The sequence below is a fragment of the Leifsonia sp. PS1209 genome, from assembly GCF_012317045.1.
In the GTDB taxonomy this organism is placed as follows: domain Bacteria; phylum Actinomycetota; class Actinomycetes; order Actinomycetales; family Microbacteriaceae; genus Leifsonia.
The window spans coordinates 3416774-3645091 of record NZ_CP051154.1 but is presented as its reverse complement, the minus strand read 5'-3'; the positions used below and the strand labels follow the sequence as shown (position 1 = coordinate 3645091).

The following is a 228318-nucleotide window of genomic DNA, read 5'->3' as shown; positions in this document are numbered from 1 at the left end:
AGATCGACGTGGCCAGCTTCTCCGGGTTCACCTACGTCACCGCGACCAACGGCGGCGCCAAGATCACACCGTTCGCGTCGATCATCACCAAGGAAGGGCAGAAGCCCGGCTACTACTCCGAGGCCGTCGTGCCGGAGAAGTCGTCGATCACCAAGCTCGAAGAGTTCAAGGGCAAGAAGGTCTGCTTCGTCGACCCGAGCTCGACCTCCGGCTACCTCTTCCCCACCTACAACCTGCTGAAGGCCGGAATCGACCCGGCCAAGGACATCACGCCGGTGTTCGCGGGCAAGCACGACGCGTCCGCGCTGAAGGTCTCGCAGGGGGCTGAGTGCGACGCCGGCTTCGCTGAGGACTCCGCCGTCGAAGCGCAGCCCGGCCTCAAGGTCGTCGCCAAGACGATGGTCCCCGGCGCTCCGATGGTGTTCTCCAACACCCTCCCGGAGGAGATCAAGAAGGACCTCAGCGACAAGCTCTCGTCCGTGACGATCGCCGACATCCAGAAGGCCGGAATCAAGAACGCGGACTCGGACGGCTTCAAGGCGACCTTCTTCGCCTTCAGCCCGGTCGACGACAAGTACTACGACCAGATCCGCGACATCTGCAAGGTCACCAAGGCCGCGCAGTGCGAGGTCAAGTAACGCACGAGCGCTGACGCGCACGAACGCTGACGCACCACGGCCGCCGCTCGCCCTCACCGGGCGGGCGGCGGTCTCACATATCCGGCCAGTGGATGCCGCTGCCGCCCCTCGACGCCGCCCGCCGTTCACCCGGCGGTAACCGGGCGTTGCGGCGTCGGACGCACCCGGCTCCTACTGTTGCCGCAGGTTTCGGATGGCAGGGACAGGTTGAGGAACATGAGCGAGGCAGCACGCATCGTCGAGGTGGCTGGGGTCACCAAGAGATTCGCGGAGACGACGGCGCTGGACGGCGTGACGATGAGCGTCGCACGGGGTGAGGTCGTCGTGCTCCTCGGCCTGTCCGGGTCGGGCAAATCGACGCTCCTCCGCCACATCGACGGGCTGGAGCGACCGACGAGTGGCGAGGTCAGGGTGCTCGGCCAGTCGGTGCCGCAGCTCGGCGCGCGGCCGTTGCGGGCGCTGCGCAGCCGCATCGGCTTCATCTTCCAGCAGTTCGAGCTGGTCGGGCCGCTGACGGTGCTCGAGAACGTCCTCACCGGGGCGCTCGCCACCCTCCGCGGACCGCGCCTCGGCACGTTCAGCTACCCCGCCGCCCTGCGCCGCAAGGCCATCGCCCACCTCGACCGCGTCGGGCTCTCCGACAAGGCGTACCAGCGCGCGGACACACTCTCCGGCGGCCAGCAGCAGCGCGTCGCCATCGCCCGCGCGCTCATGCAGGACCCGGAGGTGCTGCTCGCCGACGAGCCGGTCGCGTCGCTCGACCCGGAGTCCAGCGAGCAGGTGATGGCCCTCATCCGCGAGATCGCCGCCGACAACGGCCTCACCGTGATCTGCAGCCTGCACCAGGTCGACCTGGCCCTCAGCTGGGGCGACCGCATCGTCGGCCTCCGCCATGGCAAGGTCGTGCTCGACACTCCCACCGCCGGACTCGACAAGGCGCAGGTGATGGAGATCTACGGCAGGGTCGCCGCCACCACCCGCGAGCTGACGGTCATCGACGACGAGCTCGCCGCCGAAGTCGATGCGGCTGAGCTCGACCTCGCCGCCCCGACCGCCGCCCCGCGCGCCTGATGGCCACCGTCCCGCTCGCCGACGCGCGCGCATCCACTGCTGCGCTCCGCCGCCCACGGCCGCCCGCGTCCAGGGTCGCCGCCGTCGTCGTCCTGATCGCGCTGCTCGCCACCGGCATCATCGCGTTCCCCGTCCTCGGCGTCAGCTTCGATACCGTCGTTCGCAGCATCCCGAAGGCCGAGGCCTTCTTCGGCCGGATCGTCCCGCTCCGTCTTCCTGCGCCCGACGTGCTGTGGCCCGCGATCGGCCAGACGCTCGGGATGGTCGTGCTCGGCACCCTGCTCGCCGCGATCATCTCGGTGCCCGTCGCCTACCTCGCCGCCGCCAACACGAGCCCGAACAGGGCGGCGCAGTGGGCCGGTCGGTTCATCACCGTCATGGCCAGGTCCATCCCGGATGTCGTCCTCGCGATGGTCTTCGCCGTGCTGTTCACGCTCGGCACGCTTCCGGGCATCCTGGCCATCGGCATCCACTCGGTCGGCATGATCTCGAAGCTGTTCGCCGACGCCATCGAGCAGATCGACGAAGGGCCGAGGCTCGCCATCCGCGCTGCGGGCGGCAGCAAGGCGCAGGAGTTCTTCTCCGGCATCGTGCCGCAGGTCGCTCCCAGCTGGGTCGCGACCGTCCTGCACCGCAACGACATCAACCTGCGCGGGTCGATCATCCTGGGCTACGTCGGCGTCGCCGGGCTCGGCTACGAGATGTGGAAGGCGCTCGCCACCCTCGACTACCGCACCGCCATGGCGCTCGCGCTCGTCATGTTTGCGCTGTGCGTGCTGATGGAGGTCGTCTCCTCGACCGTCCGGCGCGGGATGCTCGGAGGCGGCGCCGCCCGCAGCCTCGGTGCCCGCCGCGTGAGGAACACGATCACCTGGGTGCTCACCGGCGTGGTGATCGTCGGCGCCCTGCTGATCGCGCAGGTGCACTGGGGCGACTTCCTCACGTTCTGGCGCAACCTGCCGCTGATCAAGTTCTGGCCGCCGACCTTCGAGCCGTACTCGGTGGAGCAGATCGCGGTCGCCATGCGGGACACCGTGCTGATCGCGCTCGCCGCGACCGTGGTGAGTCTGCTGTTCTCGCTCGTGGTCGGCTCGCTCGCCGCGAGGAACGTCGCCCCGAACGCCGCGACGCGCAACATCTTCCGCGTGATCCTCGTCGCCGTTCGCGGCGTCCCGGAGCTGGTGCTCGCGATCGTGCTCATCATCATCACCGGGCTCGGTCCGACCGCTGCCGTGTTCGCTCTGGCGTTCGGCGGCGTCGGCCTGCTCGGCAAGCTGTTCGCCGACTCGATCGAGGAGGTGCCGGGCGGGCCGCAGCGTGCGCTCACCGCGGTCGGCGCCCGCCGCCTGCAGGTGTACACGTCGGCCACCGTTCCTCCGAGCGTTCCCGCGTTCGTCGGCCACAGCTTCTACCTGTTCGACAGCAACATCCGTGCGGCGACCGTGCTCGGCGTGGTCGGCAGCGGGGGGATCGGCTTCTACCTGAACAACGCGGCACGCGTGTCGGCCTGGAACGAGGTCTTCGCGTTCGTGCTGGTGATCATGGCGACCGTCTTCATCGTGGAGGGGATCGCGGTCTGGATGAGGAAGGCGCTGCGATGAGCGGCGCCTCGGGCAGGAAGGGCACTGGGATGGGCAGACACTACGACCTCGCCATCGTCGGCGGCGGCATCGTCGGACTCGGGCACGCGGTCGCCGCGTTGCGGCGCGGCCTCACGGTCGCTGTCGTCGACAGGGCGTCGAGCGTCGTCGGGGCGTCCGTCCGCAACTTCGGGCACCTCTGCATCACCGGGCAGGAAGGCGAGGCGCGCGCGTACGCCGAGCTGGCGAGGGAGCTCTGGCTGACGCTCGCCCCCGAGGCGGGATTCTGGCTGCGGGAGAGCGGGACCGTCGTGGTCGCGCAGGCGCAGGACGAGCTGGCCGTGCTCGACGAGTTCCGGCAGAGGAGGGGCGGCTCCGACGTGCGGCTGCTCACGCCGGCGGAGGTGCGTGAGCGCATCCCGGTCGCGGACGGTGTGGCGATCGGTGGGGCGTGGCTGCCGCGCGACCTGCAGGTGGATCCGCGCGAGGCCGCCCCGGCGATCGTGCGCTGGCTGGATGCGCACGGCGTGGACTTCTTCTGGCAGACCGCCGTGCTCGGCGTGCAGACCGGGGCCGTGCACACCACGCGCGGCACGCTGTCCGCCGACGCGGTCGTCGTCGCCGTCAATCACGACGTCGACCACCTCTTCCCCGGCCTCGCCGAGGCGCACGGCATCCAACGCTGCGGACTCGACATGATGCTGGTGGATGCGGAACTCGACCGGCCGCTCAGCGCACCGCTGCTGACGGGCTGGTCCCTGGTGCGGTACGCCGGATTCGCGCACACGCCGAGCGCAGCGGCGTTGCGCGAGCGGCTGGCGGAGGAGCATCCCGAGCTGTCGGCACTCGATCTGAACCAGATGTACACGCAGCGGCCGGATGGCGGGCTGATCGTCGGCGACACGCACTACCGAGGGGCCGATGTCCCTCCGTTCCAGTCGGAGGCGGCGTACGACCTGCTGCTCGAACAGGCGCGGCTGCTGTTCGGCACCGACCGCATCCGGGTCAGGGAGCGGTGGCAGGGCGTCTACGCCTCCGCACCGGACGAGTTCCTCGTCGCCGCGCCGGCCCCCGAAGTGCGCGTGGTCTCGGTGACCACCGGCATCGGGATGACGACCGGCCTCGGCCTCGCGGAGCGTGTGGTCGACGAGCTGTTCTCGTCGGCGTCCGGCGTTCTCGCCACCGCGGGCGCAGCCGGCGCACCCGGCGCAGCGCGCGTGGGCTGAGACCCCACCTCCACCCGTTTCGCGAGTTTCACCTGAACCACCACAGAAGGGCACCGACCATGAGCACTGATGACGGAATCATCACCAGCGAGTTCGACGACTTCGGCCGCGCATCCACCGGGACGGCGGTCGACGAGCACGCCGCCGACGACGCGACGGACGAGGACTGGGAGGACGACGAGGAGTTCAGTGACGACGACCTCGACGACGCCGACGACCTCGACGCAGACCTCGAACTCGTCGTGCTCGACATGGCGGGCACCACCGTCGTCGACGACGGCCTGGTCGAGCGCGCCTTCGAGCGCGCAGCCGACGCGGCGGGCATCGGCAGCACGCCGGAGGAGCGCGAGCAGGCGCTCGACTACGTGCGCGAGACGATGGGCCAGTCCAAGATCGCCGTGTTCCGCGCCCTCACCGACGACGAAGACCAGGCGCAGCACGCCAACGCCCTGTTCGAGTCCGCGTACGGCGAGCTCGCGGCGAGCGAAGGGTTGCGCGCCGTGCCTGGTGCGGAAGACCTCATCCGGCACCTGCGGCAGCTGGGCGTGAAGGTCGCGCTGACCACCGGCTTCTCCCGCCCGACCCAGGATGCCGTGCTGGATGCGCTCGGCTGGCGCGACCTCGCAGACCTCACCCTGAGCCCGGCGGAGGCCGGTCGTGGCCGTCCGTTCCCCGACCTTCCGCTGACGGCGCTGCTGCGCACGGGCGGAACGAGCGTGGAGGGCATGGTCGTGGTCGGAGACACGGCGAGCGACATCGCATCCGGGATCGCCGCAGGGGCCGGCCTCGTGGTCGGCGTGCTCACCGGCGCCCACGACGAGGAGACACTGACCGAAGCGGGGGCCGACGCGGTCATCCCGAGCATCGCCGACCTCGCCGAGCTGCTCGGCCTCGACGACACCGCCGGACGATGACCGTGCGGGCGGTGACCCCGCGCGTGGTGGAACCACCAGCGCGCTTGGGGAAAGGGGTCAGCGTCTATCCGTCGGCGACGGCGATGGTGTGGCCGGGGGAAGGTCATCTGCACGAGGCGGTGGCTGTGCCGGGGGTGCGGCTGTCGCCGGGGGACGCTCTGGTCGAGATCGAGCTGGCGACGGTGTGCGGCTCGGACGTGCACACGGTCCTCGGGCACCGGTCGGCGCCGACGCCGCTCATCCTCGGGCACGAGCAGGTGGGCAGGGTGGTCGCGCTCGGCCGCGGCGGAGCGAAGACGATCGACGGTCACCGGGTGAGCCTCGGCGAGAGGATCGTCTGGTCGGTCGCGGTGCCGTGCGGACGGTGCAGCAGGTGCCGTCGCGGCCTGCCGCAGAAGTGCGCGAACCTGCAGAAGTACGGTCACGAGCGCATGCGCAGGGGCTGGGAGCTGTCCGGCGGTTTCGCCACGCACGGCCACATCCTCGACGGCACCGCGATGGTCGCCGTCCCCGAGGACGTGCCCGCCGAGGTGCTGGCGCCGGCTTCGTGCGCCACCGCGACGGTCGCGGCTGCGCTGGAGGCCGCATCCGGGATCACGCCGCTGGAGGGCGCGCTCGTGCTCGTCGCCGGGGCGGGCATGCTCGGCCTCACGGCGACCGCGATGGCCTCCGACGCCGGCGCGCACGTCGTGGTCAGCGACCCGATCGCCGAACGCCGGGATGCTGCGCTCGCGTTCGGCGCGGCGGCCGTCACCGACCCCCGGGTCGCCATCGACGCTCCCGGCGGACTCAATGCCGCTCTCGCCGCAGCGGGCGGCCGCGGTGCTGCGCCGACGATCGCGCTGGAACTCTCCGGCGCACCGGCGGCCGTGCGCTCGCTGTTCCACGCCGTGGACGTCGGCGGCGTGCTCGTGCTGGTCGGCTCGGTCTCCCCCGGCCCAGACCTCGCCATCGACCCCGAGCAGCTGGTCCGTCGCCTGCTCACCATCCGCGGCGTCCACAACTACGCCCCGCGCCACTTGGCGGAGGCCGTGCGATACCTCGCCGGCGCGTGGCAGCGCTACCCGTTCGCGGCGCAGGTCGGCGAGACCTTCCGGCTGGCCGACGTGGATGCGGCGCTCGCCGCGGCGGGACAGCACCCGCGGGTGGGGCTCCGGCCGTAGAGACGACGACACAAAGGGGGGTAGCTTCGACGGTCGCGGGTCCGAAAACTGGTGTCAGGTATGTTTGCCTGACCGAAAGGACGCCTCCGATGACCCGAATCGCGCCATGACGGCAGCCGCATACCTGACCGGCTTCGGGAGTTACCTCCCCGGAGAGCCGGTCGACAACGACGGGATCGCGGCCAGGCTCGGCGGCGAAGACCCGGTCACCGAGCGCATCCGGCGTCGAGTGCTGGCTGCGAACGGCATCCGGAAGCGGCACTACGCGCTCGACGAGCACGGCGAGCCGACGGAGCTCAACGAAGAGCTCGCCGTCAAGGCGCTGCAGGCTGCCCTGGACGACCGCGGGATCCCGGCCTCCGACCTTCGGATGCTCGCGACGGCGACCACGATGGGCGACGTACTCGTGCCCGGCTTCGCGTCGATGGTGCACGGCAGGCTCGGCGGAGGTCCCATGCAGGTGCTGTCCGCCTCCGGCGTGTGCGCGTCGAGCCTGGCCGCCCTGGACGCCGCAGCCAGCAAGATCCGGCTGGGCGACCATCCACGGGCCGCCGTCGTCGGTTCCGAGCTGCCCAGTCGGAGCCTCCGGCAGCGCCGGTTCGACGGCAAGCGTGCTGGGCTCGACTCGCACTTCCTGCGCTGGATGCTCTCCGACGGCGCCGGCGCGGTGGTGCTGGAGTTCCAGCCGCACCCGAGCAGGCCGTCGCTGCGACTCGACTGGGTGCGGCAGGTGTCGCTCGCCCACGAGCATCCGGTGTGCATGCGGGCGGGGATGGACGGCACGGAGGCGAGCGTCGGGAGCACCTGGCAGGACGTCAGCGTCGCCGAGGCGGATGCGGCGGGGATGTTCCTGCTGCGGCAGGACGTGAGCGTGCTCGACGAGCTGGCAGAGGCCGGGCTGAAGCAGTTCGAGGAGCTGGTCGACATCGGCCTGGTGGACGTGAAGCACCTCGACCACGTGATCTGCCACTACAGCACCAACGCGTTCAGAGACCTCGCCTTCGACTCCCTGCGCCGCCGCCTGCCCACCCTGGACACCGGCCGCTGGTTCTCCAACCTGGAGACCCGCGGCAACACCGGCTCCGCCAGCATCTTCATCGCGCTGGAGGAGGCGTGGAGCACCGGACGGTTCGCCGTCGGGGACACCGTGCTTCTCGCCGTGCCGGAGTCCGGCCGGTTCTCTTTCGCCTTCGCCCACCTCACCGTCGTGGGGCCGGGAGCCCCGCAGAACACCAGCGCGCAGAACACCACCAAGGAGCAGTGACATGACGACAGCCACAGCCACGCCAGACGCGACCGCCGTCGCCGAATCCCTCTTCACCCGCCTGACCGAGGTGTGGGCCGACCTGGAGGAGCGGCTGGACCGGGTCCCCATCCTGAGCAGGCTCGCCGAGGGCACGGTCACCATCGACGACTACAGCAGGCTGCTCTTCAACCTCCGGCAGCAGGTGGTCGACGGGTCGCCGTGGATCTCCCGTGCGGCGTCCAGCTTCGACGTCGACCATTTCACCCTGCGGTCGGCGGCGATCCGCCACGCCGAGGAGGAGCATCGCGACTACCTCATGCTGGAACGCGACTACGTGGCGATCGGCGGCTCGCTGGATGAGCTGCGCGCCGGCAGGAAGAACCTCGGCTCCGAGGCGCTGTCCGGCTACATGTTCCACTACGCCGACCGCCCGAACCCGGTGGGCCTGCTCGGTGCGATGTTCATCATCGAGGGGCTCGGCGCGAAGCGGGCGGCCGGCTGGGCTGCGCGGTTCCAGGAGGTGCTCGGACTCGCAGACAACCAGGTGCACTTCATGCGCTACCACCAGGATGCGGACGCCGAGCACACCGGGGCGCTGGAGGCGATCCTGACCTCCGGCATCATCGACGACGCCGCGGCCGACGACATCGTGCGCTGCGCGCAGGTGGTCGCCAGGCTGTACGTGCTGCAGCTCGAGGAACTGGATCAGTGACATGCCGCAGGTAGGGCTGTCCGACCCGAGCATGTGGGATGCGATCTCCGCCGACCCGTCCATCCCGCTCGACCGCGCGCTGGTGCGGAAGATCCTGGACGACCAGCGGCGGCTGTCCCGGCGCTGGTTGTACCCGGTCGCCCGGGTGCTATCCCGGGTGATCGTCGCCCTGGTCTCGATCGTCAAGCGGGTGCTGCCGTTCCGCTGGATGTCGCTCGGCACGATGGATGTGCTCTGCGTCTGGTTCCTGCGCCGGTTCGTCCATCCGGATGCGGTGGAGCTGCTGATCCGGCACTTCGTGGTCGAGACGAACCTCGTGAACTTCCTCATCCGCAACACCCCCGCCGCGATGGAGCCGGTCACCTTGCGGCCCGTGACGCTCGCAGGGCTGGGCGACCACGCCGTGGTCGAGCACGACGTGAACGTCTACGACGTGTTCATCGCGCTGGACGGCGTTCCGGTCACCCGGCGCGAACCCCTCGACCTGCAGCAGCTGGACATCCCTTCCATCGACCCGGAGCGCGGCCGCCCCCGGCTGCTCAGGCTGGACATCCAGACCGCCCTCTGCTTCATGAACATCCCGTTCTCGATGGCGCTCACGCTGGAGGAGTACCGCAGGGCGATCCACTCCATCCGGTTCGACGACTCGCTCCTCGAACTGCTCGCGGTGGTCTGCGGCGACGACACGTTCCGGCACTGGAAGACCGGCGCGCTGAGCCTGCGCATGGACTCCAACGTGGATGTGCCGCAGGCCGTCTACCTGCACGCCCTCGTCTGCGAGTACGCCCACGCCCGCCTGATGGAGCTCGCCTGACGGATCAGACCCGGCTGGGCAGCCGCTTCACGATGTACGGCGCGACCAAGCCGTGCAGGATGATGCTCGAGACCACCGTCAGCACCGCGACATCCCAGACGTCGTCTCCGGCGCCGGTGGGCAGCTTGTTGAACGCCAGCAGGCCGAAGACGATGGATGCGGCTCCGCGCGGCCCGACGAGCCCCACGATCGTGCGGTCCCGCCACGAGATGGATGAGCCGAGCGTGGCCAGGTAGACCGGCACGGCGCGGAACACGGTGAGCGCGAGCAGGGCGACCAGCAGGAGCATCCAGTCCACGCCTCTGACGATCATGTCGGTGGTCATGGCGCCGAGGACGAACCAGACGAAGTTGGTCGCGAGGACGCCGACCTCCTCCACCAGCACGAGTTCGTCGTGCGCGATCGACAGTTGCTCCGTCTTGCGTGTGCGGGTGAAGCGGAACATCACCCCGGCGACGAAGGCGGCGACGAAACCGTTGGCGCCGACGCCGTGGATCGTCGCGATCCCGTAGGTGAAGAGCGGGGTGATCAGCATGACGATGCGCACGCCGGTCGGGTTGGCGAAGCCACGGCCGGACGCCCACCGGGTGAGCAGGCCGATCGCGCCGCCGAGCAGCACGCCGACGAGGATGGCGACGATGGTCGCCGGCACGGCGCCGAAGAACGCGTTGACGAAGTCCTCGACGTTCTTCTCCAGCTCGGTCTCGGTGCTGTGCGACGGCTCCGTGCCGCTGTCCGCGACCTTGATCAGCGTCGGCAGCACCACCGCGATGGCCAGCGACATACCGAAGATCGGGGAGATGAGGCCGTCGTTGTACCCGCTCTCCACGTTGAGGATCTGCCGCACTCTGGCCGGGATCCTCGGAGAGCGGAGCAGCGCCGTCGCCGGCGCGAAGTCGGTCGGCATCACGACGCAGGCGATGACGATGAGCACGAACAGGTTCACGCCGGGCAGCAGCCAGAGCCCGCTGACGACCACGAGCGCGAGCGACAGCGGGAGCGCAATCAGCACCAGCCGCGCGATCATCTTGCCCTCGCCGCCGAAGACGCCGCCCTTCACCTCGCAGGCATCGACGAACAGCAGCACAGCCAGGATCAGCTCCACCACGTGCTCGGCCACATCGCTGTCGACGGCTTCGACGAACGCCGGGATGTCGATGAGCACGACCAGCGAACCGATCAGGGCCAGCGCCAGCGGCCCGGCGATCCCGCTGCGCTCGAACCGATGCGCGACCAGCGACCACAGCACGATCGCGGCGAACCCCACGAGGATGATGGACGGCATCCGGGACCCTTCGCTCCGACTCTCCGCCCCGCGGCGCGAGGTGGGACAATTCTGCCCTGTCTGCGACCATGAAGGGATGCTCGACACCTTCTTTCGCCTGCTCGGCGCCGTGCCGGAGCCGCCGGACGCCGAGTACCTCTACGGCGACGACGAGCTCGGCCGCATGCGGGAGCGCAACCTCCGCCGCTACCTCGCCGCCGTGCACGGGACCACCGTGCTCCTCCTCGCCGAGGCGCCGGGCTGGCGCGGCATGACGGTCACCGGCGTCCCGTTCGTCTCCGCGCGCGAGGCCGGTGAGGGTGGGCCCGCCGCGCGCGCCGTTCCCGGGCTGGAGCTGCCCGAGCATCCACAGGCCCCGTGGGAGGCGTCGAGCAGGGTGGTCTGGGCGGCGCTCGCCGACTGGCACGGGCCGCTGCCGCTCACCTGGCCGATCTACCCGCACCACCCGTTCGTCGCCGGCGACCCGCGCACCAACCGCACTCCGCGGCCCGCCGAGGTGCGCGACGGAACACCCGTCGCCCTCGAACTGGCCAGGGCGTTCGGCATCCAGACCATCGTCGCTGTCGGCAGGAAGGCGCAGGGCGCGCTCGCAGCGGAGGGGGTGGATGCGCCTGCCGTGCGCCACCCTGCGCAGGGCGGCGCCCGGGCGTTCACCGAGCAGGTGCTGGCACTGAACGCCCGATCCTGAGCGTTCTCACATAAACGCCCGTTTAGGCTTTCCCTCCCGAATACGTGAGGAAGCCCCCGTGTCAGAGACTGCCCCACCCGTCGTCGCCCCCACCCAGGCAGAGCAGCCGTCGCCGCGCCGTCCGAACGCTCCCCAGCGCGGGATCAGTTCGCTGATCTTCGCCAGCCGGTGGCTGCAGGCCCCGCTCTACCTCGGCCTGATCGTCGCGCAGCTGATCTACGTCTACGTCTTCATGGTGGAGCTGTGGCACATCGCCGAGGACGTCATCGCCCACCCGACGCACATCGAGGAAGCGGACATCATGCTCGCCGTCCTCGGGCTGATCGACGTGGTGATGATTGCGAACCTGCTCATCATGGTGATCATCGGCGGCTACGAGACGTTCGTCTCACGCGTGAACGTGGAGGGACACCCCGATCAGCCCGAGTGGCTGTCGCACGTCAACGCCAACGTGCTCAAGGTGAAGCTGGCGATGGCGATCATCGGCATCTCCTCCATCCACCTGCTGAAGACGTTCATCGCCGTCGCCGATATCGGAGCAGCCAACGGCGGCGTCCTCGGCAGCGAGAAGTACACCAGCGAGGGCGTCTTCTGGCAGGTGGTCATCCACTGCGTCTTCATCCTGTCGGCCGTGGCGCTGGCCTGGATCGACAAGCTGTCGAAGACGAAGTGACCGGCGTCAGCCGAACGACACGGCCGTCCACGACACGGGCGGCAGCACGACCGTGAGGCGGCCGTCCTCGATCGCCGCGGACGTGTTCGGCGTGAGGCCGACGCGCGTCTGGTTCTCGAGGGTGTTCTTCGCGTAGACGTCGTCGTCGGCCAGCGTGACCGCTTCGTCGATCCGGGATGCGCCGAGGTCGCGCACGTCGATGGTGACGGTTCGGGATGCGGTCTGGTCGCGGTTCACGAGGAACACCGCGCCGGTCGCGGTCTCGTCGTCGAACGTGGCGACGGCATCCACCACCGCTGCATCGCCGTGGACGGCGGTGGCGTAGGTCGGGGAGTCGATGACCGGGCGCAGCACCGTGCCGCGCGCCAGCCTGCTGGTGACGGAGAACGGGAAGAACGTGGTCTGGCGCCAGGCGTCCCCGCCCGGCTCGGTCATGATCGGGGCGATCACGTTGACCAGCTGGGCGAGGGAGGCGGAGGTCACCCTGTCGCTGTTCTTGAGGAGCGTGATCAGCAGGTTGCCGAGCACGACCGCGTCCGCGACCGAGTAGACGTCTTCGAGCTGGCGGGGGGCGACGCGCCACTCGTCGTTGATCTCGTCGGAGGCCTGGTGCTCGTCGAGGTACCAGATGTTCCACTCGTCGAACGAGATGTTGATCTTCTTCGTGCTCTTCTTGCGGTATCCGACGTGGTCGGCGGTCGCGACGACCGTGTCGATGAAGTACTGCATGTCCACCGACGAGGCGAGGAACGATCCGAGGTCGCCGCCGCGCTCCTGGTAGTAGGCGTGCGCGGAGATGTAGTCGACGTGGTCGTACGCGTGCTCCAGGACGACGCGCTCCCACTCGCCGAAGGTGGGCATCCCGGAGCCGGAGGAGCCGCAGGCGACGAGTTCGAGGTCTTTGTCCGCCATCTTCATCGCGGCGGCGGTCCTGGCGGCGAGCTTGCCGTAGTCGTCGGCCGTGAGGTAGCCGGTCTGCCACTGGCCGTCCATCTCGTTGCCGAGGCACCACATCCGGATGTTGTGCGGTTCGGGCGTTCCGTTCGCGATGCGCTGGTCGCTGAGCGCCGTGCCGGACGGGTGGTTGGCGTATTCGAGCAGGTCGAGCGCCGACTCGATGCCGCGGGTGCCGAGGTTGACGGCGAGCATCAGCTCGGAGTTCGTCAGCTTCAGCCAGCGGGAGAACTCGTCGAGTCCCACCTGGTTGGTCTCCAGCGAGTGCCAGGCGAGGTCGCGGCGCACCGGGCGGCTCTCGCGTGGGCCGACGGAGTCCTCCCAGCGGAAGCCGGAGACGAAGTTGCCTCCTGGATAGCGGACGGTGCTGGTGCCGAGCTCCTTGACGAGGTCGACCACATCCCGCCGGAAACCGTCGGCGTCGGCGGTCGGGTGGCCGGGCTCGTACAGGCCGTCGTACACGCACCGGCCGAGGTGTTCGACGAAGGCGCCGAAGGTACGGCGGCGCACGGGGCCGACCGTGTTCGCGCGGTCGAGGATGATCGTGGAGTCAGACATTCGTTGGCTTCCTTCGTCGTAGTACAACGTTTACCTATAACGTTGTAGGAAGACTATCCGACATTCCGGGGCGCCCTGTCAACCCCGGTTCGGAGACGCGCGGTCAGCGAGCGGTCGACTCGCGGGCGACCAGCCGGAACGGCGCCTCGTGCTCCTGGAACGGAGTGGTGTCGCCGCCAATCCGCGCCAGCAGCAGGCGCACGGCCGTCTCCGCGATGTCGTCACGGCCGGGCTCGATCGACGACAGGGTCGGGATGGAGTACCTCGTCTCGTCGAGGTCGTCGAAGCCGATCACCGCCACGTCGTCCGGGATGCGGAACCCGCGGTCCTCGATGGCGCGCATCGCGCCGAATGCCAGCGAGTCGTTGAAGGCCACGACGCCGTCCACGTCGATGCCGGTTTCGAGGAACGTCCGCATGGCGCGCGCGCCGTCGACTCTGCGCCACTCCCCGGCTTCGAGCACCAGCTCGTCGCGGTACTCCACCCCGGCGGCCTCCAGCGCCTCCCGGTACCCGGCCAGCCGCAGCCCGGCCGAACCCACGACCTCACCGGGATGCGCGCCCAGCGCGACGATCCGGCGACGCCCGAGCGACAGCAGGTGCTCCGTGGCCGCCCGGGAGGCCACGATGTTCATCATCGTGACGTGGTCGGCGGGACCGTGGAAGATCCGCTCGCCCAGCAGCACGATCGGGGTCGGCACGTCGACGAGGGCGGCGTCCTCCTGGCCGAGGCCGGCGACGCTGAACAGGATGCCGTCCGCCATCCGCATCTGCGGGCCGCGCAGGATCGCGAGCTCCCTGTCGCGGTCGCCCCCGCTCTGCTGGATGAACACCGCGACGTCGTGCGTGGCGGCTTCGCGCATCACGGAGTCGGCGAGCTCCGCGAAGTACGGGTTCTTGAGGTCGGGGATCACGAGGCTGATCACGCCCGTACGTCCGGAGCGCAGGCCGCGCGCCGACAGGTTGGGCTGGTAGCCGAGCTCGGCGATGGCGGCGTCGACCGCCGCCCGCGTTGCGTCGCTGATGTACGCGTAGCCGTTGATCACGTTCGACACGGTCTTGATGGACACGCCGGCCGCCGCAGCCACCTCGCGGAGCGTCACGGCCACAGTCGAATCCTTCCCGAGCCACCCCGGAGCGGTCCCCTGGAATGCTACAACGGCGCGGGCGCGGAGGGCTGGCGGCAGAGGCGGCGGGGAGCGCGATCAGTGGATGCGTGCCGGATCGGCCGCCAGGCCGCTCGCGTCCAGCTCCTCCCAGAGCGCATCCGGAATGGTCGCCGCGTACCGGTCCGCCGTGCTCCGCACGTGGGACGCGGTGCGCATCCCGGTCACCACGGAGACGACGGCCGGGTGCCGCAGCGGATACTGGACGGCCGCCTCCGGCAGGCTCACGCCGTGCCGCGCGCACACCTCCGCCAGCGCCTCTGCGCGTTCGACGACGGCCGCCGGGGCCGTTCCGTAGTCGAAGTGCGCGGCCCTGTCGACGGTCGGGCTGCTCAGCAGGCCGGAGTTGTAGACCGCCGCAGCGACCACGGACACCCCGCGGCGCAGCGCCGCGGGAAGGAGGTCGGTCAGCGCCGACTGGTCGAGGAGGGTGAACCTGCCGGCGACCATCACCACATCCACGTCGGTCTGCTCGACGAACGCGGTGAGCATGGCCGACTGGTTCATCCCGGCCCCAATGGCGCGCACGACGCCCTGGTCGCGGAGTTCGACGAGCGCCCCGATGCCGGTGGCCGACGCCTCCGGCCAGTGGTCGTCCGGGTCGTGCAGGTACGCGATGTCGAGGTAGTCCGTTCCGAGGCGTTCAAGGGACGACTCGACCGAGCGGAGGATGCCGTCCCTGCTGAAGTCCCACACGCGCCTGCGGTCGGCGGGCACGACGAACCCGTCGTCGTCGAGCCGGTCGGCGGTCTCCGGGCTGTCGACGAGCAGCCTGCCCACCTTCGACGAGAGCACGAGCTCGTCGCGCCGCGCGTCGTTCGCACGCAGAGCGGCACCGAGCCGCCGCTCCGACAGCCCGAGCCCGTAGTGCGGGGCCGTGTCGAAGTACCGGATGCCGGCGCCGAGCGCTGTGGCCACCGCGCTCGCGGTCTCCTCGTCCGTGGTCTCGCGGAAGAGGTTGCCGAACTGGGCGGCGCCGAGGCCGAGTTCCGTCACCGCTGCTCCCGTGCGGAGGGTGCGTGCCGGGATGCTCGTTCGTGGGTTCATCGCTTCTCCATGACCGTGATGATAACTCAGCATACGTATTATGTTTGCCGATATTCTGATCTAAGCTGTGGTCGCCGCATCCCGCCAGGGGTCGAAGCGGCGCGACGAGGCGTGAACGCAGAGAAGAGGAGCAGTCGGCGATGTTGGCGGCAGAGTACACAGGGGCACGAACGATCACGGTCGAGGAGCGCGAGCCGGCGGCTCTGCGCGACGGGGAGGTCAGGATCGCCGTCGCGTACGTCGGCATCTGCGGCACCGACCTGCACGTCTACCACGGCGACATGGATGCGCGGGTGACCGCCCCGGCGACCATCGGCCACGAGATGTCCGGCACCATCGCCGAGCTCGGCCCGGGCGTCGACGGCTGGGCGGTCGGCGACCTGGTCACCGTGATGCCTCTCGACTGGGACGGCACCTGCCCGGCCTGCCTCGCCGGAAACCATCACATCTGCCAGAACCTCGACTTCATCGGCATCGACAGCCCCGGAGCGCTCCAGCAGTACTGGAACGTGCCGGCCCGCACCCTCGTCCGGCTCCCGGATGGCGTGTCGCTGCGGGATGCCGCGCTCGTCGAGCCGGTCGCCGTGGCCGTGCACGATGTCCGCCGATCCGGCGCGGGTGCTGGGGACAAGGTCGTCGTGATCGGCGCAGGACCCATCGGCGTGCTCATCGCGACGGTGGCCACCGCATCCGGGGCCGAGGTGGTGATCGCGGAGATCGACGCGAACCGCAGGGCGGCCGCCGAGGACATGGGGCTGCGCACCATCGACCCGTCCGGGGTCGACCAGGTGGCGTGGGTGAACGAGTGGACCGGGGATGCGGGCGCCGACGTGGTGTTCGAGGTCTCCGGCGCCGCGGCCGCCGTGCTCGGCGCGACGGGGCTGGCGAAGGTCCGCGGCACTGTGGTCGTGGTCGCGATCCACTCGCAGCCGAGGCCGCTCGACCTGCACCGCGTCTTCTGGCGCGAGCTCACCATCCTGGGGGCGCGGGTGTACGAGCGGCAGGACTTCGAGCGCGCGGTCGAGCTGGTGGCCGGTGGCACCATTCCGGCCGGGAAGCTCATCACGCGCGTGGTCGCGCTGACCGAGGTCGCGGCGGCGTTCGAAGCGCTCGAGGCCGGCCAGGCCATGAAGCTGCTCGTGGAGGTCGGAGCATGAACCCGTTCGATCTGACCGGCAGGCTCGCCGTCGTCACGGGCGCGAAACGCGGGATCGGGTTCGCGATGGCCGAGGCGCTCGCCGCGGCCGGAGCGGACATCGTCGGCGTCTCGGCGACGCTCGATCCGGAGGCGTCGGCGATCGCCGACCGGGTGCGCGGGATGGGTCGCTCCTTCACCGGGCACAGGGTCGACTTCGCGGACAGGGCGCAGGTCACGGCGTTCGCCGACGGACTGGTCGCCGGGGATCGCACCGTGGACATCCTGGTCAACAACGCGGGCGTCATCCGCCGCGCGCCCGCCGCCGAGCATCCGATGGAGTGGTTCGACGAGGTGCTGGAGGTGGACCTGACGAGCGGCTTCCTGCTCAGCCAGGTGCTCGGGCGCCGGATGCTCGATGCCGGCCGGGGGCGCGTCATCTTCACCGCGTCGCTGCTCTCGTTCCAGGGCGGCATCAACGTGCCGGGCTATGCGGCGGCGAAGTCCGGTGTCGCCGGTCTCGTGCGTGCGCTCTCCAACGAGTGGGCGGGGAGGGGTGTGACCGTCAACGGCATCGCGCCCGGCTACATCGCGACGGACAACACCCAGGCGCTGCAGGACGACGAGCAGCGGTCGCGGTCGATCATCGAGCGCATCCCCGCCGGTCGCTGGGGTGCTGCGGAGGACGTGGCGGGGGCCGCCGTGTTCCTCGCCTCCGACGCCGCGGCGTACGTCACGGGCGCCATCCTGCCCGTCGATGGGGGCTGGCTCGGCCGGTAGGCGATTGCCTCTTGGCAAACATCATACGTATGCTCTATGCTCGCACTACGCCTCCTCGGCGTCGTCAACGAAGTCGACAAGACAAGGACATCTCATGGTCGGAATCCACACTGTGGTGCGTTCGAGCCGAAGGCCCGCGCTGACGGTGGCAGCGATCGGAGCCGCAGCGGCACTGATCGCCCTCACCGGTTGCAGCACCGGCGGAAGCACCACGAACGGTTCATACGGCTTTCCCGAAGCCAAGCAGGACACCTCCTCGACGATCACCGTCTGGGTGGACGCGGACCGCCAGTCCGCTGCGAAGGCCTTCGAGAAGGCCAATCCCGAAACGAAGATCAAGGTCGTCACGTACGACGGATCGGCGAACGGCTCCAACTCGTTCCGCACGAAGATGCAACTCTTCGACAGGGCGGGCAGCGGCTGGCCGGACGTCGTCTTCTCCAGCCAGAACAGCGACGCATCCTGGGCCAGCCAGAAGTCGGGAGGCAAACAGGCCTTCGCGGCTGTGCTCGACAAGGGGCTCGTTCCCAGCGACACGCTGAGCAAGTTCACCGGAGGGGCCCTGAACCCCTGCACCGTCGAGGGCAAGGTCTACTGCCTCCGCAACGACCTCGCGCAGGCTGTGCTGTGGTTCGACAAGTCCCTGATGGACCAGTTCGGCTACACGGTCCCCACCACCTGGGAGGAATACCAGGCCCTCGGCGAGAAGGTGGCCAAGGAGCACCCCGGATACATCGTCGGCACCGCGGGCGACGCCTGGACCCCCGAGGTCTTCATGTGGGCGAGCAAGTGCCAGGCGAACGACGTGACCGGTCCCAAAGCCGTCACGGTCAAGACGGACAGCGAGGAGTGCAAGCGGGCGGCATCGATGCTCGACACGCTCCGCGAGAACAAGACCGTCCCCGTCGTGAGCGTCTTCACCCCGGAGTTCGTCAAGAACTACAGCGGCAAGGTCCTGATGATGCCCGGCCCGGCCTGGTACGCGGGCGCCATCTTCAACAACGCGCAGTCGCTGAACGTGCCGGCCGGACAGCTCGGCGTCGCAGAGCCTCCCACCTGGAAGGGTGAGGACAAGGCGGTCACCGGAAACGTCGGAGGCGGCACCTGGTTCATCTCCAGCCACTCGAAGAACCTGAAGGCGGCTGCGAAGTTCGCGGAGTTCGTCACGACGGCGGACGACTACCAGGTCGCCCTCGCCCCCGGATACCCGGCGTTCGCGCCGGCCGCGGAGAAGTGGATCGCCAAGCAGGAGTCGAGCAAGTACTTCGCGACGCCGCTCAAGCCCATCGTGACCGCCGCCTCCCAGGTCTGGGACGGCTGGGGCTACCCGGTCTTCAGCCAGGAAGCCGTCTGGGCGAAGACCATGACCCCGGCCATCACCGGAGGCAAGTCCATCGTCGACCTGCTGCCGACCTGGCAGACGGCCATCGAGAACCAGGCCAAGGTCGACGGATACACGGTGAACTGACATGACACTCGCTCCCCCGAGCGACCAGCTGACCGTCGGCGCCTCCGGGCGCCGGCGGTCAGCCCGGCCAGGCGGCCGGGCACCTGGGCGCACCCCGATCGGCTACGTCTTCATCTCGCTCTACGCACTGCTCACGATCGCCTTCGGCGTCCTCCCGGCGCTCTATGCGGTGCTCCTGGCCTTCACCACGGCCGACGGCGGATTCGCCGGGTTCCAGAACTTCGTGACGGTGGTCACCGACTTCCGGTTCTGGCCCGCCGTGCTCCACGTCACGGTCTACCTCGTGATCTGGCTGATCAGCCTCGTGATCTTCGTGGTCGTGCTCGCGCTGATCGTCCACTCGCTCCGCGCGCGCTGGGCCGCGACCTCCCTGCGCTTCATCTACTACCTGCCCGGCGCGCTCGCCGGGGCGTCGAGCGTCCTGCTCTGGCTCTTCGTGCTCGACCCCACCGCCAGCCCGGTCAGCGGCATCCTCCGCTTCCTGGGGCTGAACAGCTTCGTCGAGGTGATCCAGCCGGGAAACCTGCCGGCGATCTTCGCGATCATCGCGTTCTGGACGGGTGCAGGCGGCTGGATCGTCATCATGTACGGCGCGCTGAACAACATCAGCACCGACATCCTCGAGGCGGCCAGGATCGACGGAGCGAACGCGTTCCAGATCGCCCTGCGCATCCAGTTGCCGATGCTCCGCAAGTGGATCGCGTACATGGGCGTCATGTCGCTGGCCGCCGGCACCCAGCTCTTCGTCGAGCCGCAGCTGCTCAGCCAGGCCAGCAACGCGATCGTCCCCAACGACTACTCGCTCAACCAGCTCGCGTACCAATACGCCTTCCAGCAGAACGACTTCAACGGCGCCGCCGCGATCTCGCTCATCCTGCTGGTCGTCGCGCTGCTCCTCTCGTGGGTGTTCGTCACCCGCGGCGGCCTCTTCGAGAAGGAATGACCATGACAGCACTCCCGAGCGAACGCCGCGGACTGGGCTCGGCCCTCCGCGGCTGGAGCGGGCGCTCCATCGCGGCCGTCGTCCTCGCCGTCTTCGTCCTGTTCTTCGCCATCCCGATCGTGTGGCTGCTGTTCGCCGTGACCAAGTCGTCGAAGGCGCTCATCCTGTCCAACCCGTTCGCGCTCGGCTCGTGGTCCGACTTCGTCGCCAACTGGAACCAGCTGTTCGCCTTCCAGGGCGGCGCGGTGACGACGTGGATCGGCAACTCGGCCATGTACTCGATCGGCGCCCTGGTCATCACCCTCATCGTCAGCGTCCCGGCCGGTTACGCGCTCGCGCTCACCGAGTTCCGGCTGCGCAAGGCGATGCTCGTGCTGACCCTGGTGGTCATGCTCATCCCGAGCACCGCGCTCGTGCTCCCGATCTTCCTCGAACTCAACGCGGTCGGCCTGATCGGCAGCCCGCTGTCGGTGATCCTGCCGATGTCGTTCTTCCCGTTCGGGGTCTACCTCACGTACATCTACTTCTCCACGAGCATCCCGAGGGATCTGCTCGCCGCCGCCCGCATCGACGGATGCTCGGAGCTGCAGGTGTTCACCAGGGTGGCTCTGCCGCTGGCGGCGCCGATCGTCGCGCTGGTCGCGTTCTTCAGCTTCGTGCAGAACTGGAACAACTTCTTCCTGCCGTTCGTGATGCTTCCGTCGAGCGACGGATACCCCGTGCAGGTCGGGCTCACCTCGCTGCTCTCGGCCACCCCGGCCTTCAACCCGAGCTCGGCCGGCTCGGACTCGGTGCAGCTGCCGACCCTGGCGCTCGCGACCATCGTGTCCATCCTGCCCGTCCTGATCGTCTTCCTCTTCTCCCAGCGATTCCTCGTCTCTGGCATGACGGCGGGAGGAACCAAGGAATGACCGCGCCAGAAATCAAGGAGTACCACCGATGAAGATCACCGGATATCGCAGCCTCTCCACCGTCCACGACTGGGGGAGGGTCACCGGCGACGTCAACGGCGTGCAGAGCGGGAACACCACACCCGTCCCCGTCCTCATCATCGAAACGGACGCCGGTATCGAGGGCGTCGGCCTCGGGGCGCACAGCGACATCGCGCGCGTGTTCCCCGCCGTGGAGGGAGAGGACCCTCGCTCGGTGGTCGCCCTCTACGACCGGATGCTCGACTGGGTGTTCAAAGCCGGTCACTCGGGCTCGACCTTCGGCACGATCGGCGCCATCGACATGGCCCTCTGGGACCTCAAGGCGAAAGCGGCGGACGAACCGCTCTGGCGGATGCTCGGCGCGCGCGAGCGATTCGTGCCCGGCTACGCCTCCGGCCTGGAGTACGGCCTGTCCGACGAGGAGGTCGCCGCTCTCTACGAGCAGTTCGCCGACCGCGGCTTCAAGGCAGGCAAGCTCAAGGGCGGCCGTGACCTCGACCGCGACCTGCCCCGCCTGGAGATCCTGCGGGACACGCTCAGCCGCAACTCCCGCAGGCCGGCCATCATGTTCGACGTGAACGAGTCGTGGAACCACGCGCAGGCCGCGCGGTTCCTGTCGGCGATCGAGGAGCGGATGGACCTCACCTGGGTGGAGGAGCCGCTGCGGCGCTGGGACGCGGCCGGGATGGCGGCGCTCCGCGGCAAGGTCCGCGCGGCGATCGCCAGCGGGGAGAACCTCACCGGGCTGGAACAGTACCGGCCGCTGCTCGACGCGAACGCCGTCGACATCGTGCAGGTGGGCAACGTGTGGGGCATTACCCACCTGCTCCGCGTCGCGACGCTGGCGCACGGACGGGACCTGCCGGTGAGCCCTGTCGCGTACAACGCGAACCCGGCCGCGCACGCCGCCGCGGCCATCCCGAACCTGCTGACGCACGAGGTGCAGGATCTGCACTTCCCGGTCGGCCTGGACGTCGATCAGGAGTTCGACGACGGCGGGATCGTGCTGGGCGACCGGCCGGGCATCGGGATCATCGTCGACGAGGCGTTGCTGACGTCCTCCGTTCCGAGCCCTGTCCTCTCGTCGGCGTCCGGTCCGCACATCCGGCCCGAACGCGCGGCGCTGCGGCTCGTCGCCGAGCCGGACGTGATCGACGTGCCGGTGAACCCGCTGAGGCCGGTCTCGTGAGCGCCACGCCGGAGCGCAGGGCGCTCGTGGTCGGGGTCCGGCCGGAGAAGCGCGAGGAGTATCTCGAACTGCACCGCGCCGTCTGGCCGGGCGTCGAGGCGAAGATGACGGAGTGCGGCATCCGCAACTACAGCATCTTCCTCTTCGGAGACACGCTCTTCGCGTACTACGAGTACGTCGGAGACGACCACGACGCCGATATGGAGCGCATCGCCGCCGATCCCGTCTTGCAGGAGTGGTGGACGCACACCGACCCGTGCCAGGTGAGGATCGCGGAGGAGCGCGCCGAGGGCGCGCTGTGGCAGCCCATCGACGAGATCTGGCACCTCGCGTGAGCGGTCGCATCGACGCGCACGTGCACCTGTGGGACCGCACGACCGACCCGCAGGACTGGATCGACCCGCAGACGATGCAGGCCATCGACCGCGACTTCGGTGCGGACGAGCTGACCGCCATGCTCGCGAGCACGGGGGTGCGGAGCGCGATCGTCGTGCAGGCGAGCAACAGCCTGGACGAGAGCGTCCGGCTTGCACGGCTCGCCTCGCCCGTCATCGCGGGACTCGTCGCCTGGGTGGACCTGGCGGGCGACATTCGGGGGCAGCTCGACCGCATCCGGATGGGCGGTGCAACCCCAGTAGTCGGGATCAGGCACCTCGCGCACATCGACCCGGACCCGGAGTGGCTGTCGCGCGAGGAGGTCGGCCGGGGGATGGCGGCCCTCGAAGCCGAGCGGCTGAGCTTCGACCTCGTGGTGCGCGACTGGCAGCTGGGCCAGGCGGCCCGGCTGGCCGACCGCCACGACGGGATGCGGTTCGTGCTCGATCACCTCGGCGGCCCTCCTGCTCCGGGAGGCGACCTCGGCGAGTGGGCGGCCGGGCTGCGCGAACTGGCCCGGCGTCCGAACGTGACGGCGAAGCTGTCCGGGCTCAGCTCCGGGCTCGCGGCAGGATCCTGGACGGCGCGCGACCTCGCTCCGGTGGTCGACGTCGCGCTCGACGCCTTCGGCCCTTCCCGGCTGATGTACGGCTCCGACTGGCCGCTCGCCGAGCTCGGCGGGGGAGCCCCGGCGTGGATCGCCGCGGTGGAGACACTGCTCGACGGTCTCTCCGCCGCAGAGCGCGACCGCGTGTTCGGTGGGACGGCGCGGGAGGCCTACTCGCTCGCCTGAGCGCGCTGCGCCTTCTGGCCCGGCTGCCCTTTGCCCGGCTGCCCCTTCTGGCTCGCCCTGCTGCGCGGTGCGTGGTCGGGAAGGCGGCGGCGCTCCCACGAGATGTGGATGTGGTCGTGCATCGCCTTCTGCGCTCCCTGGACGTCTTTGCGCTCGATCGCCTCGACGATGGCCGCGTGCTCATCCAGGGTCAGCGCCACAGCATCCGGGGGGTTGATGCCCTGGTAGCGGCTGGACTCGACGGCGCGCTTGTAGAGGTGCTTGGCGATGTTCTCCGCCAGCCGGTTCCCCGAGATCTCCATCAGCGCGTAGTGGAAGACCACGTCGGCCTGACGGAACGAGTCCGTCTCGGACTCGCTCTCGCGCATCGCCGTGAGCGCGTTGTTCAGCCGGCGCAGCTCCTCGGAGGTGTGCGTCTCCGCGACGGCGCCGGCCATCGCGGATTCCAGGCTCGCCCGCACCACGGTCAGCTCGTCCAGCACGCCGACGCTCTCGTCGTTGTCGATCAGCGCGGACAGCACCACGGGATCCAGCATGTTCCAGTACCCGGGAGCGAGCACCTGCGTGCCCCGCCCCTGGGAGACGATCACGAGGCCCTTCTCCTCCAGCCGCTTGACCGACTCGCGCAGCACCGTGCGGCTCACGCCGAAGTGCTCGCTGAGCGGTCCCTCGGGCGGCAGGAGGTCGCCCTCGTTGAGCTGTCCGGTGACGATCAGCTCGACCAGCTCGGCGACCACGGCCACGCCGAGCCGGGCGGCGGGGAGCCGCTGCGGGATGAGGCGGGCCGCCGAATGTGAGTCAAGCGCCATACGTATGACCTTAGCCCGCCTGTTCGGCCGGCGGGGGTTGACATTGCCTTAGTCCACGCCGTATATTCCTCAAGGAATAATCAGCCAGGAATACCAAGGATCCCACCACACATGCCCCCCACCACCACGCTCACGCCGCTCGGCGTCGCAGCCCTCGCGCTGCTCGTCGAGCGACCGATGCATCCGTACGAGATGTACCAGACCCTGGTGCAGCGCTCGGAGGAACGCGTGGTCAAGGTGCGGCCCGGGTCGCTGTATCACACCGTCGACCGGCTCGCCGGGCAGGGGCTGGTGCGTGCGATCGGAACAGAGCGCGAAGGCAACAGGCCGGAGCGCACCACGTATGAGATCACCGAGAGCGGCTATCTCGTGCTCACCGAACGGGTCGCGGAAATCCTCGCGACACCCATCAACGAATACCCGGAGTTCCCGCTCGCCCTGGGCGAGTCGCACAACCTTCCCGTCGAGTCCGTCATCCAGCTCCTACGCAACAGGGTCGCGCTCATCCGCGCCGACCTGGCGGCGATGGATGCGGGGATCGCCGACCTGGAGGCCAAGCGGCTGCCGCGCAAGTACTGGATCAACGTGCAGTACAGCAGGGCCATCAGCGAGGTCGAAGCGACCTGGCTGGAATCCCTCATCGACGACCTCGTATCGGGCGAACTGTCCTGGTCCGAGGAGAAGCATCACTGACAGGAACACTTTCCATGGAAAAAGAACTGAAGCCGTGGCCCGCACTGTGGGCCCTGGTCATCGGGTTCTTCATGATCCTCATCGACACGACCATCGTGTCGGTCGCCAACCCGGCGATCATGAAGGGCCTCGACCTCGGCACCGACTACAACGCGGTCATCTGGGTGACCAGCGCCTACCTCCTCGCGTACGCCGTCCCTCTGCTCATCACCGGTCGTCTCGGTGACCGCTTCGGCCCGAAGAACCTCTACCTCATCGGCCTCGTGATCTTCACGCTCGCCTCCGCCTGGTGCGGCTTCTCCGGTGTCATGCCGGGCGGCGGCATCGGGATGCTCATCACGGCGAGGGTCGTGCAGGGTCTCGGCGCCGCGCTGATGACGCCGCAGACGATGGCCGTCATCACCCGCATCTTCCCGCCGGACCGCCGCGGTGCTGCGATGGGGCTGTGGGGCGCCGTCGCCGGCGTCGCCACCCTGATCGGCCCGCTGCTCGGCGGCGTGCTCGTCGACGGCCTCGGCTGGGAGTGGATCTTCTTCATCAACGTGCCCGTGGGCGTCGTCGCGTTCATCCTGGCGGCCCGGCTCGTGCCGAAGCTGCCGACGCACTCGCACAGCTTCGACATCCTCGGCGTCGTCCTGAGTGGCGTCGGCATGTTCCTGCTGGTGTTCGGCATCCAGGAGGGCGGCACGTACGACTGGGGCACCATCACCGGCCCGATCACGGTGTGGGGCCTGATCATCTCGGGCATCGTCGTGCTGATCGCGTTCGTCGTCTGGCAGGCGTTCAACAAGAAGGAGCCGCTGCTGCCGCTGAAGCTGTTCCGCGACCGCAACTTCTCGCTCTCGAACGCCGCGATCACCACCGTCGGCTTCGCGGTGACCTGCATGGCGCTGCCTCTCGTGTTCTACTTCCAGACGGTCCGCGGTCTGACCCCGACCCAGTCGGCTCTGATGCTCGCCCCGATGGCGGTCTTCTCCGGTGTGCTCGCGCCGTTCGTCGGCAAGCTGATCGACCGGATCAATCCGCGCTACTTCGCCACCACCGGACTCGTGCTGTTCGCGCTGTCGCTGTTCTGGTACTCGCGCCTGCTGACACCGGATGTGTCGATCTGGTGGCTGCTCGCACCGAGCGCCACGCTCGGCATCGCGATGTCGGGCGTCTGGGGTCCGATCTCCACGACCGTCACCCGCAACCTGCCGATGAACCAGGCCGGCGCCGGTTCCGGCGTGTACAACACGACCCGTCAGATCGGCGCGGTGCTGGGCAGCGCATCCATCGCCGCCCTCATCTCGAGCCGTCTCGCCGTCGACCTGCCCAAGGCGCCGGGCGGAGCGCCGACCGAGGCTGGTGCGGGAACCGAGCTTCCGACCTTCCTGCACGCCGGGTTCACCCAGGCCATGTCGGAGGCGCTGCTTCTGCCGGCGATCGTCGCGTTCCTCGGTGCGCTCATCGTCGTGTGGTGGGAGCGGCCCAAGCCGCCGGCGTGGGGCCCGGGAGCCGCTGCTGCTGCCGGTGCGCCCGCCGAGGCTCCTGCTCCTGTCGGCGCTGCATCGCACGGCTCGCACGCCGCTCCGGTGCCGGTGGATGCCGTCCAGCACGGCTCGCACGCCGCGGACGTCCCTCCTGCGACCGGCCTCGCCTCCGGCGAGGAACCGCCGCACGGAGCGCACGCAGCGCCCGTCGTCGACTGACGCCGACCGCGCATCCCGCAGCCGCTCGCCCCACGCCGGGACGGGCGGTTGCGCCGTTAACGGGTCAGGCGACGACGCGCACGGCGTTGGCCCACGGGTCGTCGAACGCCACGGAGCGCCCGTCGTCGCGGGTCTGCACGCCGTAGTGCCGCATCCGCTCGGTGAGTTCGCCGAGGTCGTCGGCCGTGGGCACGTGGATCTCGACCTCGCCGAGTCCGAGTGCCAGGCGTCGGGGGCCGGCGCCCCTGCTGTTCCAGGTGTTCATGGCCATGTGGTGGTGGTAGCCGCCCGCGCTGACGAACAGCGCCTGGTCGCCCAGCGTCGCCGTCGCCTCGAAGCCGAGGCGGTCGACGTAGAACGCGCGAGCGGAGGCCACATCCCCGACCGAGAGGTGCACGTGGCCGACGACCGCGTCGCCGATGCGCTCGTCTCCTGCCGCGTCGGCCAGAGTCGCAGCACGCTCGGTGAGGTGCTCGCCGAGGAAGCCGTTGGGGTCGAGGTAGAGGGTCGCCATCTCGACCTGGCCGTGGGTCCAGCTCCACTGGCTGCGGTCGCGGTCCCAGTACAGCTCGACGCCGTTGCCCTCCGGGTCGGTGAAGTAGAAGGCCTTGCTGACGAGGTGGTCGGCGCTGCCGGTGAACGTGCCTGGCGCGCGGCGGGCGACCGAGTACACCGCGGCGGCGAGCGTCTCCTCCGTGTCGAACAGGATGGCCGTGTGGAACAGCCCGGCGTCGCGTGGCCCTGCGTGGCGCAGTTCGGGGGCGTGCTCCAGGATCACGACGGGGGTGCTGCCGCGTCCCAGGATCGTCCTGCCGCCCTCCTGTGCGAGCACGCTCAGGGTTACGGCGTCGCGGTAGTAGGTGGTCATGGCGTCGAGGTCGGCGACGCGGAGCGTCACCGCGCCCATCGCGGAGTCGGCGGGAAGGAGGTCGGTCATGGCGTTCTACAACGCTGGCGGGCCTGAATATATTTCAGAACTTCACTCCCCGGGGCTCGGTCGCTCCCACAGTCGCCGGTAGTCCTCGGCCAGGATCGAGCGCGCCGACTCCGGCGTCAGTGCCGGGTGTCTCCCGACGAGGTGGGCGGCCAGGCCGTCGATCAGCGCCCGCATCCGGTCGGCCTCCCGCTGGATGCGCGCGGCGGGAACATCGTCCGGAGCGCTCGCCGCCACCACCTGCCGGATGAGGTCGAGCATCGCGGCGTCGGACTCGCGCTTCACCGGCGCGAGCTCGTCGTCGGCGATGGCCGCCCCCGCGAAGACCAGCCAGACCTCCATCTCCTCCCTGCGGTCGTCGTCGAGCGGCAGGAACTGCTCCAACAGGGCGAGCCCGTCCGGTCCGGCGTCACCCGCGTCCGCGATGATGCTCTGGATGCGGCCGGTGGCCCGCTCGATGACGAGTCGCATGGCGAAGGCGACGGCGTCCGGCTGCCGCGGGAAGTAGTGCCGCAGCGAGCCGAGGGCCATCCCGGCCTCCGCGGCGACGGTGCGCGTGCTCACGGCGTTGATGCCGTCGCGCCGGATGATGCGCCAGACGGCCTCACCGATGTCGCGGCGGCGTTCGTCCGGGGTCTCTGTGGTCCGCATGACCCCACTCTAGTACAAATGTGCTAGACATGGACCCATGCTCGTCTTCGTCATCATCGCCTGCGAGATCCTGTTCTGGGTCTTCCTGCTCGGCGGCCTGCTCGCCCGCTACGCCCTGCGCCGTCGCCGCCTCGGCTCCGTGCTCCTGGTGCTCGTGCCCGTCGCCGACCTGGTGCTGCTCGCCGCGACCGTCGCCGACCTCGCCGGCGGCGCGACAGCCGAGTGGGCGCACGGGCTCGCCGCCGCGTACCTCGGCTTCTCCGTGGCCTTCGGGCACGGCATCATCAGCCGCATGGATGCGCGGTTCGCCCACCGCTACGACGGCGCCCCGGCGCCGGAGCGCATCCCGAAAGGCGGGCGGCGGCGCGTGCTGCACGAGTGGAAGGTGTTCGGTCAGACCGTCATCGCCTGGGCGATCGCCTGCGCCCTGCTGCTCGCCGCGATCCTGGTGGTCGGCGACGAGGCCCGCACCGCCGCGCTCAGCGCCTGGCTGGGCACGCTGACGCTGATCCTCGGCATCGCCGCGATCTGGCCGATCAGCTACACCATCTGGCCGGGCTCGGACGGGCAGAAGCGCACGGGCCAGCCTGCGCGCTAACGCAGGCGGACGTCAGGTCTCGATTGCGCCGCCGGTCTCCTGCAGGTGGCGCCGCAGCGTCAATTCCGGGTCGGCGGCCTGCCTGCGGCGGTACTCGGCGAAGTCCAGCTGATCGCGCAGCGACGCCCCTGCGCGCATCCGCTGCGACTGCTCGCCCTCCACCGACTGGATGCGCACCGCCGTCGCCACGAGCTCCTCGCGCCGGTCCTGCCCCACCACCAGCACGCCGTCGTCGTCCGCGACGATCCAGTCGCCTGCACCGACGGGCACGCCGTCGAGGTACGCGCTCCGCATCGCCCGGCCGGCGGGCGGCACCCGCCGCGGTCCGAAGGGGTACGCACCGAGGCTGAACACCGGCAGCCCGATCTCGCGAAGTTGCGCGGTGTCGCGGTGGCGTCCCCAGATGACCGCTCCGCGCATCCCGGCCTCCCGGGCTTCGAGGAGCATGAGGTCGCCGACGCAGGCCTCGTCGTGGCGGCCGCCGTTGTCGACCACGAGCACCGCGCCGGGCGGGGCGTCGTCGATGGCCTCGAGCAGCACATCCACGCTGCCGAGGTGCGTGACGGGGGCCGCCGGTCCTGCGAACGCCGTGCCGGGGAGCAGCGGGAGCAGGGCGGCCGGTGCGGCGGAGACCCGGATTCCGAGCCGCACGGCGGCGTCCGCGACGGCGGCGGTGGGGAGCGGCTCGCTGAGTTCGTCCATGTCCATGCGTCAGAACCTAGTCCCGTCCGTATGCGGGCAGCGGCATGGACGCGTGCGACCACCGGCCCTGGCGCGGCGGCGGATCGTGGGCAAGACTGGCCGCATGTCCCGCGTCATCGGTCTCGCCCGGCGCTACTGGGTGGTCACGCTCACCGTCGTCATCGGCGTGATCGGGATCGTGCTCGCCGCGACCGGCGCCGGCTGGATCGTGCAGTGGCTGTTCAGCGCGTACGCGCTCGTGATCGCCGCGTGGCAGGCGGTGGGGATGGTCCGCGCGATGCTGCGGCGCGAGTTCGGCCTCGACATCCTGGCCGTGACCGCCATTGTGTCCACGGTGCTCGTCGGCGAGTACGTCGCTGCCCTGGTCGTGGTGCTCATGCTCACCGGCGGCGACGCCCTGGAGGACTACGCCAACCAGCGGGCCAAGCGAGAACTGGATGCGCTGCTCACCAGGGCACCGCAGCTCACCCACCGCGCTGCCCAGGGCGGTGGGTACGAGGACGTGCACATCGACGAGGTGCGTGCTGGCGACGTGCTGCTCGTGCGTCCGTCCGAGATCGTGCCGGTGGACGGCGTGCTGCTCTCGGCGGAGACCACGGTGGACGAGTCGTCGATCACGGGGGAGAGCATCCCGGTCGAGAAGCACGAGGGCGACACCATCCTCAGCGGCGTGGTCAACGGGAATGCGGCGGTCGAGCTGCGCGCGACGGAGACCGCATCGGCCAGCCAGTACCAGCAGATCGTCGCGCTCGTGGCGCAGGCGGCCGAGAGCAAGGCGCCGGTCGTGCGGCTGGCCGACCGCTACGCCGTGCCGTTCACCGTGTTCTCTCTGGCGCTCGGCGCCATCGCCTGGGCGGTCAGCGGCGATCCGGTGCGGTTCGCCGAGGTGCTCGTACTCGCCACGCCGTGCCCGCTGCTGATCGCCGCTCCTGTCGCGTTCATCGGCGGGATGAGCAGGGCGGCGCGCAACGGCATCATCGTCAAGAGCGGCGGAGTGCTGGAGTCGCTGTCGCGGGCCCGGACGGCGGTGTTCGACAAGACGGGCACGCTCACCTACGGGACGCCCGCGCTCACCGAGGTCAGGGTCGAGGCGCCGTTCACCTCCGCCGAGGTGCTCGGGGCGGTGGCGAGCGCCGAGCAGTACTCGTCCCACGTCCTGGCCGCGGCGATGATCGACGCCGCCAGGGAGAGGGGGCTGTCGCTGCACGAGGCGGAGTCGGCGGAGGAGGCGGCCACCAACGGGGTCGTCGCCAGCATCCAGGGCAGGGAGGTGGTGGTGGGCAAGTTCGCGTTCGTCGCCGCCCACGCCCCGGATGCGCGCCGCACGGAGATCGCGCCGGGCGAACTGGCCGTGTACGTGGCGATCGACGGCCGATACGCCGGCGCGATCCTCGCCCGCGACCGGCTGCGCGCGAACGCGAAGGCGACGATCGCCCGGCTCGCCGAGCTGGGCGTCACCCGCACGATGATCCTGACGGGCGACGCGCAGGAGACGGCGTCGCACATCGCCGCGGAGCTCGGCGTCACCCGGGTGCGCGCCGAGTGCCTGCCCGCCGACAAGGTCGCGGAGGTGGCCGCCATCGCGGAGCGCCCGGTGATCATGGTCGGAGACGGCGTGAACGACGCCCCGGTGCTGGCGGCGGCGGACGTGGGCGTCGCGATGGGCGCGAAGGGGGCGACAGCGGCGAGCGAGTCGGCGGACGCCGTGATCCTGGTGGACGACATCTCCGGCGTCGCCCGCGCGGTGCAGTTCGGGAAGGACACGGTCAGGATCGCGCTGCAGAGCATCTGGCTCGGCATCGCGGTCTCCGTGGTGCTGATGCTGATCGCGGCGTTCGGGTTCATCCCGGCGACGGCGGGCGCGCTCATCCAGGAGGTGGTCGACCTGGCCACCATCCTCGCCGCGCTCCGCGCGATCGGCGGCCGGCTGGACGCGCGCGCGGCTCCCGCCACGGCCTCCCTCGCCGACCCGCGCCCCGTCCGCGCCGCGCGCTGATGCCCCGGCCCCGGCCCCGGCCCCGGCCCTTGTCCTGGGCGGCCCTGGGCTGCGCCCGCGCCACACCCACCCCACGGCGAGATGCCACTAACTGTCGCGAAACGCCCGGGATGCGCGACAGATACTGGCATCTCGTCGCGAGGCGCGCGGCGGCTACGCCCGCGTCAGCCGCTCGAGGAGCTCGCGGTAGCGGGCGGCCGTGCGCTCGACGATGTCGGCGGGCAGCTCGGGCGGCGTTCCCGTCTTGTCCCAGTTGGCGCTGAGCCAGTCGCGCACGATCTGCTTGTCGAAGCTGGCCATGCGCTCGCGCGGGGTGGTGCCGGAGGCGTAGGCCACCGCATCCCAGTACCGGCTGGAATCGCTGGTGAGCACCTCGTCGGCGAGCGTGATCTCGCCGGTGTCGCGGTCTGCGCCGAACTCGAATTTGGTGTCGGCGATGATCACGCCGCGCTTCTCGGCGATCTCGGACGCGCCCGTGTAGATGAGGAGGGAGAGCCTCCGCAGCTCCTCCGCGACCTCGGCGCCGACCAGCTCGACCGTGCGCTCGAAGCTGATGTTCTCGTCGTGCTCGCCGAGCGGGGCTTTCCAGGCCGGGGTGTAGATCGGCTCGGGCAGGCGGTCGCCGTCGGTCAGGCCGGCGGGCAGTGGCACACCGCACACGCTCTGGGTCTGCTGGTACTCCAGCCAGCCGCTGCCGGTGAGATAGCCGCGCACGACGCACTCCACCGGGAACATGTCGAGCGGCTTCACCAGCATCGCCCGCCCGACGACTTCGGCCGGGATGCGCTCGATCGCCTTCTCGCCGTCGAGGACATGGTCCGGGATCAGGTGGTTCGGCACCTCGGTCAGCTGGTCGAACCACCACAGGCTGAGCGTGGTCAGCAACTCGCCCTTGCCGGGGATGCCCGGCTCGAGCACGTGGTCGAACGCGCTGACCCTGTCGCTCGCGACGACGAGGACCGCGTCCGTGTCGTCGAGGCCGGAGCGCCCGGCGGGGACGTAGAGGTCGCGGACCTTGCCGGAGTAGACGTGCGACCAGTCGGCGAGGGAGGCGGAGGATGTCACGCGTCCATCGTACGGGCTGGCCGCAATCCCGCGCTCGGTCAGCTCAGCAGCTTGGCCTTCGCCGCCGAGAACTCGTCGTCCGACAGGATGCCCTGCGCGTGCAGTGCTGCGAGCTGCTGCAGCTGCGCCATCAGGTCGCCGCCGGCGCCACCGCCGGCGGGCGCGGCTGGTGCGGCGGGCGCCGCCTGCTGCTGCGCCTGCCACTGGGCCTGCTGCTGAGCCTGCTGTTGCGCGACGGCCTGCTGGGCTGCCGCATCCATCTGCGCCTGCTGCTGCTGGGCCTGGTAGTCGGCGGCCTGCTGCTCCTCCATCGCCTTGTCCTGCTGGCGGCGCTGCATCCCGCCGCTGACGGCGGTGGCCGTGCCTGCGACGACGGCGGTACGCGCGGCCAGCCCGAGGAGTCCCGGACGGCCTACTCGACGTAATGGCATGATGTCTCCTACTCTTCCGACGCTTCGGTGAGAACGGCGTTGACCACGGGAGCGGGGATGCGCTCGGCGTGGACGACGCTGCCGCCCGCGGCGAAGAACTTGCTGGCGAGGTCTTTCGCCCAGGTGTGCTCGATGACCAGGATCGCGCCGGAGGTGCCCGGCTCGATCAGGTCGGCGATGTCGTCGACATCCTCGGTGCCCGCGATCCCGCTCGCTTCGAGCGTGATCTCGGTGAGGCCGTACTCGTCGCCGACGTCCTCGAACTCGACGATGTCGACCTCGCCGCTCAGCGAGCGCGAGACGAAGACGAGGTCGAGGATGCGGACGCTTCCGGAACCGATCAGGTCGACGATGGCCTGCACGACGCCGGGCGACGGCCGATCCCCGTCGAACTGCGCCACGATGAACTCAGCGGGGCCGTACTCGAACTCGGTCACGTTGTACTCCCTCCGTGCCGGATCATCCCGACAGGCGTCACGCTACTCGCGGGGGTGAGAGCGGCACAATGATGGCTTTTCCGCGGAAGGCGGGTAGTGCGCCCCGGATTGGAAACTTTTCTTCTCGGTTAGCGGCATATTTCGCAGAAGCGACGTTCGCATCGGTGTCAGACTGGGCAACGCTGTACACGAGACGGTGCGAGGAAGGACCACGGTGACCGAACAGAACTGGGCAGGAAACTACACGTACAGGGCGGAGCGCATCGCGCATCCACGTTCTCTGGACGAACTGCGCGAACTGGTGCTCGGCGCCGAATCGGTGCGCGCACTCGGCAGCCGCCACTCCTTCAACGACCTCGCCGACGACGACCGCCTGCTCGTGAGCACGGCGGCCCTTCCGTCCGCGATCCGGATCGACGACGCGGCCTCCACGGTCACGGTCGGCGGCGGCGTGCGCTACGGCGACCTCGCCCGCGAACTGCAGAACGCCGGATGGGCGCTGCACAACCTCGCCTCCCTCCCGCACATCTCCGTCGCAGGAGCCATCGCGACCGCGACGCACGGCTCGGGCGACAGGAACGGCAACCTGGCCACCGGCGTCAGCGGCCTGCGGATCCTGCGGGCGGACGGCGAACTGGTCGAGCTGCGTCGAGGCGACCCCGGATTCGACGGCGCCGTGGTCTCGCTCGGCGCCCTGGGCGTCGTCACGGAGGTGACCATCGACATCCGGCCGACGTTCGACGTGCGGCAGCGGCTGTTCGGCGGACTGCCGTGGGATGCGGTGCTCGACCGGTTCGACGAGGTCACCTCGGCCGCGTACAGCGTCTCCCTCTTCACCGACTGGGCGGAAGACGCGGTCAGCCTCGCCTGGCTCAAGGAGCGCGCGGACGATCGGACCGAGATCGGCGACGACTTCTTCGGAGCGACGGCGCTCACCGAGGCCCGCCACATGATCGCGACGATGGATGTGCGCAACACCACCGAGCAGCTCGGCGTCTTCGGTCCGTGGAGCGAGCGGCTGCCGCACTTCCGGTTCGAGTTCACGCCGTCGAACGGTGCGGAGATCCAGTCGGAGTACCTGGTGCCGCGCGCCAACGCCGTCGCCGCGATCGCCGCCGTGCGCGAGCTGGGTCCGCTCATCGCGCCCCTGCTGCAGATCAGCGAGATCCGCACGGTCGCGGCCGACGACCTGTGGCTGTCGAGCGCGTCCGGCACGGATGCGGTCGGTCTGCACTTCACCTGGCTGCGCGATCAGGAGGGCGTCGAGGCGATCCTGCCGGCGCTCGAAGCCGCCCTGCTGCCGCTGGGCGCGCGCCCGCACTGGGGAAAGCTCTACCTCGACGTCGACGGCGTCGTCCCCGGCCTCTACCCGCGCCTCGACGCGTTCCGCGACCTCGCCGCCTCCTTCGACCCCGCTGGCACCTTCCGCAACGCCTTCGTCACGCGCCTCCTCGGCTGACCCCAAAACAATCGAGTCCGAAGTTATTCACGCGACACGCCGTGTCGAACCGTGAACAACTTCGGACTCGATTATTTGGGAATGGAGTGGGCGCGGTCAGTCGGCGACGCGGGCGGCGATGTCGGTGCGGAAGTGCGAGCCGGGAAGCTCGATGAGCGCGACCGCCTCGTACGCCCGGGCGCGGGCCTCGGCGAACGTGGTGCCGCGGGCGACGACGCTGAGCACGCGCCCGCCGGTCGCGAGCAGCGCGCCCGTCTCCTCGTCGCGGGCCGTCGCGGCGTGCGCGATGGTCACCTCGGGGACGCGCGCCGCCTCATCCAGCCCGGTGATCGGCCGGCCGGTCTGCGGCGCCTCCGGGTATCCCTCGCTGGCGAGCACCACGGTCACGGCGGTGTCGAGCGCGAACTCCGGACGCGGCACTCCGGCCAGCGCGCCGGTCGCCGCGGCGAACAGCAGCGACGACAGCGGCGTCACGAGCCGGGGAAGCACCACCTGCGTCTCCGGGTCACCGAAGCGCGCGTTGAACTCGATCACCCGGATGCCGAGGCTCGTCATGATGAGCCCGCAGTAGAGCAGGCCGATGAACGGCGTCTGCTCTTTCGCCAGCTGGCGCACGGTCGGCAGGGCGACCGTGTCGATGACCTCGTCGACGAAGTTCTCCGGCAGCCACGGCAGCGGCGAGTACGCGCCCATCCCGCCCGTGTTCGGTCCGCCGTCGCCGTCGAGCAGCCGCTTGTAGTCCTGCGCGGGCGACAGCGGCAGCACGTTGTGTCCGTCGCTCACCAGGAAGAGGGACACCTCCTGGCCGTCGAGGAACTCCTCGATCAGCACACCGCCGTGGCCGAGCCAGTGGGTCGCGTGGGCGACGGCCGCCTCGCGGTCGGAGGTGACCAGCACACCCTTGCCCGCCGCCAGGCCGTCCGCCTTCACCACGTACGGAGCGCCGAACGTGTCCAGCGCGCTCTCCGCCTCCGCCAACGTGGATGCGCGCACCGCGCGTCCCGTCGGAACCCCGGCCGCGTCCATGATCCGCTTGGCGAACGTCTTCGACCCTTCGAGCTGCGCCGCGACCTTGCCCGGGCCGAACACCGGGATGCCGCGGGTGCGCAGCGGGTCGGCGACACCGGCGACGAGGGGGGCCTCCGGACCGATCACCACGAGCTCGATGCCGTTCTCGATCGCGTACTCGGTGACCGCCTCGCCGTCGAGAGGGTCGAGCCCGGGCTCGACGGCGGCTTCCGCTGCGATCCCCGCGTTGCCGGGAGCGACGACGATCCGGTGATCGGCCTCCTCGCTCAGCAACGACGTGACGATGGCGTGCTCGCGTGCACCGGAACCCAGGACCAGAATCTTCACGCGACCAATGGTAGAGGCTGCGAGGATAAGGGGATGGCCAGAGCGAAGATCCAGGATGCGGAGGGCGGTCCCGCCGTGCGTGCAGCGCTGGCGGGCGGAGCGGACCGCAACACCACGGCGATGGCCGTGCGCTACCTCCTGCAACTGCTCGCCGAGCGCGCACCGGGCAACACCGTCGAGGTGCGGGTGCCGCCGTTCGGCGCCACCCAGTGCATCCCGGGCCCCCGGCACACCAGGGGCACCCCGCCCAACGTGGTGGAGATGGATGCGCCGACCTGGCTCGCGCTCGCCAGCGGAGCGACCCCGTGGGCCGACGCCGTCGCATCCGGTGCCGTGCACGCGTCCGGTCAGCGCGCATCCCTCGACGGGCTGCTGCCGCTGCGGTTCTGACGCAGCCCATCCCGTCCGAGCTCCCAGACAACGTGAGGGAGAATGGATGCATGAGTCAGGAGAACGACGAGCAGGCCACGGTCACCGAGAGCTCGGTGCTCGTGCGGCGGTCGCCGCGCTACTTCCGGTTCATGCTGGCCGGGGCGATCCTGTTCGCGATCGTCGCGCTCATCCTCACGTTCGCGTTCCCGGCGAACCCCACGTACGACCGCGGCAGCGTCTTCGGCTTCCTGCTGGCGGTCGGCGTGGCCGTCGGGGTCACGATCGGGGCGGTCGTCGCCCTGATCCTCGACCGTGCGACGAACCGTCGGGCGCGCACCGTCCAGGCGGATAGAATCGACGTGCGCACCACCCAGGGCGAGCAGCCAGAGGATGGCGACGCACCTGACACCCGCTCATCCATCGAGAGCTAATTCCCTGAAGGGGGTTCCGGTTTGTCCGGAGGCGACGGTCTTCTCAGTCACGATCTACTTCCCGGCGAGAAGGGTCCGCAGGATGCCTGCGGTGTCTTCGGTGTCTGGGCCCCTGGCGAGGAAGTCGCCAAACTCAGCTACTTCGGTCTCTACGCCCTGCAGCACCGCGGGCAGGAGTCCGCGGGCATCGCGACCAGCGACGGCTCGAAGATCCTCATCTACAAAGACATGGGTCTCGTCTCGCAGGTGTTCAACGAGAACGCGCTGAACTCGCTGACCGGCCACATCGCCGTCGGGCACACGCGGTATTCGACCACCGGCGCGTCCAGCTGGCAGAACGCGCAGCCGACGCTCGGACGCACGTCGAGCGGGACGGTCGCCCTCGGCCACAACGGCAACCTGACCAACACGGCCGAGCTGATGCAGCTCGTCCACGACCGGTACCCGGAGCACGACGGCGAGCTGTCCAGGGGCAACACGACGGACACCGCCGTGGTCACCGCGCTGCTCACCGGCGACCTCGACCACACCCTCGAAGCCACGTCGCTCGAGGTCCTTCCGCGGCTGCGCGGCGCATACTGCCTCGTCTACATGGACGAGCACACCCTGTACGCGGCGCGTGACCCGCAGGGCGTCCGCCCGCTGGTGCTCGGGCGCCTGGAGCGCGGCTGGGTCGTCGCCTCGGAGACCGCTGCGCTCGACATCGTCGGCGCGAGCTTCGTGCGCGAGGTCGAGCCCGGCGAGCTGATCGCCATCGACGAGAACGGCCTCCGCAGCCAGCGCTTCGCCGAGGAGAAGCGCGCGGGCTGCGTGTTCGAATACGTCTACCTGGCCCGTCCTGACACGACCATCGCCGGCCGCGGCGTGCACGAGGCGCGCGTCGAGATGGGCCGCCAGCTGGCCCGCGAGCACGCGGTCGAAGCCGACCTCGTGATCCCGACCCCCGAGTCCGGAACCCCGGCGGCGATCGGCTACGCGCAGGCGTCCGGCATCCCGTTCGGCCAGGGACTTGTGAAGAACTCGTACGTCGGCCGCACGTTCATCCAGCCGTCGCAGACCATCCGCCAGCGCGGCATCAAGCTCAAGCTGAACCCGCTGAAAGAGGTCATCAAGGGCAAGCGCCTGGTGGTCGTCGACGACTCGATCGTGCGCGGGAACACCCAGCGCGCGCTCGTCTCGATGCTGCGCGAGGCCGGAGCGGCGGAGGTGCACGTCCGCATCTCCAGCCCGCCCATCACCTGGCCGTGCTTCTACGGCATCGACTTCGCCTCCCGGGCAGAGCTCATCGCCACGGGCCTGGGCGTCGACGAGGTGCGCCAGTCGATCGGGGCCGACAGCCTCGGCTACCTGTCGGAGGACGGCATGATCGCCTCCACCGAGCAGCCGCGCGAACGTCTCTGCACCGCCTGCTTCACCGGCGTGTACCCGATCGAGCTCCCGGATGCGCACCACCTCGGCAAGAACCTGCTCGAACGCCCGGAGGCTCCGCGCGGCGAGGGCGAGGGTGCGGCGGCCGATGGCTGCGATCCCGGTCCGGACGCCGAGTTCGAGAGCGTGCTGCTGCCCTCGTACGGAGATCCGGGGCGCAAGGAATAGCAGCCCGGTCCCAGTACGATTGACCCCGTGACCGAACAGCCCGCATCCACGTCCGCCTCCTACGCCGAGGCCGGCGTCGACACAGCCGCCGGCGACCTCGCCGTCGAGCTGATGAAGTCGGCGGTGTCCCGCACGCACGGTCCGAACGTCCTGGGCGGGGTCGGCGGGTTCGCCGGGCTGTTCGACGTGTCATTCCTCAAGCTGTTCGACCGCCCGCTGCTCGCCACCTCCACCGACGGCGTCGGCACGAAGGTCGCCATCGCGCAGGCCATCGACAAGCACGACACCATCGGTCAGGATCTGGTCGGCATGGTCGTCGACGACATCGTCGTGGTGGGTGCGAAGCCGCTGTTCATGACGGACTACATCGCCTGCGGAAAGGTGGTGCCGTCGCGCATCGCCGACATCGTCGCCGGCATCGCGCGCGCCTGTGAGGAGACGGGCACCGCCCTGGTCGGCGGGGAGACCGCGGAGCACCCCGGACTCCTTGGCCCGGACGACTACGACGTGGCGGGCGCCGCGGTCGGCGCCGTCGAGGCGAACGCCGTGCTCGGCGCCGAGCTGGTGCAGGACGGCGACGTGGTGATCGCGCTCGCGTCCTCCGGCCTGCACTCCAACGGCTTCTCACTCGTGCGCCACATCCTGGCGAAGAACAGCATCGGCTTCACCGACCACTCGGATGCGTTCGGCGGCACCGTCGGCGAGGCCCTGCTCGAGCCGACCAGGCTCTACACCACGCCTCTCCTGCGGGTGCTGAGCGAGCCGTCGCTCGCCGGCGCCATCCACTCGCTGAGCCACGTGACCGGCGGAGGCATCGCCGCGAACCTCGCGCGCGTGCTTCCGGTCGGATCGTGGGTGGAGGTGGACCGCGCGAGCTGGTCGCCGAGCCCTGTGTTCCACATCCTGAGCGACCTCGCCGGCAGCAGCCTGGAGTCGAGCGAAGGCACCTGGAACCTCGGCATCGGGATGTTCGCCGTCGTCGCCGCTCCGGCCGCCGACCGGGTCATCGCGGCGATCGAGCAGGACGGCATCCCGGCCTGGAGCGTCGGGACGGTGTCGACCTCGACGCGCGACCTCACCGGGTTCGAGCAGGGCGCGAAGGGCGTCGACGGCGGCGCTGTGCGTCTCGTCGGGAGCTACGCGAACTGATCGGCTAGCAGGCGGCACCCCGCGCGCGTACGTTTCACGGCATGATCGACGCCGAATACGTGCTGCCGCTGCGCTGGGACGACGACGATGACGACGCTGACGCGGATGGCGCGCTGTCCGAGCTCGCCGCGTATCTGCAGGTGCTGTCCGCACTGATCGACGTGACGGTGGTCGACGGCTCTGCGCCCGCCGCGTTCGCCCGGCACGCGTCGGCGTTCCCTGCGGCGGTCAGGCACCTCCCCGTCGAGCCGCGGCCCGGACGCAACGGCAAGGTGGCCGGCGTGATGACCGGGGTCCGCGCATCCCGGCACGAGCGGATCGTCCTCGGCGACGACGACGTGCGCTACGACGCGTCCGCCCTCGCGACCGTCGTGGACCTGCTCGGCGTCGCCGACGTGGTCACGCCGCAGAACTTCTTCGCGCCGCTGCCCTGGCACGCCAGGTGGGATACGGCGCGCATCCTGCTCAACCGGGCGCTGGCGCACGACTACCCCGGCACGCTCGCCCTGCGCCGGTCGGCGCTGCCGGAAGAGGGATACGACGGCGACGTGCTGTTCGAGAACCTGGAGCTCATCCGGACGGTGCGGGCAGCGGGTGGGACGCATCTCGCGGCGGACGACTGCCTGGTGGCGCGACGCCCTCCGTCTGCCGCGCACTTCCTGCGGCAGCGGGTGCGGCAGGCGTACGACAGCTTCGCGCAGCCGGGACGCCTGGCGGCCGAGCTGCTGATCCTGCCGGTGGTGCTCGTGTTGGCGGTGCGCGCGCCGCGCTGGCTGCCCGCCCTGGGGGCGGTCGCGGTCGCGGCGGCGGAGGCCGGGCGGCGGCGCGGGGACGGGGTGCGGCACGGAGGCAGGCGGACCCGGCGCGCGTTCCCGGCGACGAGCGCCCTGTGGGCGCCGCTCTGGCTGCTGGAACGCGGCGTCTGCGCGTGGATCGCGGTGGGGCTGCGGCTGCGCGGCGGGGTCCGGTACTCCGACGGCCGCCTGGCCCACGCTGGCAACTCGCTGCGCGCGCTGAGGGCGAGATACCAGTAACTGCGGCGCATCCCGGGCGTTTCGCGACAGTTGGTGGCATCTCGCGATGTCACCCGTTGTGGTAGACGCGCCGGTCGGCCCCCACCGGCTAGAGTTGCGGTCGTGGCCGCCAAGTATTCCAGTATCCGAAGGATGCTCGGCGTTGCCGGACTTGTCGTCGCCGTGAGCGGCGGCGCGCTGCTGGCCCAGGCCGCGGCGGCTCCCGCGCAGGCGGCGACGCCCTCCGCCCCTGCCGTCGGTTCCTCCACGTCCGCACCGTCCTCCACATCCACACCGTCGTCGCCACCGGCTCCCGCCTCCGCCGTCCCGCCGGGCACGCTCACGCCGCTCGTCGATTGCATCGTGGATGCGCCGCTCGGCAGCACGGTCACTTCGCGCACCGTCCTGCTCGGCTACCGCAGCTCCGCGCACGACACCCTGCGGGTCGTGGCGGCCGCGGGCAGCAACGGCCTCGCGCCCGGCCGCGCCGACCGCGGCCAGCCCACTGCGTTCGAGCCGGGCGAGCACCACGCCGTCTGGTCGCTGACCCTGGATGCGCGCAGCACCCCGTCCGCCACCTGGCAGCTCGGCGGCGCGACTGTCACCATCGATGCCGGCGCCCCGTCCTGCGCCACCGTCACGACCGTGGCGCTCTCCGCCCCGCGCGTCGCGGCGTCCGGCGCGACCATCACCGTGTCCGCAGCGGTCGGTCGGCTGTTCCTGGCGCCGCCCACCGACGGAACCGTCGAGTTCGCCGTCGACGGCGCAGCGCCCGTGACCACCGCCGTCGGCGCAGACGGCGTGGCGCGTGCCGACCTTCCCGCTCCGCCGCCCGGCGACCACACCGTGACCGCCGCCTACCGCCCGGTTGACGGCTCACAGCTCCGTCCATCCACCCGCACGTCGCCGCTCACGGTCACGACCGCCACCGGCGCGCTCGGTGTCACCGCCACCTCCGTCACCCCCGCCGCGGACGGCGGAACGGCGACGGTCACGGTGAGCCGCGCATCCGGTGCGGGGGCGGCCTCCGTCGACTACGCCACCGCCGACGGAACGGCTGTCGCCGGGACCGAGTACACGGCCTCCCGCGGCACTCTCGCCTTCCACGACGGCCAGACGAGCGCCACCATCGAGATCCGGTTCGCGGCGCGCGCCCCCGGGGCACCGGCATCCACCTTCTTCGTGCTGCTGCAGCGCGCGACGACCACCGTGGATGCGGCCTCCGCCACCATCACGCTGCCCGCGGTCCCGTCCACCCCGGGCGGCGCCGCGGTCACCGGAGCATCGCGCTCCGGCGGCGTCGGCGGCGACTCCGTCCTCCCCGCCGGCGACCCGACGAGTCCGTCCCCGGTCGCCCACGCCGAAGATCTGGCCATGCTGATCGGGGCAGCGCTGCTCACGGTGGGCGGCATCCTGGGCGTAGTCGGGCTGGTGCGATTCGGCGGCTCGCGCGAAGCGCGGGTGTGAGCGGCGGACGCACCCCGCGCGCTCGTCGCACCCCGCGCTCATCTCGCAGCCCGCTCGCTCGCCGCACCCAGCCCCACCCCACCCGCTCCGCACGCCCATGACAAATGTCACCCGGCATCCCTGACATCCGCTCTGCTCCCCGCCGCCTCCGCGCCGCCAGTCTGAGAGGGTGAATCAGACACCAGCCATCCAGCTCACCGACCTGCGGAAGTCGTTCGGCTCGTTGCACGCCGTCAATGGCGTGAGTCTCAGCATCGCGCCCGGCGAGGTCGTCGCGCTGCTCGGGCCGAACGGCGCGGGCAAGTCGACCACCATCGACCTGGCGCTCGGGCTCGCGCATCCGACGTCCGGCACCGCCACCCTGTTCGGGGAGAGCCCGCGCAGCGCCATCGAGCAGGGGAGGGTCGGGGCGATGCTGCAGGGCGGCGCGCTGCTGCCGACGCTCACCGTTGCACAGTCGGTCGCGCTCGTCGCCGCGGCGCACGCGCATCCGCTCAGCGTCGAGGAGGCGCTCGAACGGGCGCGGTGCACCGAGATCGCCAAGCAGAAGGTCAGCAAGCTGTCCGGCGGGCAGATGCAGCGGGCGCGGTTCGCGGTCGCGGTGGTCTCCAACCCGGACCTGCTGTTCCTCGACGAGCCGACCGCGGCGATGGATGTGGAGGCCAGGCGCACCTTCTGGCAGTCGATGCGCGAGTTCACCGACGAAGGACGCACCGTCGTCTTCGCCACCCACTACCTCGACGAGGCGGACACGTACGCCGACAGGATCGTGATGCTCTCGAAGGGCGTCGTCGTCGCCGACGGCACGCCCAACGAGGTGAAGGCGGTCGTGTCCGGGCGCCGGATCCGCACATCCATCGACTTCGACTGGACCGACGCGGCACGGGATGCGCTCGGCCGCCTCCCCGGCGTCCGCTCGCTCGACCACCGTTCCGGCCAGCTCACCATCGTCAGCGACGACTCCGACGCCACCCTGCGCGCCCTGCTCGCCGCACACGACGACATCCACGACATCGAGGTCACGGCGCACACGATGGACGACGCGTTCCTCGCCCTCACCGAAGGCGCGACGGGCCTGGCAGGCACCGCACCCACCACCGACACCATCACGAACGGAGCACTCCGATGAGCATCGCCTACCTCGGGCTGGAATCCTTCCGCCAGCTCAAGAACGCCCGCTCGATGATCTTCACCCTCGCCGTCCCGCTCATCATGCTGGTCGCGTTCGGCGGCAGCTTCGGCGGCAGCGGGCAGGTGGACCCGGTGACGAAGCTCCCGTGGATCGTGGTCACCACCATCCAGGTCGCCAGCTACGGCGGGATGATGGCGGCGCTGTCCCAGGCGTTCAACATCGTCACCGAGCGTTCGATCGGCTGGAATCGTCAGCTGCGAATCACGCCGCTGACCGGCACCGGCTACCTAGTCTCCAAGGCGATCACGGCGATGCTGATGGCGCTGGTGTCCATCGTGGTCATCTTCACCGTGTCCGAACTGCTCTACCACCCGCCGCTCTCCCTCGGGAACTGGCTCACGACCGGGCTCGCCATCTGGTGCGGGGTCATCCCGTTCGCGCTGCTCGGCATCCTGATCGGCCAGTTCGCCAAGCCGGAGTTCGCGCAGCCGCTCTTCATGGCGGTGTTCATGGGGATGGCCGTGCTGGGCGGCCTGTGGGTTCCGCTGCAGATCTTCCCCGCCTGGGTGGCGAACGTCGCCCAGATCGTCCCGTCGTACTGGCTCAACAGGATCGGCCAGATGGGCGCCCACCAGAGCGGCGACATCCTCTCGCCCGCCCTCGTGCTGGCCGGCTGGACCATCGCCCTCGGTGCGTTCATCATCTGGCGCTACCGGCGGGATGCCGCGCGCAGCTGACGGCGTGCGGCCTAGGCTGGTGAGCGTGCAGAGCACAGAGAGCGGCCGCCCGGCCGGAGTCGTCCCGCGCCTCACCCACCCGGCCGCACGCCGCTGGTATCCCGGGGCCATGATCGGCCTGCTCTACCAGATCTCGGTGCTGGTCGGCCTGTGGACGGCGGTGGGCGACACCGCCACGAAGGTCACGGCGACCGCGCTGCTCGTGGTCGTCTACGTCGGCTTCCTGCTCCTTCCCCCACTGCTCTGGTGGGAGAGCGAACGGGTGCGGCTGACCGGGGTCGGCGTGTACTTCGCGTTCACCTGCCTGCTGTTCCCGTTCATCGGGACGGCGACCACCTGGACCTGGGTGTACGTCGCCTGCGCGGCGGGGATGGTGCTGACCAGCGCGAGGACATCGATCATCATCATCGGGACCATCGGCGCGCTGCAGCTGGCCATCATCTTCCTCGCCGGCGAGTTCGACGACAGCTGGTACATCGCCCTCGTGACCGTGTCCATCGGGGTGATGATGTCGGCGTTCTCCCGCCAGATCGCGTCACTGCGGGCGCTGAGGGAGGCGCAGGGCGAGATCGCCAGGCTGGCCGTGATCGAGGAGCGCGCCCGGTTCTCGCGGGACATGCACGACGTGCTCGGGCACTCGCTCACCGTCGTCACGGTGAAGTCGGAACTGGCCAGGAGACTCGTCCCGCTCGACCCGGCCAGGGCGGAGGACGAGATCGCGGACATCGAGCGCCTGGCCAGGTCGGCGCTCGCCGACCTGCGCGCCGCCGTCGCGGGCTACCGCGAGATGAGCCTGTCGACCGAGCTGGCCGCTGCGCAGGCTGCGCTCGCCGCCGCCGACATCGAGGCGCACCTGCCGCGCAACGGAGACGGCGTCGACCCCGAGCTGCGGGAACTGTTCGGCTGGGTGCTGCGCGAAGGCGTCACCAATGTGATCCGGCACTCCGGGTCGCGCAACTGCTGGGTGACGGTGACCGAAGACAGGCTGGAGATCGACGACGACGGCCGGGGGATGGCCGGGGTCGGCGCCGTGGGACCTGGCTCGGCGGCGGACCAGCGGGCGCCGGGAGGCGTGGCGCTCCCGTCCGCGGGCGGCAACGGGCTCGACGGACTGATCGCGCGGGCCCGCCCGGTCGGGGCCAGGGTGCTGGTGAGTGCCAGCCCCCACGGCGGTGTGCGCCTCACGGTGCGGAAGGCGGAAGCGTGACAGAACCCATCCGGCTGCTGCTGGCCGACGACCAGGCGCTCGTGCGGGGTGCGCTCGCCGCCCTGCTCGACCTCGAACCGGATCTCACGGTGGTCGCCCAGGTGGGACGCGGCGACGAGGTGGTGGATGCGGCGCGAGCGTCGGCGGCGCAGGTCGCGCTCCTCGACGTGGAGATGCCGGGCCTGGACGGGATCCAGGCTGCCGCGGCACTGCGGGCTCAGTATCCGGACTGCCGGTCGCTGATCGTCACGACGTTCGGGCGGCCGGGCTACCTGCGGCGCGCGATGGAGGCGGGCGCATCCGGGTTCGTGGTGAAGGACACGCCGTCCGGGCAGTTGGCCGACGCCGTGCGGCGGGTGGCTCAGGGGTTGCGGGTGGTCGATCCGACGCTGGCGGCGGAGTCGCTGGCGTCGGGAACGTCGCCGCTCACGCCGCGCGAGACGGAGGTGCTGTCCGTGGCCGCCCGGGGAGGGAGCGTCACCGATATCGCACGGGAGCTGCACCTCAGCGAGGGAACGGTGCGCAATCACCTGTCGAACGCGATCGGGAAGACGGGCGCGCGAAACCGCTCGGAAGCGGCGACGATCGCGGCCTCACAGGGGTGGTTGTGAGGTGCGGGAGCCGGCCGTGATGCACGACATCCGCCGGGGCCGTCAGGCGCGCTTCGGCGTTTCCTCGTCTTCGTAGTCGTCCTTGTAGCCCTCGGGCTCGTAGTCCGCCCACTTCTCGTACTGCTCGTCGTTGTGAGAGTGTCCCGTCAGCTCACGTTCGAGCGCGTCGTAGTTCACGTTCGGGCTGAATGACTTCAACTCGCGCGCGATCTTGGTGTGCTTTGCCTTTTGACGGCCGCGCCCCATGCGTGACCCCCTTACGGTGCCAGGCCGGGTAGGAGATGAGCCACCCGGGAATCCGAACATGAACGTGAAAACTAGCGTCTAGTTTAGCATGTAGGACCTGAGTGGCCCTTAGTTCGCGCACAGCGAGACATGATGGGATGGGCGCGTGACAACGACGAGGACCGACACTCAGGTGGCGATCATCGGCGCAGGCCAGGCAGGTCTCGCTGTCGCCTACTATCTTCGCCGGTTCGAGCTGACTCCCGGCACCGATTTCATCGTCTACGACCGCGGTCCGTCCACGGGCGGAGCGTGGCAGCACCGCTGGGATGCACTGAAGCTCGGCAGCGCTCACCACGTCAACGATCTGCCGGGGATGGCCGAGCTCGGCATCAGCTTCGAGACCGCGGACAGGTCGCTCCCGGCCAAGGACATCGTCGCCGGCTACTACCGGCGATACGAGGAGCATTTCGGGCTGGACGTCCAGCGTCCCGTCACCGTGACGAGCGTGTTCGACCGCGGGGCAGACCTGATCGTGCAGCACACCCGCGGCGAGACGGCGACACGGATGGTGGTCAACGCATCCGGCACCTGGGGCGCGCCGTTCGTGCCGTACTACCCGGGGATGAACGCGTTCGCCGGGCGGCACGTGCACACCTCGGGCTATCTGGCGGCCGAGGAGTTCGCCGGGCAGTCCGTGGTGGTGGTCGGAGGAGGGACGTCGGCGATCGGGTTCCTGCTGGAGCTCGAGAACGTGGCGGATGCGGTCGTCTGGGCCACCCGCAGGCCGGTCGAGTTCAAGGACGAGTCCGAGCTGACCATCGAGGGCGGCGTCGCGGCGGTGGCCGCACAGGATGCTGCCGCCCGCGCAGGCGGGGCGCTGCCCAGCATCGTGAGCGGCACGGGCGTCCCTCGCACCAGGCGCATCGCCTCCGGGATCTCGCGCGGGCTGCTCGTCGAGCGGCCGATGTTCGCCGCCATCGAGCGGGACGGCGTGCGCTGGGGCGACGGCTCCTTCACGCGCGCGGACGCGATCATCTGGGCCACCGGCTTCCGCCCGGAGCTGCGTCACCTGGCGCCGCTGCGGCTGCGCGAGAAGTCCGGAGGGCTGACCGTCGCATCGGGTGCGTCGTGGCAGGACCCGCGCATCTTCCTGGCCGGATACGGCCCGCAGGCGAGCACCATCGGCGCGAACCGCGCCGGGCGCGTGATCGCCAGGCAGATCATGGCGCAGCTGTAGGAGCCCCGCCGGAGGCTCCCACAGCTGCGCTCAGCTGCTCAGCGCCTCAGCTCCGCGTGACCACCCCGGCGTCGTCGACCGCGATGCTCACCGGTTCCCCGGCGAACCGGAGCCCGGAGACCTCGATGGTGCCCACGCCGGGCACTGGGGAGACCGAGAGGGTTCCGGCGCGCGCGTCGGCGCGGAGGCCGAGCCGCGCTCCGAGCACGGCGACCGCCGCCGCTGCCGACCAGGCCTGCGGACGGCACGCGGCGGGGTACGGGATGGGGGTCGCGGTCAGCGTCGCCGGGTCGCCGGAGTGCAGCTCGGGCATCCGGTAGCCGAAGCCCTCCGCGGCGGCGAGCAGGCCGCTCGCGAGCGCCTCCGCCTCGGCCGTGTGGCCCTCGCGGGCGAGTCCGGTGATGACGATGGCCGTGTCGTGCGCCCACACCGAGCCGCCGTGGTAGCTCAGCGGCCAGTATCCCCCGGACGCCGACGACATGGTGCGCAGCCCGTAGCCCGAGTTCAGCTCGGGGGAGGCCAGACGGCGGGCCACCAGTGCGGCCTGGTCCGGGGTGAGGATGCCCGTGCCGAGAAGGTGCCCGATGTTGCTGGTGACGGTGTCGACCTTGCGCTTGGCGCTGTCGAGGGCGATCGCCGGGTATGCGCCGTCGGGGTCGTCGATCCAGAAGGACGCGGCGAAGCGCTCTTTGAGCTCGGCGGCCCAGGTGCGCCACTCGTCGGCGCCGGAGCGGCCGAACGCCTCGAGCAGCTCCGCGCCGCCCACGGCCGCCTCGTAGGCGTATCCCTGCACCTCGCAGAGCGCGATGGGTCCGTCGGCGAGGGTGCCGTCCATCCACTGGATGGAGTCGCCCGAGTCCTTCCAGCCCTGGTTGGCGAGGCCGTGGCCGGTGGTGTCGACGTATTCGAGGAAGCCGTCTCCGTCGCTGTCGCCGTAGTCGCGCATCCAGGCGAGGGCGGCCTCCAGGTGCGGCAGCAGGGCTTCGACCTCGGCGGCGGGCATGCCCCAGGTCCACGCGTCGTGGAGCAGCGTGACCCAGAGGGCCGTCGCATCCACGGTGCCGTAGTAGAGCGGGGGAAGCACGACGCCCTCGCCGGGGATGGTCAGCGCGGCGGGGCGGAGCTCGTGCATGATCTTGCCCGGCTGCTCCGCAGTGGCGTTCACGGTCTCGGTGCCCTGCATCGCGGCGAGTACGCGCAGCGTGGAGGCGGCGATGTCGGTGCCGAGCGGCAGGAGCATCCTGGCCGCCCAGAGGGAGTCGCGGCCGAACAGCGTGAAGAACCAGGGGGCGCCCGCCGCGAGGAAGACGTCCTCCGGGCGGTCGGTGGTGGACATGCGCAGCGCCTGCAGATCGCCGAGCGCGCGGTGCAGCCAGGCGGCGAGGCGGGAGTCGCCCGTCGCGGCGGTGAACGATGCCCAGTCCTGCGACGGCTCCGCCCCGGCGACCACGGCCGTCGGGTCGTCGACCTCGATGCGCCAGGTGAACGTGACGGCGCTGTGCGCGGGGATCTCGGCGGTCCAGGTCAGCGTCGCGGAGACGTCGTCCGCCGCGGCGTCACCGACCGAGATGGCGGCAGCCGGCGCGACCACGGTGGCGGCGACCACTCCGGATGCGAACGTCACGCCGTCCGCCGTGGCTGTCGCGACGACGGGATGCTCGCTGCCGGTCAGTCCGGCCTTCACCACCTGCATCGGGCTGAAGTCGGCGAGCAGCGACACCCCGACGGTGGGCTGGACGGCCGTGGACAGCGCATTGCTGACGGTGATCGACTCCACCAGGGAACCGGCGTCGACCCTCCTGGTGCGGTCGATGCGCACGCGGGGGTCGGCGGTGTGGTCGTCGATGCCGCGGGCGAGGGAGGTGAACACGGCCGTCGCCGCGTCGGGGGAGCCCGTGGCGATGTGCTCCGGCGTCGCGCCGTCGATGGTGAGCCCGATTCCGCCGAGGACCCGCAGGTCCGAGTGGTAGAAGCCGTGGATGCCCCGGCCGTCGACGGTGCCGTCTGCTGTGGACCACGCCTGGCTGGGCGCGGTGAGCACCACGACACTGTCGTGCAGTAGGGGTTGGAGCGGCTGGGTCATCGTGGCGTTCACGCCTCCTCGGAGTGGGGGTTGTCTGATGGTCTGGTCGAAGTGAGTGTGCGCGGCACGATCCTGCTCTCGCGGACGCCCGGCGAGGACGGGTCGGCGCTCGCCGTGTCACGCTCGACGCGCCAGGCGAAACGTCCGGGCTGCTCGGCGATCACCTCGACGAGGCGGGTGCCCTCGTAGACGAGGCCGACCCCCTCGTCGAGCGCGTAGCCGTCCGGCAGGACCCCGGCGGCGACCGCCGCGCGGTGGGCAACCCTGCGGTTCGGGTCGGAGTCGTAGTGCACGCCGAGGGAGCCGGGCAGCAGGCCCAGCCCGTCCGGAACCGCGCCGATCTGCGGGCCGAACGACGATGTCGTCCCTCCGCTGTGCCAGCAGAGCGCACCCGCCGACCCTCCTGCGAGCACGACGCCGGCCTCCCAGGCTTCGCGGACGACCGCATCCAGTCCGTGGGCGCGCCACACGGCCAGAAGGTTGACGAGGCTGCCTCCGCTCACCCAGACCACGTCCTGAGACAGGAGGTGCGCGCGCACGTCCTCCACGTTCGGGTGGGGGAAGAGACGCAGGTGCCCGGCGTCGACGCCCGCGAGCCGCGCGGCCTCGAGTTCGGTGCCCTCGATCTGGCGCTGGTCTCCGCCCGCCGTGTTGACGTGCGTGACCCGCGGACGACGGCCGGAGACCCGGGCGAGCGACACGGCGTGCTCGATCAGCGGGCCGTAGACCGCGTCGGTCCAGGTGCCGGGGGTGAGGCCGCCGCAGGTGGCGACGATGGTGGGCGCTGCGGCGGTCACTCCTTCACCGCCCCTTCGCTGGTGTTCATGATGCGCCGCTGGAAGATGAAGAACAGCACGGCAACCGGGATGGTCATGATCGCCGCCGCCGCGAGCTTGATCGGGTACTGGCTGCCCTGGCTCAGCTGCCCGCTCGCCAGCCCGGCGACGCCCTTGGTCAGCGTGGTCAGCGACGGATCCTGGGTGGACACGATGAAGTGCGCGAGTTCGTTCCACGACCCCTGGAACGACAGGATGACGATGGTGATGAGTGCCGGCCTCGCCATCGGAAGCACGATCGACCAGAACACCCGGAAGGTGCCGGCGCCGTCGATGCGCGCCTGCTCCTCGACGCTCGCCGGGATGGACTCGAAGAAGTTCTTCATGATGAACACCCCGGCCGCATCCGTCAGCAGCGGGATGATCATGCCCGCGTACGAGTCGTAGATCCCGAGCTGGTTGATGACCAGGAACTTCGGGATGAGCAGCACGACGACCGGCACGGACATCACGGCCACGAGCCCGGCGAACACCACGCCGCGGCCCCGGAAGTGCAGGCGGGCGAGCGCGTAGCCGGCCAGCGAGTTGAAGAACACGCGCCCCGCCGTGACGAACACGGTGACGATGATCGAGTTCTTGAACCAGGTGGGGAAGTCGGAGTTGAGGAAGAGCTTCGTGTACGCGGCGGTCGTCCAGGTCTCCGGGATCAGGGACACCGGGTTGGCCGTCGCGTCCGCGTCCGTTTTGAACGAGGTGGCCAGCTGGATGAGGAACGGCGCGATGTAGATGACGGCGATGACCACGAGGATCGCGTACGTGATCGACGACGCGACGACGGAGCCGGTGGACCGCTGCCGCTGAGGGCGGAGCGGGGGCTGCGCGTTCGCGAGGGTGCCGACGGCGATGGTGTTCGCGGCATCGGAGGTGGTGGTCCCGGCGGTCATCGGCGGACTCCTCTGCTGTCTGCACTGCTGTCTGCGTTGCCGTCTGCCGACTGGGCAGGCTGTGACGACGCCGTCACGGCCGGCTGGTACAACCGCATCCGGCGCTTGGACACGGTGCGTTCGCGCAGCACCCAGCGCTGGAAGATGGTGAAGACCACGATGATGACGAACAGGATGAACGCGATGGCGGCGCCCTGGCCCCAGTCCTGGTCGACGAACGAGCTCTTGTATGAGAGGTACGCCGGCGTCAGCGTCGTCTTGCCCGGCGCGCCTCGCGTGCCGGTGTAGATGGCGTCGAAGACCTGCCAGCACCCGATCAGTCCGAGGGTGAGCACCGTGAACAGCGTCGGGCGGAGCTGCGGGAGCGTGATGCGCCAGAACCGCTGCCAGCCGTTCGCGCCGTCCATCATCGCCGCCTCCGTGATGTCGCCGCCGAGGTTCTGCAGCGCGGCGATGAACAGCAGCATGAACGTGCCGCTCGTGGTGAAGACGGCCATGATGACGAACGCGCTCATCGCGACGGACGGACCGCCGAGCCAGTCCCACCAGGAGACGCCGAGGAGGGTGTTCTGGGTGAGAGCGCTCGGCCCCTGCTTCACGCCGAACAGCCCGAGGAAGTTGTGCACGATGCCGTCTGGATCGTTGAACCAGTTGGGTCCGTTGATGCCGACCCAGGAGAGCACCTTGTTCACGGCGCCCGTCGTGCTGAACAGGAACAGCCAGAGCACCGTGATCGCGACCGAGCTGGTCACGGACGGGAAGTAGAAGGCGGTGCGGAAGAAGCCGCGTCCGCGCAGGATCGCCCGGTTGACCAGCACGGCCAGCCCGAGGGCGACGGCGGTCTGGATGGGGACCACCAGCACCACGTACCAGGCGTTGTTCTTGAGCGACATGCCGAAGTCCTGCTCGGCCAGTCCGCCTCCGGAGAGGATCGCCTGGTAGTTCTCGAAGCCCACGAAGTGGACCCCGGAGGAGAAGGGGCTGCCCCGGCCTCCCCAGTCGGAGAAGCTCACCCACAGTGCCATGAGCACGGGGACGACGAGGAAGACCCCGAGGAGGAGGATGACCGGGGCGGTGAACAACCACCCCGAGGCGGCCTCGCCGCGCCGGATTCCGGAACGGCGAGACCGACTCGTGGTTTGCGACATTGTGCTTGGCTCTCGGCTACTCGGCTACTTCAGGAGGGCTTCGAGGTTCTTCTGCGTCGCATCCAGGATCGCCTTCGGGTCACCGGTCGACAGCGATTCGAGCTTGCTGTTGAGGTCGGTGACGACGTCGGCTGCTCCCTTGGCCGTCGGAACGCCCTTGGCGTAGTCGGCGGCGTTCAGGAACGGGACGAGGTCCGGGTTCTGCGACTTCCACTCGTCGGCGGCCGACTTGATCGACGGCATCGGGCCGAACGCCTTGGAGAAGGCGAGCTGGTCGTCCTTGCTGGTCAGCTTCTCGACGAGCTTCAGCGCCGCCGCCTGGTTGGGGCTGTCGGCTGCGATGCCCCAGCAGTTGGTGAACTGCAGGGTGCCGTTGCCGGCCGGGCCCTTCGGCAGCTCGACGACCTTGTACTTGATGTTCGGGAAGTCGGACGAGAGCGCGCCGGTGATCCAGTTGCCCTCGATGGTCATCGCGGCCAGGCCCTTGCCGAACGCCTCGCCGCCCCAGCCGGCTCCGAGGTCCTTCGCGTACTTGAGGTCGCCGTCGTTGAGCAGCGTCTTGACGTAGTCGAGCGCCTTGACGTTGGCGTCGCTGTTGGCGGTGGCCTTGGTGCTGTCGTCGTTCATCAGGTTGCCGCCCGCCTGGGTCATGAACGACCCGATGCGCGCGTACTCGCCGGAGATGCCGAGGCCGACGTGGCCGGCGCCGGTGAGCTTCTTGGAGACGGCCTGCAGCTGGTCCCACGTCTTCGGGATGTCGCTGTCGGTGAGGCCCGCGGCCGACCACATGTCGGTGTTGATGATCAGCTGCAGCGTGGAGAAGTCCTTCGGTGCGCAGTAGAACTTGCCGTCGTAGGTGAACGACTTCACCAGGCTCGGGTAGAAGTCGCTCTTGTTGGAGAGCTGGTCTCCGTATGCGAGCAGCGAGCCGTTGGAGGCGTACCCGGCCAGCGCATCCGTCGACAGGTAGAAGACGTCGGCGGGCTTCTTCGCCGCGAAGCCCTGGGACAGCTGCTGGTTGAGGTCGCTCGCCGCCACGACGGACGCCTTGGTGCCGTCGCTCTTCGACCAGTCGGCGACGGCCGACTTGACCGCGGCGGTCTCCGCGTCTCCCGACGAGCCGATCATGACGGTCAGGGCCTTGTCGGACGACGTGAGCTTGCCGGACGAGTCGTCTCCGCTCCCTCCGCTGAAGCCGGAGCCGCAGGCGGTGAGGGCGAGGGCGGTCGCGACGGCGACGGCGCCGCCGGCAAGCCACCGGTGTGAAGGTCGTTGCATGTGTTCTCTCCTTGGTGTGAGTGCGCCCGTCGTCGGACGCACAGGGGGGTCAGGCGGGGAAGGGACGGGTGTGGGCGCCCGGGTGGGCGGAACTGAGCTGGCTGCCGGGGCGGCCGGGATCGGCAGGGCAGACGGGACGGGAGGGATGCGGGGCGATCGTCGCGGGCATCGGACCTCCTTGGTCTGTCGAACGGGTTTGATCGATCAAATTTTGCACTGCTAGATTGTGTTTTGAACGATCAAATCGGGGTGCTGCCAACATAACCACCGCGTTCCCGACGTGTCAAGCGGCGCCACGCTAGGGTCTTATCCAGTCGACGGAGAGGAGAGACATGGGTGCTCAACCCACGGTCAGCGACGTCGCCGACGTCGCAGGCGTCTCCCGCCAGACCGTCTCCAACGTCCTCAACTCCCCGCAACTCGTCCGCCCCGAGACCAGGGAACGCGTCCAGGCCGCCATCGCAGAACTCGGCTACCGGCCGCACGCCTCCGCCCGGCGCCTGCGCACCCAGAAGAGCTCCACCATCGGCATCCGCCTCGACCCGATCACCACGGACGGCATCTCCGGCAGCATCCTGGACAGGTTCCTGCACGCGCTCACCGAGCAGGCCGACCGGATGAACCTGCGCGTGCTGCTGTTCACCGCATCCGGGCCGGAGGGGGAGATCGAGCAGTTCCGCCGGCTCAGCGACGGCGCAGACGTGGACGCGTTCGTACTCACTTCCACCTTCCACGGCGACCCGCGCACCGAGTGGCTGATCGAGCACGGCCAGTCGTTCGTCACCTTCGGTCGGCCGTGGGGCATCGACGACATGGCGGACCCGCAACACCTCTGGGTCGACGTCGACGGCTCGTCCGGGCTGCGCGATGCCACCGCATACCTGCTCGGCACCGGGGCGCGCCGCATCGGCTTCGTCGGCTGGCCGAGCGGTTCGGGGACGGGCGACGACCGCCGCCGCGGCTGGCTCGACGCCATGCGCCCGGGGAGCGGCCTGGGCGACGACGACCTCGCCTCCCTCGAGGTCGCCGCGGAAGACGGCGTCACCTTCGGCGCGGACGCCATGCGTCGCCTCGAGCGCGCAGCAGGCACCGTGGATGCGGTGGTCTGCACGAGCGACTCCCTCGCCCTCGGCGCGCTCATGGCCACGGCGGGCCGGATTCCGGTGGTCGGCTACGACAACACGCCGGTCGCCGCATCCCTCGGCTTCTCGAGCGTCGAGCAGCCGCTCGACGAGGTGGCGGCGGGCGTCCTCGACCTGCTGACCGGCACGCACGGCGGACGCGTGCATCCCGGGTCGTCGACCGCCGACCCGATGCACAGGCTCGTCGCTCCCCACCTGGTGGTGCGAGACGGCCCGACCGTGATCACGGCCGCTCGCTGACGCCGTGCAGTATCCCGAAATACGCGTGTAACGCTCCGTCGGCGACACTGGAGATATGCCTCCACAAGAGTCTCTGCTGGATGCGCCACAAGCGCGTCGCCTCCCCGTCACCGTCTCCATCACCCGCCGCGTCGACAGCACCCGCCTGCCGGACGTGACCCGCTGGGTGCAATCCGGCGTGAACATCGCCAACACCTACGAGGGCTTCCTCGGCTCCGGCTGGGTGCGTGCCGCCCACGACTCGGACGAGTGGCACATGCTCTACCGCTTCGCCGACGATGCGGCACTGGACGCCTGGGAGGGCTCGGAGGACCGCGCCGCCTGGCTGTTCGAGGGCCGCGAACTGGTCGAGCTCTCGCGGGTGGAGCGCCGCACGGGCATCGAGGGCTGGTTCGACCAGCCGCAGCACCAGACGCAGGGCGCAGACGCTCAGGATGCGCCAGACCGCCTCGCCCCGACCTCCCCGCCGCGCTGGAAACAGGCCGTGACCATCTGGCTCGGCTTCTTCCCGCTGTCGCTGCTGTTCACGTTCCTGGTGACCACCTTCGTCCCGTTCTGGCACCAGCTCTGGCTTCCGGCCACGGTGCTGATCACCACGCTGTGCCTTACCCCGACGATGACGTACCTCCTGCTCCCGCTGGTCACGCGCATCCTGCACCCGTGGCTGCAGCGACCCCGCCGCTGACGGCTTCCGCCGGTTGTGGCCGTTGATCGCCGCCCGCCAGGCTTGTCCGTTCGGGCGGAGTTCGCGTGCGCTGATCCTCCTTTCTCCGCCCCAACGGAACTCCCGTCGGCGCGTCGCGGCGGAGTTCCGCACGAACGGAGAACGTGGATGGGCGCAGGCCGCCGAGTGTGCCGGAGGAAGTCTCGCGCGACACGCCGGGCAAGGTTCCGTTCGGGCGGAAAGATCGGGCCCGGATGTGGCTTTTCTCCGTTCGAACGCAGAATCCGGCCCCGATGGGGCGGCTTTTCCGTTTGGGCGGATAACCCGCTCCCGTTGCGGCGGGTCGACGTTCGAGCGGAGGAAGCGGGGCGAGGTCCGCGCTCAGGGGGAACCCTGACCGCACCCTGAATCCGCTCTGTTTTCGCCGCATCCACTTGCGCCGCCCGCAGACGCGATATATCGTGACCTTGTCAACAACGCGATATATCGCGAATCACCGAGGGTCCGCTCAGCGGGCACCGACCGGCGGACGGCGGCAGCGGTCCGCGAACGAAAGCACTCAGGAGCACGCAATGACACAAGACAAGTGGCTGATCCAGCCCGGCGAGAGCAAGACCATCGACGTCGAGCTCGTCCGATCCCTCAAGGCCGGCTTCATCGCAGGACAGGTCGACATCATCGGGCACGACGAGCAGGGAGCGCGGGTCGAGGTCCACTCGGTCACCGGCCGCGACCTCAAGATCACGCTCGACGGCGACCGTCTCGAAATCGATCACCCGCAGCTGCGCTGGGACAACTTCATCGAGGTGTTCAAGTCGATGCGGGACAACGCCAGGGCCGAGGTCAGCGTGCTCGTGCCGCGCGATGTCGCGCTGAAGCTCGGCGTCGTCTCCGCCACGGCGCTCGTCGCGGGCCTCGAGACCGACGCGAAGCTCAGCACCGTCTCCGGCGACATCGTCGTCGACGGCGTCACGGGCGACATCGAGCTCAACAGCGTCAGCGGAGAGCTCTCCGCCCGCGACCACTCCGGCCGCATCTTCGCGCACACCGTGTCCGGCGACGTGACGGCATCCGGTCGCATCCCGAAGTTCACGGTCGACAGCGTCTCCGGCAACGTGATGGTGGATGTGGTCGGCACGCCGGACGAGATCTCCAGCAACACGGTCTCCGGCGACCTGACCATCCGCGTCCCGGAGGCGCTCGGCGCGCGCTACCGGGTCAACACGATCTCCGGCAAGGTGCAGCTCGACAACACCTTCATCCACGGGATGCCCGGCAAGACGTACCAGGGCACCTCCGGCTCACTCGACGGCACCTGGATGGACGTCAATGCCAACTCGGTGTCCGGGAACGTCTACGTGCTGCGCAGCGCGCCGACCGGCACGGGCGCCGGCACAGACGCACCCGCCGACTCGGCTGCCGGCTCCGATCAGAACGGGGCGTCGGCGTGACCCCCGTGTTCGCGCACGGGAGTCTGCGCCTCTACCTGCTCAGCCTCCTCGCGGAGTCGCCCCGGCACGGCTACGAGCTCATCCAGGCGCTCAGCGACCGCTTCGGCGGCACGTACAGCCCGAGCGCAGGGACCATCTACCCGCGGCTCGCGAAGCTCGAGGAGGAGGGCCTGGTGACCAAGGCGGCGGAGGGCAGGAAGACCGTCTACGCGATCACCGACGCCGGCCGGGCAGAGCTCGCGGAGCGGGAGCACGAGCTCGACGCGATCGAGGACGAGGTCACCGACTCCGTCCGTCGTCTCGCCGACGAGGTGCGCGCCGGCGTCAACGAGGCGATGCGTTCGCTCCGCGCCGACCTGGCCTCGGCGGCACGGGATGCGAGCAGAGGCCCGCGCATCGACGTGCGGCAGGAGGCGCGCGACGCCGGGCGGGATGCGCGGCAAGCGGCGAACGCGGCGGCCCGGGATGCCGAGGCGGCGCTGAACGAGTTCCGTCAGCAGCTCCGCACCGACTTCCGGTCGCAGGCGGCGCGCGGCGACATCCCGGATGGGGTGGTGCCGCAGCTGAAGTCCGAGCTCGCGCGCGTGCGCGCCACGGTGCTGGAGGCCCTGGGCCGCCGCTGAGCGGACGCCGGACGCGCGTCTCGACACGCCGTCCCCTCTCTGCACACAGCCACACTCAGCGAAAGCGCGTCCGACACTCAGGTGCGGGCGCGCTTTCCGTGTTTCCGGCGTGTTTCCAGGGGTTTTGCTTTCATTTCGGGCGGCTGAAAGCGCAGACACAATCCTTTGCAGAACCGCAAGCATCGGGTGCCGCGACGCGCCGACTTGACAGCGGTTTGGCAGCGAGTAGTGTCGAGGCTCGTGACAAATGAGGGGAGATCCCCGAAGCGGTGGTTGATCGGCGACCCGCTTCCGAGCGAAAAGCTCGAAGGACAGCTACTCCCGAAGCACCTCGCCCTACCCATCTTCGCCTCCGACGCACTGTCGAGCGTGGCGTACGCTCCGCAGGAACTCCTGATGATCCTGCTCATCGGCGGACTCGCGTTCCTGAGCTTCGCCCCGTGGGTCGCCGCAGCGGTCGTCGTGCTCCTCATCACCGTCGTGCTGAGCTATCGCCAGCTGGTCAAGGCGTACCCGTCCGGCGGCGGGGACTACGAGGTCGCGCACAAGAACCTCGGTGAGAAGGCCGGCCTGGTGGTCGCCTCCGCGCTGCTCGTCGACTACGTGCTCACCGTGGCCGTGTCCGTCGCATCCGGTGTGGACAACATCATCTCGGCGCTGCCGTTCCTGTCCAACTGGCGGGTCGAGCTTGCCGTGCTCTTCGTCATCGTCATCGCTGCGGTGAACCTCCGCGGCGTGCGGGAGTCGAGCAAGGCGTTCGCCATCCCGACCTACCTCTTCATCGGCAGCATCTTCGTGATGATCGTGACCGCGCTGGTGCGCACCGCGTTCGGGGATGCGCCGGTCGCCGAGTCCGCGAACTTCGAGGTGCACGCCACCAGCCTCACCCAGGCGGCGACGGTGCTCCTGCTCCTGCGCGCCTTCTCCAGTGGATGTTCGGCCCTCACCGGTGTGGAGGCCGTCGCCAACGGCGTGCCGGCGTTCCGCACCCCGAAGATCAAGAACGCCCGCAAGACGCTCGGACTGATGGGCGGCATCGCCATCATCCTGTTCGCCGGGCTCACCACGGTCGCCCTGATCAGCGGCGTGCACTATGCCGAGAACCCCTGCGACCTGCAGGGCTGGGCGCAGTGCGCCACCGAGCCGCAGCGCAGCCTGATCGCCCAGATCGCCGCCGCGACGTTCGGCAACAACACCATCCTGTTCTTCATCGTGCAGGCCGCCACCGCCGTCGTGCTGCTGCTCGCGGCGAACACCGCGTTCAACGGCTTCCCGCTGCTCGGCTCCGTGCTCGCCCGCGACTCGTACGCGCCCAAGTCGCTGAACACCCGCGGCGACCGCCTGGTCTACTCGAACGGCATGATCCTGCTGGCCCTCGCAGCGACCGTGCTGCTGCTGGTCTACCGCGCCAACCTGACCCAGCTCATCCAGCTCTACATCATCGGCGTGTTCGTCTCGTTCACGCTCGGCCAGTCCGGGATGGTCAAGCACTGGATCACCCTGCTGCGGTCCGGGACCGTGAAGCCGCACGAACGGTCGAGCATCGTCCGCTCGCTCTGCATCAACGCGTTCGGCGCGTTCCTCACCGCCGTGGTGCTCATCGTCGTGACGATCACCAAATTCACCCACGGTGCATACCTCGTCTTCATCTTCATGCCCATCCTGTGGCTGCTCATGCTCGGCGTGAACCGCTACTACCGGGACGTGGAGAAGGAGATCGAGGTCGACCCCGTCACCACGTTCGGCAGCCGCGGAGACCACGCGATCGTGCTCGTCGGCAAGATGCAGAAGCCGGCGCTCAAGGCGCTCGACTACGCCATCGCCGCCCGGCACGACTCGATCGAGGCCGTGCACGTGGCGGTCGACGAGGAGTCGACGGAGAAGCTGCAGCAGCAGTGGATCCAGCAGAACATCCACGTGCCGCTGACCATCATCGAGTCCCCGTACCGCGAGTTCGGCCACCCGCTGATCAAGTACCTGAAGCACCGCCGCGAGGAGCACGGCTCCGAAGTGGTGACCGTCTACCTTCCGCAGTACATCGTCGGGCACTGGTGGGAGTCGCTGCTGCACAACCACCGCGCACGGCGCATCCGGCAGCAGCTGCTGCTCTGCCACGGTGTGACCGTCGCGCTCGTGCCGTGGCTGCTCGACTCGTCGTCGCTGATCTACGGCCGCCGCTCCCGCCCGCTTCCCGGTCAGGATCGCCGTGGCGAGCCGGTGCGCCCGGTCGCGCGCCGTCCGCTGGAGCCGGCGTCGAAGCAGCACGGTCATCCTCGCGGCCACGGGACGCCCGCCTCCGCCGGGCAGTCGCCTGCGCCGACGCAGGGCGCGACGGATCAGCAGCCGCAGAAGCCGGTGTCGGAGACGAAGAAGGTCCCGGCCCGCGCCAAGCGTTGATCGCCGCTTGACCTTGACGTAACGTCAACCTCTACCGTGGGCTTCGCACCCCACGAGAGAGAGGAGACGACGATGGACTGGTCCATCCAAGAGATCGCCAGGCTCGCCGGAACGACCAGCAGGACGCTGCGTCACTACGACGACATCGGGCTCCTCCCGCCCAGCAGGATCGGCAGCAATGGCTACCGGTACTACGACAGGGACTCCCTCGTGCGGTTGCAGCGCATCCTGCTGCTCCGCGACCTCGGACTCGGCCTCCCGGCCATCGCCGACGTGCTCACGAACCAGGTGGATGCGATCCCCGCCCTGCACGGCCACCTCGCGTGGCTGCGCGACGAGCGGGAACGGCTGGCGCGGCAGATCGCGTCGGTCGAGACGACCATCCAGGCGATCAGCGAAGGAGAAGACATCTTGGCGGAAGACATGCTCGACGGTTTCGACCACACCCAATACAAGGAGGAGGTGGAGGAGCGCTGGGGCAAGGACGCGTACGCCGCGTCCGACGCGTGGTGGCGCAGCAAGACGCCGGCCGAGCGCGCCGAATGGCAGCGTCTGCAGAAGCAGCTCGCCGCCGACTGGATCGCCGCCGCCGACCGCGGCATCGACCCGGAGGGCGACGAGGCGCAGGCACTCGCCCAGCGCCACGCCGACTGGCTCGGCTCTATCCCCGGCACCCCCGGCAGCGAGAACGGCCGCCCGACGGCCGCCTACCTCACCGGCCTCGGCGAGATGTACGTCGCCGACCCGCGGTTCGCCGCGAACTACGGCGGCGCCGCGGGCGCCACGTTCGTGCGCGACGCGCTGCGCGCGTACGCGGCGCGGCTGTAGGGGGCGGAGTCCGGGTCCCGATCCCGCCCCCAAGTCATCGAGCCGGGACTTATGGACGCGACACGCCGTGTCGGGGCGTGCACAAGTCCCGGCTCGATGGCTGCGGACGTGAGAAGGCTGGGACGCGACCCGCCCACGGTGAGCGCCTCAGGGACGCGCGGGGTGTCGCTGACGCGGCCACGACCATGCGGAGCGCGGGGCGGCGCGCGCGGCGTCAGATCCGGCGACTCGGGCTCAGGCGCGGCGGGGACGAGGACGCGGTCGGGAATCAGAGCCAGAGCCAGAGCCAGAGCCAGAGCCACGCTCAAGACGTTCCCTGGCCATCAGTCGATCATCGAGCCAGTACGCGGCGACCGCCTGCGCCGGGCGACGGGATGCGCCTGCCTCGCGGTCGGGCTGCACCCCGCCGATCACGTTGCTGTCGGCCGCGCGGTGGTCGCGCATCCTGGTGGCCGCGTCGGTTTCGAGCAGGATGCCGTCGCGCACGTCGAACGTGGCGGCATCCTGCTCCCCGAGGCCGGCCGATTGCTCGGCCGTTCCCTCGAGCTCGCTTTCCAGCGCCGCCGCAGTCGTTGCAGCGTCCTGCGGCAGCCGGATCGCGAAGAAGGGGAGGGTGATGCTGCAGAGCGGCCCGACCAGCAGCGCGAACGCGAGCGTTCCGATGCCGACGTTGCCGCCGAGCAGCCACCCGATGATGAGCACGGTCACCTCGATGCCGGTGCGCACGGCCCAGATCGGCCAGCCGGTGCGCGCGTGCAGCCCGGTCATCAGGCCGTCGCGCGGGCCGGGGCCCAGCTTGGGGCCGATGTAGAGGCCGGTCGCGACCGCCAGGAGCAGCAGGCCGCCGGTGAACAGCAGCACTTGCGCCCACAGTTCGGTCTGCTGCGGGATGAGCGTGAGCCCGAGCTGCGCGCTCGGGCCGACGAGCAGCACGTTGAGCACGGTGCCGAGTCCCGGGCGCTGGCGGAGCGGGATCCAGAACAGCAGCACGGCGATGCCGACGAGGTTGGTGATCAGCCCGAACAGCAGGCCGGTCTTGATCGACAGACCTTGCGCGAGCACGTCCCACGGCGACACCCCGATGCCGGCGCGCACCATCATCGCGATGGCGATTCCGTAGAGGAACAGCCCGATGAGGAGTTGCGCGAGGCGTCTGGTGAGAAGGAGTCGGCGGGTCACGCTCCTATCCAATTTGTTGATTGGCCTTTTATCAAGAGTCCAATTTGCTTAAGGTGGCCTTATGCCGGATGCACAGCTCACCGCCCGATCGCTCGAAACGCTCCTCGGGGAGTGGCGAGGAGGCGGCGCCCACTACCAGGCGCTCGCCGACCGCATCCGGTTGCTGGTGCTCGACGGACGCATCCCGATCGACACGCGCCTGCCCGCCGAGCGTGACCTCGCCGCCCGGCTGGAACTCAGCCGCACCACGGTGACCGCCGCGTACCGGGGGCTGCGCGACGCCGGATTCCTCGACAGCGTGCGCGGATCCGGCAGCGTCGCCCGGCTGCCTGGACCGGTGCTCGTCACCGCCCCGACCCCCGGCGGCGACGGGATGCTCGACTTCACCAAGGCGGCGCTGCCGGCGGCATCGTCCCTCCCCGCAGCGGCGCGCGCGGCGGCGGAGGAGCTGCCGCACTTCCTCCCGCACTCCGGATACGACGCGGTCGGGCTCCCGCATCTCCGGGAGGCCATCGCCGACCGCTACCGCGAGCGCGGCCTCCCCACCGACCCGGACCAGGTGCTCGTGACGGTCGGCGCGCAGCAGGCCATCGCCCTGATCGCACGCACCTTCGTCGGCCGCGGCGACCGCACGATGATCGAGATGCCCACCTACCCGCACGCCACGGAGTCGTTCCGGCTCGCCGGGGCGCGCCTGGTTCCGGTGACGGTCACCATCCCGCCCGCCGACGCCCCGCATCCGGTGGGTGCGGAGGAGGACGGGTGGGACATCGACGCGATCGAGCAGACGCTGCGGCGCGCCAACCCGGCCCTCGCCTATCTGATCCCGGACTTCCAGAACCCGACGGGCGCATCCATGTCGCCGGAGACCCGCGCGCGGCTGCTGGCGGCGACGGCGGCGCAGGGCACGATCGTGGTCGGCGACGAGACGACGGCCGACCTCGACATCGACAGGCTCGGCGAACACCTGCCGCTGCCGCGCTACGGCTCGCGAGGGGCGGGGGATGCGCCCGTGCTGCTGATCGGGTCGGCGAGCAAGAGCCTGTGGGGCGGCCTGCGGATCGGCTGGATCCGGGCGGAACGGCCGCACATCCAGAAGCTGATCGCGGCGAAACCGGCGACCGACCTGGGCACGCCGCTGCTGGAACAGCTGGTGGTGGCGCGGATGCTGCCGCAGATGGCGGAGATCCTGGACTCCCGGCGCTCGGAACTCGCGGCGGGGAGGGAGCGGGTGGCGCGGCTGGCGGCGCAGACGTTCCCGGACTGGGTGGTGCCCAGGATGCACGGCGGTTTGGCCGCGTGGATCGGGATCGGCGCGCCGGTCAGCTCGGCGCTGACGCTGGGTGCGCGCAACCACGGGCTGCTGATCGCGGCCGGGCCGCGGTTCGGGCTGGATGGGGCGTTCGAGCGCTTCCTCCGCATCCCGATCACGTACTCGGAGGAGGAGACGGTGCGCGCGTTCGCGGCGCTGTCGCGCGCGTGGCCGGACGCGCTGCGGGAGCCGTCGGCATTCGCCGACGCGGCCCCGCTGCCCAACGTGGTCTAGGGGCGGCCGGCGGCTGGGCGGTGAGATGCCACTATCTGTCGCGAAACGCCCGGGATGCGCGACAGATAGTGGCATCTCGCGGGCTGGCGGGGCGGCCTGTGGAGAGAATCCGACGCGTGGTGGCGGAATTGGGCATGGTAGGGGGCATGAGTCATCCCCGGTTGCGCAACCGCCCGTTCTCCCTCCGGGAGGCGCGGGCGCTCGGCGTCGAGCCCGTCCGCCTGTCGCGCAGCGAGCTGGTCACGCCGTTCCGCGGCGCTCGGGTGCCCGCCAGGCTGGCGGCCGACTTCGTCGCGCGCTGCGCCGCCCTCTGCGCCAGGGAGCCCGGCGGCGTCCTCTCCCACGCCACGGCCGCCATCCTGCTGGGGCTGCCGGATACGCGGTGGCTGCCTGGCGTGCGGCAGCAGGGTGCGCGGGCTCATCTGCCGCCTCCGGATTCGCCGAGCGCGTCTGCGCTTCACCACCATCTGCCACCCTCGGATGCGCCACCCACGCACGCACAGCCCGTCCTGCACCTGACCGTCGCCCCACCCGCGCGGCCGCCGCGCCTCACCGGGGTGCAGTCCCACTCGCGTCCGCTCTCCGCGGGCGAGACGTGTCGGGTGCGCGGGCTGCCGGTGACGTCGGCGGCGCGGACGTGGGCCGACCTGGCCGCGACGGCGAGCATCCGAGAGCTGGTGGTGCTGGGCGATGCGGTTCTCGGCGGCCGGGCGCCGCTCGCGTCCCACGATGACGTGCGGGCGGCGGTCCCTCCCGCAGGTGCTCGGGGCGCATCCCGGGCCAGAACCGCGGTCGAGTTGCTCGACGGCCGCGCGGAGTCTCCGCCCGAATCGCTGCTGCGGCTGATCCTGGCGGAGGCCGGGCTGCCTGCGCCGGATGTGAACGTCGACCTGCACACTCCGGATGGGCGGTTCCTGGCGAGGCCGGAGCTCCGGTTCGCGCCATACCGCACGATCGTCGAGTACGAGGGCGACCACCACCGCATCGAGCCGCGCCAGTGGCGCAGAGACCTGACGCGGACCACCGCTCTGCAGCAGCAGGGCGAGCTGGTGCTTCGGGTGGGGGCCGAGCACCTGCGGTCGGAGAAACGGCTGGTCGGGTTGGTCTTCCGCTCGCTCGCGTCGCGAGGATGGGATCCGTCGTGAGTGTCAGCAGCGGGCGCGAGAACCGTCCCGGGGGAGTACGTCTCCACCCCGAAGTCGTACCAGGGCATGAGGAACTTGCACAGGCTGCAATGAGATACTTTGCGGGCGGCTGTGGTGCCGCGCGTCTCGCATCCACTTTCTGTCAAGGGAAAAGACTGTGCATTTCCTCGCCGTCCTGAGTATGAAGAACCGCGCGCTGATCGCGCTCGTCACGATCGTGGCCGCGGTGTTCGGCGGCCTGGCGCTGACGAACCTCAAGCAGGAGCTCGCGCCGACCATCTCGTTCCCGCAGCTCGCGATCATCACCAGCTACCCCGGCGCATCGCCCGAGGTGGTCAACAACGACGTGAGCACGCCGGTCGAGACGGCCATCCAGGGCGTGCCCGACCTCGAGAGCACGTCGGCGGTGAGCAGCACCAACCAGTCGATCATCACGGCGAAGTTCACCTACGGCACCGACCTCGCGACCGCAGAGCAGAAGATCGATCAGGCGATCAACCGCATCAAGTCCACGCTGCCGAGCAACGTCGACCCGCAGGTGTTCTCCGGCAGCATCGACGACTTCCCCGTCATCCAGCTCGCCGTCACCAGCGACCAGGACTCGCGCGCGCTCGCCGACAAGATCACCAAGCTGGTCATCCCCGACATCAAAGACGTCTCCGGCGTCAACGACGCCCAGCTCGTCGGCGAGGTCGGCCAGCGCATCACCATCACCCCGGACAGTGCCAAGCTCGCCGCCGCCGGCGTGACCAGCCAGTCGATCAAGGATGCGCTGCAGCAGAACGGCGTCCTCATCCCGGGCGGTTCGATCACCGAGAATGGCAAGACGCTCTCCGTGCAGTCCGGGGCGAAGCTGAGCTCGATCGACGACATCGCCGGGCTTCCACTCATCCGGTCGGCGGGTGCATCCGGTGCTGGCTCATCCGGCGCAGGCGCAGGCGCAGGTGCTGGTGCAGGCGCGGGTGCCGCCGCAGGTGCGGGCGCTGGCGCTGCCGGTGCCGGGGCGACCGGCTCCACGGGCGCAGCCGACGCAGCCGCGGCCGCCGCTGCAACCGCAGCAGCCACCCCGCCCACCATCGGCGACGTCGCGACGGTGCAGAAGACCGACGACCCCACCACCTCCATCTCGCGCGTCGACGGCAAGCCGGCGCTCACCATCGCCGTCACCAAGCTGCCGTCCGCGAACACGGTCGAGGTCTCGCACGGCGTCAGCGCCCTGATCGACGACCTGCAGACGAAGCTCGGCGACGGCGCGAAGATCACCGTCGTGTTCGACCAGGCGCCGTTCATCACCCAGTCGATCAACTCGCTCACCGAGGAGGGCCTGCTCGGCCTCCTGATGGCCGTGATCGTCATCCTGATCTTCCTGCTGTCGATCCGCTCCACCCTGGTCACCGCGATCTCGATCCCGACCAGCGTGCTCATCACCTTCATCGTGATGTGGGCGACCGGCTACACGCTCAACATCATCACGCTCGGCGCGCTGACCATCGCCATCGGCCGTGTGGTCGACGACTCCATCGTGGTCATCGAGAACATCAAGAGACAGCTCGTCGCCGGCGTCGACAGAGCGGCGACCATCGTCAAGGCCGTGCGCGAGGTGGCGGGGGCGATCACCGCATCCACCATCACCACCGTCGCCGTGTTCCTGCCGCTGGCGTTCGTCGGCGACGTGACCGGCGAGCTGTTCCGGCCCTTCGCGCTCACCGTGACCATCGCGCTGCTGTCGTCGCTGCTCGTCTCGCTGACGATCGTGCCGGTGCTCGCTTACTGGTTCCTCCGCCCGCCGAAGGCGCGCAAGCACGAGGGTGGTGTCGAGGCGTCCGACGCATCGCACCTGTCGATCGAGGAGGCGATGGCCGCCGGCGAGGACGAGCTGGAGCACCCGTCGCGACTGCAGCGCGGTTACCTTCCGATCATCCACTGGACGTTGAAGCACTCGGTCGCGACCGTGCTCATCGCGGTGGTCGTGCTCGTCGGAACGCTGGCGCTCACCCCGCTGATGAAGACGAACTTCCTCGGATCCACGGGCCAGAACACGCTCACCATCACGCAGACTCTCGCGCCGGGCACCTCCCTGCAGGCGAAGGACGACGCATCCAAGGTGGTCGAGCAGAAGCTCATCGACACCAAGGGCGTCAAGACGGTGCAGGTCTCGATCGGGTCGAGCGGGGCATCCCTGCAGGCCGCGTTCACCGGCGGCGGCGGCAACACCACGTTCTCGGTGACCACCGACCCGGATGCCGACCAGGATGCGCTGAAGAGCACCATCGAGGACGAGCTCGCGGCGGTGAAGGACCAGGGCGACATCGTCGTCTCCGCGCAGAGCGGGTTCGGCGGATCGAGCGATATCGAGATCGACATCACGGCCACCAGCAACGAAGACCTGCAGAAGGCGACGGATGCGGTCGTCGCCGAGGTCAAGAAGCAGGACTCGGTCAAGCAGGTCACGGACAACCTCAGCGCGTCGCTTCCGTACGTCGCGGTGAACGTCGACCGTTCCAAGGCGGCAGCGGCCGGTCTGAGCGAGGTCGCCGTCGGCGGCATCGTGTCGCAGGCCATGCAGCCGACGCAGGCCGGTTCCGTCGCACTCGACAACACGACGCTCAACATCTACATCCAGAGCGACAACCCGCCGTCGACGGTCGCCCAGCTGGCCGACCTGCAGATTCCGACGGTCACCGGTCCGGTTGCGCTGAGCACACTGGCGTCGGTCGAGGAGACCAACGGTCCGTCCACGGTCACCACCGAGCGCGGCCTGCGCACCTCGACGGTCACGGCCACCCCGGCCACCGACAACCTCGGCACCGCGAACGCCGCGGTGACCACGGCGCTCAAGGACGCGAACCTGCCGTCCGGGGCCACGGCCAAGATCGGCGGAGTCTCCTCCAGCCAGTCGGACGCGTTCTCGCAGCTCGGGATCGCGCTGCTCGCGGCCATCCTGATCGTCTACATCGTGATGGTGGCGACGTTCCGGTCGCTGCGCCAGCCGCTGCTGCTCCTGGTCTCCGTGCCGTTCGCGGCGACAGGCGCCATCGCGCTGCAGATCATCTCGGGCATCCCGCTCGGCGTCGCGTCGCTGATCGGTGTGCTGATGCTGATCGGCATCGTGGTGACGAACGCGATCGTCCTCATCGACCTGGTCAACCAGTACAGGAGACGCGGGATGTCCGTGCCGGAGGCGGTGGCGCACGGCGCCTCCCGCCGTCTGCGCCCGATCCTGATGACGGCGCTCGCGACCATCGCGGCCCTCACCCCGATGGCGATCGGCCTCACCGGCCACGGCGGCTTCATCTCGCAGCCGCTCGCCATCGTGGTGATCGGCGGCCTGGTCTCGTCCACGCTGCTCACCCTCGTGGTGCTGCCGACGCTCTACAACCTCGTCGAGGGCGCGCGCGAGCGCCGGGCGGCGAAGCGCGCCCGGAAGGCCGCAGCGGCCGGAGGGCCGGATGCCGGCTCGGGTGACGGAGCTGGCGGGAGCGGTACCGGCGGCGGCGACGGGGGCCCCGGCGCGCCGGGTGCGCCGGGTGCGCCCGGAGGGCCGGGCGAGTCCGGTGGCCCTGGATCCGGCGGCCCGGCGGCAGCGCCGCCCGTCTGGACGGCGCCCGCAGGCGGCCAGCAGCGCTAGCGGCCACGAACGGGCCGGACTCCTCGGAGTCCGGCCCGTTCGCGCGCGCCCGGGGTCTCGTGCCCGGGGTCTCGTGCCCGGGGTCTCGCATCCGGCCGGTTCTCGCATCCACTGGCTCCCGCGCCTCCCGCGCGCGCGAGATGCCAGTAACTGTCGCGAAACGCCCGGGATGCGGCGCAGTTACTGGCATCTCGCGGAGAGGGTCGCGTCCGAGATACCAGACGCGGGGCGCCGCCCCACCGCCCGGAGGAGCGACCGGGTTGCTAGCGTCGCGGTATGAGCACGCGTCAGCTGTCCGTCGACCCCCTATGGCCCCGCGCTGGGGCGTGGCCGTCGCTTGACGGCATCCCCGGCGATGAGGCGGTCGATCTGGCGTTTCTCGGCATTCCGACCTGGCGCACGTCGCTGTCGGCGACCGGAGCGGGGGAGACGCCGGCAGCGGTTCGGGAGGCGGTGCGCTACTACGCGGCGTTCGTGCCGGGGTCTGAGGTGGAGCGGCTGGCGTTCGCCGACGCCGGCGACGTCGACGAACCCGACGGGCCGGAGGGCGAAGGGCGCGCCATCGCCGCGATGGCGGACGCGGTCAGCCGGTCGCGCGTCACCGTTGCGGTGGGGGGAGACAACGCGCTCACCGTTCCCGCCGCCCTCGGCGCCTGGGGCGACGCGCTGCCGACCGCCGGGCTGATCACGCTCGACGCGCACCACGACCTGCGCGACGGCGTCTCCAACGGGTCGCCCGTGCGCCGGCTGGTCGAGGCCGGGCTGGACGGCCGGAGAGTGGTGCAGATCGGGATCGCCGACTTCGCGAACTCGCCCGCGTACGCAGCGCGGGCGGAGGCGTACGGCATCACGGTCGTGCCCCGGGATGCGCTGCACGCGCGGCCGATCGACGACGTGATGGCCGAGGCGCTCGAGATCGCCGGCGCGGCCGGCGGGCCGGTGCACGTCGACCTGGACGTGGATGTGTGCGACCGGTCGGTCGCGCCCGGCTGCCCGGCGTCGGTGCCGGGAGGACTGGCCGCGTGGGAGCTGCGGCGTTTCGCCAGGCTGGCGGGCGCATCCCGGGCCGTGCGCTCAGCGGACGTCGCCGAGGTGGATGCGACGGCCGACGCCCCGGATGGACGCACCGTCCGGCTGGCGGCGCTGCTAGTGCTGGAGGTCGCGGCGGGGCTGGCGCTGCGCGGCTGAGGTTCACCCGAGCAGCGCGCCCGTCACCCCACCCGCACCCCGGCCCGATACGTGGCCGCCACCAGCGGCACCCCTGGCCGGTACGCCATGTGCACGTACCCGGGCGCGCGCAGCACCGCGAAGTCGGCACGGGCGCCCGGCGCGAGGTGTCCGACGTCGTCGCGGCGCAACGCGGCAGCGCCTCCTGCGGTCGCCGCCCACAGCGCCTCGGCGGGCGTCATCCCCATGTCGCGCACCGCGACGGCGATGCAGAACGGCATCGACGACGTGAACGACGAGCCGGGGTTGCAGTCGCTCGCCAGGGCCACGGTGACGCCCGCGTCGAGGAGGCGGCGCGCATCCGGGTACGGCTGGCGGGTGGAGAACTCGACGCCGGGCAGCAGCGTCGCGACCGTGCGGGAGGCGGCCAGCCGGGCGATGTCGTCGGGCGTGAGGTGGGTGCAGTGGTCGACGCTCGCCGCGTCGAGGGAGACCGCGACGGCGACGCCGAGGCCGGGGGCGAGCTGGCTGGCGTGGACGCGCACGCCGAGCCCGCGGGATGCGCCGGCCGACAGGATGCGGCGGGACTGCTCCGGCGTGAAGGCGCCCGTCTCGCAGAACACGTCGATCCAGCGTGCGTGGGGTGCGCACGCGTCGAGCATCGGGCCGACGACCAGTTCGACGTATGCCTCGGGATCGTCGGCGTACTCGGCCGGGACGACGTGGGCGCCGAGGAACGTGGTCTCCGGCGTCACGCGTTCGGCGAGGCGCAGCAGTCTGGCCTCGTCGTCGACCGTGAGGCCGTAGCCGCTCTTGATCTCGAAGGTCGTGGTGCCCTGAGCGTGCAACTCGGCCACGAAGGCGTCGAGGCGGGAGGACAGCTCGGCGTCCGTGGCGGCGCGCGTGGCAGCCACCGTGCTGCGTATGCCGCCGGCGGTATACGGCTGCCCGGACATCCTCGCCTCGAACTCGGCGGCCCTGTCACCGCCGAAGACGAGGTGCGTGTGGCTGTCGACGAAACCCGGGATGACCGCTGCCCCGCCGACGTCCAGCACCTCGGCGGTGGCGGCCAGGTCTGCGGAATCCGGGGGCAGTGCACCGGATGCGCCCGCCCACACCACGCGGCCATCGGCCACCAGGAGGGATGCAGACGGCACGAGCCCGAGCATCCCGGGCCTGGCCGGATCGTTGGTGACCAGCTCGCCGATTCCGGTCACGAGCAGGGTGGATGAACCCGCACCACCCACAGCACCACCAACGGTACGCATCCTCACCCCTCCCGCATCGGGATGCGCAGGCCGCGTTCTTCCGCGACCTCCACCGCCCGCTCGTACCCGGCATCCACGTGCCGCATCACGCCCGTGCCCGGGTCGTTGACCAGCACGCGCTCGATCTTCTCGGCGGCGAGCGGCGTGCCGTCGGCGACGATCACCTGTCCGGCGTGGATGGACCGGCCGATGCCGACGCCGCCTCCGTGGTGGATGGACACCCAGGTGGCGCCGGATGCGGTGTTCAGCAGGGCGTTGAGCAGCGGCCAGTCGGCGATCGCGTCCGAGCCGTCCGCCATCGCCTCCGTCTCGCGGTACGGGGAGGCGACGGAGCCGGAGTCGAGGTGGTCGCGGCCGATGGCGATGGGGGCGGAGAGTTCGCCGCTCGCGACCATCTCGTTGAACTTCAGGCCGGCCAGGTGGCGTTCCTTGTAGCCGAGCCAGCAGATGCGCGCGGGCAGGCCCTCGAAGTGCACCTTCTCGCTCGCCTGCGTGATCCAGCGGTGCAGGTGCTCGTCGTCGGGGAACAGCTCCAGGATGGCGCGGTCGGTCGCCGCGATATCGGCCGGGTCCCCGGAGAGCGCCGCCCAGCGGAACGGTCCCTTGCCCTCCGCGAACAGTGGCCGGATGTATGCGGGCACGAAGCCGGGGAAGTCGAACGCGCGCTCGTACCCACCGAGCCGGGCCTCCGCGCGGAGCGAGTTGCCGTAGTCGAAGACCTCGGCGCCAGCATCCTGGAATCCGACCATCGCCTCCACGTGCTTGGCCATCGACGCGCGGGATGCGGTGGTGAAGCCCTCCGGGTCGGCCGCCGCCGCGTCGTGCCACTCCTCCACCGTGTAGCCCTCCGGCAGGTAGCTGAGCGGGTCGTGCGCGCTGGTCTGGTCGGTCACCACGTCGATCGGCACGCCGCGCGCCAGCAACTCTGGGAAGACCGTCGCCGCGTTGCCCACGAGGCCCACCGACAACGGGATGCGCGCCTCCTTCGCCGCGACCACCCGCGCGACGGCGTCGTCCAGGCCGGTGGCGAGCTCGTCGAGGTAGCCGTGGTCGATGCGACGCTGCAGGCGGGTCTCGTCGACGTCCACGATGAGCACGACGCCCTCGTTCATGGTCACGGCGAGGGGCTGCGCTCCGCCCATGCCGCCCGCCCCGCCGGTGAGGGTGATCGTGCCGGCCAGGGTGCCGTCAAACCTCTTCGCCGCGACGGCGGCGAACGTCTCGTACGTGCCCTGCAGGATGCCCTGGGTGCCGATGTAGATCCACGATCCGGCCGTCATCTGGCCGTACATCGTGAGGCCCAGCGCCTCGAGGCGGCGGAACTCCGGCCAGGTGGCCCAGTCGCCGACGAGGTTCGAGTTGGCGATCAGCACGCGCGGAGCCCACTCGTGGGTGCGGAAGACGCCGACCGGCTTGCCGGACTGCACGAGCAGCGTCTCATCCGGTTCCAGGTCGCGCAGGGTGCGGACGATCGCGTCGAACGCCTCCCAGCTGCGCGCCGCGCGGCCGGTGCCCCCGTAGACGACCAGGTCGTCCGGGCGCTCGGCGACGTCCGGGTCGAGGTTGTTCATGAGCATCCGGAGCGGCGCCTCGGTCTGCCAGCTCTTCGCGCTGATGGTGGTGCCGCGCGGGGCGCGGACCTCTCGTGCTCCCTGCATTGCTGTCTCCTCGTCGGTGAGCGGAAAGTCGGTGGTGGATATGGATGGGCTCAGCCGAGCGGCCCTGTGACGCTCTCCACCGCTGCGAGCACGCGGCCGGACTGTACGAGCGCGACGACCGCCTCGATCTCCGGCGACAGGTAGCGGTCGGATCCCGGTCCCGCGACCACGTCGCGCACCTCGGCGATGACGGCCCCGGTGGCCGCACCGGGGAGGAGCGGCCGACGCAGGTCTGCGCCGCGCGCGGCCGTCATGATCTCGATCGCGAGCACCCTGCCGAGGCCGTCGACCGAGCGGCGCAGCTTGCGGGCCGCCGCCCAGCCCATCGAGACGTGGTCCTCCTGCATCGCGGACGACGGGATGGAGTCGACGGACGCCGGGGACGCCAGCCGCTTCAACTCGGAGACGATGCCCGCCGCGGTGTACTGCGCGATCATCAGCCCGGAGTCGACGCCGACCTCGTGCGCGAGGAACGGGGTGAGGCCCTGGTTGCGGGCGGGGTCGAGGAACCGGTCCGTGCGACGCTCCGACATGCTGGCAACATCGGCGGCGACGATCGCCAGGAAGTCGAGCACGTACGCGACCGGCGCCCCGTGGAAGTTGCCGTTGGACTCGACCCGGCCGTCGAGGGTGAGCACCGGGTTGTCGATCGCGGAGGCGAGTTCGCGCTCGGCGACGATGGTGGCGTGCGCGAGAGTGTCGCGCGCGCCACCGTGCACCTGCGGGGCGCAGCGTAGCGAGTACGCATCCTGCACCCTGGTGCACTCCGGACCCTTGTGGCTGGCGACCATCGGAGACCCGGTGAGCAGCGAGCGCAGGTTCGCGGCGGCGACGGACTGGCCGTGCTGCGGGCGCAACCGCTGCAGGTCCTCGGCGAAGACGGCGTCCGTGCCGAGCAGGGCCTCCACGCTCATCGCCGCGGCGATGTCTGCCGTGCGGAGCAGCGCGGTGAGGTCGTGGATCGCGAGGGCGAGCATCCCGAGCATCCCGTCGGTGCCGTTGATGAGCGCCAGGCCCTCCTTCTCGGCGAGGACGACCGGGGTGATTCCCGCAGCAGCCAGGGCTGTGGATGCGTCCAGCAGCTCTCCGTCGACCCGCACCTGGCCTTCGCCCATCGCCGCGAGGGCGCAGTGGGCCAGCGGTGCGAGGTCGCCGGAGCAGCCGAGAGAGCCGTACTCCCGCACGACCGGGGTGATGCCCGCGTTGAGCAGGGCGGCGTACGTCTCGACGGTGGTGCGCTGGGCGCCGGTGCGGCCGGTCATCAGGGTGGACAGGCGCAGCAGCATGAGCGCGCGGACGACCTCGCGCTCGACCTCGGGGCCGGAGCCGGCAGCGTGCGAACGGACCAGGCTCGCCTGCAGCTGGGCACGGCGGTCGCTCGGGATGAACGTGGTCGCGAGCGCGCCGAACCCGGTGGAGATGCCGTAGTGCGGTTCGACGTCGTCGGCGAGGGCTTCGACGATGGCGCGCGAGGCTTCGACCTGGTCGAGGGACTCCGGTTCGAGGACGATGTCCGCGCCGTGGCGGGCGACGGCGACCACATCGGCGACGCTGAGCGGATGGGCGCCGACGGTGACGGTGTGCGTGGTGTGGAGCATGATCCGATCTCACTCCCTCGCGCGGGCGCGCGTCCCGGCTGTAGAGTCATCCCCGTCCGGTATCCCAGACATACCCGCGGCGCAGAAATCGAGTCCGAAGTTGTTCACGCCCGAACCCGGCGTGTCGCGTGCATAAGTTCGGACTCGATTGTTTGAGGTGCGGGAGGACGGACAGACGGAAGGGGAGGGGCGCGTGAGTAAGGTGCCGGCGGCGGAGAACACGCTGCGGATACTGGAGTACTTGAGCGCGCAGCGCGGGCCGGTGCCGGCGGCGACGGTGGCCGCGGCGCTGGGGCTGCCACGGTCGACGGTCTACCACCTGCTGACGGTGCTGGGCGATCACGGGTTCGTGCTGCACTTCCCGGAGGCGAAGCGGTACGGGCTCGGGGTCGCCGCGTACGAGCTCAGCTCGGCGTTCTCGCGGCAGGAGCCGCTGAGCAGGCTGGGCCGTCCGATCCTGGCTTCGCTGGTCGACGGGATCGGCGAGTCGGGGCACGTGGCCGTGCTGCACGGGCGAGACGTCGTCTACATCGTCGAGGAGCGCGCGCCGCGCCGCCCGCGTCTGGTGACGGATGTGGGCGTCCGCCTGCCGAGTCACCTCACCGCGAGCGGCAGGGCGTTGCTCGCCACGCTCCCGGCCGGACAGCTGCGCGCGCTCTATCCGGATGCTGCCGCGTTCGAAGACCGCACCGGCGCGGGTCCGCACACCTACGGAGAGTTGAAGCGGGTCGTCGCCGAAGTGCGCGAGCGCGGCTACGCGACCGAAGACGGCGAGGTGACGCCCGGCTTCGCCTCGGTCGCGGTGCCCGTGCGCGACCACGCCGGGTGGCCGGCGGCGGGAATCGCCGTCACATTCCCGCGAGAGAATATAGCGCGGAACCAGTGGGATGCGCTGGCCTCCCGGGTGGCGGACGCGGCCGCGGAGCTGTCGCGGCGCATCCGGGGCAGCTGACCGCTACCCCTCCGCGAGCGTCACCGTCGTGGTGCGGCGCTCGCCCGCGCGCTCGAACTCGACCTTCACGGTGTCGCCCGGCTTGCTGGTGACCTGGATGGCGGTGAGCACGTCGATGCTGACCGCCGGCGCTCCGTCGATGGTGGTGATGATGTCGCCGGGACGGATGCCCGCGCTCGCGGCTGGGCCTCCGCGGACCACCGACTGGACGAACAATCCGTCGCTCAACCCGTAGTGCTGGGCGACCGCGTGCGGGATGGGGACCGCATCCAGCCCGGCTGTCGGGTAACTGACACTGCCGGTGTCGATGAGCTCCTTCGCGATCGGCATGGCCAGCGCCTGCGGGACGGCGAACCCGATCCCGACGCTGCCGGTGCTGCGCTGGCCGTCCTCGCCGGGAACGGTCGCGATGGCCGAGTTGACGCCGACCAGGCGGCCGTCGCAGTCGACGAGCGCGCCGCCGGAGTTGCCGGGATTGATCGACGCGTCCGTCTGGATGGCACCCACCAGGATGGCGTTGCGATCGTCGTCGCTCGGCACGGGAACGGTGCGGCCGAGCGCGCTCACGATGCCAGCGGTGACCGTGCTCGACAGGCCGAGCGGGGCGCCGAGGGCGACCACGGGCTCCCCGACCACGAGGCGGCCGGAGTCGCCGATGGCGATCACGGACAGCGACTTCTCGTCCTCCACCTTGATGACGGCGAGGTCGGTCTTCGGGTCGCGGCCGGTGAGGGTGGCGTCTGCGGTGTGGCCGTCGCTGAACCGCACGGTCAGCTTCCCGCCGGAGGCGGCGGGGGAGATGACGTGGTTGTTGGTGAGGATGTAGCCGTCGCTGCTGATGACCTGCCCGCTGCCCGTCCCCGAACCCGTCGCGCCGACGACGTTGATGGTGACGATGCTCGGCAGCACCCGGTCGGCGACCGCGGCGGCGTTGCAGCTGCCGGCCGCACCGGAGGAGAGCGCGACGGTGGTGACGGTCCCGGCGATGAAACCGCCGGCGATCAGGATGAGGGCTGCGGCGGTCACGAAGCCGGCGATCAGCCAGGCGCGGCCGGTGGCGGAGGGGGTGCCGGATGGGGTGACGGATGGGGTGTTGCTGAGACCGTCGTCACCGGGCGGCGTCGCGCCCCTCGTCTCGTCGCTCATCGCCGGCCCCTTCCCTCGATGGCGCCAGGCTAGCGCTCAGGCGTCGCCGACGCTAGAGAACACGGGCCTCCGCGAGCCGCTTGGCGTAACAGACGGAGTGCGGGTCGCCCACGTACGGCCCGAAGTTCGGGATGCGCGCGTACCCGTTGCGCTCGTACAGCGCGATCGCCGCATCCTGCAGCGGACCCGTCTCGAGCTGCAGGGTCTCGACACCGGCCGTCACCGCTGCGCCCTCCACGGCGGCGAGGAGAGAGGAGGCGAGGCCGCGGCCCCGCGCATCCGGGTGGACGAACATGCGCTTGAGCTCGGCGGAACCGTCGGGCTTCACGACGAGGGCGGCCATGCCGATCGCGCGTCCCGTCTCGTCGCGGCCGACGAGCACGGTCACACCGGGCGCCTCCAGCTCAGACACGTCGAGCAGGTAGCAGCTGTCCGCCGGGTACAGCGCGAAGGTGAACTCGTCGCCGAGGCGCAGCAGTTCCTCCACGTCGGGCGTGCGAGGTGGTTCTGCGGCGATCGCGGTGTGCATGCCCACGATCGTACCGAGCCCGCGGCGGCAGCGGATGCGCGCCGAGCAGCGCGCACGGCGGACGCGCAGCGCACCGGGTGGATGCGCGCGCCGACGCCTCAGGCCGCGGCGAACCGCCTGGCCGACCGCTCTTTCAACTTCGCGGCCTCCTCGTCCCGGTTCTTCGGCGGCGCGTTGGTGACGAGGTCGTCGAGGAGGTGCTGCGTGAGGTGGGCGATCTCGGCGACGGCGCGGTCGAAGGCCTCTGCGTTGGCTTTCGACGGCTTGGTCGTTCCGCTGATCTTGCGCACGTACTGCAGGGCGGCCGCGTGGACTTCGTCGCTCGTCGCGGCCGGTTCGAAGTTGTGGAGCGTGTGAATGTTCCGGCACATGCCGACCAGGGTACGCCGCCGCTGCGCCGAATGGTCGGGCGATTGCTCGGCTTGCAGGTGGCGAGGCGAGCGCCTATAGTCTCTGTAAACGTTCTTGTAAACGTTTACGAAACCCACCTTCGAAGATGCAGGGAGCACCATGGCTGAGAGCAGGAAGTCGACGCTCGTCCTCGTGGCGGAGCGCGCGGGAGTCTCGATCGCCTCGGTCTCCCGGGTACTCAACGGACTGCCGGCCTCTCCCCAGCTCACCGCGAAGGTGCGCGAAGCGGCGGATGCGCTCGGTTACGTCCCGGACGCCACAGCACGCTCCCTCAAGGTCGGTCGCACCGACCAGATCTCGTTCGCCGTGGCCGACGTCGGAAACCCCGTCTACGTGGCGATGATGCACGAGGTCTCCCGCGTCGTCTCCAAGGCGGGCTACCGCCTCGTGCTCTCCTCGACCGGCAACGACCCGCAGGACCAGATCGACCTGCTCAGCAGCCTCAACCGCGGGTTCGTCGACGGGCTCCTGCTCAGCCCGCTGCGCGTGACGGAGCCCCTGGTGGATGCGTTGCGCGCCAGCCGCCTCCCCATCGTCATCATCGGTTCACTCCCGGCGGGCGTCGAACTCGACAACGTGCGCGCCGACTCCGTCGCGGGCATCGGCCTGGCCGTCGAGCATCTCGTCGGCCAGGGACGCAAGCGGATCGCCTTCGTCAACGGCCCCGTCGACACCGTTCCTGGCGCCGCCCGTCTCAGCGGGTACCTGACTGCGATCGAGCGCTTCGGACTCAGCACGAGCGCCGACGTGCAGGTCGCGGCGTCCGACTTCACGTACAAGGCCGGGCGCAAAGCCGCCGCGAAGCTGCTGCGGCAGTCGACCCCGGATGCGATCGTCTGCGCCAACGACCTCCTCGCCGTCGCGACGCTGAAAGAACTGACCAGCCGCGGCGTGCGCGTTCCGGAGGACGTGGCCGTGGTCGGCATGGACGACACGGACGCCGCCGAGCTCGCCAACCCGTCCATCACCAGCGTCGACCTCGGTTCCGGCAAGCGTGCGAAGGCGGCGGCGAAGCTGCTGCTGCGTCGCCTCGCCAACCCGGATGCTGCGGTCAAGCAGGTGGTGATCGAGCCGACCCTCTCGGTGCGCGAGTCGTCCGTCGTCGGAGGCAAGAACACCGACGCCCCCGTCGCCATCGCCCCCGTCGCCCCCGCCCCCGACACAGCCACCACCGAGGAGGTGCAGGCATGACGACCTCCGCCCCCGTGATCCTCGCTCCCGGCGACGCAGCCAAGACCCCGAAGCGCCGCCGCCGCAACCGCGGCGGACCGGCGGGCGGAAGCGGCCGCGACGCCTGGCTGCTCGTCCTTCCCGCGCTCATCCCCGTCGTGCTGTTCAGCGTCTACCCGCTGGTGCAGGGCATCTTCCTCGGCTTCACCGACGCGCGCGCCGGACTGAACCTGCCCGTCAACTTCAACGGCGTCGACAACTACGTCAAGCTCGGCTCCAACCAGCTGTTCTGGAACTCGTTCGGCATCGGGCTGGTCTGGGCGTTCAGCGTCACGATCCTGCAGTTCCTCGCCTCGCTCGGCCTCGCCCTGCTGCTCAACCTCAATCTCCGGCTGCGCTGGCTGGCCCGCACGCTCGCCCTCGTGCCGTGGGCCATGCCCCCGGTGATCATCGCGATCATGTGGCGCCTGATGCTGAACCCGAGCTACGGGCCGATCAACCAGATGCTGAAGGCCGTCGGGCTGCCGAGCGACATCAACTGGCTGGGGAACGCATCCATCGCCCTGCCCGTGGTGATCATCGTGGGCGTCTGGGCCGGGATGCCGCAGACCACCATCACCCTGCTGGCCGGGTTGCAGAGCGTGCAGACCGAGCTGCTCGAAGCCGCCGCCATCGATGGCGCGGGCACGTGGAGCAGGTTCTGGCACGTCACCCTGCCTGCGCTTCGCCCGATCATCGTCGCGATCACCACGCTCGACCTGATCTGGAACTTCAACTCGTTCGCCCTCGTCTACGTGCTGACGGCGGGCGGGCCGGGAGGCACGACGATGCTGCCGATGCTGTTCGCGTACAACGAGGCGTTCCGGTACGGCAACTTCGGGTACGCCGCCGCGATGGGCAACGTGATGGTCGTGGTGATCGCGATCTTCCTGTTCGCCTACCTGCACGGCCAGATGAGGAGCCGGAACTCATGAGCGCCACGAACACCAGCATCCAGAACACAGCGGCGGAGGGCCAGCACCAGGTCCAGCGCCAGCGCCAGGGCGGCCGTAAGCCGGAGTCGTCTCAGAGCGGTTCGCTGCGCCGCGGCAGGATGATCGGCCGCCCGCTGCAGTACCTCGCGCTGTTCGCGTACATCGTCTTCCTCGGGTTCCCCCTGCTGTTCCTGCTGACGGCCGCGTTCAAGACCCCGCGCGAGCTGCAGTCGCCGAACCCCGGGTTCTTCCCGTCCACGCTCAACTGGGACAACTTCGCGCAGGCGATCGAGAAGGCCAACCTGTTCACGGCCGCGGGCAACAGCCTGATCGTCGCCGTCTGCACCACGGTGCTGGTGACGCTCATCTCACTGCCTGCCGCATACGCGCTCGCCCGGTTCCGCACCAAGCTGCGCGGGCTCGCGACCGGCTGGATCCTGCTCAGCCAGGTCTTCCCGTTCATCCTGATCATCATTCCGCTGTTCCTGGTGCTGAAGAACATCGGCCTCATCAACAGCCTGTTCGGGCTGATCCTCGTCTACACGGTGTGGTCGCTGCCGTTCGCGCTCTGGATGCTGCAGGGCTACGTGGCCGGCATCCCCGTCGAGCTCGAAGAGGCCGGAGCGATGGACGGAGCCACCCGGTTCCGCACGCTGCGATCCATCGTGCTCCCGCTGCTCGCGCCCGGGCTCGTCGCCACCAGCCTGTTCACGTTCATCTCGGCGTGGAACGAGTTCTTCTTCGCCCTGGTGCTCATCCAGGACCCCAACCTGCAGACCCTGCCGCTGGCGCTCGCCCGCTTCGTCGGTGCGGAGGGCCAGGTGCAGCTCGGGCAGCTCGCCGCCGCCTCGCTGCTCGCGACCATCCCGAGCCTGGTCTTCTTCATGCTCATCCAGAAACGCCTCACGTCCGGTCTCCTCAGCGGAGCCGTCAAGGGCTAGAACACCCGCATCACCCCCACCACATCGAGAGTCGAATCAACAGAAAGAGGTGTGCAATGCGCACAACAACCTTCGCCCGCCTGGGCGTTGCGGTTGCCGGCATCGTGGCCGCGTCGCTCGCACTGTCCGGATGCTCCACGTCTGGCAGCTCCGACGCCTCCAGCGGCGGCAAGGTCACCCTGACCTTCCAGTCGCTGGCCTACCAGGACACCACGGTCGCCGCGACGAAGGAGATCGTGGACTCCTGGAACAAGAAGAACCCAGATATCCAGGTGAAGCTCCGCCAGGGCAGCTGGGACAACGTGCACGACCAGCTGGTCACCCAGTTCCAGGGCGGAACGGCCCCGGACATCATCCACGACGAGTCGGCGGACATCATGGGCTTCGCCAACCAGGGCTACCTCGCCGACCTCAGCAAATACCTCGACGCCGACGTCAAGAAGCAGGTCTCCAAGGACGTCTGGAGCTCGGTCACCACCGGAGACGGGAAGATCGTGGCGGCGCCGACGCTGCTGCAGTCGTACGTGGTCTTCGCCAACACCGACGCGATCAAGGCGGCGGGCGCCGAGATCCCGAGCGGCAAGACGCTCAGCTGGGACGACTTCCAAGACCTGTCGAAGAAGCTCACCTCCGGCGGCAACTTCGGCACGGGATGGGGTCTGAAGCAGCCGACCGCCACCGTCATGAACCTCGCGCTCGGCTTCGACGGTACCTTCTTCACCAACAAGGACGGCAAGTCCACGATCAAGGTCGGCGACGACGAGCTGCAGGTGCCGAAGCGCATCAACGAGATGGCGTACACGGACAAGTCGCTCGACCCGACCTCGCTGACGCAGAGCGGCACGGATGTGCTTCCCGGCTTCTTCGGTGGCAAGTACGCGATGTACGTCGGCGGCAACTACGTCGCTCAGCAGATCACCGAGTCCGCGCCCGCCGGCTTCAACTGGGCCGTCCTCCCGCCCCTGGCCGGCTCGGACGGCACTGCGCAGGCGGCCAACCCGCAGACGATGTCCGTCTCCGCGCAGAGCAAGCACATCGAGCAGTCCGCGAAGTTCATCAACTACTTCATGGATGCGGCCAACCAGGCGAAGCTCGCAGAGGGCGACTGGCTGATCCCGGCATCGGCCGCCGCGCGCGACCAGGTCGCGAAGGACACCTCCGGCAAGAACGGCTGGGAGGCCATCCTGAAGTCGGGCGAGGCGCTGAAGGCCGCACCGTTCCAGGGGGCGACGAACTACCCGCAGTGGAAGGACCAGTACGCGACTCCCGCCCTGCAGAAGTACTTCGCCAACTCGATCTCGCTGGACGAGCTCAAGAAGCAGCTGACGGACGGCTGGTCGGCCGTCGGCTGACCTGGCCGGCCTGCTGACCTGCTGACCACGGCGACAGAGAACAACGGAAACAAGGAGAAGGATCGATGGACGCGCTGGTGATGAAGGCGACGGGGGCACTCGCGGGAGCGGCTGTCGGCGACGCGCTCGGAGGAGCGGCTGAGGGCAACACACCGGAAGCCATCCAGGAGCGCTACGACGGCTTCATCACCGGCATCGTCCCGCCGTTCCTGGAGGACTGGCGCAACGCCAGGCCGATCGCGCCGTACCACAAGGGCGACGGGCACGTCACGGACGACACCCTGATGACCACGGCGCTCGTCGACGTCTACGACACTGTGCGCGACCACCTGGATGCGTACGCCATCGCCGACCACCTGGTGCCGCTGCTGATCGGCGAGAAGCGCTGGATCCCGGAGTTCGAGTCGGAGGGGTTGCTGCTGCACCGCATCTTCCTCGCGGAGAAGTGGCTGGTGACGAGGCTGCACTACGGGCACATCGACCCGCGCGAGGCCGGGGTCGGCAACATCGTCAACTGCGGCGCGACCATGTACGTCGCCCCCATCGGCATTGTCAACGCCGGGGCACCGGATGCGGCGTACGCGGAGGCCATCGACGTGGCGGGCGCGCACCAGTCGAGCTACGGCCGGGAGGCGGCGGGCGTCTACGCTGCGGCCGTCGCAGAGGCGATACGTCCAGGCGCGTCGGTCGGGAGCGTCGTCGAGACGGCGCTCCGGCTGGCGAAGGACGGCACCCGGGACGCGATCGAGGCCGTCGTCGAGGCCGCGGCGACGGTGACGGACTGGCGCTCCGGCCTCGGCACGCTCCGCGCCGCGGTCGAGCCGTTCGACACGGTCGGCCCGCAGTACCGGCAGCCGGCGAAGGATGCGCGCATCCCGAGCAGGACGAAGTCGATCGAGGAACTGCCGGTGGCGCTCGGGATGCTCGTGGCGGCGCAGGGCGACTACCGCGAGGCGGTGCTCGGCTCGATCAACTACGGCAGGGACTCCGACTCGATCGCCGTGATGGCCGGCTCGATCGCCGGTGCTCTCGGCGGGGTGGACGTGGTGCCCTCCGAGTGGATCGACGGCGTGAGCGACGGCAGCCGGATGGACATCACGGCGACGGGACCGGTCATCGCGTCCGTCGCACGGGAGGTCTGGGCGGCGGACGCCGCCCGCGCCCGTGCGGTGGAGTCCGTGCGCGACGCCTTCGCCGCCGACCTCGAGGTGGCGTAGTGCTCAGGCTCAGCTGGACGCAGCCGGAGGACCTGCTGCCGCACGCGCTGGTCGCCGCCGAGCTCGACGGGCGGCCGGTGGCCGACCTTCGGGAGCGGTGGGAGGCGGCGGGCGGCGCGCCGACGGCGGCGGTCAGCGGCGCGACGGCGGAGCCTGCGCCCCCGGCGCTGGTGGCGCTGGCCAGGGAGCTGCTGGCGGAGATCGACGAGCGGGACGACCCGGCTGCGCTGCTCGCGGCGGAACCGGATGCGCTCGACGCGATCCTGGCGGCGTCGCCGATCGGCGACGCGGGTGAGGCAGACGGCGGTCGCTCGGACCGGCCCGACGACACGGGCGACCCCGCCGACCCCGGCGCCCTCGGCGACCTCGGCGACCGCATCCTGGGCGCCTGGCTGGGCCGTGCATCCGGATGCCTGCTGGGGAAGCCGGTGGAGAAGATCTCGCTGGAGGGCATCAGGGCCATCGCGCGGTCGACGGGCAACTGGCCGCTGCGGTCGTACTTCACCGAGGTCGGGCTCGACCCCGAGGTCGCAGCGCGCTACCCGTGGAACAGACGCAGCCGCCCGACCAGCCTCGTCGAGAACATCGACGGGATGCCGGAGGACGACGACCTGAACTTCCCGCTGATCGCGCTCGGCCTGCTCGAACGCTCGGGCGACGCCTTCACGACCGACGACGTCGCCCAGGCGTGGCTGGACAGCCTCCCGGGCGGCCGGGTGTTCACCGCGGAGCGGGTGGTCTACCGCAACCTGCTCGACGGCTACGAGCCGGAGCAGGCCGCCGCCGCGCGCAACCCGTTCCGGGACTGGATCGGCGCGCAGATCCGCACCGACGTGTACGGCTGGGCGCACCCGGGCGACCCGGTCGCCGCCGCACGGCTCGCCTGGACGGACGCCCGCCTGAGCCACGCGCGCAACGGCGTCTACGGCGCGATGTTCGCCGCGGCGGCCTGCTCGGCCGCGGTCGTCGCAGACGGCGTCGCCGAAACCAGAGTCACCCGAGCGATCGAGGCAGGGCTGTCTGTCGTGCCCACCGGCAGCCGGTACGCCGCTGCCATCCGTCGCGGCGTCGAACTCGGCGAGAGCGACCTCGACGACGAGGCGGCCGTGGATGCGCTGCACGCCGAGTTCGGGCACCTGCACTGGGTGCACGTGCTCGGCAACTCCGCCGTGCTGGCGTTCGCGCTCACCCGCGGCGCAGGCGACTTCGAGCGGACGATCACTCTGGCGGTCAGCGGCGGCTGGGACACGGACTCCGTCGGCGCGACCGCCGGATCCATCGCGGGAGCCGTCACCGGTGCCCGCGCGCTCCCCGCGCGCTGGATCGACCCGCTGCACGACACCCTCGCCACCAGCGTTCCCGGGTTCTCCGGCGTGCGGTTCAGCGACCTCGCCGAGCGCACCCTGCGCCTGGCGGAGGGCGGGGAGCGCACGGAGCGCACGGAGCGCACGCGATGAGCGTCGTGGTCGTCGGCAGCGCCAACCTGGATCTCGTCTACCGCGTCGAGCGCATCCCGTCGCCCGGCGAGACGGTGCTCGCGCTCGGGTCGGACTCCGCTCCGGGCGGCAAGGGCAACAACCAGGTGATCGCTGCGGCCAGGGCGGGTGCTCCGTCGGCGTTCGTCGTCGCGCTCGGCAGGGATGCTGCGGCCGAGCGGCTTATCGCGAGTCTCGCCGACGCGGGGGTCGACCTGCGCGCTCGCCGGGTGGATGCCCCGACCGGCACCGCCATCATCACCGTCGACGACGGAGCGGAGAACGCCATCGTCGTCGACTCAGGAGCCAACGGGATGCTCGACGGCCTCGACCAGGCGGAGCGCGACCTCGTCGCGGCGGCCGACGTGCTCCTGCTGCAGCTCGAGACGCCGCTCGCCACCGTGGCCGAGGCCGCAGCCGTCGCGCACGCCGCGGGGACGACCGTGGTGCTCAACGCCGCGCCCATCCGGTCGCTGCCCTCCGCTCTGCTGGGCGACGTGGACGTGCTCGTGGTGAACGAGCACGAGGCGGCGCACCTCGCCGCCGAACTGTCCGGCGAGCCCGTGCACGACGCCAGCGGCGAAGACCTCGCCGGGGTGCTCAGCAGGCTGCGCATCGCCGTCATCGTCACGCTCGGCGCCCAGGGCGCGGTCGTGCGCGTGCCGGACGAGCCGCCTGCACACGTCGCGGGGCTCCGCGTCCAGGCCGTCGACACGACAGGAGCGGGCGACACCTTCTGCGGCGCCCTCGTCGCCGAGCTCGACCGCCGCCGCGGCCCCGCCGAGCAATCCGGAGGCACAGCCGGCGCCCGCCCCGACCTTGGCACGCTCGTGCGCGCCGCCGAGTTCGCGACGGTCGCAGCCGCTCTCTCTGTACAGCGCGCAGGCGCCGTTCCGTCCATCCCCACTCTCGAGGAGATTCACGATTTCCACTCGGCCAGCTGACCAGGCTCCCGTTCCCGTCGCCGCGTTCGACCCGGACGAGGAGAACACCAACGATTTCGATCCGCTGGTGCCGCGCGCGATCGACCGGCCGACCGTGCTGCCGCGCGGCGGCGCCATCGACCCGGCGGTGGGCGACATCGCCAAGGTATTCGCGGCCCCCGACGATCCGGCGGACTGGCCGGCCTGGCGCTCCGACCTGGCCGCCTGGCGCGACGAGGCCCGGTCCCGTCTCGACTACGACGGCGCCGTGTACGAGCGCGCGGAGACAGGCTGGGCCCGCCGCGCGTACAGCGTCGCGCAGATCTGGCTCTGGGACGAACGGCTGTTCGACCACGAACGCCAGCAGTTCACGGTCGACGCCTTCCTCGCGGCGACAGCGGACCACGGCGGCTTCGACGGCGTCGTGCTCTGGCACGCGTACCCGGTCATCGGCATCGACGACCGCAACCAGTTCGACTTCTACCGGGACGTGCCTGGGCTGGATGCGGTGGTGGCGGCCTTCCACGACCGCGGCGTCCGCGTGTTCATCGACTACAACCCCTGGGACACCGGCACGCGCCGCGCCCAGCACGCCGACCCGGAGGAGCTGGCGGCGATCGTCGGGGAGCTCGGTGTCGACGGCGTCTTCCTCGACACGATGAAAGAGGGAGACGCCCGCCTCATCGACGCCCTGCTGCAGGCCACGCCCCCGCAGGTGCTGGAGGGCGAATCCCGGGTGCCGAACCAGCGCATCCAGGACCACCAGCTGAGCTGGGCGCAGTGGTTCTCCGACTCGACGGCGCCCGGCGTGATGCGGGCGCACTGGTTCGAGCGCAGGCACATGATGCACTCGACCCGCCGCTGGAACCGCGACCACAGCGACGAGCTCCAGTCTGCGTGGATGAACGGCACCGGTCTGCTGGTGTGGGACGCGGTCTTCGGGGTGTGGGTCGGCTGGAGCGAGCGCGACAAGGCCACTCTGCGGAGGATGCTCCGGGTGCAGCGGGCGTACGGCGACGTGCTGGTGGACGGCGAGTGGTCGCCGCTGCTCGGTGCGACGGAGGCCGCGCTGGCGGCCGGGGTCTACGTGTCCCGGTTCGCTGCGGACGGCGTGACGCTCTGGACGGTCGTGAACCGCGGGGACACCGACTGGACGGGCGATCCCCTCGCCGAGCCCGTGGCTGCGGGTGCGCGCAGGCACGACGTGACCGCGGGCGTGGCCGACGTGACGACGGTGCGGGTGCCCGCGCGGGGTGTGACCGGGGTGATCGAGGTCGCTGCCGGGGGCGCGCATCCGGACTCGCTGCTGCTGGCTGCCGTCGCGGACACTGCCGCGGACAACGAAGCAGACGCCGCGCGGTTCCCGGCGCGCGAGGCGGTGCGCACGGTTCCCGCGCTCGCGCCTGCCACGCGCATCCCGGTGGATGCGGTCGTCGTCGAGCAGGGGACGCGCGAGCTGACCGTGACCTTCCGCCGCCGCGAGACGGGCTTCTACCAGGGGGCGCCGTATGTGGAGGAGTGGAAGCCGCTGCCTCCCCGGCTGCACGACGACCGGAGCGAGACGCTGACCGTCACGATCCGCGGACGCGTCGCCGTCGCGGCCCGCGAGGTCACGGCGGCCGAGTTCGGCGCGTTCGTGTCGGAGACGGGATACCGGCCGCTGGTCGCCGATCGGTTTCTGGTCGGCGCCGCCTCCGGCGCTGCACCGGTGACCGGCGTCTCGCTGGCGGACGCCCGCGCATACGCGGCCTGGGCGGGCGCCAGGCTCCCCGACGAGTTCGAGTGGCAGCTCGCGGCCGAGCAGCCCGGATTCGGCAGGGCCGAACCGGCCGTGTGGAACTGGACGGAGAGCGAGCACACCGACGGCATCACCCGGTTCGTGATGCTGAAGGGCGGCAGCGACCACGTCACGACCGGCTCGGACTGGTACACCGACGGCGGACGACGTGACGCGACGTTCAGCCTCAAGTTCCTGCTTCCCGGCCTCGGCGTCGAGCGCTCCAGCAGCATCGGCTTCCGGCTGGCGTGGGACGTAGCGGGGGACCTGGAGGGCGACCGATGACCGCGCCCGCCCTCGACGGCCTCCGCGTCCTGGATGTGTCGACCCTGTTCGCCGGGCCGCTCGCCGCGACCTTCCTCGGCGACTACGGCGCCGACGTGATCAAGGTCGAGCATCCCACCCGGCCGGATGCCGCCCGCGGGCACGGCCCGGCGAAGGACGGCGTGAACCTCTGGTGGAAGACGCTCGGGCGCAACAAGCGCACGGTCACGATCGATCTCGGATCGCCGGAGGGCGCGAAGCTGCTGCTCGCGCTCGCCGCGGACGCCGACGTGCTGATCGAGAACTTCCGGCCGGGGACCCTCGAACGCTGGGGCATCGGCCCGGATGCGCTGCACGCGGCCAACCCGCGGCTCGTGATCGCGCGGGTCACCGCGTTCGGCCAGTTCGGCCCGTACTCCGGGCGGCCGGGGTTCGGCAGCCTGGCGGAGGCGATGAGCGGCTTCGCGGCGCTCACCGGCGAGCCGGACGGCCCTCCGACGCTCCCGCCGTTCGGGCTGGCAGACGGCATCGCCGCGCTGTCCACCGCGTACGCCGTGATGGTCGCGCTGCGCGCTGCGGAGCGCGACGGGCACGGGCAGGTGATCGACCTCGCCATCATCGAGCCGATCCTGATGCTGCTCGGCGGGCAGATCACCGCGTACGACCAGCTCGGCGCCGTGCAGCCGCGCACCGGAAACCGCTCGGTCAACAACGCGCCCCGCAACGTCTACCGCACGGCGGACGGCGACTGGGTGGCGGTGTCCACCAGCTCGCAGTCCATCGCGGAGCGCGTGATGCGGCTGGTCGGGCGGCCGGACGTGATCGACGAACCGTGGTTCGCGACCGGGCACAGCCGGGCGGAGCACGCCGACGAACTGGATGCGGCGGTCGCCGCCTGGATCGCGGCCCGCCCCACCGAGGAGGTCGTCCGCGAGTTCGAGGAGGCGCAGGCCGCCATCGCGCAGGTCTACGACGTGCGCGGCATCCTCTCCGACCCGCAATACCAGGCGATCGGCACCGTGCAGACGGTCGACGACGACGAACTCGGGCCGGTGAAGATGCAGAACGTGCTGTTCCGGCTCTCCGGGACGCCGGGCGCGATCCGCTGGGCGGGACGGCAGCACGGCCGGGACACCGACGACGTGCTCGCGGAGATCGGCGTGACCAGGGAACAGCTGGACGCACTGAGGGAGAAGGGGGTCGTGCGATGACGACGGACGAGCGACGGATCGTCACCGGCCTGTACGTGCCGGGCGACCGGCCGGACCGCTTCGACAAGGCGGTCGCCACGGGAGCGGACCTCGTCATCCTCGACCTGGAGGACGCGGTCGCACCGGAGGCGAAGCCGGTGGCGCTGGATGCTGTCACGGCGTGGCTGCGCGGGCGCGCATCCGGTGGTCCGCTCGTCCAGGTGCGGGTGAACGCCGGAGCAGACCACGAGCTCGCCGCGCTGCGCGACCTCGGCGTCGCCGTCGAGCTGCGGGTGCCGAAGGTGGAGAGCGCCGCGGACATCGACAGGGTGGTCGCCGTCGCGGGAGACCTGCCCGTCGCCGCCCTGGTGGAGTCCGCGCTCGGGGTCGAGAACGCCGGGGCCATCGCCGCGCATCCCCGGGTCGTGTCGCTCGCCCTCGGGGAGTCGGACCTCGCGAGCGACGTCGGCAGCAGGGACGCCACCGTGATCGACTACGCGCGGACGCGCCTGCTGTTCGCCGCCCGCGCGGCCGGGCTGCCGGCGCCGATGCTGTCCGCGTACCCGGACATCCGGGATCTCGACGGCCTCCGCGCCGACACCGAGCGCGGGGCGCGACTCGGCTGGTTCGGCCGCACGGCCGTGCACCCCAGCCAGCTGGCCGTGATCGCTGCCGTGTTCGCGCCGAGCGAGGCCGACCTGGCGTGGGCGCGCGCCGTGCTCGCCGCGGTGGACCGCGGAGGGGTGGCGACGCTGGACTCCGGAGAGATGGTCGATCCGGCCATGCTCGGCCGCGCCCGCGGCATCCTCGCCGCGCAGCCCGGCCGCTGAGGCAGAGCCGCGGAGACACAGGATCCCGGATGCTGGAACAGCGCTCGTTCGTCAGCCCCGCGATCGGGCGGCTGGAGTACACGCTGCTCATACCGGAGCGCGCGGACGGCCCAGTGCCGATCGTCTACCTGCTGCACGGCCGCGGCGACAGCGCGGAGTCGTGGGCTCCCGTCATCGACGACCTGCGCGCCCTCCCGCTGATCGCGGTGCTCCCGGATGCGCCGTGGAGCGACCGCGGCGGATACTACGTCAACTCCGCCCACCGAGACGGCAGACCGGTCGAGACCGCGTTCACCCGCGACCTGGTCGCGCACGCCGAGGCGCAGCTGCCGGACGGGCTCGCGGTGGCGGGGCGCGCATCCCGTGTGGTGGCCGGGTACTCGATGGGCGGGTTCGGCGCCCTGCGGTTCGGCCTCGCGCATCCGGAGCTGTTCGGGCGTGCGGTCGCGCTCAGCCCCGCCGCGTACGATCCGGAGCCGCCGGCCGGGTCGTCGGCGCGCGAGCACGGCGCGTTCGGGGTGGGAGACGCGCTCTACGACGCGGACCGCTACCGCGCCCTCGGACAGCGCGCCATGCTCGACGCGTTCCAGGGCCCGCCACTCGACCTAGTGCTCGCTGCGGGCGACGCCGAGCAGCCGCATCCCGGTGCTCCGGATGCGCTGGCCATCGGCCCTCAGACCGCCGCCATCGCGCGCCGCGCCCGCGCGACCCCCGCCATAACCGTCCACGCCCGCACGTACCCCGGCGCCCACGACTTCACCGTCTGGCGCCCCGCCCTCCTCGACGCCCTCCGCCCGCTCTTCCTCCGCTGAGTCGACTATTCGGCGGCGCGGCCCTTGGCGACGTATTCGAGGCGGCGGAGCGTCTCGACGTTCCGGATGTGCAGGATGAGGTCGGCGATCGGGCGCGGGATGAACCGGGCAGGACCGCCGATCGGGTACTCCTCCATGCGCACGACGCAGCCCGCGCCGCGCGGCTTCACGTCGATGATCACGCGCTCCCGGCCGAACGGCCGGGTCTTGGCCTCCAGCACCATGCGGCGCGGCGCGTCCCAGGTGTCCACCACCGTCTCGTCGTCGAGCACGAACGGCCAGACGCCGATCGAGTGGTGCAGGCGGGCGCCCTGGCGCGGGTACGTCGGGTCGGCGGCGCGCAGCCTGGACGCCCCGACCACCCAGGTCGGATAGACCCACGGGTCTTCGAGCACGGCGAAGACCTGCTCGGGGGTGCAATCGAGTGCGCGCACGGTCACAGACATGTCACTGCTCCGGGAGTCCGTCGGGCCGGAGCGACGCTTCGGCGGGGTCGATCGGGCCGGTCGGGTCGAGGCGAGGACGCGTCGACCCGTGCAGCGCATCCCGGTTCAGTTCGTCGGGCGCGAGCGACGGCATGGTGCGCATCCCGAACTCGTGTCGCAGCGCGCTGCGGGCGGCGTAGTACCCGACCAGCCCGTGCACGCCGGGTCCGGGGGCCGCGGCGGCGGAGGCGAGGTAGAGTCCGCGGCCGGGCATCCGCCACGGGTCGGGGGAGGCCACCGGCCGGGCGATCAGCTGCCGCAGGCTGGGTGCTCCCGCCGAGATGTCCCCGCCGACGTAGTTGGGGTTGTACGCGGCCATCTCTACGGCGGTCTTGTGCGCGCTGCCGAGGATCAGATCCCGGAAGCCGGGCGCGAACCGTTCGATCTGGCGCGTGATCGCCTCGGTCTGGTCGACGGACGACCCGGCCGGCACGTGGGTGTACGCCCACAGGACGTGCTTGCCCGCTGGGGCGCGGGTGCTGTCGAACAGCGACGGCTGCGACACCAGCACGTACGGGTCGTCGCTGTGCCGACCGGCGGCGACCTCGCGCTCCGAGCGGGCGACGGCGGCGCGCGTCCCGCCGAGGTGCACGGTGGCGGACTCAGTGAGCTCCGCGTTCGCCCACGGAACGGGGCCGGACAGCGCGAAGTCGACCTTCGAGACGCCGTTGCCGTTACGGAACGCGGCGATGCGGCGCAGATACGACGGGGGCAGCCGGTCCTCGCCCAGGCGGGCGGCGGCCTCCGCGCCGGTGTCGAACAGCACCACGCGGGCATCGGGCAGCTCGGCCAGGCTGGAGACCTCCGTGCCGGTGACCACCTCCCCGCCGTGCGCGAGGATGTCGGCGACCATCGCATCCGCGATCGACTGGCTCCCTCCCACGGGGATGGGCCAGCCGCGGGCGTGCGCGTACGTCGCGAGCGTCAGCCCGGCGGCCGCACCCGCGAGACTCGGCAACGGGAGGGTGGAGTGCGCGAACACCCCGGTGAGCAACGCGCCCGGCGCCTCGGTGCGGAAGAACGCATCCCACCACGGCCCGCCCTGCGCCAGCATCGTCGCGCCCAGCCGGGCGGCCACGAGTGGGTGGCGGGGCACCTGGAACAGCTGGGAGCCGGTGAACTGGGCGACGGCGTCCGCGTTCCGCACGAGCGGCCCGAGCATCCGGCGCCACGCGGGTCCGTCGACGCCGAGCGCATCCACTGTTCGCTCGAAGTCCCGGTAGGCGACGGCAGCTCTCCCGCCGTCCAGGGGATGCGCGTACGACGCGGTCGGCACGATGAACGGCACCCGCTGCTCGATCCCGAACCGCTGGAAGAACCCGGACGCGAAAGCCAATGGATGCACGGCGGAGCAGATGTCGTGCCGGAACCCGGGAAGCGTCACCTCTTCCGTTCGCGTGCCGCCGCCCGCCGTCGCGTTGCGCTCGTACACGCGCACCGCGAGGCCGGCGCGGGCGAGCGTCACGGCGGCGGCGAGGCCGTTGGGTCCGGAGCCGACGACGATCGCATCCGGTGGTGTGGAACTCATGCCTCCCTGTATACCCCTCGTTGATGGACGGGGTCAGATGTCTTTCAGTATCCAGTCCAGGACGGTCGGGTCGCCTCTGGTTCCGCCGACCGTGCAGATGGCGATGATGCTCCCCACCCCCGGCAACGGCTGCGGAGGGACGAAGGCGACGATGGCCTGGTACGTCCCATCGTCGTTCCTGGTCGGCGGGTGGTCGGGGTCGTACGGCTGCATCTCGGCGCCGGGGTTCTGAGCCGCATAGTTCTCGACGCCGACGTCGGCGCACGCCTGCCACGCGCCGAGTGCGTCGATGGGGTCGTCCGGGGACACGGTCGGGGTGACCGGTGCGGGGATGACGGTCGGGGTGTCCCTCTCCTCGGGGGTCGGTGTCGCGGTCGCGGTCGACGTTGCTGGAGCAGAGCGGTCGGACAGGATCGTGGTGCTGAGCGCGTACGCGACACCGCTGCCGGACACGACCAGCGCGGCGATCACCAGGCCGACGACGGTCCACACGTGTTTTCTGCCGCGCCCGCCCCTGGCCAGGTCGGCGCGGGCGGACTCCACGATGGCGTCTCGCCAGGCGGCGCTGCGACGGTCGTCGAACTGCGGGTCGTCGGGGTGCTGGTCGTCGTTCATCGGGTGCCTCCTTCCGTCTGGGTCAGCGGGGCCGTCTCGGCGAGCAGCCCGCCGAGTCGCGTTTTCGCCCTGGACAGCCGGGACTTCACAGTGCCGAGCGCCACGCCGAGCACGGCGGCGGCCTCAGCGGTGCTGAGCTCTTCGATCACGCACAGCGACAGCACATCCAGGTCGCGCTTCGGCAGCTGAGCGAGCGCGACGCGGAGGGCGTTCCGCTGCACGTCGGAGTCGAGCCGGTCATCCACCGCCTCGCTGTGATCGGGGGTGGTCCCCTGCGCAGGAAGGATGCTGAGCACGTGCGCGTAGCGGCGGCTCGACCTGGCGAAGTTCCTGCTGACGTTGTTCGCGGTGACCAGCAGCCAGCCGATCACCGACCCGTCCACCTCCCGCATCGCGTCGCGGCGGCGCCAGGCTTCGAGGAACACCATGCCCGTCACGTCCTCGGCGTCGTGCACCGAGCGCGTCAGCCGGAGGGCGTGCCGGAACACCCGATCGCGGTGGAGGTCGAACAACTCCCCGAACGCCTCTGGGTCGTCGCGTCGAGTCGTGGGGATCACCCCCAGCTCCTCGGTGTCATCGGTCGTCACACTCAGATAATGTCCGCATCGGCGAAACGGTTCCCGTCACGCGACCGGCCAGCCTAAACGTCTTTGGTCGTCACGTTCAGGAGGGTGGGATTGCCGAGGGTCCCGCCGATGGTGCAGATGTAGACGATGCTCTTCGCACCCTCGACCGGCTGTGGCAGGGAGAAGGACGCGATCGCCTGGAAGCTGCCATCCGGATTCTTGGTCGGCGGGACGGAGACATCGTACGGATGCAGCGCCGCCCCCGGGTTCTGCGCCACGTAGTTCTCCAGGCCGAGCACGGCGCACGCGTGCCACGCGGTGAGGGCGTCGATGGGGTCGTCTGGTGAGGGGGCGGCGGGGGTTGGTGTGGGCGTGGTGCTGGTGCTGGTGCTGGCGCCGATCGCTGACGCGCTCGGATCGTGGAATGCGGCTGGGGCCGAGCCCGCGCATCCCGAGAGTGCGCCGAGGACGGCGAGAACGACAGCGGACGCGGCGAGCGCCGCCCTGGCCGTGGATGTGTGTGTCTTCACGATGTACCCCCGATAGTCGACTGCTGCAAACGGAGCATCCGGTTCTGGATGCACAACGGTAATGTCCGCATCGGCGAAACGGTTCCCGAGGTGGCAGCAGCCGGAGGGGTACTTCCCTCAGACCTGCGAGATGCTGTCCGCCAGCGTCCCAGCGCCGTGCAGCGCAGCGCCGATGGTGTTGGCCGTGCGCTGGAACGCCGTGTCGGTCTTCGACGCGCCGATCGCGCCGCCTTTGAGGGCTCCGCCGGACATGTTGCGGTTCAGGCGGGCGACCAGCCTGCCCTGCTCGTCGACCATGAAGTCGACGGTGAAGGTGATCTGGAAGTTGTTCCCGGCGAGACCGCCGAGGAGCACCGTCGCCGTGGTGCTGCCGCGCTTGGCGAGCAGGCCGCCGGTCGGCGTCGTCGTGACGGTGAACCCTTCGCTCTGGAGTGCGGATGCGACCAGGTGCTTGCCGCTCTCGTGGTCGCCGAGGATGAAGAAGTCGTGCGCTTTGGCCATGAGGATGAGCGTATCGTGCGAGGTTAACTCGATGTGAACAGTTGTTTCATCAGACAAAAAAACGTGAACAGAGTGTTCATCAGCGCATAGGCTGCACTCGTGAACGACCGCCAGACCCCCAGCAGACCGATCCTCGTCCTCGATTTCGACGGGACGGTGTGCGTCGGCGATGCGCCGGTGTGGGAGTACGCGGAAGCCGTCATCGCGGGCATCCTCGACGCGGGATCCGCGGCCGCCGTCGACCTCGACGCCTCGCTCCGCGCCAGGCTCGGCGCGTTCCTCGACGGCGAGCCTGGCTCGCCCGCATACATCGACGGCTATGCGGCCGTCGCAGCGCTCGCGGCAGAGCACGCAGACGACGACCTGCTGCAGAGCGCGTACCAGACCAGCCGGCGGGCGCTCGCCGGGGGAACCGTCGCGGTGTCCGCGCCGGACGGGCTCGCCGGATTCCTCGGCAGCCTGGGGGAGAGCGTCGAGCGCGTGCTCGTGACGAACGCGCCGCTCGACGGGGTTCGGGAGACGCTCGCGGCCATCGGGCTGGCCGGGAGCATCGACCGGATCGTCACCGACGCGGACAAACCCGCCGGCTGGACCACGATCCTGCCGCAGCTCCTCGACGGCAGGGAGCCGTCGCAGTTGCTGTCGGTGGGCGACATCTGGGGCAACGACCTCGAGCAGCCCCTGGCAGCGGGATGCGTCACCGCCCTCATCGACCGGTTCGGCCACCGCGCCGGCCCGGCCCACCTCGTGGCGGCCGACTTCCCCGGACTGTACGACGGCATCCGCCGCTGGGCGGTGGACCCGGCAGGGTTCGCGGCCGCGCACGAGCCCGCCACAACCACCGCCTGACCGCACGACTTCTCCACACCCCGCTCGTCCATCCACAGATCGCACCACCCCACCACTCGCAGTCCTCACCTCCGCACAGAATGGGAACGTCATGAAAATCCGGAAGATCGCCGTCGCGAGCGCCTCTGGCCTCGCCATCCTCACCGCGCTCGCGCTGAGTGGATGCGGTGTGCAGCAGCAGACCGCATCCGGCGCCACCGCATCCGGCGGGGCCGCTCCTGCCGCGTGCACGGGCACCTCGGACGACGCGGCCAAGGCGCCAACGTCGCTCACCCTCGCGCTCGTCCCGTCCGGCGACGCCGCCAAGCTCGTCGAGACCGTCAAGCCGTTGGAGGAGGCCCTCACCTCGCGCCTCGGCATCCCGGTCAAGGGCGTCATCACGCAGGACTACCAGGCGGCCGTCGAGGCGATCGGCAGCAACCAGGCGCAGATCGGGATGCTCCCCAGCCTGCAGATGAGCCAGGCCTGCGACAAGTACGGCGCCGTCCCCGCGCTGCAGACCCAGCGCAACGGCAAGAGCTCGTACGCCGCGCAGTTCTTCACCAACGACCCCAAGAAGTACTGCGCAGACACCCCCGTCAAGGGCGCGAACGGCATGCTCTACTGCAACGGAACGGAGAAGGGCACCGGTCCTGCCGGGCTCGACAGCATCACCAAGATCAAGGGCGCGACGGTCTCGCTGCTGCAGGCGGCCTCCCCGGCCGGCTACATCTTCCCCGTCGCGGCCATGAAGAAGGCCGGGCTCGACGTCGACAAAGACATCAAGACCGTCCAGGTCACGGCCAACGACGCCAGCGTGCTCGCCGTCTACAACGGCGACGCCGAGGTCGGCACCAGCTACTGGGATGCTCGCTCCGTCGTGCAGAAAGACACCCCGGATGTGGGAGAGAAGGTCGTGGTCTTCGCACTGACCGACGAGATCCCGAACGACGGCGCCTCGATCAGCAGCAAGCTCAGCAAGACCTGGCAGAACAAGATCGCCGACGCGATGAAGGACTACGCGGGCACTCCGGAGGGCGTGAAGGCGCTCACCGCGATCTACCAGATCACCGGTCTGGTCGACGCGGACCCGAAGAGCCTCAAGAAGACGCAGGACGCAGCAGCGTCGATCGGCCTCGGCTGATCGCACTGACCGGAGCGGGGTGGCGGGGCGGAGACGCCATCGCCACCCCGCATCACCGCTTGACGAAAGGGACAGAGATGACGGAGACGGCAGGAGCGCGCATCCGGTTCGACCGGGTGGGCGTCACGTACCCCAACGGATTCTCCGGGTTGCGGGATGTGGACCTCACCATCGAGCCCGGCGAGATGGTGGCCGTCGTCGGACTGTCCGGCGCAGGCAAGTCGACCCTCATCCGGACCATCAACGGCCTCGTCCCGATCACTTCGGGGGAGATCACGGTCGGCGACTACCGGCTCTCCGGTCTGCGCGGCAAGCGTCTGCGCACGCTGCGCAGCGAGGTCGGGATGGTGTTCCAGAGCTTCAACCTGGCCAAGCGCACCACGGTGCTGAACAACGTGCTGATGGGCCGTCTGCACCACACCTCCGCCTGGCGCACGCTGCTCGCGGCCTGGTCGGCCGACGACGTCGAGCTCGCGATGCAAGCACTGGAACGCGTCGAGATCGTCTCCAAAGCGTACTCCACCGCCTCCGAGCTGTCCGGCGGCCAGCAGCAGCGCGTGGCCATCGCCCGCACGCTCGCTCAGCGGCCGAAGGTCATCCTGGCCGACGAGCCGGTCGCGTCCCTCGACCCTCCCACCTCCCACGTCGTGATGCGCGACCTGCAGCGCATCAACGCCGAGCTCGGCATCACCGTGGTCGTCAACCTGCACTTCCTCGACCTCGCCCGTCGCTACGGAACCCGGCTGATCGGGCTGCGCAACGGCGAGGTCGTCTACGACGGACCGGGCGCTGGAGCGGACGAGTCGGTGTTCGAGTCGATCTACGGCCGCTCGCTCACCGCGGAGGACGTGCTCGACGCCCCGGCGGTGCTGCCGTGACCAGCGCGGCAGCGGGCACGCGCCCTGTCAAGCCGCGGTCGGCGTGGAAGGTCGTGGTCACGCTGGCGATCCTCGCCGCGATCACGGTCTGGTCCGCCGTCGCGGTCCAGGTGGATGTGGGCGCCCTGTTCGCCAACGCGCAGAACGCATCCAACACCCTCGTGCAGCTGTTCCAGCCCGACTACACCTTCTTCCCCGAGACGCTGCCGTGGCTGCTCCAGACCGTGCAGATGGCCGTCATCTCCACCGCCGTGAGCGTGGTCATCGCCCTCCCGCTCTCGTTCCTCGCCTCGCGCGCCACCAACCCGAACAGCGTCGTCCTCGGCATCGTACGGTTCGTGATGAACATCGTCCGCAGCGTCCCCGACCTGCTCTACGCCTCGCTGTTCGTCACCGTCGTCGGCACGGGGGCGCTGTCCGGCATTCTCGCCCTCGTGCTGTTCAACGTCGGCATCATCGTCAAGCTCATCTCCGAGGCCCTCGACGGCCTCGACCGCGGAGGCCAGGAGGCCGCGCTCGCCGCGGGAGGCACCTGGTTCAAGGCCAATCGCGCTGCGATGGTGCCGGAGGTCGCGCCCACCTATCTGTCGCAGGCGATCTACGTGCTCGAACTGAACATCCGCGCCTCGACCGTCATCGGCCTGGTCGGCGCCGGCGGCCTCGGGATGCTCATCGACAAGGTGCGCACCTTCTACCAGTACCACTACCTCAGCATGATCATCTTCGAGATCCTCGTCCTCGTCGTGCTGCTCGAACTGCTCAGCTCGTACACGCGGCGGAGGCTGATCCGATGAGCGCATCCACTGTCGCCGACATCGCACGGCCGGCCGCGGGCATCCCGGGCGACGGGCAGCGTGGGCAGCGGCCCCGCAAGCCGCTGCGCGTGGCCCGTGCCGTGGTGTGGGCGGTCGTCACGCTCGTGGTGGTGGCCGCGTTCTGGGGCGTCGACATCTCCTGGGATGCGCTCTGGCAGCTGCCGCAGAAGCTCGCCCACTACCTCGGCCTGATGTTCCTGCCCCCGGCGTGGGAAAAGCTCCCGGATGCGTTGTCCGCGACCATGCTGTCCGTCGCGATGGCCTGGTTCGGCACCGTGATCGGCGTGATCGTCTCCTTCCCGCTCAGTCTCCTCGCCACGCGCGGGCTGACCCCCGCCGTGGTGCGCTGGCCGCTGCGTGCGGTGTTCGCCGTGCTGCGTGCCGTGCCGGAGGTGGTGATCGCCGTGCTGATGCTGTCCGTCACCGGGCTCACCGCGTACACCGGCGCGCTGGCCATCGCCATCGGCTCGATCGGAACGCTCGGCAAGTGGGGCTACGAGAGCTTCGAGTCCGTCGACAGAGGAGCCATCGAGGCGGCGACGGCGTCCGGCGGGTCCCGGGTGCAGATCATGCGCTGGGGAGTCTGGCCGAACGCGAAACCCGACGTGCTGGCGTTCTGGCTCTACCGGTTCGAGATCAACGTGCGCGCGTCCGCCATCCTGGGCCTGATCGGCGCGGGCGGCATCGGCAAGATGCTCGTCGACAACATCCAGTTCCGGGTGTGGGACGTGGTCGGGATGCTGATGATCGTGGTCATCGTCGTCACCATGATCATCGACCAGCTCTCCGGCCTGGTGCGCCACCGGATCATCTCCGGGCACTGGGAGCTGCCGGTGGTCACGGCCGTTCGCCGCCGTTCCGCGCGCAGGGCACGGGCGGAGAGCACCGAGCTGAAGGCGACGGAATAGGGTGACTTCGTGAGCTTCCCGGCTGAGCGCGGCCTGCGCATCCTGCACCTGTCAGACACGCACCTCTTCGGCGACGGCAGCCTGCACTACGGGATGGTCGACACGCTCGCCGCCCTCGATCGCGTCCTCGGCAGGGCGGCGACGCTCGGAGCCGTCGACGTCGTGGCGGTCTCCGGCGATCTGTCCGACGACGGCAGCCCGGAGTCGTACCGGCTGCTGGCCGGCCGGATCGCGCCCTGGGCGGCGGAGCACGGCGCCGTGATCGTGTACGCGATGGGCAACCACGACCTCCGCGACGCCTTCGAGAGCGTCCTCGGCGCGCGGGAGACGGTGCTCGACGTCGCCGGATTCCGCGTGGTCACGGTGGACACCTCCGTGCCCGGCGCCGGCTACGGGGCGGTGGATGCGGCGGCCCTCGACCGGCTGCGCGGCATCGTCGCCTTTCCGTCCGCGCACGGCACCGTCGTGGTGCTGCACCACCCGCCCGTGCCCGCCGCGAGCGCGCTGCTGGCGGCGCTCGAACTGCAGAACCCCGCCGACGTGCTCGACGCGTGCGCCTCCGGCGACGTGCGCCTGGTGCTCGCGGGCCACTACCACCACGCGCTGAGCACGGTCGCCTCCGGCATCCCCGTGGTCGTCGCGCCCGGCACGGCCAACTCGTCCGACCCGATCGCGGCCGCGGGAACCGAGCGCGCGACCGTCGGCTCCGGCTTCGCCGTGGTCGACCTGCCGATCGACGGGGAGCCGACCGCCGTCTTCGTCGCGGTCCCGAGCGCAGACGACGGCACCGAGATCTTCGATCTCGACGCCGCAGAGGTCGAACGCATCGCAGCGGCGGCAGGACCGAAGGAGCCCCGATGAACGACCACCGCCCCGGCGAGGTCATCGCGACCATCCGGTCCGTGCTTCCCTCCCTGCTGCCGACGGAGCAGGCCGTCGCCGCCGTGCTGCTCGAACGTTCGGCCGAGATCGTCGAACTCAGCTCGCAGCAGGTCGCCGAGTTGGCCGGAGCATCCAGGGCCACCGTGGTGCGCACCTGCCAGAGCCTCGGCTTCACCGGCTACCAGCAGCTGCGCGTGCTGCTCGCCAGAGACGCGGGCTACCGGCCGCCTGCCGCAGCGACCGCCGCGCCGGTCGGGTCGGCGGGGATCGTCACGCAGACCTTCACGCACATCGCGGGCCGCGTCGACGACATGGTCGCGCTCCTCGACGCCGACGCGGTGGAGCGGGCAGTGGATGCGCTGGTCGCCGCCCGCCGCGTCGTCGCCGTGGGCAACGGCCTGTCGGCACCGCTGGCACTGGATGCTGCCGCCCGCCTCACCAGCATCGGCCGCGCGGCGGAGGCCCCGCTCGACGTGATCGGGCAGCAGATCACCGCGCGGCTGCTGTCGCAGGACGACGTGCTGCTGGCCGTCAGCGGAAGCGGCTCGAACGCCTCCACGCTCCGCACGGTCGGCGCGGCGACGGCGGCGGGCGCCACCGTGATCGCGGTGACGGCCTTCGTGCGCAGCCCCATCGCGCAGGCGGCGCACATCGGCCTCGTGGTGACGATGCCCGACCTCACCTTCCGCGACGAGATCACCCTCGCGTCCCGTCTGCCGCAGGCCATCCTCATCGAGGGGCTCGTGGCGGCGGTCACCCAGCGCCTCGGTGACGCGGCCACCACGGCGAAGTCGCTCGCGCTCGACGCGATCAGCGACAACCTGGCCGAGTGAGGGCAGAATGACACCACATCCGGCAACCAGGGGAGGCAGCTCATGGCGGTGACAGGAATCGGCGGACTCTTCTTCCGCAGCGCAGACCCCGACGGCAGGGCCGCCTGGTATGCGGAGCACCTCGGCATCGACGCGGGGAGCAACGCCGTCTGGAATCAGGAGGCGGGCATGACGGTCTTCGCGCCGTTCCCCGCCGACACCGACTATTTCCCCGCCGACCAGGCGTTCATGCTCAACCTCCGGGTCACAGACCTGGATGCGCTGGCCGAGCGTCTGACGCAGGCGGGCATCCCGGTCGAGCGCCGCGACGAATGGGAGACGGAGTACGGGCGGTTCGCCCGCATCCACGATCCGGAGGGGCTGCCGATCGAGCTGTGGGAGGCTCCGGCCTGAACCGTGGGAGCATCCGGTCCGAGCGTTCCGGGCAGGGCGACGCGCCGTAACCGACTATTGCTCACCAGCGCGGGAAGGGCTACCGTGTGCGGCGCCGGTCTTTGCAGCCCGGCAATTTTGTGCTCGATCGACGTTCTAGGAGAACAACATGAGTGATCGCACTCCACCGGCAAGCTACCCAGCATCCTCGTCACCGGCCGGAGGCGGAGCGCCCGTCGCCCCGCCGCAGCAGGTGAACATCGCGTTCTGGCTCTACATCGTCGGCGCAGCGCTGAGCCTGATCGCGCTCATCGTCTCGCTGGCGACCATCGGGTCGCTGAAGGACGACGTACAGAAGCAGCTCGCCAACCAGGGCCAGCAGATCTCCGACGCGACGCTGAACGCGACCGTCGGCGTGTCCGTGACCTTCGCCGTCGTGTTCGGCATCCTCTACATCGCCGCGTACGTGCTGTTCGCGTTCTTCATGCGTCGCGGTGCGAACTGGGCACGCATCGTGCTGCTCATCGTCACCGTGCTGTCGCTGTTCGGCATCCTCGGCGGCTTCGGTCTCGGCGCGGCCCGCGTGGTCGTCGGTGTCATCGCCACCGTGCTCATCTTCCTCAAGCCGGCGAACGAGTACTTCGCCGCCGTGAAGGCGAGCAAGCGGGTCTGATCCGCACCTGACAGGCTCGGGATGTGGGCGGTGGCGAAAGTCACCGCCCACACTCAGGCTTGTTCCTGTATCGTAGGTAAGTCGGCTCTTGACACCGCACGTTCGTGCGGATGGGTTTGTAAGTCAGGTGGGCCGGTTTCGCTGCCGTTCGGCAGGCGAATGATCACTGTATGTGAACGGCCCCGGCCAAAGACTGCCCGGGTTCTCCTTGAAGCGTGGAAATGATCCGCGCGCTTCGTCATGCATAACGAGAACAACCCAGGAAGACATCCATGCCCGGATTCAAGAAGCACGGAAACAACAGCGCCGGCGGCGCCCGCAAGGGTGCGCCCAAGGCAGGCAGCCGCAGCCCCAACCACCGCGGATACCGCGCGGAAGAGGGCGGCCCGAAGAAGGCCCGCTGGTCCGAGGAGGACCGCGCCGCTCGCGGCCGCGCCACCTACGGCAGCCGCGATGGCGGTCGTGACGGAGCGCGTGACGGCGGCCGTGACGGTGCAGGCTCGACCGGCGCCCGCAAGGAGCGCCCCAACTGGGAGCCCCGCGGCAAGGACGCACGCCGCACCTGGCAGCCGGACGGCGACCGCTCGCGCGGCCGTGACGACCGCGCTCCCCGCCGCGACTTCGACAACGACCGTCCGCGTCGTTCGTTCGACGGTGACCGTGCCCCGCGTCGCGATTTCGACAACGACCGTCCGCGTCGTTCGTTCGACGGCGACCGTGGCCCGCGTCGTGATTTCGACAACGACCGTCCCCGTCGTTCGTTCGACAACGACCGTGCGCCGCGTCGCGACTTCGACAAGGACCGCGCGCCGCGCCGTTTCGATGGCGACCGCGCTCCCCGTCGCGACTTCGACAAGGACAGCGCCCCGCGCCGCTCGTTCGACGGCGACCGTGGCCCGCGTCGTGACTTCGACAACGACCGTCCCCGCCGCTCGTTCGATGGTGACCGCGCTCCGCGTCGCGATTTCGACAACGACCGTCCCCGTCGTTCCTTCGACGGCGACCGCGCGCCCCGTCGCGATTTCGACAAGGACAGCGCCCCGCGCCGTTCCTTCGACGGCGACCGCGCCCCGCGTCGTGACTTCGACAACGACCGTCCGCGCCGCTCCTTCGACAACGACCGTCCCCGTCGTTCGTTCGACGGCGACCGCGCCCCGCGCCGCGACTTCGACGCCGACCGCGCCCCGCGCCGTGACAGCTCGTCCTCGTTCTACCCGTCGCGCGACGAGAAGCCCGCGTTCACGTCCAACGACGACGTCGTGCTCGAGCGCCTCGAGGCCGACGCCATCCAGGCGGAGGACGTCGACGGCGTGACCTTCGCCGACCTCGGTCTCGGCGGCAACATCGTGCGCGCGCTCGCTGAGCTCGGTGCGGACCGTCCGTTCCCGATCCAGGCGGCCACCACTCCGGATGTGCTCGCCGGCAAGGACGTGCTCGGCCGCGGCCGCACGGGCTCCGGCAAGACGATCGCCTTCGGCGCCCCGATGGTCGAGCGACTGATGTCGCTCTGGGCCGAGTCCGGCAAGTCCGGCGGCAAGCGTCAGATGGGCCGCAAGCCGCGCGCCCTCATCCTGGCCCCGACCCGCGAGCTGGCGCTGCAGATCGACCGCACCGTGCAGCCGATCGCCCGCAGCGTCGGCCTGTTCACCACCCAGATCTACGGCGGCGTTCCGCAGGCCCGTCAGGTCGGTGCGCTGCAGCGCGGCGTCGACATCGTGATCGGCACCCCCGGCCGCATCGAGGACCTCATCGAGCAGGGTCGTCTCGACCTCAGCGAGGTCGTCATCACCGTCCTGGACGAGGCGGACCACATGTGCGACCTCGGCTTCCTGGAGCCGGTGCAGCGCATCCTGCGCGAGACGTCGGAGGGCGGCCAGAAGCTGCTGTTCTCGGCCACCCTCGACAAGGGTGTCGCCCAGCTCGTCGACGAGTTCCTGGTGAACCCGACCGTGCACGAGGTCGCCGGTGAAGACCAGGCCTCCTCCACGATCGACCACCGCGTGCTCGTGATCGAGCACCGCGACAAGGCCGCGATCATCGAGCAGCTCGCCGACCGCGACGGCAAGACCCTGGTCTTCGCCCGCACCCGCGCGTTCGCCGAGATGCTCGCCGACCAGCTCGACGACGCCGGCATCCCGGCCGTCAGCCTGCACGGCGACCTCAACCAGTCGCGCCGCACCCGCAACCTCGGTCAGCTGACCAGCGGCCGGGTCAACGTGCTGGTCGCCACCGACGTCGCCGCCCGCGGCATCCACGTGGACGACATCGACCTGGTCATCCAGGCCGACGCGCCCGACGAGTACAAGACGTACCTGCACCGCTCCGGCCGCACCGGCCGCGCCGGCAAGCAGGGCACCGTCGTCACGCTCATCCCGCGTCAGCGTCAGCGTCGCATGACCGAACTGCTCGGCCGTGCAGAGATCGAGGCCGACTTCGTGCCCGCGATCCCCGGCGACCAGCTCATCACCGACCTGGCCCAGGCGGCTGCGCAGGCGTAGCGCGACAGCAACACACGAACATGGCCGCACCGGATGCATCCGGTGCGGCCATCGTCGTCTCTGCGGCCATCGTCGTCCCTGCGGGGAGTAGCGTGTGCCCATGACCAACGGTTCGATCGTCTTCGCTGGTGGCGGTGTCGCGGGTATCGCGTGGGAGATCGGCGTGATCGCCGGGATCGCCGATGCTGATCCGCAGCTCGCCGAACATCTCCTCGCACCGGAGGTCACGTTCATCGGCACCTCCGCAGGCTCGGCGGTGGCGGCGCAGCTCGCCAGCGGCGCCGGGCTGGAGGAGCTCTACGCCGCGCAGCTCTCCGACGAGACGGCCGAGTTCGACCCCCGCGTCGACCTCACCGCGCTGATGGAACTGTTCACCGCGGCGGCGTCACCCGGCGCATCCCCGTCGGACACCCTGCTCGCGATCGGACGGCTCGCGCGCGACGCGCAGACGGTCACCGAGGCGGAGCGCATGGTGTCGATCGAGGGGCGGCTGCCGTCCGGCGAGTGGCCGGAGCGACGCCTGCTGATCACGGCAGTGGATGCGGAGAGCGGCGAGTTCCGCGTCTTCGACGCCGACGCGGGGGTGCCGCTCGCTGAGGCGGTCGCCGCCAGCTGTGCCGTGCCGGGTGTCTGGCCGCCGGTGACCATCGGCGACCGTCGCTACATGGACGGCGGGACGCGCTCGCTGGCGAACGCCGACCTCGCCGCCGGCTCGGACTGGGTGCTCGTCGTCGCACCGACCATCGAGGGCGCGCCCGGTCTCGGCCAGATCCCGCCCGGCGAGCTGGCGTCGCTCGACCCTGCACCCGTGTTCGTCGTCTACGCCGACGACGCCTCGGCCGCCGCCTTCGGCGTCAACCCGCTCGACCCCGCGACCCGGCCCGCCGCAGCGGCCGCCGGCCGCGCCATCGGCGTCGCCGCCGCCCCGCGCATCCGCGCAGCCCTCGACCGCACCCACTGACCCTCTGTCCCGCCCCGGGGCCGGGGCCGGGGCCGTGGCCGGGGTCAGGAGAACTGGGCGAGGGCGTGGGTGGCGATGGAGGCCATACGGGGGTTGTCGTCGGAGTTGGCGGCGAGGGCGGAGCCCATGACCACCGCCCAGCCGCGGGCGCGGCGCCAGGTGGCGTCGTCGGCCAGCGCCGGCAGGGCGGAGGGGGAGCGGCGGGTGAGCTCGTCGCGGAACACGGCCCGCGCCTCCGGATCGAACGTAAGCCAGGCGGTCGCGAGGTCGGTCGCCGGGTCGCCGGCGGTGACGTCGCCGAAGTCGACAACGGCCGCGAGGCCGGAGCGGTCCGGCGTCAGCAGCAGGTTGCCGGGGTGCAGGTCTCCGTGCAGCCAGATCGGCGGCCCGTCCCAGACAGGGGCGTCGAGCGCATCCCGCCACGCCTCGGCGAGACCGGCGACCTCCCTCCGCTCCGACAGGTGCCGCAGGCGCTCCTGCACCGCCGCATCCCTGGTCGCCAGCGGCACGCCGCGCACCGGGTTGGCCGGGATGTCGCCCGTCGCCGGCTCGTGCAGCGCCGCGACGAACGCAGCCAGCGGCAGGGCGATGGATGCGCGTTCCTCCGCCGTCACGTCCGCCCCGTCGACCCCGTCCACCCACCGCACGATGCTCCACGCGAACGGGAACAGCTCAGACGGCGTACCGACCCGCACCGGAGCGGGGATGGGCACGTCGACGCGCGCGGCGAACGCCGGCAGCACCTGCTGCTCGTGCTCGATCAGGTGCGCGGCGACCTCCCGGCGCGGGATGCGCACCGCGTACTCGCTGCCCAGCCGGTAGATCAGGTTGTCCCAGCCGTCGGACACCAGCGTGAGCGGTCCGGCGAGGTCGGGATGCTGCGTATCCACGAGCCGGGCGACTAGCTCGGCGTCGCTCGCGATGTCTGCCTCTGGGGTATGCACCGCTCGACGCTACCGCAGAGTAACCGAGATACCAGTATCTGTCGCGAAACGCCCGGGATGCGCGACAGTTACTGGCATCTCGTGCATGGCTCGTGCCTAGGGTGTGGGCGGCGTGACAGCGATGACGATGGAGGTGTCCGCCTCGGAGGCGTTCACGTAGCGGTGGGCCTGGCGGGAGTCGAAGGTGATCGACTCGCCGGCCGTGAGCGTGTACTCCGCCTCGCCGATCTCGACCCGGAGTTCGCCGGAGATGACGAAAGCGCACTCGGTGGACGGATGGGCCCATTCGCGCGCCGAGCTGGCGCGGCCGGGCGGGATGGTGGCCGTGAGCATCTCGAGGTCGCCCCGGCCGGGGGTGAGGCGCTCGTAGAAGAACTCGCTGCCCGTGGTGCCGAGCGTCGGCCGGTGGTTGGGGGAACTGACGTGCACGAGCGGCGCGTCCGGGTCGGTGAACAGCGACGAGATCGCCGCCTCGAAGACGCCCGCGAGTTTGCGCAGCGAGCCGAGGCTCGGATCGGCGGTGCCGTTCTCGATCTGGCTGAGCATTCCGACCGAGAGCCCGGATACTTCCGACAGCTGTTTCAGCGTCATTCCGCGTTCGAGCCGCAGCGCTTTGAGTCTGTCTCCGAGCACGTCGTGTGCACCCTCCGTTGTAACAAGTTCGATACAGATTAACGAATTTTAACCCAATTGAATTAGGCTTCCTGAAAATCGCCCGCTGCACCATCAGCCGAGCCGTCCAGGAACTCTATCGCTCCGGACGTTCTCCAATCACAAGGAAGTTTGGACCGAGAATGATGAACAAGCCTCAACGATTGCTCGCCGTCGTCGCGGGTCTCGCCGCGATCCCCTTGACCCTCACCGCCTGTGCTGGGACGAACTCCTCCGCATCCAGTGCGGGATCGAAGACCCTCACGGTCGACACCTCGTTCGTCCTGAAGACCCTCGACCCCGGGATGGTCTACGAGCAGACGGGAGCGACCGCCGTTCACAGCATCTACGACACGCTCGTCACGTTCGAGGGCTCCGACGTCTCCGACGTCAAGCCCGACCTCGCCTCCTCGTTCGACGCGTCCTCCGATGCGAAGACCTTCACTTTCCACTTGCGCGACGACGTGACCTTCTCCGACGGAACCAAGCTGACTGCAGACGACGTCGTCTTCAGCCTCACCCGCCTGCAGAACCTCAAGGGCAGCGCTTCGCAGACCGTCGCCGGTCTCGCCTTCAGCTCCCCGGACCCCAAGACGGTCGTGGTGACCTCCGACATCGCCAACCCGGATGTGCCGACCATCCTGGCCATGCCGAGCACGGGCATCCTGAACTCGGCCGAGGCGAAGAAGCACGGCGCGACGGACGCGGCAGACGCAGCGACCACGGACACCATCGGCACCTACCTGGACACGCACTCGATCGGGTCTGGTCCGTACACGATCGGCAGCTTCGACCCCAGCTCCAAGGTCGTGCTGAAGGCCAACGCCAAATACTGGGGCAAAGCGCCCGCGTACGGCAGGGTCGTGCTGCAGAACGTGGATGTGCAGAACCAGAAGCTCACCATCACGAAGTCGGCCGGCGACGAGATCGCACTCGACCTGTCCGGTGCGCTCTCCGAGGGCCTGCCGTCGAGCGTTCAGGTCTCCGGCGTCCCGGACACCTCGTACTTCCTGAGCCTCAACCAGGACCCGGCGGTTTCGGCGGTCACGTCGAACCCGGCGTTCGTCTCTGCGCTCCGCGCAGCCATCGACAACGCGGGCATCGCCAAGCTGTTCGGCAAGGACGCGACAGCGGCAGCCGGTCTCGTTCCTCCGGCATTCGCCGGCGCCCTCCCGCAGTCGGATGCGCCGAAGCGCGACCTCGCCAAGGCCAAGTCGCTGCTGGCGGCCGCCGGTCTCAGCAACCCGAAGGCGAAGCTGATCTACCCGGCCATCACCTACCGTGGCGTCGACCTCGGCACCGTGGTCACCAAGGTGCAGTCCGACGCGAAGGAGGCGGGCATCGACATCGAGCTGACGCCGCAGCCGATCAACGTCTTCCTCGATTCGCAGTCCGCGGGCAAGAACGAGATCGGATTCTCGCCGAACAGCCTGAACTACCCGGTGGCCGCGTCGCTGGTGAACAACATGGCTCCCGGCGCGAGCACGTCGCTGCGCACCGGCTGGACCGTCGAGCGCGCAGACCAGAAGGCCGTCGCCGCCGGTGAGGCCGTGCTGGCGGCCACGACCCAGGATGCACGCAACACCGCCATGCAGGACTGGCAGAAGGTCATGAACGCGACCTCTCCGTACATCCCGCTGGCCAACAACTCCGGCATCGTCGTCGCTGCCGGAAACCTGAAGGGCGCCGTGTACTCGCCCGCAGGCTGGACCGTCGACCTCGCCGCCGTGAGCAGCAAGTAGCCGGTTCCCCCGAACGCGGTGCCGGTGGGCCTCCTGTGCGGTCCACCGGCACCGTATCCCTCCCCTTCCCCTGCCTCCGCGCGGCGTCCGCCCCGCGCGGGAATCCCGAAAGACTGACATGCCCCCTCTCGTGAAGACGATCGCGAAGCGTGTGCTCACGACGATCGTGCTGCTCTGGGGTGTCACCGTCGTCACGTTCCTCCTGGTGAGCGTGGTGCCCGGCGACCCCGCTGCGGCGAACCTCTCGCAGCAGGCATACGACGACCCCGCGATCCGGGAGGCGTTCCGTCAGAAGTGGGGCCTCGATCAGCCGCTGATCGTGCAGTACGGCCGCTACCTGTGGAACATCCTGCACGGCGACCTCGGCACGTCCCAGCAGACGCACCGCCCCGTCGTCCAGGATCTCGGCCAGTACATCCCCGCGACGATCGAGATCGCCATCCCCGCCATGATCATCGCGATCGTGATCGCGGTCGGCCTCGGCATCCTGTCCGCGATGCGCAAGGGCAGCGCCACAGACAACGGCATCAGGGTGCTCTCCCTGACCGGCCTGTCGACGCCGCCGTTCTGGCTGGCGCTCGTCGCGCTCTACATCTTCTTCTACGTGCTCGGGTGGGTGCCGAACGGCGGCCGTCTCAGCAACAGCTTCGACCCTCCGCCCACGGTCACCGGCATGTACACCGTGGATGCGCTGTTCGCGGGCCAGTTCGACGTGTTCTGGGATGCGGTGTGGCACCTCGTGCTCCCGGTCGGCATCCTGGCCTTCCTCACGGTCTCCGGACTGCTGCGGTTCGTGCGCTCGTCGATGCTGGAAGTGCTCGACTCCGACTACATCCGCGCCGCCGTCGCCAAGGGGTTGCCGCGCCGTGTCATCACCTGGCGGCACGTCTTCCGCGCCGGGCTTCTTCCCGTGCTCACCGTGTCCGGGCTGACGATGGCGTCGCTGCTCGGCGGAGCGGTACTGGTGGAGCAGATCCTGAGCTGGCCGGGCCTCGGGCAGTACGCGTACAAGAGCGCCCTGTCGCTCGACCTCCAGGCGATCCTCGGCGTCACCCTGTTCGTCGCGCTCGTCTACACCCTGATCAACCTGCTCGTCGACGTGCTCTACAGCGTCGTCGACCCCCGGATCGGATCGAAATGACCGCAATCCCACCTCCCGCAGAGACCCTCGTGCGCGCCGGGCGCCGTTCGGCAGACGACCGGATGCTGCGCTCCCGCTTCGGGTCCGTCTGGCTTCGGCCGTGGACCATCGTCTCGATGGCCGTCATCGTCGTCTGGGCGCTCCTGGCCGTCTTCGCCCCCTGGATCGCGCCGTACGATCCACTCAAGACCGTGGGAGACAACCTTCAATCGCCGAGCGGCGCCCACTGGTTCGGCACGGACGAGCTCGGCCGGGATGTGCTCAGCAGGGTGATCACAGGAACCAGGCTCTCCCTGCCGCTCGCCGTGGTCATCGTCGCCCTCTCGCTGCTCGTCGGCGGCATCGTCGGGCTGCTCGCCGGATACCTCGGCCGCACGGTCGACACGGTCGCGATGCGGCTGGCCGACCTGGTGCTCGCCTTCCCGCAGATCATCCTGGCGATGGCCGTGACCGCGGCCTTCGGGCCGAGCACGGGGAACGCGGTGCTCGCGCTGGTGATCGTGTCCTGGCCACTCTACGCGCGCATCATCCGGAGCTCGGTGCTGAGCGTGCGGGAGCAGGAGTATGTCGTCTCCGGGCACCTCCTCGGTTCCGGGACGATCAAATCCATCGTCAAGGACGTCATCCCGAACAGTGCAGGGCCCGCTCTGGTCATGGCGACCATCGAGCTGGGCAACGCGATCCTGATGCTCGCTGCGCTGTCGTTCCTCGGGCTCGGCCCCCGGCCGCCCGCCGCAGAGTGGGGCGCCATGATCGCCCTCGGGTCGCAGAATCTCTCGAACTGGTGGATCAGCCTGTTCCCCGGTCTCGCGATCCTCACGATCGTGCTCGCCTTCAACATGCTCGGCGACAGCGTCCAGGACTATCTGGACCCGCGCAACAGGACGGGGAAGCTCCGATGACGCCACTGCTGACCGTCGACGACCTCACGGTCTCGCTGCCGACCGCATCCGGATACGTCGGCGTGGTTCGCGACGCCTCGCTGACGGTCGGGGAGGGCGAGATCGTCGGGCTCGCCGGGGAGAGCGGCTCCGGCAAGACGATGACGTCGTCCGCGATCCTCGGCATCCTGCCGAAGGGTGCGCGCACGTCGGGCACCGTGGCCTTCGAGGGTCGCAACCTGCTGACCCTGCCGGAACGAGAGCTCTCCCAGGTGCGGGGCAACCGCATCGCGATGGTCTTCCAGGACCCGTCTGCCGCCCTGCACCCCCTGCTGACGATCGGCACGCAGATCACCGAGCACATGCGGCACCACCTGGGCGTCAGCAAGAGCGTGGCCGTCGAGCGGGCTGTCGAACTGCTCGACCAGGTCAGGATCGCCGAACCGCGCAAGGCGCTTCGCTCGTACCCGCACCAGTTCTCCGGAGGGATGCGGCAGCGCGCGGCGATCGCCATTGCGCTGGCCTGCGAGCCTCGGCTGCTGATCGCCGACGAGCCCACGACGGCACTCGACGTGACCGTGCAGGCGGGCATCCTGCAGCTGTTCGACCGGCTGCGCGACGAGACAGGGGTGTCTGTGCTGTTCATCACGCACGACCTCGGCGTGCTGTCGACGATCGCCGATCGCACATACGTCTTCAAGGACGGCACGGTCGTGGAGTCCGGTGACACGGAGGACGTGCTGCTGCGGCCGACCCACGAGTACACCAGGGCGCTGATCGCCTCGCGCGCGCAGTCGCTCGCGCAGGAGCGCGTGGCCGAGGCGGCCGCGGAAGGGACGCAGCGATGAACCTGCTCGAACTCGACGATGTGCACGTGACGCATCACCGCCGCGGCAGAGACCCGGTCCGTGCTGTACGCGGGGTGAGCCTCACGGTCGCGCCCGGCCAGATCGTCGGCCTCGTCGGCGAATCGGGGTGCGGCAAGTCGTCGCTCGCCCGGGTGGCCGTCGGCCTGTCCGCGCCGACAGAGGGAGTGGTGCGCTTCGAGGGCAGGCCGCTCGAAGCGTCGCGCCTGCGGGCGAGGGCGAAGGATGCACTCGGGCTGCAGATGATCTTCCAGAACCCGTACGCCTCGCTCAGCCCCCGCCGCTCGATCGGCAGCCAGCTGCTCGACGGCGTGCGCTCACCGCTGCCCCGTCAGGAGCGCGCAGCAGAGGCCGCCAGGCTGCTGCAGCTGGTAGGGCTCGACCCGGACAGTCGCAACCGCTACCCCAACCAGTTCTCCGGAGGCCAGCGCCAGCGTCTCGCCATCGCGCGGGCGCTCGCCGCCAAGCCGTCGCTGGTGATCGCCGACGAGCCGGTGACCGCCCTCGACGCCTTCTCCTCCGCCCAGATCGTCACCCTGCTCACCGGACTCGTGCGCGAGCTCGGGATGGGCATGCTCTTCATCTCCCACGACCTCTCGCTCGTGCGCGCCATCGCCGACGAGACCGCCGTCATGTTCGCGGGTGAGATCGTTGAACGCGGGCCGTCGGAGCGGGTGTGGAACGAACCGGCGCACGAATACACGAAGACGCTGATCTCCGCCATCCCGGTGATCGGACCGAAGACCATACGCCGGAAGACCGCGGGCACCACCCCGGCCGCCGGTCGGGAAAGGAACAGCCATGTCGGTTGACACCATCGCCGGACCATCGACAGGAACAGTGCTGACAGGCATGCGGATGTTCGACGGCAGGAACGGTGACCTGCTCACCGGTCACGCCGTCGAGATCGACCGGGAGGGGACCATCGTCGCGCTCGGTCAGGAGGCCGACGTCGTGGCGGCGGCTGCTGCGGATGCGCGCCGCATCGACCTCGGAGGCCGCGTGCTCTCGCCCGGCCTCATCAACATGCACGTGCACTTCGGTCTCGCACTGCCTGGCACGGCGGGCGACCTGGTCTCCAGCGGTTCCGACGGCGACCTCCTGCTCGTCATGGCCGACTCCGCCAGGCGCACCCTGCTGGCCGGAGTGACCACTGTCCGGCTGGTCGGCGAGAGCCGCTACCTCGACTTCGCGCTGCGCCGCGGGGTGCGCGCGGGGGCCGTCGACGGCCCGCGCATCTTCACAGCAGGGCACGCCCTGTGCTGCACGGGAGGGCACGGCTGGGAGTCCGACGCGCTGGAGGGCGACGGCCCCGACGACTTCCGCAGGCTCACCCGGCTGCAGATCCGCGAGGGAGCCGACCTCATCAAGGTGTGCGTCTCCGGCGGCATCGCCGGAGAGCACGAGCAGATCGACACTCCGCAGCTGTTCGACGACGAGATGGAGGCCGTCATCCAGGTGGCGCACGACTGGGGCAGGAAGGTGACGGCGCACGTTGGACCGTCATCGACGCTCGACCGCGCCATCCGGCTCGGACTCGACTGTGTCGAGCACGGGTACGAGCTCACCAGTGAGACGACGGACCTGATGGCCGAGCACGGCGTCTGGTACGTGCCGACGATCACGGTCAGCCGGTGCGCCGAATTCTTCGACGAGCAGGGTGTGCCGGCCTGGATGAAGGAGCGCGCGCTCGGCGCGGGGCCCCGGCACTGGGAGAGCCTGCAGAACGCCATCGCCAGCGGGGTGAAGATCGCGATGGGCACGGACATGCCGCCCGCCGCGAACTTCGACGGTACGACGGCGACCGTGCGCGAGATGGAGTTCATGGTCGATGCCGGCATGTCGCCCATCGACGTGATGCGCTCGGCCACGTCCTCTGCCGCCGAGCTGATCGGCGACGAGTCGTTCGGCTCGATCCGCGTCGGCTCTCGCGCGGATTTCGTCGCGATGGCGGACGACCCGACCCTGGATGTGTCCGCACTGCGCGGCATCGACTGGGTGATGAAAGACGGCCGCGTGTACCGCGACGATCGCGAGACGTCCCGATGAGCGCCGTGCGCGAGATCGCCGACCGCTACCTGGCGGCGCTGGCTCCGCACGAGCCTGCCGCGGCCCAAGCGCTCGGCCGTCCGGCCGCCGACCGCCTGCAGGACTTCTCGCCCGAGTGGGCGGAGGCCAGGCGGGCACTCGACGCCGCGGTCGCCGACGAGCTCCGCGCCATCGACCGGACGACACTGGATGCGGCGGACCGCCCCCTGCACGCGGCGATGCTCGAACGGCTCGACAGCGACGTGTCCCTGTTCGACACGGGATTCACGCCCCGCCTGCTCGCGCCGCTCGCCACCCCGGTGCACTTCATCCGCGAGGCGTTCGATGACACGGTGGTGACTCCGGACGCCGCAGGTGACGCCGTGCTCGCCCGCCTCGCCGCGGTCCCGTCCACCCTCGACGACCTGCGCCGCCGCCTCGAATGGTCGCGCGACCAGGGCGAGCTCGGCCGTTTCAGCGGCGGCGGCGTCGCCGGTCTCACTCAGGTGACGGTGGTCGCCGATCAGATCGCATCCTGGATCGACCCGGACGGGATGGACTACTTCGGTTCACTGCGCACTCAGGGGCTGGATGCAGCGCGGGCGACGAGACTCGTGGCGCTCGCCGCGGACGCGACGGCCGCTTTCGCCGCCTTCGAGAGTTTCCTGCGCTCCGAGCTCGCGGCCTCAGCGCCGACCGAAGACGCCGTCGGCGAGGAGGTCTACCAGGCCACAGCGCGTGCGTTCCTCGGCAGCGACCTCGACCTCGACGACATCTACGCATACGGCTGGAGCGAACTGGAACGCCTCGTCGCCGAGTCCAGGCGCATCGCGTCCGAACTCACCGGGACGCCGGTGGATCCGGACGTCGTCCGTCGCGCCGTCGCCGCTCTCGAGGCGTCCGGGGATCAGTCCCTGTCCGGCCAGGACGAGATCGCGGCGTGGCTCCGCGCCCGCGTCGACCAGACCATCGCTCAGCTCGACGGCACGGCGTTCGACCTGCCCGCCGACATCGGCGAGGTGGAGTGCGTGGTCACGGAAGCAGCATCCGGAGTCGTCTACTACCTGCCGGGCGCACCGGACGGGAGCAGCAGGAGCAAGATCGTCTGGACCATTCCGCGCGGCCTGTCATCCATCGCCACCTGGCACGAGGTGACGAGTGTGCACCACGAGGGCGTCCCCGGCCACCACCTCGAGCACTCGATCAACCGGGCCAACGCATCCCTGCACCCCTGGCAGCGCTACCTCTGCGAGGTGCACGGCTACGCAGAGGGCTGGGCGCACTACTCCGAGGGGCTCGCCGACGAGTTGGGGCTGATCCGCAGCCCCGCCGAACGGCTCGGCATGGTGCTCGGCCAGATCTGGAGGTCGGTGCGCATCGTCGCCGACCTCGGCCTGCACACCGGACGCGCGATCCCCGCGACCACCATCGCCGACGCCACCGCCTGGACGCCGGAGCTCGCCGGCTCCTTCCTGCGCGACCTGGCGATGACCGACGCCCACACGGCGAAATTCGAGGTCGACAGGTACTTCGGCTGGCCGGGTCAGGCGCTCGCGTTCAAGGTCGGCGCGAAGCTGTGGCGGGATGCGCGCGAGCAGTCCCGCCAGCGCCTCGGCGCCGGCTTCGACCTGAAGAGCTTTCACCGGGATGCGCTGGGAGCCGGCCCGATGGGTCTCGGCCCGCTCCGCTCCACCCTTCTCGGCGACCGATGACCACGAAAGGCACGACAGTGCACCACGAACCCAACACCGACGCAGGCAAACTCCGCCTGTTCGTGGAAGACCTCTACGCGCACCTCGGCGACCGCGCCGCGTTCGATGCACGGCTGCATCCTGAGGTGACGGTCTGGGAGAGCGCGGACCCGCGGCTGCTGCGGGGGATCGCCGAACTGGACGAACTCCGCGGACCGGCGATCGCCCTCGAGCAGCGCACGACGCCGCTCCCGCTCGTCCAGCCCGTCGGCATCGTCGCCGACCGGTGGGGAGACACCGGCGTGCTCCGCTACCTGCTGGAGGTGCGCGCATCCACCGGCGCGCCGGTCAGTGAGCTGGTGAGGGTCACCGACGTTGTACGCCGCGACGAATCCGGCTGGCGGATCGTGCACCACCACGCCACAGACATCGAACCGGCAGCGGTGCCGGCAGAGGAGGACCACCGATGAACAGAGACAGCGTGGAGTGGCACGGCTATATCCCGGCCATCACGACGCCGTTCACCCGCGACGGCGAGCTCGACTTCCCGGCGTTCGAGCAGCAGCTGGGCTGGCTCGCCGCCGAGAGGATGCACGGTGTCGTGCTCGCGGGGACGACGGGCGAGTGGTTCAGCCTGAGCGAGCAGGAGCGCGCCGAGCTGTTCCGGCAGGGCGCATCCATCGCCGGATCGAGCATGTGGGTGCTCGGCGGCTGCAACGCGTTCACGGCGGCGGAGGCCATCCGGCACGCCAAGGCGGCTGAGCGCGCCGGGCTCGACGGCATCCTGCTCACCCCGCCGCCGTACATCGTGCCGACCAGGCGCGAGGTCGTCGCCTTCTACCAGGAGGTCTCGGATGCGACGGACATCCCGATCTGCATCTACAACTGGCCGCGCGGCTGCATCGTCGACCTCGACACCGACCTGCTCTCCGAACTCGCGGAGATCGAGAACGTCGTCGCCATCAAGAACTCCACGGGCGACACGGCCGGGTTCCTGAGCGGTCTGTACGCGCTCGGCAACACGGTGCGGTACTTCGGCATCCCGACCAGCGAGCTCGGCGCCGACCTCGTCGGTCTGGGCCGCGGCGACGGACTGATGGGCTCCGGCGCTCCGCTCGGCGCCGACCACCCCGACTTCTGGCGGGCGCTCGCCGCGGGGGACCGCGACCGTGCGCTGGCGCTCGGCGCCAAGGACCGCGTCGTGATGCAGCGCTGGTTCACCCAGGACTACGGGGCGCAGTTCGGCAACGCCCAGGCCATCATGAAGACCGCGCTCCGGCTGCGGGGCGTCCCGGCCGGATACGTCCGCCGTCCCCTGCTCGAACTCACCGAGGACGAGGTGCAGATCGTGCGTTCGACGCTGGAGGGTCTCGGCGTCGAAACCGTTCCGCTGTCGTGAGCACCATCGTCGACTCCGTCGTCGTCGGCGGCGGGCTGCTCGGATCGGCGCTGGCCTGGATGCTCGCCGGTGACGGCGCTGAGGTCGTGCTGATCGAGCGAGACCAGCTGAACCAGCACGCCTCCGGCCAGAACGCGGGCAGCCTGCATTTCCAGCTCGAATACCGGATGGTGGAGCACGGTCTGGAGGCGGCGCGGCAGGCGGCAGAGGCCATGCCACTGCACCTGGACGCCGCGGCCCACTGGGCGCGTCTCGCCGACGAGCTCGGCGAATCCGTCGGTGTGGTGCAGAACGGCGGCCTGATGCTCGCCGAGAACGCCGAGCAGGCCGCCGTCCTCGAACGCAAGGCCGAGCTGGAGCGGTCATGGGGCCTCGACGTGTCGCTCCTCGACCGGGATGAGGTGCACGCGATCGCGCCGTACCTCTCCGACTCCGTCGTGGCGGCGGCGTTCTGCCCGATCGAGGGCAAGGCGGACACCCGCAGGGCCGGGCCGGCGCTCGCGCGCGGTGCAGAGCGTCTCGGCGCGAGCATCCTGACCGGAACGGAGGTGACCGCGATCCGCCGCGACGGCTCCCGCTGGCGTGTGGAGACGTCGTCGGTGGATGCGGACGGGCGCGCCGTGCAGCGCACCTTCGTCGCCCAGACCGTGATGCTCGCCGGCGGCGTGTGGACGTCGCAGCTGGGGGCGATGCTCGACGTGCGCCTGTCGACCATTCCGCTGGCGCTGACCATGTCGGTGACCGCCAAGACCCCGTCGTTCATCCCGCATCTCGTGCAGCACGCGGGAACCCGGCTGTCGCTCAAGCAGTCGCCGGACGGGACCGTGCTGATCGGAGGGGGCTGGCCCGCCACGCTCGCCACCGGAGCCGACGGGCTGCCGGACCTGTCTGCGCGACCGCACCTGCTGCAGGAGTCCGTCGCCGGGAATGCGCTCGCCGCGCTGCGCGTGGTGCCGCGGCTCGCTCCGCTGCCCGTGCTGCGCACCTGGGTCGGGACCACCACCGTGACCCCGGACCAGCTCCCCCTCGCGGGCGCGGTGCCGGGGCGGCCGGGCGTCTTCGTCGCAACGGGCGGCTCCGCTTTCACGCTCGGCCCGAGCTTCGCGCGCATCCTGACCGATCTGGCGCAGGGGCGCAGCACCGCGATCGAGATGGCGCCGTACCAGCCGCTGCGCTTCGGAGGGATGGCCCATGTCTGAGACCAGGAGGCTCCCGCGTGAGCGCGAGGAACCGGTGACGCTGGACGTCGACGGCGCACCGGTGGCCTGCTTCGCCGGCGAGACCGTGGCCGGCGCCCTGCTCGCGGCAGGGGTCACGGTGTTCACCACGCGCGGAGGGGAGCCGCGGCAGCCGCTGTGCAACATGGGCACCTGCTTCGACTGCTCTGTCGAGATCGACGGGCGGCCGATGACCCGCGCCTGCCTGACGCCGGTGGCGGACGGCATGAGCATCCGAACCGGACAAGGAGACTGACATGTACGACCTCGCTGTGATCGGGGCAGGACCGGCAGGCGTCGCCGCCGCGCTGGCAGCCGCCGACCAGGGGATCGGCGTCGTCGTCATCGACGAGCAGCAGCGCCCGGGCGGCCAGATCTTCCGGCGTCCTCCCGTGGAGTTCGGGGCGACGGGTGCCCCGTCCCCGGCCGGATACCGGTGGGCAGGCGGTCTGCTCGCCGCTGCGGAGACGCACCAGCGCATCCAGTGGCTGGCGGGGACGACGGCCTTCGGGGTGTTCCCCGAACGGGTGGACGGCGCTTCGGCGTTCAGCATCGCGCTGGCAGCGCCGGACGGTTCGAGGCGCATCAGAGCCCGCCGCCTGCTGATCGCGACCGGAGCGTACGACCTGCCCGTCGCCTTCCCGGGATGGACGCTGCCCGGTGTGATGATGGCGGGCGCCGTGCAGGGATTCCTGAAGAGCCAGCGGCTGCTCGTGGCGAAGCGGTTCGTGCTGGCGGGATCGCACCCACTGCTGCTCGTCGTCGCCGAGCAGCTGCGGTCAGCCGGGGCCGACATCGCCGAGGTCGCATTCGCCCGCGGGCTGCCGGGGCTCGGCGAGGCCGTCCGTGCTGTGCCCGCCGTCCCGGGACACGTCGGGCTGTTCGCGGAGACGGCGGCGTCCGTCGCCAGACTCGTCGCCGCCGGGGTGCGCATCTCCACGCGCACGATCGTGACGGCGGCAGAAGGGGATGGCGCGCTCACGGCGGCGACCCTCGCTCCGGTCGACCGGGCCTGGCGGAAGCGCGGGACACCGCGCACCGTGCAGACGGACGCGCTGGTGGTCGGCTACGGATTCCAGCCGTCGACCGAGCTCGCCAGGCAACTCGACTGCACGCTGCGCTGGGACTCTCCGAAGGGCGGCTGGGTCGTCGAACACGATGAGACGATGGCGACCTCGATTCCCGGCGTGTACGTGGCGGGCGAGCCGACCGGCGTCGCCGGGGCCGAGCAATCCCGCGCGGAAGGACGGCTCGCTGGACTCGGCATCGCCGCCGACCTGGCGTCGGCCGACGGGCGCACCGGTGCCACGGCGAGCGAGCGCGCCCTCCTGGATGCGCGTCGCGGCGTCCGCGCGGCCCGTCGCTTCTCCCGCGTGGTCGAGCGCATGTTCGAGCCGAACCGCGCGGCGCTCCTCGCCCTGGCGACTCCGGCGACCACCGTGTGCCGGTGCGAGGTCGTCAGCCGACGTACGATCGAAGACGTCCTCGACAGCAACCCCCATTTCGGCACGGCGAGTGCCGTCAAACTCGAGTGCCGCAGCGGCATGGGCCCGTGCCAAGGCCGCTACTGCGAGACCGCCGTCGCCGCCATCGTCGCGGCCAGACGCCACCGCCGGGTGGATGAGGTCGGACGGTTCGCCGCGCACGTGCCGGTCAAGCCCGTGCCTCTCAGTGCGTACGCCGCGCTCGGGGAGGACCCGATGGAACCCTGACCGAAGCGCTCCCAGACTCACGATCCGCAGCACAAACACAGGAGAAACAATGCACATCAGAAAGAGCAGGGCACGGCACGCGATCACCGCTGTCGCCCTCGCCGGCGTCGCAGCCCTTGCGCTGTCCGCCTGCACCACATCCGGCAGCACGTCGGGTTCGACCGCCGCGACGGGAGGCACCGTCACGGTCGCCGTGGTCAACGACCTGACCTCGCTGAACCCGTCGACGCCGCAGGGCAACGTGGACACCAACGGCCAGGTCGGCTATCTCAACGGCGCATACGGCTCGGGGTTCCAGTACATCGACGACAACTACAAGATCGTCCACGACGACAAGTTCGGCACCTTCGAGAAGACCTCGGACGACCCGCTGACGGTCAAGTACACGCTGAACAAGGCGGACAAGTGGTCGGACGGTGAGCCGGTCACGGCCGACGACATGATCCTCGGCTGGGCGATGCAGTCCGGATACTACGACTCGGCCACGTTCGACGAGGCCACCGGCGAGGTCACCTCCGGCACCCAGTACTTCACCCCGGCCGCCGGCACGGCGGGCATCGACCAGACGGCGTACCCCGCCGTCAGCGATGACAACAGGACGATCACACTGACGTACGCCAAGCCGTTCGTGGACTGGGAGCTGTTCAACCCGATCGCGCTCCCCGCGCATGTGCTCGCCAAGAAGGCTGGTCTCTCGTTCCCCGCCGACCTGACCAAACTGCTGAAGGGCCTGCCCAAGGGCGACAAGGCCGCACCGACCGCCCCGGATGCGACGCTCAAGAAGGCCGCGGACTTCGCCAACACCGGCTACGACATCACCGCGTTCCCGACCGACAAGGATCTCCTGGTCGCCTCCGGCCCGTTCGTGGTATCCGGCTGGACGCCCGGGCAGTCGATCACGATGGTCAAGAACAAGTACTACGCCGGCGGCCTGAAGCCGAAGGTCGACAAGGTCGTGTTCCGCATCATCCCGGACTCGAACGCGCAGGTGACCGCGCTGCAGAACGGTGAGGTCGACATCATCAACCCGCAGGCCTCCGCGGACACGCTGACCGCCCTCAAGGCGACCAGTGCGACGGTGCTGGCGGGCGATCAGGTCTCGTACGACCACCTCGATCTCAACTTCGGGGCTCCCGTCTTCCAGGACCCGAAGGTGCGCGAAGCGTTCCTGAAGACCATCCCGCGTCAGCAGATCCTCGACTCCATCGTCACCCCGGTGAACCCCAAGGCCGAGGTGCTGAACTCGCAGATCTGGCTTCCCAGCCAGGACGAGTACGCCGCCAGTGTGAAGCAGAACGGTTCTGACAAGTTCGACAAGGTCGACATCGACGGCGCCAAGGCGCTCCTCGCCGGTGCCACCCCGACCGTCCGGATCCTCTACAACACGAACAACCCGAACCGCGTCGACGAGTTCCAGGCCATCTCGGCCTCGGCCTCCAAGGCTGGCTTCAAGGTCGTCGACGCCGGTTCGCCCGACTGGAGCAAGCTCCTCCCCGGTGGCAACTACGACGCATCCCTGTTCGGCTGGATCAGCCCCGGAGCGGGAACCACGATGATCCCGCAGCTCTTCGCGACCGGCGGCGGGGGAAACAACAACCGCTACAACGCGATGAACGACGTGGCGGTCAAGACGCAGACCACCGTCGACAAGGACGAGCTCATCACGCTCGAGCAGCAGATCGACAAGGCCACGTTCGCTGACGGCTACGGCCTGCCGCTCTTCCAGCTGCCCGGCATCTTCGGCGTCAGCTCGCGCGTCGACGGCGTGAAGTACATGGGCAACCAGACCGGGCCGTTCTGGAACTTCTGGGAATGGTCGGTGAAGAGCGGGAAGTAGTCGCCGCCTCCACCGATCAGGCCCAGGGTCCCACCGCGAACGGATGTTCGCGGCGGGACCCTGGGCCCGCTCAGCTTGAACGTCGCTTGAATCGCATCAGGGCGACCGTCGCGCCAATGACGACGAAGATGCCTGCACCAACAGCCGACTCACCAACGGTTGATTCGGTCGCCCAGAGGAGGAAGGCCAGCAGCAGCGCTCCACCGCCGAGCGCCCACAGAAGGTCGACCCTCAGCACTTTTCGTTGGTCACGTTCCACAGGGCCACTCCTGACGCGTAAGGGACATTGATCTGGGCGCAACGGCCCTGAGCGGCTGCCTGGCGAACCGGGTCGACCCAGGAGGCGATACGCCACGCAATCGTCATTCCGCAAGCCACGCGGGCTTGGATGATCGGCACGTAGCCGCAGAACGCAGCCACTCCGCCCGCAGCTGTGCTGATCCGGCTCGCAAGGCTCTTGGTCTCAGCCTTCGACAGCTTGGCCGCAACGCCCCACCAGAGGATGTCCATGGTGGGGTCGGCGACGACGGGAAACGCGGTGGCGGCAGTGAAGTCCACAACCTGAGTCAGTGTGTTGCCGCTGACTTCATAGTGGGTCGGAACTGCGTCGCCGTTGGCGTCCTTGGCCCAAGGGCTCGCAACGTAGGCGGTGAACGAGCCGTCCCGACCTGCTGCGACGACCGACCCGTCCTCGTTGAGGTGCAATGACTGCCCGCGCGCCAGCCGCATCGGATAGTCGTACCGTTTCGGCGCGTTCGCGTTTCCGATGACCGTTGTAATCTGCACAGTACCGCGCTCGCGAATCACGGGGACGGTGGCTGAGCCGTTGTTGTTGTCGTACACCACGACCCCGGGGAGCTGGGATGCAGAGGCATCATCTGCCATCTCCGCGAACGGGAGACCAATGGTCACCCCTTCGATCTGGATGCCGTCTGCCGCGTCTGTGGGGATCGTCGCTCTGGCACCGACTGATTCGTCGCTCACCGCCACGCCGGGATCAGTGGTCTGCGTTGTACCCTCCGGGTTGGCGACCGCCTCCGGCGCAATCTGTTGGATTGTCGCGACCGCCTTTGCCGCGTGGATCGCATCTGAGTCGAGTGGTGCGAATCCGACCAGCATCCCACTGATCAGGAATGCCGCCGCCGCGGCGCCCCACGTCTTCTCTCGAGTCGTCATCGTCTCTCCATTCCTCGTTGAATGGCCGCTGATACAGCCTGGCGCTGAACCTATCACGATATGAAATATATACATTCCACATGCCGCAAGGAGGAGCGATTCGCCGCCTTGCCGGCGGAGGATTGCCGCTTCGTGGCGGAGGCCGCGAGCACGGCCTCCGCCACCTCGCTGGGCGTCCTGCCCGTCGTGTCGACCACGGGCCCCGGGATGCGCGCGGCATCGAGCACCGCGTCCAGCTCGCCGTGGCGGTGCAGGTGCCAGGCGAGGGCGTCGTGGTCGTCGCCGTGCCTGGCGCGCAGCCTGGCATCGCCGACAGCCGGGTCGACGGTGAGCCGCACGACCGTGAACGGGAGGCCGCCGACCGCGTCGCGGTAGAGCGGAACGGCGTCCGGGTCCTCGATCACCCCGGCCAGCACCAGGATGCGCGCGACGGACGCGCGGTGGTTCGCGGCGACGGCGCGCAGGTTGGCCAGTTCCAGCGCGTTGTTGAACGGGTCGCCCTCCGGCGCCGGCCAGGCGGCGCGGAGTGCATCCAGGTCGACGATCGCGTGCGGGATGCCGCGCTGGATCAGGATGCGGCTGATGGCGTCCGCTGTGGCGGTCTTGCCGACGCCGACGGTACCGTTCAGGAAGAGGGCGTGGTCGTGCATCCGACCAGTCAACCGCACCGGGCGCGGCGAAGTATTGCGTGCAGTGCGCGGGATGCGCCCGATCGTTGCGCCGGACGGCGAACGAGTGCCGAAGCGTTGTGAGAGTCTGCTCTGGGCCCGAGAGGAAAACATGGATACACGCAAAGCCGACGACAGCCGGACCGGCACCCCGACCGCCACGCAGACCGGCACCCCGACCAGGATGCACGCCGTCTCGGACGAGACCAGGAGCCTCGTCGACCTCGTGCTCGAGTACTCGCGGCGGCGCATCCTGAGCACGGACACCCCGCTCGACAAGCCGCTGTCCGAGTTCGAGCTGAACCGGCTGGCCGGGCAGACGGTGGTGGAGGGCGGCATCGGCGCCGAGCGCGCGCTCGCGCTGTTCGAACACGTGCTCGCGCCCGCGTGCATCACCACGGACCACCCGCAGTATCTGTCGTTCATCCCGACCGCGCCCACCAAGGCAGCCACGGCCTTCGACCTCGTCGTCTCCGCCAGCGCCGTCTACGGCGGCTCGTGGCTGGAGGGGTCCGGCGCCGTCTTCGCCGAGAACCAGGTGCTCGCCTGGCTCGCCGCCGAATTCGGGCTGCCCGCGACCGCCGGCGGCGTGTTCGTGCAGGGCGGCACCCTCGGCAACCTGTCGGCACTCGTCGCCGCCCGCGAGCACGCCAAGGCCGAGCGCGGAGCCCAGCTCGGCCACGGCCGCTGGAAGATCGTCTGCAGTGCAGAGGCGCACTCCTCCATCGCGTCGGCGGCGCGGGTGATGGACGTGGAGGTCGTGCCCGTCCGCCCCGACGACTCCGGGATGCTCACCGGCGACGCCGTGCGCGAGGCGCTGGACGAGCACGGCGCGTCCGTGTTCGCGGTGGTCGCCACGGCCGGGTCGACCAACTTCGGCATCGTGGACGACCTCGCATCCATTGCGGCGCTCAAGGACGAATACGACTTCTGGCTGCACGTCGACGGCGCGTACGGGCTGGCCGGGATGCTGTCGCCGGAGGCCAAGCACCGGTTCGCCGGGGTGGAGCGCGCGGACTCCGCGATCGTCGATCCGCACAAGTGGTTGTTCGCGCCGTTCGACGCCTGCGCACTGCTGTACCGGGATCCGGAGGCCGGGCGCAGGGCGCACACGCAGCACGCGGAGTACCTCGACACGCTCACCGACACCTCGGAGTGGAGCCCGTCGGACTATGCGGCGCACCTCACCAGGCGTGCGCGGGGCCTTCCGCTGTGGTTCTCGCTCGCCACGTACGGCGCAGCGGCATACCGGGAAGCGGTGACGGTCTCCCTGCAGCTGGCGCAGCGGATCGCGCGCGAGATCGAGTCGCGCGACGGGTTCCGGCTGGTGAGGGAGCCGCAGTTGTCCGTCGTCGTGTTCGAGCGGGAGGGCTGGACTCGCGACGACTACGCGCGCTGGTCGACGAGGCTGCTGGACGAGCAGCGGGCGTTCGTCACGCCCAGCTCGCACGACGGTCGGCCGAACACGCGGTTCGCGATCGTCAACCCGACCACGACCTTCGAGCACCTCACGTCCATCCTCGACACGATGTAAACGCAGGCACGGAGACGCAGAAAAGCCGAACCCCTCCACCCGGGCGCGAGAGCTCCGGCGTGAAGGGGTTCGGACTGTGTGGTGCGTGTGGGGCGGGTCAGACGATGGGGTCGTCGCTCTCGCTGGTCCGGCGCGTGACGCGCTCGCCCGACGCAGGGTCGACAGCGCTGCGCGTGGTGGCGACAGACTGGCGACGGCGGGTGAGCAGCACGATGCCGATGATGATGCCGATCAGACCGGCGGCCATCAGGATGTACCCGACCAGGTGGAGGTCGATCCAGGCGACCTGCAGGTTCAGAGCGAACGCCAGGATGGCGCCGATGACGAACAGGACGATTCCGGTTCCGAGACTCATGGTCTTACCCGTCCTGTCAGACTCGTCGGCTTCCGGTGAGCATCCGAACAAGCCAGACGATCACCGCGATCACGAGCAGCACGATTCCGACCCAGAGCAGGAAGTTCAGGGACTGCACGAAACCGCCGGTAAGCAGAAGGATGATCGCGATGATGGCGATCACGATGAGCAGGATGTTCATGGCAGAGTTGTCCTTTCCTTGACCACACCACTGAACTACTAGTTCAGTTGCCTAGCAATCCCCTTGACATGGCGGAAAATCCTGCTTTACTCGCGCGCGTCCACGTCGGGGCTTACGACCTCGCGGCCGGCCCGGAACGCCGTGGTTTCGTCGCGATGCGGTCGACGGTCTCGCGCATCTTGGTGAGGAACCGCGTGATGGTGGCCGCTTCCTCCGGGCTCAGTTCGGCCGTGGCCGCCTCGATCTGGGTCTGCGCGGCCTCCAGCATCGGGCCGGTGTCTCCCAGCGCAGCGGCGGTCGGCACGATCTCGATGGAGCGCTTGTCCACGGTGCTCGGCCTGCGCTCGACGAAACCGCCCTTGGCGAGCCTGTCGATCAGGGCGGTGGTGGATGCGCTGGAGATGCCGAGGTAGGCGCTGACATCCTTCGAGGCGGTCACCTGCCCGAGGGCGCGGCGGTCGAGGATGTACCGGAGGGCCAGGAGGTCGCTGTCCCCGATCCCCATCGCGGCGCCCGTGCGTCTGCGCATCGCCGCCTCCGCCGCCCGGTAGACCTGCAGCGCTTCCAGAACACCCGTCTCCGGCTGGTCGGGCACTTCGGTCTCGTCGCTCACACCATTCACTCAACCCAGGTTCGGCGATCTGGCAAGGGAGTGCGGCCACACTTTCGGCTGATTCACGGACAGGATGGGGTTGCATAACGCGGGTATGCTCGGGCAGTGAACGATCGTGTGCTTCTGGAACGCTACGAACTGCGCGAGGCTCTCGGCCGCGGCGGGATGGCGACGGTGTACCGCGCCCTCGACCGTCAGCTGGGCCGGTTCGTCGCTGTCAAGCTGTTCGCGTCCGGCACGGCCGTCGACGACGCCCGCCGTCGCGCGGAGGCGACGATGCTCGCGCGCCTCAGCCACCCGAACCTGGTGACGCTGCACGACGCCCACCTCGCCGGGGTGGACGACGACACCCCCAGCTTCCTCGTGATGGAACTCATCGAGGGCACCGACCTGCGCACGCGTCTCGACGACGGTCCGCTGACCGGCGTCGAGGCGGCGGAGCTGGCTGCCGAGATCGCGGAGGGCCTCGTGGTCGTGCACGACGCGGGGATGGTGCACCGCGACCTCAAGCCGGCGAACATCCTGCTGCCCGCATCCACTGTCCCCGGCGGCCGGCTGCACGCCAAGCTCGCCGACTTCGGCATCGCCCACCTGCTCGGCGCGGAACGCCTCACCACCGACGGCACGGTCATCGGGACGGCCGCGTACCTGAGCCCGGAGCAGGTCGCCGGAGCTGAGCCGGATGCGTCCACGGACGTCTACGCGCTCGGGCTGGTGCTGCTCGAAGCGCTCACCGGCCGCCGCAGCTACCCCGGTTCGCCCGTCGAGTCGGTGAGCGCTCGCGCGGCGTACGACCCGCGCATCCCGAGCACGCTGCCGGACGACTGGCGCGGGATGCTCGCCGCCATGACGGCGCGCAGCCCGGCGCTGCGTCCCACGGCGATGGAGATCGCGGTGATGGCGCGCGAGCTGGCCCCGCAGCTGGTGGGATGGGAGGCGTCGGGTGAGCCGGACGACGAGATGCCGACCGCGGTGATGCCGTCGGCGGGCGCGGCCGGTGCGAGTGTCGCAGCCGACGCGCCCACGGCCGTCCTCGCCCCTCCCGCGAAGCGCCGGCGCGGGCTCCTGGTCGCGCTGGTCGCGGGCGCGCTCGTCGTGCTGGTCGCCGGGGCGATCGGGCTGGGCGTGCTGTTCGCGCCGTCTGGTACCAACCCGTCGAGCGTTCCGTCGACGCCGTCGCCGACGACCTCCACGCCCGCGTCGCCGAGCGTGGCGCCGACCGTCGCGCCCGTCACGACCACCGATCCTGCGCCGGCTCCAGCGCCGGCCCCTGCGCCGAGCCAGAAAGAGAAGGGAAACCCGGGCAAGGGCAAAGGTAACGGCCCAGGAAACGGCCCGGGGAAGGGCAAGGACAAAAGTCAGGAGAGGTAGCCGGCTACCGTCCCCGCACTGCACTCAGAGCGGCTGGCACACCAGGATGTTCGCCCTCCGCCGCCGGGTGAACCCGAGCGCTTCGTACACACCGAGCGCGCGCTCGTTGGTCGCCTCGACGTGCAGGAACGGCCGCTCGCCGCGGGCGACGATCCCGCGCATCACCTCGACCATCACGGTCGCCGCGAAGCCCCGCCCACGGAACTCGGGGTCTGCGCAGACCGCGCTGACCTCGCACCAGCCGTCCGGCCGCATCCGCTGTCCGGCCATCGCCGCGAGCCGGTCGCCCACTCGGATGCCGCGGTACCCGCCGAACTCGATCGTGCGCGGGAGGAACGGCCCCGGCCTGGTCCGATCGACCAGGTCGAGTGCATCCGGTACGTCGTCGTCGCCGAGCGCCACCAGCCGCGCGTCGTCGCCGAGCTGCCGCACCTCCGGCATCGTCTCGTGCTCGTAGACGAGCTGCCAGCAGTCGTACGCGCCGAGCGTCTCCCAGCCGTCCGGCCCCGTGGATGCGCCGAAGACGCCGAGCGCGGAGTCTCCGCCACCGGAGAGGCCCACCAGTTCGGTCAGGGCATCCCGAGGGCCGTCCGGGTCGGCGACGGCCGCGAACGGAGACATGTCCGGACGGTAACGCTTGGCGTCCTCCGTTCCGACGGCGAACGAGCGGTGCGCCCCGGTGAGTGCGTGCCAGGCGGGGTTGTCGAGAACGTGCATCCCCCCAGCTTTCCATGCCGCGGGGCTGCGGATGTGCCGTGCCCCGGTTACGCCGGGGGCGTCCTCCCAGTAGTGTCGCGGCGTGACCCGTGCTTTCGCCGTCGCACCCGCAAGAGGAGGACTCCGTGAAGACCGCAGCCATCGTCGTGAACCCGATCAAGGTCGACCTGTCGGCGATCAAGGAGGCCGTCGCCGCCGCGGAGGCCGAGCACGGCTGGGCGGAGACGCTCTGGCTGGAGACCACGGAAGACGACCCCGGCACCGGTCAGACGAAGCAGGCGCTCGAACGCGGCGTTGATGTGGTGATCGCGGCCGGGGGCGACGGCACCGTCCGCACCGTGGCCGAGGAGCTCCGCGGCACCGGCACCCCACTCGCTCTGCTGCCCTCCGGCACCGGCAACCTGCTCGCCCGCAACCTGAACCTCACCCTCGACGACGTCGAGAACGCGCTCCAGACGGCGTTCGGCGGCGAAGACCGGCCGATCGACGTGGGCGTGGCCGACATCCGGGATGCGGACGGCTCGGTGAGCAGGCGCGCATACCTGGTGATGGCCGGGCTCGGCATCGACGCGAAGATGCTCGCTGCCACCGACGACGACCTCAAGGCCAAGGCGGGCTGGCTGGCATACGTGAAGGCGATCGGCACCGTCCTCCGCGACAAGAACCAGCTGCGCCTCCGCTACCAGCTCGACGGCGGGCGGGTGCACTCCGTGCGCGCGCACACCGTGATGATCGGCAACTGCGGGTCGCTGCCTGCGAACATCCTGCTGCTCCCGGATGCGGCTGTCGACGACGGCGAGTTTGACATCGTGGTCCTCCGCCCGGAAGGGTTCATCGGCTGGGTGCAGATCGTCTGGAAGGTGTTCTGGGAGAACGGGGTGCTGCGTCGCACCTCCGCGGGCCGCCGCCTGATGGGCCTGTCCAGGGAGGTCAGGGCGCTCAACTACCTGAAAGGCAGCGAGTTCGTGCTGCGCCTCAGCAGCCCGGAAGACGTCGAACTCGACGGCGACCTGTTCGGCAAGGCCTCCGCGATCAAGACGTGGATCGACCCGCGGAGCCTGATCGTGAAGGTGCCGGAGGGGGCGGCGTAGGCGGGTGCTGCCTAGCTGCGGTCGCCGAGGGCGGCGACGATCTGCACGAGTGCCGTGCGCAACGCTTCAGGGTCGCTGACGGCCGGGAACACATCCCGTTCCAGGTTCTTCGCCCCCGCGAACGCCTCCCGCCCGGCCGCGGTGATGCTGAGCACGTGCCTGCGCCGGTCGCCGGGATACGGTGAGCGGGCGACCAGCCCTTCCCGTTCGAGCCGGTCGATGGTGCGCGACATCGTCTGCGCCTCCACTCTGGCCAGCCGCGCCAGCTCGGTCTGCGAGGTGATCCCCGCATCCAGGAAGTGCAGCACGATCAGCCCGGCATGAGTCAGCCCGCGCTGTTCGAGCGCCTGCGCCCAGCTCCGCTCGACCGACCGGGATGCGACACCGAGCAGCCTGCCGATCGGCCAGTTCTCCGGCCGCTGCTCGTCCGCCTCAGCGGGGTGGTCGTCCATCGGTTCATCCTCGTCATGCCCAGTGCGTGTGCCAATACTAAGCCTGCTGAGGAGGGGCGCCCGCGCCCTGGACATCGGCCGCGCGCGGAATTCAGATATGTCATCGCGTCACGCATTGATCAACCCTGCCGGAGCTGTAACCATCGTGAGATACCGCACCTCGCCGCATGCGAGCCCGACGGAGTGGAGTACACCGTGGACGACCACGACCGCGTCGACTGGCGACCGCGCCCGCCCACTCCTGGGCTCGACCACAACCCGCTCGGCTCGAGCTGGGGAGACCGCCTCCCCGATGCGCCCCGCGCCAGGCTCTGGCCAATCGCTCTCGGGATCGTGCTGCTCGCCGCGACCGCGGCTGCGCTCATCCTCGTCTCGGCGTAGCCGCGCGTAACCGCGACCGCGCCCCCTACTCCACCAGCGTCTGCGTCCCCAGCACCACCGCGAGCGCCAGCCGCTCCGCGTCTTCCGTGCCGGGTTCGGCCGTGTAGACCATGATGCGCAGGTCGTCGGTGGTGACGATCAGGGTGTCGCAGTCGAGGGTGATGCGTCCGACCAGGGGATGCTCGATCGTCTTGCGCTTCGACGGGTCTTGCCTGCGGGGGCCGAGGTCGCCGTTCTCCCACAGTTCGACGAATTGGGGGCTCGCCGCCGTGAGGGCGGCGACCAACCGGGTGACCGAGCGGTCGGCCGGGTAGCGGGAGGCGGTGAGGCGCAGGTCGGAGACCAGCCCGGCGACGAGGTCGTCGTGGTCTTCCTGCGACTGCAGGACTCGGCCTGCCGGGCCGACGATGTGGCGCCAGACCGCGTTGCGTTCGTTGCCCCGCCAGCGGCTCGTCTCGCCCATCAGCGCGTCGAACGGGGCGTTGGCCTGGATGAGCGTCATCGTGGCGTCGTAGACAGCGACCGGGGTGTTCGCCAACCGGTCGAGCATCCGCTGCACACTGGGCGGGATGCGCGTCGGCACCACGTCCAGGCCGGGGGCCGCGTGCCCGGCGAGCTGGTAGAGCAGTTCGCGTTCCGCGTCGGAGATGCGGAGGGCCCGCGCGAGCGATGCGACGATCTGCGCGGACGGCGAGGTCGCCCGCCCTTGTTCCAGCCTGGTCAGGTAGTCGGCCGAGATGCCGGCGAGAGCGGCGAGCTCCTCGCGGCGCAGCCCGACGGCGCGGCGGCGACGGCCGGGCGGCAGGCCGACGGCTTCCGGCGTCACCCTGTCCCGGATGCGGCGCACCATCCGCCCGAACTCGTTCGCTTCCACGCATCCAGTGTGCGCCACCCGGCTTCGCTTGTCCTGGCCCCCGTAGTCCCACCACAACGAGATGCCAGTAACTGCGCCGCATCCCGGGCGTTTCGCGACAGTTCGTGGCATCTCGCTGGGCGCGAGTAGCGTTGCTCCCAGTCGGCAGCGAACGGAGCACCCATGCAGTACGTCAACCTCGGCAGCACCGGACTGAAGATCTCGGCGGTCGTGCTCGGCTGTATGAGCTACGGCGTTCCGGAGCGCGGCGCGCACCCGTGGAGCCTGCCGGAGGAGCAGAGCCGGCCGTTCATCCGGAGCGCCCTGGAGTCCGGGATCACCACGTTCGACACGGCCGACGTGTACTCGGACGGCACGAGCGAGGAGATCGTCGGCAGGGCGCTCGCCGACTTCGCGACGCGCGACGAGGTGGTCATCGCCACCAAGGTGCACGGTCGGATGGGCGAGGGGCCGAACCAGGCCGGCCTGTCGCGGGCGCACATCCTGTCGGCCATCGACGACAGCCTGCGTCGTCTCGGCACCGATCACGTCGACCTGTATCAGATCCACCGCTGGGACCCGTCTACCCCGATCGAGGAGACGATGGAGGCGCTGAACGACGTCGTGCGCTCCGGCAAGGCGCGCTACATCGGTGCGTCGTCGATGTGGGCGTGGCAGTTCGCCAAGGCGCAGCACACCGCCCAGGCCAATGGATGGGCGCGGTTCGTCTCGATGCAGGACCAGTACAACCTGCTGCAGCGCGAGGAGGAGCGGGAGATGCATCCGCTGTGCGTCGATCAGGGCGTCGGCGTCATCCCGTGGTCCCCGCTCGCCCGCGGCGTGCTGACGCGCGACTGGGGTGTCAGCACCGACCGTTCGGCCGGGGATGTGTTCGGCGCGACGCTGTATCGCGGCGAGGAGGAGTCGAACCGGCGCATCGTGGCCGCTGTCGCCGAGGTGGCGGAGGCGCGCGGCGTCTCACGGGCGCAGGTGGCGCTCGCCTGGGTGCGTCAGCAGGGCGCGGTGACGGCGCCCATCGTCGGCGCGACGAAGCAGCAGCACCTGGTGGATGCCGTCGCCTCGGTGGACCTGACCCTCACGCCGGAGGAGTGCGCGGCCCTCGAAGCCCCGTACACGCCGAGGAGGGCGGAAGGCTTCTAGCCGGACTTCCCGAGGAACGCGGTGAGCGTCTCGGTGATCCTGTCGCGCGCCCGATCGTTCGTGATGCCGGCAGGGTTGTCGCCCGGCTGCGGCCCGTAGTCGCCGAACTGGGCGTGGTTCATGCCGGGGATCTCGACCATCGTGGCGTCTGCGGGCAGCAGCGGTCTGGCCGCCGCGATCTTCGCGGGGGTGCTCAGGCCGTCCGCGCCCCCGCCGATCGAGAGCACGCGCAGGTCGCTGCGGCTGAGGTCGTTCGCGCAGTAGCTGCCGAACAGGATGAGCCCGTCCACGTCCGTGTCGTCGGCGAGCTGGCAGGCGCGCACCCCGCCGAGCGAGTGGCCGCCGACGTACCACGAGGCCACCTCCGGTGCGTGGGAGGTGAACGTCGACAGCGGCCGCTGGTCGAAGAACGCCAGGTTCAGCGTCGGCTTGGTCACGACGACGGTCAGCCCGGTGTCCTCCACAGCGCCGGCGAGCTTGTAGAGGTAGGCGTACGGGTCGACCAGCGCGCCGGGCACGAACACCAGCCCCTGGCCGGATGCGTCCCCCGTCGGCGCGAGCAGCACCGAGTCTCCCTCGTCGGTGATGCTGACCGCCGGGTCGGTCCACACGTCGATCGCCCGCGCTCGGTCGCCCATCATGGGCGTGTTCGCCCAGGCGAGGAAGCCGACCACCACGAGGGCGAGCACGGCGACGACGGAGATCAGGATGCGGACGGCGGTGCGCATCCCTCGGCGGTTCGTTCGCGGCATCCTGGCTCCTCGATTCGGTCGGTCATTGCCGATTATAAGCAGGCTGACTATCTGTGTCGGCCGTGCGCGGCCATTGATCCCGGCGCGGCCAGGTGTACAACTCGAGAGTGACCAAGGATGCCCAGACCGAGGATGGCCCGACCGCCCAGCAGGCAAACCGGGCGCGCGCCGTCGTCACCGTCGACACCGGCGCCCGGCCCGCCGGCTCGGACGGACCCGACTACCTCCTCATCCACGGCATCGGCGTGAGCTCCCGCTACTTCGAGCGCATCATCCCGTTGCTCGCCCGACGCGCCAGGGTCGTGGCCGTCGACCTGCCGGGATTCGGCCGCGCTCCGAAGCCCGGCCGCGCCCTGGGCGTCGACGACTTCGCCGAGTGCGTTGCGGCGGTCGTCGACGAGCTCGGCCTGTCCGGATGCGTCGTGTTCGGTCACTCGATGGGCACGCAGGTGGCCACCAGGCTCGCCATCGACCGGCCGGAGGCGGTGGCGGCGCTCGCGCTGATGGGCCCGGTGATGGACCCGCGCGACCGGTCCCCGTTCCGCGCGGCGGCCCTCCTAGCGCTCGACTGCGCGGGGGAGCGTCCGCGCGCCAACTGGCTGGTGCTCAGCGATTACGCCCGCTGCGGCCTCCGGTGGTACCTCGCCGTTCTCCCCTCGATGCTGACCTACCGGATCGAGGACGACATCCCCCTGGTCGATTGCCCGGTGCTCGTGCTCCGCGGCGAGCGGGACCCCATCGCGCGTGCGGGGTGGGTGTCCGTCCTTGCGGCGTCGGCACGGCGCGGGGGAGCGAAGACCATCGACGGTGCCCGCCACCTCGCCATGCACACGCGACCGGAGGCGACGGACGGGCTGCTCGCCCTCCTGGCCGGTTCCGTCCGGTGACCGCGCAGCCCCTCCGGTGGGCGGGCGTCTCCCTCCGCAAGGCCGGAGTGTGGATGCTCGACTACCTGTACGCGGCACGGCACCAGCTGCGCGCCGCCGTGAGCCGCGACGACCCGGAGGTGCTCGCCGCTGGGCGGCCCGGCGCATCCACGGTCGTGCTGCTGCCCGGCATCCTGGAGACCTGGCGGTTCATGCTCCCGCTCGCCAGGCACCTGCACGACCGCGGCAACGCCGTGCACGTCATCGCCGCTCTCGGCCGGAACCGCCTGAGCATCGCGGACGGCGCCGAGCTGGTCGCCGCGCACCTGGACGAGCACGACCTGCGCGACGTGACGATCGTGGCGCACAGCAAAGGCGGCCTGATCGCCAAGCAGCTGATGTCGTCGCTGCCGGCCGGCGGGCGGGTTCGGCTGGCGGTGACCGTGTGCACGCCGTTCGCCGGATCGGTGTACGCACGCTACCTGCCGACGCGCAGCCTCCGTTCGCTCGCGCCGACCGACGCGTCGCTGCTCCGCCTCGGGCGGGAGAGCGCGGCGAACGAGCGCATCGTGTCGGTCTACGGGTGGTTCGACCCGCACATCCCGGGCGGAAGCGCGCTGGAGGGCGCGAGGAACGTCGAGCTGCCGGTGGGTGGCCACTTCCGGATCCTGGCGAGCAGGGAGCTGCTGGAGGTGGTGGACGGGTGCGTGTAGGCCGGGTGCGCGTAGGCCCGAGCTAGGCGAGGCTTCGGGCGCGCGCGACCTGGTCGGCGGTCAGCGCGTCCCCGTTGGGCAGGCTCACGATCGCCACCTCCTCGACGCCGAGTCCCGCGTAGACCGCGTGCAGACTGGCGACGACGGCGCCGACCGCCCCGGAGAAGTCGCCGAGCTCGGCCGTGGCGATGTCGGGGGAGATGCGGAGGTTCTGCTCCAGGGCGATCCGGTAGCGGTCGATGGAGGAGATGAGCGAGTTCGCGATGCCCCCTCCGAGCACGATCGTCTGCGGGTCGCAGGAGACCGTCGTGGCGGTGAGCACCACGAGGAGCGCCTGGTCGAAGTGCCCTCTGAGCGACAGCAGGCCGGGGCCCGCGTCGTCCGCGAACAGCTCGGCCGGCGCATCCAGGTGGAGTCCGGCCTCTGCCGCCCTGCGCAGGATCCCTCCACCCGTCACCATGTGTTCGAGCCGGGTGCCGAGGGGGCCGATCGGCAGCTGGCCGAACTCGCCGATCAGCCCGCGTTCGCCCTGCAGGATGCGTCCTTCGATGGCGAGACCGGCGCCCAGTCCGAAGCCGATCGTGAGCATCGCGGCGTTGGGGGCTCCGCGGGCGGCGCCGTAGTGCATCTCGCCGAGGAGGGCGTAGTTGGCGTCGTTGTCGAAGTGCATCGCCCGCCCCACCGCGCGCTGCACGGCGGCGAGGAAGGTGGGCGACTCGACCTGGAGCAGGTTGGGGGCGTTGGAGACGGTGAGGTCCCGCTGGCTCACTGCGCCGGGGAGGCCGAGGCAGACGTGCTCGACGCTGTCCCAGACATCGGCGGCCGCCTCGCGGACCGTCGCGGCGATCCACTCCACCAGTTCGGCTTCCGGCATGGTGGTCGGGGTGGGCGTCTCGGAGGCGAAGACCGGGCGGGCGAGCAGGTCGGCCACGATGATGCGGGTGTTGGATGCGCCGAGGTCGACGCCGACCACGTACGAGCGGTCGGCCACTATGTCGAGCTCGACCGCGCGGCGCCCTCTGGCCTCCGACACGATCTCCGTCGTCTCGCGCACGATGCCCTCGGCGAGGAGTTGATCGACCGAGCGGGTGACCGTTGCGGCGGAGATGCCGGTCAGCTCCGCGATCTGCTTGCGGCTGGCCGGACGCGACCCCATCAGGGCGGTGAGCACGGCGTTCCGGTTGATGGCACGGGTGTCTTGCACCGCTCCACCCCCTTTGTCTTCAGTGTGAACCCAAAACTAGCTCAGGATGCGGATCCGGCGCCACCCGCAGCCCGGATTTCGCAGGATTTACCACCCCGAAACCTGTCCGACACAAATTCACGCTTGACTTTGATTGCTTGTTGAAATCAAAATGGCTTCAGCAAGTCAACGGTGACGGGGTCACGAGATGCCCGGGGGACGCCACCGCACAGGAGTTCAACCCGGTCCCGGAAGGCAATCCACACATGAGCACAGCACATCCCACCCGGCGCCCCGGCGCCCGCGCCGCTTTGGTCGGCGCCCTCGCACTGGCCCTCGCGCTCACCGGCTGTTCGGCAGGAACAGCGGCGTCCTCCTCGTCCACCCCCGCCGAGAAGCCGAGCCTCGTGTTCGAAGGTCCCAACGGAGAGAAGCCGGGCGCGCTGTCCGAGCTGTCCCTCACCAGCGACGAGCAGAAGAAGGTCGAGGACGGCAAGTACACCGCGGCGTTCGTCTGGCACACCTCGTCCGACTTCGTCACGGCCGTCGAGAAGGGCGCCCGCGACGAGTTCAAGAAGCTCGGCATCGACGTGGTGGCGAGCACCCAGGCGAGCTTCAACGCAGCGACCCAGGCCAACAACGTCCAGACCGTGCTCGCCCTGCACCCGAGCATCATCGTCACGATCGCCGTCGACCCCACCTCGGCCGCCAAGGCGTTCAAGCCGGCCGTCGAGGCCGGGACGAAGCTCGTCATCATGACGACGCCGCCGGAGGGATACAAGGCGGGGACCGACTTCGTCTCGATCGTCACCGAAGACCTCGCAGCGGCAGGCAGGGACAACGCCGAGATCCTCGGCGACGCGCTCGGCAAGAAGGGCGAGGTCGGCTACCTGTCGTACAACGCGAACTTCTGGTTCACCAACCAGCGCGACAAGGCCTTCAAGGACTGGCTGGCCTACGAGTACCCGGATGTGAAGATCGTCGACTCCGAGGGCTTCGCCGACGAGACGGCGACGCAGACCATCGCGGCCGCGATGATCGCCAAGAACCCGAACCTCAAGGGCATCTACGTCTCCTGGGCGACAGCGGCGCAGGGCGTCGTCGCCGCCATCAAGGCATCCGGCCGCAGCGACATCAAAGTGGTCACGAACGACCTCGACACCACGCTCGGCGCCGCGATGATGTCCGGCACGAACGTCGCGGGCATGGTGGGCAACGGCTCCATCGGCATCGGCAAGGGCCTCGCACTGGCCGGCGCATACGGAGTCATCGGCAAGAAGGCCCCTGAGCTCGTCGCGTCCGTTCCGACCAAGGTCACGAAGGCCAATCTCGACGAGGCGTGGAAGGCCGACTACGGCGTGAAGCCGCCGGCGAGCGTCACCGGCTGACGCCCCCCCCAGAACGGCTGAGCGGCCGGACTCCCCCTCCGGCCGCTCGGCTTCCACCAGCAGCACACGAAACAGGCGGCACAGCGCGCGCGAGCGCCTGCCGCACGCACCATGAAGGAGAACGATGACACGGCAGGTCATGACCGTGCTCGGCCCGGTCGACCCGGCGGAACTCGGACGGGTGATGCCGCACGAGCATCTGCTGTCGCTCACGCCGGGCCCCTGGCTCACCGGGGGAACCAGCGACGACAGTGTCGACAGGGCGGTGGATGCGCTCGCCAGGCTCCGCGACCTCGGCTTCGGAACCGTGGTCGACCTCAGCCCGTACAACGTGGTCGGCCGCGATGCGAACGGCGACAACGCCGCGCAGCTCGTCGAGATCTCCCGGCGCAGCGGCCTCCACATCGTGTCAGGGACGGCCCTCTACCTCGAGGCGTACGCGCCGGGCTGGGCGCTCGACGCCGACCTCGACGCCCTCACCGCCCGCCTCATCCGCGACGCGGAGCAGGGGATCGGCGACTCCGGTGTCCGGGCCGGCGTGTTCGGCGAGCAGGCGACCAGCCTGGGCGAGATCACGCCGCACGAGGAGAAGTGCCTCCGTGCCGTTGCCAGGGCCCAGCGCGCGACGGGACTCGGCATCATGACGCACACCACGCACGGCACCCAAGCGCTGGAGCAGCTCGACATCCTCCGCTCGGAGGGCATCGACCTCGACCGCGTGGTCGTCGGGCACATCGACACCCAGCTCGGCTCCGAACTGCCGCGCCGGGTGATCGACGCCGGCGCCCGGGTGGCCGTCGACACGATCGGCAAGGAGGACTGGGAGTTCTTCCTCGGTCCGGTGCCCGACGCGCGCGACGACGGCGAGTACGCCAAGCAATCGTTCCACCGATCGGATGCTGGACGCGCCGACCTCGTCGCCGGACTCGTCGCGGACGGGCTGGCCGACCGCATCCTGCTCGCACAGGACCTGACCGGCGCGGAGGTGTGGATGAACCCCGGCACCCACGGCGCCCTCGGATACTCGTACCTCGGAACGGTCTTCGTGCCCGCGCTGCAGGAGCGTGGTGTCTCCGACGCCGCCATCGAGACGATGCTCGCGGCCAACCCCGCTGCCGTCCTGGAGGCCGTATGAGCGCCGCGCGCGCCGACGGCCGCTACGTCGTCGGCATCGACCTCGGCGGAACGAAGATCCGCGCAGGCATCGCGACCATCACGGGCGACGTCCTGCACGAGCTGACCCAGCCGACCCTCGACGGGCGCGAGATCGTCGCGCAGGTGACGGAGATCGTGTCCGCCCTCGCCGCGGCGGTCGGCGCATCCGGAGCAGCCGTCGTCGCAACGGCGGTCGGCGGAGCGGGAGTGCCGGACGCGGACGCGGGCCACTTCGACCTCGCGCCGAACCTCGGCGGCCTCGAAGGCTTCGGCGTGGTCGCCGAGCTCGAAAGGCGACTGGGGCACGCCGTCGTGATCGACAACGACGTGAACATCGCAGCGCTCGGCGAACTGCACGACGGCGTGGGAGCAGAGGTCGACAGCTTCGCCTTCGTCTCCGTCGGCACCGGCATCGGCGTCGGGCTCGTGCTCGACCGCCGCGTCTGGCAGGGCGTCCGCGGTGCCGCGGGCGAGATCGGCTACCTGCCGATCGGCGCCGACCCGCTCGACCCCGCCAACCACCGCCGCGGCCCGCTGGAGGAGGTCGTCAGCGGTGAGGCGATCGTCCAGCGCTACGAGCGCGCATCCGGCAGCACCGGTTCGACCACCGTCGACGTCTTCGAGCGCTCCGGCGACGGAGACCGGGATGCGGCGGCGTCGCTCGACGAGGAGGCGCGCTGGCTCGCCCACGCGATCGTCTCCGTCGACGCCGTCGTCGATCCTGGATTGTTCGTCCTCGGCGGCGGCATCGGCAGCCGCGAGGAGTTGCTCGCACCCGTCCTCCACTGGCTCGGCGAACTCGGCCGGCCGACGATCGAGGTGCGCATCAGCCGCCTCGGTTCCAATGCCCCCATCCTCGGCGCCGTCCGTCTCGCCATCGACGCCGCACTGCTCAGCACGGAAAGAGAAGCATCATGACTGTATCGACCACCGACGGCAGGATGACCGTCGGCGAACGGCTGCGTCACGCGGACTGGCGGCAGTACGTCGTCTACATCGGGTTCGTGGTGGTGTTCCTCTACTTCGCCATCACCCAGGGCGGCAACTTCCTCAACGGCACGACGCTGGTCAACATCATCACCCAGGCGACGCCGATCACGGTGATGGCGATCGGCACGGTGTTCGTGCTCAGCCTCGGCGAGATCGACCTCTCGATCGGCTCGACCGTCGCCCTCTCCGCCCTGGTCGCGGCCGTCACGCTGCAGAGCACGCACCAGTGGCTGATCGCGGCCATCGCCGGCCTCGCGGTCGGCGCCGTCATCGGCGCGGTCAACGGCATCTTCGTCACGCTCGTTCGGCTGCCGTCCTTCCTCGTCACGCTGGCGACGATGGGACTCATCACCGGCCTCGCCCAGCAGTCGACCAACCTGCAGTCCGTGCCGGTGACCGATGCAGCGTTCGGCTGGCTCTTCGGCGGTGGAACGCTGCTCGGCATCCCGATTCTGATCTGGTGGACGGCGGCGGTGACGGCGATCGGCTGGCACGTGCTCCGTCAGCGGGCGTTCGGCGCCCACGTGCTCGCCGTCGGCAACAAGGCGGCGGCTGCCGCGGTCAGCGGCATCAAGGTCAACCGCGTCCGGATGGCCGTGTTCATCGTCAGTGGAGTGACGGCGGCACTCGCCGGTCTGCTCTATGCGGGGCGGCTGGCCGGTGCGACGTACACGCTCGGCAGCTCGGACCTGATGAGCGTGCTCGCCGCCGTGATCGTCGGAGGAACCGCGCTCACCGGAGGAAAGGGCTCGATCATCGGCGCCCTGGTCGGCAGCCTCTTCATGAGCATGATCAACTACGGGCTGCTCCTCGGCGGGCTCACCGTCGCACAGCAGATGATCGTGCGCGGCGCGATCATCCTGGTGGCGGTCTCGCTCTCCCTCCGCGCCAAGAAGAGCAACTAGCCGGGAAGACAGTAAGGAAGACAAACGATGTTCCTCGACCTCCTCCGCCGCCGCAACCAGGCACTGCTCGACGCGGCCACCCGGTTCCACCAGAGCGGCGCCATCCCGCCCAACACCTACGTCATCGACCTGGATGCGGTCACCCGCAACGCCTCCGCCCTCGCGGCGGAGTCGGCCAGGCTCGGTCTCACGCCGTTCGCCATGACCAAGCAGATCGGCCGCAACCCGGACGCATCCCGTGCCATCGCGGCCGGAGGCATCGGTCACGCCGTCGGCGTCGACCTGGAGTGCGCGGTCGCAGCGGCGAGCGGCGGCCTGGCCATCGGCCACCTCGGCCACCTCGTGCAGATCCCCCGCCACTCGGCCGCGGACGCCGCGGCGCTCGAACCGCTCTACTGGACCGTCTTCTCGGAGCAGAAGGCGCGCGAGGCCGGTGCGGCGGCAACGGAACGCGGCAGGGTGCAGGACGTGCTGCTGCGCATCGCAGCTCCCGGCGACCGGTTCTACCGCGGCCACGAGGGCGGATTCGACGCAGCCGACATCGTCGCGGCGGCCGACAGGGTCGACGCCATCCCCGGCGTGCGGTTCGCCGGCATCACCACCTTCCCCGCGACCCTGTTCGACGCGGAGACCGGCACCGCCCGCTCCACCCACAACCTGGAGACCCTGACGACGGCGCTCCGTGCGCTCGAAGGCGCCGGCCGCACTGGCGTCCAGGTCAACGCCCCGGGAACCACGTCCGTGTCCGTCCTCGAGACCCTCGCCGCCGCAGGGGCGACGCAGGTCGAACCGGGCCACGGCCTCACAGGGACGACGCCGCTGCACGCCGCCCACGACCTCATCGAGGAGCCGGCCATCGCGTACGTCTCCGAGGTGTCGCACCTCTGGAACGGCGATGCGTACGTGTTCGGCGGCGGCCTCTACGTCGACCCCGTGCTCGGCGGGACCACGACGAGTGCCCTGATCGTCGGACAGGGAGCGGACACCGCATCCGCCCCCGAGCTGCTGGTCGACATGCCGGCTCCGGAGGCCATCGACTACTACGCCACCATCCCGCTCTCCGGCCGCACCGTTCAGCCGGGGGACACCGTGCTGTTCGGATTCCGCCCGCAGGTCTTCGTCACCCGCGGCCTCACAGCCGGCATCGCCGGGCTCAGCACCGGAAACCCCACCGTCGCAGGCATCTGGTCGGCCGACGGCTCTGCACCCATCACGACCGCGGCGGCGCTCGCCGCATCCGGGAGGACAGCATGACCCCCACCACCGCTCCGCAGGACACGACGGTGAAGCCGCTTCGGCTCGACGGCATCACCAAGCACTTCGGCGGCATCGTCGCCATCAAGCGCTTCGACCTCGAGATCGAGCCTGGCGAGATCGTCGCCCTCGTCGGCGACAACGGCGCTGGCAAGTCGACGCTGGTCAAGATCATCTCCGGCATGTACCAGCCGACCGACGGCGAGATCTGGGTCAACGGCGAGCGGGCCAGCTTCCGCGACCCGTCGGACGCCAGGAGCAGAGGAGTCGAGGTGGTCTACCAGGACCTCGCGCTCGTCGACCTGCAGCCGGTATACATGAACCTGTTCCTCGGCAGAGAGCTCAGGCGCAAGCCCTTCGGAACGCTCGACCGCAAGACGATGGCCGCGCGCACGCAGGCGCTCGTCGACGAACTGGATGTGCGCATCCCGTCGGCGCGTGCCACGCTGAGCGACCTCTCCGGCGGCCAGCGCCAGGGGATCGCGATCGCCCGGGCCACCCACTGGGCCAGCAGCCTGGTGCTGATGGACGAGCCGACCGCCGCCCTCGGCGTCGCGGAGACCGCCAAGGTGGAGGAGCTGATCCTGAAGCTGAAGGAGCGCGGGGCCGCCGTGCTGATCGTCAGCCACAACATGGAGCAGGTGTTCCGGGTCGCCGACCGCGTCTCCGTGCTGCGCCGCGGAACGCAGGTGGGCACCAAGCGCATCGACGAGACCAGCCACAACGAACTGGTCGCGATGATCACGGGGCTCAGCTCGTGAGCGGCGAAACCGTCGCCGGCCACCGGATGCGCGCGGAGATCGCCGAGCAGCCCGACCGTTGGCTCGACCTCCTCGACGCCCGCGCGTCGATCGACGCCGCGGCAGAGCTGATCACGTCGCAGCGGCCGGAACTCCTGGTCTTCGCGGCACGCGGGTCGAGCGACCACGCCGCGATGTACGCCCAGTACCTCGCCCACAACTTGCTGCGCATCCCGGCGATGCTCGCGACCCCGGCCAGTGTCACCGGCTTCGGCACCCAGCTCGCCTTCCCGCGCTCGGTCGCGCTCGCCGTCTCGCAGTCCGGCAGCTCTCCCGACCTGCTCGCGACCGTCGCCTCCATCGCGGCGGCCGACGTGCCGGTGATCGGTTTCTCCAACGATCCGGGCAGCGCGCTCGCCGGGGCCGCCGATGTTCACGTCTCGCTTGCGGCGGGCCCGGAGACGTCGGTCGCCGCCACGAAGACGTACACCGCCGAACTCCTCGCTCTCGCGCTGACCCTGCACCGCGCAGCCGGAACAGGATGGCCGGAGCTCGACGAGCGCGTGCGCGGGATCGCCGCCTCGGTCGCAGCCGACCTCGCCGCTCCCGCAGCCGTGGACGCCGCGGTCGCAGCCCTCTCCGGCGTCGACAGGGTGATCGTCGTCGGCCGCGGATACTCGATGTCGACCGCCCGCGAGGGCGCGCTGAAGCTGATGGAGACGAACGCGATCGCGGCCTCGGGCTGGAGCGCGGCCGACGCGACGCACGGCCCGCTCGGCCAGGTGGTCCCCGGCTCGGTGGTGGTCGCCCTCACCGGCAGCCCCGCCGGACGCGACTCCGTGCTGTCGTTCGCCTCCGGGGCCACGGCACTCGGCGCACGCGTGATCGAACTCGGCCCCGGTCTGGTCGACGGCGCCGCCGTGCACCTCCCGCTGGACGAGCAGGACGACGAACTGCTTCCCCTGCGCGAGATCGTGCCGCTGCAGCGCATCGCCCTGGAGCTGGCCGTCGGCCGCGGCCTCGACCCGGACAACCCCGCGGGGCTGAAGAAGGTCACGCTGACCGTGTGACGCTCCCGCGGCCGTTCCGCCGCCGCCCTTCGAGTTATATAGTTAATGCATATAAACCAACTCGAAGGACGCACTCTTTTGCCACCCACCGGCATGTTCGCCAAGGATCACCCGCACTACAAGTGGGTCGCGCTCAGTAACACCACCCTCGGGATGCTGATGGCGACGATCAACTCGTCGATCGTCATCATCTCGCTCCCCGCGATCTTCACCGGCATCAAGCTCAACCCGCTCGAACCGGGCAACGTCTCCTACCTGCTCTGGATGCTGATGGGCTACATGCTCGTCACCGCCGTGCTGGTCGTGATGTTCGGGAGGATGGGCGACCAGTTCGGGCGCGTGAAGATCTACAACGCCGGGTTCGTCATCTTCACCGTGGCCGCCATCGCGCTGTCGCTCGACCCGTTCACCGGCGGACCTGCCGCGATGTGGCTGATCGTGTGGCGGTTCGTGCAGGGCGTCGGCGGCGCGGCGCTGTTCGCGAACTCGACCGCCATCCTCACGGATGCGTTCCCCGCCAACAAGCGCGGGTTCGCCCTCGGCCTCAACCAGGTCGCGGCCATCGCGGGAAGCTTCATCGGCCTCATCGTCGGCGGGGTGCTCGCCGAGATCGACTGGCGTGCGGTGTTCTTCGTCTCCGTGCCGATCGGCATCATCGGGACCATCTGGTCGTACAAGTCGCTGCACGAGGTGGGCCAGAAGAACCCGGGCAGGATCGACTGGATCGGCAACGCCACGTTCGCGGTCGGCCTGATCGCCCTGCTCACCGGCATCACGTACGGCATCCAGCCGTACGGCGGAAGCTCGCAAGGCTGGGGCAACCCGTGGGTGCTGGGCTCGATCATCGGCGGCATCGTGCTGCTGGCGGCGTTCGTCCTGATCGAGCTGCGGGTGAAGTCGCCGATGTTCGACATGCGGCTGTTCCGCATCCGGTCGTTCTCGTCCGGCATCTTCGCCGGGTTCCTCGCCGCCATCGGGCGCGGCGGCCTGCAGTTCATGCTGATCATCTGGCTGCAGGGCATCTGGCTGCCGCTGCACGGCTACAGCTACGAGTCGACGCCGCTCTGGGCCGGCATCTACATGCTGCCGATCACGGTCGGCTTCCTGGTCGCAGGGCCGATCTCCGGCGCGCTGTCCGACCGGTACGGCTCGCGCGTCTTCGCGACGGTCGGCCTCTCGCTCGTGGCGGTCACCTTCGTGGGCCTGCTGCTCATCCCGGTGAACTTCGACTACTGGCAGTTCGCCGTGCTCACCGGCCTCAACGGCATCGGCTCCGGCCTGTTCTCGTCGCCGAACCGCACCTCCATCATGAACAGCGTGCCGGCGAACGAGCGCGGGGCAGCATCCGGAATGGCGGGCGTCGCCCTCAACGCGGGAAGCTCGCTGTCCATCGGCATCTTCTTCTCGCTGATGATCGCCGGCCTCTCCGTGGCCCTGCCGACGGCGCTCACGAACGGGCTCACCACGCACGGCGTCCCGCACGCCGTCGCGACGCAGATCGGCGCGACCCCTCCGGTCGGCAGCCTGTTCGCCGCCTTCCTCGGCTACAACCCGATCGCGAGCCTGCTCGGGCCGACGGGCGTGCTCAGCAGCCCCCACGTGGATGCGGCCACCCTCACCGGCAAGGAGTTCTTCCCCCAGCTGATCTCCGGACCGTTCCACGACGGCCTCGTCGTCGTCTTCATCGCCGCCGCCATCATGAGCATCATCGGAGCTATCGCCTCATTCGCAGGCGGCGGCAAGTATGTTCATGAGGAGAAGATCGCAGAATCCCGGGCGGTCAGCGAAGAAGGCGAGGAAGTCGGTGCGAGCCGCGCATAGCGTGAAGGAACGACCGTGGTGACCGAGAAGGGGCGGTCCGTGGACGGACGCTCCGCCCTGAACGACGACGACCTCGCCGGACGCCTGGCGCTCGCGGTCGGCCGCCTCAACCGCCGGATGCGCTCGTCGACCGGCGACCTGAGCCACGGCCAGCTCTCCGCGCTGTCCACCATCGTCCGCCGCGGGCCGCTGCGCCCCGGCGAGCTCGCCGCCATCGAGGTTGTCGCCGCCCCGACCATCACCCGCGTGGTCGCCGACCTCGAGTCGCGCGGCCTGGTGCAGCGCGAGCCGGACCCGGACGACGGCCGCTCGTCGTTCGTCAGCGGCACCGAGGCCGGCATCGAGCTGCTCCTGCGCGCCCGCTCCGACCGGGCCCGCACGGTGCAGTCGATCATCGCCGAGCTGACACCGGAGCAGGTCACGGCGCTCGCGGCGGCCCTGCCGGCGCTGGAGGCTGCCGCGCACGTCTCCTAGCGGCGCCGGCCGTCGTCGCGCTCCGTACCCGCCGGCTACGCGCGCTCGACGGGCGCCTGGAGTTCGGTGACCCAGTCGGGACCCGGCTCGTGCCCCGCCGCCTCCAGGTAGACCTCACGCGTCGGACCGGTGATGCGATAGCCGTCCGCGGAAAGCTGATCGATCAGGGCCATCCAGGAGTCGCCGATGCCGGACATGTCGCCCCGGTGCAGCCGCGTCGCCGCCAGCGGGACCGCGGGAAGCTCGACCACGTCGTAACCGTCGCCCGGTTGCGGCGGATTCTCGGCGGGATACGAGATGGAGACCGCCATCCCGCCGTCGTCGAGCGGTTCGTACCAGAACGTGGAGGGGGCGAGAAGGGGACGCCCTGCCGCGGTCAGCGCCTGGTCGAGCGCGCCGATCAGGGGTCCGACGACGGGGCCGACCTTCTCCGGACCTGTGCCGGGTGCCGTTCCGCGCACCGCATAGACGGTGACCGCATCCAGCGGCCGATACTCGATGGGTGTCGACATTCGTGCTCCTTCGCAGCGCAACGCAGTGGCAGCGTTGTTCCCCGAACATACCGGTCGGCCGCCGTCGGCGTCGCGTGCACCGGCCGCCTCGTCAGATCACGAAGACCGCGACGGTCACGGCGACGCCGACCGCCACGAACACCGTGTCGCGCGCGCGCCAGCGCGACGGGGCGCGCTCCGTGCGGGTCGGGTGTGCGCCGAACGCCCGCGACTCCATCGCCAGCGCCATACGCTCGGCGTGCCTGATCGACGACGCCAGCAGCGGCACCACCGCGGCGAACGCGCGCCGCACGGCCGCGACGGGACCCCATCCCCCTGCGACGCCGCGCACCCGCTGGGCCTGCCTGATCAGCGCCAGCTCGCTGCCGAAGCGCGGCAGGAAACGGTAGGCGGCGATGGCCGTGTATCCGATCCGGTACGGGATGCGCAGCTGCGCGACGAGTGAGCGGGCCAGGTCGGGCCCGGTGGTGGTGAGTCCGCCGACGAGCGCGAGGGACACCAGCGCGCCGAGCCGCAGCGAGGTGGCGAGGCCCACCGCGAACGCACCGACGGTGTAGTGGAACTCCCCGACGGAGAACAGGATGCGCTGGTCCGCGACCCGGGAGGCGTCGGTCCAGAGCCCGAAACTCAGCGCCATCACCAGCACGACCGCGGGCAGCACGAGCAGTAGCCCGACGACGATCGACGGACGCAGCCGGGCGCCGACCAGGATGAGCAGCACGGCGATGACGATGAAGATCAGCGGCGTCAGGATGTCGCGGGTGAACAGCAGCGCCACCCAGGCGGGGACGACGGCGGCCACCTTCGCGAGCGGGTTCAGGTGGTGCAGGAAGCGTCCGGCGGGCGCGGCGCTGGTGCCGTACGGGTCGGTGGAGAGGAAGGTCACGGCGCATCCCCTCCCGGCAGGTCGGCGAGCCGGGTGACGTGGCTCCAGCCGGGCACTCCGCCGAGCGCCCTGGCGAGCGGCGGCTGCCGCAGCCCGCTGCGTTCGAGCAGGGCGGCGTCGGCGAGGATGTCTGCGGTCGGTCCGTGGGCGGCGAGCGCGCCGTCGACGAGCACCGCCGCGTGCGTGGCGTACTCGGCGACCAGCTGGAGGTCGTGGGTGACGATGATCACCGTGGTGCCCTGCTCGTTGAGCTCGGCAAGCATGGTGAGCAGTTCGGTGGCGCGCTCGCGGTCCTGACCGAACGTCGGTTCGTCGAGCACGAGCACGGGGGCACCGGCGATCAGCGCGGTCCCGACGGACAGCCGCCTCTTCTGCCCTCCGGACAACAGGTATGGATGCGCGTGGCGGTGCCCGGCGAGGTCGAGCGTGCCGAGCATCCCGTCGACGCGGCGCGCGATCTCGTCGGCGGGGGTGCGTCGCACGCGCAGGCCGTACGCGAGCTCGTCCTCGACGGAGTCGGCCACGAACTGATGCTCGGGATTCTGGAACACGAACCCGATGGCCGCGGTCAGCTCCGCGACGCTCGCGCGGGCAGGGTCGATCCCGCCCACGGACACGGTGCCGCGCGGCGGCCGCACCACCCCGGCGATGGCCTGCACGAGCGAGGTCTTCCCCGCGCCGTTCGCGCCGAGCACCGCGACGAAGTCGCCGCGACCCACCCGCAGCCGCACGTCGCGCAGCACGGTGCGCTTGCCGCGCCGCACCTCCAGTCCGCGCACGTCGACGGCGGGCTCGGTGGGCGCCTCGGGGCGCTCGGGCCGGTGGCGCTCGCCACCCGCGAACGCAGCTCCGGCACCCGCCACCACGTCCGCCAGCTCCTCCGCCGTCACCGGCAGCCGCTCCACGTCCCACCCCGCCGCCCGCAGCCGCAGCCCGGCGAGCGTCGCCACCGGCAGCCACACGCCGAGCGCCGCCAGCTCCTCCGCCCGTTCGCGGAACACCGTCGCGACCGGTCCGTGCGCCACCTGCCTGCCCGCGGCATCCAGTACCAGCACCGTGTCCACCACCGGCATCGCCGCATCCAGATTGTGCTCCACCAGCACGACAGCCCTGGTCGAGCCCGGCCCGGTGAGCGTGGCGAGCACCGCGTAGACCTCTTCCGCTCCGGCCGGGTCGAGGTTCGCCGTCGGCTCGTCGAGCACCAGCACCGGGGCCTCCAGGGCGAGCGCGCAGGCGATGGCGAGGCGCTGTTTGCCTCCTCCGGAGAGCGTGTCCGGGTTGTCGCCCCTGCGCTCCCACAGCCCGACGGCGCGCAGCGCGGCCTCCGCGCGGGCGAGCACCACGTCGGCGGGCACCAGCTGGTTCTCCGGGCCGAAGCAGACCTCGTCCAGGACCGTCGCGGTGACGAGCTGCGCATCCGGATCCTGGAACACCGTGCCGACGTGCTCGCTCAGCTCGGCGACCCGCGCATCCACGGTGTCGACGCCCGCCACGAGCACCGAGCCGTCGAGGGTCGCGGGGACCGCGTGCGGCACCAGGCCGTTGAGGGCGAGGGCCAGCGTCGACTTGCCGCAGCCGCTCGGACCGAGCACCAGCAGCACCTCGCCGGGGTGGAGGTCGAACGTCACGCCGTCGGGCGTCCACTGGTCGGCACCGTCGTGCCGGATGCGCACCCCGCGCACCGACAGCGGCGGGGACGCGGGCTCGGGGGCCACGGCGCTCAGAGCGACAGTGTCGGCGATGGCGCGGCGAGCAGCGGCAGCGCGTCCGGGCCGGCGTCCCCTCCGCTTCCGCGGCGCGCGCGCACCACGGGCAGCTGCAGTCCGCGGCCCGCCCCCGTGCGGTCGAGCCCGGCGGCGACGGCGCGGCCAGCCCAGGTGAACAGGATCGGCGACACCACGAACAGGCCGATGTGCAGCACCTGCACCCACGGCTGGCTCTGCTCCGCGCCCTGCGCGATGTACACGCCGATGCCGAACACCAGCCCGGCCACCGTCACGGCCGCGTAGAACAGCCACGCCCTCCAGTAGCGGTAGAGCGTGACCGCGAACGGCAGTTCCTGCAGCAGCCCGATCGACCCGGCCGCCATCACCGCTGCGAAACCGATCGGCTGGAACGGCACGGAGACCAGGCCGGCGATCACCGAGGTGATCAGCGCGACACCGCCCCGGCGCAGCAGGGCCTGGGCGATCACGCCCGGCAGGAAGTACACGCCGATCACCGCGCCGTAGAACATCGGCGCAGCGGCGGCGAGCGTGCCGGAGATGTAAGCGCTGATCGAGAACACGATCCCACCGGCGACACCGATCGCGGCGCAGGTGAGGAGGAGTCGGGTGCTGGTGTTCTTCATGTCCCCACCAGCGTAGATGAGGTAAGGATTACCTTACAAGCGCGCCTCTGGGCGGGAGAAGATGTTCACGAGGTTGCCGTCGGGGTCGCGGACGATGGCGGAGCGGTTGCCCCACGGCATCGTCGTGGGTTCCATCACGACGGCGGCGTCGGCGGCGGCCGCCTCGGCGCCCCCGATGGCGTTCCGGATGCGCGCGAACTCCGCATCCACGTCCTGCACCTGGAACTCGATGACGACGGAGGCGTTGCTGCCCGGGCGCGGGGCCTGGTCGCCGAGCATGGCGACGGTCGCTGTGCTGCCGATCGCGAGCGTGGCGCTCTGCGTGCGGAACTCGGCGAACACCGGCGCAGGGCGCGCGGCGGGGGTGCCGGTGACGAGCTCGTAGAAGTGCGCGAGCCTGTCGACGTCGTCGGTGATGATCCTGATCGAGGCGAAGTCCATGAGGGTCCTTTCGAGAGAGTCCGACCGTGATCCGGCCGGTTGACTCCATCGTGGGCCGCCGAGGCGACACCGTCCTGTCGGTGTTTAGCGGGAGTTTTTCAGTCCGCATCCCGGCCGAGGCCGACAGAGCGCAGCTCGCCGTACGGGATCTCCAGGTCTTCCGCCCGCAGAGTGCGCTCCGGCGCTCGCTCGCCGGTCGGGGTCGCCCGCACGATCCGGTCGCCTTTGAACGCCCGGATGCCGTCGCGGAGGCGGCACCAGCCGATCAGATACCAGTCCGTTCCCTTGCCGACGTAGCCGAGAGGCTCCACGTCGCGCACGGTTTCCGATCCCGCGCGGTCGCGGTAGGCGATCGTGAGCACGCGGCCGGAACCGAGCGCGCCGCCGAGCATGTCGCTGAGCGCGGACGGTGCATCCCGGACGGGACCGTCGTCGAGCAGGTGGATGCGCGCCGCGAGCTCGGCGGTCCGTGCGAGCCCGCGCTCGTCCATCACCGCCGCCACCTTGCGCGCCGCGGAGGCCGCAGCGCTGCCGAACGGGCTCGCCGCGAGCATGCCGAGCCCGATGCTGACGGCGAGCGCTTCGTCCGGGGTGAAGCCCAGCGGCGCGAGGGTGTGTGCCGGGTCGATGCAGTACCCGCCCGTGCGGCCCTGCTCCGCCCAGATCGGCACGCCGGACTGCTGCAGGGCGGACAGGTCGCGCTCGATCGTGCGCGTGCTCACCTCGAAGCGCTCGGCCAGCCACCGCGCGCTCCGCGCCCGCGGCGCGACGGCCCGCAGCTCCTCCACCAGCGCATACAGCCGGTCCGTGCGGTTCATGCGTCGACGAAGACCGGGCTACGCCGGCGGGTCATCGGAGGGCGTCGACGGGGGACGGCGGCCGCCGTTCATGCCGGGCCGCGCCGCGATCACCGGATGCGCGCCGGTGTACCCCTGCCGCTCCTGCGCGATGGCCAGGATGCGCTGACGCTGCGCGAACCAGCCGATCACCAGCAACGGGATGATGATGACGAGCGACGCGACCGTGTACGTTCCCGTCGGGTAGTCGAACGCCATCAGCACGACGACGGCGACCAGGAACGCCAGCGTCAGGTACGCCGTGAACGGCGCCCCGAACAGCCGGAAGGCCGGTCGCTCGAGCTTGCCCTGCAGCGCCCACCTGCGTAGCTGCATCTGGCAGATCACGATCATGCCCCAGCTGGTGATGATGCCGAGGGACGCCACGTTCACGACGATGTTGAACGCCTCCTCGGGCACGATCAGGTTGAGGAACACGCCGAGCACACCGATGCAGGCCGTGAGCAGGATGCCGCCGTACGGCACTCCCCGCTTGTTCATGCGGCCGGTGAACCTCGGCGACGCCCCCGTCTGCGCCATCGAGTGCAGGATGCGCCCCGTCGAGTACATCCCGGCGTTCAGGCTGGACAGGGCGGCGGTGAGCACGACGAAGTTCATGATCGAGCCGACGATGGCGCCCAGCTCCGGCGATCCGAGATGGCTGAAGAACGTCACGAACGGGCTCTCGTCACCGCTGTAGACGTGGGAGGGGAGCAGCAGCGCCAGCAGCAGCACCGAGCCGCAGTAGAACACCGCGATGCGCAGCACGACGCTGTTGATCGCGCGCGGCATGATCTTCTCCGGATGCTCGGTCTCGCCCGCCGCGATACCCACCAGCTCCACGCCCGCGTACGCGAACACGACGCCCTGCACGAGCACGATCGCCATGCCGATCGTCGCGATCCCGTGCGGCAGCAGCCCGCCGTTCTCCGCGAGCATCGCGATGCCGGTCGCACCCTGGTCGGTCGGCCAGCCGAAGGCGAGCACGACGATGCCGATGATGAGGAACGCCACCAGGGCCGTCACCTTGATCAGCGCGAACCAGAACTCCATCTCGCCGAACACCTTCACCGAGATGAGGTTGAGGCTCACCACCACGATCAGCGCGATGAGCGCGAGTAGCCACTGTGGCACCGAGGAGAAGGCGCTCCAGTATTTGACGTAGAGCGCGATGGCGGTGGAGTCGACGATGGCCGTCATCGCCCAGTTGAGGAAGTACATCCACCCGGCGACGTACGCCATCGTCTCGCCGTAGAACTCGCGGGCGTACGACACGAACGAGCCGGACGACGGCCGGTGCAGCACCAGCTCGCCGAGCGCACGCAAGACGAGGAACGCGAAGAACCCGCACAGCGCGTAGACGAAGACGAGGATGGGGCCGCCCTGTTCGAGCCTGCCGCCCGCCCCGAGGAAGAGGCCGGTGCCGATCGCGCCGCCGATGGCGATCATCTGCACTTGCCGCGGCTTGAGGCTCTTGTGGTAGCCCTCCTGCTCGCTCGAGAAGTCCTGAACCGCCTGGCTCATGTCGCCGATGTGTTCGCGATCGTTCTCCAGCTCGTCGGCCGGGTCGTGCTGTGTCATGTCGAGCCCCTCCGTGTTTCAGTTGTTCACACTAGTGAACGATGCGGCGTCAGGCGACAGCGAGCATCCCGGCTGCCGCGATCGCGAGCGCCAGCCCGACCCACTGGATGGGGGCGATCCGCTCCCGCAGGACCACGGCGGCGAGCACGATGGTCCCCGCCGGATACAGCGCGATCAGCACGGAGAACGCGGCAAGATCGCCGAGCCGAAGGCCGACGAGCATCACCACGTTCGCCACGGTGTCGAGCACTCCGCAGGCGAGCGCGAACGGGAGCCCGGGCAGCCAGCCGGCGGCGATGGTGGGGCGCGCGTCGGGGGCGACCGCCGCATCCGGTGCCTGGCTGGTGGCTGCGCGCGCCCGCCTGGACCTGGCCTGCAGCGCGACCAGCCCGATCACCGCCAGCATGATCGCGCCGTTCACGCCGCGGTTCAGCACGAGGGGCACAAGCCCGGACGATTGCGGAGTCTGGTCGATGATGATCAGGAACGCACCGATCATCGTCCCGGAGCCGACCGCCATCAGGATGCCACGGACGCTCGGCCGCACCGCCCCCTTCTCCGGCACGAACCCGACGAGCACCACCGCCACGAGGGCCACGCCGAGCGCCGCGTAGCCGATCGGCGCGAACTGCTCGCCGCCGAGCAGCCCCCAGGTCATCGGGACGATCGCGGACACCAGCGCGGTGAGCGGGGACAGGATGCTCATCGGCCCGATCGCGAGGCAGGCGTACAGCAGCGAGATGGCGACGGCTCCGGTCACGCCGGAGAGGGCGCCCCAGCCGATCGCGGCGGCCGACCACTCTCCACCGAAGACCGGCAGGGCGATGAGCAGCAGCACGAGCCCGGACAGCGCGCCGATCGCCGTCACCCTGAGCGCGCTGATCCGCCGGGAGGCGATCCCGCCGAGGAAGTCGGCGGACCCGTAGACGAACGCCCCGACCAGCCCGAGGACGACGGTGAGCATCAGCTCCCGGCGAGCCGGTAGACGTGCAGCACGGCACCGCTGTCGAACCGTTCGAGCTCGGCCAGCTCGAACGACCACTTCTCCCTGTCGTCGGGGAAGATGCGCAGGCCACCGCCGACCATCACCGGGTAGGTGAGCAGGCGCAGCTCGTCCACGAGGCCCCAGACCAGCAGGGAGCGCACGAGGGTCGCGCTTCCCGCCACCAGGATCGGGCCGCCGTCGCCCTCCTTCAGGTCGGCGACGGCCGTGCGCACCTCACCCTGGATGCGCGTGGCGTTCCAGCCGAGGTCGCCCGTGCCGCTCGCGGCCACCAGCTTCGGCATGGCGTTCATCTTGTCGGCGAACTCGCCGTCGCGCCCCGGCCAGGCAGCGCTGAAGCCTTCGAACGTCTTGCGTCCGAGCAGCAGGGACTCCGCCTCCATCGTCTCGCGCAGCTTGAACGCGTACAGGGCGTCCGTGCCGTACGGCATCGTCCATCCGGCGTGCGGATGCGTCGGCTCCCCTCCCGGGGCCTCGACGACCCCGTCGAGGGTCATGAACTCGGTCACGATCAATCGGCGCATGTGGCCGATGGTACCGCTGTTGCGGTCAGCGGCACTGCCCGGCGGTCGCGATCTGCTGGTCGCTCGGCCGCCCGTACGCCTGGATGCCGGAGCCGTCGTCGTCGAAGCCCATGCTGATCGCCCACGCGGTCGCCCACATCTCGTCGTCCGAATTGAACACCGGTCCGGTGAAGAGCGTGCGGCACTCCGGGCGCACCACCTGCGAGTGGCCCACCTCGTGCGTGATGAGTGCTTTCGCATCCACGTCGCCCCGCGACCAGCCGTCGACGGTGTCGAAGTTGAGGTCGATGGTCGCCCAGCCGCCGTCCCCCTCGTGATACATGGTGGTGCCCGAATACCAGCCGGTGCCGTAGCCGCCGACAACCTGGTGCCACTGGAAGTCCAGGTTGACGCCGTGCGCGATGCTCCGCGCGTACGCCTCGATCGCCGCGTGTGCGGGGTATGCCGGGTCCTGCTTCGCCGCCTGGCCCGCCGCCTCCGACGCTGCGACGGCGTCGGAGGCACTGATGATCGCGGGCAGTCCCATCCCGGAGAAGCTGACGGAACCGGATGCTCCGGCCAGCGCGTGCGTCAGGCCGATCCTGCTCTCGTACGTGGCGTCGACGGCCGCCTTCATGGTGGCTTCAGCGCGCGCCTTGACCTGGCCGTAGACGGCCGTGCCGGCGGTGCCGACCTCCTTCTGCGCGGTCTTCATCGCCGCGAGCTCCGCCGCCCGGGATTTGAGGAGAGCGACTTCGCCGTCGGTCGATGTCCGGATGAGCAGCAGTTCCCGGATGACGGTCAGTGGCCAGAGGTCGGACGGACGGGACGGCACCGGTGTGACCTCCTCCGGCGCGTAGGTGAGGTCGTTGCTCGCGGAGTGGAGGTCGTTGTCCGCCTTCTTCAGTGCATCCAGTGCCGCGGCGCTGACGTAGCCGGTGTGGGGCTGCGCGACGAAGCTGTCGACTGCGCTGGTGGTGACCTTCGCCTTGTCGATGGCGGCGCCGCGCTGGTCGGACACGTCGGTGAGCGCGTGGGCGACCTGCACGGACTGCTGGTTCGCCACCGTGAACCGGGCCTGGGCGAACACGGACCAGCCGTACGCCGCGCCGGAGACGACACCGGCTCCGAGCAGGACGGCGGCGGTGGCGACGATCCAGGGCCGGGCGCGCCGGCGTTCGCGGGGGCTGGTGGTCGGCGCGGTCGGGTGCGCGTCCGCGTGCGCGGTCGGGTGCGCGGCGTCGTCGGTCATGGTCCCCCTTGGTTTCCCCCGTGGTCGAGCTTCCACAAGCTATCAAAACCGGGGTGTTTTCCACAGATCTGCGACGGCCAGGTTTTCGTCGGTCCCGCTCGTTACGATCAGGGGATGAGTTGGAACGCGGAACACCCCTGGGAGCCGGACGAGCGCGACGCGCCACCGGAGTATCCGGAGGAGGCGTTCCCGCCTGACGACGCGTACCTCGGCGGGGCGGTGGAGTTCGGTGGCGGTGCGGCTACGTCGACGCGCGTGGCGGCTCCTCAGCGGGAGGTCCGAGCATCCACGGCCAAGTTCGCCAGCCCGGCCGAGGCGCTGCACACGGTGTTCGGCTACGACTCGTTCCGCGGGGAGCAGGCCCAGATCATCGACCAGCTCGTCGACGGCGGCGACGCCGTGGTGCTCATGCCGACGGGTGGAGGCAAGAGCCTCTGCTACCAGATCCCGTCGCTCGTGCGCGAGGGCACCGGCGTCGTCATCTCGCCGCTGATCGCACTCATGCAAGACCAGGTGGATGCGCTGACCGCCGTCGGCGTGCGCGCCGCCTTCCTCAACTCCACCCAAGACTCCGCCGAGCGGTCCAGGGTCGAGAACGCCTACCTCTCCGGCGAGCTGGATGTGCTCTACGTCGCGCCGGAGCGGCTGTCCTCCGACGCGACCAAGCGGTTCCTCTCCGGCGGCAAGATCGCACTCTTCGCCATCGACGAGGCGCACTGTGTCTCCCAGTGGGGCCACGACTTCCGTCCGGACTACCTGGCGCTGTCCGAGCTGGGGGAGCGCTGGCCGGAGGTGCCGCGCATCGCCCTCACCGCCACGGCCACGGAGGCGACGCACCGCGAGATCACCGAGCGCCTCGGCATGCAGAAGGCGGCGCAGTTCGTCGCGGACTTCGACCGTCCGAACATCCAGTACCGCATCGTTCCCAAGGTGGAGGTGCGCAAGCAGCTGCTCGACTTCATCACCACGGAGCACCCGAACGACGCCGGCATCGTCTACGGCCTGTCGCGCAACACGGTGGAGCGCACGGCCGAGTTCCTCAGCGCGCGCGGCCTGAACGCCCTCCCGTATCACGCGGGACTGGATGCGCGAGTGCGCGCCCAGACGCAGGCCAGGTTCCTCCGCGAGGAGGGCGTGATCGTGGTCGCCACCATCGCGTTCGGCATGGGCATCGACAAACCCGACGTGCGGTTCGTCGCCCACATCGACCTGCCCAAGTCGGTCGAGGGCTACTACCAGGAGACCGGCCGCGCCGGCCGCGACGGCCTGCCGTCCACCGCCTGGCTCGCCTACGGCCTGCAAGACGTGGTGCAGCAGCGCCGCATGATCGACGACTCGCCCGGCGACCTCGCCCACCGCCGCCGCATGACGCAGCACCTGGATGCGATGCTCGCCCTCTGCGAGACCGTGCAGTGCCGCCGCGTCAACCTCCTGAACTACTTCGGTCAGCGCGCGGAGCCGTGCGGCAACTGCGACACCTGCCTCACCCCGCCGGAGAGCTGGGACGGCACGGTCCCCGCCCAGAAACTGCTGTCGACCGTGGTGCGCCTGAAGCGCGAACGCAACCAGCAGTTCGGGGCAGGCCACCTCGTCGACATCCTGCGCGGCAAGCGCACCCCGCGCGTCGAGCAGCACGGCCACGACGCGCTCGCCACCTGGAGCATCGGCGCCGACCTCAGCGAGAGCCAGTGGCGCGGGGTCGTGCGGCAGCTGATCGCACAGGAACTGCTGAAGCCGGAAGGCGAATACGGCGTGCTCGCGATCACACCGCAGAGCGCCGCGGTTCTCGCCGGGGACCGCCCCGTCGTGCTGCGCCGCGAACCGGACCGCCCGGAGCGCCCGGCCCGCGCCGCCCGCTCCGCAGCGGCTGCCGCCGACCTCGAACCGGCAGACCACCCCCTGTTCGAAGCCCTCCGCGCCTGGCGGGCAGAGGCGGCCAGATCACAGGGCGTCCCCGCATACATCGTCTTCGGCGACGCCACCCTCCGCGCCGTCGCCTCCGCGAAGCCCGCCACCCTCGGCGACCTCGACGGCATCACCGGCATCGGCGCCAAGAAGCGCGAGGCCTACGGCGAGGCCCTCCTGGAAGTGGTGGCGTCGGCGTAGGCGATGCCTTCGTAAAAGCGGACGTCCCGCGCCACCTCCGCCGCGTTCTCCGTCGGAACGGAGAACGCAGCGGCGTGTCGCGGGATATGTCCGGCCGAACGCCCGATCAGCGGGCCGGGCGGCGCATCCGGAGCAGGAGCAGGACGGTTCCGAGCAGCGCGGCGGTGAGGGCCGCGAGGAGCGGGACCGTGACCGACGAACCTGTCGCGGCGAGTCCGGCCGGAGTGTTGTCGGCCGGGGAGGTGACCGCCGGGGTCGTGCCGGGCGGGGTGGTGCCCGGGTCCGTGCCTCCCGGGGCGGCGGCTGCCGTTACCGTGATGGCCATCGAGCCCGTGACGCCCGAGGTCAGGCCTGTCACCACGATCGTGTGCGCGCCCGCTGGCGTCCCGCTGGGGATGCTCACGGTCGCCGAGATCGCGCCGGTTCCCGATGCCGTGAGCGTCGCCAGCTTCACCGGCGTCGAGTGCAGCCACACCTCGACCGTCTCGCCCGCCGTGAACCCGGAGGCCGTGAGGCTCAGCGCGCCGCCGACCGCCACCGTCCCGGACGACAGCGTCACGGTCGCGGGTGTGGTGCCCGGCTCACCGGGACCGCCCGGCTCACCGGGTCCGCCCGGCTCACCGGGTCCGCCCGGCTCCGTCACCACCGTGCACGCGATGGTGCCGGCGCGCAGCGCGTGGCCGTCGTCGTTCGTGTCGTCTGACCAGATCACCGGCTTGTGGCCGTCGACGCACTCCGCCTGCGGGGCGATCGCGAAGCCCTCGTTGTTGAAGTTGGGCATCCCGGTCGGCCGGGCGTACGTGGTGTCGACCGTGAAGTGGCCCGCGTCCGCACCCGTGGATGCGATCGTCAGCGTCTCGTGCTGCCCGTCGCAGGTGTCGTCGCAGACCGCCCACAGCTTCTGCGTCTCCTGGTCGAACTGCAGTTCCATCACGCCGGGCATCCCGCTCACGATGGTCGCGACCCTGGTGAATCCTGTGCCGGACTGGTCGAGCGCGTACGCGTAGATGGAGCCGTTCGCTTCGAGGCCGGTGAAGAACAGGCCGTCGCCGTGTCCGGGGTACGACGCAGGGTCGTAAGCCGCTCCGGTGTGATGGTCGGCGAACCCGTTGGCCGTGAGGTACGCATCCGGGATCCAGGTGACCGCCTCGAGGCCCAGGTTCGGGCCGACCGCCGGAAGGTCGGCGGTGAGGTTCCAGTCGGCCGTCGCGGTGAGGCTCGTGCCGGGCTGCGCCGGGTCGAAGCGGAGGATGGCCGGGCGGCTCACGCCGTTGTTGGCGTTGTTGCGCTCGGTTGAGACGAAGATGCCCCCATCCGGACCCGTGCCGGTGATGGTGACGCCCTCCGAGTCCGGGTCGCCCGTGCCGTCGGCGTAGTGCAGCGCCTTGCCCGCTGCCCAGCCGTTGGCCGTGTCCGGTGTCCACACCGTGCCGTTCCAGAGCAGGCGGTACAGGGTGCCCGGCCCGTTCTTCACGGCCCACAGCACGCCCGGCGCGCTGGTTCCGGACGCCTGGTAGTAGAGGCCGCTCATGTTGCCGCCGAGCACGGTGGCGTCGTCGGCGGTCGCGATCGTCGATCCGCCCGGCCACGGGGTGAGCTGCACATCGCCCTCGCACGCGTTCGGCGCGTTCTTCGTGGAAGCAGCCGTCGTGGCGAACGCGCCGGTGCCGTTGGGGCAGCGCCCGTAGGTGGTGGCGGCGTGCGCCGTCCATTCGTACGAGTCGACCAGGGTCGTGCCGTCCGGTGCGAAGAGGCGCGCGGAGTCCGCCCCTCCCAGTCCGAATGCCGCATCCACGTCGGCCGTGTAGTAGCCGCCCGCCGCGACGACGGTGCCGGCGGGGATCGGGAAGGCGTCGCTGTCCTTGTTGTCGCGCAGGATGTACCCGGACAGGTCGACTGGTGCGGAGCCGTTGTTGATAAGTTCGATCCAGTCGGTGGCGTCGCCGTTCGACTCGACCTCGTTGATGGCGACGGGGACGCTGCAGTCGTTGGCGGCGGCCTTGGTCGGCGAGGTGGTGGTGGTGAACGCGCCGGAACCGTCCGGGCAACGGCCGTAGGTGGTGGTCGCGTGCGCTGTCCAGCTGTACGAGTCGACCAGTGTGTGGGATGCGTCGTACAGACGGGCGGAGTCCGCGCCGCCGAGGCCGAAGCCGAGCAGGGATTCGTCGACGCTGAGGAATCCGCCGGCGGCGATGGTCGACCCTGCCGGAAGCGGAACGGCCGTGTGGGTGTCGTCGTTGTCGAGCAGCGACCAGCCGGTGACGTCGACGGTGGTGGTGCCCGTGTTCATCAGCTCGACCCAGTCGCCCGGCGTTCCGCCGCTCGACTCGACCTCGTTGATGACCACCGGCGATGGCGCGGGGGCTGCGGATGCGGGGGCCGCGACCGCGACCAGGGGAGCTGTGGCGAACGCTGCGGCCACCAGGGCCGCCATCGTTCCTCGCCAGTGAGTGCGCAAGCGTGTTCTCCTTCTGCGACGACGGGGGAGCGCGCATCGACGGCGACCGCGAGGCGACCGCGGCTGGCGCGGCTCACCGGATGGATGCGGCGCGCCCGGGTGCAGCTCGCGCGCCGCTCCGACGTGGATGCGAACACTCGCAGCTTCGTGACGCTGCGGGAACACGGGATGAACGGCTCGCGAACGGCGGATGACGCGCATCCATCGAGTCTGAGGTTCTTCACATCCGCGGGCTCGGGTGGCGTGGATGGAGGGGAGCCCGTCCCGCCGTCAGTACAGCGTCTCGTGGCGGGCGAGCTGGTCGACGAACGTGGCGATGCGGCGGGCGCGGGTGTCTGCGCGCTTGGCCGTGGACACGCGGAAGATGATCGCGAAGCGGTTCTGGCCGCTGATGGTCTCGAAGAACGCCGCGGCCTCCGGGTTGGCGGCGAGGGCGGCGGCGAGGTCGTCGGGCACCGTCTTGTCCGACTGGCGCTGGTAGGCCGCATCCCAGCGGCCGTCGGCCTGCGCTCGCTCGATCTCGCGCATCCCGTGCTCGGTCATCTCGCCGGATTCGATGAGCGCCGCGACGAGTTCGCGGTTGCGCTGCGACCAGATGCTGCGGCGGCCGCGCGGCGTGAAGGTCTGCAGGAAGTGGGTGTCGTCGAGGCTGTTCCTGCGGCCGTCGATCCAGCCGAAGCAGAGGGCGCCGTCGACCGCCTCCGCGTAGGTGGGGCTCGTGTGGCCGGAGTTCTTCTTCGCGATGGCGAGCCGGACTCCCGCTTCCGTGTCGTGGTTCTGCTGCAGCCAGTCCCGCCAGGCTGCCGCGTCGGGGAGGTACAGGATGCTGTGTTCGGCCATACCTGAATACTGCCCGGAAAAGTACGGGGTGGCTGTAACGAAAGCGACGGTGTACTGTCCCGGTTCTGCGGGACGATCAGGGAATCTTTCCTGGCCGTCTCGTGTTATCAGAATGTGGACTGAAGCGACGATCTCGAAGGGAGACGCGATGGCACGAATGATCGAAGAGCTCGAGGATGAGACCGGCGCCGTAATCAAGTACAAGAGGCACGTCAACGGGCGTGGCCTCGTTGCGCCCACCGCGCGTGTGGCGGAGTCGGCGTTCATCGACGCGACCGCATACGTCGAGAAGGACGCCCGCGTCGGACTCGACGCATACGTCGGCGCGGGCAGCTGGATCGACACCGGTGCGACGGTCGGCGACCGCACCTTCGTGGGCGCGAACGTCCACGTTGGAGCAGGATGCGTGATCGGCAGCGGTGTGCGCATCGGCAGCAACGCCAAGTTGGGCCAGGCCGTCATGGTCGGCAACGGAGCGCGCATCGACCGCGACGCGCAGGTGGAGGCCGGCACGGTGATCGAGCTCCGCGGCTCCGCCGCAGCCCGCGCCGCCCTGTCGGCGCCCGTGCGCCCCGCCGCACAGCACGCCCGGAGGGACGCCACCCGCCGAGCGGCGTAGCGCCCCACCCCACGAGATACCAGTAACTGTCGCGCATCCCGCGCGTTTCGCGACAGCTGCTGGTATTTCGTCTGTCTGGGGGGAGTTAGTCCCGGGATGCGGGCAGGTCGCCGGGGGCGGAGACGGCTGTGGGGGTGGTGCCGTCCTCCTCGGGGGAGGTGGGGCCACCCGCTGCGGGCGCGCCGCCTGCGGCCGGCGCGCTGGCCACGCCGAGCGCGCGCGTGCGCGAACCGGCGGCGAGCACCAGCACGCCCGCGACCGTCGCGCCGACCGCGAAGGCGGTGGTCGTGCCCGCGTGGTCGACGAGCACGCCCGCCACCGCCGCCCCCACCGCGACGCCGAAGTTCACGGCGGTGTTGGTCCAGGTGGTCGCCTCGGTGCGCACGTGTTCGGCGGTGAGCGCGTCGGCGAGCAGGTACGCCGTGATGACCGTCGGAGCGAGGAACAGCCCGAGGCCGAACAGGATGACGCCGAGCGTGATCTGGTCCGGCGCGAGGGCGGCGATGGCGCTGACCGCGACGAACGCGATGCTCAGCACGGTGAGCCGGATCGCCAGCGCAGGCTTCCAGGCGCGGTGGCCGTAGACCAGCCCGCCGACCGCGCTCCCCGCCGCCAGCAGGGCGAGCAGGATGCCGGACGCCGCCGCCATCGACCGTTCGGCGGTGAACGCGGGCACAGCCGTCTCGACGGTGCCGATCACCAGGCCGACCCCTGTCAGCGCGACCAGCACCGTCGGGAAGCCGCGCTGCCGCAGCGGGCGTTCGTGCGCGTGCGCTGTCGTCGTCGCCGCGCCCTTCGCGCGCACGTGCCTGTGCAGGCAGAACAGCGCGGTCCCCACGAACGCCACACCGGCCGTCGTGAAAAGCGCCGTCACCGGCCCGGCGACGAACACGAGCAGCCCGACCAGCAGGGGGCCGGTGGTGAACAGCAGCTCCTCCGCCACCGCATCCAGGCTGTACGCGCGGGGCAGGATGCGCGCATCCGGGGCGATGGACGCCCACATCACACGCATGGTCGACCCGAGCGGCGGCGCGAACACACCGGCGACTGCCGCGAGGACGATCAGCAGCGCGGCCGGGGCGTCGGTCAGGCAGCCGAACGCGGTGGCGACGAGGGATGCGGAGAACAGCACCCCCATCACCAGCAGCGCCCTGGTGGGCCCGAACCGGTCGACGGCCCGCGCGCGGGTGGGGGAGGCGATCACGTTGGTCACGCCGAACGCGCCGGTCGCTGCTCCGGCGGCGGCGAAGGTTCCCGTCGACGCCTGCACGCTGAGCAGCAGCGACAGCGAGACGGTCGCGAACGCGAGCCGCCCGACCAGGGCGGAGCCGAACAGCGCGGCGGCGCCCGGGATGCGGAGGACGTCGGCGTATGACTCGCGGCTCACTGCGCGTCTCCCTGCGCCAGCTCGAACAGCGCCAGCGTCGCCGCCACCCGGTGGGTTCCGGCGGTGCCACTGGGCTGGGCGGCGTCGGCCAGGACGATGCCCGCCTCCCGCACCAGCGCCTCCACCTTGCGGTACGCCGCGTCGTCGATCGAGAACTCCGCGTCGGTGAAGGTGGAGCGCGTGCCCGGCGCCTGCAGCACGGCGCGGCGGGCGAGCTCTGCGCTCATGGCGAGGAACAGTTCGGGGGCTCCGGCCATCCCGAGGCGCTCGCCGCTGGTGGGATCGTGGCGGTAACGCTTGGCCTTGCCGCCGCGGATGGCGACCTCCTCCACCACGTCGACGAGCCCGGCGTCGTGCAGCCGCCGGAGGTGGTAGCTCACGTTTGCCTGGGTGTCGCCGAGCTCGCGGGCGGCCTCCGCCGCGCTGAGGGCGGCGCCGCCGAGGAGCGAGAGCAGCCGCAGCCGCAGTGGATGCGCGAGGACGCGCAGGTCGCGCAGCTCGCGCAGCTCGCGCGGCTCGCGCGGCGCAGACAAGTGCGTCTGGGTGTTCTGGTCGGTCACCCTCCCAGTCTGGCCACTCGCGCAGCAACTGTCAAACAGTTCTTTGGGAGTCGAGTCGCGCCGCTAGCCTGTCCAGGCAGTCGCTCCACCCCTCCACGTGGTCGGCTGCCGCCTCCTCCGACGCGAAGCCGTCGTGCACGACGGTGATCGTCGTGGCACCCGCCGCGCCATCCGCCGTGCCGCCGTCGACCTCCGCCAGCGCATCCTGCGCCAGCGTCACCGCCACGCGCGTCTCCTCCGCCTCCCCGTCCCAGCGCCAGCTCAGCTCCAGCCGTTCCGGCTCCACCGCCCGCACCACCGTCCCGGATGCACCCATCGCCGTCGGCGCCGACCGGATGCTCCACGCACCGCCCTCGCGCGCATCCATCGTGGCCGTCGTGGCGAAGCGCGGCGGCCAGAACCACGAGGCCAGGGCGTCCGCGGAGGTGAACGCCTCCCAGACCAGCGGCCGCTCCGCCGCGACCGCCTTCGTCACGCGCGCGCTGTGCTCGCCCGTCGCGTCGCTCTGCGCACCCGTCGCATCGCTGTGCTCGCCCATCGCATCCCGTCGCTTTCCATGCATTGTTGTGGACAGAGGCACAATCGGCACCCCCGCGATTGGAGCATTCCGCAAACCAGTCGCGGCGCATCCGGCTGCGGTTTGTAGGCCGCGCACCGACGACTTCGCGAACGGGGATGCTCGTCGTAGCGTGACGATATCCCGCACGAGAGCGAAGAGGAACCCTGATGGTCGATACCGCCGAGCGCACGACTCCGTCCGCGAAGAAGCCGACCGCCCCGGTGGCGGACCCCCGATCGGCGACCACTCCGCCCGGCGATCCGTCCGCGCGTGTCGACGTCGCGGCGCTCGGGCGTCAGCTGCTCGGTGACTGGGCCGAGATCCGGCTGGCGTCCCGCGAGCTGTCCGGCCGTCCGGAGATGCAGAAGGTCGAGGGGCTCAGCCTCGACGACCAGCGCGCCCGCACCTTCGAGCAGCTGAAACTGCTTGTCGAGAACGGCCAGGTGCACCGCGCGTTCCCGAAGAGCGTCGGGGGCGGGGACGACAATGGCGGCAACATCGCCGGCTTCGAAGAGCTGGTGGTGGCCGACCCGTCCTTGCAGATCAAGTCCGGCGTGCAGTGGGGGCTGTTCGGCGCCGCCGTGCTGCAGCTCGGCACCGCCCAGCACCACGAGAAGTACCTGCCGGGGATCATGTCGCTGGATGTGCCTGGCGCGTTCGCGATGACGGAGACCGGGCACGGCTCCGACGTCGCCAGCGTCGCGACCACGGCCACCTACGACGAGGAGACCCAGGAGTTCGTCATCGACACCCCGTTCCGCGGGGCGTGGAAGGACTACCTGGGCAACGCGGCGAAGGACGGCATCGCGGCCGTCGTGTTCGCGCAGCTCATCACCAAGGGCGTCAACCACGGCGTCCACGCCTTCTACGTGCCGATCCGGGATGCGGACGGCGCCTTCCTGCCCGGTGTCGGCGGAGAGGACGACGGCCTCAAGGGCGGTCTGAATGGCATCGACAACGGCCGCCTGCACTTCACCGGTGTCCGCGTCCCGCGCACCGACCTGCTCAACAAGTACGGCGACGTGGCGGAGGACGGCACGTACTCGTCGCCGATCAGCAGCCCGGGCCGCCGCTTCTTCACCATGCTCGGGACGCTCGTGCAGGGTCGGGTCTCGCTCGATGGCTCCGCCGTCAACGCCGCGAAGGTCGCGCTGAAGATCGCGATCACGTACGGCAACGAGCGTCGCCAGTTCACCGCGGGAAGCGAGACGGACGAAGAGGTCATCCTCGACTACCAGCGTCACCAGCGCCGCCTGCTGCCGCTGCTCGCGACCACATACGCGGCCGGGTTCGCGCACGAGGTGTTCCTGCACAAGTTCGACGACGTGTTCAGCGGGCGCGCAGACAGCGACACCGACCGCCAGGACCTCGAGACCATCGCGGCGGCCCTCAAGCCGCTGTCCACCTGGCACGCGCTCGACACGCTGCAGGAGGCGCGTGAAGCCTGCGGAGGCTCCGGCTTCCTCACCGAGAACCGGCTCACCTCCCTGCGCCAGGACCTCGACATCTACGTGACCTTCGAGGGCGACAACAACGTGCTGCTGCAGCTCGTCGCCAAGCGGCTGCTCACCGACTTCTCGCGCAAGTTCGCCAAGGCCGACACCGGGGCGCTCGCTCGCTACGTCGTCACCCAGGCGGCGGGCAAGGCCTACCACGGCTCCGGCCTGCGGTCGGTCGCGCAGACGGTCAAGGACTTCGGCTCGACCGCCCGCGCCGTCAACTGGCTGCAGGAGCCCGCCACCCAGCGCGAACTGCTCACCGACAGGGTCGCGACGATGATCGCCGACGTCGCCGGCAAGCTGCGCCCGGCATCCAAGCTGGGCAAGAAGGCGGCGGCCGACCTGTTCAACTCGCAGCAGAACGAGCTCATCGAGGCGGCCCGCGCCCACGCGGAGCTCCTGCAATGGGAGGCGTTCACCGACGCCCTCGAGCAGGCTCCGGATGCGGGGACCCGCCAGGTCCTGACCTGGCTGCGCGACCTGTTCGGCTTCGGGCTGATCGAGAAGCACCTGGCCTGGTACCTCATCCACGGTCGTCTGTCTCCGCAGCGCGCACAGGCGGTCACGGCGTACATCGACCGGCTGCTCACCCGTCTCCGCCCGCACGCCGTCGACCTGGTGGATGCGTTCGGTTACGGGCCGGAGCACATCCGCGCGAAGATCGCGACCGGCGCTGAGGCGGAGCGCCAGGCCGAGGCCCGCGCGTACTACGCGGACCAGCGCGCCTCCGGCACGGCCCCCACCCCGGAGAAGTCGCCCAAGCGCTGACGGCCGGGAGCGAGGAGCGCGGCTGCCGGACTACAGCAGCCCGAGCGTGCGGACGGCGTCGCGCTCCTCGCGGAGCTCGGCGACCGAGGCGTCGATGCGGGCGCGGGAGAACGCGTCGATGTCGAGGTCGTCGACGATGCGCCACGCGCCGCCCTCCGAGCGGACGGGGAACGACGAGATCAGGCCGGCCTCCACACCGTAGGAGCCGTCGGAGACGACGCCGGCCGACGTCCAGCGCGAGCCTGTGCCGTCCACCCAGTCGCGCACGTGGTCGATGGCGGCGCTCGCCGCGGAGGCGGCGCTCGACGATCCGCGCACCGCGATGATCTCCGCCCCGCGCTTCGCGACCCGGGGGATGAACTCGTCTGCCAGCCAGCCCTCGTCGACCAGCTCGGTCACCGGGCGGCCGTCGACGGTGGCGTGGCTGATGTCCGGGTACTGGCTGGCCGAGTGGTTGCCCCACACGATCACGCCGTCGATCGCCGACACCGGCACGCCGAGCTTCACCGCGAGCTGGGCGACCGCGCGGTTGTGGTCGAGCCTGGTCATCGCCGTGAACCGGTTCGCCGGCACATCCGGGGCGTGGGCGCCGGCGATCAGCGCGTTCGTGTTCGCCGGGTTGCCGACCACCAGCACGCGGACGTCGGATGCTGCACCCGCGTTGATCGCGGCGCCCTGCGGACCGAAGATGGCGCCGTTGGCCTCGAGCAGGTCCGCACGTTCCATGCCCGGTCCGCGCGGGCGCGCGCCGACCAGCAGCGCGATGTTGACGCCGTCGAACGCGGCGGTGGCGTCCTCTGTGACGCTGAGGTCGTGCACGAGCGGGAAGGCGCCGTCCTGCAGTTCGAGCGCCGTGCCCTCCGCGGCGGCGCGGCCCTGCGGGATCTCCAGCAGCCGCAGGCGCACGGGCACGTCCGGCCCGAGCAGCTGCCCGGACGCGATGCGGAACAGGAGGGCGTAGCCGATCTGCCCTCCCGCCCCTGTGACGGTAACGGTGACGGGGGTGCGGCCGGTGGTGGCGTCTGCGGTGTTCTCGGGGCTCGCGGTGCTCATGCCGCCAGCCTATGACGGGCCACCAACCCGTACTACCGTGGCGGGCATGACCTTCAACCCGAACGCCGACATCAGCGGTGGAAAGACCAAGCGGCGCGGGCGCACGGCCGGGATCGCGGCCGGTGGCGTCGGACTCGGCGCCATCGCCATCCTGCTGCTCTCGCAGCTTCTCGGCGTCGACCTCACCGGGTTCGTCGACGGCGGGGCGTCCCAGGGCCAGACCCAGCAGATCGGCACAGGGGAGGAGCTCACCGACTGCACGACCGGCGCGGACGCCAACGCGCGCATCGACTGCAGGATGAAAGGCGCAGCGGCATCCATCGAGGCGTTCTGGACCACTGAGATGCCGGCGCTCGGCGGCTCGTACACCTCCCCGCAGTTCGTGCTCTTCACCGGCCAGACCGGCACGGGATGCGGCGCTGCGTCGAGCGCGACCGGCCCGTTCTACTGCCCGACCGACCAGACCGTGTACGTCGACACCGCGTTCTACGACGAGCTGCGCACCCGCTTCGGGTCGAGCGGCGGCCCGCTCGCCGAGATGTACGTGGTGGCGCACGAGTGGGGTCACCACATCCAGAACATCGGCGGGATCATGGATGTGCACCCCAGCCGTTCCAGCGGCGCGGCCTCCGACAGCGTGCGGCTGGAACTGCAGGCCGACTGCTTCGCCGGAGCGTGGGTGGGCGCGGCGTCGACCACGAAGGACGAGAACGGCGTGCCCTTCCTGCAGCCGATCACCGAGGCCCAGATCCAGGATGCGCTCAGCGCGGCCTCCGCCGTCGGCGACGACCGCATCCAGCGCGCATCCACCGGCGACATCCAGCCGGACACCTGGACGCACGGATCGTCCGAGCAGCGGCAGCGCTGGTTCTCCACGGGGTTCCAGAACGGCGCGGCGTCCTGCGACACGTTCTCGGTGCGGGCGGGCTCGCTGTAGCCTCGGGCGTATGCGCACTTTCTACCCCGAAATCGAGCCATACGACTCCGGCCTGCTCGACGTGGGCGACGGCCAGCAGCTCTACTGGGAGACGAGCGGAAACCCGGACGGCAAGCCGGTGGTGTTCCTGCACGGCGGCCCGGGCGGAGGCACGAACCCGAACCAGCGGCGCGCGTTCGACCCGGAGAAGTACCGGATCGTGCTGTTCGACCAGCGGGGTTGCGGCAAGAGCCTGCCGCACGCCAGCGAGCCGGAGGCCGACCTCAGTGCGAACACCACCTGGCATCTCGTGGCCGACATCGAGAAGCTGCGCGAGCACCTCGGCGTTGAGCGGTGGATGGTGTTCGGCGGTTCGTGGGGGAGCACGCTCGCGCTCGCGTACGCCGAGACGCACACCGACCGCGTGACCGAGTTGGTGCTGCGCGGCATCTTCACGCTGCGTCCCGCGGAGCTCGACTGGTTCTACGAGGGAGGGGCGGCCGCGCTGTTCCCCGACCTGTGGGAGGGCTTCGTGGAGCCGGTGCCCGTCGCCGAGCGCGGGAGGCTCATCCGGGCGTACAGCAGGCTGCTCAACGACCCGGACCCTGCCGTGCACATCCCGGCGGGTGTCGCGTGGTCGCGGTGGGAGTCGTCGACGATCACCCTGCTTCCCCGGCCGGATGTGGTGGCGAGCTTCACCGAGCAGCAGTACGCCGTGGCGTTCGCGCGCATCGAGAACCACTACTTCATGAACGGCGGCTGGTTCGAGGAGGAGCAGCTGATCAGGAACGCCCACCTGCTCGCGGACATCCCGGCCGTGATCGTGCAGGGCCGGTACGACGTGTGCACCCCGGCGATGACGGCGTGGGATCTGCACCGTGCGTGGCCGGAGGCCGACTTCCGCATGATCCCGGATGCGGGTCACGCCTTCGACGAGCCGGGCATCCTGGATGCGCTGATCGAGGCCACCGACCGGTTCGCCGGGTGAGTGCGATGCAGACCGTTCTGCGCAATGTGCGGCCATGGGGTGGGGAGGCGTCCGACCTCCGGATCGCCGACGGCGTGATCGTCGCGGTCGAGCGGCACGACCCGACGGCGGAGGCCGTGTCCGGCGACCCGGGCACCCGGTTCATCGAGGGCGACGGGCTGCTGGCGCTGCCCGGACTGGTGAACGCGCACGCCCACCTCGACAAGAGCTGGTGGGGCAAGCCGTGGGTGTCGTACGGCGGCGAGGCCACCACGCAGGGGCGCATCGAGCACGAGCGGGCGCACAGGGGCGAGCTGGGCATCCCGAGCGGCGAGAGCACACTGGCGCTGCTGCGCGCGCTGGTGGAGCAGGGGACGACGGCGTTCCGCTCGCACGTCGACGTTGACCTCGGGGTCGGGCTGGACGGCATCCGGGTGGTGCGGGAGGCTGTCGCGGCGCTCGGCGTGCCGGTGGCGCTGGAGATCGTGGCGTTCCCGCAGGACGGCGTGCTGCGCAGGCCGGGTGTGCTCGACCTGCTCGACCGTGCCGCTGCGGAGGGCGCGGAGCACATCGGCGGCCTCGACCCGGCATCCATCGACCGCGACCCCGTCGGTCAGCTGGACGCGCTGTTCGACATCGCAGACCGGCGCGGCGTCGGCATCGACATCCACCTGCACGACGGCGGGGAGCTCGGCGCGTTCCAGTACGAGCTGATCATCGAGCGCACGCGCGCGACCGGGCTCGCCGGGCGGGTGAACGTGGCGCACGGCTTCGCCATCGGCGAGCTGCCGGAGGCGCGGCGGCGGGGGCTCATCGACGGGATGCGCGAGACCGGCGTGTCCATCACCACGGTCGCCCCGATCAACGCGCCCCGCCTGCCGCTCGCCGAGCTGCGCGCGGCCGGCGTGCCCGTCGGGCTCGGCACCGACGGCATCCGGGATCTGTGGGGACCGTACGGGGACGGCGACCTGCTGCGGCTGGCGGCCAGGCTGGCGCAGCTGTCCGGCTTCCGCCGCGACGACGACCTGGTGGATGCGGTTCGCGTCGCCACGAGCGACGCCGCGTCGTTCGTCGGCAGGGCCACCCACGACCTCACGGTCGGCTCGGTCGCCGACGTCGTGCTTCTTGACGCGCAGAACGTTCCGGAGGCGCTCGTCGCCGCGCCGCCCCGCGCGCTCGTCCTCGTCGCGGGCCAGGAGCTCCCCGCCTGACCGCCTCCTCAAGCAATCGAGCCGGGACTTGTGTACGCGACACGCCGGGCGCAGGCGTACATAAGTCCCGGCTCGATGGCTGGGGGACGTGAGGTGCGGAGGTCAGCCGGCGAGGACCGCGAGGGCTCGGCGGAGCGTGGTGGACGACGTGGTCATCGTGTACGGGAAGTAGACGACCTCGACGCCGACGGCGGCGAACTCGCGTTCGAGGCGCAGGCCCTTCTCCGTGCCGCGCCAGTCGTCGCCCTTGAAGAACACGTCGAACTGCAGTTCGCGCCAGGTGTCGAGCTTGTCCGGCACCGTCTCGGCGACCGCCTCGTCGACGAAGCCGATGTTCCGCACGATCTCGAGCCGCTCGGCGAGCGGAATGACAGGGTCGATGCCTTTGACCTGCCGCAGCATCTCGTCGGACACGACGCCGGCGATCAGGTAGTCGCACTGGCTCTTGGCGTGCTTGAGGATGTTGAGGTGTCCGATGTGGAACAGATCGAACGCCCCTGCTGCATAGCCGACGCGTCGGGTCACGGGCTTCGCCTTCCGGGTTGAGGTTTCCTCACCTATTCTGTCGAATAAGTGAGAATTTGTCACCCCTCCCGCGAAACTCGCTCCGTCGAGCTAGTGATGCGTGCTCAGCAGCACCCGTGCGATCCTCCCGGTGAGCGGTTCGATCTGTCCGAGCGATGCCACATACGCCGACCGCCCGCGCCCGTACGGGTCGAGGATGTCCCCCTCCACATACCCGCGCCTGGTCGCCGTCCCGCGGTTCGCGACGGCGGCGCTCGGCCGGTGCGACGCCGCCCACGCCGTCAGCTCCCGCGCGGTGACCGCAGCAGGCTCGGGATGCGCGTCGGCCGCATCCGTGAACTCCGTCAGCGTGAAGGCCCTCCGCACCGTGCCCGGCGCGGCGCCCACCGCCCACTCGCGGTGTTCGCGGGTGGCCGTGAGGATGAGGTCGGCGGAGGAGAGCAGCGCGCGATCCGCCTGCCGGGAGACGAACTGGTCGCTCTCGATGCCCCGCTCGGCGAGGAGTTCGTCCATCGGGGAGGAGATGCTCCATCCGGTCATCGCGTGCGTGCCGGCTGAGCTGACGTCGAAGCGCTCGTCGCCGGCGAGGGCGTGCGCGAGGAGCAGATCGGCGGCGGGGGACCGGCAGATGTTCCCCGTGCAGAGCGTCAGGATGCGGAAGGTCGGTGCTGGCACCCGACCATTCTCGCGGACCGCCGCGATGGATGCGCTTACCACGCGACGCAGGGGCCTTCAGGCTGGCAATCCCCTGAGAGCGGTGGCCCTCTAAGTGGGTCTGTGAGAGCGCTTCACCCCTGTGTTTTCCTCAAGAAAACGTTTGTTGGCCAATCTGAATGGCGCGCTATCTCGCGGATCGCGCCACCCGAATGGGGGGTCGCTGATGGTGAGGGCAATCGTGAGACACGCGGTACGCTTATTGATTTATGTTTCGCGCGGGCGTATCCCGTCTGCTAGCGTGCTCAGCAGCATTTCAGTAGTCGTTGGTCTCACCTACTGTTCCATCCCCACAACGACGAAAGTTTGGACAGACGTATTGATGATTCGTCAGCCTGCCCACCGTAATGAAACCCCCAAAAAGAACCGCAGACTCGGATACGGAATCGCCGCCGGCGCTACCGTCGTGGCTGTTGCGGCCTTCGGGCTGCCCGCGCTCGCAGCGACCGCAGCTCCACTGAGCTACCAGGTCGGTCAGCGCATCGTCGCCGACTCCCTCGACCGCACCCAGCCGAACGGCTGGGGTGCAGCCCAGGTCGGCGGCAGCTACTCGCTCAGCAGCAGCAAGTCGTTCTCCGCCGACGGGAAGACGGGCGTCATGGCGCTCCCCCGCCCGGGTTCGTCTCTCACCGCCGCGCTTCCCGCGGTCAGCGCGAACGATGTGACGGCGTCGACTACGATCGACGTGCCGCGCATCCCGACCAGTGGCAACGGCGTGTACGCCGGTCTGCAGCTGCGCCTCGCAGCAGGGTCGTACTACCAGGCGAACGTGCGCGTCGGCGCCGGAGGGAACCTCACGCTCACGATCGTGCGCGTCAACGGTTCCACCGCCAACCAGACGACGGTCGCACCCGAGGTGCGTGTCGCGACCGGCCTGAAGCCCGGCGCCAGCGTTCAGCTCGAGTTCCAGGCGACGGGCACCAACCCGGTCGCCCTCTCGGCGCGTGCCTGGCAGAACGGCGCGGCCAAGCCCAACTGGCAGGCCACCGCATCCGACAGCAGCACTCAGCGCATCCAGCGCGCGGGCAGCCTCGCAGCCTGGTCGTACCTGTCCGGTTCCACCGCCGCCCAGAACGTCGCCTTCGACAACCTGAGCGCGAGCACCCTGGTCCCCGTCACCACGACGACCCCGGCTCCCGCCCCGACGAAGCCGCCGACCACGACGCCCGCCCCGGCGCCGACCACTCCGGCCCCGGCTCCGACCACCCCGGCGAAGCCGGTTCCCCCGACGACGCCCACGCAGCCGACCCAGCCCACGCAGCCGGCGCCGTCAGCGGACCCGTCGATCGACACCACCGGGATGCGCGTCGCGGCAGGCGCAGCGGCCATCGGAAGCACGTCGTACGCCGTGCCGGCCAACGCGGTCGTCGTCTCGCCCTCCGGCTCGGACTCCGCGGCGGGCACCGTCGCTGCCCCGTTCCGCACGGTGCAGCGCGCGCTCGACGTGGCACCGTCCGGCGCGACCATCGTGCTCCGCGGCGGCACCTATCACGAGTCGGTGAACGTCCCGTCCGGCAAGGCCATCACCGTGCAGTCGTACCCGAAGGAAGCCGCCTGGTTCGATGGCAGCTCCGTGGTCGGCGGCTGGGCGAAGTCCGGGACGACCTGGGTCGCCTCCGGCTGGAACCACGTCTTCGACGCGAGCCCCACGTACGACCGCGGAGCATCCGACGGCACGGCAGCGGGCTGGCAGTGGCTGAACCCCGCATACCCGATGGCCGCGCATCCCGACCAGCTGTTCGTCGGCGGGGTCGCGCAGACGCAGGTCTCCAGCCGCGCCGCCGTCAAGCCGGGCACGTTCTTCTACGACACGGGAGCCAAGGCACTCGTGATGGGGTCCGACCCGACCGGCAAGGAGGTCCGCGCGAGCGACCTGCAGAAGGCCATCTCGGTCGGCAGCACCGGCTTTACCCTGAAGGGTGTCGGCGTGCGCCGCTACGCCCCATCCGTCCCAGACATGGGCACGGTCACCGACTACAAGGGCGGCGCGACGTTCGAGAACGTCTCGTTCCTCGACAACGCCACCACCGGTGTGTCGGTCGGCGGTTCCGGCAACACGTTCCGGCAGGTGACGGCGGCCCGCAACGGCCTGCTCGGCATCCACGCGAACAACTCGGACAACCTCAAGCTGACCGGTGTGCTCGCAGCCAACGACAACAGCGAGCACTTCAATACATCGCCCGTCAGCGGCGGCGTGAAGATCACCCGGTCACGCGGGGTCGACGTCCGGTCGAGCGCGTTCCTCAACAACGCCAGCCACGGCCTGTGGTTCGACGAGTCGGTGTACGGGATGGCCGTCGCGGGCAACGACTCGCTCAACAACGTCGGCAACGGCATCGTCATCGAGATCTCGGCCACGGCCAACCTCGTCGACAACGTGGTGTCCGGCAATCAGAAGTCCGGCATCAAGCTGAACGACGTGAGCAACGCGCAGGTCTGGAACAACACCATCTCGAACAACGTGCGCAACCTGGACATCACCCAGGACTCGCGCCGTGGGGCGAACGCGTCCGACGCCGGTCACGACCAGCGCCAGGCCTTCCCCGACCCGACGATGACCTGGATCACCGGCCCGATCTCGATCAGCAACAACGTGATCTCCGGCGGCTCGGGCAACTGCCTGCTCTGCGTCGAGGACTACTCGCACCAGTTCTCTGCGGCCCAGATGAAGATCACGGCGGACCACAACCTGTACCGCCGCCCGTCGGCCAACGCGCCGTCGTGGGCAGTGATCTGGTCCCGTGGGGCCGGTGACCCGGCGATCTACCCGACCTTCTCCGCCTTCACCGCGGCGACCGGTCAGGATGCGCACAGTGTGCTCCAGGAGGGTGCGGCGTCCGCGGCACCCACCCAGCTCACCGGCATCGCCGCGGCGCTCAGCAGCGTGCCGACCGGTATCCCGGCCGCGCTCGCCTCCCTGGCGGGCAAGCCTGCAGGAAGCGTCCACCTCGGGGCCTGGTAGCCCGGAGCTCCACCCCGCAGCACTCGAGCCCAGGATTCTTCGCCTCACGACACCGTCGTCAGGTGGGAACCCTGGGCTCGCTGTCGTCGGGGGCGGCTCAGACCGGGGCGGGCACGTCGGCCAGCTCTGCGCGACGGCGGCGCAGATCGCGGGACACGAACCAGAGGTTCGGGATCACCTGGCACAGCAGCACGCTGACCGCGGAGCCGACGATCGGCCCTCCGGCGCCGATCACGCCGATCAGCCACCAGGAGAGGCCGAGGTTAAGCGGGATGCTCGCGAGGATCGGCCAGACCTGGAAGGTGAGGCCGCGCTGGTCGGTCATGTACATCCCGACCGGGTACTTGGCTGCCTGCAGCGCGACGAACACGACGAAGCCGCCGATCAGCCACGGGTCGAGCGTGAGCGCGTCGCCCGCGATGAACTTCGTCAGCCAGGGCGCGAGCACGGCGAGGGCCAGCCCGATGGCGAGGCCGCCCGCGAGGAACCAGATCGTCGGCTTGAGCGGGGACTCGACCCTGCGCTCCGAGCGGGCGCGCGCGTAGATCGGCCAGAGCGCGACGCCGGCCGCGGCGATCGTCTGCACGGCGAGGCCGAACAGCTGGGAGGCGAGGTTGTACTGCGCGAGTTCTGTCCCGGTGGTCAGGTGGCTGAGCAGCAGCCGGTCCGTCTGCATCGCGATCGGCAGCGCCACCATCTGCACGAGCATCGGCCAGGCGACGCCGATGGCGGGAACGCCGGGGTAGCGGCGGGGGAACGGCACCTCGCGCAGCGCGGCTCCGACCTGCGGTTTGATCATCCTGGCCGCCACCAGCAGGCAGATCAGCGACGCCAGCCCGTTGGCGATGTAGGAGAGGATCGCGATGAAGCTCCCCGCGGGCGCCGACAGCGCCACCAGCGTCGCGATGCCGAGGAACATCGCGGGCGCGACCACGGCCTGACTCGCCACCTGGGTGCTCGTCTTGCCCAGCCCGACCAGGATGCGCGAACCGACGCTCAGCGGAAGCACCAGCCCGAACGTGCCGAGGCAGAGCATCGCCGCAAGACTGCCGCCGTCCGGGAGTAGTCCCTGGCCGAGCAGCAGCGGCCACCAGCCGAGCAGCGAGATGACGATGCCGATCCCGATGATCGTGGCGCCGGACAGCAACAGGATGCGGAACGCCGTCGTCAGCGTGCGCCGCACCACGGGGTCGCTGCGCGGGTCGGAGGAGCCGGCGACCGCGTTGATCGCGACGGCGGCGATACCGAGGTCCGCGAACGGCAGCAGGGCGGGGAGCGCGGCGAGCAGCCCGTACTGGGCGTACGCGTCGGTGCCGAAGTTCTGGATGATGAGGCGGCTGTTGACGATGCCGATGATGCCGGAGACGCCCATCACGAGCACCTTCATGACGGCCGTCGATCCGACCGACTTGAGCATCCCTGTGCCTGCGGCCCTCGCGTGGCTCATCGGGCCACCGGATGCGCAGGGTCGTCGAACAGCAGGCGTCCCGCCGCGATCCGCCCGTCGACGGCGGGCAGCGTGGCGAGGATGTCGGCCTTGGCACGATCGGCGTCGACGGCGGCGGCGATCGCCCCGGCGATGCGCGCGGCGCTCGCGTCGGACGGGAGCACCCTGTGCCGCTTCTCACGCAGCCAGTCCGCGATGCCGGTCTCGTCGGTCGTCACGATCTCGCAGCCGTGCGCGAGCGCTTCGACGATGGGCAGGCCGACCTGTTCGCGCCAGCCGGGCATCCTGCGCGACGGGAGCACCAGGGCGTGCGCGGTGCGGAGGTGCGCGTGGATCTCGGAGCGGGGAGGGTCGACGTGGAGGGTGATCGTCGGGTCCGCGGCCGCTGCGGCGCGGGCGTCGTCGAGCTGGCTGCCGGTGCCGAGGAGGGTGAGTCGCGCATCCGGCCTGCTCTCCCGGACGAGCGGCCAGGCGGCGAGCACGTCGCTGAAGCCTTTGCGCGCTCCGAAGTTGCCGAGGAAGACGACGCTGTTCCTGTCGCCGTTCGCGGTGTCCGCGTCGTCGACGCAGGGGCACGGGCTCGGCAGCGCCTCGACGGTGGAGTGGCGCCGCGGCTGGGTGCGGAACGACTGCGCGTACAGCCCGTGCGCCCCTGCCGTTCCGAACACCGCGTTGTCGACCCTGCGCCAGACGTACTCGGCCAGGAGGCGTTCGATGCCGCGGCGCACGCGGGTCTTGAAGCGCGGAGGGGTGGTCGCGAACGGGTCGAGGTTCTCGATGGCGTACGTGGCGACGGTCACGCGGCGGCCGCCGACGATGCGGCGGAGGCCGATGGCGAAGAGGGTGACGGCGGTGCGGGGCAGCGCATCCAGGTAGAGCGGCTCGTTGATCTCGAGGTGGGTGATCCTGCTGGTGAGAGCGAGGCGCGCTGCGGCGATGGTGCCGGCCTGGGCGAGCTCGAGGCCGTCCGTGAGGTCTTCGTCGAAGTCGTAGCGTTTGCTGCGGAAGACGATCGCCGCAGGCTCCAGCTCGCGCGCCCGCTCCAGGTGCACGCTGCGCACTTGGTCGTAGAGCCGCACACGGGGGTGCTGCAGGCTGGTTGCGGTGGCCATCTCGTCGAACGTCCTTCGGCCGGCGAGGGTCGGTTCGCTGGCTCTGTCGAACGAGCTTAGGACGAATCCGGATCAATAACGAGCATTTCTCATCAAATGTCCCCTGCTTGTGGGGGGCGCATCCCGGTGGGCCTATTGTGGGTGGCACCATGACAGCCGCAGAGCGAATCGTCGTGCAGCAGTCGTTCCCCGACCCGCGGCCGACCACGAACCCGTACATCATCATGCTGCGCGACAGTCTGCGCTCGACCCCCGACCTGGAACTGCGCACGTTCTCCTGGAAGAAGGCGCTGCTCGGCCGGTACGACGTGTTCCACGCCCACTGGCCGGAGATCCTCGTCGCCGGCCAGAGCAAGCCGAAAGCGTTCGTCCGGCAGGCGCTGTTCGTGCTGCTGATGTGGAAGCTCGCGCTCACGAAGACGCCCATCGTCCGGACCACCCACAACCTCCACCTGCCCACCGGCATCTCCCGCCGCGAGCACGCCCTGCTGCGCTGGTTCGACGACAGGACCACCCTGCGCATCCGGCTGAACCCGACCACCGAGTTCGCGCCGGGCGTCGAGTACGCGACCATCCTGCACGGCCACTATCGAGACTGGTTCGCCGCATACGCGAAGAGCTCCCCGCAGCAGGGACGGGTCGGCTACTTCGGGCTGATCCGCCGCTACAAGGGCGTCGAAGAGCTGCTGGATGTGTTCGCCGCCGTGCCGGGGGACGACCTCCGGCTCGAGGTCGCAGGCAAGCCGTCGAGCGACGAACTCGCCACCTCCGTCCTGGAGCGCGCGGAGCGCGACCACCGCGTCGACGTCACCCTGGCATTCCTGCACGACGCCGAGATCGTCGAGCTGGTGTCGCGGGCGGCGCTGATCGCTCTGCCGTACCGCGAGATGCACAACTCCGGAGGCGCCCTCACGGCGCTGTCGCTCGACCGCCCGATCCTCGTGCCGGACAACCCGACGACGGCGGCGCTCGCCGAGGAGGTCGGCCAGGCGTGGGTGCACCGGTACACCGGGGCGCTGACTCCGGATGCGCTGGCCGCCGCCATCGCGGATGTCGCGGAGACGCCGCCGGCGGGCAGACCGGACCTGAGCGCGCGCGACTGGGCGAAGGCGGGCGAGCAGCACGCGGACGCCTACCGTCAGGCGATCGCCCTGGCGGGCAGCAGGGCGGCGAGGCGACGCTCGGTCAGTGCGTGAAGCGGGCCTCGCGCACGAGCCTGCCGCTCGCTGCGACCCCACCGAGTGACCGCAGGCTCAGCCCCTTGTCCGCGTAACCCGCGGCGACGGCCGACACCAGTCGCCCCTTGTCGAGCTCGGGCGCCGGCCCGTCGTCGACCCCGTCGACCGCGTCGGCGAACCCGTCGTGCCCGAGGATGATCGCGCCGCGCTCACCCTGCACGGCGAGCCGCAGCCGTTCCTCGGTCGATGTCGTGCGCCAGTCGGCGAGCGTCGGCCCCCACAGCACGGGGGTCATCCCGGCGGCCCTGGTCGCCCGCCAGATGCGCATGTTCTGCGCGCCGTACGGCGGGCGGAACCAGCGCACGGGGACGCCCGCCGCGTCTTCGAGCTCGGAGCGGCTGTCGCGCATCCTGGAGCGGACGCTGTCCGGCGGGAGGGTGGTGAGGCGCCGGTGGTCCGGCCCGTGGAGTGCGATCTCGTGACCGGCGGCCACCACGTCGCGCAACAGCGCGGGCGCGCGGCGGACGCGGGTGAGCAGCACGAAGAACGTGGCCGTCGCTCCGGCGTCGCCGAGCGCGGCGAGCACCTTCTGCGTGTCGCCGTCGACCGGCCCGTCGTCGAAGGTGAGCGCGACGAGCGGTGCGTCCGTCCGCACCCGCATCACGGAGCCGACCGGCGCGCCGACGCGGCGCACGGCCGTGACGGCGCCGTTGCGCAGCCTGTGCAGCGCGCTCATGCCGCGGCCTCCGTGCGCGCGTACTCCTGGTAGACGCCGCCGAACGCTCCCCAGATCATCCCGAGTCCCCGGTATGCCGCCCGCGAACCGCGGGCCTGATGCCGCAGGGAGCCCGTCACGATCCCGAGCGCGACCCTCAGCACCCCGCCGACGACCCTGGCCGCGCCGCCCGCGACCGCCCACAGGCGCGCGGCGAGCATCCCGCCGGCGCCGTCGGCGAGCCGCAGGCGCACCACGGCCGCCGAGTTGCCGTGACTCCACGCGCGCCGCAGCACCCACCGCCTGTTCTGCCGAGCGGGAGGGACGAGGTCGGTGATCACGGACTCGTTGCACCACACCATCCGGAACCCGGCGTGGTGCAGCTGGCGGCTGAACAGGGTGTCCTCTCCGCCGCTCAGACCGAGATCGACGGCGAACCGCACTCCGCTGCTGCGCACCTGATCGAGGTCGAGCAGCAGGTTGCCCGCCGCGGCGACGTCGATGTCCGTGCCGGTCGGCAGCGAACGCCGGGTGAAGAAGTCGCCGGCCTTCAGCCACGGGTCGAGCGGCCGCTCGAACGCCGCGACCACCCTCCCGGCCACCGCGGCGGCCTCCGACGCCTCCCACACCCGCACCAGCTGGACCAGCCAGCCGGGATGCGGCCGCTCGTCGTCGTCGATGAACGCCAGCAGCCGCGACCCGGACGCCTCGTCGATGGCCCGGTTGCGCACGGCGGCGATCCCGGGGTGCGGCTCGACGACGTACCGCACACCCTCCACCGCGGACGCCGCCTCCCTGCCGCTTCCCTCCGGGTCGTTGTCGACGGCGAGCACCTCGACGGTGTAATCGCTGTCGTCCTCTGCTTCGAGAGCGCGTCCGTGCGCGACGAGGGCGGGCAGCAGCTCGCGCAGGTCGTCAGGGCGGTGGTATGTGGGCACCGCGATCGTCAGGTTCGGCACAGGGACAACCTATCCACAGTCGGCCGCGTTCGTCTGCCCCGGGCCGGGCAGCACCCCCGTGATAGCATCCGCGGATGGTCGGACAGCTCGCGGTCGTCGTGGTGAACTACGGCTCGTCGTCCCTGCTGCGCGCCAACCTCGTCCCGCTCGCCGACGCCATGCCGGAGGCGCGTTTCGTCGTGGTGGACAACTTCTCCGACGCCGGCGAACGTGCCGCCGTCGTCGCTCTCGGCGCCGAGCGCGGCTGGGTGATCGTCACGCCGGAGGGCAACCTCGGTTTCGGGCTCGGGATGAACGCGGGCGTCGACGCCGCGCGCGCGGCCGGTGCGAGCGGGTTCCTGCTGCTGAACCCGGATGCGACCATCGCGCGGGATGCGGTGGAGACGCTCGCCGCCGCTGTCGCCGCCGAGCCGCTTGCCCTGCTGGCCCCGCGCATCCTGCGGCCGGACGGGTCCGTCTGGTTCGACGGGTCCGACCTGGATCTCGGTGACGGGCGGATCACCGCGACGCGCAAGCGGGCCGTCGCTGACGATCCGCGTCTCGAGCAGTGGCTGTCCGGTGCCTGCCTGATGGTGTCCGCCGAGTTGTGGGATCGCATCGGCGGGTTCGGCGACGGGTACTTCCTCTACTGGGAGGACGTGGAGCTGTCCTATCGGGCGCGCAGGGCGGGGGCGAGCGTCCGGGTGGTGGATGCTGCGGTCGCCGTGCACGCGGAGGGCGGCACCCAGGGCGACGGGCTGGAGAGCGCCGGCGCCGCGAAGTCCGAGGGGTACTACTACTTCAACATCCGCAACCGGCTGGTGTTCGCGTCGCGGAATCTGGATGCGGCGACCGTGCGGCGATGGAGGCGGGCGAGCCTGCCGATCGCGTGGGAGGTGCTGCTGCAGGGCGGGCGGCGCCAGTTCGCGCATCCGGTCGCTCCGCTCCGGGCGGCGTTTACCGGTGTCAGGGACGGGTTGCGGGCGTCCCGAAAGAAGTGAGAAACACTCGCCCCCCGAAGAAGGGGGCATTCAATGAGGATTTCTCGGATTAGACTGGCGGGGCAACAGCAGCCCGACGCTGAAGCGATCCTTTCCACCCGTGGTGTGCCCCGACTCGGTCCAGTCGGAGCGCGGACCGTGCCGACGTCGGCGAACCGACGGCCGGAGACGGCCAGACACGACGGGGAGCGGAAATCCGATGGGCGCAGGGGGAAAGCAACTCAGCATCGCACTGGTCGGGACGCGTGGCGTCCCGGCTCGGTACGGCGGGTTCGAGACGTGCGTCGAAGAGGTCGGAAGCCGGCTCGCCGACCGCGGCCACAGCGTCCGGGTCTATTGCCGTCGTGTGGAGACCGCCGACGGCGCAGAGCCGCAGGAGGAGCTGGCGAGCTACAAGGGCATGACCCTCGTGCACCAGGGCGCCATGCGGCGCAGGTCGCTCGAAACCCTCAGCCACACCGGACTCTCGGTCGGCCACCTGCTCACCCACCGGACAGACGCCGCGATCGTCTTCAACGCGGCCAACTCTCTGTACCTGCCGATGCTGCGTGCTGCGCGCATCCCGGTCGCGACCCACGTCGACGGACTGGAGTGGCAGCGCGCCAAGTGGGGTGCGATGGGCCGGCGGTATTACCGCTTCGCCGAGTCCGCCGCCGTCCGCTGGTCGGATGCGCTGATCGCCGACGCGCAGGGCATCGCCGACTACTACACCACCGAGTTCGCGGCGGGCACGAGGCTGATCGCCTACGGAGCGCCGACCGTCGCCGGAGCCACCCACCGCCTCGGCGAACTGGGCCTCGCACCGCACGGCTATCACCTGGTCGTCGCCCGCTTCGAGCCGGAGAACCACGTCGACACCATCGTGGACGGTTACCGGAGGAGCGACGCGAAGCTGCCGCTCGTCGTCGTCGGCTCCGCGCCGTACGCCGAGGAGTACACCCGCAGGGTGCGCGCCCTCGCGGACGACCGGGTGCGCTTCCTCGGCGGCGTCTGGGACCAGGAGCTGCTCGATCAGCTCTACGCGTCGGCGTACACCTACCTGCACGGCCACTCGGTCGGCGGAACGAACCCGTCGCTGCTCAGGGCCGTCGGGGCCGGCACGCCGACCATCGCATACGACGTCCCGTTCAACAGCGAGGTGCTCGGCGACGCAGGTCTCTACTTCTCCGCCGCCTCGGACCTCTCCGGCACGATCGGGTTCGCGGAGGCGGCCGTCGAGCAGCACGCCGCGCGCAGCACGGCCACCCGCGAGCGCGCGAAGCGCTACGACTGGGATGCGGTCGCCGACGAATACGAAGCACTCTGCAGCGACCTCGTGGAGCGCAGGGCGGTCAAGCCGAAGCGTCCCGTGTTCGGGCAGCGCGTGAACGGGCAGAGCAGACTGGCCTCCGTGGCCGTCCCGGCAGAGCGGACCAGCTGATGAGCGCCGGATCGGCAGAAGCGGCAGCAGCGGGCGCCGCCCGCGAGAGCTACCTCGACGTGGTGCACCGCCTGGCGGCGGCGCAGAAGCCGGCAGCCAGGAGTGCGCCGGCATACTCCCGCTACGTCAACCGCCGCATCGGCCGCTACCTCGCCGCGTGGGCGTACCGTGCAGGACTCACCCCGAACGCCGTCACGGCCATCAGCGCCGTCTGGACGTTCGCGGCCATCGCCATCCTCGTCGTCTTCCCTCCGTCCTGGTGGGCCGGGATCACCGTCGCCGTGCTGCTGCTCGTCGGCTACGCGTTCGACAGCGCTGACGGACAGGTCTCCCGGCTCACCGGACTCAGCAGTCCGGCGGGCGAATGGCTCGATCACATGGTCGACGCGACCAAGGTGGTCACCATGCCGCTGGCGCTCGCCGTCGGCTTCTGGCTGCACGGCTCCGTGCCGACCTGGTGGCTGCTCATCCCCGTGGCGTTCTCGATCGTCTCGTCCGTGCTGTTCTTCGGCATGATCCTGACCGAGCAGCTCCGCCGGCAGCGCGGGCGCGCATCCATTGCCGCCGACGCACCTGGGCGCCCGTCGTGGATGCGCGCCATCGCGGTCCTGCCGATGGACTACGGCGTGCTCTGCCTCTCGTTCGTGCTCCTCGGCGCACTGCCGCTGTTCCTGGTGGTGTACACCCTGCTCTTCGCGGCGACGACCGCGTTCCTCCTGCTGGCGGCTGCCAGCTGGTTCCGGGAGCTGCGCGCCCCGGCCACCCCCGACCAGCACCTGGCAACCGACCAACGCCAGAGCACCGAAGAAGGACGATCATGACCGACGCAACAGAGGCCACCAGAGGCCCGGACCACCACGTCCGCAACCGCATCACGCTCATCGTCGTCGGCAGTGTCGCCGTCGCAGCGGTGGCAGCCGGCCTCATCGTCGCCGGCATCCACGGTGCACAGCCGGGCGGCCCAGTGCCGAACGCCCTGCAGCCGGTGGCGACGCAGCAGGCCGCGCCGTCCGACACCCCGGCGACCGGCGGGTCGAGCGGCACAGCGACGCCCGCACCCGGCGGCACCAAGAGCGAGGCTCCCGCTGCCCGCAGCGACGAGGTCAAATACGGCCAGAAGGTCGCGGAGACGGTGAGCACCAAGCAGCAGGCGAAGACGCCGGCCGGTCTCACCGCCGCCGTCACGAAGCTGGAGGCGTACACCGCTACCGCATCCCGTGCAGGCGAGGTCAGCGGACCGTCGGTGAAGGCGACGATCACGCTCACGAACAACACGGGCGCTGCCGTGCCGCTCACCGCGGTCACGGTCAACGGATACTACGGAGACGACGCGACACCGGCGGCCAGGGTCGACAGCGACAAGGCCACGAAGCCGTTCGGCTCCGAGCTCGCGCCCGGCGCGACGGCGACGGCCACCTACGTCTTCACCGTGCCGGACGACGCGAAGACGGTCACCGTCACCCTCGCGGACGCCGCGGGCGCCAAGCTCGTGGTGTTCACCGGAGCGCGCTGAGCGTCAACCGATCACCAGCAAATTCAGGTCGGAAACGCGGACACGACTCGTCAGCCCTCGCCGGCGCTTCCGCACGTACGGAGGGCGCCAGCGACTCGCCGACCGAAAGTCCGCTCGAACGGACTTTGGGCGCCGGCCGGCCGGAATCTCCGCGCGAGCGGAGCCGCCCCGCCCTGCTACTTGTGGGTGGGCACCGACTCCGACGACTCTGCGGAGTCAGCGTCGTCCGGCGCTGCTGCTGTGCCGGCGGCGGTGGACGATGCCCTGGTCGGCAGGCCGAAGCGGCGCTGTGGCTGCTTGGCCGCCGGGTAGTACACGTCCCTGTTCTTCTGCGCGCTGACCCGGTTGAGCACGATGCCCAGCACCGTGACGCCCGACTTCTCCAGGGAGTCCATCGTCTGGGTGAGCTGCTGGCGGCGGACGTGCGTGCGGTCGACGACCACGATCGCTCCGCCCACCTGGCGGGCGAGGATCGCGGCGTCTGCCACCGCGATGAGCGGGGCCGTGTCGATCACGACCACGTCGTAGTCGGCGACCAGGCGGCCGAGCAGTTCGGTCATCGCCCGCGACGAGAGGAGCTCGCTCGGGTTCGGCGGGATCGGACCGGAGGTGAGCACGTCCAGGCTGCCCTCGCCCCAGCGCTGCACGACGTCCGAGAACTCCGCCCGGCCGGCGAGCACGGAGGTGAGTCCGGCGTCTCCGACCAGCCCCGAGTAGTTGGCGACCATCGGGCGGCGCAGGTCCGCGTCGATCAGCAGGGCGCGCTGCCCGGTCTCCGCGAGGGCGAGCGCCAGGTTCGTGGCGATCATCGACTTGCCCTCAGCGGGGATGGACGAGGTGACCACGATGCCCCGCGAGGGGGAGCCCAGCGTGACGAACTCCAGGTTCGACCGCAGCTGCCGATAGTTCTCCGCCGAGTTGGACAGCGGCTCGACGGCGAGAACGGGACGCGGATGCTTGCCCCGCTCTTTCTGGATGGAGCCGAGCAGCGGAGCCTGCGTGACGGCGGCCGCGATCTCCGCGCTGTGCACGCGCGTGTCCAGCGTGGCCCTGAGCACGAGGATCAGCACGCCGACGATCAGGCCGAGCAGCAGCCCGGTGACCACGTTGAGGCGGGTGTTCGGCGATGACGGGTCTTTCGGCTCGCTCGCGTTCTCGATCACCCGGACGGACACCGTGGTCTGCCCCTCAGCGTTCTTCGGCGCGATCTGCTCGACCGTCTTGCTGAGGCTGGCGGCGACGGCGTTCGCGATCTTCGCGGCCTGCGCGGGGTCGGGGTCCGTCACCGCGAGTTCCAGGATGACCGTGTTCTGCGGGGTGCTGACGGCGATGGCGTCCGCGAGGCCCTTGGCGGTCACATCCAGGTCGAGATCGTCGACCACCGGCTGGAGCACGACGGGCGACTCCGCCAGCTGGGCGAAGGACAGCATCTGGTTCTGGGTGTACGTCGAACCCTGGCTGAGGTCGCTGGCCGACCCGCCGAAGTTCAGCGAGAAGTAGAGACCGGAGGTGGCCGTGTACACCGGCTTCGCGATCTGTGACAGACCGAAACCGGCGAGGCCGCCGACGATGGTCGCGACCACGATCACGTACCAGAACCGCCGGAATGCGGTGAGGTACTGGTGCGTGTTCATGGACGGGCCTCCCAGGGAGTCGGATGTGATGGCAGGCGCCGCTCGCTCGCCGGGCAGCGAGCGGTGGATCGCTCGGGTGTCTGGCGGACGGCGGACGCGGTCGGGCGTCGTTGAAGGCATTCTAGGCGGCGCTCCTCACCGGAGGACGCGCGTCGGTGCGAGTGTGACGCGGGTGCTCCTCCGAGTGGCCGTCCAGCATGACTCCCGCGGAATTGAGGGGGAGCAGCTGCGTCGTCGCTGCGAGTCCGGCGACGAACCACACGAAGATCGAGTACTGGGTGATGAGGGCCACCGTCGCGAAGGCGGGGATCTGGGCGACCAGCGCGATCGTCGCCGGGCTTGCCTTGCGCCTGACCAGCAGGATGATGCCGCCGGCGAGAGCGACCAGGATGCCCAGCAGCACGATCACGCCGTTGGTGAGCCCGGTCAGGATGAGCTGGCTGTCGATCGAGCGGAAGTCCCCGAAGTAGAGGTTGCCCGCTGAGTTCTTCTCGGCGGACGACGCGACGCCGATCGGGTTCATCGTGCCGATCAGCGAGAGCAGGTCCCCCCGGTAGTTCGCGCTGTCGCTCGCCTCGGAGCCGGCGTCGTCGAACACTGCGGCGACCAGCGGGAACAGCACGGCGGAGACGGCGAGCATCACGGCGACGAGCACGATCCTCGCCTTCCTGGTGATCGCGTCGCGCATGAACAGGATGCTCAGCACGAGCCCGAGGAGCGCGCAGATCATCCCGATCCTGCTGAAGGTGAACACGGTCCCGACCAGCATCAGCAGCACCATGCCCGCGCGCACCCAGAGCCGGAACGGCGCGGCCAGCGTGAGCGGAACCGCCAGAGCCAGGCTGGACCCGAGCGCGATGGAGTGGCCGAACGCCCCCTCGGCGCGCGGGACGCCGCCGCGCTCCTGGATGCTGCCCCAGATCGTGTAGAGCGAGTTGCCGGCGTGGATCTCCACGAACGGGTTCCAGTGCGTCAGTCCCTCGATGACGGCGAGGAGGGCGACGACGGTGAAGACGATGGCGATGGCGGCGTGCAGCCAGCGCGCATCCACCTTCAGCGGAGCGAACCGGCCGACCAGATAGGCGATGACGTAGTAGGTGACGATGCTGAACAGCGCGCTGACGGCGATGGATGCGCTGCCCGTGTAGAGCGAGCACACCGCGGCGACCACCACCAGCACCACCAGCCCGTCCACCCAGCTGAGCCGCAGGCGCGGGATGGGCAGCAGAGCGGCGAGCACGAGGAGCCCGGCAGCCGTCGCGGGAGGGAGGTAGTAGTTGCCGTTGAAGCCGACGTTGACGCCCAGCCAGATCGGCACGAAGGCGAGCACGCAGATCCAGACGCAGACGGCGAGCCTGGGCGAGCGGCGGAGCACGAGGAAGCCGACGAAGGCGACCACCAGCGCGAGCGCCAGCAGGAGCGACCTGTCCACGACCGGACCGGTCAGCGCCGCCATGTGAAACATCCTCATCACCCCCTTCCGCCCATGTTAAGCCAGCGGGCGCCGCAGCGCCCGTTCGAGTTCGCGAGCGCCGGTCGTCAGCGCGTGCGAGCGTTGCCGCGCACGATCGCGGCGATCCTGCGGCGGTAGGCGCCCGGGCTGTGCCGGCGTTCGGCCGCCTCGGCGTCCGAACCGACGTTCGCCCTGGTGTCTTCCCAGTCCGCGATGGTCCCGACCAGGGCGTCTGCCAGCGAGTCGGAGCTGCCGGGGACGACCGTGGTGGCCGTCGCGTATCCCGCCGTCGCCTCGAGAAGACCGCTCGTGGCGCTCGCGATGACCGGACGGCCGCTCAGGATGGCCTCGACGGCGGTGTTGCCGAACGGCTCGTCGGCGCGCGACGGCACGAGGACGACGTCGCCGCCGTGCACGTACTCCCACACCGACGGCTGGAACCCGCGGAAGCTGACCCTGTCGCCGAGCTTCTTCTTCTCGACCTGCTCGCGCAGTGCCGTCTCGTACCATTCGTAGCCGGGGAACACCGCTCCGACGAGGTCGAGCGTCGCCGGCACGCCGCGGCGGTCGAGCTCGGCGATCGCGTCGATGGCGACGTCGACGCCCTTGCGGGGAGAGAGCCTGCCGATGTACGTCACCCGCAGGTCGCCGTCGATGCTCGCCCGCACGGGCGTGCGCTCCGGCGGGCCGGGGACGGCGTTGTACACGACCTCCGCGCGGCGCTCCAGCGACGGGAACGACCCGCCGAGCACGCCGACGCTGAATCTGCTGTTGGCCACGATGGTGTTCGCGAGCAGCAGCGGCAGCGCCAGGATGCGCCGGAGCAGAGGGGAGGCGGAGCTCTCGCCCTCGTGCACGTGACAGAGCACGGGCACGCGGGCGAGGCGTCCGAGTCCGATCCAGAGGGGCACGGTGACCGTGTTCACGTAGACGAGGGCCGGACGCTCCTGGCGGAGCATCCGCATCCCGTCGACGAGGCCGCGGACGGCCGTGCCGACGAACCGCACGAAGCCGAGGGGGCGGAGGGCGCTCTTGCGCACCACGGGTGCCGCGCACCTCCTGACCCTCGCCCCGCGGGCGACGACTTCGGGCAGCAGCGGGCCATCGTCCGGCACCGTCACCACCACATCCCAGCCATCGTCGACGAGGGCGGTGACGCTCTCGAGGAGCACCCGGTCGGAGCCGTACAGCTCCGAGCTCGGGTGCGCCACGAGAACCGTGCGCCGCGTGCGGTTCATCCGGTCGTTCACTGTGCGGGCACCACCACGAAGTCATCGAAACGGGTGGTGACCGGGATGTCGGTCGCCGTTCCGGAGACGTAGGTGCGGAGTCCGGTGAACCCGGCGGCCTGGAGGGCTGCCGTCGCATCCGTGGAGGTCAGCTGCCAGGCAGCGGGCTCCGTGGTGGATGCGGACCACACCTTGGCCCTGATCGTGGTCGGCGACGTGCCGAACACCTGCAGGTGGATCTTCAGCTTGTCACCGGCAGCAACCGTCAGGTTGGGGACGTTGAGCGCGGACAGGGTCGTCGAACCCTGCATCAGCTGGAGCTGCACGGCACCGGTCGACTTGACCCATGCCCTGGCCTCGTAGTCGTTCGTGCCGATCATCCGGCCGATCGCCGAGTAGTAGATGCCGCCACCGGTCGCCGCCTTGTCGGCGGAGACCGTGACCGTCACATCGGCACTCGTCTGGGTGACCGTCGTCAGCGTCGCCGTCTTCGTCATACCGGCAGGCGTCACCTGCTGGCCGACGCCGTTCGTGACGTTGAAGCTGGTCGCGCCGCCGGAGAGCGTCCACGCCCCACCCTTGTCCGCCGTTCCCCAGCCGTTCGTCACGGAGCGTTCGAACGCATCCTGGGCGAGGGCGTTGGGGGCCGGGTTGGTCGCGGTCACCGCGCGGGTGGTGGTGGCCGTGCCTCCCCGGTTGTCCGTCACGGTCAGGGTGATCGTGTACGGGCCGGCTGCAGCGTAGGTGTGCGTCGCGGTCGCTCCGGTACCCGTGGCTCCGTCTCCGAAGTTCCAGGCGTACGAGGCGATCGTGCCGTCCGGGTCAGCCGAGGCCGAACCGTTGACCGAGACCCCGAGGTTCGTCACCGTTGCGGTGAACGACGCGGTCGGGAGCTGGTTCGGCGGGACGGTCGTGGTGACCTGGTGCGAGACCGAGGTCGACAGACCCTGGTTGTCCGTCACCGTGAGCGTCACCGTGAACGTGTCGCCGGTGGCGTACGTGTGGGTGGCCGTCGCTCCGGTTCCCGTCGCTCCGTCTCCGAAGTCCCAGGCGTACGAGGCGATGGTGCCGTCCGGGTCGTTCGAGGTCGAGCCGTCGAACGATGCGCCGAGGTTCGTCACCGAGGAGGTGAACGCTGCCACGGGCGGCTGGTTCGGCGGTGCGGCCTGAACGGCGACACCCTTGGTGATGCTCGCGGTCGCGCCCTTGTCGTCGGTCACCGTCAGCTTCACGGGGTATGTGCCCGTGTCGGAGAAGGTGTGCGTCGCCGTCGCTCCGGTCGCCGTCGCTCCGTCACCGAAGTCCCAGGCGTACGAGGCGATGGTGCCGTCCGGGTCTGACGAACCGGATGCGTCGAAGCTCGCGTCGAGGAACGTCGCCGAGGAGGTGAACGCTGCCACCGGCGGCTGGTTCGGCGGTGCGGCCTGGACGGCCACGACCTGCGTCACGGTGCCCGTCCCACCCTGGTTGTCCGTCACGGTCAGCTTCACGGGGTAGCTGCCGCTCTGGAGGAAGGTGTGGGTGGCCGTTGCGCCCGTTGCGGTGTCACCGTCTCCGAAGTCCCAGGCGTACGAGGCGATCGTGCCGTCCGGGTCCGTGGACGCCGTGCCGTCGAAGCTCGCGTCGAGGAACGACGCGGAGGAGGTGAACGACGCGGTCGGCAGCTGGTTCGGCAGGGTGCCGGACGTTCCGAGCGAGTAGTGGTTCGCCACATCCTGAGCGCTCAGCACGCTCGGGTAGACCGCAGCCTCGTCCAGCGTGCCGCTGAAGTACGGTCCGGTGGAACCCCAGGTGTTGTCGCCGCCGATGCGCCAGTATCCGCTGTATGCCTGCGCCTGCGTCTGCGGGTTGGTGCCGACGAGCTGGCCGTCGACGTAGAGGGCCATGCCGTTCGGTCCCTGCGACGCCACCGCCTGGTGCCACTGGTTGTTGTTCAGCGGGTTGGGCGATGTGATGGTGTTGGCCTGACCGGTCCAGACGCCGAACACGATGCGGCCGTCGTCCTGCATGTAGACGTGGCGGTCGTAGTTGCTCGACAGGCCGGTCTGCCGGTCGCCGAAGCCGATCAGCTTTCCGCCCTTGGTGGTGGTCGTCTTGAACCAGATCTCCTCGGTGTACACCGAGGGGTTGGCGAACTGCTGGTTGCTCGTCACGATACCGCCGGACGATCCGGAGTTGTTCGTGTTGAACCGCACGGCCTTGTCAGCCGTGCCGGGCAGGACGCCGCTCTGGTTCTTGGTGGTCGCGGTGCCGGAGTACGTGCCGTTGTTGGTGTACGCGTCCGCGCTGTTGGCCACAGAGCCGCTGGTCTCGTCGAGGCGCCAGAAGATGTCCGGGTTGCCGTTGTAGACGGCAGCTCCGTATGCATCCGCGGGAGCGGGGGCGAGGGGGGACGGACGACCGGATGCGACGAACTGGTTCACCACGGTGCTGCGGTCGAGGACCGTCGGGTAGATCGACACCTGACCGATGTCACCGGCGAAGTAGCTGCTCGCCGGCTGGTTGGGCCATCCGCCGATGTTGTCGCCGCCGATGCGCCAGTAGCCCTGGTAGTTCTGGCCGCTGGTCACGTCCGTGCGGCTGCCGACCTGCTTGCCGTCGAGGTACAGCCGCATGCCGTTGGCGCCGAGCGACGCGACGACCTGGTGCCACTGCCCGTCGTTGTACGAGCCGGAGCTGTTCAGCGTCGCGACGCCTCCCGGGTAGACGCCGAACCAGATCTTCCCGCTGTTGTCCATGTAGACGTGACGGTCGTAGCTGCCGGACTGCCCGGTGTTCACGTTGCCGAAGCCGAGGATCTTGCCTCCGCTGGTCGACGTGGTGCGGAACCACGCGGATGCCGTGTACGTGTCGGGCGCCTGGATGGCGGTCTGCGTGACGGCCAGGCTGGTCGACCCGTTGAACGTGCTGGCGGTGGTGCCCGTGATCGGGCCGGCCGCACCCTGGGTGACGGCGGTCTCCTGCACGTCGTTGAACCCGATGTGGTCGAAGCCCGTGGTGCCGCTCGATTCGTCCAGCGGCCAGTACGAGGATGCTCCCGCCTGCGTCACCGAGTCGGAGTACGCGCCTCCGCTGTTGGTGGCCGCGACCGTGATCGCGTTGGTGTCACGCGATGTGGTGTTGCCGAACGGGTCGAACACCTTCACGTGATAGATCGGATGCGATCCCGGCGTGAGCCCGCTGTCCACGAACCCGATCATCGGCCGGGTGTAGAAGTTGGAGCGCACGGTGGTCTGGTAGACCGGCGTGGTGCCCGCATCCCGGTACACCTTGTACGTGAGGTAGCCGTTGTCCATGTCGTACGTCGCCGCGAAGCTGACGCGCACCTGACCGGCGTTGAAGGACGCGGCCGTCGGGGTGAGCGGGATGCCCTGCGGGCCGACCTTGTTCGGCGCTGCGCTCGACACGGCGAAGCGGGTCAGACCCTGCTGCGCGATGCCGTTGACCGTCGGGAACTCGCCGCCGTAGACGACGTACTTGTCGTTGCCCGCGACGCTCCAGGTGGCCTGGCTCTGTCCGGTGAAGGTGCCGACGGACCACTTGGGGAACCAGTCGAGCAGCGACGGAGACGGTGTGCCCGCCCAGTTGAAGTAGCCGTACGGGTCGGCCGTGATCGTGCCGGTCGCCGCCTTGCTGAAAGCGATCGAGTTGTAGAACGTCCAGGTCGGGCTCGTCTGCGGGAAGCCGCCGATGTTGCCGCAGTAGTGCGGGTGACCCGCGACGTACAGCGGGCCGTCGTTCTGGGCGAAGATCGAGTACGTGTCTCCGTGGCAGTCCTCGACCCAGTTGATCGCGCCGGTGTTCGGGTCGGCGGAGAAGCTGCCCTCGAGGTTGCCGCCGGCGCCGAAGACGTAGCCGGAGCCGTAGACGCGGTCTGCGGTCGTGTACAGCGACGTGATGCTCGCCTGCGTGCCCGCGTTGCGCACGGTCTGGTTGGCGGCGAACGGCAGGATCGCCGCCGTGCTCGCGTCCACGGCGCCGAGGCCGTAGTTGGCGACGCCGCCGAGGTTCTGGAAGCGTCCGCCGACGATCAGCTTGGAACCGTCCTTGGTCAGCGCCAGCGCATCCACGGGGGCGTCTGCGTTGGCCTGCCAGTTGAGGGTCGAGCCGTCCGTCGCGCTCACCGCTCCGACGTACGCGCGGGCGACGCCGTTGATGCTGGAGGCGTCACCGCCCGTGTACACCGTGGTGTTCGAGGCCGCGACAGCGCGGGTCTGGCTCTCCATGATGGGGCGGAAGGCCGTCACGATGGTGTTCGTCGCCGTCGAGAACGCCGCGAGACGGTAGTAGCCCTTGCTGTCGATGGAGGTGAAGTCGCCGACCACGTAGATGCGCGACCCGTCGGGGGATGCTGTGATTCCGAGGGCCTGCGCGTTCAGGTTCGGCGCGAAGGGGAGGAGGCTGCCTGTGGTGATGTTGTAGGCGAGCAGGTTGTTGCGGGGGGTCTCGTTCGTGCCCGCCGGCGAGCCGTACGGCCGCGCGGAGGTGAACTTGCCCGCGACGTACACCGTGTTGCCGACGACGACCTGAGCCCACACGACGCCGTTGATCTGCGGGGTCGGGAGCACGTCGTCGGTGACGGTGGCAGGGGTGGCGGGGTTCGTCGGGTCTGGTGGAGCACTGTCAGCGGAGGCCGGCGATGCGATCGCGAGTCCTCCGAAGACCAAGCCCACCGCTGTGACGATCGCGGTCAGGATGCCCAGCGAGCGAGCGCGTGGGCGGAGTTCTGTGGTCATGACAACCTCGGTGTCTGTTCGGGTCGGGTTGGGGGTTGTTGTGAGAGCAGGCCCTGACGCGTCAGTACGCGCCGACGGGATGGGTGAGCACTTTGACCGTCCGCCACATGATGACCAGGTCGCCGGTGAGCGACCAGTTCTCCACGTAGTAGAGATCGAGTCGGACGCTTTCCTCCCAGGAGAGGTCGGAGCGTCCGTTGACCTGCCACATGCCGGTGAGTCCCGGCTTGATGTACAGGCGACGGTGGACGTGGTTCTCATATCCCTCGACCTCGGAGCGCAGCGGAGGCCGCGGTCCGACAAGGCTCATGTCGCCGAGGAAGACATTCACGAGCTGGGGCAGCTCGTCGAGCGAGTACTTGCGCAGGATGCGGCCGACGCGGGTGACGCGTGGGTCGTCCTTGAGCTTGAACAGCACGCCGTTGCCGTCGCTCTTCGCCTGCAGTTCGGCGAGGCGCGCTTCTGCATCGACGCACATGGAACGGAACTTGAACATCCGGAACGTCTCGCCGTTGCGGCCGACGCGCTCCTGCGAGAACACGACGGGGCCGTTGTCGTCGAGCTTCACGAACAGCGCGACGGCGAGGAAGACGGGGGAGAGCAGCGCGAGTGCGAGGCCGGAGGCGAAGAAGTCGAACGCGCGCTTGAGCACGTGCTTGCCTCCTTCGAACTGCGGGATCTCCACGTGGATGAGCGGCAGCCCCTCGACGGGACGGAAGTGGATGCGCGGGCCGGCGACGTCGGTGAGGCGCGACGCGAGCACCAGCTCGGTGGCCGTGCCCTCGAGCTTCCAGGCCAGGGTGCGCACGAAGTCGCCGCCGGTCAGCGACTGGCCGGCGACGATCACGGTGTCGACGCCCAGGCGGGCGGCCGCGTCCGCGACGCCTTCGAGGTCGGAGACCACGGGCACCTCGCGGTCGGGGGCGGCGATGCGCTTCTTCATCGCCGCGTCCTTCTTGGCGCCCTTGCGCTTGCCCGTGTCGAGGGATGCGCCGACCACGTGGTAGGCGGCGCCCGACTTGTTGTGGATCTGCCGCACGACGTAGTCGACGTCGGAGAACCCTCCGACGACGAGTGCGCGGGAGAGGTAGTGGTCGAACATCCGCTGGCGGATCAGCCACTGCCGCCACAGCCACCGCGACGTCAGCACGCCGACGACCCCGAGCGGGAGCGCCAGCACGAAGTAGCCGCGGGCGATGTCGACCTTGGCGACCAGGAAGACGATGGCGAGCAGACCGAAGGTGAGCGCGCTGGCGTTCACGACCCTCTTGTACTCCGCGACGCCGACGCCGACCACGCGCGGGTCGCGCGAGTGGTTGACGGCGAGGGCGAACATCCAGGTCGCCGCGATGAGCATGGACAGCGTGAAGTAGTCGGTGCGGTATCCGGCGAACTGGGTGCCGGTGTCGTCGAGGCCGAAGCGCAGGAACATCGCGCAGAGCGTGGACGCCAGGATGATCGCGGTGTCGGTGATGAACAAGCGAGCGCGGTACTGCCGCGCCCAGGTGCGCTCAGAGCTGCGGCGCTGGGTCGGTGCGGCCGAACGGCCGATGGTGGTCAGGCGTGGTTTGAGTACGGTCATCGGAGCGCCCTCCCCGCGCTGCTGATGGATGCACCGACCGAAGAGCCGACGACGGCTGGGGGAAAGCCGTGGTCTCGAACGGCTTCACCGCCGCCGGCCCCGCTGATGAGGGTCGTCCCGTTGCTCCGCGCGCGCCGAGCGGCCCTCTGTTCGAGGGGGTTGAGCGAACGGGTCGCTCGACGTGGCGGATGCGGGTTCACGGGTCGTCCCTGCGTGTGTCGGGTTGGTGCTTTTTCGGGTGGCGTGAACCGGTGAGTCCCACTCGTGAGACCGACGAGCTTGTTCAGCGAACGGAAAGTGACTGTTTCTCACCTATTCACAAAAGTGAGATTACATCGTTTTTTCAGGTTCGCGTGAGCCCTCTATGGGGGTGATTATTACTCATCTTTGCGTGCGGGCGCTCTGAGGCGCGCCGGAACGGGACTCTCAGGCCCGTGTTTTCGCGTATTCCGACCCGGAACGGGTGCGTTCGACGAGCCCGAAATCCACCAGATACCGGCGCAGCAGAGCGGGGTCGTCCCCGAACCGCAGCAGCCGCTCGGACAGCTCGCGCTCGTCCACCACCTCGGAATCCCCGAGCACGGCGGAGGCGACCAGCGCCAGCAACTCCCGACGCTCCCCGGCGTTCGCCGGGAACCGGTCGATGCGTCCGTCCGCGTCGAGGAACCGCTCGACGCCGGCGCGCGGAGCCCTGCCCCGTGCATCCCGTCGCTGCGCATCCCGGAGGGTGTCAGCGAACACGGCGCCATCGACCACCAGCGCGCCGTCCCGCTCCACCACGACCCCGGATGCGGTCAGCGCCTCCAGCGCGCGCCGCCGCCGCGCGGGCGACAGCCCCGCGCCGGCCGCGCCTGCGCCGCCCAGCACCACCTCCGCGAACACCACCCGGGCGTCCGCGTTCCCCAGCGCCGCCACGATCCTCCGCCAGTCGCCCACGTTATCCACACCCTCCAGCGATCGAGATACCAGTAACTGTGCCGCATCCCGGGCGTTTTGCGACAGATAGTGGTGTCTCGCCGGGTGTCGGAGGCGGGAGGTATGGTCAGGGTATGTGCGGACGGTTCGCGATGGACAAAGAGACGGACGACATGATCCAGGAGTTCGTCGCCGAGGGCGGCGACTTCCGGGACTGGCGGCCCAGCTGGAACATCGCGCCCACCGATCCCATCCCGATCTTCCTGGAGAGCAAGAAGAACGACGAGCCGAGCGTCCGACGGCTCGAACTGGCCAGGTGGTCGCTCGTGCCCTCCTGGTCGAAAGAGCTGAAGACCAAGGTTCCCACCTTCAACGCCCGCGCGGAGACCGCGGCGGAGAAGCCTATGTTCAAGGCGTCCGTCGCCTCCCGCCGCGCGATCGTGCCGGCCATCGGATACTACGAGTGGCAGACCGATCCCGTCACCAAGAAGAAGACGCCGTACTTCATCCACCTGCCGGACGGCGAGCTGATGGGTTTCGCCGGGCTGTACGCCTGGTGGGCAGACCCGGCCAAGGAGCACAGCGATCCTGAGCGCTGGCACCTCACCGCCACGATCCTCACGGCGGATGCCGTGCACACGCTCGAGCACATCCACGACCGCAACCCGGTGCCCCTGCCGCGCGAACTGTGGGACCACTGGGTCGACCCGACCGTCGTCGGCGACCAGGCCCTGCTCGACGAGGCCGTGCGCGCGGCCGTCGGCGTCGCAGAGTCGCTCGCGTTCGACCGCGTCGGGCCGGTGACCGGAGACGGGCCGGAGCTCATCCGCCCGATCGACTGACCCGGCCTACGCAGCCGAGCCGCTGACCCGGTCGACCGACCTGGCCCACCGACCCGGTCAGCCCGCCTGCCGCGACCGCCCCGCCCCCTACAGCTCCCCGCGGCGCGCGCCCGCCCACAGGTCGACGCCCGCATCCACGGCCAGCTCGTCGATCTCGGCCAGCTCCTCATCCGTGAACGCGAGGTTGTCCAGCGCTCCGACGTTCTGCTCCAGCTGGGCGACGCTGCTCGCGCCGATGACCAGCGACGTCACGCGTTCGTCGCGCAGCGCCCAGGCGAGCGCCAGTTGCGCGAGCGACTGGCCGCGCCGTGCCGCGACCTCGTTGAGCGATCGCAGGCGCGCCACCGCGTCGTCGGTGAGCCAGTCCGCGTCGAGCGAGCTGCCAGCGGCGGCGCGCGAGCCGTCCGGGATGCCGTTCAGGTACTTGTCGGTGAGCATCCCCTGCGCCAGGGCGGTGAACCCGATGACGCCGAAGCCGGCATCGCCCGCCGCATCCAGCAGCCCCTCGTTCTCGATCCAGCGATTCAGCATCGAGTACGACGGCTGGTGGATGAGCAGGGGCGTTCCGAGTTCGCGGAGGATCTCGGCGGCCCGGCGTGCATCCTCTGCTCCGTAGGACGAGATGCCGACGTACAGCGCCTTGCCGGAGCGGACGGCGGTGTCCAGTGCCTGCATCGTCTCCTCCAGCGGAGTCGACGGGTCAGGGCGGTGCGAGTAGAAGATGTCGACGTAGTCGAGGCCGAGCCGCGACAGGGACTGGTCGAGGCTCGCGAGCATGTACTTGCGTCCGCCGCCGCCCTGGCCGTACGGACCGGGCCACATATCCCAGCCGGCCTTCGACGACACCACGATCTCGTCGCGGTACGGGCGCAGGTCGTCGCGCAGGATGCGCCCGAAGTTCACCTCTGCCGCGCCGTACGGCGGGCCGTAGTTGTTGGCGAGGTCGAAGTGCGTGATGCCGAGGTCGAACGCCCGCAGCACGATGTCCCGCTGCGTCGCGAACGGCCGGTCGTCGCCGAAGTTGTGCCAGAGACCGAGGGACAGCGCTGGAAGGTCGAGCCCGCTGCGCCCGGTGCGGCGGTACTGCATCCGGTCGTAGCGCTCGGGGAGGGGGTGGTAGGCCATGCATCCACTTTTCCGTGTGCGGGCCGTCCTGTCCAACAGGCCGCGGTGATCCGATTCAGGGATGCGGTCGCTGAATCAGCCTTTGCTGCCGCTGCGCCTCAGCCAGCCGATGATCGCCGTGATGACGAACAGGATGAGCCCGATGATCGCCAGCCACAGCAGACCCTTGATCGCGAAGCCCAGGATCGCGAGCACAGCCCAGACGACCAGAAGCACGATGATGAGAGTGACCATGCAGGCAACCTAACTCCGCGCACCTGCGCCGCGTCAAGGTCAGCGTCTGGCTTTGCGAGCCGCCCTGTTGCGCGCGAGCACCCATCCGACCACGCCGCCGACCACGAACACCGCCACCACGAGCACCCACGTCGGCATCCGCAACTGCGCCCACAGCAGGTAGATGGTGGCCTGGTCGTTCCCCACCCCGTTCTGAATGGCCACGATCAGCAGCAGCACCACCAGGACGATGGCCAGCCACTTCCGTTTCAGAAACCGAACGACGGCGTTGTCCCGGCCGCCAGCATCCTCAGCACTCATGCGCTCAGTATGCTCGCAGGCCGGTCAGCCGCGCAGCGCTTCCGAGACTTTCACGCGAGCGCCGGTCCGCAGCAGCGAGTTGGAGTACACCCGGGCGCCGAGCGCGATCACCACGGCAGTGGATGCGACGAGCAGCACGAGCGACAGGATCGGCTCCCACCACTCCGCCGTTCCGAGGAAGATGCGCACCGGCATCCCGACAGGGGCGGCGAACGGCACGTAACTCATGATCGCCATCACGGTGGGGTTGTCGTTGAAGAAGATCACCAGGAAGTACGGCACCATGATGAGGATCATCACCGGCGACGTCACCGACCCGATGTCCTCCGAGCGGGAGACGAGCGAGGCGGCCGCTGCATACAGGGCGGCCAGCAGCACGAAGCCGATCACGAAGAACACCACGAACCAGGCGACAGCCGGCCCGACGGTGCCGAGCAGCACCTGCTGGCCGGTGACCATCATCCCGAGGATCGCTGCGATGGCGATGGCGGCGATCTGGCCGAGTGCGAGGACGCTGTTCCCGACGACCTTGCCGGCGAGCAGCACGCGGGCGCTCACCGTCGACAGCAGGATCTCCACGATGCGCGTCTGCTTCTCCTCGACGACGCTCTGGGCGATCATCGTGCCGAAGGTCACGGCGGACATCATGAAGACGATCCCGAAACCGAGGGCGATGATGTAGACCAGGGCAGCAGGCTGCGCGGACGGGTCGAGCAGTTCCACCTCCGGCTGGATGCTCAGGGCGGAGAGCACGCCCTGCGGCGCGCTGTCGAGGCCGATCACGGTCACCGGCGGCGTCCCGGAGGCGGGAACCACCACGGCGGACACGTCGCCGGACCGCAGCAGCTCCTCCCCGGCCGCGCGCGACTCGACCTGCACAGCATCGAGGCCGTCCGCCCCGCCGACGACCTGCTCGGCCGACCCGACGACGGCGACCTTCGTGGAGCTGTCGCCCCCGCCGAAGATGCCGCCGAGCAGCACGGAGGCGAGCACGAGCAGCACGAGCACGGCCGCCGAGACGACGAACGACTTGCTGCGCAGCCGGGTGACGATCTCCCTGCGGGCGACGAGACCGACCCCGGATGCGAAGCCCGGGGCGGGCGGGGTGGTGCGCGTGGACGGGGTGCCGGTGGATGCTGATGCGCTCATTTGCCGATGGCCTCTCGGAAGATCTGTGCAAGGGAGGGGTTCTGGGGTCCGAAGCTGACCACGCCGCCGTCGGCCGTCGCCCGCTTGAGCACGGCCTGCGCCGTCGCGTCGTCGGACTCGAACAGCGCGTATCCGCCGTCGAAGTCGAGCACGGTGACGCCGTCGAGGCCGCGGAGCCAGCCCGCGTCCCCGGAGACGAGCAGCTCGTAGCGTCCGCCGCCGTGCTCGCGCCGCAGCTCATCCGTTCCGCCGGAGACCTTGACCTCGCCGTCCGCGATGATCACGAGCTCGTCGCAGAGCCGCTCGACGATGTCGAGCTGGTGCGAGCTGAACAGCACGGGAGCACCGGAGGCCGCGTAGTCGCGGAGCACGCCGACCACCACATCCACCGCCAGGGGGTCGAGGCCGGAGAACGGCTCGTCCAGCACCAGCACCTCGGGGTCGTGCACGAGGGCGGCGGCGATCTGCGCCCGCTGCTGGTTGCCGAGGCTGAGGCTCTCCACCAGGTCGCCGGAGCGCTCGCCGAGGCCGAGCCTGTCGAGCAGCGCGTCGGTGTTGCGGGAGGCGGCAGCGGCGCTGAGGCCGTGCAGCCGCGCCAGGTAGACGAGCTGCTCTGCGACCTTCATCTTCGGGTAGAGGCCGCGCTCCTCCGGCATGTAGCCGAAGCGGCGGCGGTCGTCCGCGGTGAGCGGCTGGCCGTCGAGCAGCACCGTGCCGCCGTCCGAGGCGAGCACGCCGAGGATGATGCGCATGGTCGTGGTCTTGCCCGCGCCGTTGCCTCCGACGAAGCCGGTCATGCGCGCTCGCGGCACCGTGAAGTTCACGTCGCGCAGCACGAGGCGGTCCCCGTAGCGCTTCTCGACGTTCTGGATCTGCAGCATTGTCGCCGTCCCTTCCGTGGTCGATTCCACGCTACGGATTCGCGGGCGAGCACCGCATCCACCTGCCGTCGTCCGCCGCTCGGCGGAGGGCAGGCGGGTCAGCGCCCGGCGCGGGTCAGCGCCCGGCGAGCCCGTTCTCGTAGGCGAAGATGACCGCCTGGATGCGGTCGCGCAGCCCCAGCTTGAGCAGCACTTTCGAGACGTGCGTCTTCACGGTGGCCTCGCCGAGGTAGAGCCGCGCGGCGATCTCCGCGTTGGACAGGCCGCCGGCGAGGAGGCCGAGTACTTCGCGCTCGCGGTCGGTGAGGTCGTCGACCGCGGTGCCGGTGGCGGTTGTCGCACCACCCGCCAGCGCTCCCGCCTGCCCATCGCTGAACCGGCTGATCACCTGGCGGGTCACATCCGGAGACAGCAGCGCATCCCCTCTGGCGAGGACGTGCACCGCGTTGACCAGCTCCTCCGGCGACGAGTTCTTCAGCAGGAACCCGCTCGCGCCCGCCTGCAGTGCGGTGAAGAGGTAGTCGTCGCGGTTGAACGTGGTGAGCACGAGCACGCTGGCGGCGAGGTCGGGCCTGGCGACGATCTGCCTGGTCGCCTCGAGCCCGTCCATGCCGGGCATCTGCACGTCCATGCAGATCACGTCCGGCTGCAGTTCCTCGCAGAGCCGCACGGCGGTCTGGCCGTCGCCCGCCTCTCCGACCACCTCGATCGCGTCGTCCGACTGCAGGATGATCCGGAATCCGGCGCGGACGAGTTCCTGGTCGTCGGCGAGCAGTACCCGGATGCTCACCTCGTCACCTCCGCAGCGAGCGGGAAGCGCGCGCGGACGAGGTATCCGCCGCGGCTGCGCGGACCGATCTCGATGCTCCCTCCGACGGACGCGACCCGTTCGCGCATCCCGAGGTGCCCCATCCCGGCCCCGGATGCGGTGGCGGAGCGTCCTGCGCCGAGCCCGGTGTCCGACGCCTCCACTTCGAGGCTGTCGTCGGTGTATCGGAGCCGCAGCTCGGCGGTCGCCCCCGCCCCGCCGTGCTTCCGGGTGTTGGTGAGCGCCTCCTGCGCGACGCGGTACACACAGAGCCCGATGGTCGCCGGCACCGCCCTGCGGCTGCCGATGACGTGCAGCCGGGTGGGCAGGCCGGCGCAGACGGCGTCGTCGACCAGTTCGCCCAGCTGGTCCACGCCGTGCGTCGTCGCCGCGTCGCCTGCGGGCGCCGCCTGGTCATCGCGCAGGGCGCCGAGCAGCAGCCGCAGCTCGTCGACGGCGGTGCGCGCACTCGACTCGACGTTCAGCAGCGAGGAGCGGGCGGCGGCGGGGTCGCGGTCGAGCACGAGCCGCGCTGCTCCCGCCTGCACCCCCATCACCGATACGTGATGCGCGACGACGTCGTGCAGCTCGCGGGCGATCCGCACCCGTTCGAGCGCGATGGCCTGCTGCTGGGTGCGCTCGCGCTCCTCCGCCAGTTCGAGTGTCAGCGTCTCCAGCTCGTGCCTCGCACGCGCCGACCGGAATGCGGCGTCGCCGAAGTAGTACGCGCCGCCGAAATAGAGCAGGTTGATGATGATCTGGATGAGACCGAACGCGACGTACGGGGAGAGTGTCCCCTCGCGCGACAGCTCCGGGACCACCGAGCTGATCCCGGCGGTGACGATCAGGTTCCAGAACAGCCAGACGAACATCGCGGCGATGATCGCGAGTCGCAGCACCGTCGCCAGGGTGCGCCTGCGACCCCACGCGCCGAGCGTGTAGACGGCGATGAACAGGGCGATGTTCGAGAACAGGTACTCGCCGACCCGGAACTCGCCTCCCCACCAGAACGCGACGGCGGAGCAGATCGCGACCGCCTCCGGCCAGCGCCGCCGCACGGCCAGCGGCGCCCCGCTCGCGACGGCCCAGACGATGCTCACCCACGCTTCCGAACTGCCGTACATCCCGGTGCGCTGGTAGAGGAACACCGAGCCGATCATCGCGGCGGTCAGGACGACGGCGAGCACGACGTCCGCTCGCCGGCCACGGGCATCCGGGGCTGGACGGTGCCACTCGCTCGCCGGCGCGGCCAGCAGTCGTGGTGATGCGCTGGTCATCCTCCAACGCTAGCGATGGATGCGCGGCGGCGGATCCGTCGTGCGGGGGAGGCGGCGCCGGTCCGGATGCCCAGCCGCAGCCCGTCGTCGGGGGTCGAAGGCAACGGCGCGAACCCGAGCCGCCGATAGAAGGCCTGCGCCCCGGTGTTGCGCTCGCCGACCCCGAGCTGCACACCGGGGACGCCCGCATCCGCCAGCTGGCGCAGAAGCGTGGCCATCAGCCTGCGCCCCCAGCCCTGTCCCTGTGCCACCGGCAGGAGGTCGATGTGCAGGTGGGCGGGGAACAGCTCGTGGTCCGGGCCGATCAGGTGCGAGGTGGAGTGGCCGACCAGCGCGAGGCTCTCGGTCGGCGTGGTCGGCGGGTCGACCAGTGGATGAGCGGCCGCGAACCGTGGGAGCCACTCGCGGCGGTACCGCTCGGCGAAGACCACGCTGTCCGGGGTCGCGACGATGTACCCCACCGCCCGGCCGCCGATGTCGAGGACGTGCGCGTGCTCCGGTTCGAGCTCGAGGTACGGCAGGAGGAAGATGTCGGCGAGCAGTCCGTCGTCGGCGTACTTCCCCGTGGCGTCACCGCCGGAGTCACCCGTCAGGAGGCAGACTCTGGACAGGGACGCCCCATCGCCCGGGGCATACGGCCGGATCACGCACGGTCACCGGAAGGGAGGTCGGCGATCACGTTCCCGAGACTCGCGCCTGGCCGGTGGGCATCGATCACCGCCCAGAACGTCCGAAGGAGGATGGCCATGGTCAGGCGGCGCCGAGGGCGGCCCTGAGACTCGGCGCTGTCGCCATCGACGCGCGCGCGGCGTCAGCACTGAGGCCGCGCAGCAGCATGAGAATGGCGATCTTCACCGAGCCGTCGCTCTGGGCCAGCGTCTCCGCCGCCTCCGCCGGGGTGCAATCGGTGACGAGCATGACAGTGCGCTCGGCGCGCGCACGCAGCTTCTCGTTGGTGGCACGGAGGTCGACCATGATGTTGCCGTACGTCTTGCCGAGCCTGATCATCGCGATGGTGGAGATCATGTTGAGCACGAGCTTCTGCGCCGTGCCCGCCTTGAGCCTCGTGGAGCCCGCGATCAGCTCGGGGCCGACGACGACCTCGATGGCGTGGTCGGCGACGCGTCCGATGGTGGAGTTGCTGTTGCAGGCGATCGCGACGGTGAGCGCGCCGATCTCCGCCGCGTACTCCAGCGCGCCGACCACATACGGGGTGCGACCGGATGCGGAGATCCCGACCACGACATCCATCTCCGTGAGTGCGATGCCGCTGAGAGCGTCCGCCCCGCCCTGCGGGTCGTCCTCGGCGTTCTCCACCGCGGTCCGGATCGCGCCGTCCCCTCCCGCAATGATCCCGACCACCAGTGAGGGGTCGACGTTGAACGTCGGGGGGCACTCGCTGGCGTCCACGATGCCGAGCCGTCCTGGGGTGCCGGCTCCGATGTAGATGAGGCGACCGCCGTCGCGCATCCGGGCGGCGATGTCGTCGATGGCCGCTGCGATGGTCGGCAGCACCACGGCGACCGCGGGAGGGACGCTCTCGTCGTGCTCGTTCATCAGCTCGACCAGCCCCGCTGTGCTGAGCATGTCGAGGTCGCGTCCGTCTTCCACGATCGCTTCTGTCGTGAGCGTGGAGAGCTCGGCGAGGAGGAGGTCGTGGGGACCTCGCGCTCTGTTGAGGATGTCAGACACGGATGGCATACCTTTCGTGGGGAAGGTCACGGCGGGCGGCGAGGATCGCCGCTCCGTCCAGCGACGATCCGGAGGGGCGGCGCGGGGACAGGTGGCGGCGGCCCAGCTCGTCGAGCAGCCTCCGCAGGAACTCGGGGTCGTCGGTGAGCCCGCCGATCACGGAGACAGGTGAACCGGCGGTGGCGACGGAGGCCGCCGCTGCGGCGAGGTGGTCGATGGCGGCATCGACGATGCCCTGCGCCACCTGGTCGCCACCTCGCGCGTTCGCAAGGACGACGGGGGCGAAGGAGGCGAGCGCTCGTGCGACATCGCCGCCGCCCATGATCGCGCGCGGAAGGCCGACGAGGTCCCCGGCGATGGAGGCTGCGTCCTCTTCGAGCGCCGTGCGCGGCCCGCGGCCGTCCGCCGCCCTGAGCGCCGCGACGAGGCCGGCCTGGCCGATCCAGCGACCGCTGCCCTCGTCGCCGAGCCACGGGCCCCAGCCGTCCGAGCGCCGCGCACTGCCGTCGTCTCCGACCTCGAAGGCCACCGCGCCCGTCCCGGCGATGAGGACCGTCCCCGCTGCTCCGTCGAACGCGCCGATGTGCGCGGTGAGCACGTCGGAGGCGATGGCGACGCCGAAGCCCCACAGTTCGCGAGCGCGCTCGGCGGCCCGGCGAGCGGCATCCCTGTCGGAGTCGGCGCCCGCTGCACCGATGGCGAGTCCGGTGACGCGAGCCAGCTGCTCCGCGCCCAGCGACGCGACGAGGGGGGCGATGGCCGCGATGGCCAGCTCGGCGCCCCCTTCGGCAGCGAGTCCGGGGAACCCGTGGCCGCGGACCTCGGTGGATGCGCGCCCGGCGTCGAGCCGCACCCGGCAATTGGTCTTGCCGAGATCGACCGCAATGTGGCTGCGTACGGCTTCTGTGCTCACGTCGTCCTTATCCATCGGTGATAGAGACAATTTACATGGATCAGCGATCCAAAGTAAATGATTGACAAACGGCCCGGCGCGTCGATAGCGTGACTCGCCAAGCGTGAAAACGAGCGGAGGGAGCCGACATGGCGAACGGTGTCATTAGTGTCGTCCCTGTGAGCATCCAGACCAACATCCAGGCGCACGTCGAATCGTTCCCGCCCACCATGCGCCGCGTCGCCGACGCGATCCTCGAGCGGCCGCAGATCGTCGTGGAGAACACGATCACCGAACTCGCCAGGGCGTGCAACACGTCCGAGGCGTCGATCGTGCGCTTCTGCCAGTCGCTCGGCCTCACCGGCTACCCGCAGCTCAAACTGCAGCTCGCGGCGGAACTGGGCAAGGAGTCCGCGGAGTTCGGCAGCACAGGCTCCGGCACATACGGCGCGGACATCAGCCCGTCCGACACGCTCGCCGAGATGGTGTCGAAGATCGCCAGCAGCGAGATCCTCGGCATCAGGGAGACGGCGGACAGCATCGACATCGCGGTGCTCGAGCGAGTGGTCCGCAAGGTCGAGCGCGCCAAGCGCGTGGTCGTCTTCGGCGTCGGGGCGAGCAACGCGGGCGCACAGGACCTCGCGCAGAAACTGCTGCGCATCGGGCACATCGCGCTTGCTTTCACCGACGCGCACGACGCACTCGTGTCCGCCGCGCTGATCGGAGCGGGGGATGTGGCGATCGGCTTCTCGCACAACGGCAAGACCAAGGAGACCAACGCCTTCCTGCGTGGCGCCCACAACGGTGGGGCGTACACCGTCGCCATCACCAACGTCCCCGATTCGCCGCTCTCCGAGCACGCGGACGACGTGCTGCGCACCGCGGTGCGCGAGACCACGTTCCGCTCCGGCGCCATGGCGAGCAGGATCGCGCAGCTCACGCTCGTCGACTACATCTTCGTCGGCGTCGCCCGCGGCCGGTACGACCGCACCGTGCAGGCGCTGAAGAGCACATACGAAATCGTCAGAGAACTCCGAGAAGAAAACTGAGCGCTGCCTCCATCCGGCGTCCCCCGTGCGTCGGTGCGATGCCGCGCGCCCACGGAAGGATAACCATGACAACCCAGCGCGCCCGCACCGGCGTCGAGATCGCCGCGGAGGATCCCGGACTGCTCGGCGGCAGGCGGATCGGCCTGCTCACCAACTTCACCGGCACGACACCCGACCTCGGCCGCACGGTCGACGCCCTGGTGGAGGCCGGTGCTCCGGTCACGGCGCTGTTCGGGCCGGAGCACGGGCTCAACGGTTCTGTGCAGGCCGGCGAGACCGAGACGAGCACACACGACGCCCGCACCGACCTGCCGATCATCGAGACGTATCTGAAGTCGGGCGAGGAACTCGATCGCCTGATCGAGGACTCCGGCGTCGACACCGTCGTGTTCGACATGCAGGACCTCGGAGTGCGCTACTACACGTACATCTGGTCGCTCTACGACTGCCTGCGGAGTGCAGCGCGCACCGGCGTGCGGTTCGTGGTCCTCGACCGCCCGAACCCGCTCGGTGGAGGCGTGCTCTCCGGACCGGGGATCGACGTCTCCGGGTTCGGCAGTTTCGTCGGGCGAAGCGACGTGCACCAGCGCCACGGGCTCACCGCCGGCGAGCTGGCGCGGCTGTTCAACACCAGGGATCTGCCCGCCGACGGTCTCTCCGCCGACCTCGACGTCATCCGGATGGAGGGCTGGGACGCATCGGCGGACTTCGACGCCACGGGGCTGCCCTGGGTGCCGCCATCTCCGAACATGCCGACGCTGGATACCGCGTACGCCTTCACGGGGACCGGCATCTTCGAGGGGACGAACGTCAGCGAGGGCAGGGGCACGACGCGGCCCTTCGAAATGCTCGGGGCGCCGTACATCGATGGCCGGCTCGCCGCGCGGTTGCGGGATGCTCGCATCCCGGGAGTGCTGTTCCGCGAGCTCTGGTATTCGCCGACGTTCCACAAGTATGCGGGGGAGACCGTGCGGGGGGTTCAGCTGCACATCGTCGATCGCAGCGCCTTCGATCCCGTGTCGACCGGCCTCGCGATCCTGGACGCCGTTGCGGAGCTCTACCCGGACGATTTCCGGTTCCTGGAGCCCGGCCAGCGGGTGGAGTCCGGCGAGCACGGGTACGCGGTCGACCGCCTCTGGGGCTCGTCCGCGCTGCGTGATGCCGTCCACGCCGGTGAGCCGGCGGCAGCCCTGAATCCGGGCGTCGTGCCCGTCCAGGACGTCTACGGCGACGATGTCCTGCTCTATTCGCGCGTTTCGTCCGTGTAACGAGCGCGTAAATGATTACCGCATCTATGGCGGTGGTTGAAAATACTTGACATGGTTCCATCAATGAAGGTAATTTCGGTCCAAGGCCAGGATGCGCCGGCACACCGAAGTGAAAAGGCACGAGGAGATTCGATGCAGCAGTCCACGTCCACCGCGACGATCCGACCCTTCCAGAGCGGCGACGGCCCCCAGATCGCCCAGGCCTGGACGGCCGCTGCGTCGGCCGACGGAATCACATACGACCGGTTCCGCGACATGTTCCTGCTCGACCGCAACTTCGACGCATCCGGCCTCCTGGTGGCCGAGGCGGACGGCGAGATCGTCGGAGCCGCATACGGGGTGCACCGCCGGATCGCCGCCGACGGAGCCGACCTCGAGCCGGACTCCGGCTGGGTGCCGTTCTTCTTCGTCACCCCGGGCCACCGCAACCAGGGACTCGGAGCCGCACTGGTCGGCGGCGTCATGGAGTGGCTGGCGAGCAAGGGCGCGAAGACCGCGTACTTCTCCTCGTACACGCCGAACTACTTCCTCCCCGGCCTCGACGCCGCCCGCTATCCGGACGCCGCCAGGCTGCTCGCCAAGCTCGGCTTCACCACCCAGTACGAGTCCGTCGCAATGGACAGGACGCTCAACGACTACGAACTCCCGGAGCGCATCCGGGAGAAGGTCGCGTCCCTCAGCGCGGACGGCTGGACGTTCGGCTCGCCGACCGGGGACGACCTCGTCGACCTGATCGACATCGCCGGCTCCCGGTTCAACCCCGACTGGTCGCGCGGCATCCGGGAGGGCGTGCTCGGCGGCCAGCCGCTCGAACGCATCATCTCCGTGCGCAACCCGGAGGGCGTGATGCTCGGCTGGGCGATGCACGGCACGTACGAGAACGTGCTCGAACGCTTCGGGCCGTTCGGCGTGCTGCCGGAGAGCCGCGGGACAGGCCTCGGCGAGATCCTCCTGCACCTGACCCTCGAACGGATGCGCGCACTCGGCGCCCACAGCGCCTGGTTCCTCTGGACAGAGGAGACCTCGGCGGCAGGGTACCTGTACGCCAAGACCGGTTTCACCGTAACTCGCACCTTCGCGATCCTGCACGCGCCGCTCGCTGCCTGAACAGCAGCGTCCACCCCACCGAGAGGAAAACCATGAGAACAGCACTGTTCGGCCGCAGAGGCCGAATCGCCAAGGCGGCACTCGTCGTCGGGGCGGCAGCGCTCGCGCTGTCCGCCTGCAGCGGTACCGGTTCGTCGGGAAGCGACGACGGCAAAGTCACGCTCACCTTCCTGAGCCACTACGGTCAGGACCCCATGAAGAGCGGCATGACCAAGATGATCGACGAGTGGAACTCGTCCCACCCGGACATCCAGGTCAAGCAGCAGACGGTCAACTTCGACGACCTCCTCACCACGCTCAACGTGCGTCAGACCGGCGGCAAGGGTGCCGACATCATGAGCTCGTACTCCCTCTGGGGTGGCCAGCTCGCCGCGAACGGTGTGCTCGACAAGCCGTCCGCCGAGGTCGCGAAGGACATCAAGGACAACTACAGCGAGGCCGCTGCGGCATCCGTCACCGGTGCGAACCAGGTGTTCGGATATCCGACGGAGTTCAACACGTACGTCCTGTATTACAACAAGAAGATCCTCGCCGACGCCGGGTACGACAAGCCGCCTGCCACCTGGGATGAGCTCAAGGAGATCGCGAACAAGACCACCAAGAAGGACGGCTCCGGCAACTATCAGGTGGTCGGGCTCTCCCTCATCCAGGACGGCGACAACCAGACCGCCCACCCGTTCCTTTCGTTGCTCGATTCGGCGGGCGGCAAATTCCTCGAGCCGAACGGCGACTCAGCGCTGAACGGCAAGGCCAAGGAGACGATGCAGCTCGAGGCCGACCTGGCCAAGTCCGGGGCGACGACCACGTCGATCATGCCGACGAAGACCTTCCCGACCAACGGCGTCGCCATGGCGATCCAGGCCGGCTGGTGGATCGGCAGCCTGAAGACGCAGATGAAGGACGAGTACTCCAACGTCGGCACCGCTCCCGTTCCCGGCCCGGAAGCAGGGGACAAGGGCTCGCTCGCGTACTCCTTCTTCACCGGGGTGAACTCGGGCAGCAAGCACAAGAAGGAGGCCTGGGAGTTCCTCACCTGGCTGAACTCCAACAAGAACAAGGAGGGCGTCACCGAAATGGGTGACTTCCTGGCGACGAACGGCCTCATCCCGCCGCGCAAGGCCGACGCCGACATCCTCGGCCCGAAGCTGCAGGCAGAGGATGCGAACCTCACGCCGATCTACGACGCGGCGAGCTACGCGATGGCCGAGTCCAACGCCGCCAACGCGTACAAGGCGAAGACCTCGCTGCACAACGCACTCAACGAGATTCTTGTGAATCACGCTCCCGTCGATCAGACCTTCAAGAACCTGACCGCCGAGATCGACCGCAAGTAGCAATCCGGTGGGCAGGGTCGCCCCCGCGGCCCTGCCCACCCCTCAGAAGCAGCCACACAGGCGGAGACGACATATGACTGGAATGTACGCGAGCGCGACGCGCGAAGCGGCGAGCCAACTGGGCGACGCGGAGCTCTCTGCGCCGTCCAGGGTGAAATCCCGGAGGTTCAGGAGGGAGGGCAGGGCCGGCTACCTGTTCCTGGCGCCGTCGCTGCTGTTCTTCCTCGTCTTCCTGATCCTGCCGTCGTTCTTCGCGATCTTCCTCTCCCTCTCGCAGTGGGGAGGGTACGACCTCACCCAGATCAAATTCATCGGGGTGGAGAACTACTCCGACATCCTCAACTTCAACAGCACGTTCCTGTCGCCGATCCTGGTCAACACGTTCGTCTTCGCCGCACTGTCCGTGATCCTCGCCGTCGCCGGTTCGCTCCTCGTCGCCCAGTGCATCGAGCGCCTCCGCTTCCAGGGTTTCTGGCGGTTCCTCTACTTCCTCCCCGTGGTCGCCACCGTGGTCGCGATCGGCAACGTGTGGAAGATGATGTACCAGCCCTCCGGCCTCATCAACGGCCTGCTGAACGCGCTGCACATCAACTCGATCGGCTTCCTCTCCGACCCGAAGATCGCACTGCCCTCCGTCGCCGTCGTGCAGGCGTGGGCGTCCATCGGCGCCGCGGTGCTCATCCTGACCGCTGGAATCAAGTCGATCGACCGCACGGTGTACGAGGCTGCCGAGATCGACGGCGCCAACAGCTGGCAGACGTTCTGGGGGATCACGCTCCCGCTGCTGCGGCCGTCGCTGGTGTTCGTCTTCATCACCCAGGTGATCGCCGGACTGCAGTCGTTCGCGCTCATCATCGTGATGACGAAGGACGGCGGGCCGGTCAACTCCACGAACGTCGCGGCGTTCGAGATGTACCAGCAGGCCTTCAAGTTCGGTGCGTGGGGCACAGCGAGCGCGATGGCGATGGTGCTGTTCGTGATCATCTTCATCATCACCCTGATCCAGCTCTGGGTCAGCCGACGTTCAGGAGACGACGACTGATGGCTCTGCGCAACAAGCGGGTACGCACGCCCTGGCTCTCGTACACCCTGGTCGCCATCGGCGGTGTGCTGATGGCGATGCCCTTCCTCGACATGCTCTTCAGCTCGTTCAAGGGCCCGGGCGAGTACGGCGTGCTGCCGTACCACTTCCTGCCGCAGGACTTCACCTGGAGCAACTACAGCGCCGCCTTCGACCAGCTGCAGCTCGGGCGCCTGTTCATGAACAGTGTGATCGTGACCCTGGTGGTCACGGCGTCCGTGCTCATCACGTCCGCGATGGCGGGCTATGCGCTCGCCAAGCTGCGCTTCCGCGGGAGGGATGTGATCTTCCGCTTCATCCTGGCGACGATGATGCTCCCGCCGTTCCTGCTGCTGATCCCCGACTTCCTCATCATGGTGAACTGGCCGCTGGTCGGCGGGAACAACATCCTGGGTCAGGGGGGAGACGGCGGTATGACGACCAATATCGTCTCGCTGATGCTCCCGTTCCTGGTGAGCGGCTTCGGCATCTTCCTGATGCGGCAGTTCATGGTCGGCGTGCCGAACGAGATGCTCGAGGCCGCGCGCATCGACGGCGCGGGCGAGTGGAGGCTGTTCTACAACATCGTGCTTCCGCAGGCCAAGCCGGTTGCGATCACGCTCGGCCTCATCACCTTCGTGGGCCAATGGAACGACTACATCTGGACGTCGCTGATCGCGTCGACCAACTCCGATCTGATGACGCTCCCTGTCGGCATCCAGCTGCTGCAGAGCTTCATCGACCCCAACCGCACGATGCCGATCGTCATGGCCGGAATCGTCATCAGCACCATCCCGGTGCTGATCATCTTCCTCTTCTTCCAGAAGTACTACGTGCGCGGCGTCATGCTCAGCGGCATGAAGTGACGCCGGCACGACGTGACCAGCGCGAACAACGAGAAACGGAGCGAAACGTGAGCAGGACAGTCCTCGCCATCGGCGGGCACATCGGAGACATGGACCTCACGGCGGGGCCGACCCTCGCCAAGATGGTGCTCGACGGAGACCGGGCGATCATCGTCGCGTGCACGTACGGAGAGCGCGGCCATCCGGCGCTGAGCCCGGACGAGTACCGCGTACAGAAGGTGCGGGAAGGCGAACAGTTCGCCGCGGACATCGGCGCCGAGTTCCGGGTGCTCGACTACTCCGACGGCTTCCTGCCCGACGACGACGAGGCGGCCGGCCAGCTGGCCGACATCATCCGGGCCGAGAAGCCGGACATCATCATCACGCACTGGACGAAGAGCATCCACCGGGATCACGAGCGTGCGGCGATCATCGCCGAGCGCGCCAGGTTCCTCGCCTCTCTTCCTCTCGACAGTCCGCTCGGGCGGCATGGTGTGAAGCAGTTCCTGCACGCGGACAACTGGGAGGACGCGGAGGGCTTCCAGCCCGACCTGTACGTGCCCATCCCGCAGGAGGCCTTCGACATCTGGCGCGCTGCCATCCAGAACCAGGCGTTCGCGCGCGGAGAGACGTACGGCTTCCGCTACATCGACTACTACACGGCGATGATGTCGGCGAAGGGCTGCCTCGTCGGCACGGAACGAGCGTGCGGGTTCACCGTCGGCGGCAGTTCGAAGTTCGAGCTCGCCGGACCGTGAGCACTGCCGCGCCTGCCGAGAGCGTGACCAGGAGGCACGCGATCGCACACGACGCGTCGCACTACCTCCTGGTCCCGTCGGCAGTGGAGACGCCCGGCACGGTGGCCGAGGTGGTCGAGCTGATGCGCCGAGTGCGCGAATCCGGTGCATCCCTCACCTTCCGTTCCGGCGGCACCAGCCTCAGCGGGCAGGGGTCGACCGCGGGCGTGCTGGCCGACACCCGGCGGCACTTCCGCGCCATCCGGGTGCTCGACGACGGGATGCGCGTCAGCGTCGGCCCCGGAGCGACCGTCAGACAGGTCAATGCCGTCCTCGCCCGCCACGGGCGCAAACTCGGGCCGGACCCGGCGAGCGAGGTGGCCTGCACCATCGGAGGCGTGCTCGCCAACAATTCGAGCGGGATGGTCTGCGGCATCACGCAGAACTCGTACCGCACGGTGGAGTCGATGGTCGTCGTTCTGGCGAGCGGCACCGTGATCGACACGGCAGCGCGGGACGCCGACGCCGAGTTGGCCCGCGCGGAACCCGATGTGCATGCCGGGCTCTCCGCGCTGCGCGACCGGGTGCTCGCCGACCCGGCGTCCGTCGCCACGATCGAGCGGCTGTTCAGCCGCAAGAACACGATGGGCTACGGGGTGAACGCGCTGCTCGACTTCGAGCGGCCTGTCGACATCCTGGCCCATCTGATGATCGGCAGCGAGGGCACCCTCGGCTTCATCTCCTCCGCGACCTTCCGCACGGTGCCGGTGCTGACGTCGGTGGCGACCGGCCTCGCCGTGTTCCGCACGCTCACGGAGGCGGCGGCGGCGACGAGCCTGCTCGCCGACGCCGGCTTCGCCACCGTGGAGCTGATGGATGCCACCTCGCTGCGCGTCGCGCAGCAGCTCCCCGACTGCCCGACCGACATCGCCGCGCTCCCCGTCGACCAGCACGCCGCACTCCTCATCGAGTTGCAGACGGAAGACGACGCGGCGCTCGCGGCCGAGCTTCGCCGCACCGAGGCCACCGTGGATGCTCTGCCGGTGGTGCATCCGGTCCTCCTGTCTCAGGAGCCCGCGAGACGCGCCTCCCTCTGGCACCTGCGCAAAGGGCTGTACACCGCGGTCGCCGGAGCGCGCCCGTCGGGAACGACGGCGCTGCTGGAGGATGTGGTGGTGCCCGTCGAACACCTGGGCGCGTTCTGCGACGGCCTCATCGAGCTGTTCGACAGGTTCGGCTACGAGGACTCCGTGATCTTCGGTCACGCCAAGGACGGAAACGTCCACTTCATGCTGACCGAGCGGTTCGACCGTGCGGAGTCGCTCGACCGTTACCGCGCCTTCACGGAGGCGATGGTGGATCTGGTTCTCCTCTTCGGCGGCTCCCTCAAAGCCGAACACGGCACGGGCAGGGTGATGGCACCGTTCGTCTCGCGGCAGTACGGCGACGAGCTCTACGCCGTGATGTGGCAGATCAAGCGACTGCTCGACCCGACAGGGATGCTGAACCCCGGCGTCCTGCTGTCGGACGATCCAGGCTCCTACCTCCGCGACCTCAAGATCACGCCCGCTGTCGAGGCCGAAGTGGACCGCTGCGTCGAGTGCGGATACTGCGAACCGGCCTGCCCGTCGCGTGACCTCACCCTCACCCCGCGCCAGCGCATCGTCCTGCGGCGCGAGATGGCCGACGCGGAGCGGGCCGGCGACACGGCTCTGCTCGAACGACTGCGCGCCGACTACGAGTATCAGGGTGTCGAGACCTGCGCCGTCGACGGGATGTGCCAGTCTGCCTGCCCGGTCGGCATCAACACCGGCGACCTGGTGCGGCGGCTCCGCGCTGAGACGGCGGCGCGGCCGGCGGCGGCCGTCTGGGGCGCCGCATCCCGTCAGTGGGGTGCCGTGACCGTCGGCGCAGCAGCCGCCCTCACGGTCGCTAAGGCGCTGCCGCCCTCCGTGGTGAAAGCCGCGACCGTGCTCGGGCGCAGCATGCTCGGCGACGAACAGGTGCCGCTCTACTCGGCCGAACTGCCCGCCGGAGGCGCGGCACGCAGGCCGCTGGCCGCCGCCGATCCTGTCGCCGTCTTCTTCCCCGCCTGTGTCGGCACCATGTTCGGCGCGCCGCGTGGTGCGCTGTCCGCCTCCGAGGCGTTCCTCGCACTGTGCGAGCGGGCGGGAGTGTCAGTGACTGTCCCGGACGGAATCGGATCGCTCTGCTGCGGGACCCCGTGGAAGTCCAAGGGCTACACGGCGGGGTACGACCGGATGTCCGACAGCGTGCGGTCTGTGCTGCTGGAGGCGACGGACGGGGGCCGCCTGCCCGTGGTCTGCGACGCGAGCAGCTGTACGGAAGGGCTGGCGCTGATGGCGGCGACGGCGGGGTTCACCGTCGTCGACAGCATCGCGTTCACCGCCGAACGCCTCCTGCCCGCGGTGTCGGTCACGGAGCCGATCGGTTCGATGGTCGTGCATCCAACGTGCTCGTCCGCCCAGCTCGGCATCGACCAGGAGCTGGCGGCGATCGCATCCAGCATCGCCGCCGAGGTCGTCACGCCGGTCAGCTGGAGCTGCTGCGGGTTCGCGGGCGACAGGGGGCTGCTGCATCCTGAGCTGACCGCCAGCGCGACAGCGGCGGAGGCCGCCGAGGTGACATCCCGAGATCACGACGCGTACGCCTCCACCAACCGCACCTGCGAGCTCGGGATGACCAGGGCCGTCGGAGCGGACTACGAACACATCCTCGTCCACCTGGAACGAGCGACCAGGCCACCCGCCTGACCGGCTTCCGCCCCGTGCGTATGGCGCGATCGCACGGGGCGGAACATTCTTCTGCCCGCTTGTCGCGCGAATGGAGTCTCCATGCAGAACCCGGACATCGGCGACGACGAGGCGCTTCTGCGCCTGGTCAACAGTGTGATCTGGCCCGGCTTCCGCGGGCGCACCCTCCCAGGATGGGCGGAGGACGCCCTGCGCGACGGGCTCGCCGGGCTGGTCTACTTCGAGCAGAACATCGGAGGGCCGGAGGAGGTCCGTGCACTCTCTGCGCGCATCCACCAGCTGAACCCGGCCGCGGTGATCGGAGTGGATGAGGAAGGCGGCATCGTCACGAGGCTCGAGGCCCGCGACGGTTCATCGACGCCCGGCAATGCGGTGCTCGGCAAGGCGGACGACGTGGCCACGACCGAGGCCGTCTCCGCCTGGACGGGCGCCATCGTGGCGGCGGCGGGCATCGACATCGACCTCGCCCCGACCGTCGACGTCAACGTGGACCCGCGCAACCCGGTCATCGGCGTCCGCTCGTTCGGCGCAGATCCGGAGCTCGTCGCCCGGCACACCGGCGCGGCCGTCCGGGGCCTGCAGTCGGCCGGTGTCGCCGCGTGCGCCAAGCACTATCCCGGCCACGGGGACACCTCCACCGATTCGCACCTGGCGCTCGCCGTGAGCAATGCCACCGACCAGCAGTTCCACGAGGTGCACCTGCGCCCGTTCGCCGAGGCCGTGTCCGCGGGAGTGAAGGCCGTGATGACCGCGCACCTCCGGGTGCCGCAGCTCGGCGACGCGCCCGCCACCCTCAACCCCCGCGCGCTGGGCCTTCTCCGCTCGCTCGGCTTCGACGGCGTCATCGTCTCCGACGCCCTCGACATGGCTGCCATCCGCCACACCGTCGGGATGGGACGGGGAGCGGTGCTCGCGCTCCTGGCCGGGGTCGACCTGCTCTGCATCGGCAACCCCGTTCAGAACCCGCAGCACCCGGACGGCCCCACCGACGAGATGGAGTATCTCGACGTGCGGGATGCGCTGGTGGGCGCAGTGCGTTCCGGCGAGCTCCCCGCCTCCCGCGTCGCAGAGGCGGCTGAGCGCGTCGCCGCGCTGTCAGTCTGGGTGCGTTCCCAGCCGCGCGCGGCAGCAGCACCCCCGGCACCCGACCTCGACGCGATCGTCACCGCCTCCATCCGGATCGTGGGGGCCGCGCGTCTCGCCCCCGGCCCGCTGACCGTCGTGGACGCGCGAACCAAGCGCAACATCGCCGTCGGCGCCCAGGTCGACCATTTCACCCGCGCCCTCAGCAGCTACCGCGAGGTCGAGCGCGTCTGGCTCACCGATGCCGGGACGGCGGAGGACGCCGCCCGTCGCGCCGCCGACGTCCTCGCCTCCGCGGCCGCACCCGTCCTGATCGTCAACCAAGTGCAGAGCAACGCGCTGGAAGCCGGGGTCGTGGATGCGGTGCTCGCCCGCCGCCCGGAGACGGTGGTGATCGTGGCAGGCTGGCCGGGGCCCGGTGAGCCCGGCGCGGCGGCGAACGCCGTGTACGCGTACGGCTCGGCGCGCGTGAACGCCGCCGCGGTGGCGAGGGTGCTGTGCGGCTGAGTGCGGCGGCGCGCCCCTCGCACGCCGCTCACCGCAGCAGCGCCTCGATCATGTCCTGCCCCAGCCGGGCGGCGACGATCGCGTCGAACGTGTACACCACGTAGCGGCCGCGTCTGCTCGACGTGATGAACCCGGCCTCCCTCAGGATGGCCAGGTGCCTGGACACCTCCGGTGCGCTCAGGTGCCACGCCTCTGCGAGGTCCGCCGTGGTGTGCGGGCCGCGGATGAGGCTTCTGGCGAGCCGGAGCCTGATCGGGTTGTCGAGGGCGTGCAGGCGTTGCTCGATCACGTCGATGGCGGTGGTGGACGCGGACGTATCGCCCGCGGTCACCGGATACTGGATGACGGGCGACCACTTCGGGGCGTGCACCACGAGCAGATGAGGGTGGCCGAGCACGCTCGGAAGGAAGGTGATCCCAGCCTCGCCCGCCGTGGTGGAGGCATCCTGCAGCTTGTCGACCACGATGCGCGTCGCCGCTTTGTCGGTGGTCACCGCGGGAGAGAGCACCTCCAGCATGCGCGGCAGGCCCGCGGTCGCCAGCAGGTCGTGCTTGACCCGCGCATCGGCGGCCAGCGCCGGCCGGAGGCGCCGCCACAGCTCGCCGAAGAACGCCGAGTCGCAGTCTTCGAGCAGCTGCCGCATCATCGCCCTGGCGCGCGGAGGGTCGGACAGCACGAAGTCGACGAACGCCAGCTGGCGCGGCCCTCTGGCGAGCGCTCGTTCGCGTGCCACCTCGCGCGCTCGCGCATCCACGAGCGGCGAGCCGAGCTCACGGTGGAGCGGGAGTGTTCCGCAACTGCTGGTCAGCAGGGCTGCGGACACCCAGAGCTCGTCGTCCAGCGCGTCGACCGCATCCAGTTCGTCGGCGAGCTCGGTGCCGGGGTGAGCGGGGAGGAACATGTCGGCGCGGGAGGTGCGCCAGAGGAAATCGGCGTCGATCAGTCGTTCGAGGAGGTGCGGTTCCGTGGATGCGGCCACCGCAGCGACCCACCCCTGCTGGGCCGGATGGTGGGCGGGCTCGACGAGAAGGTGGATCGCTGACGCCAGCTCGGCGAGCGGGGAGGGGGAGAACCGGTAGTCCTCCGTGCCGACCCTGCTGACGTCGATCGAAACGCTCATGCCGAGATTGTCCCAAGAACCACGCGCGATCCTGCGACCGATTGACGATAACGGTCAATCCAAGCGCGCTCAGGGTCGGAAACGTCGATCGTGTGAGTCATGACAACGGCACCTCTCCGACTCTCCCATCGCCTCAGCGCCCGCCTGGCCGCCCTGCTGCTGACGCTCTCACGGCTCTCCGCCGGACGGCGGACGCGGTCGTCGGATCGCGCGCGGCTCCTGGCGGAACGGCTGGACCGGGCGGACGCGCTCCGCACCAGCGCCGAGCGGAGACGGCTCTGGCTCTGACAGCCCGCCCGCCTACCGCCCCGGCGGCGCCGTGCTCCCGCGCACGATCAGCTCCGGCACCGGGAATTCCGGACGGTCCGGCGGGCTCGTGCCTTCGATCTCGGCGAGCAGGAGGTCGATCGCGACGGCGCCGAGGAGGCTGAAGTCCTGGCGGACGGTCGTGAGCGGCGGGCTGAAGTGTTTGGCCTCCGGGATGTCGTCGAAGCCGACCACGCTCAGGTCGCCGGGCACGGACAGGCCGAGGTCGGCCGCCGCGTGGATGAGGCCGAGGGCCATCTGGTCGTTGGAGGCGAACACCGCCGTGTAGTCGCGCGGGCGCAGCAGCTTGAGGCCGACGTCGTAGCCGAGGTCGGAGGTCCAGTCGCCGAGGGCAGGCGGTGGAGGCGCGATGTCCCAGGCCGACATCTCTTCGAGGAAGCCGTGCATCCTCTCCTCCGCCTCGTTCCAGTCCTGCGGACCGGCCAGGTGCAGGATGCGCGAGTGGCCCAGTTCGAGCAGGTGGCGGGTGGCGAGGCGGGCGCCCTCCCGCTGGTCGAAGGCCACCACGCGTTCGCCGGGGGCATCCCGCCACTGCAGGCTGATGAACGGCACCCGGATGGAGACGCGCTGCAGGGCTTCGTGGGCGCGCTGCTGCGGGGCGATCATCACCACACCGTCCACGCCATGGGCGAGGAACGTGTCGAGCGCCGCCGCGAGGCTCTGCTCGTCCTCGCGGGCGAGCGTGGCAGAGACGATGGCGTAGCCGCGGGCCCTGGCGGCCTGGTCGACGGCGGCCGCCGCGCTGAACGGCCCGTAGTGCGAACGCGCCGTGACCACGACGCCGATGGTCGTGAAGCGGGAGGTGGCGAGCGCGCGGGCGGCGCTGTTCGGCCGCCAGGCGAGGTCGTCGATGACTTTGCGCACCTGCGCCTCGGTGGACGGCTTGATGTAGCGCTCGCCGTTGAGCACCCGGGAGACCGTTTGCCGGGAGACGCCGGCGAGCCGCGCGATGTCGCGGATGGACAGCGGGCGCGAAGAGTCGTCGTCGACTTTGTCCGTCATGCGCGCTCCGGGTTCTGGCGGTGCGACGCGACCGTCTGCACACGCGGTGTGCTGCTGATCTTAGGGGGCGCGGATGCTGTCCTGCTGTTCGCGCGACCACACGGATCGTGAGCGAATTGCGTCGGGGTGCTTGACGCCTGGGGGAGAAGGGGCATAACGTCTTACCGTTCTGGGACCGGTCACATATTTGGGACCAACCTAGCGGATGACGAGGGAGTCGCACAGATGGACGACGGATTGCGAGGAAGCGATTTGCTCCATGACGCCGCTGAGCTTCACCTCTCCCCAACGCTGACCGCCCCGGTCCTGCTGGACACCGCGCGCGACGGGCGCCCGGGCCACCACCTTGCTCGAAGGGAATCACAGTGAGATTGAAGAGAATTGCGATCGGGGCCGTCGCCATCGGCGTCGCCGTCATGCTGGCCGCCTGCTCCGGCGGCCGGCCGGGCACCGGAGGCGACGCAGGAAGCAGCGACAACAAGGGCGCCCTGGTCGGCGTCGCCATGCCGACCAAGGTGTCCGAGCGCTGGATCGCCGACGGAAACGCGGTGAAGAGCGACCTCGAGAAGAACGGATACAAGGTCGACCTCGAGTACGCGAACAACGACATCCCGACCCAGGTGCAGCAGGTCAACACCATGATCACCAAGGGTGCGAAGGTCCTGATCATCGCATCCATCGACGGTGGTTCGCTCACCGACCAGCTGGATGCGGCAGCCAAGGCCGGCATCAAGGTGATCTCGTACGACCGCCTCCTGACCGGTGACAAGAACGTCGACTACTACGTGTCGTTCGACAACTACAAGGTCGGCGTCTACCAGGCCAACTCGCTGCTCACCGGTCTGGGCGTGCTCGACGCAGACGGCAAGAAGACCGGCGCCAAGGGCCCGTTCAACATCGAGGTGTTCGCCGGAAGCCCCGACGACAACAACGCGACGTTCTTCTACAACGGCGCGATGGACACCCTCAAGCCGTACATCGCCGACGGCACCCTGAAGGTCGGCAGCGGCCAGACCGCGTTCAACCAGGTCGCCATCCTGCGCTGGGACCCGGCGACCGCCAAGGCCAGGATGCAGGACCTCGTCGCGAAGTCGTACTCCGGTGGAGCGGCCGTGCAGGGCGTGCTGTCCCCGTACGACGGACTCTCCGACGGCATCCTGAGCGCGCTGGAAGGCGCGGGCTACGGATCGGGCGGCAAGAAGCTCCCGATCATCACCGGGCAGGACGCCGAGGTGGCGAGCGTCAAGCAGATCATCGCGGGAACCCAGTACTCGACGATCTACAAGGACACCCGCCAGCTCGCCAACGAGGCCGCGAAGATGGCGAACGACATCCTCACCGGCAAGAAGCCAGAGGTCAACGACACGAAGAGCTACGACAACAAGACCAAGGTCGTGCCGAGCTACCTCTTCCAGCCGGTCGTCGTGACCAAGGACAACTACCAGAAGGTCCTCGTCGACAGCGGTTACTACAAGGAATCCGACCTGAAGTAGCCCGCAGGGCATGAACAGGGGTGGGCGCGGCGCCACAGCCGCGCCCACCCTCTCGCGAAGAAACAAGGGAGACCATGTCCGACACGATCCTCGAGATGCGGGGCATCTCGAAAACCTTCCCGGGGGTGAAAGCCCTCCAGGATGTCTCGATCTCCATCGAGGAAGGTACCGTCCACGCGATCTGCGGTGAGAACGGCGCAGGCAAATCGACGCTGATGAAGGTGCTGTCCGGCGTGTACCCGCACGGCACCTTCGACGGGGAGATCCTCCTGAACGGAGAGCCGGTCGAGTTCAAGTCGATCAACGACTCCGAAGCGGCAGGCATCGTCATCATCCACCAGGAGCTGGCACTGTCGCCGTACCTCTCGATCGCCGAGAACATCTACCTCGGCAACGAGCGGCAGCGCGGCGGGTTCATCGACTGGAACGAGACCAACGTCGAAGCGGGCAAGCTGCTGCGACGCGTCGGCCTGCGCGACAACCCGATCACCAAGATCAAGGACATCGGGGTCGGCAAGCAGCAGCTCGTCGAGATCGCGAAGGCGCTCTCGAAGGAGGTGCGCATCCTGATCCTGGACGAGCCGACCGCCGCCCTCAACGACGACGACTCCGCCCATCTGCTCGACCTCATCCGGCAGCTGAAGGATCACGGCATCACGTCGATCATCATCAGTCACAAGCTCAACGAGATCAAAGCGATCGCGGACAAGGTGACGATCATCCGCGACGGCCAGACCATCGAGACGCTGGACATGCGCAGCGACGACCCGAGCGAGAACCGCATCATCAAGGGGATGGTCGGCCGCGACGTCGCGAGCAGGTTCCCCGACCACGTCCCGCACATCGGCGCGGAGCTGCTGCGCATCGAGGACTGGACGGTGCACCACCCGCTCGACCGCGCCAGGAAAGTCGTCGACGGCGCCAACCTGATGGTCCGCGCCGGCGAGATCGTCGGCATCGCCGGACTCATGGGCGCCGGGCGCACCGAGCTGGCGATGAGCGTGTTCGGGCGCAGCTACGGCGTCAACATCAGCGGCCAGGTCTACAAGCGCGGGGAGCCGATCTCGGTGAGCACGGTCTCGAAGGCCATCGCCAACGGGATCGCGTACTCCACCGAGGACCGCAAGCGCTACGGGCTCAACCTGATCGACAACATCCAGCGCAACATCTCGATCGCGGCGCTCGACAAGCTGGTCGACTGGCTCAAGTTCGTGAACGAGCTCAAGGAGCGCGCGGTCGCGGACGACTACCGCAAGAGCATGAACATCAAGACGCCGAGCGTGTCGACCCTGACGGGCAAGCTGTCCGGCGGCAACCAGCAGAAGGTCGTGCTCTCCAAGTGGATGTACGCCGATCCGGATGTGCTCATCCTCGACGAGCCGACCCGTGGCATCGACGTCGGAGCCAAGTACGAGATCTACACGATCATCGACCGGCTGGCCGACGCGGGCAAAGGCATCATCGTCATCTCGTCCGAGCTGCCGGAGCTTCTCGGCATCTGCGACCGGATCTACACCCTGAGCGAGGGCCGCATCACGGCGGATGTCCCCCGCGAGAAGGCAACCGCCGAATACCTCATGCAACTCATGACACAGGAACGCGAGAAGACCACAGCATGAAAGCCCTCAGCACGGCCCTCAACTATCTGACAGGTCAGCTCCGCCAGATCGGCCTGTTCATCGCCCTGATCGTGATCGTGTTGTTCTTCCAGATCACCACGGCGGGCATCACGCTCGCACCGATCAACGTCTCCAACCTCATCGTCCAGAACAGCTACATCCTGATCCTCGCGGTCGGCATGGTGATGGTCATCATCGCGGGCCACATCGACCTCTCGGTCGGCAGCGTCGTGGCGTTCATCGGCGCGATGGCCGGTGTGATGATCTCGGAGTGGCACCTTCCGTGGCCGCTCGCGGTGGTGCTCTGCCTCGTGCTCGGCGCCATCGTCGGCGCCTGGCAGGGCTACTGGATCGCCTATTTCGGCATACCGGCGTTCATCGTGACGCTGGCCGGGATGCTCGTCTTCCGCGGTGCGGCGCAGATCGCCCTCGGCAACCAGCAGATCTCGTTCTTCCCGAAAGAGTTCCGCGCGATCGGCTCCGGCTTCCTGCCCACCTTCGGCACCTCCGGGTACGAACCGCTGACGCTCATCCTGGGGCTGCTGGCCTCCATCGCGATCGTCGCGAGCGCGGTGCGTCAGCGTCTGGTGCGCCGCAAGTACGACCTCGAGGACGAGCCGATCTGGTGGTTCGTGCTCAAGGTGGTCTTCCTGGTGCTGCTGGTGCTGATCGTCACCCTGCTGCTCGCCAGCTACAACGGGACGCCGATCGTGCTGATCATCCTGGGCGCCCTCGTGGTCGGGTACACGGCCGTGATGAACCGCTCGGTGTTCGGCCGCCACATCTACGCGATCGGCGGCAACCTGGCCGCGGCCCAGCTGTCCGGTGTCAAGACCAAGCGCGTGACGTTCCTGCTGTTCGTGAACATGGGCGTGATCTCGGCGATCGCCGGTCTCGTGTTCACGGCGGGGCTCAACCTGGCGAGTCCGAGCGCGGGCACCGGCTTCGAGCTCGACGCCATCTCGGCGGTGTTCATCGGAGGCGCAGCGGTCACCGGCGGCATCGGCACCGTCCCTGGCGCGATCATCGGTGGTCTGATCATCGGTGTCCTCAACAACGGGATGTCGATCCTCGGTGTCGACAGCGACTACCAGCTGCTCATCAAGGGCCTGGTGCTGCTCGCCGCCGTCGCGTTCGACGTGTACAACAAGCGCCGCTCGGTCGGCCAGTGACCCGGTGAGGCCAGGAGCGGGAACGCTCCTGGCCTCACGGCGTCGTCCACCCGTGGTTCACACCTCGAGCGACATGTCCAGCGTGTTCCCGTGCACGGGGTCGCCCCCGCGCACCAGCACGTACCGGTGCCGCACCACCGCCTGATACGTCACCAGCGGCCCCTCCGGTTCGAGGTCGGCCGGCTCCAGCTGCTTCTGCTCCGGCAGGCGCCGGTTGAGTGCCTGCAGCGCGGCCGCGACCTGATCGGCGGCCACCGGGGACGCCTCTGCGTCGAAGTACGCCGCTTCCGCACTGCCGACGGCGACCGTGGAGTCGAACACCGTGATCGCGACCGCGGCCCTGCTTGCGATGTTGCGCGAGTGCCGCGCATCCGGCGACGACACCCAGCAGATCCGGTCGGCGTCGAGCGGAGCGTAGAACACCGGGGTGACCCACGGCGCACCGGATGCGTCCGTGCTCCCGATCACGCAGTATCGGTTGGCGGCGAGGATGCCCTCGATGGCGGAACGGTCGGTCATGGTCGTCTTCTCCTTCGCTCGGCGGCGGGGGTGAACTCAGTCTGCCTCCGGCTGCTGCTCCTGCGCAGCGGAGTATTGCCGTGTGGCGCGTTCGCTGCTTGGATCGGTGCGACGAGAGGGGCATGCCATGGCCTTCGGTGAAGTGATTCCCTACTTGTACTACGACGACGCGGATGCAGCACTCGACTGGCTCGAGCGGGTGCTCGAGTTCGGGCCGTCGACGCGTTGGCGCCTGGGCGGGCCGTCCACCAAAGAGGCCGACATCCTCGTCGGGGAGAGCCGTATCTCGGTCTCGGGCCGGCCGCCGCGTGTCGGCGAGGGCGCCGGCGCTTTGCTCATCGTGCATGTCGATGACATCGACGCCTATCGGGCACGCGTCTCAGCGGCCGACGGCAATGCTCCGATCAGCGCCGTCCAGAAACAACCGTACGGGCCGCTCACCTTCACCATCGTCGACCCGTGGGGCTACCGGTGGAACTTCTGGCAGGGTGAGTCCGACCCGCCCGCCGACGCCGCGTTCGGCGAATAGGACGACTTACGTGTCACGCTGCCGGTGACGAACGACTGAACGGCCGTCAGTCAGCCTGCTGTTCCGCGCTGGCGGGCTTCCGGACGAACAGGGCGAGTACGATCACCCCGAGCGACAGGATGGCTCCGGCGAGGAACGCGAGGTGCGATCCGGCGGCAGCCGCGGCGGGCGACGGCAGGTCGGGGTCGGCGTTCGCCGTGGAGGCGACTCCTGTGGCGTAGAGGGCGACGAAGATCGCGGTCCCCGCGGCTCCCGCGACCTGCTGCAGGGTGGCGATGGTTGCGCTGCCGTGCGAGTAGAGGCGGGGAGGGAGCGAGCCGAGGGATGCGCTGAACGCGGGGGTGAACAGGAACGCGAGCGACAGCATCAGCACGATGTGGGCGCCGAGGAGCACGACCCAGGATGAGCCTTCGCCGAGTCCGAAGGCGAGGGTCCACAGCGCGGCGGCCAGGCCGATGGAGCCGGGGATGACCAGCGGGCGCGGGCCGAAGCGGTCGTAGAGGCGGCCGACGGTCGGGCCGGCGAGGCCCATCAGGAGGCCGCCCGGGAGCAGGATCGCGCCGATCCAAAGCGGTTCGAGGCCGAGCGTGTACCTGGCGAACTGGGGGAGCACGATGAACGCGCCGAACAGGGCGACCATCGCTGCGGTCATCATCGAGACGGAGACCGCGAAGTCGCGCGAGAGGAACGTGCGCAGGTCGAGCAGGGCCGAGTCCGTGCGCTGCAGCACGAGCTGCCGCCAGCCGAAGAAGCCGAGCGTCACAAGGCCGACGGCGACCGGGATCCAGGGCTGCACCGCCGCCCCGCCGACGGCTGCCGCGCCGATCTGGCTGAGTCCGAACACCAGGGCGGAGAACGCGACGGCGGACAGGATCACCGACAGCACATCCAGGGGCACCTTCCTGGTCTCGGAGACGTTCGGCACCTTGCGAACGCCGATGGCGAGCATGACCAGCGCGATGGGCAGCATCACCCAGAACAGTCCCTGCCACGGCAGCACCTGGATGAGGGCGCCGGAGACGATGGGACCGACGGCGGGCGCCACCGACATCACGATCGAGACGCGCCCCATGATCCGTCCGCGGTCGTCGGCCGGCACGACCGTCATCACCGTGGTCATCATCAGCGGCATCATGATCGCGGTGCCGACCGCCTGGATGACGCGACCGACCACGAGCAGCTCGAAGGCGGGGGAGAGGGCGGCGACCAGTGTGCCGAGTGCGAAGCTCGACATCGCGACCGTGAAGACGGGACGGGTGTCGAGTCGCTGCATCAGCCAGCCGGTGATCGGGATGACCACGGCCATCGTGAGTGCGAACGCGGTGGTCAGCCACTGCCCCTGCGTCGCGTCGATGTGCAGGGATTCCTGGATGCGCGGAAGGGCGACACCCATCATCGTCTCGTTCAGGAACACGACGAAGACGGCGGCGAGAAGGAGGGCGAGCGCTGTGCGGTTGCGGGCGGCCAATGGAGCGGTGGCCTGTGAGGCGGCGGCCAGTGGAGCGGTGGCCGACGGTGTGGTCGCCTCCGCCCGGTCGATGGTGTCGGTCATGTCAAACTCCCTTGATTGGTGTGCTGCAAAAAATAAAGCACACTGCAATTAATGAAGTCAAGTGGTAGAGTGACATTCATGACGAACCAGCACTACGGGCAGTTCTGCGGTCTGGCGCGCGCGGCGGAGATCGTCGGCCAGCGCTGGACGCTGCTCATCCTGCGCGACCTCAGCGTCGCGGCCCGCCGATACTCCGACCTGGCGAGCGGCCTCCCGGGCATCCCGACCAACACCCTGGCCTCCCGGCTGAAAGACCTGGAGGACGAGGGGATCGTCGCCCGCGTGGCGCCGTCGGGGGCCGAGCGTTCCGTCGTCTACGAGCTCACGCCGCGCGGCGACGAGCTGCGCCCGGTGCTGGATGCCCTTTCCCGCTGGGGAGCCGCAGGGATGCGGACCCCGCGCGACGGAGAGATCGTCACCACCGCATCCATCACGGCCGCACTGCGGGTGGCGGCAGGGGACGGCGTCGTCCCGCAGGACTGGGACAGCGCGTACACGGTGCGCGTCGGCGACATCGAGGCGCACGTCGTCATGCGCGACGGCGCGATCGAAGTCGGTCAGGGCCCGGCGGAGCAGCCGGACCTCGTGATCACGGCCGGCCCGCAGATCCGGGACGTGATGGCGGGCGAACTGGACGCGCCGACGGCCGTCGCGACCGGCGTGGTGCAGCTCGAGGGCGATGCGTCGCTGTTCGAGCGGTTCGCGGCGACGCTGCGCGTGCCGTACAGCCCGAACGCAGCCTAAGCCGCCAGCAGGCGCGCCTTCAGCGAGTCGAACTCCGCCTGGCTGATGGTTCCGTTGTCGAGCAACGTCTTCGCCTTCGCGATCTCATCGGCGGGCGACGACGTGGAGGCGACCGTGCGGATGTACGCGTCGGTCTCTCCCTGCGCACTCTGGACCTCGGCCATCTTCCTGCGGGCCATGCTCGGTCCGCGCGCGATGAGGTAGACCAGCGCGGTGATGAACGGCACGAAGACCAGGAAGATGATCCAGATCGCCTTCAGCCAGCCGTTCAGCTCGTGGTCGCGGAAGATGTCGGCGATGATCGAGAAGAGCACCATCAGGTACGAGATCCAGACGAAGATCCAGAACGAATACACCACGAAATCCCAGAAGTTCATGATCATGCCTCCGTGTGCTGGCGACCGCCGTGGGTTGTCACGGCGTAGATGATGAGCACGTCCATTGCAATGACGATCGCCGACCACCACGGCTGGGCCGGGATGAGCACCAGCTGGCCGAGCGCGCTCAGCACGGCCAGGATGATGGCGACGATCCGCGCCCACGTCTGACCGGCGAACAGGCCGCCGGCGGTGAGGACGATGAGGATGCCGATGATGAGGTTCCACCATCCCCATCCGGAGATGTCGAGCATGAACAGCGCCCCATGCGAGACCACGTAATACGGGTCGGGCGCGAAGATCGCGACGATGCCCTGAAGCACGCTGAACAGGCCGGACAGCAGCACCACGACCGAGGCGAAGACGCCCCAGGAGCTGTTCATGCTCCGGTCGGCCGTCGTCATGCTGCCGCTCCTCTGGCTGCCGGGCCGTTCGTGGGCCGCTGGACGGGCGCGGCGCTCTGCAGGGCCGCCGTGATGTCGATGGAGTGCGTTGCCGGAGTGCTGACCGCTGCCGGGTCGATGTGTGACATGGATTCCTCCGATGACCGCAGTTCGAGCGAACTGATGGTGCCGAAAGTAGTGGGGCACGGTTCGGGCGGCATCACCCCCGGGGGATGAGATCGGCCGTCTACTCGTACGAGTCCTGCACCTCGTTGTCCAGCTTCTCCTCGTCGACGGCGATCTCTTTCCTGGTCACACCGGTGGCGTGGGTCAGCAGTCCGGCGACCTCGTCGACCGTGTCAGGAGCGACAACGACGACGATTCCGGCGCTTCCCGCGTTCAGCGTCTCGCTGATCGTCTTGAGGGCGTCGGCGGACGAGTTGTTGGCGATGTGCCCCGCCAGCGCGCCGATCCCCGCTCCCGCGCCGCCCGCAGCCAGCAGGGCGCCGCCCAGCGCCACGGCAGGGAAGAGCGCGACGACGACGCCGCTCGCCAGGCCGATCGCCAGACCCTTCCTCCCGCCGTGGTGCTTCGCCTTGTCATCCCGCTTCGGGATGGAGACGGAGCCGTCCTTGCCGCGCACCACGACAGCGGCGTCGAAGGCCGCGTGCTTCCCTGCGCCCTTGAAATGCTCGTGTATCCGGTCGAAATCGGCGACGGCCTCTTCCTCGCTCGCATACTGGGCGGCGATCGCCACATACGGTTGATCCGACATCACAACGCTCCTCTTCTTCTCACCCCTGGTCCACCCTGTTCACCGAGATCAGTTCCACCGTCAGGTCGGCCAGCATCGCGAGCACGCCCTGGAGCCGTGCCTGGTCGGGGACCTCCCCGAGCAGGTACGTGTTGCCGTCCTCGACACGGGTGACCGTGAATCCTTCCAGCGCTTCGATCAGCGGAAGGCTCAGTGTGCCTTTCACCACGATCTCGAAAACCTCGGTGTGCACCGCTGACCCTCCCAACGGGCGTCGGCCGGAATCGTCACGTCCCCCTCATGGTCCGCGCGTCCGGCGTTCGCGTCATCATCCTCGGAGGGTGATGCCTGCGCTGGCCGGGAGCAGCGCCGCGTGCCACACTGAGAGGATCCCCAGGAGGGCGGCGACATGCTCGCAGGCCGATACGTACCGACATACGCTGTGGACAGACCGCAGCTGCTGCATGAACTCGATGTCGCCCTCGAACACCCGCTGACTCTGCTGGTCGCCCAGGCCGGCTCGGGCAAGTCGGTGCTGGTGAGTCAGTGGGTCGAGTCGCATCCCGAGGTCTGTTTCGCCTGGATGGATGTGGTCGGGGCCGACGGGGACGCCACCGTCTTCGGCGCTCACCTCATCGACGCGCTGGTCGAGAGCAGCCCGGCGTGCGGCGACATCGCCTCCATCGTCCTGGGTGCCGGGACCCCGTTCGGCCGCGCGTTCGTCACGGCGCTCGTCCCGAAGCTCAGCGCGACGGCGCAGATCGTGATCGTCCTCGAAGACCTGCACCACCTGAGCGAGCCGGCGCTGCTGGCCGAGCTGGGCGAGGCGGTCGCGCTGCTGCCGCCCAACATCCACCTGCTGATCACCAGCCGCTCCGACTCTCCCGTGGCGTGGACGGGCGTTCGGCTGCGCTACGAGGTCCCCGAGCTGCGGCAGGCCGCGTTCGCGATGTCGTACGACGAGTCCGCGCAGCTGGTGGCCGCGATCACCGGGCGCGAACTCGACAGAGCGAGCGTCGCGACCCTGCTGGACAGGACGGAGGGGTGGGTGGCCGGCATCCAGATGGCCGCGATGACCCTGCGGCTCCGCCGGGACTCCACCCAGTTCATCGCCGAGTTCGGCGGCTCGGACCGGCTCGTCGCCGACTACCTCACGGGAGAGGTGCTCGGCGCGCTCCCTCCCGGCGACCGCGAGACGCTGTTCGAGCTGTGCGCTCTCGACTATTTCAGCGCCGAACTGCTCTCCGACCTCGGCCTGGGCGAGCGCAGCTCCGACCTCATGGGCAGGCTCGAACGCCAGTCCCTCTTCCTCGTG

Annotated in this window: 217 protein-coding genes (2 of these 217 only partly in view); 126 read left to right on the top strand and 91 right to left on the bottom strand. The window is 70.0% G+C overall.

Annotation, left to right across the window (positions count from 1 at the left end):
* The 9 genes from HF024_RS17395 to HF024_RS17355 all read left to right on the top strand — a co-directional run.
* A protein-coding gene (locus HF024_RS17395; protein ID WP_168690421.1) for a phosphate/phosphite/phosphonate ABC transporter substrate-binding protein crosses the window boundary here: on the top strand, positions 1–638 show its 3' portion. Its footprint begins 301 nt before the window's first position; 638 of the gene's 939 nt are visible here — the last part of the coding sequence; its start codon lies beyond the left edge, outside the window; its stop codon occupies positions 636–638.
* Between the two features lie 216 nt (positions 639–854).
* The gene (phnC, locus tag HF024_RS17390; protein WP_168690420.1) at positions 855–1709 is read left to right on the top strand and encodes a phosphonate ABC transporter ATP-binding protein; all 855 of its coding nucleotides are present in this window, start codon (positions 855–857) and stop codon (positions 1707–1709) included.
* Positions 1709–3310 carry a phosphonate ABC transporter, permease protein PhnE gene (phnE, locus tag HF024_RS17385; protein ID WP_085370867.1) on the top strand — a complete coding sequence of 534 codons (1602 nt, stop codon included), beginning with the start codon at positions 1709–1711 and terminating at the stop codon, positions 3308–3310. Before phnC (HF024_RS17390) ends, phnE (HF024_RS17385) begins: the two co-directional genes overlap by 1 nt.
* The gene (locus tag HF024_RS17380; RefSeq protein WP_247597180.1) at positions 3307–4515 is read left to right on the top strand and encodes a TIGR03364 family FAD-dependent oxidoreductase; all 1209 of its coding nucleotides are present in this window, start codon (positions 3307–3309) and stop codon (positions 4513–4515) included. Before phnE (HF024_RS17385) ends, HF024_RS17380 begins: the two co-directional genes overlap by 4 nt.
* Positions 4516–4574: 59 nt before the next feature.
* Positions 4575–5429, top strand: coding sequence for a phosphonatase-like hydrolase (locus tag HF024_RS17375; RefSeq protein WP_168690419.1), 855 nt, complete (start codon positions 4575–4577; stop codon positions 5427–5429).
* Between the two features lie 11 nt (positions 5430–5440).
* The gene (locus HF024_RS17370) at positions 5441–6592 is read left to right on the top strand and encodes an alcohol dehydrogenase catalytic domain-containing protein (protein ID WP_247597179.1); all 1152 of its coding nucleotides are present in this window, start codon (positions 5441–5443) and stop codon (positions 6590–6592) included.
* A 106-nt stretch (positions 6593–6698) separates the two neighbouring features.
* Complete coding sequence (locus HF024_RS17365; protein ID WP_168690417.1) at positions 6699–7856, top strand: 3-oxoacyl-[acyl-carrier-protein] synthase III C-terminal domain-containing protein; 1158 nt, start codon at positions 6699–6701, stop codon at positions 7854–7856.
* Position 7857: 1 nt separating this feature from the next.
* The gene (locus HF024_RS17360; RefSeq protein ID WP_168690416.1) at positions 7858–8550 is read left to right on the top strand and encodes an iron-containing redox enzyme family protein; all 693 of its coding nucleotides are present in this window, start codon (positions 7858–7860) and stop codon (positions 8548–8550) included.
* Position 8551: 1 nt separating this feature from the next.
* Positions 8552–9364, top strand: coding sequence for a hypothetical protein (locus HF024_RS17355; protein WP_168690415.1), 813 nt, complete (start codon positions 8552–8554; stop codon positions 9362–9364).
* 4 nt (positions 9365–9368) lie between these two features.
* Here HF024_RS17355 and HF024_RS17350 read toward each other — a convergent pair whose 3' ends face one another.
* Positions 9369–10649 (bottom strand): cation:proton antiporter, encoded by a 1281-nt coding sequence (locus HF024_RS17350; protein WP_168690414.1) that lies wholly within the window; start codon positions 10647–10649, stop codon positions 9369–9371.
* Positions 10650–10725: 76 nt separating this feature from the next.
* Between HF024_RS17350 and HF024_RS17345 the strand changes: the two genes are divergently transcribed.
* The gene (locus HF024_RS17345; protein WP_168690413.1) at positions 10726–11337 is read left to right on the top strand and encodes a uracil-DNA glycosylase; all 612 of its coding nucleotides are present in this window, start codon (positions 10726–10728) and stop codon (positions 11335–11337) included.
* Positions 11338–11395: 58 nt separating this feature from the next.
* Positions 11396–12010 (top strand): TIGR00645 family protein, encoded by a 615-nt coding sequence (locus tag HF024_RS17340; protein WP_168690412.1) that lies wholly within the window; start codon positions 11396–11398, stop codon positions 12008–12010.
* Between the two features lie 6 nt (positions 12011–12016).
* On the opposite strand, the gene HF024_RS17335 is transcribed toward HF024_RS17340, so the two are convergent.
* The 3 genes from HF024_RS17335 to HF024_RS17325 all read right to left on the bottom strand — a co-directional run bounded on the left by HF024_RS17335 (position 12017) and on the right by HF024_RS17325 (position 15734).
* On the bottom strand, positions 12017–13522 hold the full coding sequence (locus tag HF024_RS17335) for an alpha-N-arabinofuranosidase (RefSeq protein ID WP_168690411.1): 1506 nt from the start codon (positions 13520–13522) through the stop codon (positions 12017–12019).
* 103 nt (positions 13523–13625) lie between these two features.
* Complete coding sequence (locus HF024_RS17330; protein ID WP_168690410.1) at positions 13626–14630, bottom strand: LacI family DNA-binding transcriptional regulator; 1005 nt, start codon at positions 14628–14630, stop codon at positions 13626–13628.
* Between the two features lie 96 nt (positions 14631–14726).
* Positions 14727–15734 (bottom strand): aldo/keto reductase, encoded by a 1008-nt coding sequence (locus HF024_RS17325; RefSeq protein ID WP_168690409.1) that lies wholly within the window; start codon positions 15732–15734, stop codon positions 14727–14729.
* A gap of 140 nt (positions 15735–15874) precedes the next feature.
* Here HF024_RS17325 and HF024_RS17320 point away from each other — a divergent pair, with 140 nt between their 5' ends.
* From HF024_RS17320 to HF024_RS17285, 8 genes are all read left to right on the top strand, one after another.
* Positions 15875–16891, top strand: coding sequence for an alcohol dehydrogenase catalytic domain-containing protein (locus HF024_RS17320; protein WP_168690408.1), 1017 nt, complete (start codon positions 15875–15877; stop codon positions 16889–16891).
* On the top strand, positions 16888–17649 hold the full coding sequence (locus HF024_RS17315; protein ID WP_085370882.1) for an SDR family oxidoreductase: 762 nt from the start codon (positions 16888–16890) through the stop codon (positions 17647–17649). The genes HF024_RS17320 and HF024_RS17315 overlap by 4 nt, the downstream gene beginning before the upstream one ends.
* A 145-nt stretch (positions 17650–17794) precedes the next feature.
* Positions 17795–19117 carry an extracellular solute-binding protein gene (locus HF024_RS17310; RefSeq protein ID WP_247597178.1) on the top strand — a complete coding sequence of 441 codons (1323 nt, stop codon included), beginning with the start codon at positions 17795–17797 and terminating at the stop codon, positions 19115–19117.
* 1 nt (position 19118) lies between these two features.
* Positions 19119–20060 (top strand): sugar ABC transporter permease, encoded by a 942-nt coding sequence (locus tag HF024_RS17305; RefSeq protein ID WP_085370884.1) that lies wholly within the window; start codon positions 19119–19121, stop codon positions 20058–20060.
* Positions 20061–20062: 2 nt separating this feature from the next.
* Positions 20063–20971, top strand: a complete 909-nt coding sequence (locus tag HF024_RS17300) for a carbohydrate ABC transporter permease (protein ID WP_247597177.1) — start codon at positions 20063–20065, stop codon at positions 20969–20971.
* Positions 20972–20999: 28 nt separating this feature from the next.
* Complete coding sequence (locus tag HF024_RS17295; protein WP_168690406.1) at positions 21000–22181, top strand: mandelate racemase/muconate lactonizing enzyme family protein; 1182 nt, start codon at positions 21000–21002, stop codon at positions 22179–22181.
* Positions 22178–22516 (top strand): L-rhamnose mutarotase, encoded by a 339-nt coding sequence (locus HF024_RS17290; protein ID WP_168690405.1) that lies wholly within the window; start codon positions 22178–22180, stop codon positions 22514–22516. The genes HF024_RS17295 and HF024_RS17290 overlap by 4 nt, the downstream gene beginning before the upstream one ends.
* Complete coding sequence (locus HF024_RS17285) at positions 22513–23349, top strand: amidohydrolase family protein (RefSeq protein WP_247597176.1); 837 nt, start codon at positions 22513–22515, stop codon at positions 23347–23349. The genes HF024_RS17290 and HF024_RS17285 overlap by 4 nt, the downstream gene beginning before the upstream one ends.
* On the opposite strand, the gene HF024_RS17280 is transcribed toward HF024_RS17285, so the two are convergent.
* Positions 23334–24158 (bottom strand): FadR/GntR family transcriptional regulator, encoded by an 825-nt coding sequence (locus HF024_RS17280; protein ID WP_247597175.1) that lies wholly within the window; start codon positions 24156–24158, stop codon positions 23334–23336. The genes HF024_RS17285 and HF024_RS17280 overlap by 16 nt on opposite strands.
* Before the next feature lie 111 nt (positions 24159–24269).
* Here HF024_RS17280 and HF024_RS17275 point away from each other — a divergent pair, with 111 nt between their 5' ends.
* The gene (locus HF024_RS17275; protein ID WP_168690404.1) at positions 24270–24851 is read left to right on the top strand and encodes a PadR family transcriptional regulator; all 582 of its coding nucleotides are present in this window, start codon (positions 24270–24272) and stop codon (positions 24849–24851) included.
* A gap of 14 nt (positions 24852–24865) precedes the next feature.
* A complete protein-coding gene (locus HF024_RS17270) occupies positions 24866–26542 on the top strand; it encodes a DHA2 family efflux MFS transporter permease subunit (protein WP_168690403.1) in 1677 nt (558 codons plus the stop codon).
* A gap of 64 nt (positions 26543–26606) precedes the next feature.
* Here the strand turns inward: HF024_RS17270 and HF024_RS17265 are convergent, their stop codons facing one another.
* Positions 26607–27479: a VOC family protein gene (locus tag HF024_RS17265; protein WP_085370890.1), complete on the bottom strand. Its 873-nt coding sequence runs from the start codon at positions 27477–27479 to the stop codon at positions 26607–26609.
* Positions 27480–27521: 42 nt separating this feature from the next.
* A complete protein-coding gene (locus HF024_RS17260; protein WP_085370891.1) occupies positions 27522–28127 on the bottom strand; it encodes a TetR family transcriptional regulator C-terminal domain-containing protein in 606 nt (201 codons plus the stop codon).
* A 37-nt stretch (positions 28128–28164) separates the two neighbouring features.
* Here HF024_RS17260 and HF024_RS17255 point away from each other — a divergent pair, with 37 nt between their 5' ends.
* A complete protein-coding gene (locus HF024_RS17255) occupies positions 28165–28725 on the top strand; it encodes a hypothetical protein (protein ID WP_168690402.1) in 561 nt (186 codons plus the stop codon).
* A gap of 12 nt (positions 28726–28737) precedes the next feature.
* Here HF024_RS17255 and HF024_RS17250 read toward each other — a convergent pair whose 3' ends face one another.
* Complete coding sequence (locus tag HF024_RS17250; protein ID WP_210723976.1) at positions 28738–29433, bottom strand: RraA family protein; 696 nt, start codon at positions 29431–29433, stop codon at positions 28738–28740.
* Positions 29434–29530: 97 nt separating this feature from the next.
* Here HF024_RS17250 and HF024_RS17245 point away from each other — a divergent pair, with 97 nt between their 5' ends.
* Positions 29531–31423, top strand: a complete 1893-nt coding sequence (locus HF024_RS17245; RefSeq protein WP_168690401.1) for a heavy metal translocating P-type ATPase — start codon at positions 29531–29533, stop codon at positions 31421–31423.
* Positions 31424–31576: 153 nt separating this feature from the next.
* Here the strand turns inward: HF024_RS17245 and HF024_RS17240 are convergent, their stop codons facing one another.
* Genes HF024_RS17240 through HF024_RS17230 form a run of 3 tightly spaced genes read right to left on the bottom strand, consistent with a single transcriptional unit; the run spans position 31577 to position 33356 of the window.
* Positions 31577–32488: a phosphoribosylaminoimidazolesuccinocarboxamide synthase gene (locus tag HF024_RS17240; protein ID WP_085370894.1), complete on the bottom strand. Its 912-nt coding sequence runs from the start codon at positions 32486–32488 to the stop codon at positions 31577–31579.
* Positions 32489–32526: 38 nt separating this feature from the next.
* Positions 32527–32919 (bottom strand): SHOCT domain-containing protein, encoded by a 393-nt coding sequence (locus tag HF024_RS17235; RefSeq protein ID WP_168690400.1) that lies wholly within the window; start codon positions 32917–32919, stop codon positions 32527–32529.
* Between the two features lie 8 nt (positions 32920–32927).
* On the bottom strand, positions 32928–33356 hold the full coding sequence (locus tag HF024_RS17230; RefSeq protein ID WP_085370896.1) for a DUF6325 family protein: 429 nt from the start codon (positions 33354–33356) through the stop codon (positions 32928–32930).
* A gap of 214 nt (positions 33357–33570) precedes the next feature.
* Between HF024_RS17230 and HF024_RS17225 the strand changes: the two genes are divergently transcribed.
* A complete protein-coding gene (locus HF024_RS17225; protein WP_168690399.1) occupies positions 33571–34815 on the top strand; it encodes an FAD-binding protein in 1245 nt (414 codons plus the stop codon).
* Between the two features lie 96 nt (positions 34816–34911).
* On the opposite strand, the gene purD is transcribed toward HF024_RS17225, so the two are convergent.
* A complete protein-coding gene (gene purD, locus HF024_RS17220) occupies positions 34912–36171 on the bottom strand; it encodes a phosphoribosylamine--glycine ligase (protein WP_168690398.1) in 1260 nt (419 codons plus the stop codon).
* Positions 36172–36204: 33 nt separating this feature from the next.
* Between purD and HF024_RS17215 the strand changes: the two genes are divergently transcribed.
* The 10 genes from HF024_RS17215 (at position 36205) to HF024_RS17170 (ending at position 45886) form a co-directional block, all read left to right on the top strand.
* Positions 36205–36561 (top strand): sterol carrier family protein, encoded by a 357-nt coding sequence (locus HF024_RS17215; RefSeq protein ID WP_085370899.1) that lies wholly within the window; start codon positions 36205–36207, stop codon positions 36559–36561.
* Between the two features lie 50 nt (positions 36562–36611).
* Positions 36612–36974, top strand: coding sequence for a hypothetical protein (locus tag HF024_RS17210; RefSeq protein WP_247597174.1), 363 nt, complete (start codon positions 36612–36614; stop codon positions 36972–36974).
* 21 nt (positions 36975–36995) lie between these two features.
* The gene (gene purF / locus HF024_RS17205) at positions 36996–38570 is read left to right on the top strand and encodes an amidophosphoribosyltransferase (RefSeq protein ID WP_085370901.1); all 1575 of its coding nucleotides are present in this window, start codon (positions 36996–36998) and stop codon (positions 38568–38570) included.
* 27 nt (positions 38571–38597) lie between these two features.
* Entirely contained in the window at positions 38598–39719 is a 1122-nt protein-coding gene (gene purM, locus HF024_RS17200; RefSeq protein WP_168690397.1) for a phosphoribosylformylglycinamidine cyclo-ligase, read from the top strand.
* A 41-nt stretch (positions 39720–39760) separates the two neighbouring features.
* Complete coding sequence (locus tag HF024_RS17195; protein WP_168690396.1) at positions 39761–40753, top strand: glycosyltransferase; 993 nt, start codon at positions 39761–39763, stop codon at positions 40751–40753.
* A 102-nt stretch (positions 40754–40855) separates the two neighbouring features.
* Positions 40856–42199, top strand: coding sequence for a Calx-beta domain-containing protein (locus HF024_RS17190; RefSeq protein WP_168690395.1), 1344 nt, complete (start codon positions 40856–40858; stop codon positions 42197–42199).
* A gap of 169 nt (positions 42200–42368) precedes the next feature.
* On the top strand, positions 42369–43328 hold the full coding sequence (locus HF024_RS17185) for an ABC transporter ATP-binding protein (RefSeq protein WP_168690394.1): 960 nt from the start codon (positions 42369–42371) through the stop codon (positions 43326–43328).
* Positions 43325–44068, top strand: coding sequence for an ABC transporter permease (locus tag HF024_RS17180; protein ID WP_085370906.1), 744 nt, complete (start codon positions 43325–43327; stop codon positions 44066–44068). Before HF024_RS17185 ends, HF024_RS17180 begins: the two co-directional genes overlap by 4 nt.
* Before the next feature lie 25 nt (positions 44069–44093).
* Positions 44094–45275, top strand: coding sequence for a histidine kinase (locus HF024_RS17175; RefSeq protein WP_247597173.1), 1182 nt, complete (start codon positions 44094–44096; stop codon positions 45273–45275).
* A complete protein-coding gene (locus HF024_RS17170; RefSeq protein WP_168690392.1) occupies positions 45272–45886 on the top strand; it encodes a response regulator transcription factor in 615 nt (204 codons plus the stop codon). The genes HF024_RS17175 and HF024_RS17170 overlap by 4 nt, the downstream gene beginning before the upstream one ends.
* A 42-nt stretch (positions 45887–45928) precedes the next feature.
* On the opposite strand, the gene HF024_RS17165 is transcribed toward HF024_RS17170, so the two are convergent.
* Positions 45929–46132: a DUF3073 domain-containing protein gene (locus HF024_RS17165; protein ID WP_055898390.1), complete on the bottom strand. Its 204-nt coding sequence runs from the start codon at positions 46130–46132 to the stop codon at positions 45929–45931.
* Positions 46133–46277: 145 nt separating this feature from the next.
* Here HF024_RS17165 and HF024_RS17160 point away from each other — a divergent pair, with 145 nt between their 5' ends.
* Positions 46278–47351: an NAD(P)-binding domain-containing protein gene (locus tag HF024_RS17160; RefSeq protein WP_168690391.1), complete on the top strand. Its 1074-nt coding sequence runs from the start codon at positions 46278–46280 to the stop codon at positions 47349–47351.
* A gap of 46 nt (positions 47352–47397) precedes the next feature.
* Here the strand turns inward: HF024_RS17160 and HF024_RS17155 are convergent, their stop codons facing one another.
* The 5 genes from HF024_RS17155 to HF024_RS17135 are packed head-to-tail and all read right to left on the bottom strand — an operon-like array spanning position 47398 to position 53580.
* On the bottom strand, positions 47398–49446 hold the full coding sequence (locus HF024_RS17155; RefSeq protein ID WP_348770464.1) for a glycogen debranching N-terminal domain-containing protein: 2049 nt from the start codon (positions 49444–49446) through the stop codon (positions 47398–47400).
* Positions 49443–50231: a Type 1 glutamine amidotransferase-like domain-containing protein gene (locus tag HF024_RS17150; protein ID WP_168690390.1), complete on the bottom strand. Its 789-nt coding sequence runs from the start codon at positions 50229–50231 to the stop codon at positions 49443–49445. The genes HF024_RS17155 and HF024_RS17150 overlap by 4 nt, the downstream gene beginning before the upstream one ends.
* The gene (locus HF024_RS17145; RefSeq protein ID WP_085370911.1) at positions 50228–51154 is read right to left on the bottom strand and encodes a carbohydrate ABC transporter permease; all 927 of its coding nucleotides are present in this window, start codon (positions 51152–51154) and stop codon (positions 50228–50230) included. Before HF024_RS17145 ends, HF024_RS17150 begins: the two co-directional genes overlap by 4 nt.
* Complete coding sequence (locus HF024_RS17140; RefSeq protein WP_168690389.1) at positions 51151–52302, bottom strand: sugar ABC transporter permease; 1152 nt, start codon at positions 52300–52302, stop codon at positions 51151–51153. Before HF024_RS17140 ends, HF024_RS17145 begins: the two co-directional genes overlap by 4 nt.
* A gap of 24 nt (positions 52303–52326) precedes the next feature.
* Positions 52327–53580 (bottom strand): extracellular solute-binding protein, encoded by a 1254-nt coding sequence (locus HF024_RS17135; RefSeq protein ID WP_085370913.1) that lies wholly within the window; start codon positions 53578–53580, stop codon positions 52327–52329.
* 332 nt (positions 53581–53912) lie between these two features.
* Between HF024_RS17135 and HF024_RS17130 the strand changes: the two genes are divergently transcribed.
* From HF024_RS17130 to HF024_RS17105, 6 genes are all read left to right on the top strand, one after another.
* Positions 53913–54962, top strand: a complete 1050-nt coding sequence (locus HF024_RS17130; protein WP_168690388.1) for a LacI family DNA-binding transcriptional regulator — start codon at positions 53913–53915, stop codon at positions 54960–54962.
* A gap of 55 nt (positions 54963–55017) precedes the next feature.
* Positions 55018–55647: an antibiotic biosynthesis monooxygenase gene (locus tag HF024_RS17125; protein ID WP_168690387.1), complete on the top strand. Its 630-nt coding sequence runs from the start codon at positions 55018–55020 to the stop codon at positions 55645–55647.
* Positions 55648–56198: 551 nt separating this feature from the next.
* Positions 56199–57077, top strand: a complete 879-nt coding sequence (locus HF024_RS17120; protein WP_168690386.1) for a DUF4097 family beta strand repeat-containing protein — start codon at positions 56199–56201, stop codon at positions 57075–57077.
* Complete coding sequence (locus HF024_RS17115) at positions 57074–57700, top strand: PadR family transcriptional regulator (protein WP_085371313.1); 627 nt, start codon at positions 57074–57076, stop codon at positions 57698–57700. The genes HF024_RS17120 and HF024_RS17115 overlap by 4 nt, the downstream gene beginning before the upstream one ends.
* 273 nt (positions 57701–57973) lie before the next feature.
* Positions 57974–60097, top strand: a complete 2124-nt coding sequence (locus tag HF024_RS17110) for an APC family permease (RefSeq protein ID WP_247597457.1) — start codon at positions 57974–57976, stop codon at positions 60095–60097.
* Positions 60098–60169: 72 nt separating this feature from the next.
* Positions 60170–60925, top strand: a complete 756-nt coding sequence (locus HF024_RS17105; RefSeq protein ID WP_168690385.1) for a MerR family transcriptional regulator — start codon at positions 60170–60172, stop codon at positions 60923–60925.
* Positions 60926–61159: 234 nt separating this feature from the next.
* On the opposite strand, the gene HF024_RS20050 is transcribed toward HF024_RS17105, so the two are convergent.
* Positions 61160–62104, bottom strand: a complete 945-nt coding sequence (locus HF024_RS20050) for a membrane protein (protein ID WP_348770463.1) — start codon at positions 62102–62104, stop codon at positions 61160–61162.
* A 61-nt stretch (positions 62105–62165) separates the two neighbouring features.
* Here HF024_RS20050 and HF024_RS17095 point away from each other — a divergent pair, with 61 nt between their 5' ends.
* The 4 genes from HF024_RS17095 (at position 62166) to HF024_RS17080 (ending at position 69611) form a co-directional block, all read left to right on the top strand.
* Entirely contained in the window at positions 62166–63650 is a 1485-nt protein-coding gene (locus tag HF024_RS17095) for a PLP-dependent aminotransferase family protein (RefSeq protein WP_168690384.1), read from the top strand.
* A 146-nt stretch (positions 63651–63796) separates the two neighbouring features.
* Complete coding sequence (locus HF024_RS17090; protein ID WP_168690383.1) at positions 63797–64795, top strand: hypothetical protein; 999 nt, start codon at positions 63797–63799, stop codon at positions 64793–64795.
* 157 nt (positions 64796–64952) lie between these two features.
* Positions 64953–68423 carry an efflux RND transporter permease subunit gene (locus tag HF024_RS17085; RefSeq protein WP_168690382.1) on the top strand — a complete coding sequence of 1157 codons (3471 nt, stop codon included), beginning with the start codon at positions 64953–64955 and terminating at the stop codon, positions 68421–68423.
* A gap of 276 nt (positions 68424–68699) precedes the next feature.
* Positions 68700–69611 (top strand): arginase family protein, encoded by a 912-nt coding sequence (locus HF024_RS17080; RefSeq protein WP_168690381.1) that lies wholly within the window; start codon positions 68700–68702, stop codon positions 69609–69611.
* Positions 69612–69634: 23 nt separating this feature from the next.
* Here HF024_RS17080 and hutI read toward each other — a convergent pair whose 3' ends face one another.
* Genes hutI through hutH form a run of 3 tightly spaced genes read right to left on the bottom strand, consistent with a single transcriptional unit; the run spans position 69635 to position 74114 of the window.
* Complete coding sequence (hutI, locus tag HF024_RS17075; RefSeq protein ID WP_168690380.1) at positions 69635–70858, bottom strand: imidazolonepropionase; 1224 nt, start codon at positions 70856–70858, stop codon at positions 69635–69637.
* A 2-nt stretch (positions 70859–70860) separates the two neighbouring features.
* Complete coding sequence (gene hutU, locus HF024_RS17070; RefSeq protein ID WP_168690379.1) at positions 70861–72516, bottom strand: urocanate hydratase; 1656 nt, start codon at positions 72514–72516, stop codon at positions 70861–70863.
* A 50-nt stretch (positions 72517–72566) separates the two neighbouring features.
* Positions 72567–74114, bottom strand: a complete 1548-nt coding sequence (hutH, locus tag HF024_RS17065; protein ID WP_168690378.1) for a histidine ammonia-lyase — start codon at positions 74112–74114, stop codon at positions 72567–72569.
* 193 nt (positions 74115–74307) lie between these two features.
* Here hutH and HF024_RS17060 point away from each other — a divergent pair, with 193 nt between their 5' ends.
* The gene (locus HF024_RS17060) at positions 74308–75066 is read left to right on the top strand and encodes an IclR family transcriptional regulator (RefSeq protein WP_168690377.1); all 759 of its coding nucleotides are present in this window, start codon (positions 74308–74310) and stop codon (positions 75064–75066) included.
* Between the two features lie 3 nt (positions 75067–75069).
* On the opposite strand, the gene HF024_RS17055 is transcribed toward HF024_RS17060, so the two are convergent.
* The 3 genes from HF024_RS17055 to HF024_RS17045 form a co-directional block, all read right to left on the bottom strand.
* Entirely contained in the window at positions 75070–76212 is a 1143-nt protein-coding gene (locus HF024_RS17055; protein ID WP_168690376.1) for a trypsin-like peptidase domain-containing protein, read from the bottom strand.
* Between the two features lie 52 nt (positions 76213–76264).
* Complete coding sequence (locus HF024_RS17050) at positions 76265–76741, bottom strand: GNAT family N-acetyltransferase (RefSeq protein WP_168690375.1); 477 nt, start codon at positions 76739–76741, stop codon at positions 76265–76267.
* A 98-nt stretch (positions 76742–76839) separates the two neighbouring features.
* Entirely contained in the window at positions 76840–77112 is a 273-nt protein-coding gene (locus HF024_RS17045; RefSeq protein ID WP_085370566.1) for a DUF2277 domain-containing protein, read from the bottom strand.
* Positions 77113–77251: 139 nt separating this feature from the next.
* Between HF024_RS17045 and HF024_RS17040 the strand changes: the two genes are divergently transcribed.
* From HF024_RS17040 to HF024_RS16990, 11 genes are all read left to right on the top strand, one after another.
* A complete protein-coding gene (locus HF024_RS17040) occupies positions 77252–78343 on the top strand; it encodes a LacI family DNA-binding transcriptional regulator (RefSeq protein WP_168690374.1) in 1092 nt (363 codons plus the stop codon).
* Positions 78340–79296, top strand: coding sequence for a sugar ABC transporter permease (locus HF024_RS17035; RefSeq protein WP_168690373.1), 957 nt, complete (start codon positions 78340–78342; stop codon positions 79294–79296). Before HF024_RS17040 ends, HF024_RS17035 begins: the two co-directional genes overlap by 4 nt.
* A complete protein-coding gene (locus HF024_RS17030) occupies positions 79293–80237 on the top strand; it encodes a carbohydrate ABC transporter permease (protein ID WP_179150844.1) in 945 nt (314 codons plus the stop codon). The genes HF024_RS17035 and HF024_RS17030 overlap by 4 nt, the downstream gene beginning before the upstream one ends.
* 56 nt (positions 80238–80293) lie before the next feature.
* Positions 80294–81589, top strand: a complete 1296-nt coding sequence (locus HF024_RS17025; RefSeq protein WP_085370563.1) for a sugar ABC transporter substrate-binding protein — start codon at positions 80294–80296, stop codon at positions 81587–81589.
* 65 nt (positions 81590–81654) lie between these two features.
* Entirely contained in the window at positions 81655–82806 is a 1152-nt protein-coding gene (locus HF024_RS17020) for an ADP-ribosylglycohydrolase family protein (protein WP_168690372.1), read from the top strand.
* A complete protein-coding gene (locus HF024_RS17015) occupies positions 82806–84263 on the top strand; it encodes an ADP-ribosylglycohydrolase family protein (RefSeq protein ID WP_168690371.1) in 1458 nt (485 codons plus the stop codon). Before HF024_RS17020 ends, HF024_RS17015 begins: the two co-directional genes overlap by 1 nt.
* Complete coding sequence (locus tag HF024_RS17010) at positions 84260–85225, top strand: ribokinase (RefSeq protein WP_168690370.1); 966 nt, start codon at positions 84260–84262, stop codon at positions 85223–85225. The genes HF024_RS17015 and HF024_RS17010 overlap by 4 nt, the downstream gene beginning before the upstream one ends.
* Before the next feature lie 67 nt (positions 85226–85292).
* Complete coding sequence (locus tag HF024_RS19900) at positions 85293–87266, top strand: SUMF1/EgtB/PvdO family nonheme iron enzyme (protein WP_247597172.1); 1974 nt, start codon at positions 85293–85295, stop codon at positions 87264–87266.
* A complete protein-coding gene (locus HF024_RS17000) occupies positions 87263–88456 on the top strand; it encodes a CoA transferase (protein WP_085370559.1) in 1194 nt (397 codons plus the stop codon). Before HF024_RS19900 ends, HF024_RS17000 begins: the two co-directional genes overlap by 4 nt.
* Positions 88453–89265: a CoA ester lyase gene (locus HF024_RS16995; protein WP_210723975.1), complete on the top strand. Its 813-nt coding sequence runs from the start codon at positions 88453–88455 to the stop codon at positions 89263–89265. The genes HF024_RS17000 and HF024_RS16995 overlap by 4 nt, the downstream gene beginning before the upstream one ends.
* A 29-nt stretch (positions 89266–89294) precedes the next feature.
* Positions 89295–90077, top strand: a complete 783-nt coding sequence (locus tag HF024_RS16990; protein WP_168690369.1) for an alpha/beta hydrolase-fold protein — start codon at positions 89295–89297, stop codon at positions 90075–90077.
* A gap of 5 nt (positions 90078–90082) precedes the next feature.
* Here the strand turns inward: HF024_RS16990 and HF024_RS16985 are convergent, their stop codons facing one another.
* The 6 genes from HF024_RS16985 to HF024_RS16960 all read right to left on the bottom strand — a co-directional run bounded on the left by HF024_RS16985 (position 90083) and on the right by HF024_RS16960 (position 94302).
* On the bottom strand, positions 90083–90523 hold the full coding sequence (locus HF024_RS16985) for an SRPBCC family protein (RefSeq protein WP_168690368.1): 441 nt from the start codon (positions 90521–90523) through the stop codon (positions 90083–90085).
* 1 nt (position 90524) lies between these two features.
* Complete coding sequence (locus HF024_RS16980) at positions 90525–92090, bottom strand: NAD(P)/FAD-dependent oxidoreductase (protein ID WP_168690367.1); 1566 nt, start codon at positions 92088–92090, stop codon at positions 90525–90527.
* A gap of 33 nt (positions 92091–92123) precedes the next feature.
* Positions 92124–92705 carry a hypothetical protein gene (locus HF024_RS16975; RefSeq protein ID WP_168690366.1) on the bottom strand — a complete coding sequence of 194 codons (582 nt, stop codon included), beginning with the start codon at positions 92703–92705 and terminating at the stop codon, positions 92124–92126.
* Positions 92702–93292 carry a sigma-70 family RNA polymerase sigma factor gene (locus HF024_RS16970; protein WP_168690365.1) on the bottom strand — a complete coding sequence of 197 codons (591 nt, stop codon included), beginning with the start codon at positions 93290–93292 and terminating at the stop codon, positions 92702–92704. Before HF024_RS16970 ends, HF024_RS16975 begins: the two co-directional genes overlap by 4 nt.
* Before the next feature lie 53 nt (positions 93293–93345).
* Positions 93346–93801, bottom strand: coding sequence for a hypothetical protein (locus HF024_RS16965; RefSeq protein WP_168690364.1), 456 nt, complete (start codon positions 93799–93801; stop codon positions 93346–93348).
* A 117-nt stretch (positions 93802–93918) separates the two neighbouring features.
* Positions 93919–94302 (bottom strand): hypothetical protein, encoded by a 384-nt coding sequence (locus HF024_RS16960; RefSeq protein WP_085370551.1) that lies wholly within the window; start codon positions 94300–94302, stop codon positions 93919–93921.
* A gap of 99 nt (positions 94303–94401) precedes the next feature.
* Between HF024_RS16960 and HF024_RS16955 the strand changes: the two genes are divergently transcribed.
* From HF024_RS16955 to HF024_RS16905, 11 genes are all read left to right on the top strand, one after another.
* Positions 94402–95151, top strand: coding sequence for an HAD family hydrolase (locus HF024_RS16955; RefSeq protein ID WP_168690363.1), 750 nt, complete (start codon positions 94402–94404; stop codon positions 95149–95151).
* Positions 95152–95242: 91 nt separating this feature from the next.
* The gene (gene phnD / locus HF024_RS16950; RefSeq protein WP_168690362.1) at positions 95243–96274 is read left to right on the top strand and encodes a phosphate/phosphite/phosphonate ABC transporter substrate-binding protein; all 1032 of its coding nucleotides are present in this window, start codon (positions 95243–95245) and stop codon (positions 96272–96274) included.
* 77 nt (positions 96275–96351) lie between these two features.
* Positions 96352–97152 carry a phosphonate ABC transporter ATP-binding protein gene (gene phnC, locus HF024_RS16945; RefSeq protein ID WP_168690361.1) on the top strand — a complete coding sequence of 267 codons (801 nt, stop codon included), beginning with the start codon at positions 96352–96354 and terminating at the stop codon, positions 97150–97152.
* Positions 97149–97946 carry a phosphonate ABC transporter, permease protein PhnE gene (phnE, locus tag HF024_RS16940; RefSeq protein ID WP_168690360.1) on the top strand — a complete coding sequence of 266 codons (798 nt, stop codon included), beginning with the start codon at positions 97149–97151 and terminating at the stop codon, positions 97944–97946. Before phnC (HF024_RS16945) ends, phnE (HF024_RS16940) begins: the two co-directional genes overlap by 4 nt.
* A complete protein-coding gene (phnE, locus tag HF024_RS16935; RefSeq protein WP_168690359.1) occupies positions 97943–98875 on the top strand; it encodes a phosphonate ABC transporter, permease protein PhnE in 933 nt (310 codons plus the stop codon). The genes phnE (HF024_RS16940) and phnE (HF024_RS16935) overlap by 4 nt, the downstream gene beginning before the upstream one ends.
* Before the next feature lie 9 nt (positions 98876–98884).
* Positions 98885–99736, top strand: a complete 852-nt coding sequence (locus tag HF024_RS16930) for a metallophosphoesterase (RefSeq protein WP_210723974.1) — start codon at positions 98885–98887, stop codon at positions 99734–99736.
* Complete coding sequence (locus HF024_RS16925) at positions 99733–100590, top strand: MurR/RpiR family transcriptional regulator (RefSeq protein ID WP_085370545.1); 858 nt, start codon at positions 99733–99735, stop codon at positions 100588–100590. Before HF024_RS16930 ends, HF024_RS16925 begins: the two co-directional genes overlap by 4 nt.
* Before the next feature lie 42 nt (positions 100591–100632).
* Positions 100633–100983 carry a VOC family protein gene (locus tag HF024_RS16920; protein ID WP_085370544.1) on the top strand — a complete coding sequence of 117 codons (351 nt, stop codon included), beginning with the start codon at positions 100633–100635 and terminating at the stop codon, positions 100981–100983.
* Positions 100984–101131: 148 nt separating this feature from the next.
* Positions 101132–101635 (top strand): hypothetical protein, encoded by a 504-nt coding sequence (locus HF024_RS16915; protein ID WP_085370543.1) that lies wholly within the window; start codon positions 101132–101134, stop codon positions 101633–101635.
* A 272-nt stretch (positions 101636–101907) separates the two neighbouring features.
* On the top strand, positions 101908–104133 hold the full coding sequence (locus tag HF024_RS16910) for a DEAD/DEAH box helicase (protein ID WP_168690358.1): 2226 nt from the start codon (positions 101908–101910) through the stop codon (positions 104131–104133).
* Positions 104134–104233: 100 nt separating this feature from the next.
* A complete protein-coding gene (locus HF024_RS16905; protein ID WP_168690357.1) occupies positions 104234–105094 on the top strand; it encodes a patatin-like phospholipase family protein in 861 nt (286 codons plus the stop codon).
* Between the two features lie 44 nt (positions 105095–105138).
* Here HF024_RS16905 and HF024_RS16900 read toward each other — a convergent pair whose 3' ends face one another.
* Both HF024_RS16900 and HF024_RS16895 read right to left on the bottom strand, forming a co-directional pair.
* Positions 105139–106038, bottom strand: a complete 900-nt coding sequence (locus tag HF024_RS16900) for an aminoglycoside phosphotransferase family protein (RefSeq protein ID WP_168690356.1) — start codon at positions 106036–106038, stop codon at positions 105139–105141.
* Positions 106039–106134: 96 nt separating this feature from the next.
* Positions 106135–106671, bottom strand: a complete 537-nt coding sequence (locus HF024_RS16895; RefSeq protein ID WP_168690355.1) for a cupin domain-containing protein — start codon at positions 106669–106671, stop codon at positions 106135–106137.
* Positions 106672–106832: 161 nt separating this feature from the next.
* Between HF024_RS16895 and HF024_RS16890 the strand changes: the two genes are divergently transcribed.
* The 13 genes from HF024_RS16890 (at position 106833) to HF024_RS16830 (ending at position 121203) form a co-directional block, all read left to right on the top strand.
* Positions 106833–108431, top strand: a complete 1599-nt coding sequence (locus tag HF024_RS16890) for an ABC transporter substrate-binding protein (RefSeq protein ID WP_085370538.1) — start codon at positions 106833–106835, stop codon at positions 108429–108431.
* 118 nt (positions 108432–108549) lie between these two features.
* A complete protein-coding gene (locus tag HF024_RS16885) occupies positions 108550–109572 on the top strand; it encodes an ABC transporter permease (RefSeq protein ID WP_168690354.1) in 1023 nt (340 codons plus the stop codon).
* Positions 109569–110474 carry an ABC transporter permease gene (locus tag HF024_RS16880; RefSeq protein WP_168690353.1) on the top strand — a complete coding sequence of 302 codons (906 nt, stop codon included), beginning with the start codon at positions 109569–109571 and terminating at the stop codon, positions 110472–110474. Before HF024_RS16885 ends, HF024_RS16880 begins: the two co-directional genes overlap by 4 nt.
* A complete protein-coding gene (locus HF024_RS16875; protein WP_168690352.1) occupies positions 110471–111301 on the top strand; it encodes an ABC transporter ATP-binding protein in 831 nt (276 codons plus the stop codon). Before HF024_RS16880 ends, HF024_RS16875 begins: the two co-directional genes overlap by 4 nt.
* Positions 111298–112131 (top strand): ABC transporter ATP-binding protein, encoded by an 834-nt coding sequence (locus HF024_RS16870; protein WP_168690351.1) that lies wholly within the window; start codon positions 111298–111300, stop codon positions 112129–112131. The genes HF024_RS16875 and HF024_RS16870 overlap by 4 nt, the downstream gene beginning before the upstream one ends.
* On the top strand, positions 112121–113368 hold the full coding sequence (locus tag HF024_RS16865; RefSeq protein ID WP_168690350.1) for an amidohydrolase family protein: 1248 nt from the start codon (positions 112121–112123) through the stop codon (positions 113366–113368). The genes HF024_RS16870 and HF024_RS16865 overlap by 11 nt, the downstream gene beginning before the upstream one ends.
* Positions 113365–115059, top strand: coding sequence for a DUF885 domain-containing protein (locus tag HF024_RS16860; RefSeq protein WP_168690349.1), 1695 nt, complete (start codon positions 113365–113367; stop codon positions 115057–115059). Before HF024_RS16865 ends, HF024_RS16860 begins: the two co-directional genes overlap by 4 nt.
* Positions 115056–115508, top strand: coding sequence for a nuclear transport factor 2 family protein (locus HF024_RS16855; RefSeq protein ID WP_210723973.1), 453 nt, complete (start codon positions 115056–115058; stop codon positions 115506–115508). The genes HF024_RS16860 and HF024_RS16855 overlap by 4 nt, the downstream gene beginning before the upstream one ends.
* Complete coding sequence (locus tag HF024_RS16850; RefSeq protein ID WP_085370530.1) at positions 115505–116437, top strand: dihydrodipicolinate synthase family protein; 933 nt, start codon at positions 115505–115507, stop codon at positions 116435–116437. The genes HF024_RS16855 and HF024_RS16850 overlap by 4 nt, the downstream gene beginning before the upstream one ends.
* Positions 116434–117636: an FAD-dependent oxidoreductase gene (locus HF024_RS16845; RefSeq protein WP_085370529.1), complete on the top strand. Its 1203-nt coding sequence runs from the start codon at positions 116434–116436 to the stop codon at positions 117634–117636. The genes HF024_RS16850 and HF024_RS16845 overlap by 4 nt, the downstream gene beginning before the upstream one ends.
* Positions 117629–117910: a (2Fe-2S)-binding protein gene (locus HF024_RS16840; protein ID WP_085370528.1), complete on the top strand. Its 282-nt coding sequence runs from the start codon at positions 117629–117631 to the stop codon at positions 117908–117910. The genes HF024_RS16845 and HF024_RS16840 overlap by 8 nt, the downstream gene beginning before the upstream one ends.
* A 1-nt stretch (position 117911) precedes the next feature.
* Positions 117912–119366: an NAD(P)/FAD-dependent oxidoreductase gene (locus HF024_RS16835; protein WP_168690348.1), complete on the top strand. Its 1455-nt coding sequence runs from the start codon at positions 117912–117914 to the stop codon at positions 119364–119366.
* A 49-nt stretch (positions 119367–119415) separates the two neighbouring features.
* The gene (locus HF024_RS16830; protein WP_168690347.1) at positions 119416–121203 is read left to right on the top strand and encodes an ABC transporter family substrate-binding protein; all 1788 of its coding nucleotides are present in this window, start codon (positions 119416–119418) and stop codon (positions 121201–121203) included.
* Between the two features lie 70 nt (positions 121204–121273).
* Here HF024_RS16830 and HF024_RS16825 read toward each other — a convergent pair whose 3' ends face one another.
* The 3 genes from HF024_RS16825 to HF024_RS16815 are packed head-to-tail and all read right to left on the bottom strand — an operon-like array spanning position 121274 to position 123029.
* Complete coding sequence (locus HF024_RS16825; RefSeq protein WP_168690346.1) at positions 121274–121462, bottom strand: hypothetical protein; 189 nt, start codon at positions 121460–121462, stop codon at positions 121274–121276.
* On the bottom strand, positions 121435–122379 hold the full coding sequence (locus HF024_RS16820) for a hypothetical protein (RefSeq protein WP_168688231.1): 945 nt from the start codon (positions 122377–122379) through the stop codon (positions 121435–121437). The genes HF024_RS16825 and HF024_RS16820 overlap by 28 nt, the downstream gene beginning before the upstream one ends.
* Positions 122380–122432: 53 nt before the next feature.
* On the bottom strand, positions 122433–123029 hold the full coding sequence (locus tag HF024_RS16815; protein WP_247597171.1) for a chloramphenicol phosphotransferase CPT family protein: 597 nt from the start codon (positions 123027–123029) through the stop codon (positions 122433–122435).
* A gap of 202 nt (positions 123030–123231) precedes the next feature.
* Here HF024_RS16815 and HF024_RS16810 point away from each other — a divergent pair, with 202 nt between their 5' ends.
* Positions 123232–124581: an aminotransferase class V-fold PLP-dependent enzyme gene (locus HF024_RS16810; RefSeq protein ID WP_247597456.1), complete on the top strand. Its 1350-nt coding sequence runs from the start codon at positions 123232–123234 to the stop codon at positions 124579–124581.
* A gap of 97 nt (positions 124582–124678) precedes the next feature.
* Here HF024_RS16810 and HF024_RS16805 read toward each other — a convergent pair whose 3' ends face one another.
* The 3 genes from HF024_RS16805 to HF024_RS16795 form a co-directional block, all read right to left on the bottom strand.
* Positions 124679–124936, bottom strand: a complete 258-nt coding sequence (locus HF024_RS16805) for a DUF6458 family protein (protein WP_085370523.1) — start codon at positions 124934–124936, stop codon at positions 124679–124681.
* A 16-nt stretch (positions 124937–124952) separates the two neighbouring features.
* The gene (locus HF024_RS16800; protein WP_168690344.1) at positions 124953–125117 is read right to left on the bottom strand and encodes a hypothetical protein; all 165 of its coding nucleotides are present in this window, start codon (positions 125115–125117) and stop codon (positions 124953–124955) included.
* 112 nt (positions 125118–125229) lie between these two features.
* Positions 125230–125730 carry a MarR family transcriptional regulator gene (locus tag HF024_RS16795; protein WP_143465973.1) on the bottom strand — a complete coding sequence of 167 codons (501 nt, stop codon included), beginning with the start codon at positions 125728–125730 and terminating at the stop codon, positions 125230–125232.
* A 105-nt stretch (positions 125731–125835) separates the two neighbouring features.
* Here HF024_RS16795 and HF024_RS16790 point away from each other — a divergent pair, with 105 nt between their 5' ends.
* The gene (locus HF024_RS16790; RefSeq protein WP_247597170.1) at positions 125836–127101 is read left to right on the top strand and encodes a serine/threonine-protein kinase; all 1266 of its coding nucleotides are present in this window, start codon (positions 125836–125838) and stop codon (positions 127099–127101) included.
* Positions 127102–127125: 24 nt separating this feature from the next.
* Here HF024_RS16790 and HF024_RS16785 read toward each other — a convergent pair whose 3' ends face one another.
* Positions 127126–127818: a GNAT family N-acetyltransferase gene (locus HF024_RS16785; RefSeq protein WP_168690343.1), complete on the bottom strand. Its 693-nt coding sequence runs from the start codon at positions 127816–127818 to the stop codon at positions 127126–127128.
* A gap of 125 nt (positions 127819–127943) precedes the next feature.
* Here HF024_RS16785 and HF024_RS16780 point away from each other — a divergent pair, with 125 nt between their 5' ends.
* Positions 127944–128909 carry a diacylglycerol kinase family protein gene (locus tag HF024_RS16780; protein WP_247597169.1) on the top strand — a complete coding sequence of 322 codons (966 nt, stop codon included), beginning with the start codon at positions 127944–127946 and terminating at the stop codon, positions 128907–128909.
* 11 nt (positions 128910–128920) lie between these two features.
* Here HF024_RS16780 and HF024_RS16775 read toward each other — a convergent pair whose 3' ends face one another.
* Positions 128921–129361, bottom strand: coding sequence for a MarR family transcriptional regulator (locus HF024_RS16775; RefSeq protein WP_168690342.1), 441 nt, complete (start codon positions 129359–129361; stop codon positions 128921–128923).
* Positions 129362–129556: 195 nt separating this feature from the next.
* Here HF024_RS16775 and HF024_RS16770 point away from each other — a divergent pair, with 195 nt between their 5' ends.
* Positions 129557–129742, top strand: a complete 186-nt coding sequence (locus tag HF024_RS16770) for a hypothetical protein (protein WP_168690341.1) — start codon at positions 129557–129559, stop codon at positions 129740–129742.
* Between the two features lie 25 nt (positions 129743–129767).
* Here HF024_RS16770 and HF024_RS16765 read toward each other — a convergent pair whose 3' ends face one another.
* Positions 129768–130616, bottom strand: a complete 849-nt coding sequence (locus HF024_RS16765) for a helix-turn-helix transcriptional regulator (RefSeq protein ID WP_168690340.1) — start codon at positions 130614–130616, stop codon at positions 129768–129770.
* A gap of 162 nt (positions 130617–130778) precedes the next feature.
* Between HF024_RS16765 and HF024_RS16760 the strand changes: the two genes are divergently transcribed.
* Positions 130779–131756: an aldo/keto reductase gene (locus HF024_RS16760; RefSeq protein WP_085370519.1), complete on the top strand. Its 978-nt coding sequence runs from the start codon at positions 130779–130781 to the stop codon at positions 131754–131756.
* On the opposite strand, the gene HF024_RS16755 is transcribed toward HF024_RS16760, so the two are convergent.
* Entirely contained in the window at positions 131753–132508 is a 756-nt protein-coding gene (locus HF024_RS16755) for an alpha/beta hydrolase (RefSeq protein ID WP_247597168.1), read from the bottom strand. The genes HF024_RS16760 and HF024_RS16755 overlap by 4 nt on opposite strands.
* Positions 132509–132615: 107 nt before the next feature.
* Here HF024_RS16755 and HF024_RS16750 point away from each other — a divergent pair, with 107 nt between their 5' ends.
* Complete coding sequence (locus HF024_RS16750; RefSeq protein ID WP_168690339.1) at positions 132616–133395, top strand: alpha/beta hydrolase; 780 nt, start codon at positions 132616–132618, stop codon at positions 133393–133395.
* A complete protein-coding gene (locus HF024_RS16745) occupies positions 133392–134087 on the top strand; it encodes an alpha/beta hydrolase (RefSeq protein WP_247597167.1) in 696 nt (231 codons plus the stop codon). Before HF024_RS16750 ends, HF024_RS16745 begins: the two co-directional genes overlap by 4 nt.
* A gap of 22 nt (positions 134088–134109) precedes the next feature.
* Here the strand turns inward: HF024_RS16745 and HF024_RS16740 are convergent, their stop codons facing one another.
* The gene (locus HF024_RS16740; RefSeq protein ID WP_168690338.1) at positions 134110–135291 is read right to left on the bottom strand and encodes an ROK family transcriptional regulator; all 1182 of its coding nucleotides are present in this window, start codon (positions 135289–135291) and stop codon (positions 134110–134112) included.
* A 245-nt stretch (positions 135292–135536) separates the two neighbouring features.
* Between HF024_RS16740 and HF024_RS16735 the strand changes: the two genes are divergently transcribed.
* The 9 genes from HF024_RS16735 to HF024_RS16695 all read left to right on the top strand — a co-directional run bounded on the left by HF024_RS16735 (position 135537) and on the right by HF024_RS16695 (position 145067).
* On the top strand, positions 135537–136658 hold the full coding sequence (locus HF024_RS16735) for a substrate-binding domain-containing protein (RefSeq protein WP_085370515.1): 1122 nt from the start codon (positions 135537–135539) through the stop codon (positions 136656–136658).
* 124 nt (positions 136659–136782) lie between these two features.
* Positions 136783–137793: an aryldialkylphosphatase gene (locus HF024_RS16730; RefSeq protein WP_168690337.1), complete on the top strand. Its 1011-nt coding sequence runs from the start codon at positions 136783–136785 to the stop codon at positions 137791–137793.
* A complete protein-coding gene (locus tag HF024_RS16725; RefSeq protein WP_168690336.1) occupies positions 137790–138731 on the top strand; it encodes an ROK family protein in 942 nt (313 codons plus the stop codon). The genes HF024_RS16730 and HF024_RS16725 overlap by 4 nt, the downstream gene beginning before the upstream one ends.
* Entirely contained in the window at positions 138728–139708 is a 981-nt protein-coding gene (locus HF024_RS16720; protein WP_085370512.1) for an ABC transporter permease, read from the top strand. The genes HF024_RS16725 and HF024_RS16720 overlap by 4 nt, the downstream gene beginning before the upstream one ends.
* 27 nt (positions 139709–139735) lie before the next feature.
* The gene (locus tag HF024_RS16715) at positions 139736–140962 is read left to right on the top strand and encodes an alanine racemase (RefSeq protein ID WP_168690335.1); all 1227 of its coding nucleotides are present in this window, start codon (positions 139736–139738) and stop codon (positions 140960–140962) included.
* Positions 140959–141723, top strand: coding sequence for an ATP-binding cassette domain-containing protein (locus HF024_RS16710; RefSeq protein WP_085370510.1), 765 nt, complete (start codon positions 140959–140961; stop codon positions 141721–141723). The genes HF024_RS16715 and HF024_RS16710 overlap by 4 nt, the downstream gene beginning before the upstream one ends.
* Entirely contained in the window at positions 141720–142772 is a 1053-nt protein-coding gene (locus HF024_RS16705; RefSeq protein ID WP_168690334.1) for an SIS domain-containing protein, read from the top strand. The genes HF024_RS16710 and HF024_RS16705 overlap by 4 nt, the downstream gene beginning before the upstream one ends.
* Before the next feature lie 78 nt (positions 142773–142850).
* Positions 142851–144593, top strand: a complete 1743-nt coding sequence (locus tag HF024_RS16700) for an MFS transporter (RefSeq protein ID WP_168690333.1) — start codon at positions 142851–142853, stop codon at positions 144591–144593.
* Positions 144594–144608: 15 nt separating this feature from the next.
* On the top strand, positions 144609–145067 hold the full coding sequence (locus tag HF024_RS16695; RefSeq protein WP_247597166.1) for a MarR family transcriptional regulator: 459 nt from the start codon (positions 144609–144611) through the stop codon (positions 145065–145067).
* Between the two features lie 35 nt (positions 145068–145102).
* Here HF024_RS16695 and HF024_RS16690 read toward each other — a convergent pair whose 3' ends face one another.
* The 10 genes from HF024_RS16690 to HF024_RS16645 form a co-directional block, all read right to left on the bottom strand.
* Positions 145103–145579 (bottom strand): GyrI-like domain-containing protein, encoded by a 477-nt coding sequence (locus tag HF024_RS16690; RefSeq protein WP_168690332.1) that lies wholly within the window; start codon positions 145577–145579, stop codon positions 145103–145105.
* 91 nt (positions 145580–145670) lie between these two features.
* Entirely contained in the window at positions 145671–146465 is a 795-nt protein-coding gene (locus HF024_RS16685) for an energy-coupling factor transporter transmembrane component T (RefSeq protein ID WP_168690331.1), read from the bottom strand.
* Positions 146462–148180 carry an ABC transporter ATP-binding protein gene (locus HF024_RS16680; protein WP_247597165.1) on the bottom strand — a complete coding sequence of 573 codons (1719 nt, stop codon included), beginning with the start codon at positions 148178–148180 and terminating at the stop codon, positions 146462–146464. Before HF024_RS16680 ends, HF024_RS16685 begins: the two co-directional genes overlap by 4 nt.
* Positions 148181–148185: 5 nt before the next feature.
* Positions 148186–148815, bottom strand: a complete 630-nt coding sequence (locus HF024_RS16675) for an ECF transporter S component (protein ID WP_168690330.1) — start codon at positions 148813–148815, stop codon at positions 148186–148188.
* Positions 148816–148848: 33 nt separating this feature from the next.
* Positions 148849–149256, bottom strand: coding sequence for a VOC family protein (locus HF024_RS16670; RefSeq protein ID WP_168690329.1), 408 nt, complete (start codon positions 149254–149256; stop codon positions 148849–148851).
* 98 nt (positions 149257–149354) lie between these two features.
* Positions 149355–150074 (bottom strand): WYL domain-containing protein, encoded by a 720-nt coding sequence (locus HF024_RS16665; protein WP_085370502.1) that lies wholly within the window; start codon positions 150072–150074, stop codon positions 149355–149357.
* Positions 150075–150092: 18 nt separating this feature from the next.
* Positions 150093–151616 (bottom strand): amino acid permease, encoded by a 1524-nt coding sequence (locus HF024_RS16660; RefSeq protein WP_168690954.1) that lies wholly within the window; start codon positions 151614–151616, stop codon positions 150093–150095.
* A 106-nt stretch (positions 151617–151722) separates the two neighbouring features.
* Positions 151723–152637, bottom strand: coding sequence for an EamA family transporter (locus tag HF024_RS16655; protein WP_168690328.1), 915 nt, complete (start codon positions 152635–152637; stop codon positions 151723–151725).
* On the bottom strand, positions 152637–153200 hold the full coding sequence (locus HF024_RS16650) for a dihydrofolate reductase family protein (protein WP_168690327.1): 564 nt from the start codon (positions 153198–153200) through the stop codon (positions 152637–152639). The genes HF024_RS16655 and HF024_RS16650 overlap by 1 nt, the downstream gene beginning before the upstream one ends.
* 25 nt (positions 153201–153225) lie before the next feature.
* Complete coding sequence (locus HF024_RS16645; RefSeq protein WP_168690326.1) at positions 153226–154431, bottom strand: hypothetical protein; 1206 nt, start codon at positions 154429–154431, stop codon at positions 153226–153228.
* Positions 154432–154545: 114 nt separating this feature from the next.
* Here HF024_RS16645 and recQ point away from each other — a divergent pair, with 114 nt between their 5' ends.
* Positions 154546–156537: a DNA helicase RecQ gene (recQ, locus tag HF024_RS16640; RefSeq protein WP_168690325.1), complete on the top strand. Its 1992-nt coding sequence runs from the start codon at positions 154546–154548 to the stop codon at positions 156535–156537.
* Positions 156538–156643: 106 nt separating this feature from the next.
* On the opposite strand, the gene HF024_RS19895 is transcribed toward recQ, so the two are convergent.
* On the bottom strand, positions 156644–158995 hold the full coding sequence (locus HF024_RS19895; RefSeq protein WP_247597164.1) for a lamin tail domain-containing protein: 2352 nt from the start codon (positions 158993–158995) through the stop codon (positions 156644–156646).
* A gap of 270 nt (positions 158996–159265) precedes the next feature.
* Positions 159266–159835 carry a YdeI/OmpD-associated family protein gene (locus HF024_RS16630; RefSeq protein WP_085370495.1) on the bottom strand — a complete coding sequence of 190 codons (570 nt, stop codon included), beginning with the start codon at positions 159833–159835 and terminating at the stop codon, positions 159266–159268.
* Between the two features lie 148 nt (positions 159836–159983).
* Here HF024_RS16630 and HF024_RS16625 point away from each other — a divergent pair, with 148 nt between their 5' ends.
* The gene (locus HF024_RS16625) at positions 159984–160454 is read left to right on the top strand and encodes a DapH/DapD/GlmU-related protein (RefSeq protein WP_247597163.1); all 471 of its coding nucleotides are present in this window, start codon (positions 159984–159986) and stop codon (positions 160452–160454) included.
* 85 nt (positions 160455–160539) lie between these two features.
* Here HF024_RS16625 and HF024_RS16620 read toward each other — a convergent pair whose 3' ends face one another.
* The 3 genes from HF024_RS16620 to HF024_RS16610 are packed head-to-tail and all read right to left on the bottom strand — an operon-like array spanning position 160540 to position 162939.
* Positions 160540–161841, bottom strand: coding sequence for an MFS transporter (locus HF024_RS16620; protein WP_168690324.1), 1302 nt, complete (start codon positions 161839–161841; stop codon positions 160540–160542).
* On the bottom strand, positions 161838–162401 hold the full coding sequence (locus HF024_RS16615; RefSeq protein WP_247597162.1) for a helix-turn-helix domain-containing protein: 564 nt from the start codon (positions 162399–162401) through the stop codon (positions 161838–161840). The genes HF024_RS16620 and HF024_RS16615 overlap by 4 nt, the downstream gene beginning before the upstream one ends.
* 31 nt (positions 162402–162432) lie before the next feature.
* Positions 162433–162939 carry an SRPBCC family protein gene (locus HF024_RS16610; protein ID WP_168690323.1) on the bottom strand — a complete coding sequence of 169 codons (507 nt, stop codon included), beginning with the start codon at positions 162937–162939 and terminating at the stop codon, positions 162433–162435.
* A gap of 188 nt (positions 162940–163127) precedes the next feature.
* Between HF024_RS16610 and HF024_RS16605 the strand changes: the two genes are divergently transcribed.
* Complete coding sequence (locus HF024_RS16605) at positions 163128–165227, top strand: acyl-CoA dehydrogenase (protein WP_168690322.1); 2100 nt, start codon at positions 163128–163130, stop codon at positions 165225–165227.
* A gap of 30 nt (positions 165228–165257) precedes the next feature.
* Here HF024_RS16605 and HF024_RS16600 read toward each other — a convergent pair whose 3' ends face one another.
* A complete protein-coding gene (locus HF024_RS16600) occupies positions 165258–166280 on the bottom strand; it encodes a malate dehydrogenase (protein ID WP_168690321.1) in 1023 nt (340 codons plus the stop codon).
* Positions 166281–166326: 46 nt separating this feature from the next.
* Here HF024_RS16600 and HF024_RS16595 point away from each other — a divergent pair, with 46 nt between their 5' ends.
* The 3 genes from HF024_RS16595 to HF024_RS16585 are packed head-to-tail and all read left to right on the top strand — an operon-like array spanning position 166327 to position 169374.
* A complete protein-coding gene (locus tag HF024_RS16595; RefSeq protein WP_168690320.1) occupies positions 166327–167217 on the top strand; it encodes a neutral zinc metallopeptidase in 891 nt (296 codons plus the stop codon).
* A 10-nt stretch (positions 167218–167227) separates the two neighbouring features.
* Entirely contained in the window at positions 167228–168184 is a 957-nt protein-coding gene (gene pip / locus HF024_RS16590; RefSeq protein WP_168690319.1) for a prolyl aminopeptidase, read from the top strand.
* A 5-nt stretch (positions 168185–168189) separates the two neighbouring features.
* On the top strand, positions 168190–169374 hold the full coding sequence (locus tag HF024_RS16585) for an amidohydrolase (RefSeq protein WP_168690318.1): 1185 nt from the start codon (positions 168190–168192) through the stop codon (positions 169372–169374).
* A gap of 102 nt (positions 169375–169476) precedes the next feature.
* Here HF024_RS16585 and HF024_RS16580 read toward each other — a convergent pair whose 3' ends face one another.
* Both HF024_RS16580 and HF024_RS16575 read right to left on the bottom strand, forming a co-directional pair.
* Complete coding sequence (locus HF024_RS16580) at positions 169477–169899, bottom strand: adenylyltransferase/cytidyltransferase family protein (RefSeq protein ID WP_085369092.1); 423 nt, start codon at positions 169897–169899, stop codon at positions 169477–169479.
* 90 nt (positions 169900–169989) lie between these two features.
* The gene (locus HF024_RS16575; RefSeq protein WP_168690317.1) at positions 169990–170574 is read right to left on the bottom strand and encodes a hypothetical protein; all 585 of its coding nucleotides are present in this window, start codon (positions 170572–170574) and stop codon (positions 169990–169992) included.
* A gap of 445 nt (positions 170575–171019) precedes the next feature.
* On the opposite strand from HF024_RS16575, the gene HF024_RS16570 reads away from it, so the two are divergent.
* Positions 171020–173575: a right-handed parallel beta-helix repeat-containing protein gene (locus tag HF024_RS16570; protein ID WP_247597161.1), complete on the top strand. Its 2556-nt coding sequence runs from the start codon at positions 171020–171022 to the stop codon at positions 173573–173575.
* 97 nt (positions 173576–173672) lie between these two features.
* On the opposite strand, the gene HF024_RS16565 is transcribed toward HF024_RS16570, so the two are convergent.
* Complete coding sequence (locus HF024_RS16565; protein WP_085369089.1) at positions 173673–175022, bottom strand: oligosaccharide flippase family protein; 1350 nt, start codon at positions 175020–175022, stop codon at positions 173673–173675.
* Positions 175019–176134, bottom strand: coding sequence for a glycosyltransferase (locus tag HF024_RS16560; RefSeq protein WP_247597160.1), 1116 nt, complete (start codon positions 176132–176134; stop codon positions 175019–175021). Before HF024_RS16560 ends, HF024_RS16565 begins: the two co-directional genes overlap by 4 nt.
* Positions 176135–176283: 149 nt before the next feature.
* On the opposite strand from HF024_RS16560, the gene HF024_RS16555 reads away from it, so the two are divergent.
* Entirely contained in the window at positions 176284–177330 is a 1047-nt protein-coding gene (locus HF024_RS16555; RefSeq protein ID WP_168690315.1) for a glycosyltransferase, read from the top strand.
* On the opposite strand, the gene HF024_RS16550 is transcribed toward HF024_RS16555, so the two are convergent.
* Together HF024_RS16550 and HF024_RS16545 are read right to left on the bottom strand one after the other, a co-directional pair.
* A complete protein-coding gene (locus HF024_RS16550) occupies positions 177320–178048 on the bottom strand; it encodes a polysaccharide deacetylase family protein (protein ID WP_168690314.1) in 729 nt (242 codons plus the stop codon). The genes HF024_RS16555 and HF024_RS16550 overlap by 11 nt on opposite strands.
* Positions 178045–178986 (bottom strand): glycosyltransferase family A protein, encoded by a 942-nt coding sequence (locus HF024_RS16545; protein ID WP_168690313.1) that lies wholly within the window; start codon positions 178984–178986, stop codon positions 178045–178047. Before HF024_RS16545 ends, HF024_RS16550 begins: the two co-directional genes overlap by 4 nt.
* Before the next feature lie 74 nt (positions 178987–179060).
* On the opposite strand from HF024_RS16545, the gene HF024_RS16540 reads away from it, so the two are divergent.
* The 4 genes from HF024_RS16540 to HF024_RS16525 all read left to right on the top strand — a co-directional run bounded on the left by HF024_RS16540 (position 179061) and on the right by HF024_RS16525 (position 182899).
* Positions 179061–179966 (top strand): glycosyltransferase family 2 protein, encoded by a 906-nt coding sequence (locus tag HF024_RS16540; protein ID WP_168690312.1) that lies wholly within the window; start codon positions 179061–179063, stop codon positions 179964–179966.
* A gap of 199 nt (positions 179967–180165) precedes the next feature.
* A complete protein-coding gene (locus tag HF024_RS16535; protein WP_168690311.1) occupies positions 180166–181386 on the top strand; it encodes a DUF1972 domain-containing protein in 1221 nt (406 codons plus the stop codon).
* The gene (locus HF024_RS16530; protein ID WP_085369083.1) at positions 181386–182207 is read left to right on the top strand and encodes a CDP-alcohol phosphatidyltransferase family protein; all 822 of its coding nucleotides are present in this window, start codon (positions 181386–181388) and stop codon (positions 182205–182207) included. Before HF024_RS16535 ends, HF024_RS16530 begins: the two co-directional genes overlap by 1 nt.
* Positions 182204–182899 carry a hypothetical protein gene (locus HF024_RS16525; protein WP_085369082.1) on the top strand — a complete coding sequence of 232 codons (696 nt, stop codon included), beginning with the start codon at positions 182204–182206 and terminating at the stop codon, positions 182897–182899. The genes HF024_RS16530 and HF024_RS16525 overlap by 4 nt, the downstream gene beginning before the upstream one ends.
* 176 nt (positions 182900–183075) lie before the next feature.
* Here HF024_RS16525 and HF024_RS16520 read toward each other — a convergent pair whose 3' ends face one another.
* From HF024_RS16520 to HF024_RS16495, 6 genes are all read right to left on the bottom strand, one after another.
* Positions 183076–184533: a polysaccharide biosynthesis tyrosine autokinase gene (locus HF024_RS16520; protein WP_168690310.1), complete on the bottom strand. Its 1458-nt coding sequence runs from the start codon at positions 184531–184533 to the stop codon at positions 183076–183078.
* A 121-nt stretch (positions 184534–184654) separates the two neighbouring features.
* Positions 184655–185989, bottom strand: a complete 1335-nt coding sequence (locus HF024_RS16515) for an O-antigen ligase family protein (RefSeq protein ID WP_085369081.1) — start codon at positions 185987–185989, stop codon at positions 184655–184657.
* Between the two features lie 83 nt (positions 185990–186072).
* Positions 186073–187224: a glycosyltransferase family 4 protein gene (locus HF024_RS16510; RefSeq protein WP_168690309.1), complete on the bottom strand. Its 1152-nt coding sequence runs from the start codon at positions 187222–187224 to the stop codon at positions 186073–186075.
* Between the two features lie 8 nt (positions 187225–187232).
* Positions 187233–191951 carry a PKD domain-containing protein gene (locus tag HF024_RS16505; protein WP_168690308.1) on the bottom strand — a complete coding sequence of 1573 codons (4719 nt, stop codon included), beginning with the start codon at positions 191949–191951 and terminating at the stop codon, positions 187233–187235.
* Positions 191952–192012: 61 nt separating this feature from the next.
* Complete coding sequence (locus HF024_RS16500) at positions 192013–193533, bottom strand: sugar transferase (protein WP_168690307.1); 1521 nt, start codon at positions 193531–193533, stop codon at positions 192013–192015.
* A 426-nt stretch (positions 193534–193959) separates the two neighbouring features.
* On the bottom strand, positions 193960–194469 hold the full coding sequence (locus HF024_RS16495) for a DUF2087 domain-containing protein (protein ID WP_247597159.1): 510 nt from the start codon (positions 194467–194469) through the stop codon (positions 193960–193962).
* A gap of 113 nt (positions 194470–194582) precedes the next feature.
* On the opposite strand from HF024_RS16495, the gene HF024_RS16490 reads away from it, so the two are divergent.
* Complete coding sequence (locus tag HF024_RS16490; protein WP_168690305.1) at positions 194583–195290, top strand: SOS response-associated peptidase; 708 nt, start codon at positions 194583–194585, stop codon at positions 195288–195290.
* A gap of 87 nt (positions 195291–195377) precedes the next feature.
* Here the strand turns inward: HF024_RS16490 and mgrA are convergent, their stop codons facing one another.
* The 10 genes from mgrA to HF024_RS16440 all read right to left on the bottom strand — a co-directional run bounded on the left by mgrA (position 195378) and on the right by HF024_RS16440 (position 203669).
* Complete coding sequence (mgrA, locus tag HF024_RS16485; protein ID WP_168690304.1) at positions 195378–196415, bottom strand: L-glyceraldehyde 3-phosphate reductase; 1038 nt, start codon at positions 196413–196415, stop codon at positions 195378–195380.
* Between the two features lie 75 nt (positions 196416–196490).
* On the bottom strand, positions 196491–196649 hold the full coding sequence (locus HF024_RS16480; protein WP_168690303.1) for a hypothetical protein: 159 nt from the start codon (positions 196647–196649) through the stop codon (positions 196491–196493).
* Between the two features lie 39 nt (positions 196650–196688).
* Positions 196689–196949, bottom strand: coding sequence for a lipopolysaccharide assembly protein LapA domain-containing protein (locus HF024_RS16475; protein ID WP_085369074.1), 261 nt, complete (start codon positions 196947–196949; stop codon positions 196689–196691).
* Between the two features lie 24 nt (positions 196950–196973).
* On the bottom strand, positions 196974–198098 hold the full coding sequence (locus tag HF024_RS16470) for an ABC transporter permease (protein ID WP_168690302.1): 1125 nt from the start codon (positions 198096–198098) through the stop codon (positions 196974–196976).
* Positions 198095–198979, bottom strand: coding sequence for an ATP-binding cassette domain-containing protein (locus HF024_RS16465; RefSeq protein ID WP_168690950.1), 885 nt, complete (start codon positions 198977–198979; stop codon positions 198095–198097). The genes HF024_RS16470 and HF024_RS16465 overlap by 4 nt, the downstream gene beginning before the upstream one ends.
* A 115-nt stretch (positions 198980–199094) precedes the next feature.
* Positions 199095–199769 (bottom strand): response regulator transcription factor, encoded by a 675-nt coding sequence (locus HF024_RS16460; protein ID WP_168690301.1) that lies wholly within the window; start codon positions 199767–199769, stop codon positions 199095–199097.
* Positions 199766–201064, bottom strand: a complete 1299-nt coding sequence (locus HF024_RS16455) for a histidine kinase (RefSeq protein WP_168690300.1) — start codon at positions 201062–201064, stop codon at positions 199766–199768. The genes HF024_RS16460 and HF024_RS16455 overlap by 4 nt, the downstream gene beginning before the upstream one ends.
* A complete protein-coding gene (locus HF024_RS16450) occupies positions 201061–201711 on the bottom strand; it encodes an N-acetyltransferase (protein ID WP_168690299.1) in 651 nt (216 codons plus the stop codon). The genes HF024_RS16455 and HF024_RS16450 overlap by 4 nt, the downstream gene beginning before the upstream one ends.
* A gap of 103 nt (positions 201712–201814) precedes the next feature.
* A complete protein-coding gene (murQ, locus tag HF024_RS16445; RefSeq protein ID WP_247597158.1) occupies positions 201815–202756 on the bottom strand; it encodes an N-acetylmuramic acid 6-phosphate etherase in 942 nt (313 codons plus the stop codon).
* A complete protein-coding gene (locus HF024_RS16440; RefSeq protein WP_168690297.1) occupies positions 202749–203669 on the bottom strand; it encodes a BadF/BadG/BcrA/BcrD ATPase family protein in 921 nt (306 codons plus the stop codon). Before HF024_RS16440 ends, murQ begins: the two co-directional genes overlap by 8 nt.
* Positions 203670–203827: 158 nt before the next feature.
* Between HF024_RS16440 and HF024_RS16435 the strand changes: the two genes are divergently transcribed.
* The 9 genes from HF024_RS16435 (at position 203828) to HF024_RS16395 (ending at position 215412) form a co-directional block, all read left to right on the top strand.
* Positions 203828–204697, top strand: a complete 870-nt coding sequence (locus tag HF024_RS16435; RefSeq protein ID WP_085369109.1) for a MurR/RpiR family transcriptional regulator — start codon at positions 203828–203830, stop codon at positions 204695–204697.
* A gap of 65 nt (positions 204698–204762) precedes the next feature.
* On the top strand, positions 204763–205965 hold the full coding sequence (locus HF024_RS16430) for a DUF1343 domain-containing protein (RefSeq protein WP_168690296.1): 1203 nt from the start codon (positions 204763–204765) through the stop codon (positions 205963–205965).
* Between the two features lie 132 nt (positions 205966–206097).
* Positions 206098–207072 (top strand): GNAT family N-acetyltransferase, encoded by a 975-nt coding sequence (locus HF024_RS16425; RefSeq protein ID WP_168690295.1) that lies wholly within the window; start codon positions 206098–206100, stop codon positions 207070–207072.
* Between the two features lie 32 nt (positions 207073–207104).
* Positions 207105–208406: an extracellular solute-binding protein gene (locus HF024_RS16420; protein ID WP_085369064.1), complete on the top strand. Its 1302-nt coding sequence runs from the start codon at positions 207105–207107 to the stop codon at positions 208404–208406.
* Between the two features lie 73 nt (positions 208407–208479).
* A complete protein-coding gene (locus HF024_RS16415; protein ID WP_085369063.1) occupies positions 208480–209448 on the top strand; it encodes a sugar ABC transporter permease in 969 nt (322 codons plus the stop codon).
* Entirely contained in the window at positions 209448–210332 is an 885-nt protein-coding gene (locus HF024_RS16410) for a carbohydrate ABC transporter permease (protein WP_168690294.1), read from the top strand. Before HF024_RS16415 ends, HF024_RS16410 begins: the two co-directional genes overlap by 1 nt.
* A 47-nt stretch (positions 210333–210379) precedes the next feature.
* Positions 210380–211069 (top strand): PIG-L family deacetylase, encoded by a 690-nt coding sequence (locus HF024_RS16405; protein ID WP_085369061.1) that lies wholly within the window; start codon positions 210380–210382, stop codon positions 211067–211069.
* Positions 211066–213822, top strand: a complete 2757-nt coding sequence (locus HF024_RS16400) for an FAD-binding and (Fe-S)-binding domain-containing protein (RefSeq protein ID WP_247597157.1) — start codon at positions 211066–211068, stop codon at positions 213820–213822. The genes HF024_RS16405 and HF024_RS16400 overlap by 4 nt, the downstream gene beginning before the upstream one ends.
* Before the next feature lie 81 nt (positions 213823–213903).
* Positions 213904–215412, top strand: a complete 1509-nt coding sequence (locus HF024_RS16395) for a glycoside hydrolase family 3 protein (protein WP_168690292.1) — start codon at positions 213904–213906, stop codon at positions 215410–215412.
* 28 nt (positions 215413–215440) lie between these two features.
* Here HF024_RS16395 and HF024_RS16390 read toward each other — a convergent pair whose 3' ends face one another.
* Positions 215441–216532, bottom strand: coding sequence for a DUF5937 family protein (locus HF024_RS16390; protein ID WP_168690291.1), 1092 nt, complete (start codon positions 216530–216532; stop codon positions 215441–215443).
* A gap of 99 nt (positions 216533–216631) precedes the next feature.
* Here HF024_RS16390 and HF024_RS16385 point away from each other — a divergent pair, with 99 nt between their 5' ends.
* Positions 216632–216820, top strand: coding sequence for a hypothetical protein (locus HF024_RS16385; protein ID WP_168690290.1), 189 nt, complete (start codon positions 216632–216634; stop codon positions 216818–216820).
* 12 nt (positions 216821–216832) lie between these two features.
* Here HF024_RS16385 and HF024_RS16380 read toward each other — a convergent pair whose 3' ends face one another.
* Positions 216833–217861 carry a LacI family DNA-binding transcriptional regulator gene (locus HF024_RS16380; RefSeq protein ID WP_168690289.1) on the bottom strand — a complete coding sequence of 343 codons (1029 nt, stop codon included), beginning with the start codon at positions 217859–217861 and terminating at the stop codon, positions 216833–216835.
* 365 nt (positions 217862–218226) lie between these two features.
* On the opposite strand from HF024_RS16380, the gene chvE reads away from it, so the two are divergent.
* The 3 genes from chvE (at position 218227) to mmsB (ending at position 222145) form a co-directional block, all read left to right on the top strand.
* Positions 218227–219354, top strand: coding sequence for a multiple monosaccharide ABC transporter substrate-binding protein (chvE, locus tag HF024_RS16375; protein WP_281727771.1), 1128 nt, complete (start codon positions 218227–218229; stop codon positions 219352–219354).
* 74 nt (positions 219355–219428) lie between these two features.
* On the top strand, positions 219429–220973 hold the full coding sequence (gene mmsA, locus HF024_RS16370; RefSeq protein WP_168690288.1) for a multiple monosaccharide ABC transporter ATP-binding protein: 1545 nt from the start codon (positions 219429–219431) through the stop codon (positions 220971–220973).
* On the top strand, positions 220970–222145 hold the full coding sequence (gene mmsB / locus HF024_RS16365) for a multiple monosaccharide ABC transporter permease (protein WP_085369049.1): 1176 nt from the start codon (positions 220970–220972) through the stop codon (positions 222143–222145). The genes mmsA and mmsB overlap by 4 nt, the downstream gene beginning before the upstream one ends.
* A 57-nt stretch (positions 222146–222202) precedes the next feature.
* Here mmsB and HF024_RS16360 read toward each other — a convergent pair whose 3' ends face one another.
* Complete coding sequence (locus HF024_RS16360) at positions 222203–222664, bottom strand: pyridoxamine 5'-phosphate oxidase family protein (protein WP_168690287.1); 462 nt, start codon at positions 222662–222664, stop codon at positions 222203–222205.
* A 127-nt stretch (positions 222665–222791) separates the two neighbouring features.
* Here HF024_RS16360 and HF024_RS16355 point away from each other — a divergent pair, with 127 nt between their 5' ends.
* Complete coding sequence (locus HF024_RS16355; protein ID WP_168690286.1) at positions 222792–223193, top strand: VOC family protein; 402 nt, start codon at positions 222792–222794, stop codon at positions 223191–223193.
* A gap of 46 nt (positions 223194–223239) precedes the next feature.
* Here HF024_RS16355 and HF024_RS16350 read toward each other — a convergent pair whose 3' ends face one another.
* The gene (locus HF024_RS16350) at positions 223240–224745 is read right to left on the bottom strand and encodes a DHA2 family efflux MFS transporter permease subunit (protein WP_210723971.1); all 1506 of its coding nucleotides are present in this window, start codon (positions 224743–224745) and stop codon (positions 223240–223242) included.
* 78 nt (positions 224746–224823) lie between these two features.
* Here HF024_RS16350 and HF024_RS16345 point away from each other — a divergent pair, with 78 nt between their 5' ends.
* Complete coding sequence (locus HF024_RS16345) at positions 224824–225489, top strand: winged helix-turn-helix transcriptional regulator (RefSeq protein ID WP_168690285.1); 666 nt, start codon at positions 224824–224826, stop codon at positions 225487–225489.
* On the opposite strand, the gene HF024_RS16340 is transcribed toward HF024_RS16345, so the two are convergent.
* From HF024_RS16340 to HF024_RS16325, 5 genes are all read right to left on the bottom strand, one after another.
* Positions 225486–225866 carry an SHOCT domain-containing protein gene (locus HF024_RS16340; RefSeq protein ID WP_085369106.1) on the bottom strand — a complete coding sequence of 127 codons (381 nt, stop codon included), beginning with the start codon at positions 225864–225866 and terminating at the stop codon, positions 225486–225488. The genes HF024_RS16345 and HF024_RS16340 overlap by 4 nt on opposite strands.
* A gap of 2 nt (positions 225867–225868) precedes the next feature.
* Positions 225869–226270: a hypothetical protein gene (locus HF024_RS16335; RefSeq protein WP_168690284.1), complete on the bottom strand. Its 402-nt coding sequence runs from the start codon at positions 226268–226270 to the stop codon at positions 225869–225871.
* On the bottom strand, positions 226267–226398 hold the full coding sequence (locus HF024_RS20000) for a hypothetical protein (RefSeq protein WP_281727770.1): 132 nt from the start codon (positions 226396–226398) through the stop codon (positions 226267–226269). Before HF024_RS20000 ends, HF024_RS16335 begins: the two co-directional genes overlap by 4 nt.
* Positions 226399–226496: 98 nt before the next feature.
* The gene (locus tag HF024_RS16330; RefSeq protein ID WP_168690283.1) at positions 226497–227024 is read right to left on the bottom strand and encodes a DUF1269 domain-containing protein; all 528 of its coding nucleotides are present in this window, start codon (positions 227022–227024) and stop codon (positions 226497–226499) included.
* A gap of 19 nt (positions 227025–227043) precedes the next feature.
* Positions 227044–227256, bottom strand: a complete 213-nt coding sequence (locus tag HF024_RS16325; protein WP_168690282.1) for a hypothetical protein — start codon at positions 227254–227256, stop codon at positions 227044–227046.
* Between the two features lie 189 nt (positions 227257–227445).
* Between HF024_RS16325 and HF024_RS16320 the strand changes: the two genes are divergently transcribed.
* Positions 227446–228318, top strand: partial view of a LuxR C-terminal-related transcriptional regulator gene (locus HF024_RS16320; RefSeq protein ID WP_168690281.1) — the beginning only. It continues 1704 nt past the right edge of the window; 873 of the gene's 2577 nt are visible here — the first part of the coding sequence; its start codon is at positions 227446–227448; the stop codon falls past the right edge of the window.

Coding starts and splice junctions, on each gene's coding strand:
- HF024_RS16755 (WP_247597168.1), bottom strand. CDS start 132,508: ATGCCGCGAACGAACCGCCGAGGGATGCGCACCGCCGTCCGCATCCTG.
- HF024_RS16805 (WP_085370523.1), bottom strand. CDS start 124,936: ATGAGTCTCGGAACCGGAATCGTCCTGTTCGTCATCGGCGCCATCCTG.
- HF024_RS17095 (WP_168690384.1), top strand. CDS start 62,166: ATGCCGGATGCACAGCTCACCGCCCGATCGCTCGAAACGCTCCTCGGG.
- HF024_RS16425 (WP_168690295.1), top strand. CDS start 206,098: ATGCAGCAGTCCACGTCCACCGCGACGATCCGACCCTTCCAGAGCGGC.
- HF024_RS16990 (WP_168690369.1), top strand. CDS start 89,295: ATGCTGGAACAGCGCTCGTTCGTCAGCCCCGCGATCGGGCGGCTGGAG.
- HF024_RS16350 (WP_210723971.1), bottom strand. CDS start 224,745: ATGACCGACACCATCGACCGGGCGGAGGCGACCACACCGTCGGCCACC.
- HF024_RS17270 (WP_168690403.1), top strand. CDS start 24,866: ATGGAAAAAGAACTGAAGCCGTGGCCCGCACTGTGGGCCCTGGTCATC.
- pip (WP_168690319.1), top strand. CDS start 167,228: ATGCGCACTTTCTACCCCGAAATCGAGCCATACGACTCCGGCCTGCTC.
- HF024_RS17180 (WP_085370906.1), top strand. CDS start 43,325: ATGAGCATCGCCTACCTCGGGCTGGAATCCTTCCGCCAGCTCAAGAAC.
- HF024_RS17030 (WP_179150844.1), top strand. CDS start 79,293: ATGAGCGCCACGAACACCAGCATCCAGAACACAGCGGCGGAGGGCCAG.
- HF024_RS17135 (WP_085370913.1), bottom strand. CDS start 53,580: ATGCAACGACCTTCACACCGGTGGCTTGCCGGCGGCGCCGTCGCCGTC.
- HF024_RS16565 (WP_085369089.1), bottom strand. CDS start 175,022: ATGAGCCACGCGAGGGCCGCAGGCACAGGGATGCTCAAGTCGGTCGGA.
- HF024_RS16650 (WP_168690327.1), bottom strand. CDS start 153,200: ATGCGCCGATTGATCGTGACCGAGTTCATGACCCTCGACGGGGTCGTC.
- HF024_RS17305 (WP_085370884.1), top strand. CDS start 19,119: ATGACACTCGCTCCCCCGAGCGACCAGCTGACCGTCGGCGCCTCCGGG.
- HF024_RS16480 (WP_168690303.1), bottom strand. CDS start 196,649: ATGGTCACTCTCATCATCGTGCTTCTGGTCGTCTGGGCTGTGCTCGCG.
- HF024_RS17255 (WP_168690402.1), top strand. CDS start 28,165: ATGCTCGTCTTCGTCATCATCGCCTGCGAGATCCTGTTCTGGGTCTTC.
- HF024_RS16465 (WP_168690950.1), bottom strand. CDS start 198,979: ATGCTGCAGATCCAGAACGTCGAGAAGCGCTACGGGGACCGCCTCGTG.
- HF024_RS16515 (WP_085369081.1), bottom strand. CDS start 185,989: ATGGCGGCGCTGACCGGTCCGGTCGTGGACAGGTCGCTCCTGCTGGCG.
- HF024_RS16660 (WP_168690954.1), bottom strand. CDS start 151,616: ATGAGCCAGGCGGTTCAGGACTTCTCGAGCGAGCAGGAGGGCTACCAC.
- HF024_RS16890 (WP_085370538.1), top strand. CDS start 106,833: ATGATGAACAAGCCTCAACGATTGCTCGCCGTCGTCGCGGGTCTCGCC.
- phnD (WP_168690362.1), top strand. CDS start 95,243: ATGAAAATCCGGAAGATCGCCGTCGCGAGCGCCTCTGGCCTCGCCATC.
- HF024_RS17020 (WP_168690372.1), top strand. CDS start 81,655: ATGGACGCGCTGGTGATGAAGGCGACGGGGGCACTCGCGGGAGCGGCT.
- HF024_RS16560 (WP_247597160.1), bottom strand. CDS start 176,134: ATGGCCACCGCAACCAGCCTGCAGCACCCCCGTGTGCGGCTCTACGAC.
- HF024_RS16720 (WP_085370512.1), top strand. CDS start 138,728: ATGACTGTATCGACCACCGACGGCAGGATGACCGTCGGCGAACGGCTG.
- HF024_RS16625 (WP_247597163.1), top strand. CDS start 159,984: ATGGCACGAATGATCGAAGAGCTCGAGGATGAGACCGGCGCCGTAATC.
- HF024_RS16500 (WP_168690307.1), bottom strand. CDS start 193,533: ATGACCGTACTCAAACCACGCCTGACCACCATCGGCCGTTCGGCCGCA.
- HF024_RS16885 (WP_168690354.1), top strand. CDS start 108,550: ATGCCCCCTCTCGTGAAGACGATCGCGAAGCGTGTGCTCACGACGATC.
- HF024_RS16395 (WP_168690292.1), top strand. CDS start 213,904: ATGCAGAACCCGGACATCGGCGACGACGAGGCGCTTCTGCGCCTGGTC.
- HF024_RS16850 (WP_085370530.1), top strand. CDS start 115,505: ATGAACAGAGACAGCGTGGAGTGGCACGGCTATATCCCGGCCATCACG.
- HF024_RS16340 (WP_085369106.1), bottom strand. CDS start 225,866: ATGAACTTCTGGGATTTCGTGGTGTATTCGTTCTGGATCTTCGTCTGG.
- HF024_RS16630 (WP_085370495.1), bottom strand. CDS start 159,835: ATGGCCGAACACAGCATCCTGTACCTCCCCGACGCGGCAGCCTGGCGG.
- mgrA (WP_168690304.1), bottom strand. CDS start 196,415: ATGGCCTACCACCCCCTCCCCGAGCGCTACGACCGGATGCAGTACCGC.
- HF024_RS17345 (WP_168690413.1), top strand. CDS start 10,726: ATGCTCGACACCTTCTTTCGCCTGCTCGGCGCCGTGCCGGAGCCGCCG.
- HF024_RS17140 (WP_168690389.1), bottom strand. CDS start 52,302: ATGTCGCAAACCACGAGTCGGTCTCGCCGTTCCGGAATCCGGCGCGGC.
- HF024_RS17350 (WP_168690414.1), bottom strand. CDS start 10,649: ATGCCGTCCATCATCCTCGTGGGGTTCGCCGCGATCGTGCTGTGGTCG.
- HF024_RS16735 (WP_085370515.1), top strand. CDS start 135,537: ATGAGCACAGCACATCCCACCCGGCGCCCCGGCGCCCGCGCCGCTTTG.
- hutI (WP_168690380.1), bottom strand. CDS start 70,858: ATGCGTACCGTTGGTGGTGCTGTGGGTGGTGCGGGTTCATCCACCCTG.
- HF024_RS16550 (WP_168690314.1), bottom strand. CDS start 178,048: ATGAGCGCGCTGCACAGGCTGCGCAACGGCGCCGTCACGGCCGTGCGC.
- HF024_RS16410 (WP_168690294.1), top strand. CDS start 209,448: ATGGCTCTGCGCAACAAGCGGGTACGCACGCCCTGGCTCTCGTACACC.
- HF024_RS17040 (WP_168690374.1), top strand. CDS start 77,252: ATGGCTGAGAGCAGGAAGTCGACGCTCGTCCTCGTGGCGGAGCGCGCG.
- HF024_RS16525 (WP_085369082.1), top strand. CDS start 182,204: ATGACCGACGCAACAGAGGCCACCAGAGGCCCGGACCACCACGTCCGC.
- HF024_RS16730 (WP_168690337.1), top strand. CDS start 136,783: ATGACACGGCAGGTCATGACCGTGCTCGGCCCGGTCGACCCGGCGGAA.
- HF024_RS16830 (WP_168690347.1), top strand. CDS start 119,416: ATGCACATCAGAAAGAGCAGGGCACGGCACGCGATCACCGCTGTCGCC.
- HF024_RS16880 (WP_168690353.1), top strand. CDS start 109,569: ATGACCGCAATCCCACCTCCCGCAGAGACCCTCGTGCGCGCCGGGCGC.
- HF024_RS16415 (WP_085369063.1), top strand. CDS start 208,480: ATGACTGGAATGTACGCGAGCGCGACGCGCGAAGCGGCGAGCCAACTG.
- phnE (WP_168690359.1), top strand. CDS start 97,943: ATGAGCGCATCCACTGTCGCCGACATCGCACGGCCGGCCGCGGGCATC.
- hutU (WP_168690379.1), bottom strand. CDS start 72,516: ATGCAGGGAGCACGAGAGGTCCGCGCCCCGCGCGGCACCACCATCAGC.
- HF024_RS16555 (WP_168690315.1), top strand. CDS start 176,284: ATGACAGCCGCAGAGCGAATCGTCGTGCAGCAGTCGTTCCCCGACCCG.
- HF024_RS17380 (WP_247597180.1), top strand. CDS start 3,307: ATGAGCGGCGCCTCGGGCAGGAAGGGCACTGGGATGGGCAGACACTAC.
- HF024_RS16785 (WP_168690343.1), bottom strand. CDS start 127,818: ATGCACGTTCTCGACAACCCCGCCTGGCACGCACTCACCGGGGCGCAC.
- HF024_RS16975 (WP_168690366.1), bottom strand. CDS start 92,705: ATGAACGACGACCAGCACCCCGACGACCCGCAGTTCGACGACCGTCGC.
- HF024_RS17120 (WP_168690386.1), top strand. CDS start 56,199: ATGACACAAGACAAGTGGCTGATCCAGCCCGGCGAGAGCAAGACCATC.
- HF024_RS16775 (WP_168690342.1), bottom strand. CDS start 129,361: ATGGACGACCACCCCGCTGAGGCGGACGAGCAGCGGCCGGAGAACTGG.
- HF024_RS17125 (WP_168690387.1), top strand. CDS start 55,018: ATGCCTCCACAAGAGTCTCTGCTGGATGCGCCACAAGCGCGTCGCCTC.
- HF024_RS16915 (WP_085370543.1), top strand. CDS start 101,132: ATGAGTGATCGCACTCCACCGGCAAGCTACCCAGCATCCTCGTCACCG.
- HF024_RS16355 (WP_168690286.1), top strand. CDS start 222,792: ATGGCCTTCGGTGAAGTGATTCCCTACTTGTACTACGACGACGCGGAT.
- HF024_RS17315 (WP_085370882.1), top strand. CDS start 16,888: ATGAACCCGTTCGATCTGACCGGCAGGCTCGCCGTCGTCACGGGCGCG.
- HF024_RS16960 (WP_085370551.1), bottom strand. CDS start 94,302: ATGGCCAAAGCGCACGACTTCTTCATCCTCGGCGACCACGAGAGCGGC.
- HF024_RS17090 (WP_168690383.1), top strand. CDS start 63,797: ATGAGTCATCCCCGGTTGCGCAACCGCCCGTTCTCCCTCCGGGAGGCG.
- phnE (WP_085370867.1), top strand. CDS start 1,709: ATGGCCACCGTCCCGCTCGCCGACGCGCGCGCATCCACTGCTGCGCTC.
- HF024_RS17000 (WP_085370559.1), top strand. CDS start 87,263: ATGACCGCGCCCGCCCTCGACGGCCTCCGCGTCCTGGATGTGTCGACC.
- HF024_RS16985 (WP_168690368.1), bottom strand. CDS start 90,523: ATGTCTGTGACCGTGCGCGCACTCGATTGCACCCCCGAGCAGGTCTTC.
- HF024_RS17050 (WP_168690375.1), bottom strand. CDS start 76,741: ATGCACACCGCGATCGCCGCAGAACCACCTCGCACGCCCGACGTGGAG.
- mmsB (WP_085369049.1), top strand. CDS start 220,970: ATGAAAGCCCTCAGCACGGCCCTCAACTATCTGACAGGTCAGCTCCGC.
- HF024_RS16925 (WP_085370545.1), top strand. CDS start 99,733: ATGAACGACCACCGCCCCGGCGAGGTCATCGCGACCATCCGGTCCGTG.
- HF024_RS16475 (WP_085369074.1), bottom strand. CDS start 196,949: ATGAGTGCTGAGGATGCTGGCGGCCGGGACAACGCCGTCGTTCGGTTT.
- HF024_RS16510 (WP_168690309.1), bottom strand. CDS start 187,224: ATGAACCGCACGCGGCGCACGGTTCTCGTGGCGCACCCGAGCTCGGAG.
- HF024_RS17375 (WP_168690419.1), top strand. CDS start 4,575: ATGAGCACTGATGACGGAATCATCACCAGCGAGTTCGACGACTTCGGC.
- HF024_RS16600 (WP_168690321.1), bottom strand. CDS start 166,280: ATGAGCACCGCGAGCCCCGAGAACACCGCAGACGCCACCACCGGCCGC.
- HF024_RS16605 (WP_168690322.1), top strand. CDS start 163,128: ATGGTCGATACCGCCGAGCGCACGACTCCGTCCGCGAAGAAGCCGACC.
- HF024_RS17320 (WP_168690408.1), top strand. CDS start 15,875: ATGTTGGCGGCAGAGTACACAGGGGCACGAACGATCACGGTCGAGGAG.
- HF024_RS16655 (WP_168690328.1), bottom strand. CDS start 152,637: ATGCTCACCGTCGTCCTCGGGCTGGTCGGGGCGTTCGTCTACGGGTCC.
- HF024_RS16870 (WP_168690351.1), top strand. CDS start 111,298: ATGAACCTGCTCGAACTCGACGATGTGCACGTGACGCATCACCGCCGC.
- HF024_RS16690 (WP_168690332.1), bottom strand. CDS start 145,579: ATGTCGACACCCATCGAGTATCGGCCGCTGGATGCGGTCACCGTCTAT.
- HF024_RS16535 (WP_168690311.1), top strand. CDS start 180,166: ATGGGCGCAGGGGGAAAGCAACTCAGCATCGCACTGGTCGGGACGCGT.
- recQ (WP_168690325.1), top strand. CDS start 154,546: ATGAGTTGGAACGCGGAACACCCCTGGGAGCCGGACGAGCGCGACGCG.
- HF024_RS17130 (WP_168690388.1), top strand. CDS start 53,913: ATGGGTGCTCAACCCACGGTCAGCGACGTCGCCGACGTCGCAGGCGTC.
- HF024_RS17245 (WP_168690401.1), top strand. CDS start 29,531: ATGTCCCGCGTCATCGGTCTCGCCCGGCGCTACTGGGTGGTCACGCTC.
- HF024_RS17355 (WP_168690415.1), top strand. CDS start 8,552: ATGCCGCAGGTAGGGCTGTCCGACCCGAGCATGTGGGATGCGATCTCC.
- HF024_RS17025 (WP_085370563.1), top strand. CDS start 80,294: ATGCGCACAACAACCTTCGCCCGCCTGGGCGTTGCGGTTGCCGGCATC.
- HF024_RS17275 (WP_168690404.1), top strand. CDS start 24,270: ATGCCCCCCACCACCACGCTCACGCCGCTCGGCGTCGCAGCCCTCGCG.
- HF024_RS16420 (WP_085369064.1), top strand. CDS start 207,105: ATGAGAACAGCACTGTTCGGCCGCAGAGGCCGAATCGCCAAGGCGGCA.
- HF024_RS16345 (WP_168690285.1), top strand. CDS start 224,824: ATGACGAACCAGCACTACGGGCAGTTCTGCGGTCTGGCGCGCGCGGCG.
- HF024_RS16360 (WP_168690287.1), bottom strand. CDS start 222,664: ATGACCGACCGTTCCGCCATCGAGGGCATCCTCGCCGCCAACCGATAC.
- HF024_RS16920 (WP_085370544.1), top strand. CDS start 100,633: ATGGCGGTGACAGGAATCGGCGGACTCTTCTTCCGCAGCGCAGACCCC.
- phnC (WP_168690420.1), top strand. CDS start 855: ATGAGCGAGGCAGCACGCATCGTCGAGGTGGCTGGGGTCACCAAGAGA.
- HF024_RS16905 (WP_168690357.1), top strand. CDS start 104,234: ATGACCAACGGTTCGATCGTCTTCGCTGGTGGCGGTGTCGCGGGTATC.
- HF024_RS16810 (WP_247597456.1), top strand. CDS start 123,232: ATGCACGCCGTCTCGGACGAGACCAGGAGCCTCGTCGACCTCGTGCTC.
- HF024_RS17105 (WP_168690385.1), top strand. CDS start 60,170: ATGGACTGGTCCATCCAAGAGATCGCCAGGCTCGCCGGAACGACCAGC.
- HF024_RS16540 (WP_168690312.1), top strand. CDS start 179,061: ATGGTCGGACAGCTCGCGGTCGTCGTGGTGAACTACGGCTCGTCGTCC.
- HF024_RS16455 (WP_168690300.1), bottom strand. CDS start 201,064: ATGACCAGCGCATCACCACGACTGCTGGCCGCGCCGGCGAGCGAGTGG.
- HF024_RS16645 (WP_168690326.1), bottom strand. CDS start 154,431: ATGACCGACGACGCCGCGCACCCGACCGCGCACGCGGACGCGCACCCG.
- HF024_RS16815 (WP_247597171.1), bottom strand. CDS start 123,029: ATGCACGACCACGCCCTCTTCCTGAACGGTACCGTCGGCGTCGGCAAG.
- HF024_RS17335 (WP_168690411.1), bottom strand. CDS start 13,522: ATGTCTGACTCCACGATCATCCTCGACCGCGCGAACACGGTCGGCCCC.
- HF024_RS16835 (WP_168690348.1), top strand. CDS start 117,912: ATGTACGACCTCGCTGTGATCGGGGCAGGACCGGCAGGCGTCGCCGCC.
- HF024_RS16490 (WP_168690305.1), top strand. CDS start 194,583: ATGTGCGGACGGTTCGCGATGGACAAAGAGACGGACGACATGATCCAG.
- HF024_RS17215 (WP_085370899.1), top strand. CDS start 36,205: ATGGCCAGAGCGAAGATCCAGGATGCGGAGGGCGGTCCCGCCGTGCGT.
- HF024_RS16725 (WP_168690336.1), top strand. CDS start 137,790: ATGAGCGCCGCGCGCGCCGACGGCCGCTACGTCGTCGGCATCGACCTC.
- HF024_RS17080 (WP_168690381.1), top strand. CDS start 68,700: ATGAGCACGCGTCAGCTGTCCGTCGACCCCCTATGGCCCCGCGCTGGG.
- HF024_RS16670 (WP_168690329.1), bottom strand. CDS start 149,256: ATGGACTTCGCCTCGATCAGGATCATCACCGACGACGTCGACAGGCTC.
- HF024_RS16610 (WP_168690323.1), bottom strand. CDS start 162,939: ATGGGCGAGCACAGCGATGCGACGGGTGCGCAGAGCGACGCGACGGGC.
- HF024_RS16505 (WP_168690308.1), bottom strand. CDS start 191,951: ATGACCACAGAACTCCGCCCACGCGCTCGCTCGCTGGGCATCCTGACC.
- HF024_RS17145 (WP_085370911.1), bottom strand. CDS start 51,154: ATGACCGCCGGGACCACCACCTCCGATGCCGCGAACACCATCGCCGTC.
- HF024_RS17365 (WP_168690417.1), top strand. CDS start 6,699: ATGACGGCAGCCGCATACCTGACCGGCTTCGGGAGTTACCTCCCCGGA.
- HF024_RS17045 (WP_085370566.1), bottom strand. CDS start 77,112: ATGTGCCGGAACATTCACACGCTCCACAACTTCGAACCGGCCGCGACG.
- HF024_RS16335 (WP_168690284.1), bottom strand. CDS start 226,270: ATGACGACGGCCGACCGGAGCATGAACAGCTCCTGGGGCGTCTTCGCC.
- HF024_RS16875 (WP_168690352.1), top strand. CDS start 110,471: ATGACGCCACTGCTGACCGTCGACGACCTCACGGTCTCGCTGCCGACC.
- HF024_RS16330 (WP_168690283.1), bottom strand. CDS start 227,024: ATGTCGGATCAACCGTATGTGGCGATCGCCGCCCAGTATGCGAGCGAG.
- HF024_RS16595 (WP_168690320.1), top strand. CDS start 166,327: ATGACCTTCAACCCGAACGCCGACATCAGCGGTGGAAAGACCAAGCGG.
- HF024_RS16385 (WP_168690290.1), top strand. CDS start 216,632: ATGACAACGGCACCTCTCCGACTCTCCCATCGCCTCAGCGCCCGCCTG.
- HF024_RS16855 (WP_210723973.1), top strand. CDS start 115,056: ATGACCACGAAAGGCACGACAGTGCACCACGAACCCAACACCGACGCA.
- HF024_RS16585 (WP_168690318.1), top strand. CDS start 168,190: ATGCAGACCGTTCTGCGCAATGTGCGGCCATGGGGTGGGGAGGCGTCC.
- HF024_RS16710 (WP_085370510.1), top strand. CDS start 140,959: ATGACCCCCACCACCGCTCCGCAGGACACGACGGTGAAGCCGCTTCGG.
- HF024_RS17035 (WP_168690373.1), top strand. CDS start 78,340: ATGACGACCTCCGCCCCCGTGATCCTCGCTCCCGGCGACGCAGCCAAG.
- HF024_RS16430 (WP_168690296.1), top strand. CDS start 204,763: ATGACAACCCAGCGCGCCCGCACCGGCGTCGAGATCGCCGCGGAGGAT.
- HF024_RS17055 (WP_168690376.1), bottom strand. CDS start 76,212: ATGAGCGACGAGACGAGGGGCGCGACGCCGCCCGGTGACGACGGTCTC.
- HF024_RS17010 (WP_168690370.1), top strand. CDS start 84,260: ATGAGCGTCGTGGTCGTCGGCAGCGCCAACCTGGATCTCGTCTACCGC.
- HF024_RS16470 (WP_168690302.1), bottom strand. CDS start 198,098: ATGAGCGCATCAGCATCCACCGGCACCCCGTCCACGCGCACCACCCCG.
- HF024_RS17235 (WP_168690400.1), bottom strand. CDS start 32,919: ATGCCATTACGTCGAGTAGGCCGTCCGGGACTCCTCGGGCTGGCCGCG.
- HF024_RS16715 (WP_168690335.1), top strand. CDS start 139,736: ATGTTCCTCGACCTCCTCCGCCGCCGCAACCAGGCACTGCTCGACGCG.
- HF024_RS16865 (WP_168690350.1), top strand. CDS start 112,121: ATGTCGGTTGACACCATCGCCGGACCATCGACAGGAACAGTGCTGACA.
- HF024_RS16760 (WP_085370519.1), top strand. CDS start 130,779: ATGCAGTACGTCAACCTCGGCAGCACCGGACTGAAGATCTCGGCGGTC.
- HF024_RS16980 (WP_168690367.1), bottom strand. CDS start 92,090: ATGAGTTCCACACCACCGGATGCGATCGTCGTCGGCTCCGGACCCAAC.
- HF024_RS17210 (WP_247597174.1), top strand. CDS start 36,612: ATGAGTCAGGAGAACGACGAGCAGGCCACGGTCACCGAGAGCTCGGTG.
- HF024_RS16860 (WP_168690349.1), top strand. CDS start 113,365: ATGAGCGCCGTGCGCGAGATCGCCGACCGCTACCTGGCGGCGCTGGCT.
- HF024_RS17260 (WP_085370891.1), bottom strand. CDS start 28,127: ATGCGGACCACAGAGACCCCGGACGAACGCCGCCGCGACATCGGTGAG.
- HF024_RS17165 (WP_055898390.1), bottom strand. CDS start 46,132: ATGGGGCGCGGCCGTCAAAAGGCAAAGCACACCAAGATCGCGCGCGAG.
- HF024_RS17280 (WP_247597175.1), bottom strand. CDS start 24,158: ATGGCGCTTGACTCACATTCGGCGGCCCGCCTCATCCCGCAGCGGCTC.
- HF024_RS17250 (WP_210723976.1), bottom strand. CDS start 29,433: ATGGACATGGACGAACTCAGCGAGCCGCTCCCCACCGCCGCCGTCGCG.
- HF024_RS16665 (WP_085370502.1), bottom strand. CDS start 150,074: ATGAACCGCACGGACCGGCTGTATGCGCTGGTGGAGGAGCTGCGGGCC.
- HF024_RS17360 (WP_168690416.1), top strand. CDS start 7,858: ATGACGACAGCCACAGCCACGCCAGACGCGACCGCCGTCGCCGAATCC.
- HF024_RS16800 (WP_168690344.1), bottom strand. CDS start 125,117: ATGAACATCCTGCTCATCGTGATCGCCATCATCGCGATCATCCTTCTG.
- mmsA (WP_168690288.1), top strand. CDS start 219,429: ATGTCCGACACGATCCTCGAGATGCGGGGCATCTCGAAAACCTTCCCG.
- HF024_RS17300 (WP_247597177.1), top strand. CDS start 20,063: ATGACAGCACTCCCGAGCGAACGCCGCGGACTGGGCTCGGCCCTCCGC.
- HF024_RS17195 (WP_168690396.1), top strand. CDS start 39,761: ATGATCGACGCCGAATACGTGCTGCCGCTGCGCTGGGACGACGACGAT.
- HF024_RS16530 (WP_085369083.1), top strand. CDS start 181,386: ATGAGCGCCGGATCGGCAGAAGCGGCAGCAGCGGGCGCCGCCCGCGAG.
- HF024_RS17325 (WP_168690409.1), bottom strand. CDS start 15,734: ATGAACCCACGAACGAGCATCCCGGCACGCACCCTCCGCACGGGAGCA.
- HF024_RS16520 (WP_168690310.1), bottom strand. CDS start 184,533: ATGAACACGCACCAGTACCTCACCGCATTCCGGCGGTTCTGGTACGTG.
- hutH (WP_168690378.1), bottom strand. CDS start 74,114: ATGCTCCACACCACGCACACCGTCACCGTCGGCGCCCATCCGCTCAGC.
- HF024_RS16840 (WP_085370528.1), top strand. CDS start 117,629: ATGTCTGAGACCAGGAGGCTCCCGCGTGAGCGCGAGGAACCGGTGACG.
- HF024_RS16995 (WP_210723975.1), top strand. CDS start 88,453: ATGACGACGGACGAGCGACGGATCGTCACCGGCCTGTACGTGCCGGGC.
- HF024_RS20000 (WP_281727770.1), bottom strand. CDS start 226,398: ATGTCACACATCGACCCGGCAGCGGTCAGCACTCCGGCAACGCACTCC.
- HF024_RS16820 (WP_168688231.1), bottom strand. CDS start 122,379: ATGACGACTCGAGAGAAGACGTGGGGCGCCGCGGCGGCGGCATTCCTG.
- HF024_RS16390 (WP_168690291.1), bottom strand. CDS start 216,532: ATGAGCGTTTCGATCGACGTCAGCAGGGTCGGCACGGAGGACTACCGG.
- HF024_RS17265 (WP_085370890.1), bottom strand. CDS start 27,479: ATGACCGACCTCCTTCCCGCCGACTCCGCGATGGGCGCGGTGACGCTC.
- phnC (WP_168690361.1), top strand. CDS start 96,352: ATGACGGAGACGGCAGGAGCGCGCATCCGGTTCGACCGGGTGGGCGTC.
- HF024_RS16380 (WP_168690289.1), bottom strand. CDS start 217,861: ATGACGGACAAAGTCGACGACGACTCTTCGCGCCCGCTGTCCATCCGC.
- HF024_RS16675 (WP_168690330.1), bottom strand. CDS start 148,815: ATGAAGAACACCAGCACCCGACTCCTCCTCACCTGCGCCGCGATCGGT.
- HF024_RS16910 (WP_168690358.1), top strand. CDS start 101,908: ATGCCCGGATTCAAGAAGCACGGAAACAACAGCGCCGGCGGCGCCCGC.
- HF024_RS17295 (WP_168690406.1), top strand. CDS start 21,000: ATGAAGATCACCGGATATCGCAGCCTCTCCACCGTCCACGACTGGGGG.